This is a genomic window from Enterococcus sp. AZ128, assembly GCF_051714485.1.
GTDB lineage: Bacteria > Bacillota > Bacilli > Lactobacillales > Enterococcaceae > Enterococcus_A.
Window position 1 is genome coordinate 54,536 of the sequence record NZ_JBIORZ010000002.1, and the last position, 230,686, is coordinate 285,221.

228 protein-coding genes and 4 pseudogenes (2 of these 232 cut by a window edge) are annotated in these 230,686 nt (G+C 39.5%); 42 read left to right on the forward strand and 190 right to left on the reverse strand.

The window, feature by feature from the left end; translation table 11 throughout:
* The 13 genes and pseudogenes from IGI38_RS12080 to IGI38_RS12140 all read right to left on the reverse strand — a co-directional run.
* Window positions 1-2,433: the 5' portion of a DUF4118 domain-containing protein gene (locus IGI38_RS12080; RefSeq protein ID WP_438730610.1), read on the reverse strand. 138 nt of this gene lie to the left of the window's left edge; only the first 2,433 of its 2,571 coding nucleotides appear in the window; its start codon is at window positions 2,431-2,433; the stop codon falls past the left edge of the window.
* Window positions 2,434-2,501: 68 nt separating this feature from the next.
* Window positions 2,502-3,032: a potassium-transporting ATPase subunit C gene (locus IGI38_RS12085; protein ID WP_438730613.1), complete on the reverse strand. Its 531-nt coding sequence runs from the start codon at window positions 3,030-3,032 to the stop codon at window positions 2,502-2,504.
* Window positions 3,033-3,045: 13 nt separating this feature from the next.
* Window positions 3,046-5,076, reverse strand: a complete 2,031-nt coding sequence (gene kdpB, locus IGI38_RS12090) for a potassium-transporting ATPase subunit KdpB (protein WP_438730616.1) — start codon at window positions 5,074-5,076, stop codon at window positions 3,046-3,048.
* Window positions 5,077-5,092: 16 nt separating this feature from the next.
* Entirely contained in the window at window positions 5,093-6,769 is a 1,677-nt protein-coding gene (gene kdpA, locus IGI38_RS12095) for a potassium-transporting ATPase subunit KdpA (protein WP_438730619.1), read from the reverse strand.
* 213 nt (window positions 6,770-6,982) lie between these two features.
* Entirely contained in the window at window positions 6,983-7,387 is a 405-nt protein-coding gene (locus tag IGI38_RS12100) for a pyridoxamine 5'-phosphate oxidase family protein (protein ID WP_438730622.1), read from the reverse strand.
* A 426-nt stretch (window positions 7,388-7,813) separates the two neighbouring features.
* A complete protein-coding gene (locus IGI38_RS12105; protein ID WP_438730624.1) occupies window positions 7,814-9,061 on the reverse strand; it encodes an MFS transporter in 1,248 nt (415 codons plus the stop codon).
* A 103-nt stretch (window positions 9,062-9,164) separates the two neighbouring features.
* Complete coding sequence (locus IGI38_RS12110; protein WP_438730627.1) at window positions 9,165-9,935, reverse strand: HAD family hydrolase; 771 nt, start codon at window positions 9,933-9,935, stop codon at window positions 9,165-9,167.
* Window positions 9,936-10,192: 257 nt separating this feature from the next.
* Entirely contained in the window at window positions 10,193-10,963 is a 771-nt protein-coding gene (locus tag IGI38_RS12115) for a Cof-type HAD-IIB family hydrolase (protein ID WP_438730630.1), read from the reverse strand.
* A 114-nt stretch (window positions 10,964-11,077) separates the two neighbouring features.
* Complete coding sequence (locus tag IGI38_RS12120) at window positions 11,078-17,245, reverse strand: SpaA isopeptide-forming pilin-related protein (protein WP_438730632.1); 6,168 nt, start codon at window positions 17,243-17,245, stop codon at window positions 11,078-11,080.
* Window positions 17,246-17,359: 114 nt separating this feature from the next.
* Entirely contained in the window at window positions 17,360-18,835 is a 1,476-nt protein-coding gene (locus IGI38_RS12125) for a helix-turn-helix domain-containing protein (protein WP_438730635.1), read from the reverse strand.
* A gap of 355 nt (window positions 18,836-19,190) precedes the next feature.
* Window positions 19,191-19,592, reverse strand: coding sequence for a VOC family protein (locus IGI38_RS12130; protein WP_438730638.1), 402 nt, complete (start codon window positions 19,590-19,592; stop codon window positions 19,191-19,193).
* Between the two features lie 162 nt (window positions 19,593-19,754).
* Window positions 19,755-21,833, reverse strand: coding sequence for a BglG family transcription antiterminator (locus IGI38_RS12135; protein WP_438730641.1), 2,079 nt, complete (start codon window positions 21,831-21,833; stop codon window positions 19,755-19,757).
* 22 nt (window positions 21,834-21,855) lie between these two features.
* Window positions 21,856-22,344, reverse strand: a pseudogene (locus tag IGI38_RS12140) (ketohydroxyglutarate aldolase); the annotation flags it as partial.
* A 91-nt stretch (window positions 22,345-22,435) separates the two neighbouring features.
* Here IGI38_RS12140 and IGI38_RS12145 point away from each other — a divergent pair.
* Window positions 22,436-23,383 (forward strand): IS30 family transposase, encoded by a 948-nt coding sequence (locus tag IGI38_RS12145; protein ID WP_438725454.1) that lies wholly within the window; start codon window positions 22,436-22,438, stop codon window positions 23,381-23,383.
* Here the strand turns inward: IGI38_RS12145 and IGI38_RS12150 are convergent.
* From IGI38_RS12150 to IGI38_RS12180, 7 genes are all read right to left on the reverse strand, one after another.
* A complete protein-coding gene (locus IGI38_RS12150) occupies window positions 23,375-23,536 on the reverse strand; it encodes a hypothetical protein (RefSeq protein WP_438730644.1) in 162 nt (53 codons plus the stop codon). The genes IGI38_RS12145 and IGI38_RS12150 overlap by 9 nt on opposite strands.
* Complete coding sequence (dapA, locus tag IGI38_RS12155) at window positions 23,524-24,429, reverse strand: 4-hydroxy-tetrahydrodipicolinate synthase (RefSeq protein WP_438730647.1); 906 nt, start codon at window positions 24,427-24,429, stop codon at window positions 23,524-23,526. The genes IGI38_RS12150 and dapA overlap by 13 nt, the downstream gene beginning before the upstream one ends.
* Window positions 24,429-25,049: an SIS domain-containing protein gene (locus tag IGI38_RS12160; protein WP_438730650.1), complete on the reverse strand. Its 621-nt coding sequence runs from the start codon at window positions 25,047-25,049 to the stop codon at window positions 24,429-24,431. The genes dapA and IGI38_RS12160 overlap by 1 nt, the downstream gene beginning before the upstream one ends.
* Before the next feature lie 59 nt (window positions 25,050-25,108).
* On the reverse strand, window positions 25,109-26,371 hold the full coding sequence (locus IGI38_RS12165; protein ID WP_438730653.1) for a PTS ascorbate transporter subunit IIC: 1,263 nt from the start codon (window positions 26,369-26,371) through the stop codon (window positions 25,109-25,111).
* A gap of 26 nt (window positions 26,372-26,397) precedes the next feature.
* A complete protein-coding gene (locus IGI38_RS12170) occupies window positions 26,398-26,682 on the reverse strand; it encodes a PTS sugar transporter subunit IIB (RefSeq protein WP_438730656.1) in 285 nt (94 codons plus the stop codon).
* A 15-nt stretch (window positions 26,683-26,697) separates the two neighbouring features.
* On the reverse strand, window positions 26,698-27,141 hold the full coding sequence (locus IGI38_RS12175) for a PTS sugar transporter subunit IIA (RefSeq protein ID WP_438730659.1): 444 nt from the start codon (window positions 27,139-27,141) through the stop codon (window positions 26,698-26,700).
* A gap of 426 nt (window positions 27,142-27,567) precedes the next feature.
* Window positions 27,568-28,551 carry a helix-turn-helix domain-containing protein gene (locus IGI38_RS12180; protein WP_438733368.1) on the reverse strand — a complete coding sequence of 328 codons (984 nt, stop codon included), beginning with the start codon at window positions 28,549-28,551 and terminating at the stop codon, window positions 27,568-27,570.
* Between the two features lie 104 nt (window positions 28,552-28,655).
* Between IGI38_RS12180 and IGI38_RS12185 the strand changes: the two genes are divergently transcribed.
* On the forward strand, window positions 28,656-29,270 hold the full coding sequence (locus IGI38_RS12185; RefSeq protein WP_438730661.1) for a GNAT family N-acetyltransferase: 615 nt from the start codon (window positions 28,656-28,658) through the stop codon (window positions 29,268-29,270).
* 59 nt (window positions 29,271-29,329) lie between these two features.
* On the opposite strand, the gene IGI38_RS12190 is transcribed toward IGI38_RS12185, so the two are convergent.
* A complete protein-coding gene (locus IGI38_RS12190) occupies window positions 29,330-30,304 on the reverse strand; it encodes a helix-turn-helix domain-containing protein (protein WP_438730664.1) in 975 nt (324 codons plus the stop codon).
* A 242-nt stretch (window positions 30,305-30,546) separates the two neighbouring features.
* Between IGI38_RS12190 and IGI38_RS12195 the strand changes: the two genes are divergently transcribed.
* Entirely contained in the window at window positions 30,547-32,583 is a 2,037-nt protein-coding gene (locus IGI38_RS12195; RefSeq protein ID WP_438730667.1) for an FAD-dependent oxidoreductase, read from the forward strand.
* Window positions 32,584-32,677: 94 nt separating this feature from the next.
* Here the strand turns inward: IGI38_RS12195 and IGI38_RS12200 are convergent, their stop codons facing one another.
* The 4 genes from IGI38_RS12200 to IGI38_RS12215 form a co-directional block, all read right to left on the reverse strand.
* Window positions 32,678-34,102: a glycoside hydrolase family 1 protein gene (locus tag IGI38_RS12200; RefSeq protein ID WP_438730670.1), complete on the reverse strand. Its 1,425-nt coding sequence runs from the start codon at window positions 34,100-34,102 to the stop codon at window positions 32,678-32,680.
* Window positions 34,103-34,292: 190 nt separating this feature from the next.
* A complete protein-coding gene (locus IGI38_RS12205; protein WP_438730673.1) occupies window positions 34,293-35,045 on the reverse strand; it encodes a MerR family transcriptional regulator in 753 nt (250 codons plus the stop codon).
* Between the two features lie 15 nt (window positions 35,046-35,060).
* A complete protein-coding gene (locus IGI38_RS12210) occupies window positions 35,061-37,031 on the reverse strand; it encodes a HelD family protein (RefSeq protein ID WP_438730676.1) in 1,971 nt (656 codons plus the stop codon).
* A 190-nt stretch (window positions 37,032-37,221) separates the two neighbouring features.
* Window positions 37,222-37,791 carry a DUF2922 family protein gene (locus IGI38_RS12215; RefSeq protein WP_438730679.1) on the reverse strand — a complete coding sequence of 190 codons (570 nt, stop codon included), beginning with the start codon at window positions 37,789-37,791 and terminating at the stop codon, window positions 37,222-37,224.
* A 618-nt stretch (window positions 37,792-38,409) separates the two neighbouring features.
* Here IGI38_RS12215 and IGI38_RS12220 point away from each other — a divergent pair.
* Window positions 38,410-39,003, forward strand: coding sequence for a histidine phosphatase family protein (locus IGI38_RS12220; RefSeq protein ID WP_438730682.1), 594 nt, complete (start codon window positions 38,410-38,412; stop codon window positions 39,001-39,003).
* Window positions 39,004-39,060: 57 nt separating this feature from the next.
* On the opposite strand, the gene IGI38_RS12225 is transcribed toward IGI38_RS12220, so the two are convergent.
* A complete protein-coding gene (locus tag IGI38_RS12225; protein WP_438730684.1) occupies window positions 39,061-39,261 on the reverse strand; it encodes a hypothetical protein in 201 nt (66 codons plus the stop codon).
* Window positions 39,262-39,710: 449 nt separating this feature from the next.
* Here IGI38_RS12225 and IGI38_RS12230 point away from each other — a divergent pair, with 449 nt between their 5' ends.
* Window positions 39,711-40,328: a hydrolase gene (locus IGI38_RS12230; protein WP_438730686.1), complete on the forward strand. Its 618-nt coding sequence runs from the start codon at window positions 39,711-39,713 to the stop codon at window positions 40,326-40,328.
* A 133-nt stretch (window positions 40,329-40,461) separates the two neighbouring features.
* On the opposite strand, the gene IGI38_RS12235 is transcribed toward IGI38_RS12230, so the two are convergent.
* The 4 genes from IGI38_RS12235 to IGI38_RS12250 are packed head-to-tail and all read right to left on the reverse strand — an operon-like array spanning window position 40,462 to window position 45,400.
* A complete protein-coding gene (locus tag IGI38_RS12235) occupies window positions 40,462-41,241 on the reverse strand; it encodes a histidine phosphatase family protein (protein WP_438730689.1) in 780 nt (259 codons plus the stop codon).
* A gap of 2 nt (window positions 41,242-41,243) precedes the next feature.
* On the reverse strand, window positions 41,244-42,677 hold the full coding sequence (locus IGI38_RS12240) for a family 1 glycosylhydrolase (protein WP_438730692.1): 1,434 nt from the start codon (window positions 42,675-42,677) through the stop codon (window positions 41,244-41,246).
* A gap of 16 nt (window positions 42,678-42,693) precedes the next feature.
* Complete coding sequence (locus IGI38_RS12245; protein ID WP_438730695.1) at window positions 42,694-44,538, reverse strand: beta-glucoside-specific PTS transporter subunit IIABC; 1,845 nt, start codon at window positions 44,536-44,538, stop codon at window positions 42,694-42,696.
* Window position 44,539: 1 nt separating this feature from the next.
* Entirely contained in the window at window positions 44,540-45,400 is an 861-nt protein-coding gene (locus IGI38_RS12250) for a PRD domain-containing protein (protein ID WP_438730697.1), read from the reverse strand.
* Between the two features lie 360 nt (window positions 45,401-45,760).
* Between IGI38_RS12250 and IGI38_RS12255 the strand changes: the two genes are divergently transcribed.
* On the forward strand, window positions 45,761-46,210 hold the full coding sequence (locus IGI38_RS12255; RefSeq protein WP_438730700.1) for a hypothetical protein: 450 nt from the start codon (window positions 45,761-45,763) through the stop codon (window positions 46,208-46,210).
* A 6-nt stretch (window positions 46,211-46,216) separates the two neighbouring features.
* Here the strand turns inward: IGI38_RS12255 and IGI38_RS12260 are convergent, their stop codons facing one another.
* The 10 genes and pseudogenes from IGI38_RS12260 to IGI38_RS12305 form a co-directional block, all read right to left on the reverse strand.
* On the reverse strand, window positions 46,217-46,588 hold the full coding sequence (locus IGI38_RS12260) for a hypothetical protein (RefSeq protein ID WP_438730703.1): 372 nt from the start codon (window positions 46,586-46,588) through the stop codon (window positions 46,217-46,219).
* Window positions 46,589-46,760: 172 nt separating this feature from the next.
* A complete protein-coding gene (locus IGI38_RS12265) occupies window positions 46,761-48,185 on the reverse strand; it encodes a PASTA domain-containing protein (RefSeq protein WP_438730705.1) in 1,425 nt (474 codons plus the stop codon).
* Complete coding sequence (locus IGI38_RS12270) at window positions 48,178-48,852, reverse strand: ABC transporter ATP-binding protein (protein WP_438730708.1); 675 nt, start codon at window positions 48,850-48,852, stop codon at window positions 48,178-48,180. Before IGI38_RS12270 ends, IGI38_RS12265 begins: the two co-directional genes overlap by 8 nt.
* A 109-nt stretch (window positions 48,853-48,961) precedes the next feature.
* On the reverse strand, window positions 48,962-50,431 hold the full coding sequence (locus tag IGI38_RS12275; RefSeq protein WP_438730711.1) for an ABC transporter permease: 1,470 nt from the start codon (window positions 50,429-50,431) through the stop codon (window positions 48,962-48,964).
* Between the two features lie 51 nt (window positions 50,432-50,482).
* A complete protein-coding gene (locus IGI38_RS12280) occupies window positions 50,483-51,154 on the reverse strand; it encodes an ATP-binding cassette domain-containing protein (RefSeq protein ID WP_438730715.1) in 672 nt (223 codons plus the stop codon).
* Entirely contained in the window at window positions 51,151-52,404 is a 1,254-nt protein-coding gene (locus IGI38_RS12285; protein WP_438730718.1) for an FtsX-like permease family protein, read from the reverse strand. The genes IGI38_RS12280 and IGI38_RS12285 overlap by 4 nt, the downstream gene beginning before the upstream one ends.
* Before the next feature lie 54 nt (window positions 52,405-52,458).
* Window positions 52,459-53,553: a sensor histidine kinase gene (locus IGI38_RS12290; protein WP_438730721.1), complete on the reverse strand. Its 1,095-nt coding sequence runs from the start codon at window positions 53,551-53,553 to the stop codon at window positions 52,459-52,461.
* A pseudogene (locus IGI38_RS12295) lies at window positions 53,544-53,762 on the reverse strand (winged helix-turn-helix domain-containing protein); the annotation flags it as partial. The gene IGI38_RS12290 and the pseudogene IGI38_RS12295, both read right to left, overlap by 10 nt.
* 8 nt (window positions 53,763-53,770) lie before the next feature.
* Window positions 53,771-54,718 carry an IS30 family transposase gene (locus tag IGI38_RS12300; RefSeq protein ID WP_438725454.1) on the reverse strand — a complete coding sequence of 316 codons (948 nt, stop codon included), beginning with the start codon at window positions 54,716-54,718 and terminating at the stop codon, window positions 53,771-53,773.
* A gap of 41 nt (window positions 54,719-54,759) precedes the next feature.
* Window positions 54,760-55,263 (reverse strand): response regulator, encoded by a 504-nt coding sequence (locus IGI38_RS12305; RefSeq protein ID WP_438730724.1) that lies wholly within the window; start codon window positions 55,261-55,263, stop codon window positions 54,760-54,762.
* A 343-nt stretch (window positions 55,264-55,606) separates the two neighbouring features.
* Between IGI38_RS12305 and IGI38_RS12310 the strand changes: the two genes are divergently transcribed.
* Window positions 55,607-56,140: a hypothetical protein gene (locus IGI38_RS12310; RefSeq protein WP_438730727.1), complete on the forward strand. Its 534-nt coding sequence runs from the start codon at window positions 55,607-55,609 to the stop codon at window positions 56,138-56,140.
* A 122-nt stretch (window positions 56,141-56,262) separates the two neighbouring features.
* Here IGI38_RS12310 and IGI38_RS12315 read toward each other — a convergent pair whose 3' ends face one another.
* The 6 genes from IGI38_RS12315 to IGI38_RS12340 form a co-directional block, all read right to left on the reverse strand.
* A complete protein-coding gene (locus tag IGI38_RS12315) occupies window positions 56,263-56,979 on the reverse strand; it encodes an NmrA family NAD(P)-binding protein (protein ID WP_438730730.1) in 717 nt (238 codons plus the stop codon).
* A gap of 241 nt (window positions 56,980-57,220) precedes the next feature.
* Complete coding sequence (gene lacD / locus IGI38_RS12320; protein WP_438730733.1) at window positions 57,221-58,207, reverse strand: tagatose-bisphosphate aldolase; 987 nt, start codon at window positions 58,205-58,207, stop codon at window positions 57,221-57,223.
* A 15-nt stretch (window positions 58,208-58,222) separates the two neighbouring features.
* A complete protein-coding gene (gene lacC, locus IGI38_RS12325; protein ID WP_438730736.1) occupies window positions 58,223-59,149 on the reverse strand; it encodes a tagatose-6-phosphate kinase in 927 nt (308 codons plus the stop codon).
* 12 nt (window positions 59,150-59,161) lie between these two features.
* The gene (gene lacB, locus IGI38_RS12330) at window positions 59,162-59,677 is read right to left on the reverse strand and encodes a galactose-6-phosphate isomerase subunit LacB (protein WP_438733369.1); all 516 of its coding nucleotides are present in this window, start codon (window positions 59,675-59,677) and stop codon (window positions 59,162-59,164) included.
* Window positions 59,678-59,701: 24 nt separating this feature from the next.
* Window positions 59,702-60,130, reverse strand: coding sequence for a galactose-6-phosphate isomerase subunit LacA (gene lacA, locus IGI38_RS12335; protein WP_438730739.1), 429 nt, complete (start codon window positions 60,128-60,130; stop codon window positions 59,702-59,704).
* A 27-nt stretch (window positions 60,131-60,157) separates the two neighbouring features.
* Complete coding sequence (locus tag IGI38_RS12340) at window positions 60,158-60,931, reverse strand: DeoR/GlpR family DNA-binding transcription regulator (RefSeq protein ID WP_438730742.1); 774 nt, start codon at window positions 60,929-60,931, stop codon at window positions 60,158-60,160.
* 155 nt (window positions 60,932-61,086) lie between these two features.
* On the opposite strand from IGI38_RS12340, the gene IGI38_RS12345 reads away from it, so the two are divergent.
* The 3 genes from IGI38_RS12345 to IGI38_RS12355 are packed head-to-tail and all read left to right on the forward strand — an operon-like array spanning window position 61,087 to window position 63,406.
* Entirely contained in the window at window positions 61,087-61,578 is a 492-nt protein-coding gene (locus tag IGI38_RS12345) for a PTS sugar transporter subunit IIA (RefSeq protein ID WP_438730745.1), read from the forward strand.
* Between the two features lie 43 nt (window positions 61,579-61,621).
* Complete coding sequence (locus tag IGI38_RS12350) at window positions 61,622-61,924, forward strand: PTS sugar transporter subunit IIB (RefSeq protein ID WP_010743375.1); 303 nt, start codon at window positions 61,622-61,624, stop codon at window positions 61,922-61,924.
* A gap of 21 nt (window positions 61,925-61,945) precedes the next feature.
* On the forward strand, window positions 61,946-63,406 hold the full coding sequence (locus IGI38_RS12355; protein WP_438730748.1) for a PTS galactitol transporter subunit IIC: 1,461 nt from the start codon (window positions 61,946-61,948) through the stop codon (window positions 63,404-63,406).
* A gap of 172 nt (window positions 63,407-63,578) precedes the next feature.
* Here the strand turns inward: IGI38_RS12355 and IGI38_RS12360 are convergent, their stop codons facing one another.
* The 9 genes from IGI38_RS12360 to IGI38_RS12400 form a co-directional block, all read right to left on the reverse strand.
* Window positions 63,579-64,673: a glycosyltransferase family 1 protein gene (locus IGI38_RS12360; RefSeq protein WP_438730751.1), complete on the reverse strand. Its 1,095-nt coding sequence runs from the start codon at window positions 64,671-64,673 to the stop codon at window positions 63,579-63,581.
* Between the two features lie 217 nt (window positions 64,674-64,890).
* On the reverse strand, window positions 64,891-65,643 hold the full coding sequence (locus IGI38_RS12365) for a DeoR/GlpR family DNA-binding transcription regulator (protein WP_438730753.1): 753 nt from the start codon (window positions 65,641-65,643) through the stop codon (window positions 64,891-64,893).
* Between the two features lie 114 nt (window positions 65,644-65,757).
* A complete protein-coding gene (locus tag IGI38_RS12370; protein ID WP_438730756.1) occupies window positions 65,758-66,837 on the reverse strand; it encodes an alpha/beta hydrolase in 1,080 nt (359 codons plus the stop codon).
* Window positions 66,834-67,379 carry a PadR family transcriptional regulator gene (locus IGI38_RS12375; RefSeq protein ID WP_438730759.1) on the reverse strand — a complete coding sequence of 182 codons (546 nt, stop codon included), beginning with the start codon at window positions 67,377-67,379 and terminating at the stop codon, window positions 66,834-66,836. The genes IGI38_RS12370 and IGI38_RS12375 overlap by 4 nt, the downstream gene beginning before the upstream one ends.
* Window positions 67,380-67,564: 185 nt before the next feature.
* Window positions 67,565-68,317 carry a class II aldolase/adducin family protein gene (locus IGI38_RS12380; protein WP_438730762.1) on the reverse strand — a complete coding sequence of 251 codons (753 nt, stop codon included), beginning with the start codon at window positions 68,315-68,317 and terminating at the stop codon, window positions 67,565-67,567.
* Between the two features lie 17 nt (window positions 68,318-68,334).
* Window positions 68,335-68,601 carry a hypothetical protein gene (locus tag IGI38_RS12385; protein WP_438730765.1) on the reverse strand — a complete coding sequence of 89 codons (267 nt, stop codon included), beginning with the start codon at window positions 68,599-68,601 and terminating at the stop codon, window positions 68,335-68,337.
* 23 nt (window positions 68,602-68,624) lie between these two features.
* Entirely contained in the window at window positions 68,625-70,016 is a 1,392-nt protein-coding gene (locus IGI38_RS12390) for a PTS galactitol transporter subunit IIC (RefSeq protein WP_438730767.1), read from the reverse strand.
* A gap of 31 nt (window positions 70,017-70,047) precedes the next feature.
* Window positions 70,048-70,347, reverse strand: a complete 300-nt coding sequence (locus IGI38_RS12395; RefSeq protein WP_438730769.1) for a PTS sugar transporter subunit IIB — start codon at window positions 70,345-70,347, stop codon at window positions 70,048-70,050.
* A gap of 46 nt (window positions 70,348-70,393) precedes the next feature.
* Entirely contained in the window at window positions 70,394-70,852 is a 459-nt protein-coding gene (locus IGI38_RS12400) for a PTS sugar transporter subunit IIA (protein WP_438730772.1), read from the reverse strand.
* A gap of 292 nt (window positions 70,853-71,144) precedes the next feature.
* On the opposite strand from IGI38_RS12400, the gene IGI38_RS12405 reads away from it, so the two are divergent.
* The 3 genes from IGI38_RS12405 (at window position 71,145) to IGI38_RS12415 (ending at window position 73,897) form a co-directional block, all read left to right on the forward strand.
* The gene (locus IGI38_RS12405) at window positions 71,145-71,906 is read left to right on the forward strand and encodes a DeoR/GlpR family DNA-binding transcription regulator (RefSeq protein WP_438730775.1); all 762 of its coding nucleotides are present in this window, start codon (window positions 71,145-71,147) and stop codon (window positions 71,904-71,906) included.
* On the forward strand, window positions 71,903-72,874 hold the full coding sequence (locus IGI38_RS12410) for a 1-phosphofructokinase family hexose kinase (RefSeq protein WP_438730777.1): 972 nt from the start codon (window positions 71,903-71,905) through the stop codon (window positions 72,872-72,874). Before IGI38_RS12405 ends, IGI38_RS12410 begins: the two co-directional genes overlap by 4 nt.
* A 159-nt stretch (window positions 72,875-73,033) precedes the next feature.
* Window positions 73,034-73,897: a hypothetical protein gene (locus IGI38_RS12415; RefSeq protein WP_438730780.1), complete on the forward strand. Its 864-nt coding sequence runs from the start codon at window positions 73,034-73,036 to the stop codon at window positions 73,895-73,897.
* 36 nt (window positions 73,898-73,933) lie between these two features.
* Here IGI38_RS12415 and IGI38_RS12420 read toward each other — a convergent pair whose 3' ends face one another.
* From IGI38_RS12420 to IGI38_RS12435, 4 genes are all read right to left on the reverse strand, one after another.
* Entirely contained in the window at window positions 73,934-76,363 is a 2,430-nt protein-coding gene (locus tag IGI38_RS12420; RefSeq protein ID WP_438730783.1) for a glycyl radical protein, read from the reverse strand.
* A 144-nt stretch (window positions 76,364-76,507) separates the two neighbouring features.
* Window positions 76,508-76,981, reverse strand: coding sequence for a VOC family protein (locus tag IGI38_RS12425; RefSeq protein WP_438730785.1), 474 nt, complete (start codon window positions 76,979-76,981; stop codon window positions 76,508-76,510).
* A gap of 11 nt (window positions 76,982-76,992) precedes the next feature.
* The gene (locus IGI38_RS12430; protein ID WP_438733370.1) at window positions 76,993-77,409 is read right to left on the reverse strand and encodes a GNAT family N-acetyltransferase; all 417 of its coding nucleotides are present in this window, start codon (window positions 77,407-77,409) and stop codon (window positions 76,993-76,995) included.
* 87 nt (window positions 77,410-77,496) lie between these two features.
* Entirely contained in the window at window positions 77,497-78,240 is a 744-nt protein-coding gene (locus tag IGI38_RS12435; RefSeq protein WP_438730788.1) for a DeoR/GlpR family DNA-binding transcription regulator, read from the reverse strand.
* A gap of 158 nt (window positions 78,241-78,398) precedes the next feature.
* On the opposite strand from IGI38_RS12435, the gene IGI38_RS12440 reads away from it, so the two are divergent.
* The 6 genes from IGI38_RS12440 to tnpA all read left to right on the forward strand — a co-directional run bounded on the left by IGI38_RS12440 (window position 78,399) and on the right by tnpA (window position 82,208).
* Window positions 78,399-79,175 carry a glycyl-radical enzyme activating protein gene (locus IGI38_RS12440; protein ID WP_438730791.1) on the forward strand — a complete coding sequence of 259 codons (777 nt, stop codon included), beginning with the start codon at window positions 78,399-78,401 and terminating at the stop codon, window positions 79,173-79,175.
* A gap of 564 nt (window positions 79,176-79,739) precedes the next feature.
* Window positions 79,740-79,895, forward strand: coding sequence for a hypothetical protein (locus tag IGI38_RS12445; RefSeq protein WP_438730794.1), 156 nt, complete (start codon window positions 79,740-79,742; stop codon window positions 79,893-79,895).
* 32 nt (window positions 79,896-79,927) lie between these two features.
* A complete protein-coding gene (locus IGI38_RS12450; protein WP_438730796.1) occupies window positions 79,928-80,158 on the forward strand; it encodes a hypothetical protein in 231 nt (76 codons plus the stop codon).
* A 274-nt stretch (window positions 80,159-80,432) separates the two neighbouring features.
* Window positions 80,433-81,098 (forward strand): hypothetical protein, encoded by a 666-nt coding sequence (locus tag IGI38_RS12455; RefSeq protein WP_438730799.1) that lies wholly within the window; start codon window positions 80,433-80,435, stop codon window positions 81,096-81,098.
* Window positions 81,099-81,137: 39 nt separating this feature from the next.
* Window positions 81,138-81,518 carry a MerR family transcriptional regulator gene (locus IGI38_RS12460; protein WP_438730802.1) on the forward strand — a complete coding sequence of 127 codons (381 nt, stop codon included), beginning with the start codon at window positions 81,138-81,140 and terminating at the stop codon, window positions 81,516-81,518.
* Window positions 81,519-81,737: 219 nt separating this feature from the next.
* Complete coding sequence (gene tnpA / locus IGI38_RS12465) at window positions 81,738-82,208, forward strand: IS200/IS605 family transposase (RefSeq protein ID WP_102872250.1); 471 nt, start codon at window positions 81,738-81,740, stop codon at window positions 82,206-82,208.
* Window positions 82,209-82,327: 119 nt separating this feature from the next.
* Here the strand turns inward: tnpA and IGI38_RS12470 are convergent, their stop codons facing one another.
* The 10 genes from IGI38_RS12470 to IGI38_RS12515 form a co-directional block, all read right to left on the reverse strand.
* Complete coding sequence (locus tag IGI38_RS12470; protein WP_438730805.1) at window positions 82,328-83,788, reverse strand: sucrose-6-phosphate hydrolase; 1,461 nt, start codon at window positions 83,786-83,788, stop codon at window positions 82,328-82,330.
* A gap of 9 nt (window positions 83,789-83,797) precedes the next feature.
* Window positions 83,798-85,666 (reverse strand): glucose PTS transporter subunit IIA, encoded by a 1,869-nt coding sequence (locus IGI38_RS12475; RefSeq protein ID WP_438730808.1) that lies wholly within the window; start codon window positions 85,664-85,666, stop codon window positions 83,798-83,800.
* The gene (locus IGI38_RS12480) at window positions 85,659-87,374 is read right to left on the reverse strand and encodes an alpha-glucosidase (protein ID WP_438730811.1); all 1,716 of its coding nucleotides are present in this window, start codon (window positions 87,372-87,374) and stop codon (window positions 85,659-85,661) included. Before IGI38_RS12480 ends, IGI38_RS12475 begins: the two co-directional genes overlap by 8 nt.
* A 55-nt stretch (window positions 87,375-87,429) precedes the next feature.
* The gene (locus IGI38_RS12485; protein WP_438733371.1) at window positions 87,430-88,428 is read right to left on the reverse strand and encodes a LacI family DNA-binding transcriptional regulator; all 999 of its coding nucleotides are present in this window, start codon (window positions 88,426-88,428) and stop codon (window positions 87,430-87,432) included.
* A gap of 176 nt (window positions 88,429-88,604) precedes the next feature.
* The gene (locus IGI38_RS12490) at window positions 88,605-89,222 is read right to left on the reverse strand and encodes an AAA family ATPase (RefSeq protein ID WP_438730814.1); all 618 of its coding nucleotides are present in this window, start codon (window positions 89,220-89,222) and stop codon (window positions 88,605-88,607) included.
* 1 nt (window position 89,223) lies between these two features.
* Entirely contained in the window at window positions 89,224-90,090 is an 867-nt protein-coding gene (locus IGI38_RS12495; protein ID WP_438730817.1) for a class II fructose-bisphosphate aldolase, read from the reverse strand.
* Window positions 90,091-90,120: 30 nt separating this feature from the next.
* The gene (locus IGI38_RS12500) at window positions 90,121-90,528 is read right to left on the reverse strand and encodes a tetratricopeptide repeat protein (RefSeq protein ID WP_438730819.1); all 408 of its coding nucleotides are present in this window, start codon (window positions 90,526-90,528) and stop codon (window positions 90,121-90,123) included.
* Between the two features lie 15 nt (window positions 90,529-90,543).
* Window positions 90,544-91,827 carry a PTS sugar transporter subunit IIC gene (locus IGI38_RS12505; RefSeq protein WP_438730821.1) on the reverse strand — a complete coding sequence of 428 codons (1,284 nt, stop codon included), beginning with the start codon at window positions 91,825-91,827 and terminating at the stop codon, window positions 90,544-90,546.
* Between the two features lie 41 nt (window positions 91,828-91,868).
* Window positions 91,869-92,177, reverse strand: a complete 309-nt coding sequence (locus IGI38_RS12510) for a PTS sugar transporter subunit IIB (RefSeq protein ID WP_438730824.1) — start codon at window positions 92,175-92,177, stop codon at window positions 91,869-91,871.
* Window positions 92,178-92,224: 47 nt separating this feature from the next.
* The gene (locus IGI38_RS12515; protein ID WP_438730827.1) at window positions 92,225-94,294 is read right to left on the reverse strand and encodes a BglG family transcription antiterminator; all 2,070 of its coding nucleotides are present in this window, start codon (window positions 94,292-94,294) and stop codon (window positions 92,225-92,227) included.
* Between the two features lie 517 nt (window positions 94,295-94,811).
* Between IGI38_RS12515 and IGI38_RS12520 the strand changes: the two genes are divergently transcribed.
* Window positions 94,812-94,964, forward strand: a complete 153-nt coding sequence (locus IGI38_RS12520) for a hypothetical protein (RefSeq protein WP_438730829.1) — start codon at window positions 94,812-94,814, stop codon at window positions 94,962-94,964.
* A gap of 78 nt (window positions 94,965-95,042) precedes the next feature.
* Window positions 95,043-95,216 (forward strand): hypothetical protein, encoded by a 174-nt coding sequence (locus IGI38_RS12525; RefSeq protein WP_438730832.1) that lies wholly within the window; start codon window positions 95,043-95,045, stop codon window positions 95,214-95,216.
* Between the two features lie 194 nt (window positions 95,217-95,410).
* Here IGI38_RS12525 and IGI38_RS12530 read toward each other — a convergent pair whose 3' ends face one another.
* The 16 genes and pseudogenes from IGI38_RS12530 to IGI38_RS12605 form a co-directional block, all read right to left on the reverse strand.
* Window positions 95,411-96,145: an SDR family oxidoreductase gene (locus IGI38_RS12530; RefSeq protein ID WP_438730834.1), complete on the reverse strand. Its 735-nt coding sequence runs from the start codon at window positions 96,143-96,145 to the stop codon at window positions 95,411-95,413.
* Between the two features lie 15 nt (window positions 96,146-96,160).
* Window positions 96,161-96,472, reverse strand: a complete 312-nt coding sequence (locus tag IGI38_RS12535; protein WP_438730837.1) for a carboxymuconolactone decarboxylase family protein — start codon at window positions 96,470-96,472, stop codon at window positions 96,161-96,163.
* Between the two features lie 14 nt (window positions 96,473-96,486).
* Window positions 96,487-96,900: a cupin domain-containing protein gene (locus IGI38_RS12540; protein WP_438730839.1), complete on the reverse strand. Its 414-nt coding sequence runs from the start codon at window positions 96,898-96,900 to the stop codon at window positions 96,487-96,489.
* Window positions 96,901-96,919: 19 nt separating this feature from the next.
* Window positions 96,920-97,438: a flavodoxin gene (locus tag IGI38_RS12545; protein ID WP_438730841.1), complete on the reverse strand. Its 519-nt coding sequence runs from the start codon at window positions 97,436-97,438 to the stop codon at window positions 96,920-96,922.
* Window positions 97,439-97,560: 122 nt separating this feature from the next.
* Entirely contained in the window at window positions 97,561-98,442 is an 882-nt protein-coding gene (locus IGI38_RS12550; RefSeq protein ID WP_438730844.1) for a LysR family transcriptional regulator, read from the reverse strand.
* A gap of 342 nt (window positions 98,443-98,784) precedes the next feature.
* Complete coding sequence (locus IGI38_RS12555) at window positions 98,785-99,630, reverse strand: Cof-type HAD-IIB family hydrolase (RefSeq protein WP_438730846.1); 846 nt, start codon at window positions 99,628-99,630, stop codon at window positions 98,785-98,787.
* A 238-nt stretch (window positions 99,631-99,868) separates the two neighbouring features.
* On the reverse strand, window positions 99,869-100,849 hold the full coding sequence (locus tag IGI38_RS12560; RefSeq protein WP_438730849.1) for an aldo/keto reductase: 981 nt from the start codon (window positions 100,847-100,849) through the stop codon (window positions 99,869-99,871).
* An 89-nt stretch (window positions 100,850-100,938) separates the two neighbouring features.
* On the reverse strand, window positions 100,939-101,712 hold the full coding sequence (locus IGI38_RS12565) for a Cof-type HAD-IIB family hydrolase (protein ID WP_438730852.1): 774 nt from the start codon (window positions 101,710-101,712) through the stop codon (window positions 100,939-100,941).
* 16 nt (window positions 101,713-101,728) lie between these two features.
* Entirely contained in the window at window positions 101,729-101,971 is a 243-nt protein-coding gene (locus IGI38_RS12570; RefSeq protein WP_438730855.1) for a SemiSWEET transporter, read from the reverse strand.
* 89 nt (window positions 101,972-102,060) lie between these two features.
* The gene (locus tag IGI38_RS12575; RefSeq protein ID WP_438730857.1) at window positions 102,061-102,402 is read right to left on the reverse strand and encodes a PTS lactose/cellobiose transporter subunit IIA; all 342 of its coding nucleotides are present in this window, start codon (window positions 102,400-102,402) and stop codon (window positions 102,061-102,063) included.
* Window positions 102,403-102,412: 10 nt separating this feature from the next.
* Window positions 102,413-102,730: pseudogene (locus IGI38_RS12580) on the reverse strand (PTS sugar transporter subunit IIB).
* A gap of 2 nt (window positions 102,731-102,732) precedes the next feature.
* A complete protein-coding gene (locus tag IGI38_RS12585) occupies window positions 102,733-104,169 on the reverse strand; it encodes a 6-phospho-beta-glucosidase (RefSeq protein WP_438730859.1) in 1,437 nt (478 codons plus the stop codon).
* Window positions 104,170-104,208: 39 nt separating this feature from the next.
* The gene (locus IGI38_RS12590) at window positions 104,209-105,186 is read right to left on the reverse strand and encodes a Gfo/Idh/MocA family protein (RefSeq protein ID WP_438730862.1); all 978 of its coding nucleotides are present in this window, start codon (window positions 105,184-105,186) and stop codon (window positions 104,209-104,211) included.
* Window positions 105,183-105,671, reverse strand: a complete 489-nt coding sequence (locus IGI38_RS12595) for a heme-binding protein (protein WP_438730865.1) — start codon at window positions 105,669-105,671, stop codon at window positions 105,183-105,185. The genes IGI38_RS12590 and IGI38_RS12595 overlap by 4 nt, the downstream gene beginning before the upstream one ends.
* Before the next feature lie 2 nt (window positions 105,672-105,673).
* Window positions 105,674-107,011 carry a PTS sugar transporter subunit IIC gene (locus tag IGI38_RS12600; protein WP_438730868.1) on the reverse strand — a complete coding sequence of 446 codons (1,338 nt, stop codon included), beginning with the start codon at window positions 107,009-107,011 and terminating at the stop codon, window positions 105,674-105,676.
* Window positions 107,012-107,028: 17 nt separating this feature from the next.
* A complete protein-coding gene (locus IGI38_RS12605) occupies window positions 107,029-108,060 on the reverse strand; it encodes a Gfo/Idh/MocA family oxidoreductase (RefSeq protein ID WP_438730870.1) in 1,032 nt (343 codons plus the stop codon).
* 208 nt (window positions 108,061-108,268) lie between these two features.
* On the opposite strand from IGI38_RS12605, the gene IGI38_RS12610 reads away from it, so the two are divergent.
* A complete protein-coding gene (locus IGI38_RS12610; RefSeq protein WP_438730872.1) occupies window positions 108,269-109,144 on the forward strand; it encodes a MurR/RpiR family transcriptional regulator in 876 nt (291 codons plus the stop codon).
* Between the two features lie 28 nt (window positions 109,145-109,172).
* Window positions 109,173-110,126 carry a Gfo/Idh/MocA family protein gene (locus IGI38_RS12615; RefSeq protein WP_438730875.1) on the forward strand — a complete coding sequence of 318 codons (954 nt, stop codon included), beginning with the start codon at window positions 109,173-109,175 and terminating at the stop codon, window positions 110,124-110,126.
* A gap of 158 nt (window positions 110,127-110,284) precedes the next feature.
* Here IGI38_RS12615 and IGI38_RS12620 read toward each other — a convergent pair whose 3' ends face one another.
* The 9 genes from IGI38_RS12620 to IGI38_RS12660 form a co-directional block, all read right to left on the reverse strand.
* Complete coding sequence (locus tag IGI38_RS12620; protein WP_438730877.1) at window positions 110,285-111,583, reverse strand: MFS transporter; 1,299 nt, start codon at window positions 111,581-111,583, stop codon at window positions 110,285-110,287.
* A gap of 170 nt (window positions 111,584-111,753) precedes the next feature.
* Complete coding sequence (locus IGI38_RS12625) at window positions 111,754-112,371, reverse strand: NAD(P)H-binding protein (RefSeq protein WP_438730879.1); 618 nt, start codon at window positions 112,369-112,371, stop codon at window positions 111,754-111,756.
* Window positions 112,372-112,393: 22 nt separating this feature from the next.
* Entirely contained in the window at window positions 112,394-113,260 is an 867-nt protein-coding gene (locus tag IGI38_RS12630; RefSeq protein WP_438730881.1) for an aldo/keto reductase, read from the reverse strand.
* A 76-nt stretch (window positions 113,261-113,336) separates the two neighbouring features.
* Entirely contained in the window at window positions 113,337-113,756 is a 420-nt protein-coding gene (locus IGI38_RS12635; RefSeq protein ID WP_438730884.1) for a MerR family transcriptional regulator, read from the reverse strand.
* 350 nt (window positions 113,757-114,106) lie between these two features.
* Complete coding sequence (locus IGI38_RS12640) at window positions 114,107-114,505, reverse strand: MerR family transcriptional regulator (RefSeq protein ID WP_438730886.1); 399 nt, start codon at window positions 114,503-114,505, stop codon at window positions 114,107-114,109.
* Between the two features lie 197 nt (window positions 114,506-114,702).
* A complete protein-coding gene (locus tag IGI38_RS12645) occupies window positions 114,703-115,323 on the reverse strand; it encodes a flavodoxin (RefSeq protein WP_438730888.1) in 621 nt (206 codons plus the stop codon).
* Window positions 115,324-115,441: 118 nt separating this feature from the next.
* A complete protein-coding gene (locus IGI38_RS12650; RefSeq protein WP_438730891.1) occupies window positions 115,442-116,422 on the reverse strand; it encodes an aldo/keto reductase in 981 nt (326 codons plus the stop codon).
* A 147-nt stretch (window positions 116,423-116,569) separates the two neighbouring features.
* The gene (locus IGI38_RS12655; RefSeq protein ID WP_438730893.1) at window positions 116,570-117,547 is read right to left on the reverse strand and encodes a Gfo/Idh/MocA family protein; all 978 of its coding nucleotides are present in this window, start codon (window positions 117,545-117,547) and stop codon (window positions 116,570-116,572) included.
* 20 nt (window positions 117,548-117,567) lie between these two features.
* The gene (locus IGI38_RS12660) at window positions 117,568-118,587 is read right to left on the reverse strand and encodes a Gfo/Idh/MocA family oxidoreductase (protein WP_438730895.1); all 1,020 of its coding nucleotides are present in this window, start codon (window positions 118,585-118,587) and stop codon (window positions 117,568-117,570) included.
* Window positions 118,588-118,822: 235 nt separating this feature from the next.
* On the opposite strand from IGI38_RS12660, the gene IGI38_RS12665 reads away from it, so the two are divergent.
* Window positions 118,823-119,686, forward strand: coding sequence for a MurR/RpiR family transcriptional regulator (locus IGI38_RS12665; protein ID WP_438730898.1), 864 nt, complete (start codon window positions 118,823-118,825; stop codon window positions 119,684-119,686).
* Between the two features lie 58 nt (window positions 119,687-119,744).
* Here the strand turns inward: IGI38_RS12665 and IGI38_RS12670 are convergent, their stop codons facing one another.
* The 4 genes from IGI38_RS12670 to IGI38_RS12685 all read right to left on the reverse strand — a co-directional run bounded on the left by IGI38_RS12670 (window position 119,745) and on the right by IGI38_RS12685 (window position 122,259).
* Window positions 119,745-120,323, reverse strand: coding sequence for a histidine phosphatase family protein (locus tag IGI38_RS12670; protein ID WP_438730900.1), 579 nt, complete (start codon window positions 120,321-120,323; stop codon window positions 119,745-119,747).
* A gap of 68 nt (window positions 120,324-120,391) precedes the next feature.
* Window positions 120,392-121,081, reverse strand: a complete 690-nt coding sequence (locus IGI38_RS12675) for a flavodoxin (RefSeq protein WP_438730903.1) — start codon at window positions 121,079-121,081, stop codon at window positions 120,392-120,394.
* Between the two features lie 43 nt (window positions 121,082-121,124).
* Window positions 121,125-121,526, reverse strand: a complete 402-nt coding sequence (locus tag IGI38_RS12680; RefSeq protein WP_438730906.1) for a MerR family transcriptional regulator — start codon at window positions 121,524-121,526, stop codon at window positions 121,125-121,127.
* Window positions 121,527-121,686: 160 nt separating this feature from the next.
* Window positions 121,687-122,259: a hypothetical protein gene (locus IGI38_RS12685; protein WP_438730909.1), complete on the reverse strand. Its 573-nt coding sequence runs from the start codon at window positions 122,257-122,259 to the stop codon at window positions 121,687-121,689.
* A gap of 286 nt (window positions 122,260-122,545) precedes the next feature.
* Here IGI38_RS12685 and IGI38_RS12690 point away from each other — a divergent pair, with 286 nt between their 5' ends.
* Window positions 122,546-123,079 carry a helix-turn-helix domain-containing protein gene (locus tag IGI38_RS12690; RefSeq protein ID WP_438730911.1) on the forward strand — a complete coding sequence of 178 codons (534 nt, stop codon included), beginning with the start codon at window positions 122,546-122,548 and terminating at the stop codon, window positions 123,077-123,079.
* Window positions 123,080-123,236: 157 nt separating this feature from the next.
* On the opposite strand, the gene IGI38_RS12695 is transcribed toward IGI38_RS12690, so the two are convergent.
* From IGI38_RS12695 to IGI38_RS12720, 6 genes are all read right to left on the reverse strand, one after another.
* Window positions 123,237-123,482: a GlsB/YeaQ/YmgE family stress response membrane protein gene (locus tag IGI38_RS12695; RefSeq protein ID WP_010744311.1), complete on the reverse strand. Its 246-nt coding sequence runs from the start codon at window positions 123,480-123,482 to the stop codon at window positions 123,237-123,239.
* A 26-nt stretch (window positions 123,483-123,508) separates the two neighbouring features.
* Window positions 123,509-124,105 (reverse strand): Asp23/Gls24 family envelope stress response protein, encoded by a 597-nt coding sequence (locus tag IGI38_RS12700; protein ID WP_438730914.1) that lies wholly within the window; start codon window positions 124,103-124,105, stop codon window positions 123,509-123,511.
* A gap of 410 nt (window positions 124,106-124,515) precedes the next feature.
* Complete coding sequence (locus tag IGI38_RS12705; RefSeq protein ID WP_438730917.1) at window positions 124,516-125,946, reverse strand: family 1 glycosylhydrolase; 1,431 nt, start codon at window positions 125,944-125,946, stop codon at window positions 124,516-124,518.
* A gap of 13 nt (window positions 125,947-125,959) precedes the next feature.
* Window positions 125,960-127,825: a PTS beta-glucoside transporter subunit IIBCA gene (locus IGI38_RS12710; RefSeq protein WP_438730920.1), complete on the reverse strand. Its 1,866-nt coding sequence runs from the start codon at window positions 127,823-127,825 to the stop codon at window positions 125,960-125,962.
* Window positions 127,822-128,667 carry a PRD domain-containing protein gene (locus IGI38_RS12715; RefSeq protein ID WP_438730922.1) on the reverse strand — a complete coding sequence of 282 codons (846 nt, stop codon included), beginning with the start codon at window positions 128,665-128,667 and terminating at the stop codon, window positions 127,822-127,824. The genes IGI38_RS12710 and IGI38_RS12715 overlap by 4 nt, the downstream gene beginning before the upstream one ends.
* 263 nt (window positions 128,668-128,930) lie before the next feature.
* Window positions 128,931-129,581, reverse strand: coding sequence for a YczE/YyaS/YitT family protein (locus IGI38_RS12720; protein ID WP_438730924.1), 651 nt, complete (start codon window positions 129,579-129,581; stop codon window positions 128,931-128,933).
* Between the two features lie 180 nt (window positions 129,582-129,761).
* Here IGI38_RS12720 and IGI38_RS12725 point away from each other — a divergent pair, with 180 nt between their 5' ends.
* Window positions 129,762-130,709: an IS30 family transposase gene (locus tag IGI38_RS12725; protein ID WP_438725454.1), complete on the forward strand. Its 948-nt coding sequence runs from the start codon at window positions 129,762-129,764 to the stop codon at window positions 130,707-130,709.
* A 242-nt stretch (window positions 130,710-130,951) separates the two neighbouring features.
* Here the strand turns inward: IGI38_RS12725 and IGI38_RS12730 are convergent, their stop codons facing one another.
* The 3 genes from IGI38_RS12730 to IGI38_RS12740 all read right to left on the reverse strand — a co-directional run bounded on the left by IGI38_RS12730 (window position 130,952) and on the right by IGI38_RS12740 (window position 133,563).
* Complete coding sequence (locus tag IGI38_RS12730; RefSeq protein ID WP_438730927.1) at window positions 130,952-132,301, reverse strand: glycosyltransferase family 2 protein; 1,350 nt, start codon at window positions 132,299-132,301, stop codon at window positions 130,952-130,954.
* Window positions 132,298-132,807, reverse strand: a complete 510-nt coding sequence (locus tag IGI38_RS12735; RefSeq protein ID WP_438730930.1) for a cell division protein — start codon at window positions 132,805-132,807, stop codon at window positions 132,298-132,300. Before IGI38_RS12735 ends, IGI38_RS12730 begins: the two co-directional genes overlap by 4 nt.
* A 195-nt stretch (window positions 132,808-133,002) precedes the next feature.
* On the reverse strand, window positions 133,003-133,563 hold the full coding sequence (locus IGI38_RS12740; protein WP_438730932.1) for a sugar O-acetyltransferase: 561 nt from the start codon (window positions 133,561-133,563) through the stop codon (window positions 133,003-133,005).
* Window positions 133,564-133,752: 189 nt separating this feature from the next.
* On the opposite strand from IGI38_RS12740, the gene IGI38_RS12745 reads away from it, so the two are divergent.
* Window positions 133,753-134,640 carry a MurR/RpiR family transcriptional regulator gene (locus tag IGI38_RS12745; protein WP_438730934.1) on the forward strand — a complete coding sequence of 296 codons (888 nt, stop codon included), beginning with the start codon at window positions 133,753-133,755 and terminating at the stop codon, window positions 134,638-134,640.
* A 221-nt stretch (window positions 134,641-134,861) separates the two neighbouring features.
* On the opposite strand, the gene IGI38_RS12750 is transcribed toward IGI38_RS12745, so the two are convergent.
* The 9 genes from IGI38_RS12750 to IGI38_RS12790 form a co-directional block, all read right to left on the reverse strand.
* On the reverse strand, window positions 134,862-135,071 hold the full coding sequence (locus IGI38_RS12750; RefSeq protein ID WP_438730936.1) for a hypothetical protein: 210 nt from the start codon (window positions 135,069-135,071) through the stop codon (window positions 134,862-134,864).
* 40 nt (window positions 135,072-135,111) lie between these two features.
* A complete protein-coding gene (locus IGI38_RS12755; RefSeq protein ID WP_438730939.1) occupies window positions 135,112-136,059 on the reverse strand; it encodes a sugar-binding transcriptional regulator in 948 nt (315 codons plus the stop codon).
* A gap of 55 nt (window positions 136,060-136,114) precedes the next feature.
* Complete coding sequence (locus tag IGI38_RS12760; protein WP_438730942.1) at window positions 136,115-137,068, reverse strand: sugar-binding transcriptional regulator; 954 nt, start codon at window positions 137,066-137,068, stop codon at window positions 136,115-136,117.
* 55 nt (window positions 137,069-137,123) lie between these two features.
* Complete coding sequence (locus IGI38_RS12765; RefSeq protein WP_438730945.1) at window positions 137,124-137,477, reverse strand: PTS glucitol/sorbitol transporter subunit IIA; 354 nt, start codon at window positions 137,475-137,477, stop codon at window positions 137,124-137,126.
* Window positions 137,478-137,507: 30 nt separating this feature from the next.
* On the reverse strand, window positions 137,508-138,515 hold the full coding sequence (gene srlE, locus IGI38_RS12770; protein ID WP_438730948.1) for a PTS glucitol/sorbitol transporter subunit IIB: 1,008 nt from the start codon (window positions 138,513-138,515) through the stop codon (window positions 137,508-137,510).
* A gap of 42 nt (window positions 138,516-138,557) precedes the next feature.
* Window positions 138,558-139,091, reverse strand: coding sequence for a PTS glucitol/sorbitol transporter subunit IIC (gene srlA / locus IGI38_RS12775; protein ID WP_438730951.1), 534 nt, complete (start codon window positions 139,089-139,091; stop codon window positions 138,558-138,560).
* Between the two features lie 15 nt (window positions 139,092-139,106).
* Complete coding sequence (locus IGI38_RS12780) at window positions 139,107-139,496, reverse strand: transcriptional regulator GutM (RefSeq protein ID WP_438730954.1); 390 nt, start codon at window positions 139,494-139,496, stop codon at window positions 139,107-139,109.
* Window positions 139,497-139,569: 73 nt separating this feature from the next.
* A complete protein-coding gene (locus IGI38_RS12785) occupies window positions 139,570-140,814 on the reverse strand; it encodes an NAD(P)H-dependent oxidoreductase (protein ID WP_438730957.1) in 1,245 nt (414 codons plus the stop codon).
* Window positions 140,815-141,141: 327 nt separating this feature from the next.
* Window positions 141,142-141,801 carry a hypothetical protein gene (locus IGI38_RS12790; protein ID WP_438730960.1) on the reverse strand — a complete coding sequence of 220 codons (660 nt, stop codon included), beginning with the start codon at window positions 141,799-141,801 and terminating at the stop codon, window positions 141,142-141,144.
* A gap of 543 nt (window positions 141,802-142,344) precedes the next feature.
* Here IGI38_RS12790 and ndk point away from each other — a divergent pair.
* Window positions 142,345-142,743, forward strand: coding sequence for a nucleoside-diphosphate kinase (ndk, locus tag IGI38_RS12795; protein WP_438733372.1), 399 nt, complete (start codon window positions 142,345-142,347; stop codon window positions 142,741-142,743).
* A gap of 95 nt (window positions 142,744-142,838) precedes the next feature.
* Here ndk and IGI38_RS12800 read toward each other — a convergent pair whose 3' ends face one another.
* The 3 genes from IGI38_RS12800 to IGI38_RS12810 are packed head-to-tail and all read right to left on the reverse strand — an operon-like array spanning window position 142,839 to window position 144,909.
* A complete protein-coding gene (locus IGI38_RS12800; RefSeq protein WP_438730963.1) occupies window positions 142,839-143,357 on the reverse strand; it encodes a YjbQ family protein in 519 nt (172 codons plus the stop codon).
* Window position 143,358: 1 nt separating this feature from the next.
* Window positions 143,359-144,057, reverse strand: coding sequence for a triose-phosphate isomerase (locus IGI38_RS12805; protein WP_438730966.1), 699 nt, complete (start codon window positions 144,055-144,057; stop codon window positions 143,359-143,361).
* A gap of 15 nt (window positions 144,058-144,072) precedes the next feature.
* The gene (locus IGI38_RS12810) at window positions 144,073-144,909 is read right to left on the reverse strand and encodes a class II fructose-bisphosphate aldolase (RefSeq protein ID WP_438730969.1); all 837 of its coding nucleotides are present in this window, start codon (window positions 144,907-144,909) and stop codon (window positions 144,073-144,075) included.
* Between the two features lie 157 nt (window positions 144,910-145,066).
* On the opposite strand from IGI38_RS12810, the gene IGI38_RS12815 reads away from it, so the two are divergent.
* On the forward strand, window positions 145,067-145,987 hold the full coding sequence (locus tag IGI38_RS12815) for a sugar-binding transcriptional regulator (RefSeq protein WP_438730972.1): 921 nt from the start codon (window positions 145,067-145,069) through the stop codon (window positions 145,985-145,987).
* A 21-nt stretch (window positions 145,988-146,008) separates the two neighbouring features.
* Here IGI38_RS12815 and IGI38_RS12820 read toward each other — a convergent pair whose 3' ends face one another.
* The gene (locus IGI38_RS12820; RefSeq protein WP_438730974.1) at window positions 146,009-146,494 is read right to left on the reverse strand and encodes a hypothetical protein; all 486 of its coding nucleotides are present in this window, start codon (window positions 146,492-146,494) and stop codon (window positions 146,009-146,011) included.
* Between the two features lie 199 nt (window positions 146,495-146,693).
* Between IGI38_RS12820 and IGI38_RS12825 the strand changes: the two genes are divergently transcribed.
* On the forward strand, window positions 146,694-146,909 hold the full coding sequence (locus tag IGI38_RS12825) for a DUF3955 domain-containing protein (protein ID WP_438730977.1): 216 nt from the start codon (window positions 146,694-146,696) through the stop codon (window positions 146,907-146,909).
* Between the two features lie 34 nt (window positions 146,910-146,943).
* Here the strand turns inward: IGI38_RS12825 and IGI38_RS12830 are convergent, their stop codons facing one another.
* The 15 genes from IGI38_RS12830 to IGI38_RS12900 form a co-directional block, all read right to left on the reverse strand.
* Complete coding sequence (locus tag IGI38_RS12830) at window positions 146,944-147,693, reverse strand: YdcF family protein (protein ID WP_438730980.1); 750 nt, start codon at window positions 147,691-147,693, stop codon at window positions 146,944-146,946.
* A gap of 85 nt (window positions 147,694-147,778) precedes the next feature.
* Window positions 147,779-148,516 carry a deoxyribose-phosphate aldolase gene (gene deoC / locus IGI38_RS12835; protein WP_438730983.1) on the reverse strand — a complete coding sequence of 246 codons (738 nt, stop codon included), beginning with the start codon at window positions 148,514-148,516 and terminating at the stop codon, window positions 147,779-147,781.
* Between the two features lie 15 nt (window positions 148,517-148,531).
* On the reverse strand, window positions 148,532-150,526 hold the full coding sequence (gene tkt / locus IGI38_RS12840; protein WP_438730986.1) for a transketolase: 1,995 nt from the start codon (window positions 150,524-150,526) through the stop codon (window positions 148,532-148,534).
* A 111-nt stretch (window positions 150,527-150,637) separates the two neighbouring features.
* The gene (locus IGI38_RS12845; protein WP_438730989.1) at window positions 150,638-151,429 is read right to left on the reverse strand and encodes a triose-phosphate isomerase family protein; all 792 of its coding nucleotides are present in this window, start codon (window positions 151,427-151,429) and stop codon (window positions 150,638-150,640) included.
* Between the two features lie 32 nt (window positions 151,430-151,461).
* Complete coding sequence (fsa, locus tag IGI38_RS12850; RefSeq protein ID WP_438730992.1) at window positions 151,462-152,109, reverse strand: fructose-6-phosphate aldolase; 648 nt, start codon at window positions 152,107-152,109, stop codon at window positions 151,462-151,464.
* Window positions 152,110-152,228: 119 nt separating this feature from the next.
* Window positions 152,229-152,966, reverse strand: a complete 738-nt coding sequence (gene deoC / locus IGI38_RS12855; RefSeq protein ID WP_438730995.1) for a deoxyribose-phosphate aldolase — start codon at window positions 152,964-152,966, stop codon at window positions 152,229-152,231.
* A gap of 102 nt (window positions 152,967-153,068) precedes the next feature.
* Window positions 153,069-153,560 (reverse strand): hypothetical protein, encoded by a 492-nt coding sequence (locus IGI38_RS12860; protein ID WP_438730998.1) that lies wholly within the window; start codon window positions 153,558-153,560, stop codon window positions 153,069-153,071.
* Window positions 153,561-153,613: 53 nt separating this feature from the next.
* Entirely contained in the window at window positions 153,614-154,495 is an 882-nt protein-coding gene (locus tag IGI38_RS12865; RefSeq protein ID WP_438731001.1) for a PTS system mannose/fructose/sorbose family transporter subunit IID, read from the reverse strand.
* Window position 154,496: 1 nt separating this feature from the next.
* Window positions 154,497-155,339 carry a PTS mannose/fructose/sorbose/N-acetylgalactosamine transporter subunit IIC gene (locus IGI38_RS12870; RefSeq protein ID WP_438731004.1) on the reverse strand — a complete coding sequence of 281 codons (843 nt, stop codon included), beginning with the start codon at window positions 155,337-155,339 and terminating at the stop codon, window positions 154,497-154,499.
* Between the two features lie 102 nt (window positions 155,340-155,441).
* Window positions 155,442-155,936 carry a PTS system mannose/fructose/N-acetylgalactosamine-transporter subunit IIB gene (locus tag IGI38_RS12875; RefSeq protein WP_438731007.1) on the reverse strand — a complete coding sequence of 165 codons (495 nt, stop codon included), beginning with the start codon at window positions 155,934-155,936 and terminating at the stop codon, window positions 155,442-155,444.
* Window positions 155,937-155,976: 40 nt separating this feature from the next.
* A complete protein-coding gene (locus IGI38_RS12880) occupies window positions 155,977-156,411 on the reverse strand; it encodes a PTS sugar transporter subunit IIA (protein ID WP_438731010.1) in 435 nt (144 codons plus the stop codon).
* 220 nt (window positions 156,412-156,631) lie between these two features.
* Window positions 156,632-157,339, reverse strand: a complete 708-nt coding sequence (locus IGI38_RS12885; protein ID WP_438731013.1) for an HAD family hydrolase — start codon at window positions 157,337-157,339, stop codon at window positions 156,632-156,634.
* A gap of 123 nt (window positions 157,340-157,462) precedes the next feature.
* Window positions 157,463-158,191, reverse strand: a complete 729-nt coding sequence (locus IGI38_RS12890) for a DeoR/GlpR family DNA-binding transcription regulator (RefSeq protein WP_438731017.1) — start codon at window positions 158,189-158,191, stop codon at window positions 157,463-157,465.
* Between the two features lie 11 nt (window positions 158,192-158,202).
* On the reverse strand, window positions 158,203-159,111 hold the full coding sequence (locus tag IGI38_RS12895; protein WP_438731019.1) for a glycyl-radical enzyme activating protein: 909 nt from the start codon (window positions 159,109-159,111) through the stop codon (window positions 158,203-158,205).
* A gap of 6 nt (window positions 159,112-159,117) precedes the next feature.
* The gene (locus IGI38_RS12900) at window positions 159,118-161,538 is read right to left on the reverse strand and encodes a glycyl radical protein (protein ID WP_438731022.1); all 2,421 of its coding nucleotides are present in this window, start codon (window positions 161,536-161,538) and stop codon (window positions 159,118-159,120) included.
* A 227-nt stretch (window positions 161,539-161,765) separates the two neighbouring features.
* On the opposite strand from IGI38_RS12900, the gene IGI38_RS12905 reads away from it, so the two are divergent.
* Complete coding sequence (locus tag IGI38_RS12905; RefSeq protein WP_438731024.1) at window positions 161,766-162,638, forward strand: MurR/RpiR family transcriptional regulator; 873 nt, start codon at window positions 161,766-161,768, stop codon at window positions 162,636-162,638.
* Between the two features lie 79 nt (window positions 162,639-162,717).
* Here IGI38_RS12905 and IGI38_RS12910 read toward each other — a convergent pair whose 3' ends face one another.
* A complete protein-coding gene (locus IGI38_RS12910) occupies window positions 162,718-163,062 on the reverse strand; it encodes a winged helix-turn-helix transcriptional regulator (protein ID WP_438731027.1) in 345 nt (114 codons plus the stop codon).
* 99 nt (window positions 163,063-163,161) lie between these two features.
* On the opposite strand from IGI38_RS12910, the gene IGI38_RS12915 reads away from it, so the two are divergent.
* Window positions 163,162-163,896 carry a nitroreductase family protein gene (locus tag IGI38_RS12915; protein WP_438731029.1) on the forward strand — a complete coding sequence of 245 codons (735 nt, stop codon included), beginning with the start codon at window positions 163,162-163,164 and terminating at the stop codon, window positions 163,894-163,896.
* Between the two features lie 141 nt (window positions 163,897-164,037).
* On the opposite strand, the gene IGI38_RS12920 is transcribed toward IGI38_RS12915, so the two are convergent.
* The 3 genes from IGI38_RS12920 to IGI38_RS12930 all read right to left on the reverse strand — a co-directional run bounded on the left by IGI38_RS12920 (window position 164,038) and on the right by IGI38_RS12930 (window position 166,094).
* Window positions 164,038-164,739: a DUF2922 family protein gene (locus IGI38_RS12920; protein WP_438731032.1), complete on the reverse strand. Its 702-nt coding sequence runs from the start codon at window positions 164,737-164,739 to the stop codon at window positions 164,038-164,040.
* 51 nt (window positions 164,740-164,790) lie between these two features.
* Window positions 164,791-165,174, reverse strand: coding sequence for a hypothetical protein (locus IGI38_RS12925; RefSeq protein WP_438731035.1), 384 nt, complete (start codon window positions 165,172-165,174; stop codon window positions 164,791-164,793).
* Window positions 165,175-165,437: 263 nt separating this feature from the next.
* Window positions 165,438-166,094 (reverse strand): SDR family NAD(P)-dependent oxidoreductase, encoded by a 657-nt coding sequence (locus IGI38_RS12930; protein WP_438731038.1) that lies wholly within the window; start codon window positions 166,092-166,094, stop codon window positions 165,438-165,440.
* 127 nt (window positions 166,095-166,221) lie between these two features.
* Between IGI38_RS12930 and IGI38_RS12935 the strand changes: the two genes are divergently transcribed.
* Window positions 166,222-166,773, forward strand: coding sequence for a TetR/AcrR family transcriptional regulator (locus IGI38_RS12935; RefSeq protein WP_438731040.1), 552 nt, complete (start codon window positions 166,222-166,224; stop codon window positions 166,771-166,773).
* 88 nt (window positions 166,774-166,861) lie between these two features.
* On the opposite strand, the gene IGI38_RS12940 is transcribed toward IGI38_RS12935, so the two are convergent.
* From IGI38_RS12940 to IGI38_RS12965, 6 genes are all read right to left on the reverse strand, one after another.
* Window positions 166,862-167,074, reverse strand: a complete 213-nt coding sequence (locus IGI38_RS12940) for a hypothetical protein (protein WP_438731043.1) — start codon at window positions 167,072-167,074, stop codon at window positions 166,862-166,864.
* Window positions 167,067-167,456 carry a DUF2187 family protein gene (locus IGI38_RS12945; RefSeq protein ID WP_438731046.1) on the reverse strand — a complete coding sequence of 130 codons (390 nt, stop codon included), beginning with the start codon at window positions 167,454-167,456 and terminating at the stop codon, window positions 167,067-167,069. Before IGI38_RS12945 ends, IGI38_RS12940 begins: the two co-directional genes overlap by 8 nt.
* A 378-nt stretch (window positions 167,457-167,834) precedes the next feature.
* The gene (locus IGI38_RS12950) at window positions 167,835-168,296 is read right to left on the reverse strand and encodes a hypothetical protein (protein WP_438731049.1); all 462 of its coding nucleotides are present in this window, start codon (window positions 168,294-168,296) and stop codon (window positions 167,835-167,837) included.
* A 339-nt stretch (window positions 168,297-168,635) separates the two neighbouring features.
* Window positions 168,636-169,823, reverse strand: a complete 1,188-nt coding sequence (locus IGI38_RS12955; RefSeq protein ID WP_438731052.1) for an NADH-dependent flavin oxidoreductase — start codon at window positions 169,821-169,823, stop codon at window positions 168,636-168,638.
* Window positions 169,824-169,986: 163 nt separating this feature from the next.
* The gene (locus IGI38_RS12960; RefSeq protein ID WP_438731055.1) at window positions 169,987-170,289 is read right to left on the reverse strand and encodes an ArsR/SmtB family transcription factor; all 303 of its coding nucleotides are present in this window, start codon (window positions 170,287-170,289) and stop codon (window positions 169,987-169,989) included.
* A gap of 275 nt (window positions 170,290-170,564) precedes the next feature.
* Entirely contained in the window at window positions 170,565-171,467 is a 903-nt protein-coding gene (locus tag IGI38_RS12965; protein ID WP_438731058.1) for a helix-turn-helix transcriptional regulator, read from the reverse strand.
* A 95-nt stretch (window positions 171,468-171,562) separates the two neighbouring features.
* On the opposite strand from IGI38_RS12965, the gene IGI38_RS12970 reads away from it, so the two are divergent.
* The gene (locus IGI38_RS12970; protein WP_438731061.1) at window positions 171,563-171,964 is read left to right on the forward strand and encodes a transcriptional regulator; all 402 of its coding nucleotides are present in this window, start codon (window positions 171,563-171,565) and stop codon (window positions 171,962-171,964) included.
* 259 nt (window positions 171,965-172,223) lie between these two features.
* Here IGI38_RS12970 and IGI38_RS12975 read toward each other — a convergent pair whose 3' ends face one another.
* The 12 genes from IGI38_RS12975 to srlA (IGI38_RS13030) form a co-directional block, all read right to left on the reverse strand.
* Window positions 172,224-172,820, reverse strand: coding sequence for a DUF805 domain-containing protein (locus IGI38_RS12975; protein ID WP_438731064.1), 597 nt, complete (start codon window positions 172,818-172,820; stop codon window positions 172,224-172,226).
* 113 nt (window positions 172,821-172,933) lie between these two features.
* Window positions 172,934-173,803, reverse strand: a complete 870-nt coding sequence (locus IGI38_RS12980) for a hypothetical protein (protein WP_438731067.1) — start codon at window positions 173,801-173,803, stop codon at window positions 172,934-172,936.
* Between the two features lie 138 nt (window positions 173,804-173,941).
* A complete protein-coding gene (locus IGI38_RS12985) occupies window positions 173,942-174,553 on the reverse strand; it encodes a DUF6287 domain-containing protein (RefSeq protein WP_438731070.1) in 612 nt (203 codons plus the stop codon).
* Window positions 174,554-174,638: 85 nt separating this feature from the next.
* Complete coding sequence (locus IGI38_RS12990; protein ID WP_438731073.1) at window positions 174,639-175,010, reverse strand: hypothetical protein; 372 nt, start codon at window positions 175,008-175,010, stop codon at window positions 174,639-174,641.
* A 245-nt stretch (window positions 175,011-175,255) separates the two neighbouring features.
* Window positions 175,256-176,206 carry a sugar-binding transcriptional regulator gene (locus tag IGI38_RS12995; protein WP_438731076.1) on the reverse strand — a complete coding sequence of 317 codons (951 nt, stop codon included), beginning with the start codon at window positions 176,204-176,206 and terminating at the stop codon, window positions 175,256-175,258.
* 41 nt (window positions 176,207-176,247) lie between these two features.
* Window positions 176,248-176,604, reverse strand: coding sequence for a PTS glucitol/sorbitol transporter subunit IIA (locus IGI38_RS13000; protein WP_438731079.1), 357 nt, complete (start codon window positions 176,602-176,604; stop codon window positions 176,248-176,250).
* A gap of 32 nt (window positions 176,605-176,636) precedes the next feature.
* A complete protein-coding gene (locus IGI38_RS13005; protein WP_438731082.1) occupies window positions 176,637-177,884 on the reverse strand; it encodes an NAD(P)H-dependent oxidoreductase in 1,248 nt (415 codons plus the stop codon).
* The gene (locus IGI38_RS13010) at window positions 177,881-178,279 is read right to left on the reverse strand and encodes a transcriptional regulator GutM (protein WP_438731085.1); all 399 of its coding nucleotides are present in this window, start codon (window positions 178,277-178,279) and stop codon (window positions 177,881-177,883) included. The genes IGI38_RS13005 and IGI38_RS13010 overlap by 4 nt, the downstream gene beginning before the upstream one ends.
* Before the next feature lie 17 nt (window positions 178,280-178,296).
* A complete protein-coding gene (locus IGI38_RS13015) occupies window positions 178,297-179,292 on the reverse strand; it encodes a 2-hydroxyacid dehydrogenase (RefSeq protein ID WP_438731088.1) in 996 nt (331 codons plus the stop codon).
* Between the two features lie 18 nt (window positions 179,293-179,310).
* A complete protein-coding gene (locus tag IGI38_RS13020; protein ID WP_438733373.1) occupies window positions 179,311-180,366 on the reverse strand; it encodes a zinc-dependent alcohol dehydrogenase in 1,056 nt (351 codons plus the stop codon).
* A 21-nt stretch (window positions 180,367-180,387) separates the two neighbouring features.
* Window positions 180,388-181,404 (reverse strand): PTS glucitol/sorbitol transporter subunit IIB, encoded by a 1,017-nt coding sequence (gene srlE / locus IGI38_RS13025; protein WP_438731090.1) that lies wholly within the window; start codon window positions 181,402-181,404, stop codon window positions 180,388-180,390.
* Window positions 181,405-181,425: 21 nt separating this feature from the next.
* Entirely contained in the window at window positions 181,426-181,959 is a 534-nt protein-coding gene (gene srlA / locus IGI38_RS13030; protein WP_438731093.1) for a PTS glucitol/sorbitol transporter subunit IIC, read from the reverse strand.
* Window positions 181,960-182,161: 202 nt separating this feature from the next.
* Between srlA (IGI38_RS13030) and IGI38_RS13035 the strand changes: the two genes are divergently transcribed.
* Window positions 182,162-183,109 carry a sugar-binding transcriptional regulator gene (locus tag IGI38_RS13035; protein ID WP_438731096.1) on the forward strand — a complete coding sequence of 316 codons (948 nt, stop codon included), beginning with the start codon at window positions 182,162-182,164 and terminating at the stop codon, window positions 183,107-183,109.
* Between the two features lie 138 nt (window positions 183,110-183,247).
* Here IGI38_RS13035 and IGI38_RS13040 read toward each other — a convergent pair whose 3' ends face one another.
* The 8 genes from IGI38_RS13040 to IGI38_RS13075 form a co-directional block, all read right to left on the reverse strand.
* Window positions 183,248-184,750 (reverse strand): helix-turn-helix domain-containing protein, encoded by a 1,503-nt coding sequence (locus tag IGI38_RS13040; RefSeq protein WP_438731099.1) that lies wholly within the window; start codon window positions 184,748-184,750, stop codon window positions 183,248-183,250.
* Window positions 184,751-185,002: 252 nt separating this feature from the next.
* Window positions 185,003-185,704: a helix-turn-helix domain-containing protein gene (locus tag IGI38_RS13045; protein WP_438731102.1), complete on the reverse strand. Its 702-nt coding sequence runs from the start codon at window positions 185,702-185,704 to the stop codon at window positions 185,003-185,005.
* A 96-nt stretch (window positions 185,705-185,800) separates the two neighbouring features.
* On the reverse strand, window positions 185,801-190,990 hold the full coding sequence (locus IGI38_RS13050) for a Spy0128 family protein (protein WP_438731105.1): 5,190 nt from the start codon (window positions 190,988-190,990) through the stop codon (window positions 185,801-185,803).
* Window positions 190,991-191,951: 961 nt separating this feature from the next.
* Window positions 191,952-192,746 (reverse strand): SDR family NAD(P)-dependent oxidoreductase, encoded by a 795-nt coding sequence (locus IGI38_RS13055; protein ID WP_438731108.1) that lies wholly within the window; start codon window positions 192,744-192,746, stop codon window positions 191,952-191,954.
* Between the two features lie 293 nt (window positions 192,747-193,039).
* A complete protein-coding gene (locus IGI38_RS13060; RefSeq protein WP_438731111.1) occupies window positions 193,040-193,873 on the reverse strand; it encodes an AraC family transcriptional regulator in 834 nt (277 codons plus the stop codon).
* A gap of 26 nt (window positions 193,874-193,899) precedes the next feature.
* Window positions 193,900-195,246, reverse strand: a complete 1,347-nt coding sequence (locus tag IGI38_RS13065) for an MFS transporter (protein ID WP_438731114.1) — start codon at window positions 195,244-195,246, stop codon at window positions 193,900-193,902.
* 31 nt (window positions 195,247-195,277) lie between these two features.
* Window positions 195,278-197,275 (reverse strand): alpha-L-rhamnosidase-related protein, encoded by a 1,998-nt coding sequence (locus tag IGI38_RS13070; RefSeq protein ID WP_438731117.1) that lies wholly within the window; start codon window positions 197,273-197,275, stop codon window positions 195,278-195,280.
* Between the two features lie 8 nt (window positions 197,276-197,283).
* A complete protein-coding gene (locus tag IGI38_RS13075; protein WP_438731119.1) occupies window positions 197,284-198,606 on the reverse strand; it encodes an MFS transporter in 1,323 nt (440 codons plus the stop codon).
* A 167-nt stretch (window positions 198,607-198,773) separates the two neighbouring features.
* Between IGI38_RS13075 and IGI38_RS13080 the strand changes: the two genes are divergently transcribed.
* Entirely contained in the window at window positions 198,774-199,742 is a 969-nt protein-coding gene (locus IGI38_RS13080) for an AraC family transcriptional regulator (protein WP_438731122.1), read from the forward strand.
* Window positions 199,743-199,786: 44 nt separating this feature from the next.
* On the opposite strand, the gene IGI38_RS13085 is transcribed toward IGI38_RS13080, so the two are convergent.
* Together IGI38_RS13085 and IGI38_RS13090 are read right to left on the reverse strand one after the other, a co-directional pair.
* A complete protein-coding gene (locus tag IGI38_RS13085) occupies window positions 199,787-200,725 on the reverse strand; it encodes an NADH:flavin oxidoreductase (RefSeq protein WP_438731124.1) in 939 nt (312 codons plus the stop codon).
* A gap of 110 nt (window positions 200,726-200,835) precedes the next feature.
* Window positions 200,836-201,240 carry an Lrp/AsnC family transcriptional regulator gene (locus IGI38_RS13090; protein WP_438731127.1) on the reverse strand — a complete coding sequence of 135 codons (405 nt, stop codon included), beginning with the start codon at window positions 201,238-201,240 and terminating at the stop codon, window positions 200,836-200,838.
* 122 nt (window positions 201,241-201,362) lie between these two features.
* Between IGI38_RS13090 and IGI38_RS13095 the strand changes: the two genes are divergently transcribed.
* The gene (locus tag IGI38_RS13095; protein ID WP_438731130.1) at window positions 201,363-201,905 is read left to right on the forward strand and encodes a cysteine hydrolase family protein; all 543 of its coding nucleotides are present in this window, start codon (window positions 201,363-201,365) and stop codon (window positions 201,903-201,905) included.
* Window positions 201,906-202,117: 212 nt separating this feature from the next.
* Here IGI38_RS13095 and IGI38_RS13100 read toward each other — a convergent pair whose 3' ends face one another.
* The 3 genes from IGI38_RS13100 to IGI38_RS13110 form a co-directional block, all read right to left on the reverse strand.
* Window positions 202,118-202,612: a GNAT family N-acetyltransferase gene (locus IGI38_RS13100; RefSeq protein WP_438731132.1), complete on the reverse strand. Its 495-nt coding sequence runs from the start codon at window positions 202,610-202,612 to the stop codon at window positions 202,118-202,120.
* A gap of 32 nt (window positions 202,613-202,644) precedes the next feature.
* Entirely contained in the window at window positions 202,645-203,016 is a 372-nt protein-coding gene (locus IGI38_RS13105; protein WP_438731134.1) for a MarR family winged helix-turn-helix transcriptional regulator, read from the reverse strand.
* 187 nt (window positions 203,017-203,203) lie between these two features.
* Entirely contained in the window at window positions 203,204-204,088 is an 885-nt protein-coding gene (locus IGI38_RS13110) for a LysR family transcriptional regulator (RefSeq protein WP_438731137.1), read from the reverse strand.
* Window positions 204,089-204,227: 139 nt separating this feature from the next.
* On the opposite strand from IGI38_RS13110, the gene IGI38_RS13115 reads away from it, so the two are divergent.
* Window positions 204,228-204,869 carry an HD domain-containing protein gene (locus IGI38_RS13115; RefSeq protein WP_438731140.1) on the forward strand — a complete coding sequence of 214 codons (642 nt, stop codon included), beginning with the start codon at window positions 204,228-204,230 and terminating at the stop codon, window positions 204,867-204,869.
* Between the two features lie 327 nt (window positions 204,870-205,196).
* On the opposite strand, the gene IGI38_RS13120 is transcribed toward IGI38_RS13115, so the two are convergent.
* Window positions 205,197-205,874 (reverse strand): HXXEE domain-containing protein, encoded by a 678-nt coding sequence (locus tag IGI38_RS13120; protein ID WP_438731143.1) that lies wholly within the window; start codon window positions 205,872-205,874, stop codon window positions 205,197-205,199.
* Window positions 205,875-205,993: 119 nt separating this feature from the next.
* Here IGI38_RS13120 and IGI38_RS13125 point away from each other — a divergent pair, with 119 nt between their 5' ends.
* Window positions 205,994-206,560, forward strand: coding sequence for a TetR/AcrR family transcriptional regulator (locus IGI38_RS13125; protein WP_438731146.1), 567 nt, complete (start codon window positions 205,994-205,996; stop codon window positions 206,558-206,560).
* Window positions 206,561-206,606: 46 nt separating this feature from the next.
* On the forward strand, window positions 206,607-207,254 hold the full coding sequence (locus IGI38_RS13130) for a FusB/FusC family EF-G-binding protein (RefSeq protein ID WP_438731149.1): 648 nt from the start codon (window positions 206,607-206,609) through the stop codon (window positions 207,252-207,254).
* Window positions 207,255-207,368: 114 nt separating this feature from the next.
* On the opposite strand, the gene IGI38_RS13135 is transcribed toward IGI38_RS13130, so the two are convergent.
* The 18 genes from IGI38_RS13135 to IGI38_RS13220 form a co-directional block, all read right to left on the reverse strand.
* A complete protein-coding gene (locus tag IGI38_RS13135; protein WP_438731152.1) occupies window positions 207,369-208,304 on the reverse strand; it encodes an ROK family protein in 936 nt (311 codons plus the stop codon).
* Between the two features lie 24 nt (window positions 208,305-208,328).
* Complete coding sequence (locus IGI38_RS13140) at window positions 208,329-209,240, reverse strand: sugar phosphate isomerase/epimerase family protein (protein WP_438731155.1); 912 nt, start codon at window positions 209,238-209,240, stop codon at window positions 208,329-208,331.
* A gap of 15 nt (window positions 209,241-209,255) precedes the next feature.
* Window positions 209,256-210,311: a Gfo/Idh/MocA family protein gene (locus IGI38_RS13145; protein WP_438731158.1), complete on the reverse strand. Its 1,056-nt coding sequence runs from the start codon at window positions 210,309-210,311 to the stop codon at window positions 209,256-209,258.
* A 54-nt stretch (window positions 210,312-210,365) separates the two neighbouring features.
* Window positions 210,366-210,755 carry a C-glycoside deglycosidase beta subunit domain-containing protein gene (locus IGI38_RS13150; RefSeq protein WP_438731160.1) on the reverse strand — a complete coding sequence of 130 codons (390 nt, stop codon included), beginning with the start codon at window positions 210,753-210,755 and terminating at the stop codon, window positions 210,366-210,368.
* A gap of 13 nt (window positions 210,756-210,768) precedes the next feature.
* Complete coding sequence (locus IGI38_RS13155) at window positions 210,769-211,779, reverse strand: sugar phosphate isomerase/epimerase family protein (RefSeq protein ID WP_438731162.1); 1,011 nt, start codon at window positions 211,777-211,779, stop codon at window positions 210,769-210,771.
* A 74-nt stretch (window positions 211,780-211,853) separates the two neighbouring features.
* The gene (locus IGI38_RS13160) at window positions 211,854-212,948 is read right to left on the reverse strand and encodes a Gfo/Idh/MocA family protein (RefSeq protein ID WP_438731165.1); all 1,095 of its coding nucleotides are present in this window, start codon (window positions 212,946-212,948) and stop codon (window positions 211,854-211,856) included.
* A gap of 191 nt (window positions 212,949-213,139) precedes the next feature.
* A complete protein-coding gene (locus IGI38_RS13165; RefSeq protein WP_438731168.1) occupies window positions 213,140-214,534 on the reverse strand; it encodes an MFS transporter in 1,395 nt (464 codons plus the stop codon).
* A 160-nt stretch (window positions 214,535-214,694) separates the two neighbouring features.
* Window positions 214,695-217,124: a GH39 family glycosyl hydrolase gene (locus IGI38_RS13170; protein ID WP_438731171.1), complete on the reverse strand. Its 2,430-nt coding sequence runs from the start codon at window positions 217,122-217,124 to the stop codon at window positions 214,695-214,697.
* Window positions 217,125-217,332: 208 nt separating this feature from the next.
* Window positions 217,333-218,730, reverse strand: coding sequence for a DUF2142 domain-containing protein (locus IGI38_RS13175; RefSeq protein WP_438731174.1), 1,398 nt, complete (start codon window positions 218,728-218,730; stop codon window positions 217,333-217,335).
* Between the two features lie 166 nt (window positions 218,731-218,896).
* Window positions 218,897-219,541 (reverse strand): pyroglutamyl-peptidase I, encoded by a 645-nt coding sequence (gene pcp / locus IGI38_RS13180; protein WP_438731177.1) that lies wholly within the window; start codon window positions 219,539-219,541, stop codon window positions 218,897-218,899.
* Window positions 219,542-219,579: 38 nt separating this feature from the next.
* Window positions 219,580-220,524, reverse strand: a complete 945-nt coding sequence (locus tag IGI38_RS13185) for a DUF979 domain-containing protein (RefSeq protein WP_438731180.1) — start codon at window positions 220,522-220,524, stop codon at window positions 219,580-219,582.
* A gap of 12 nt (window positions 220,525-220,536) precedes the next feature.
* Window positions 220,537-221,217: a 5-oxoproline transporter, DUF969 family subunit gene (locus tag IGI38_RS13190; RefSeq protein WP_438731183.1), complete on the reverse strand. Its 681-nt coding sequence runs from the start codon at window positions 221,215-221,217 to the stop codon at window positions 220,537-220,539.
* 100 nt (window positions 221,218-221,317) lie between these two features.
* Window positions 221,318-224,554, reverse strand: coding sequence for a M14 family metallopeptidase (locus IGI38_RS13195; protein WP_438731186.1), 3,237 nt, complete (start codon window positions 224,552-224,554; stop codon window positions 221,318-221,320).
* Between the two features lie 24 nt (window positions 224,555-224,578).
* A complete protein-coding gene (gene proB / locus IGI38_RS13200) occupies window positions 224,579-225,355 on the reverse strand; it encodes a glutamate 5-kinase (RefSeq protein WP_438731189.1) in 777 nt (258 codons plus the stop codon).
* Window positions 225,356-225,778: 423 nt separating this feature from the next.
* On the reverse strand, window positions 225,779-226,141 hold the full coding sequence (locus IGI38_RS13205) for a MoaF-related domain-containing protein (protein ID WP_438731192.1): 363 nt from the start codon (window positions 226,139-226,141) through the stop codon (window positions 225,779-225,781).
* Between the two features lie 153 nt (window positions 226,142-226,294).
* On the reverse strand, window positions 226,295-227,518 hold the full coding sequence (locus IGI38_RS13210) for an MFS transporter (RefSeq protein WP_438731195.1): 1,224 nt from the start codon (window positions 227,516-227,518) through the stop codon (window positions 226,295-226,297).
* A 137-nt stretch (window positions 227,519-227,655) separates the two neighbouring features.
* Window positions 227,656-228,585, reverse strand: a complete 930-nt coding sequence (gene cysK / locus IGI38_RS13215) for a cysteine synthase A (RefSeq protein WP_438731198.1) — start codon at window positions 228,583-228,585, stop codon at window positions 227,656-227,658.
* 312 nt (window positions 228,586-228,897) lie between these two features.
* Window positions 228,898-229,260: a hypothetical protein gene (locus IGI38_RS13220; protein WP_438731201.1), complete on the reverse strand. Its 363-nt coding sequence runs from the start codon at window positions 229,258-229,260 to the stop codon at window positions 228,898-228,900.
* On the opposite strand from IGI38_RS13220, the pseudogene IGI38_RS13225 reads away from it, so the two are divergent.
* Together IGI38_RS13225 and IGI38_RS13230 are read left to right on the forward strand one after the other, a co-directional pair.
* Window positions 229,216-229,341, forward strand: a pseudogene (locus IGI38_RS13225) (hypothetical protein); the annotation flags it as partial. The gene IGI38_RS13220 and the pseudogene IGI38_RS13225 sit on opposite strands and share 45 nt — an antisense overlap.
* Window positions 229,342-229,350: 9 nt before the next feature.
* Window positions 229,351-230,073 carry a hypothetical protein gene (locus IGI38_RS13230; protein WP_438731204.1) on the forward strand — a complete coding sequence of 241 codons (723 nt, stop codon included), beginning with the start codon at window positions 229,351-229,353 and terminating at the stop codon, window positions 230,071-230,073.
* A gap of 59 nt (window positions 230,074-230,132) precedes the next feature.
* On the opposite strand, the gene IGI38_RS13235 is transcribed toward IGI38_RS13230, so the two are convergent.
* Window positions 230,133-230,686 carry the final stretch of a Spy0128 family protein gene (locus IGI38_RS13235; RefSeq protein WP_438731207.1) on the reverse strand. Its footprint extends 4,123 nt past the window's final position, so only the last 554 of its 4,677 coding nucleotides appear in the window; its start codon lies beyond the right edge, outside the window; it ends in the stop codon at window positions 230,133-230,135.

Genomic DNA, 230,686 nt, shown 5'->3' on the forward strand with positions numbered 1-230,686 from the left:
CGTGCTGGACAAATTTGATTGGATCTTTTGAAATTGTTTTAATGGAATTTCGCCGTGATTTTCAATTTCAAAAACTGTTTGTTCTTTTTCCTGATAGACGTTTAGTTTGACTGGTAGATCATTTTCTCCATGACGAAACGCATTTTCTATCAGATTGAACAACGCTTGTTCAATCAAAATGGGGTCCGCTTGAATAAAGATGACCTCTTCTGGTAGGTGAACATCCACTTGGCCGTCTGGATAGACTTTCCTCAAATGCTTATAAACAGCCTCGATGATCTCTTCTACTGGTTCAGCAGTTTTATTAACCTTCATAGTATCCATGTTGATTCGCGTGATGGATAAAAGATTTTCAACCATCCGAATCAGCCATTGTGACTCTTCTTGAATATCCTTTAATAATTTTCTCTGTGTCTCTTCTTTTAAATCATTTCCAATGCCTAATGTTTCAGCAATCCCTGAGATAACAGTTAATGGTGTTCTCAGATCATGAGATACGGCTCGTAATAAATTGCTGCGGACTTTTTCCCGTTCATTTTCTAACTCAACTTGCTCTTTCTCATCTTTCAATTCTGTTTGTTCCAAGATGACTGCAATTTGCGTCAGAACCAATTTTAAGTAATTGAGCTGATCATTTTCCAAATCAAGATCTGCATTTCGTTCAATGCCCAATACCGCCAACGTCTTCCTGCCTGCAACAATCGGTAAATAGAATCCTTTAGCACCAATTAGTGTGTCTGTACCATTCCCAGCTTCTTTTTGGTTCTTTGCTGCCCAAAAGGCTACAGCAGCTTCGTCTTTATTATTTAATATTGATTTTTTTCCGTCGATACAATAAACACTCTCTGTCTTCGCTTGACGATCAAAAATAATCACTTCTCGTTCCAATAACCTTGATAAATAAGTAGCAGAAATATCAAGAATTTGTTTTCGACTTTCCGCTAACACATATTGTTTGTTCAACTCGTATAAGATTTCCATTTGGTGCTCTTTTTCCATCGAAGTATCGGCTTGTTTCTTTAATCGGATCATTAAATTACTGCTCATCAAAGCAACAACTAACATGATCAATAAAGTAAAAGGATAGCCCTGCTTATACACTGTCAGAGAATATAATGGTTCGACAAAAAACCAATTAAAAGACAAAACACTTAAAATGGAGGACAATGCGCTCCAAAAATAACCGGATGTCGTTCGAGCGACTAATAATACGAATGAAATATAAATAAGCATCAGATTTTGATCACCAACGTGGATATATTGCATCAATTCCGTCACAACCGTCGCTAGAAAAACACCACCAATTGCAATCGCTAAATCTTTTCCGCCGCCCTCAATGACTTTACGAGTCTTAAAAAATAAAGACCGCTTTTCTTCATTGAAAGGAATTAAATGAAGTTCTGTATCTTTCAATCGTTTTAACAAGCGATCATCAAACGCTTCAATAAAGATTTTTTCATACCATGGCTGTCGTAGATTTTTCCCCATAATAATATCGGTAACGCCCGTCATTTTTGCGAACTCGACAATCGTCTCAAAACTATCATCCTCTTCAATACTAATGACCTCCGCACCTAATTTATCGGCTAAAGGAATGTTCGTTGGTGTATTTTCTTGCGTGCGAACTTGAATCACTGTCCAATCGGCAGCTAGACCTTGAGCCAAACGCGCTGTCCAGCGAATACATTTTTCGGTCATTTTTGGAAAGGCATCGTTCACTACTGTCAATAATTTACTTTGTATCCCAATTGTCTTTCCGCTAATTCGATTAATATGATCCGATGCTCGCTGAATTGCTAATCCACGTAATTGGTCCAATTTTTGCGGAATAAAAAAATTTTTCAAGGCACGTTTCGCGTTTTCATTCGCATATATTTTTCCTTGTTCAAGTCGTTCGATCAGCTCATCTGGCTCCACATCAATCACTCTTATTGTCGCTTGCTGTAGAAAAGTGTCCGGCACCGTTTCCTTGACCTCGATTCCGGTAACTTCTTCAACGATATCATTCAAACTTTCGATATGTTGAACATTGACCGTAGTAAAAACATCGATTCCGGCATTCAACAGTTCATCAATATCCTGGTATCGTTTACGATTTCGAGAACCTTCCGCATTGGAATGAGCCAGCTCGTCAATCAACACGATCTCGGGTTTCTGTTGAATGATTTGATCAATATCCGGCTCTGTTAAAACCATTTGTTTGTAAAAAATCTTCTTAGGAGGAATTTGCGGTAATCCTTCTAATAATCGATTGGTATCTGGACGATCATGAGGTTCGATATAACCGACAACAACATGTTTTCCCATCATCAATAATTCATGAGCCTCTGCCAACATACCGTAGGTTTTCCCAACACCAGCCGCAAAGCCAAAAAATATCCGCAATCGACCTCGGCGTCCATCGCCAGATTGCATTTCTTCTGTTGTCTGCATCAGCAGTCCTCCTCTCTTTGGATGCACAACAATTCCCTAACCATTTTTGGTTAGAGAATTGTTCTTTATTATATTCCTAGTTTATCTAATGCTAGGTTTAACTGCAAAACATTGACATAAAATCGGTCTGAAAACCAATCTTTTTGGCTATGTTTATCGATGAGTTTACGAATTGATTGTTGAGACAAGCCACGTTCTTTAGAAATTCGGGCAACTTGAAAATGAGCCGCTGCCAAACTAATATCCGGATCCACACCACTGGCAGATGCTGTCACGAGATCATTCGGAACTTTTTTCTCTGTTGGATTTTTTTCCAATTCTGCAACGGTACGCTTCTCAACTAATTGCTTTTGCTCCGCCGAAACAGGTGATAGCTGACTAACCTCCTCACTACGTCCTGAAAAATATTTTGACTGTTCAAAAGTTTGTCCAATCAACTTTGAACCAACAACTTGATTATTCACTGAAACCTGACTGCCGTTAGCCTGATCTGAAAAGAACAATTGACCAATGCCGGTAACTGCAACGGTATATAGCCCGCCAAAAACGATCAGGCTCAAAATCAAAAAACGCAAACTGCCTAGAATACTTTTTTTCATAGTTGCTCCTCCTTTATAAAATGATCAGTGAGAGAATCAGATCTATGATCTTGATAAAAATAAATGGTGCAATAATTCCCCCAAGTCCATAAATCAGCAGATTGTGACGCAAAATTTGACTAGCCGGTTTCTCTTGATACTTCACACCTTTTAATGCTAGTGGAATCAAGGCCACGATAACGACTGCATTATAGATGACAGCGGACAGGATCGCAGTCAGTGGACTGCCTAATCCCATAATATTCAATCGATCCAGTTGCGGATAAATACTGTAAAACAGTACTGGAATCACCGCAAAATATTTAGCGATATCATTTGCGATACTAAAGGTAGTTAACGCACCTCGAGTCATCAACAATTGTTTCCCAATCTGTACGACTTGCAGCAATTTTGTTGGACTGGAATCCAAATCAATCATGTTCCCCGCTTCCTTCGCGGCTTGTGTTCCTGTATTCATCGCCATCGCAACGTCGGCTTGCGCTAATGCTGGTGCATCGTTTGTCCCATCACCAGTCATTGCGACCAAGTGCCCCTTTTCTTGATACTCGCGAATCAGATTCATTTTATTTTCTGGGGTAGCTTCTGCCAAGAAATCATCTACTCCCGCTTCCGCTGCGATCGCTGCCGCCGTTAAGGGGTTATCACCAGTGATCATGATGGTCTTGATACCCATCTTACGCATATCAGCAAATTTTTCCTTTACACCATTCTTAACGATGTCTTTCAAATAGACGACACCCATCACACGATTATTTTTTACAACTACTAGAGGTGTTCCACCTGCTCGAGCGATTTTATCAACAATCTTGTCACACTCAGATGGATAGTCCTCTCCTTTAGATTGTACATATTTTTTCATGGTGTCTGCGGCACCTTTGCGAATCTCGTCACCGCGATAATCAATTCCGCTCATGCGTGTTTTTGCACTGAAATCGATAAATTTAACCTCTGATTGCTGGAATTCTCTTTCCCGCAAGTTGAAACGTTCTTTTGCTAAAATCACGATACTGCGACCTTCTGCTGTCTCGTCAGCCAAAGAAGATAATTGCGCCGCATCCGCTAACTGTTCTTCACTGACACCATGGACTGGCAAAAATTCGCTTGCTCGGCGATTTCCCAATGTTATGGTTCCTGTTTTGTCGAGTAAAAGAACATCCACGTCACCTGCTGCTTCGATCGCACGACCACTCATAGCAATGACGTTTTCCTTCGTCAAGCGGCTCATGCCTGCGATCCCGATCGAAGAGATTAAGGCCCCGATCGTCGTTGGCGCCAGACAGATTAGTAAAGCAATCACAATAATCAGTGATAAAGCTTCCCCTTTACCAGATAACTGACTGCTGAAATCGGTAAATGGGACTAAAGTAATCGATACAGTTAAGAAAATAATCGTCAAAGTAATCAAGAAAATCTGCAAACCAATCTCATTCGGCGTCTTTTTTCGTTGAGTTCCCTCTACCATGGCGATCATTTTATCTAAGAAGGATTGACCGTTTTCCGAGGTGACACGAATCACTAAATAATCAGAAACGACGGTTGTTCCGCCAGTAACCGCACTGCGATCCCCACCAGATTCACGAATTACTGGCGCTGATTCGCCAGTAATGGCACTTTCATCTACTGATGCAGCCCCCTCGATTACATCACCATCAGCTGGGATTTGCTCTCCTGCACGTACATAGACCAAATCGCCTCGCTTTAAATCAGAAGACTGTAATTCAATGAAATTCTCTTCTTTGACATCTTCTAAACTGTTGATTTTATAAGTCATGACTTCCTTTTTTGCTTGTTTCAAACTATCAGCCTGTGCTTTTCCTCGTCCTTCTGCAACAGCTTCAGCAAAATTCGCAAAAAGCAAAGTCAACCAAAGAAAAATGGTTATTGAAATGTTAAACCATAACGGTACACCCATTGGGTAGAAACATAATATTGTAGTGATGAGCGCACCTAAATAGACGACAAACATCACGGGATTTTTAACTTGTTGGCGTGGATCCAATTTTTTAAAGGATTGTCCCACTGCCCATTGATAGATTTTTTTCATTTTTTACTCACTCCATCTATTTCATCGTAAAGAATTCCGCAATCGGACCTAGTGCCAATGATGGCAAGAAACTTAAAGCTCCAATTACCAAAATAACAATAATCAACATAGAAACAAATGTTGGACTAACCGTGGATAACGTGCCTGAACTTAACGCCGCTTTCTTTTTACTGCCCATATTTTCCGCTAAAAGCAAGATAGCGATGATCGGCAAGTATCTTGAAATAGCCATCATTAAACTGCCTAAAAGATTTAAGAATGTCGTATTCGCTAACAACCCACCGAAAGCACTTCCGTTGTTGTTGGCCAGTGAAGTTGCCCCATAAAGCAATTCAGTGAAAGCATGGGAACCATGGTTCGTTAACCAAGACATTACCTCTGGATGCAGAACTAGAGCCATTGCCCCGAAAAGCGTCAACATCAACGGTGTCAAGATAACTAGACTAGCCATTTTGATATCAAAAGCTTCGATTTTTTTACCTAAATATTCAGGTGTCCGCCCAACTAAAAGACCTGCTATAAAAACTGCCAGCAATAGAAATGCCAACATTCCATACAGTCCGCTCCCAACACCACCAAAAATGATCTCGCCAAGCTGCATTAAGAACATTGGAATGGCGCCGCCAAGCGGTGTAAAACTATCCAACATCGCGTTCACCGAACCATTCGAAGCGGCGGTCGTACCGACGGACCATAAGCTAGACCAGCCAATGCCGAAGCGAATTTCTTTTCCTTCCAGATTGGTCGATCCAAGAACACGCGTAAATTCAGGCCCGTAATACTCGCTGAAAGCAACGCCGACGAAAGCTAATAGTAAGAAAAATAAGGATACTACCATGATCGTTCGTCCTTGTTTCCAATCCTTGACCCAAAAGCCAAAAGCAAAAATCAATGCCGCTGGGATCAACAGAATCGCAATATTCTCTAAAAAGTTTGAGAATAGTGTTGGGTTTTCAAATGGGTAGGCTGAGTTAGCACCAAAGAAACCACCACCATTTGTACCAAGTTGTTTGATTGCCACCTGACTAGCTACCGGACCTAAATACAACCAAAGATTTTTCCCTTCCACACCTTGATAAGCGACTCCGGATTGGAAAGACTGAACGGTCCCTTGTGAAATTAATAAAACAGCAAAAATGATTGATAGCGGCAACAGAATGTAAACTAAACCGCGGGTTAAATCTTGCCAAAAATTTCCTAATGCTTTCTTTTTGACTTGTGAAAGTCCCCGAAGCAATGCTACCAGAACAGAAAGTCCCACACCTGCTGAAACAAAATTTTGAACTGTCAAACCAAACATTTGCGATGCATTTGATAAAGTCGTTTCACCTGCATATGCTTGCCAGTTGGTATTCGTCACAAAACTGACGGCCGTATTTATCGCTAACGGCAGCGTTAGATTTTTTACTGAGGAACCTCCCGGTAAAAAGTGCTGTGTCATCAAAATAGCAATCAAAAGTACGATCGAGAAGAAACTTAACAGCAGCACATTCAGTGCATAGCGTTTCGCTGACATTTCTTTTTTGCTGATAGGTCCAATCGCTTTATAAAATAAACGTTCTACTGGCTGTAAGAAGCGTACTCCTTTAGGGATTTCCCCCTGCATGATTTCTTTAATGTACCAGCCTAACGGCACTGCCAATAACAATAATATGAATAGGAAAAATAATCCTTGATAAATCACGCTGCTCATAACTCTTCCCCCTTAAATAAAAACCAGAAAAGATAGATCATTAATAAGAGTCCAATAATTCCTAAAATAATCGTCATTTCACTTCACTCCTTTTCAAAACAACCAGTTAAATAAACTAACTGATTTTCTTTACTCTTTAAGCATAAAAAAAAAGACCTAAAGATAGTGTGAAACTTGCGTTCATTTCTTTACACTATCTTTATATCGTCTTTTTTAAAAAGCTGTTACAGTGAAATTCTGATAAAACTCTCCATGAGCGGATGTAAATTTTAGTACTGTAAAATCAGACAACCCGCCGCCTTTTTCATAATAAATCAAATAGTCATCCTGCCAAAAATCGGTTTTTTCCTGCTCCAGTGAAAGTACCTGCATTTCTCCGATCAATGTAATGCCCGTAAAGATTGCAGCATCATAAAAATACAAACAGGCCTTTGGATTACTCAAAAACTGTTTGACTTTCTTCGAGGAGGTATTGGTATGAAGATACAAACAATTCTCTTCGACTTTTATCGGCCTCAACATCGCACGTATCATTGGATATCCCTCTTCCGTCACAGAACCCAAAAAACAAAGGTTTTGTTCCTCAACCAATCTCAATAATTCTTTTTCAAACTTCATAACCTGCTCCCTTCTTAAAAGAATAATTCTTTTGACCTTAGAAATCATAAGTAAAAACGCTATTTACTTTTCATTTAACAACTATTTTCCATTTTAACTTTCTTTTTGTAAAGTCAAAAAGAAAAATGAATACTAACAGTAGGACCCATCCATAGAGATTGTTATAGTTAAGAAGTTCGCCATTCAATTGGACAGCCTCTACCCTCCAAGAATTAACACGCCAATTACAATAATAGCTGCATGATTGTTAATATGAACAGTCGTATCAGTCAGTTCTTCTTCCCGCAGATAATTGCCAAACACTGCTGATTACCGTTGCAATAGTAAAAATAAGACAAAATACTGCCTATAGATAACTATAGGCAGCACATTTTTATAAGGCTATCGATTCTGCGGGCTAAGAATGGCTAATATAGAACAGTCGCTTTAGTTATCCTTTACAGTATAAATGTCACTCTCTTTGGTTTCTCTGAACATCATGAAGCATGCACCAGATATCAAAAGAACTAGTCCACTGATGAGAAGTAATGGAACGAAAACACTGACTGTCGTATTTCTAAAAATCAGTCCCATCAATAATTGGCCTAAAGGAACAGCACATTGCGCAACAGCAATGATCGTAGCCATGACTTTTCCAAGATTCTCTTTGGGTGTAATTCGTTGAACCAAGGTAATCAAGTAAATCGAAATAGCACTTAACATCATACCAATGATGATTTCCATTACGACTACCACTATGAATCCTACTCCAACATTAGTCATACTCAATAAAATATTCATGATTAGTAATAAAATCCCTGAATAAGTGAACACTCGGTAAAAATTATTGAACTTGATATTTTTCGTTAATGGTCCGGCAAAAATCGCTCCGATAATACTGGCTAAGCTAAAAACACCCATTCCAATTCCATACATTGTATCATTGACCTGTAAAGTCATTCGTAAAATAATTGGAAGTCCTACGATAAAGAATGACGTCAATACAAAATTGATTGCTGCTGCGATAACGATGGATTTGAAAATAACTTGATTATTCTTTACTTCTTTAAATCCATCTTTCAAATCAGCGGTTAAAATTTGTGCAATGGTACCAGGCGATTTGTCTCGCTTTTCAAAAGGAATTTTCAAGAAGCTTTCGATAATTGCCGCAATAACGAAAAAGACAATACTGCTGGCTATCAACATTTTTGCTCCAATTAATCCATAAAAAACACCGCCAATGATCGGCGCAACAACGTTTGATAATTGTAATATCCCATTAGACAAGCCGTTGATTTTTTCTAGTTCTTCTTCCTCTACCAATAAAGGAATACTAGCTCCCACAACAGGGGTATCAAAACTGCCCACAATTGCTAAAATGAAGATCAACACTCCGATTCCTAAAACAGATTCTGAACTTCCTACTACTAAAAACAACAATCCTGCAATAATTGCATTAGCTATATCCATCAAAACCATTAAAATTTTGCGATCAAAACGATCCGCGATTGCTCCGCCGATTGGCGCAAATAATACTGGAATACTGGAAATTGCTAAAACCGTCGCAAAAATATCCGCTCTTCCAGTAACATCCAAAACAAATAGTGATAATGCAAATCGTAAAATAGCTCCGCCAAATACGGAAATAAATTGCCCCAACATCAAATAGATAATATTTTTTTTATTCCCTTTCACACTCTTTCCTACTCTCTTTAGTTGATAAGCTCATCTTAACGAATTCTTAATCTTAGAGCATCAGCCTAAAGTCTCATTATTTTCTCACACTTTTGATACTTTTTTAAGAAATTAACCCATAATACGTTAAGCCTTCCAACACACCGTTTTTTGTATTGGCTACGTATGAAGCTTGTTCTTTTAATTGCTTGGTCCCATGCTGCATCGCGACTCCATAGTCGACTAACTGAAACATACTTACGTCATTATTTTGATCACCAAAAGCATAGGTTTCTATTTGTGTACCAGCCATGGATTGCAAAAGCTTCTGAATCGCTGTTCCTTTTGAAATGTTTTTTGGAAGCACATCAATAGCAAGAGGAGCAAAACGAACCGTATCTGCCACAATCGCTATTTCTTTATTTAATCTTTCTTCCAACTCCGCATTTAAGTAAAGGTTCATAAAATTGACTGGTTCTTTTTGATAAAAATGAGCGGATACTGGAACTTTCTTGATACCCATATAGGCTACGTGTTCCTTAACAACTGATGATAAGTTCGTCACCGCAAACCCCCGCTGATTAAAAAAGCCGGCTGCTAGGAGATTATCTTCTGCAATCCTTAAAATTTTCTCAACTTCGAAATGAGAAAACTGCGCATCTTGAATCGTTTTTCCATTAAAACGAACATAGCAGCCGTTTGATAAAATAAAATGCTCTACCTGCAGTACCCGCAACAATTTTTCTACCTCATAATAACTGCGTCCAGTCGCAACAATCGGTAAAACATCGTTTTCTCTCAGCTTATCAAAAGCTTCAATTATCTCCTGTTCCACCACCAAACTTCCTCCTGAACACAAGGTCCCATCTAAATCAAAAAAAGCTACTTTCTTCACACAGATCCATCCTTCCAAAAATATTATTTAAAGGATGCAATGACGTTTCTCTGAATACACAAAAAAGAAGAAAAGTCAGTGCATCACAAATACACTGAACCTTTCCCCTCGGATTTTTTATATCAATAGGTGCCTTTTACATACGGTAAAAGATGAAGCCCTCGGTCGCAAGTCCTCGTTTGAGCGGAACCCTAGCTCCAGTTTTCCAGTTCAAAAAGAATCATACCATGTCCCTTAAGCTAGAAGCAACTACCTTTCTAAGATATCAGTCCATAATGCACTAATCCTTCCAACACGCCATTTTCCGTTTGCGACACATAAGCTGCATGATCCTTCAACTGTTCCGTTGCCTCAGCCATTGCTACACCATGATCGACTAGCTGAAACATCGTCAAATCATTGTTGTTATCACCAAAAGCATACGTCTCTATTTCGGAGTCGCCAAGCTGAGCCAATACTTTTTTAATCGCTGAGCCTTTGGAGACATTTTTAGGGAGTAAGCTAACCGCTAATGGTGCAACCCGTTGACGATCTACCATGGCCGAAAGCCGCTCATTTAATTGCGTTTCCTTTTTGACATCCATGTATAGATTCATGAAATTGACTGAGTTCGTCTGGTAAAAAGTCGGTGAGACCGGCACCTCTTCAACCCCCATATACGCAACATGTTCTTGCACAATTTTTGAATAATCTGTCACCGCATAACCTTGCTGATTAAAATAGCCGGCGGACAATTCATGTTCCTCTGCAATCATTAATATTGATTCAATTTCCGGCTTAGAAAATTTTTCGTTCAAAACAGTCACTCCATCAAAGTATGCGTAACAACCGTCAGACAGTATAAAATTTTCGACTTTCAATTTATGTATCAGATCCTTCACTTCATAAAAACTCCGGCCCGTTGCGATCACTGGCTGTACCTCATTTTCTCGCAGTTGATCAAAAGCCTCCATGAGTCCATCACCTAATGCCAAACTATACCCATGACACAATGTACCATCCAAATCAAAAAATGCCATCTTTCTCATCTACTCATCCTTTCACCCTGGTGTCAATGTCCATGCTGACCAAAGCATACCTGGCTTTTCCCTAAGAAGCAATCACAAAAGAGGCTGAACAACGAATTGTCCAGCCTCACTTAATTATTCTTTTTTTCTTCTATAAATGACGCCGGCAATGACGATAACTACTATACCAGCAATCCACAACCATGGATTCTTCGTATCATTCGTTTGCGGGTAACTTCCTGTTTGTGTTCCCGAATTATGATTTGACCCGTTTGTTTTATTTGACGGTTTTGAAGAATCTGGCGTCTTTGGAATTTTTTTATTCACAAATTTTCCTAGGTCAATGGTTTTAGGTTTGTTTGTACTCGTCGAAGTAATCTTGAACTTGCGTTTTTCTTTACTAATTGCATAACCAGTTGGTGCTTTCGTTTCAGTAAAGTAATAGTCACCAGGCTCCAAATTACCAGCAGCTACTAATCCTGCTTCGTTCGCAGTATATTTTCCAATCGACTGATCTTCTTTATACAATTCGAAAACAGCTCCGGCTAGATTCTTTCCATCCTCTGTAACCTTCTTCATTTTCACAGAACCTTGATAGTTGATAAAGTCGGCCAAACTAATTGTCTCTGGTTTCCCATCAGATTCAGCAGAAACTTTAAAGGAGGTAACAGCGGTATTCAGTAAATAACCTGACGGCGCTTTGGTTTCGATTAAGCGATATTTGTTGGGAGCTAAGCCAGTAGCATAAATCTTCCCATTCTTATCCGAAACAAGGGTCTTGGTTTCTTTTCCATCTGAATCTAGGACATTTTGGACGTTTCCATCTTCATCCTGAATTTCAAACTCGGCGCCCTTAAGTTCTTTACCCGCTTCATTTTTCTTAGTTATGGCGATGGAGCCTTTATAGTTTACAAAGTCGCCCAAATTAACCTTGGTTGGTTTACCCAGTTGTCCTGTAATATCGAATGGATGAGGTTTTGTATCTTGAATGTAACCATCAGGAGCTTTGGTTTCAACAATGACATAGTGTCCTTGTTCTAGACCTTGGAAATAAATTTCTCCTTTTTTATCTGTAGTAATTGTACTGTCATCATAATACTTATTGCTTCGATCTTTTACAGGAAGTGGGTTACCTTTCGGCTGATTCTTATCATCCGCTTTATAGACTTGATATTCGGCCCCTTTTAAGGCTTCCTTTTGTTCATTTACTTTTCGACCAACAACTCCTGATTCATAATTTTTGAAATCAAGGTTGTCAATATTAGTGTCTTGGTCAGCATTTTCCTTAACAACAAAATAAATTAGTTGCTTATTAAGGATGTAACCTGGAGCAGCTTGAACTTCTTTCAACACATAGTAGCCAGCCCCTAAGCCCGAAATATCTAAAATACCATTTTCAGGTGCTACTGCAGTTCTGACATATTTTTGATCGCCATTTTCAATACGATACAATTCAAATTCGGCTCCAGCGATCGACCCACCTTCTCCGACTTTCGTAATCTGCGCTTTTCCTCGGAAGTTCTGAAAATCACCTACTTCTTGAATTTCTGGCTTTCCATATGCATTATCATCAACTTCAACTTCGATTAATGCTGGATTGATAACATAATCACTGCCTTCTGTGACCTTTGGCGCTTTCGTTTCTTGATAATAATAGATTCCTGGTGCTAAATCTTCAAATAAGATTTTCCCATCTTTGTCACTGGTGGCCTTTTTCACTATGCTAGTCTTATCTTCCTTAAACAGCGTGAACTCGGCTCCAGCTAAGCCTTCACCATCTGTATTTCGTTTTGTTAGTTCAAAAGAGCCTTGGTAGTTAATGAAATCAGGTACCTCTACTACCGGCACTTCTCCAATATTCGATGCTTTGATTGTAAATGGAATCTTCTTTTTATTTAACATGTATCCTTCTGGTGCTTTCGTTTCCACAAAGGTGTAATCCCCTGGTGCTAAGTTATCGATCCGAACTTTGCCTTTATCATCAGAGACTAAGGGGTGTTCGTTGACTTTCTTTCCTTGAGCATCGAATACATCGAATTCAGCATCTTCTAAGATCTTACCTGATTTGTCCTTCTTAATAAACTCGGCCGATCCTTGATAATTTATCAATTCGATTGGCGAACCATCGGACTGTGTCGTAACCGTCGCTGGTTTTCCTTTGCCTTTATCCGCGATAGTAAAAGGAATTTCCTTTGTATTTAGGACATAACCACTCGGTGCCTTCGTTTCAACAAATTTGTAATTTCCTGGTGCTAAGCCTTCGATAGTCACTTTCCCATCATCTTGAGAAACTAAGGGGGTTTGATTGATCTTCTTACCTTGGCTGTCGATCACATCAAAGGTTGCTCCAGATAAAGGATTTCCAGCATTATCATGCTTAATAAGCTCAGCACTGCCTTGATAGTTCTTACGGCTGACGTTCACTGTCGGCAATTGGTAATTACTGTTACGATACACCGTGAAGTAAATCGGTTGAGAATCCAAAATATACCCTGTCGGTGCTTCTAACTCCGTTAAGCGATAGAATCCTAATGGCAAACTATCGATTTGAAGAATTCCTTCACTATTCGTCGTATCTGGATTTAGCGGAACTTCTGACCACAAGCTCGGCGCAAGAGATAAGACACTAAGTTTTTCTAGTTTAAAGCGTGCACCTTTGGCAACACCATTCCCTAATTTAATTGGATCGCCATTCTCATCGAGCTTTTGGAAAATCACTTTATTTCGCTCATTTGGAATAGTTAACGGTGCTGCGCCATTCGCTGAGGTGTTCTCATCGATGGTGATCCGACGACCTACAACTAAATCATTCGATATAGTGAAGCCGTCTGGCGCTTTGGTTTCAAAGAGCAGATATTCGCCATATGGCAGACTACCAAAAGTAATTTGCCCATTGGCATCCAGATCGCCTTCACGAAGTAATTGTGTTTTCGTTGTATTCCATAGTTGGAAATGCGCTCCGGTTAACTTCGTCTTGCCATCAGCCTCCGTTTTTTGGATCGTCAATTTACCTTTTTTACCAGTCGCCGATCCACCACTGTGATTTATCTCAACAATTACGTCTTGACCATCACCACCAGAAACAGTTTGCTGATTGTCTCCAGTAACTGTGATTTTATTGGAAACAGTGTCTTTGTTTCCTGCTGCCGAAGACGTGATGTAACTTCGATATTCTAGTTGATAAGCTTTATCGATCTCATGCAGCATTTTGATGGTTAATTCTTGTTTTCCAGTGACGTTATCCGTCGTCACTTCTACTGTGTAATCTTTGTTCACCGTTAATGGTTTGTCATAATTCGGAGTAACGGTGCCATCTGTTGTTACTGTCGTTTCGTACAATTTGATAGAATCTTGGTCAATGACTTGATTTTCTGTTGGATCATCCTTGATAACGACATTATCTAAAGTCGACTGAGAAGGATTGATTACCGCATGCCAATTTACATAGTCAGGGTTTTGACTATCTTGTTCACCTGCTTTTTGAACATATTTTCCGCCATTCTTGACACTAACTTCCCCAATCACATTGCGGTCATCTCCGGAATTTACATATTGTGCTAGGTTTTCATACTGATTGGAACCGGAAATAATTTTTCCATCAACAGAGGTCTCAAATTCAATCAAATAGGTCGTCGTCACTTGGTTAGGAAAATCGATCAAGAGGGTTTGACCATTACTATCGGATGGTTCTTCATAATTTCTCATCTGGTCATTTACTACCGTCTCTGGCTCTTTCTTGACTACCGTACCATCTTTTTGAACTTCCGCTTCATAGATTTTTAACGAGCCAGCTACGTAATCTTGATTATCCTTGATTGCATCTTTCAACTGGGCATTCGATAAAATATTCCCACTTAAATTGACCGCGATCGTCCACGTGATGTGTTTAGTTTGTGCGTTATACTGACCACTTTTTTGAGCGTTTAACTGATACGGATCATTTGGTTTGAAGTCCTGTTCATCATCAGAATGATGTTTTCCACCGTTTTGATCGCTCCAATCAGCAGACATATTATTTTTATAGTGATCCATCTCCGGATTATCTGGATCCAGCAAGGTAACATCAAAGTTGGTTAGATAAGTCAATTTGAACTCATCGTGAGTTGTTTGGTAGTCGCCTTTGAAAACAACTTTGAAGCCAGTTTCATTGCCATTTAGATCTTTCACAAGTTCTAAGTCATAATCCGTTCCAGGAGTTAGAACTTTATTCGTTGTGACATCAAGAATTTCAAAATCCGGTGTCAAGTCTGGTTTAATCGCCATTGATAAACCCGGAACTGGCGAGTAAGTATCGTTTAAGATCAGATCCTCCATGTAATAGTGGTTCTTATTAATGTTGATCGTCCATTCTGCCTTGTGAGTCGAATAATCGACGTTCGTTAAATTTTTAATGACATTTTGTTGTTGGGCAGTTCCCTTATCACCATCAGTTTGACCTGTACCAGTCGTCACACTATTATTAACCTGTGTCGGATCTGTGACGATTCCATCAACTTTAGTCTTATATTCAACTTTCACAGCTTGATCCAGGTCATTTAAAAATTTAACAACAAAGCCTTTTCCATCCGGATTAGGTGCTAAGATATAATCCGTTCCTTCTTCCAAGGCAGCTCCCTTAACTTCATTTCCCTGGTCGTCAAAAGTGATGGGATAGAGCTTGATCGAGCCATCGACTAGATCCATATTGTCGCTGATGGTATCGGAAATCGTTGCTTGATCCTTAGGAATATTTTTTTCATTATAGTTGTATTTGATTTCCCAATTGAACTGTTGATTATTGGGATCATAACCGGTCATATTTTTCTCGATCGGTTTCCCATAATTATTCGTTACCGTGGCCTTCGCATCAAACCCGTCAGGATCGTTTTTATCCGTTAGAATAGCTGTATTAGTAAAGCTGACTTTGCCGCCATCTTCCGGCTTGGTTGATTCATCGATATCTGTCTGATAAACGAGACGATAGGCTTTATTTGTATCCCCTAGAATCGTGACATTTCCATTCGCATCCACGGTATATTCGTCAGGGTTCAATTTCCGTCCGGTTTCCTTAACAGTTCCATCTAAGTTCATAACCAATTCCATGACCTCGACCGATTTATAATTGATACCATCGGGCCATTTTTCAGTGATTGTTGCATCTGATAAATGCTTCATGCTTTGGTTCATATCCACGGTCCACTCAACGCTTGAAGGATTGGGTGTACGGTCGAAATGACCGGTTTTGTCGATAGACTTTTCTGTGTCAGGATGAATTTCAACATCTACAGGAGGCAGATCATCTTCTACAGGATAATGAATCGTAATGTCCCCTGGTCCATCAATATGTTCTTTATTAAAGATCGTGTCAAAGAAAAAACGTCCGTTAATCTCACTCTGATTTTGTACCTCATCCGTAAAGGTAAACCGAATCTTTCCATCTTTATCGACAGTATAAGTAGCATAAACTTCGCCTTCATCATTTTTTAAATCTCCACTGACTGGATTTTTCGGGATTAATTCCGGCGGCAATTCAAAATCAAAATAGTCTCCCGGATTAATCTGTGATCGAACATCCTCTGGAATGCTCCAAGTATAATAGATACGAACATTTGTATTTGGACCAACTGGCGGGTCAATCACATTTCCTTCGTCATCAATAAAAATCATACTAGATCCAGTTAAGATAGTCCCCTCACCACCAGGAAAATATGTCCGAATATCAGTGGGATCGTCTGCTCGAGCAGCTTTATTTTCTGCCTTCGATGACTCTTTGGATTCAGAAGTTTCCGTACTTTGTTTTGCAGTTTCAGATGTTTCAGTTGTATTTATACCGCTTGATTCTTCATCGCTGCTTTGTGTGGCGTCTATTGTAGATGATGTAGATGATTCTGCGGAAGAACTTTCTGGAGCTGCTGGAAATTGATAGGTAAGATTTTGATCTTGATAGTTCAGATCAAATTGTTGAAGATCTTTTAAAGCTTCCTGCTTCAAGGTCAAGTGAATAACGCCATCACTATAACCGGTCGGTACTTCGATAACTTGATTATTTTCAATCTGCAAATCAGTCGATTGACCGTTCTCTTCCAATTTCGCTTGCTCAATGATTGCTTGAGAAGCATTAATTTTTACCGTTTGCTTGTCAGTCGTCGCAGAAAGTTTCACATCTAATTGATTGTCTGCTTGGCCTTTTGCTATGCTTTCTAATTTTAGTGCAGGTGTTTCCACCGCCTCAGCCAATGTGGTCAAGGGTGTCAACGAATTCAGTAAAATCAGAAAAGTCATAAAACCATAGATAAGTCTATCTATCATCTTTTTATTCGACATTTTCCTTAACTCCTTTTTTTTAATTAATAGCGCCCTTGACTGTTATAACAAATAATTACTTCTGTTATTTTCAAAAAACGCGTTATTCCAGATTCATTTTTGAAAGACTGATTATTACTTATCCGCAGAAATCGTTTTCTTAGCAGAAACTTCCTCTAGAGCCTGATTGATTCTCGACATATCAACGATTGATAATGTTTTGCTGACAACTACAATCTCCGCGTTTGGATATATCTGGCACAACCCTTCCAAATTACTGGTGGTCAGTAGAATATCAACATCGCCATTCTCACTATCAAAAACATCACAGATCGACAAATTATAAAGATAACCGAAGTAGCCGTTGATTTGTCGAATGAATTTCTGCGTCAACAACCTTGGCATGACACTTTCAACCAACATCGTGATCTTCACTTCGTAATTACAGGGCTCCTCTAAAAAGAAAATATTTCTCAAATAGACGATCAATAAATAATCGTTCTCCAGAAAAATCGAGCAGTTGGATTCTTGATATAAATCTTCGATAAATCGCTTCGTCTTTTTAATCAAATTGGGATATCGTTCTAGAAAAATATTTTGATACGTATATCCGGTCAAATCGGTATTAAAATCTTTATAATAGAAAGTAAAAAAATGACCGCTGAAAAGGTAGGCTTGAAACCGCCAAAGATCCTCTTCTTTAATAGGAAAATACTCCTCTTGAAAACGAGTGACCATGAACTCTGTTGCTAGATAGACTGGTAATTGGCCATCAACTTGCTGCTTCAATAAATTCTTGACAATCGATTCTTTGAGCGTATCCATTGTTTTTGACATCGAGAGCCAAACTGAAAAGAAGAAAGGAATCTCCGATTGTTTGCTATTGATCTCTCCCTGCAGTTCTAATAATCTGCCCTCAAACTCAGAGTACAAATAATTCGTTTTGATTTGTCCTTCCATTTCAGAGGACATTTGAACGATATTCCCTTTGCGAGTCCGGATAATCGATTCTGCAAACAAAAAAGCCAGCTGCTTTTTATACTCATAGGGAATTTTGGGATATACAGTAAACTCATTGTTTAAAAGATTATCGACAAACGTTTCAATCAGTTGTTCATCAACATACTTAAAGGGCCAGATACTCCCACGATAAACACTCCAGAAAAAAATCGTCATAAACATGCGAATCTGATGTTCTTCCCCAATCAATTTTGCGGATTCTCGGCCAATCTCAATTTGATAACGTAGCAATAATTCATTGACTTTATTCAAATCTCGGCGAACCGTTGATTCGCTGATAAAGTTTCGCACCGCATAATTCTTCACACTATCGAATTCTTCAGTAAGCAGCGCCTCAAGCATCTTGACTGTTGAGCATTTACCCACTATAAATGTGACTAATTCATAAATATCGGCGTCATTCTTAACGTCAAGAAAGACACCTCGACTTTTCGATAGTTGAAATGAATATTTTTCTGGTTGAAATTGATTGATTTGGTCAGAAAGATCATTGATCGTACTCAAAGTCATCCGCTTGCTCAACTCCAGCTTTTCTCCCAGCCATTGGCTTGAGACCCAACGTCTGTTGGCAGCGTTTAATAGCAAAATCATGCGTCGTTGATTCAAAGTTTTCCGATCAAACAGGCTTTCAAAAAAATCGTTTCGTATCATTGTTACGTATCATCCCTCTTGATTAAAAAATTAATCGTTCATTAATTATTTCGTTGTCATTATGATAAGTAATAAATAAAAAAAGGGGAATTTATACGCTCAGGTTTTTGTCATTTACTCATTTTCATTAAAAAAAGACCTTTAATCTAACGAATCAATTTTGAATTTACTTGGGCCGGGAACTGCTTTTTCTAGAAAACCAATTAATAATCTTGTTTAAAATAGCCAAATTTATAGATTGATTAAAAAACTTTTGAAGATAAAAAAATCACGGATCGCTCCGTGATTCTTCTTGTTACGGCATCTTCATCCAAACGGGTTCAAATTGATTGCCATCAGGGTCCAATACCTCCAAGCTAAACATTTGATCCTCAGGCATCCCTGAATCTACAACAAAGTAGTCCCCGCCATTTGCTTTTGCCGCTTCGGCAATTTTTCTCACCACCGCAGGACTCTCAACAGAAAAGGCCGTTAACGTACCACTTAAAGCCCGTGTATCCGCAATTTTTTTATCCTTAAGGAATTGACTGTAAAATTCGTGATTCAACAACATAATCCAAAAATTATCATCCCACACCATCGAACTGGCTTGCTCATTGGAGAAATCCTCATTTTTCTTAAATCCAAGTTTTTCATAAAATTCTGTCGAAGCCTTCACATCTCGCACTGGATAATTTGTAAACACCATCGTTGCCATTTCATTCACTCCAATCAAATTTTCTTATATTATGCAAGATTCGCTTAGGCAAAACAAAGAAAACGCTTGTATAAAACTTAACGAACAGTCTGCTTTTTCAGTCACAAAAAAAGTCGTACCCAATTAATGGAACACGACTTTTCTCTTATTTATTTTATTCTTTTAAAGGAAATCCATGATTCTTTGATAAGCCTCTTCAGGAGTAGAGGCTGAATCCAACATTTTAAAAAAATCCGGCTGATCAATTAATGCGACTAACTCAGCCAAAGCGGACAGGTGTTTCTTATTGTCTACTGCGGCCAATGTAAAAATGTATTTCACCGGCGTTTTACCTAATATCGTTATTGATTCTTTAAGTACAGTGATTCCCAAACCAACTTTTCTGACACCATCTTCAGGTCGAGCATGCGGCAACGCGACCTGATCAGAAATCACCATATAGGGACCTTCCTCATAAGTTGTTTGAATAATTTTATCTATATAGCTGCGACTGACGATCTCTGATTCGATCAACGGTGTCGCCGCGACATAAAATGCTTCTTCCCAGCTATTTGTTGACAGTCTTAGTTGGATAAAGGCCGGTTTAAGAATATCCATTAAACTTAAATCATCGTTTTCTTCTTTTTTAAAGGTGAGAACTTCCTGACTATGCGCCTTTGGTTGATGAATATGTCGCAATAACTCTTTTCTCAACCCAAGTTCATCGTTTATTTCCCCATACTTAGTGATGATTGAAATCAGTTCTTCAAATTGATAATCGTTTGAATAATTCCTACCGCTATTTTGAATTTCTTGAACGAGATTATATTTTTCATCAATCGACATGATCGGGTTAACCGTATACACGGGCTTTTTCAACGAATAGAGTCGCATATTCGGAACCGTTGTAAAGATCATATCGTATTCCTGTTTTTTCTGATAGATCTCATTTGTTTCAATAGGGCCAATAAAAATCATATCGGGAAAAAGATTTTTTAATTCATTATAAATAATTGCAGAGCTGCCTATTCCATTGGGACAAACAATGATCCCAACTTTACGTTTCACCTGATACTCATCATTATCATTTATCAATGACGCGAAATGAATCGTTAAAAATGAAATCTCCTCATCAGGAATCATCGTTCCAAATAATATTTCAATAGGCTTCATTGTTTCCTTGACGATTTGGAATAGATCCGGATATTCCTGAATGATTTTTTTATTCAGAGGATTGATGATTGGCAAATGAAAGAACAGGCGGTAATATGCGGGTCTAAAATGACTGTATAATTGTTTTTTCACAGCATGCTTATCTTTGAAACGAATACCGGATAATTGTTCAAAACGATCAAAAATTCGTTCTACCAATTCGTGAATAATCGAAGAATCTGGCGTTTTTTCATCCGCATTTCCAATCGCCATCCCAAGCATCCAGCCACAAATATACAAAATTGCACCATTATTTTCAACAGAAAGTTTTGCTAGTAGACTCTTGGAAAACATGTATTCTTTCATTTGATAAAACGTTTGAAAGCTGTATCTATCATAAAAACCGGACCACTCTCGTTGCAATCGCGGCAGCAGAAAGATCAGCATATAACTAAACTCAAGCAGACGATTCTCTACCAACGTAATCGAATAGTCCGCTAACTCATTGGCAATTTGCTGGAACATAGCCGGCTTTTCGATCAAACTTTCATTAAATAAAAAATAGTCCCAAAGAAAACGGCCATTGTCTGAACGAAAATCTTCCAAGATCAGCTTCATTAGGTGGTAACGTAAGACGGCCTCGTCGCCAGCCAGATAATACCCGTTTTTTCGATCGTAGTTTATTTGAATACCGACAGACTCCAGTTCCTTCTCGACCTTTTTTAGATCATTGATAAAGGTCGTTTTCCCAACCTCCAAAACTGCTAGAAAATGATTCACTGACAAATAGTCTTCGCAATGATAAAACAGCATCAAATAAATGTATTTCTTTCGCTCTTCCATATCCATTTCATAATAACGATAAACCGTGTCGTTAGAGAAAAAATCAACGAGAAATAGCCGGCTTGAATCTGAAAGATGGAAATAATTCCCATCAAACCAAACAGGAGGAAGGGCCTCATCAGAGAGTAATTCATTGACCTTTGTGATCACATAATCAATTTGTACCTTTGATAACTGTAACTGATTGGTTAAACTATTTTGAGAAATGACAGGCTTCTCAATCAGCTTTACTAATACTTGACGTGTCCTCTGATCAATTTTCTGCATAGCCTTTCCCTCCTGTCTATTTTTATTTCTGCAGTGTTGAAACTTTTTGGCGTAAACTTTGCGCATTTATAGCGATTTCTGCTTTTGTTCCTTTGGATAATAGGGTGCCGATACCCATGCAGTCTACGCCAGCTTCGATCCAATCTGTAATATTCTCTACCGTAACACCGCCTGAAGAAAGAACCGGTACTTGAGGCATCGGGGTCTTAATCGTAGAAACTACTTTAGGTCCAATGAAGGAAGAAGTAGGAAAGGCCTTGATCATATCCGCACCAGCCTCCAGCGCTTCAACGACCTCTGTCATCGACGTACATCCTGGCATGTAAGGAATCTGGTAACGATTACAGAGCTTCGCCACCTCTAAATTGAAATTTGGAGCGATAATGAACTCTGCTCCCTTTAATAGTGCGTGACGAGCGGTCTCACTGTCAAGCACTGTTCCAGCTCCGACGATAATTTTATCTTGATAGATTTCTTTCAATTGTTCAATAATATCGCCGGCATTTTTATTTGCTGAATTGTAATATTAATCGCAACAAAGAACCCATCAAAAATTTCTAGTAAAATGAGTTTAGGATAACAAACTACTAGGAGTGATTTTGATGGGTTCACACAAAAAGCTTACACGAGATAATCGAAAATGTATAGAGACGATGATTTATGATGCCAAGAGTATTCAAGAAATAGCGGACAGAATTGGTGTTAGCCGAACAACGATTGATCGTGAGTTGAAACGAGTACCCGAAGATTTGATCTATAATGCCGACAATGCGCAATTAGATGCGGAAATGAAGCGCAGTGCCTGTGGTGCGAAGTCCAAATGGACTTCTGAATTCGCTTATCAGATTGAATGTGATCTTGAAGACAGCTGGTCCCCTGAACAAATTGCGAATGATCGTCAAATAGTTTCATTCAAAACCATTTACAATTGGCTCTATGCCGGTATTCTTAATGTGTCTAAACAGTGTCTGAGACATAAAGGCAGAAGACAAGAAAAACAAGAAGAGGCACGAGGCAAAATGACTGTAGGGCATACCATTGATGAACGCCCAGCTTCTGTGTCAACTCGAGAAGAATTTGGACATTGGGAGTTGGACACAGTTGTTTCTAGCAGAGGGGAAAGCAAAGCCTGCGAAGCAACGTTTATTGAACGGAAAACACGCTTTTATTGGGCGATCTCAATGAGGGATCGTACCGCGAAGTCAATGGCACAAGCGATTAAAGCTTTTGTGCAAGACCTAGGGAGTCACAAGGCATTTTTAAGCTTTACGGTCGACCGTGGGAAAGAGTTTTCTTGCTGGAAAGAAATTGAGAAAGATTTAGACGTACCTATGTATTTTTGTGATCCATACTCCCCATGGCAACGCGGATCTAACGAAAATGGGAATGGTTTATTTAGAGAATTCTTCCCTAAGGGAACTGATTTTTCAAAGGTACCCCCTACGGAGAAACAGGAAGCATTACGCAAGATAAATATGCGTCCTAAAAAAACATTGAACTGGAAAAATTGTTGGGAAGTCTTTCAAGAAGAAATGTTGCAATTAATTTGACAATTCAGCATTTGTATAACTAATTTCTAAACAAGAGATCTCTCCTTCGAGACAGCCATCCACGATTTCTTGAGCACGTTCGATTGTTTCTACTCGAATAATCGCCATTAATTTTTCTTGATAGATTCGAGACAGAGTTGTTACTTTTTGCATGATATTTCCATCCCTTCTATTTCCCTATATTGGTTCAATGTGCGGCAAATTTCAACGTCCAACTCCGAAGAAACAGGGCAAACTGGACTTTTAGGCGCTCCGACAGGAATCCCTGTCAATGCTAAACTATATTTCAACACGCTCGGAACGGTCGCCAGCTTCAAGATACGGCGAAATTCATTGATACTCTCTTGAAGAACTTGAGCCTCTTCGCTTCTATTTTCCAAAAAGGCTTGATAAATACCCAGATCAGTTTTTGTTAAAACATTCGAAGTCGCTGCAACCGCGCCGTCTGCACCTCTTTGCAAAGCCGGTAAAATCAAAGAATCCGAGCCGACTAAAACAGAGAAATCCTCCCGATCATTTAAGTTCAAATACATTTGGAAATTTTCCAAATCTCCGCCGCTGTCCTTGATTCCAACGATTTGTTTCACCTTTATTAATTCCTTGAACACCTTCTCACTGATCGAAATTTTGGTATTTGCTGGAATGTTGTATAGAATAATTGGTACGTTTGTCTTTGCCGCGATGCGTTGATAATGCTGGATCAATTCATCATCGCTGACTTTGATTAAATAGGGAGTAATGATAGAAACCGCATCTACTCCTAATTTTTCAAATTTATTTGTCAGATCAATAACAGCTTCTGTTGAAATTCCGCCAGACCCGGCAAAAACGGGGACTCGTCCCGCGACCTCATCGACGACGATTTTTACTAGTGTTAATTTTTCTGTTTCGCTGAGCGCGTAAAATTCACCGTTTGTTCCCAAGATGAATAATCCGTGGACGCCGTCATCTATCAATTTATTAACCAGCTTGCGAGTCGCTGCTTCATTGATTCCATCATTTGATAACGGTGTCACCATTGCCGTAATAATTCCTTTTATCTTCATTACAGGTCACATTCCTTTAAATTTTTGATTGATTCGCCTAATGCACCACCGGGATGCCATTGATAATACTTGTCCAAATCTAGTTGTTCTTCTTGCTGCAACAAAATCGAAAGACACTGCAATACAATAATTTCAGCAATAATAGAGATTCTTGGCGGCTTATTCAAATCATCGCCTTCTTGGTTAACACCTGCCAAAAGAAAAACGGTCGAATGATCCTTCAGCCATGAATTTTCTCCGCCGCTGACACCAATGATTTTTGCGTCTAATCGTTTCAAAGATTCCACTGTTCGCTTTAGTTCCTCTGTTTGTCCGCTGTTTGAGATAGCAATGACGACATCCCCGGGAAGTACTTGTCCAGCCGAACCATGAATTGCTTCTGTCGTATCTAAATAATACGTCGGTGTTCCCACTGAAGAATTCAGTGCGGCAATATATTCCGCCACATGGCTTGGTTTTCCAACCCCGGTAATATGGACACGCCCATGATTTCTCTTCGATTCGGAAATAACCTCGCATGCCTCGACGACTTTTTCTTTATCCAACTGGCTGATATACTGATTGATTTCTGGTTGAAGAACTTCGATATAAGCATCCAGCTTGTTTGTTGCGATCTCCATTTGTTGACCTCTCCTTTTTTGAAAACAGACTTAGCAGATTTCTACTAAGTCTGTTGGTTTTATCTGCCAAATAATGACAAGATTTTATCTAATAGAATTCCCATCACGTTATAGTCGATGTTCGGGAAGGTTGATCCTTCAATTCCCAATGTTCCATACAGTGGGTAAAGAACAGTTGGCAGAAAGGCTAGCAATAGGCCGATCACAAATGATCCCACAACTGCGCCACGCCAACCACCAGTTGAATTTCCGAAGACGCCCGCTGTTCCTCCTGAGAAGAAACAAATGTGCGCGGCTGGAATAATCACTACTGGAAATTTAAGGGCTACCATGATGAACACGCCAAGCAGACCGGCCGCATAAGAAGACAAGAAGCCGACGATTACTGCTGTTGGTGCAAACGGAAATACCGTTGGTACGTCCAATGCTGGACGTGAATTCGGGATGAATTTCTCAGAAATCGAAACAAAGGCTGCTGTGATCTCGCCTAAGAACATCCGTACACCTGTCATTAAGATCGACATACCGGCTGTAAAAGTAAATGCCTGAACAAATGGGAAAACTAACCAATGCTGCGTTCCTGCAAGTTCTTCTACAGCAGGGCGTCCCGCTTTTAGTGCAGAAACATAGAACAACATCAGCATAACCACTGAGACACCCATCAGGAAATCACGGAAAAATGATAGCCATTTTGGAAAATTAATATGCTCAGTTGTTTTGTCTTTGTGTTTGCTGAACAACATTCCGATATATCCAGATAACGCATACCCGATCATATTGAAGTGACCGATCGCTGTCGAATCACTATCTGTAATTCGGCGCATAAACGGTTGACACAATTCCGGTAATGCCGCAGAGAAAAATCCTAATAATAAACCACCAATAACAATTGCAGGAATATCTGCCACATGATGCGCTTTCAGAATCAATGAAAGAACACAAGCGAAGAATAAACTATGTCCAGTTGTAAAGAAAATATTTTTAAACGGAGTGATACGAGCAATCACTAAGTTCATGATGAAGCCGACAATTAGTGTACAGCTTGTAACAAATGCAAACTCTGTTTGAGCCAATGCTGTAGCCGCTTCCGGCGAAGCAACGACTCCTTGGATATGAAACCCTGTTTGGAACAATTGGTTGAAGTTTTGCAGCGCGCCGGTCATGATCGAACCGCCAGCGCTGAAAACTAGAAAACCAATAATTGTTTTAAAGGTATCAGTTAATACCTCTGTTCCGCTTTTCCTTTGAGCGACTAAACCAATCAGCGCAACTAGCCCTAGCAGAACCGCTGGTGTGCTTAAAAAACTGATTAAAAAATCCATTTTCTATTTCCCTCCCATAACCTTCTTTACCCTAATTCAGCTAATGCCGCTTCAAGTTTTGTTTTAATTTCATTTTTATCAACGATGTTGCCGATCCCGATTAATTTGTAGGGTAGATTTTTTTGCGCTAATTCTTCTGCGACATCCGGTAGAGTAATGATCATCTCACCGTTAAAACCAGACAAACCATCAAGTGAAGAATGTTCGACCTCGATTGGAAAATCGTTAGCTTTGACCACTTCATTTACTTTGATTTTTAACATCAAACTTGATCCGACTCCTGCTCGACACGCTACTAATGCTTTATACATAATTTTTTCGCTCCCTTATTGGTTTTTAAAATAATCAATGAAATCTTCTTTTGACGAAACTGTTCCTAAAAACGCAATGAATTCCTCTTGGCTCAATAAATCAGCTAACTTCGACAACAGTTCAATATGCTCTTCACTCGCTTTTGCACTAAGAGGAAAAAGATATTTAACGGGATCATTGGTTCCGTGGCCGGATACGACAGGAACCTTTAGTCGAACAAAGCCTAAAGCCAGTTTGTTTGCGCCATCCTCCACTGGAGCATGTGGCAATGCGATATTTTTTGTGATCACGATATACGGCCCCGTTTCGTGATAGATTCGAATGATCGAATCCACATAACCTGGAGTCACCGCCTCATTTTCAACTAACGGATCAAACGATTTTTTGATCGCCGTTTCAAAATCCTCTGCCTCTATATCAAGTTGAACGTAGGCTTCCTCGATACTTTCTTGTAACAATTTTTTCACCTCTTTATGATGGATTTCCTTTACATCCTCACTATATTTGACAACGCATACATCCGCAATACTAAGTCGGTTCGCTTTGTTTTTGAAAGAAATTAAGAACTGAACCGTTACAAATCAATTTTCGAAATAAAATGATAAAAATCTGCTTTTCCTGTGATTAAGGCTACCCGTTTGTTTATCGGCAGTTCACTTTTTTCTTAAGGATTAAGAAAGAGTGATCCAACTTTTATAAAAAAGAGATCACACTTCTAAAAAAGCGACACAAGTCTTTTCAAAAAATACTTAAGAAAAGAAAAGCCAAATGATGATAAACTTTAAAAATGTAAAGTTTATCATCATTCGACCTTAAATAATTCATGAACTCAAATTCGTTCATGACTCTATTCTTATCCGATTTTGGATGTTCATTCCGTCTTATTACGAAAAAATGATGCATTCGTTGATATTCTCACGATTGGTTAATATAGCTTGAAATAGCGTCTCATACATTTTCTGCCAGGTTGGTTGTTTCAAAATACGAAAAATTGAAATCGCCTGTTCGCAGTTCTGCCGACCAGCATCGATTGAATCTGCGATGATTTTTAGCCACCCTTGGTAGAACAGCAATTTAGTACTATTTAGTAAGTCGCCTTGATCTAAAAGTAATTTCTCGGTTTCCTGTAAAACTTCTCTTGCCCAACCTAGTTTACGAAAATTGATGAAGGTCGTACATGTGCCAAATAATAATTCGAACTTCATCAACTGCATTAACTGAACGCCAGCCTCTTTCTCAGTCCGGGAAACGGCTGTTCGTAAAAGTTGATGAACAGTCTCCACAGGAAAGCTGAATTGAAAAAAACGAAAGAGCAGCACTTCATAAACACCCCAATTTTCTACATTATATAAATGCTTTACGACCGGTTGAGATAGTTGTTGAAGCTCCGCAAAAAATTCGCCAATATTTACTTCTCCGCCTTGATCGCGTTCATGATTGAGTTGGTAGTTCAAACACAATAAGCGGCATAGCAGTTTTAGAAATTCTTCACTTTGTGTTCCTGTTTTGATCTCCTTCTGTAATTTGGTCATCTGCGGAATCGCTGCAGAAAAATTACGAGAGTGGTTCGTTTCATCGTTGCATTTAAAAATTTGATTCAAATAGAAAGTAAACTTGTCAGACACGAAAAATGCTCGTTCTGACAGATAGTGATAGGTCGTGTAGTCCGCTTCTCTAGCTCGTAAATAAAGAAATTCTTCTATTGAAATATTTAGCCTTTCCAGCAGATGCTCCAAACGATGAAAACTAATATTCGACTCTCCTTTTTCAAACTTGCTGATAAAAGATAAACTATTCTGTTCATCTGCAACATCCTGCATACTTAATCCACGTTCTTTACGTAGCTGTCGAAAGATTTTCCCCTCGATTGCTGCTCACTCCCTCATAATTCCACTATAGTAGAATTTATAGTTTTCTTTAGTTTAATTTATCTATACTAAATGAACAAGCGGTATTTTAGGAGGCGGTTATTATGAGGCGAGCAACAACCAATGACTTACCAAAAATCGTGGATTTCATTTATGAACGATTTTCAAATCTTGAACATTTCAATTTTTTAACTGAAAATATCGACACTTCTGAGGATCTTTTAAAGAAATTCATTCAAGCGGAGATCGCGCTATTTTTAAAGTATGGAGAGGTGCAGATATACGGCAATCCTATTACAGGGGTAATCAGCAGTATCCCTTCAAAGGAATTTACATTGCTGCGTCAGTTTATTGCTTCATTAAGTACTAGAAAAATTCTAAAGGAAATTCCGAAGGCTGATCAAAAACAACTATTGAAGCAGAATAAACGAATCGCAGAAATTCATTATGCAAAACCATGGCACAAAAAATATTCTAAAAACAGTTATTATGTCGCTCAAATTGCTGTTTCCAAAGAAGCGAAAGGTACTGGCATCATGCGGAAAATGCTGACACCCATTATGGAGGACTGTCAAAAGAAGGGGATAGATATTGTACTGGAAACAATGACAGAAGCAAATATACCGATTTATGAACATTTCGGTTTTGAATTGGCCGAACTACATCATAGTCCAAATGTTCCTTATGACGAATATTGTTTCATTAAAAGAGCTAGATAAGATAAAAGGAATATCAAAGTCATGATCTGCATGATTGATACTCCTTTTTATATACATATTTATAGAAAGAATTTTTCAAACAACGGGCACTTTCTTTCCGCTGCTTCGTCTATCTTCGCCATTTCCTGGACTTTCTTACGATATCGGATCGGTGACAGATGATATTTCTCCTTGAATCGTTTGCTAAAATAAGCGGAATTATTGTAGCCGCACTGAAAAGCGATAGTCGTAATCGGATGATTCGTTTGGTATAAGCGAATGGCTGAGGCAGTTAAGCGTAAGTCATTCAAGTAGTGACTAAAAGACAGCTCCGCAACTTGAAAAACTTTTTGTAACGTACGGATAGATGTCCGGCAGTAAGCCGCGGTTTCTTCAATTGTCAGATCAGGATTCTGCAAATTTATCCGCATAAAGTCCGTCGCTGCGACCAGAAGCCCATTATAATTTTCGCTAGCTAAAAAAGGTTCGGGTTCTGATTGCCAATCACAAAAAAGCTGAATAAAGTGTTTCAACAAATTATGATTTTCCTCTTCTGAACAAGAAGAAAATTGTTCGGCAATCTGAAAAATCATCTCCAATAAAATCCGCCCCGTCCCCTTTTCAGCAGCGATGATTCGGCTGGTCTTTGAATCGTCCAAAAGCTTAGACGTTTGACAATCCTGTTGGATGAATAAATTGATCCCTTCTGTCCTCTGTTCTCTTTGATACCTGCTGGTCGCTCGCAGATCAAAAATCCCTATAGTGTAATCCTTTAAAATACTGGTTTTTTCACCATCTGAGTGCCGTTCAAAACCATTTTTGATAAAGCGAAAGGCCAAGTAGTTTTTTTCATCATTGGAGCAGCGAGTAAAAATACCCTGCGAACGATCGACAATACTGTGAGTCAATACAAGGCGATCCAATTGATAAATTCTAGAGACGGCCAAGGTTTCCTTTGAACTATTGATCGTGTATTGATAGTTCAGCTGTGACAAACCATTTGAATAATCCTGCGACTTAGAAAACTGAGAACAATGAACCTTTCTTTCTGTCATCAACTTTTCCGCTCCCCTCGCGCAATAGTTATACTCCTCGGGCGCCAAAATCATAGCCTGCTTGATCAAATATCTTATACTTAAAGTATACTATTTGAACATTTTTTCACAAGTCTATTTTAAAGGATACTAGTCCTCTTTGCGCTTCAGCGCACTAGTGGAATGGTATACGGCTTGAAAAGCAGTCTTATTTTTCTGTATGAAAAATAAATACATTAGTTTGAAAAAGGAGGAATTGTCGTATGTCATCGAATTTTAAACATTTGTTTTCGCCTTTACAGATTGGTCCTGTTGAAATTCCCAATCGCATTGCCATGATGCCAATGGGGGTCTTCTCTCCCCGTTTGCTGAGTACCGAGACTGTCGCTTATACCAAAGAGGGTGCCGATTATTATATTGAAAGAGCAAAAGGTGGCACTGGCTTGATCATCACGGGATTAATGCCAGTTGTATCGAATATGGGCTTTTGTATTTTAAGTAATCCAGAAGGCTATGTTAGAGATATGAAGTATTTGATGGATGGTGTTCATGAAGCTGGCGGAAAAGTATTTGTGCAATTGACAGCTTTAACTGGCCGCGCAAATCACGGTCTAGTTGGTATCTGCCCCGCCCCTGCCCCTATCCAAAATGTCTGGGACCCGACGAAAACTGACCGCGGGATGTCCAAAGAAGAAATCAAAGAATATATCGAAAACTTCGCTAAGGGTGCCAAACTCGTTCAAGACGCCGGTGGGGACGGTGTTGAAATTCATGCGGTTCATGAAGGGTACTTGTTAGACCAGTTCGCCATCTCCTTCTTTAATCGACGCACTGACGAATACGGTGGTTCACTAGAAAATCGCCTTCGGATCATTAAAGAAATCGTTGAAGCGATCAAGAACGCCTGCGGACAGGACTTCCCTGTTTCTATGCGCTACAGTGTTAAAAGTTATGTAAAAGACTTCAACCGCGGTGCAATTCCTGGTGAGGAATTTGAAGAAAAAGGCCGTGATTTTGAAGAATCATTTATCGTTGCCAAGAAGTTAGAAGAATTTGGTTATGATATGTTAAACTGCGACAACGGCAGCTACGACTCTTGGTTTTGGGCACATCCGCCTATGTACATGCCGAAAGCTTGCAATTTGGAAGATGTAATGAAAGTCAAAGAACTTGTCTCGATTCCAGTCGCCTGCGCCGGCAGATTTGACGATCCGGCTTTAGCTGATGAAGTGATTGGTGAAGGAAAATTAGATGTCATGGGAATGGGACGCCCGTTGCTGGCGGATCCCTATGCCCCAGAGAAATTTGCCCAAGGCCGGTTGGATGACGTTCGGCCGTGCATTTACTGTCATCAAGGCTGTTTAGGTCGAATCTTCCAATTCAAAGATATTTCTTGTGCGGTCAATCCAGCCTGCGGACGTGAAAAAAGCTATGCGCTGACTCCTGCTGAAACGAAGAAAAAAGTTTTAGTAGTTGGTGGCGGAATTGGAGGAATGGAAGCGGCTCGCGTGGCTGCGATTCGCGGACACAGCGTTGACTTACATGAAAAGACAGATCAGTTGGGCGGTGTCTTTGTTGCAGCGGCGACACCTGATTTTAAAGAAGACGATCGACAATTGCTAGCTTGGTATAAGAAACAAATGAAGGATTTGCAGGTGACTATCCATCTGAATAGCGAAATCACAGAAGCTCAAACAAAAGGCTATGATGAAATCTTCGTTGCCACTGGTGCAAATGAACGCCGTTTAAGTACCCCAGGCTTTGACAGTGAACATGTGACTTATGCGATTGAGGCTTTACGTTATAAAGAAGCCGCAGGAGAAAATATTGTGGTCGTCGGAGGCGGTCTGACCGGTTGTGAAATCGCCTATGATCTCGCCAAAAAGGGTAAAAAAGTCACCATTATCGAAGCTAGCGAAACGATTTTGAATGCTTTTGGTTTATCAGCGGCCAATTACAATATGATGATGGAGCTTTTGGATTATTATCAGGTCACCGTGCTTAAAAATTCGGTCGTCGATAAATTTGTAGATGGTACGGCCTATGTTACAGAAACGGTTAAAAACTATCCGAACGTCGCAAACCGTGCTCAGCATATGTTCGCTTTAGGCGTGCAAGGTATGCCAAAAGCCCATGAGATTCCAGCTGACGACATCATTGTTTCTGTTGGCTACACACCTGACGATGCTTTATATCAAACAATTCAAGCGGAGAATGTCCACTTGATCGGTGATGCTAAGAAGCCGACGAATGTTATGGACGCTATCTGGGCAGCTTATGAAGCAGCGATGCTTGTTTAAAAGATAAAGTATTTTTGAAAAATACTTTATAAAAGTAAAGTAAATACGCCTATTACTTTCGAAATGTATAGTAATAGGCGTATTTGACTTTCTTTTATTCCGTTGCTAAATCTTCTCCATTGCTGGCGATCACTTTTTTATACCAATGGAAACTATCTTTACGGCTACGATCAAACGTACCGTTTCCTTCATCGTCCTTGTCGACATAAATAAAGCCATAGCGTTTCGACATTTCCCCGGTTCCGCCAGAAACTAAATCAATACATCCCCAAGAGGTGTAGCCAATCAAATCAACGCCATCTTGGATGGCGTTGTCCATCTCAATCACATGTTTTCTCAAATAATCAATTCGATAATCATCATGGATCGATCCGTCTGACTCAACTTTATCAACCGCGCCCAGACCATTTTCAACTACCATCAATGGAATTTCATAGCGGTCATACAGCTCATTCAACGAGAACCGCAGCCCAACAGGATCGACCTGCCAGCCCCATTCACTCGTTTCTAAATAGTCATTCTTTACTCCGCCAAATAAATTGCCGCCTACCCGATCACCGTTTTCATCAATATTCGCAGTCGCACAACTCGTCATGTAATAAGAGAACGTATAATAATCAACCGTTCCCTCCTTTAGAATCTCCTCATCGCCAGCTTCAAAAGTAATCTGGATACCATGCTTCGCAAAATAATTTTTCATATAATAAGGATATTTCCCTTTAACTTGAACATCTCCACAGAACCAATTTAATTTTTTGACTAATTCTTGATTTGCCAAAACATCTTCCGGCTTGCAGGTCAGCGGATACATCGTCATATACGCCAGCATACAACCGATTTGAAAATCCGGATTGATCTGATGACCAATTTTCACCGCTTTGGCACTGGCAACGAACATATGATGCAAGGCCTGAAAACGGCGTGCCTCATCATCTTCCTCATCTAAAATCCCCAGTAAATTACGTCCGCCCAGCGGCAATGTGCCAAAATTGATCTCATTGAAGGTCAGCCAATATTTGACCTTGTCCTTATATCGTTCAAATAGTGTTGTTGCATATTTTACAAAGAAATCGATCGTTTTCCGATTTGAGAAACCGTCGTAATTCTCTGCCAAAGCGTACGGCAATTCAAAATGACTGATCGTTACCAGCGGTTCAATGTCATACTTCTTGCATTCATCAAAAACCTTATCGTAAAAAGCCAGCCCTTCTTCATTCGGCTCTGCCTCATCACCCTTCGGAAAAATCCGAGACCACGCAATACTTAAACGAAAAACTTTGAAACCCATCTCCGCAAACAAAGCGATGTCCTCTTTGTAGCGACGATAAAAATCAATACCGTCATGACTCGGGTAGTAGCTGTCTTCCTCAATCGTTGATGTCATTACTCGAAATTGTTTCCTGCCGCCGGAACGCATATGATCTTGGATGCTTTCACCTTTTCCGTCAACATCCCAAGCACCCTCACATTGATTAGCAGCTGTTGCACCGCCCCATAAAAAATCTTTTGGAAAAGTCATTTATTGTTCCTCATTTCGTTTAAATTTGGGGTGATTGCCTTCTAAAAACGTCAAAAACCCGCCAACAAATAAGCGTTATTCACGCGACATTTGTTAACAGGTTTAGCTTGCTCGAAGCAATCACTATCCATTTGTTATTCATTTCTAGTTGAATTATAGCATTACGCTTCAAAAAAATGCAAACGCTTTTTTAGTGTTTTTTATAGAAGAAGCGTTCTTGCATTTCCGCCACTTGGCTTTTCAACTCTAAAGCATTCCTTTTCGCTTTTTCCAAAGAATCAATCAGATTATCACAGGCGGTAATGATGCTGTCATCTAGAGTAGTCGGATTTAACAGCACTTTGATGTCCTGTTTTTCTTGATCGACCGCATTCAGCATCCGCAAAATTGCCGCTAAAGAATACTTAGCTGATCTTAATGTCCGAATGATTTTCAAGCGCTTGATATCTTCACCATCGTACGTGCGATAATTATTTTTGCTTCTTTTAATTGTGAGCAACCCGTTTCGCTCCCAATTTCTTAACGCATCGGAAGTTACGCCAAGATGTTCAGCTGCCTCACTTCTTGTAAAACAACTATTTGTTTCATCCGTTTTTCCGGAGAAAAGATTTTCGACTACCTTAATCACTTCATTCGCGTTGGAAATTTCTATCTCCACTAAACTAAGATAATTATCAAGGAGCAACTGCGCTTGCTCAAAATCATATTTAGCTATCGCTTTGACCATGTCTACCATAGTAATTCTCAATCCCGATTGTAGGACTTCAATTTGAAAAGCGACCTGAGCAATTTTGATCGTCTCAATGTGATAATCCGTGAAAACACGGTAGCCATTATCCGCTCTGGGAGGAATGGGAATCAATTCCCACTCCTCATAGCGTCGAATTGTATTTGGATGCAGCCCTACAATAGCTGCAACTTCAGATGTGCTGTATGTTTTCATCGCAGCTCCCTTCAATCACTCGTGTATTAGAAGTGTCAATTCATGTAAAGCTCTAGAACAGCTAATGTAAAGCAATGTACTTTTTTCTTCAAGCTGATGGGAACAAATATCGGGTAAAATCACTTGATCAAACTCCAACCCTTTAGCAAATTGCGTCGTTGTCAAAATAATTCCTTCCGTAATCTTCTTCGTGTCTTTCTCAAAACGGACAATGTCTTCATTAGGAAAAGCAGCTTCGATTTTCTCCGCCTCCTGCCAATTCTGACAAATTATACCACATGTTTTGTAGTCACTTTTCTTAAATTCGTTGATCTTTTTTGTTAAAGCCGTGTTTTCGTGTTTTAAAACTTCGACCTCCTTTCCATGCCGCTGAATCGGTTGGATATCTTCTCCATCAATAAAACGCTTCGCAAAATCCATGATTTCAAAACTTGAGCGGTAACTTGTATAAAACTTTAACAACCGGACTTTGGATAATAAAATCTGGATTTCCGTTAAAAAAGCTGGGTCTGGAACGATCAGTGTTTGATGAATATCACCGCAAATCGTTTTTTGACATGGAAACAACTGATCAATCACCGAAAGCTGCAGCAAAGAGTAGTCTTGCATCTCATCGATCACTAAATGCTGGACCTGCTTATTAGGTTTGATGCCTTCGATCATTAATTTGAACAATAAATATGGGAAGAGATCAGAATACCAAATAACATTTCGTTCCGAAGAATGCGCAAAGTTGTTTACGGATAAAAATTTATAATAGTCCGTTAAACTCCCAGTGACGTTGACTATTTTCTTAAAATGCTGCGTCAGCTGTTTTGAAAATTTTTCTCGACTTAGCTCTGATACTCGCTTACTGAGAAGTCCCGTTATCTCTTGAATCAGCTCAAATAGATTTTTCATTGGCTGCTGATCTATGAAACGTTTGATTTCTTCCGGTAAAATCTCTTGACCTGCAATAGTAATTTCCGTTGAATATAAACGCGCCTTCAGCATTTCAAAATGCTTATTCAGCTTATTCAAAAAAGGTTTTGATTGTTTATACCTGTAGTTTTCTGCTTGAACCGAATTTGGATTTTCCAATGCCTCGTTCAACTCATCCTGCCGATCGGCCACACGGTATTTTTTTTCCAAAAACATGGTCCCAAGACTAACAATATCGACTTGCGGCAGTTCATCTTCTCCCAACTCTGGTAATACCGTCGAAATATAATCCGCAAATACTTGATTAGGGGAAACGATCAAAATATCTGATGCAGATAGTTCCGCTTTTTTCTGGTAAAGCAGATAGGCCATGCGATGCAGTGCAATCGAAGTTTTGCCTGAACCAGCCACACCTTGAATGATCAGATTTTTCGTTTCTGTGTCTCTAATCGCCGCGTTTTGTTCCTTTTGAATCGTATGGATGATGGTTTTCATTTCGTTGGAGGTCTTATTACTCAACTCTCGCATGAGTAGTTCATCATTCACAGCATCATTGGTATCAATCACAAAATCGATCGTGCCCTGCTTAATTTCAAACTGTCTTTTCAAGTGCAGCTTTCCATAAAACTTCCGATTGTGAGACTCATAATAGGCATTCCCAAGAGAAAAATCATAATACAACGAAGATATGGGGGCCCGCCAATCATAAATCAATTGTTCGCCAAAACGATCCGCAAACCCATAGCGACCGATATAAAAATCTTCCGTTTCATCCTCTTCCGCGAATTGGAATGCAATCTTACTAAAATAAGGCGTATCTTTTTGATAATTCAACTTTTTCAATACATTCGCTTCTAGTACGCTGCGACTGTCAAGAAATTTTAAACTTTGATGGTGATTGTATACTTCATATTTGTCTAGTTCATTTTTATAATCAATCGTGTAGTGTTTCAAATCTTTATAATTCGTTTCATTGGTGTCCAAGGTCTCCTCGACTTCGATGATTTTTCTTTTCAACTTACCTGTGACATCGGCTAAGTAACGATCTTCTGTCATTGAAATCATACAATCCTCCCCTTTCATCAGTCCTCATCTTAGCAGATAGGCATAGGGTTGGTGTTATAGTGGAGGGTTTGGAAATGAAAAACATTATAAATAAACGAGCTGCTTCTGAGGCAGCTCGTTAACTTACTATTTCAATACGTATCTTCATTTTTCCTAGCTTGAAAACCAACGTTTGATCTTGACCGGTTTATTATGTTTTATACTTTTTGAAGCGATCCAAGAGCAGTTGGTTTACCCTCTTTGGTTTCTTAGTGTTGTTCGTACTATTTTTGATCTTTTGCGTTTTTATCTCTGCATTTTTAAGTACTTCATTTTTGGAAACCTTCTCTGCCCTTTGATAGCAGAGACTCCCTAGAATGGTATCGTTTAAAAGGTTTTCGTTAAACATAGCCGCTAATTCATCCTCAGATACCATCGTAATGTCTCGTCCGTCTGGCAAAGTCAGGTCTATTTGCTGGATGCCATCTTCCATCTCATCAACAAGTTGAATAGCAAAACCGTTGGGATCCTGAACAGTCTCCTTCATTGCAGCTGCTTCATCATTTTCAGCAAAAATCGGGATTTCGATTATTTCAATAAATTTTGCGTTAACGACTTCTTGGAATAACTTTGTATGATTTTTTTCAAATAAATTCATTGCCGTAAATTTTTCTAAAGCAGCTCTGATCTCTTTTGGTGATTTTTTAGAAACTGGTTCTTTCATACTCCAACGATGACTTTTTCCTGCACTATTTTTAAATGTCGCAACTAATCTCCGCATTATTTTCCTCCTTATTACTAGCGATCATCACTCCCGCTCTTTTGATTCAAAATGCTTTATACTAATGGTCCAAGGCCAATCTAATTTTTTTAACCATAAATTTTGGATGTACACTTATGTGAAAAAATGGCACCTTCAGCAGGTTTATCGAGAACTTTCAAACACCATCATTTGATAGCTTTACTGAACATTGAATAATTGGTTAGTCAATCACGTAGGACCCTTTCATCATTTTTCGTTGTTAACTACTAAACTTTAATCTGGATTCACAAGTGTTGTCAACTTGATAATTTTTTTATGTCGACTAAAAACAGCAATTCACAAATGAACAAGCTGAGTGCAGCAATGTTTCCCACGATAAGACGAAAAAAAATATTTATTTTGCGCACTAAAATGAAAAAAATAAATAAATCCAGCCTTTGGGCAAAGCGTATTTAAACTAGAAACTGATTTCATTTTCTAACCGACAAGCTGATGCTCTATTTATGAATTCGTAAGTATGAGTTTGATTCTTCCACGAAACTGGTCTGACTGAAATTTCTGCCTGGTTTAGATAAAAGGATGCGTTTCCAACTTTTGTTTGATAGTATTAAATTAACGAATGAACTGGAGGAAAAAATGAAAAAAAAGCTATTTTTGATGCGTCATGGAGAAACACTTTTTAATCAACTGAAAAAAATACAAGGAGCTTGCGACTCTCCATTAACTGAAAAAGGTATCCAGCAAGCTAAAAACACGCGTGACTATTTTCAAGAAAGAATGATTCAATTTGATCACCTCTACTCCTCTACGCAAGAGCGGGCAAGCGACACCTTGGAGATCGTAACTGAAAGTAAAAATTATCAGCGTTTAAAAGCGTTGAAAGAAATGGGTTTTGGCTCTTTTGAAGGCGAGCAGCAGTTTTTACAGCCGCAAAATCCAGAATACTTTGAGGACTTCTACCTGCAATTCGGCGGAGAATCAATGTCTTCGGTTCAAACACGAGTGACTGCGGCATTGCATCATATCATGGCACAGGATGATCATCAAAACGTGTTGGCTGTGTCTCACAATGGTGCTTGCATCAGTTTTCTTCAAACAATCTGGCAAGGGGATAAAAATGAACTAGTACGTGCATTTCCCAACTGTGGCATTTTCATTCTAAATTATGAAGATCGAAAATTTCAATTAGAGGATATCATTGATCCTGCAACGCAAACCAGCATTTTATAAACGTCATCTTTTTGCTAGAAAAACGCCTGTCTCAACTGTTGAGACAGGCGTTTTGTTCTATCCTAATACTTTTCGAAAAACTGGCCTATCATTACTCTTGCCATAATCAAAATCACTCGTTACGGATTTTAACTTATTCATATCTTCCTCTGAAATTTGAAAATCACTTGCGGCATTGTTCTTCATATGTTCTTGATTCTCTGTCTTTGGTAATGGCAAAAGATTAAGCTGTAAACAGTCGATTCCTTCAAATGACATTTCACCTATGTGTGCAAGAACCTGATTGACCATTGGTTTAATGGTAGAATTTTCTAAGAAGTTTTTCAAATCAACGGTTTCATGAAATCATTAATGCCAAAGAAAACAGCTTAGTCTTTATTCCATTAAAACCAGCACTCACTTCAAGAATCAATATTATTTGGAAAAAGAAACAGATTTTTTCTAATCCTGGTGCTCTCTTTTTAGAAAAGCTAACACAATCGTTATAAAACGAAATCTTCGTGCTTTTAGCCATTCCGCGTTACAATGACACTACTAATCAGGACGTCAGTTCTGCCTATGGCATTTTTTACGATGGTACTACTAGTCTTATTTTAGCGATTGCATCGTACGGGCTGTTTAGCAGACTGATATTCGTGATGAACATCAGTCTTACATTTTTCTGCAAGAAAAATTAAGTACAATAATTGGAATTAGGAGTGGTTAGAATGACTAGTTTTGCTAAAAGAACCGAAGATGAATTACTTTCGCCAGATAACACTGTATTGACTGTGATCGATTATCAACCGACTCAAATCAATTCGATCAATTCCATGAATCGCTCAGAATTGATTCGCAATACGGAGATCGTCATCGAGCTGGCGAAACTTTACAATATCCCAATCGTCCTTTCTACTGTAAATGTTGAAAAGGGCTGGAATACTGACACTATCCCTGTCTTGAAGAAAGCTGTCGGTGAAGATGCCCCATCGTATGACCGCAGTTCGATCAATGCTTGGGAAGATAACGAATACAACGAAGCAATCAAAGCGACTGGCCGGAAAAAAATCTTGATTCTTGCTTTGTGGACCGAAGCTTGTTTGACCTTCCCTACGCTGGATGCGTTAAAGGAAGGCTACGAGGTGTATCCAATTGTTGATGCTGTCGGCGGAACGTCAACCATTGCTCATGAAACAGCGTTGCGTCGTGTTGAACAAGCAGGCGCGCACTTAACTTCTATCGCACAACTCGCTTGCGAATTACAAAGAGATTGGAACCGTGAAGAGACTGTTCCCGGATTTGATGAATTGATGACTAAATTCGGTGCTTTCTCTAATTTACGCTAGTGGTGCTTTCTTAACGAACAATGCTTCGAAAAAAAGGGCGAACACTCGTAAACTTTCGAAATTGAAAGTAATAGGAGTGTTCGCTTTCTTTTTATTAAGTATTTTTCAAAAAAACTTTTGAATTATAAACTTTTTATTGAAAATACTGTGTATCGCCAATTTTATCCAACGTATAGTTTCCGTCTTTATACTTAAGGGTGGTCACACTGCAATTATCCAGCATTTCGCCATTGTATTCATCAGGAACTAGCATTTCCAGTAAAGTAGGGATCATACCGCCTGATGAAACGACCATCACATTTTTAGCATTGGACTTTTTAGCATCCTTGATGACTTTTGCCATCGCAGCTTTTCCACGGGTAGTGATCTCATCATAATTTTCGGCTGCTCCTAATGAGTCATTTTCTGCGATTGCGTTGGCAATTCCATCGTCACCGATCTTCTCAACTAATTTTTCGTAGTCAGACCATTCATCATCTAACTTAAAGCCGTTCGCTTCAAAAATCGGAGTCCACATTTCTTTATCGGTTTTTCCTTCATAACCGCCATAGTTCCATTCCTTAAAGCCATCATGCTCAAGTAACTTAGGCTTTTTATTGTCATTCTTAGAAAGAATCAGTTTTGCTGTGTTCCGTTGGCGTCCTAAATCACTAGAATAAGCCAAATCAAACGTGATTTCTTTCAACCCTGTACCAAGTTTTTTTGCCTGACTGATTCCTTTATCTGTCAACGGTGAATTCGAAAACCCTTGGACCTGCCCAGTCGTATTAAAAAAAGTTTTACCGTGCCGAATCAAATAGATCGTAACTTCAGCATTTTTCTTTGCGGCTTCTGCTTCTGTACATTTGAGCGCTCCGGCAATCAACGTCAACCCAAGCAAACCTGTCAGCATCATCCCGAATACTTTTTTCATGATTATAATTCCCCTCCATTGGTTTCGATTAGATGTTTGTACCAATAAAATGAATCTTTTGGACTTCTGGAAAGATCGCCGCTGCCGTCATCATGCTTATTGACATAAATGAAACCGTAACGTTTTTTCATTTCGCCAGTTGTCGCGCTAACTAGATCGATCGGACCCCACATCAAATAGCCAAAACAATCCACTTTATCCTCTACGACTGCTTTTTTCAGCTCGCTAAGATGTTTTTGTAAAAAATCGACTCGATAATCGTCATGAACGATTCCATCAGTTCCTACCTCATCAACGGCTCCCAGACCATTTTCACAGATAATAATCGGTAAGCCATATCTCCGATAAGTATAATTCAATAGATATCTCAGTCCGATCGGATCAATTCCCCAACCCCATTTGCTCTTCTCCAAGAAAGGATTTTGTACTCCGCCAAATAATGACTCTTCTTCATCACCACCACCTTCGTAGTGAGCAACGTCAGTCATATAGTAATTCATACCGATAAAATCAAGCTTACCTTCCGCAAAGGCTTGATTATCTTCCTCCCTCATTCCAATATCAATACCCATATCCGCATATTCTCTTAACTTGTACTCGGGGAATTTGCCATTGCACATCGCATCGATTTGGTAAAAATCACGATCCATTTCTTTAAACGCATTCAGCACATTAACGGGATCACAATTTACTGGATACGTTGGAGTAATTCCAAATACACAACCGACCTCGCTTTTTGAGTCTAGTTGATGGATCAAACTTGTCGCTTTGACACCAGCTAAAGTCATGTTGTAGCCGACGACTGCTAACGTCTCCTTTTTATTGCCATCGAGTTCGCTATATTTTAACCCGGCTAAAATATAGGTGAACATATCTGAAGCCTCGGTTTGCGGATCAATATGATTCATCTCGTTAAATGTTACCCAGTATTTGACCTTCCCTTTTAAAGCGTTAACCATTGTTTCAACAAAGTTTAAATAGAAATCAATGACCTCGCGGTTTTTCCATGAACCATATTTTTTTACCAAATTCATCGGCAGCTCAAAATGATACAAGGTAATAATCGGTTCGATATTGTATTTCAATAGCTCGTCGACAACACTCTGATAAAACGCGATCCCCGCTTGATTCGGTTTTGCATCGTCACCATTCGGATAAATTCGCGACCAATCGATGGAAATGCGCAAACTTTTAAAGCCCATTTCACCAAATAACTTGATATCTTCTTTGTAGCGATGATAGAAATCGATCCCTTCATGAGACGGATAATGTCTGCCTGCTTCGATCGTTTTGGTATATTCTCGCGGTATCGTCGCCGCTCCCGAAGTCGCAAAATCCATGATTGCGGGTCCTTTGCCTCCTTCTTGCCAAGCCCCCTCTAATTGATGGGCCGCAATACTGCCGCCCCATAAAAAATCTTTCGATAATTTTGACATTCCATCTACCTCCGTTTTATACAACAACTGTCAGACAATTTTCTTTGCTATCCAGACTTAGATCACTGGTCGGTAAAACGTCCAAATAATCTGACGTATTCGTGATGACTGTAATAACTACTGGATCATATCCTTCACGACGAATCCCTGCCATATCTGCTTTCAAAATCGCATCACCTGCAGTAACTTGATCGCCTTGTTTCACAAAGGACTCAAAATATTTTCCATCCAATTCGACTGTGTTGATACCAATATGGATTAAAATCTCCACACCGTATTCGGTTTTGATCCCAATTGCGTGATTGGTTGGAAACAAGCTGACTACTTCACCATTGACCGGTGCATGAATCGTATCTTCCTCTGGTTCTATCCCTAGTCCTTTTCCTAAAGCGGAAGAAGAAAACGCTTTGTCATTTACATTACTCAACGCCATGTTCTTTCCTTTAACCGGTGCTTTGATCAATAATTTTGTGACCGCTTCCGCATCTGTTTCAACAGATGCCGTTTGCTTTTCAGCTGCTTTGTCGTCATCCGGAATTCCTAATATAAACGCAGCGATGGCTGCACCTACGAACCCAATGATCACTGCAATCAGCATCATGTAGAAGTTTCTGTAATTGTCTTTTCCAATAAATGAAGCAATTCCAAATAATCCTACTGGCGCATAACCAACGACTTTCATCAAACCAGCGAATAAACCACCTAGTCCACCGCCGATCATTACAGCTATATACGGGCGTCGATATTTAACAAATACGCCATATACCGCCGGTTCTGTAACACCCATAAATGCGCTAAAAGCTGTCGTACCGAATAATTGTTTTTGCTTTTTGTCTTTTGACCGGAAGAAATAACCCATTATAGCACCACATACAGCTATATCAGAAATGATCCAAGCTGCGGTAAATACCGGATCATAACCTAGTGTCGCATAGGAATTCATGAAGATTGGGATAATGAAATTCCCTGCTCCAATCGTAATCAAGAACGGTTGCAGCGCTGCATACAGCATGACAACACTCCAGCTGCCAAAAGTATTTCCGATGAAATCAAAAACAAAGTTCAAGCCGTTGCCAATATAATTTCCTAGAGGTCCAAAAAGGATCAAAGTAATTGGCAAAGTAATAATTAATATCAAAACTGGATTGAAAAAATATTGCAGGGCTTTTGGCATGATCTTTTCAAGGGCATCACCCAAAAATTTCATGAAAATTATACTTAAAATAATTGGGAAAAATGAGTTAGAATACGTTGTTTCAGGCAAATTCAAGCCGAGAAAATCCAGACCTTTCGCGCCATTGATCGTATCTGACATCAAGGTTAATGCGACTGTAACAGCTAGATATTCATTCACATCGAGCTGTCGAGCAAAAGAGATCGCAATCAAAACCGGCAGAAAGAAGAAAACCGATTGACGAATCGCATCTAAGATTAAATAGGTCGAGCTTTCAGCAGAGACCAGCCCCGTCAAAGAGATCAGGGATAAAATCCCAGCTAGCAACCCGGCCGACATAATCGGAACCAAAATTGGACCCATCGCCTCTGATAAAATCCGTAAGGCCATCGTGATAAACTTCTCTTTTTCTCCGGTTCCAGATTTTTTATCTTCACCTTTTAAGCCTAAAATCTGGTTCATCTCAGGGCGAATATCTTGTACCTGTGTTCCGATAATAACTTGATAAGCCACATCATTAGAAACAACATCAATCACATCTGGTAATTCTTTGATTTCTTCTGTTCTGGCCAAGCTTCGATCATTCAATTTGAAGCGCAAACGTGTCATACAGTTGGTGACACTTTGAATATTATTTTTACCGCCGACCAACTCGATCAGCTGATTGCAAAATTCTTGATATTTCATATTAGTTTCCCTCTTCTCGTTTTGTGACTCGTCGAATGTGGAGCATTAAATAAGCTTCCTCATCATCCGATAATTCCTTTTCAAACGTGTCTCTGACATAGATGCGTATTTTATTAACACAGCGATATGCATCCGGATAAAGTTTACGAATTTGTCGATTGAGCTCAGTCTCATTTGATGTAAATGCCTCATTCTTAAACATCCGAACGATGAAATATTGCAGGTGAGTGACAAGGCGAATATAGTTGATACTTTCCTCTTCAAAATCCAATTTGAAGTGATACTTGATGATAGATAAAATATCCCGTACAGCTTCCATCATTCGCATCATATTATCGTCTTCACTGCTTTTGGCCTGTAAATTGATGAAATGCAAAGCGATGGAGACCGCTTCCTCATTTGGGCAGGATAGTCCCGTCGCTTCCTCAATCAATCCTACAGCGTAAAGTCCAATCTTATAGTGATCCGGATAAAATTTTCGGACCTCCCAGTCCAATGGACTTTTTACGATTTGTTCTTTATTCAAACGTTTAATAGCAAAATCGATATGGTCTAACAAAGCTAAATAAAGATAATCGGACACATCCTTCTGAATGATTTCTTCCCCATATTCAATCGTCTTGGTCACGATCTGAAGGTAGTCATCTTTTGTGTTAGAAAGCAAATAGCTGAAATGTTCCAATTTATCATGTGAATCTAGTACGTACTTTTTTTGGATATCTTTTTCTCCGATGTTGTCGCCGACCTTATGCTTAAATGCGACACCCTTTGAATATACAATGATTTCGTTTCCGCGCGTTTGATTATTACTCCCTTTTTTTACAATGGCTACATTATTGTTCAAAATTTGACTGATGATCATATTTTCCCTCCTTCCAAACAAAAAAACCCAAATTACCTGAGGATAGCGTATTTATCCCAAGGTAATTTGAGTTCTGCCTGCATGATCAGTAACATACTCAAAGCAGCAACTACCACCGTTGCTTTGATTTAAGTTTTCTCACTATTATTGTAAAGGAGGAAAATTCCAATATCAACGCTTTCTTTATTTTTGATTTACTTAGAAATCAACTCCATTGTTTAATTCCTCTACTTAAAGAATTGGTGCTATCTAACACTATTCTTTTTCTGTTCCTTAACAAATTCAGAATTTTTCGTCTTGCATTAAGCCTTTTTTGGAAGCTTCTCAAAGGCGTTATCTCCCTCCATTCGATTGGGATATATGATTCTACCACCACAATTACTCCAACGTTATCTTAAATCATTTGAACTATACAATAGCAATGTCCCGCTGCTTAATCAATATGTGATTGGCCGATTAATTGAAACAGGTCATTACGAACGGCAGATCCGCCGGCTAAATTACACTTTTCGTAAACGAATCAAAAGTTTTTCTAGGGAATTGGTGGATATACAGGATAAAATCAAGCTTTCAAGTAATGACAGCGGACAATATTTTTTACTGACCTTCACTCAACCAGTCGAACAAAGCCGGTTGATTGCGTGCGCGTTAAATCATGAGGTCAAGGTTTACTCCACCATGAAATTTTGTCAGGAAAAAGCAAATTGTCCACCAAGCACGTTATTTCTTGGTTTCAGCAAAATTGATTTAGCCGATATTCCGGATTGTGTGTCGCGGCTAAAAAAGCTTGGGCTGAATGACTTTAAGTAAATCCATTTATTCCTTCATAATCGGAATAGTTTCAATTCGATCACTCAATTTGAAAATCCTAAAGGAAGTATTCATTGGCGTTGTCTGCTTTACGCGATTCGTATTCAATGCTTTGCTCTGGCTGAGAGGATCAGGTGTTAATTCTTTTGCAGCTGGTTCACTTTTTTTGTTGCTTTGAGCGTTCTCCACTTTTTGAGAGCTTTTTCCGGCAGGCTTAGTATTTGGCAGAACTTTCTTACTGACAAAAGTTACATGCAGTTCCGGTTGATAAAAATGCTGGTAAACAAAATAGCATCCTAAACTGCTAAATAGCAGCAGGATTGAGATGAACAATGTCCCTCGCCGAATCCTATTTTGTTCTTTTGTTGTTCCATCCATAAGTAGAACCTCCCATTCTCAAAAAGTGAACAAATGATATTATTAATCCGTTTTACGTTATTATAAATGCCATTATAACACAAAAAGTCACGATATAACGAACAAAAATAAACTCATTCGATGATTTACCGAATGAGTTTATAAAGTTTATTCTTTTTCATAAATCATAATGTTATTCGCTAGGAGTTTCCTGATCTCCCCCGCTATCTCCACTGCCTTCGTTGCTGTTATTGTTGGGAAAACTGGTTGGCGCTGTGCCCAAATTACCTAAACTTATTTCAATCGATACTGTTAGATTCAACGGCACATAGTCACTAAAATGGCTCATGCCGACAACGGTCCCCTTTGGTTGATCAGAGTCCACGTGGCGAATGACATAATTGATGTTGGCGCCTTTAGATTGGAATTCGTCGTGGAAGTATTTTTGCAGTCCGCCTTCCACCATCGTTCCCCGCAGATCCTTCATGTAGGGGCGACCTAAGGAATAAAGGACTTTGACCGATAAGTTATCCTTTGTACTTAAGACTTTTCCTGCTTCCTCGCTCTGAGAAACCAATTGTCCATAAGGCAGGTTATCTGTATAAATTCCTTTAGCCTGCACCTGAACCCCTTCCATAGCCGTACTGGCATCTTCCAAGTTATAATCTGCGAAATTTGGAACTACATAGCCTTTCCCTAACGACACCGTGATAGTCATCTTATCTTTTTTTGCAATTTTTTCATCTTTTGCGACACTTTGTTCCATGATAGTATCTGCTGAAATTTCATTTGAAGTCTTCTCTTCAAAAGTCACGTCAATTTCATTATTTTTTGCCCATGATTCCACCTCACTACGAGGTTTTCGTTGGAAATCTGGAACCTTGATATCTTTTTGATAGGTTTGTTTCCCCTTCGAATAATAAACCTTTGCGGCATCTTTTCGTTTATAATTTTCCGATGTCACCTCGGCATTCGCAATTTCAAGCCGAAGCGGCTGTCCCTTTTCGACTGTATCACTGTATTCCTCGATCAAGGAAAGATTGTCTGCCTTTTTCTCCTTGATCCATCTTTCCGCCTGTTGCTTACTCATCGTCATAAAATCCGGCAACGGAATTTTTTCTTCAGGGTCTGCACCCAAACTATTGGTCACATTCAGTACGCCGCCTTTTTTAACTCGAGAGCCGGCTTTTTGTTCTTGTGATAAGATCGTATTGGCCTCTTTGGTCAGATCATAAGTCTGTTTGATCTTTGGTTTCAACTTATTCTCCGTTGCCCATACCTGGACGTCTGTCAGATTCTTCCCGATAAAATATGGGACTTTGACGTGCGTTTGCTGATAATAAAAGATACCTAATACCAAACAGGTTGAGACAATTCCCAAGCTGATCAAACGACGTTTCCATTTTTTTTGCTTATTGTATGATGGATCAACCGCTGCATCTTTTGACACATTATTTCTGCGTTTTACTGGTGATTCAGCTACTTCTTTCTGTTCTCCAGCGGAACCTTCTTTTTTTACTTCCAGTCTTTTTTCCTTGCGAGGCTCTTTTCGAGGATCTTTCTCTTGCTTATGGCGATCATAATTATCCCCATTGAAATTTGATAAGAAATCACTCATACGGCAACAGCTCACCCTGATTTAAATAGAAGGTCTGATCCGACTGCTCCGCAATTTCTCTCGAATGAGTCACTACGATCACGCATTTGTTATGAATCGTAGCCAACTCTTTGAAAATTGTTACGATCTCTTCTTCCATCCCCGCATCCAGATTTCCCGTCGGCTCATCAGCCAGAATGATATCAACATTGGTCGCCAAAGCCCGTGAAATCGCGATTCGCTGCTGTTCCCCACCAGACAGCTGATTGACTAATCGATCAGCCTTTACCTTATTAATCCCAATATAATCCAGGAGATTATAGGCGATTTCAGTTGTATCTTTCGGCATCTCATTATCAGTAATCGACATCTCGACTAAAACATTTTCCAAGCCTGTCAAATAAGGAACTAGATTGTAATTTTGAAAGATGATGCTGACATCGTCTCGTCGAAAACGCTCATACCCGATTTGTTTGATGTCTTCTCCGTTATATAGAACCTGTCCTGAACTAGGTGCATCTAAAGCGCTGATCAACGATAAAAAAGTCGTTTTTCCAGAACCAGATTCTCCTAAGATCGTATAAAATTGCCCTTTTTCAAAGGTCACTGAAGTGTCCTGTAGAATCATACGCTGCCTTCCGCCATCTTGATAGAAATAGCTCAGCTCTTTTGCCTCTAATATTGTCATTGTTTTCTCCTCCTAATTCGGAAGATCCTTTCGTTGAAACTAAAAGGATCTGTATAGTCTGCCGTCTTGCATTTATTCCAGCCCATTAGACTAAAAATGAAACCAAGATTTACATCATGATTTTCTTAGGATTTAACCGCATCACATAAGTCAGCGGTAAAACGGCAGCTAAAAGAATTGTTCCAATGCCCGCAATAAGATACGTCGCGATATACGTCGCAGAAAAGCGAACTTCATAATTATTCAGCACATCTTCATTCGAGAGAGAAGAACCTAAAACAGAACTGCCTCCCATCGAAACAATCTGATTCCCTACATTTTGCGCCGCTTGATCCATCGTATCTCCGGCGATCAGGGATTCAGAGACCATTTTTCCTAAAATATTTCCTGACACTAACGAGATCAACAATGCTGCGAGACTGATCACCAATAATTCAGCAATGACTTGTTTCATGACATTTTTCCGATGTTCGCCTAGAGATAAATAGATGCCCCATTCATGTCGACGATCCTTCATAAAGAGCACAACAACGAGAGAAATAATCAATAATGAAGCAAGTACGGCTAGCAAGACAACATAGCCGGAAATTTTTGATAAACGCTTCACGCTTGCTCCCACTTTGTCAAACTCGTCCGTTGATGCCACTGCCTTATAACCTTCCGGAAGCAATGGCTTGATCTCTGCTTTAAAAGCTGCGACGTCATCCGGTGATTTCAGTGTGAAGCTGGGAGAAACCTCTTCGGCAAGGTCTTCTCTTGATTCCTCTGGTATGTTGTCCGCTTCAATCTTATTGATTTCACGCGCCAAACCATTCGAAACAAACGCCGTATTGTACTGATCCATTTCGGTGATTTGCTGATTCAATGATTCTTGGCCGCTTTGACCATCGCTTTTCTTTTTCTCCAGTTTGATCGGTTCAAAAAGACCAACGATCTTAACTGCATGTTCTGTCGATTCTTGAGAATCTAATGAGCCATCTTCTTTTGGCAGTAAAGTGACCGTATCTAAAACCATTTGATCCCCCACAGATAAACCATTTTCATCCGCGGCCTTCTTGGAGATCAAGGCAACTGGTGTTTTTCCCGCAAGCTCTTCTTTTGTCAACATGCGGCCATCAACTAATTTGACTTTTTTATTCTTGAAATCCAGCGGCTCAGTGCTGTTGCTGCCTTTTAAGGTCATTGTTTTATACGGCGTTGAGACATCGACATTTCCTTGCTGTTTCATTTCATATACTTTGAATTTTTTAACGTTCAAGTAAGCTAAATAGCTATAGTCATAGTCCTTCACATAAGGTGAGGCACCCATTTTTTTGATGGTTGCTTCTTTCAAGCCTTCCAGCTTCATCGATTGGCCTTCTCCGCTTTCATTTTGCTCCAATAATTTATTTAAATCAGGTTCAGCGGAGACCGTTGCACCTAATTGCTGTTTCATTTTTTTCTCAACATTCGTTGTTGACTGCTGAATTGCTATTGCTCCGGCGATCACATTTCCTAAAACGAAAATAACCGCAAATAGGATCAATGATTTTCCTTTGGTTCTAAAAATGCTACTTTTCGCTCGTTTCCAATAATTCATCGTGACATCCTTTCGATTAAAGAACTTGGATGGTTGGAAAGCGCAATCTAGTTAGAGACTCTGTTCCTTGATAAAGAGAAGTTTCCCTCCGTTAAGTCCCCATAATTCATCCGCAAATTTTACCGATTGGGTGGTTTGAGTCGTAAAAATCAGACATTTATTATGTTGTAGACAGTGTTTTCTAAGCTTCTCCATCGCCAAAGAAACCCCACATTCTTTAAAGGCGCTCTCTGGTTCATCAACTAAAATAAGCCCGGCACTTTGTTTTGCCAACAGTTTTGCTAAAGCGACAAGTTGACGCTCCTTTTCCGTTAATTTATTTAGCGGAATGGTCAATTGTCTTTCTGCTAAGCCAACTGACAAAAGTACCTTTTTTAGTTTGTCTAGCTTGATTTTCTCACCAGACAATAAGATCTCCATCTCTAGATTAGCTATTGGCGAGTCTTTTAATAAACGGCTTTCTTGAAATAGACAAGCGATCTCATGTCCGCGATAACTATTCCGGTCGATCGAAGTCAAATCCTGTCCTGCGAAAGTCAGAGAACCGTTAGAACAAGTAATTAATCCAGCGAATAATGCTAAAAGTGTTGTTTTCCCGCTATCTGGAGCACCATAAATCTGATAGCTTTTTCCAGTTTGAAAACTTCCCTGGATCGCGTCCAATGTCTTTATCTCCGATAGCTTGTAATGATAATCGACCTGTGTCAATACCCATTCAGTCATCGCTTTGACACCTCCTGCAATGGATCGTGAACGATTCGTGCTATTCTAAGATTGACCAGCAGCAGTAAGATAGTCAGACAAATGCCAACAAGCAATAAAGCAGTAGCGCGTGACTCAACCTGTTCAACATGGGGCAGAAGCCAATCTACGAAAGGCTCTTGCTCCATTAAATTCTTTTGAAATTTGATCAACCATTCGCCAGTGATCCACTTGCTTAACTGTGTTGAAATGAGAATTCCACTGAAACCGACGCCTAAAATAAGGAGCAAGCTCTCCAGTGAACTGCTAAGCGCTAACGTTTTCCGATCCATTCCCATCAAATGCAGCGTATAAAAATCTTGCCGCTGTTTGAGGCTATGCTGATACACAATCGCGATCAAAACGATACCTAGAATCAATGCGGCGACTAGGCCATTAAGCAATAGATCCAGCGTGTCTTGACTAGACTGAAACAATCCCTGTGACCAGTTTTGACTTATTAACGAGTACTCTTTAAAAGAGTCCATTTTTTTAAAGTCTTTTACAAATTTTTTTATTTCCTTTTTACTGGTCAATTGGAACATCACATTCAAAAAAGGTTGCATGATGTTTCGTTGTAAAACTGTTTCGGTATCCCAGTTGATCAAAATCGTGTTCGGAGAGGATAGCCATTCGACCGTTGAAAATTCAGCGATACCAGCAATTTCAACTGCTTGCTCTTGTCCTTTTGCACCTAATAAAATAGTCTCGTTCACCTTTAAGTTGTTGGCTTCAGCCAATCCTCTACTGATGACACAAGTATTCTTTTTTAACGGTAATTTTCCCTGTAGTTTTTCTTTTTTCGCGGTTAAAAGTGTTTTTAAAGAATCATTATCCAGCATCGTTAGCGACAAATAGTTTTCTTTCAATTGCTCCGTTGAAAGACTCGAATACGCTGTTACGCTACTTTTTCCTTCTTTCGGCTGAACTAAAGTTGATGAAATAATGCCCTGTCCGGTTAATTGACTACGTTTTACATAAGATAAATTTTTTAGTTTTTCATAATCGGTTTGTTGCAATTTGGCTGCTTGTCCTGTTTGATTTAAATCTTGCACACCTTTGACTACAGTTGCCGCTTGTTCGCGATAATCTAAAAAATAGGCATTCGCGATTCGATAAACCTGCAGCATTGAAAAAATCACTAGTAGAATCAATAGAACGAAACCGCCGATCTTCAAATGACTGTAACGATTGCGTTTAAGATTTAGCCAAGCATGTCGGATGATGATCATCGCTTTTCTCTCCTCCTATGAGCGTATCGTAGCAAATGCACTGTTAACTGAATGTTAACCTACACTAGGAAAACTCAAATAAAATGCTGAACCGCGTTTTTCTTCACTTTCTAAATACACAAACCCGCGACATAAATCACAGACATGTGATACTACTGATAGTCCGATCCCATATCCATCTTGCTTAAGTCCGTGCACACGATAGCGATGAGAAAAAATCGCCGGCTGTTTTTCTTTAGGAATTCCAATCCCGTGGTCCTTCACTTGAATGATCACGCTACCTTTTTTATTTGAAATGGTTACCGTTACTAATTTTCCATTCCCATATTTAATCGCGTTATCGACTAAGTTGGAAACAGCACGATAAATCCAGCGGTCACGTCCTTTAATCATGGTCGTTTCTTCATCATTGAAGTCAAAACGTAGGTCAGGGTAATTCTTTTTATAGGCATCGCAAACTTCGGCACAGACTAAAGAAACATCCACAACTTCATCTCCCAGATCGTCCATGTTATTGGACAACGTCAGGATGTCATCGATACTGTCCGTCAAGCGATCTAAAAGAGCTAGGTTTCCTTGATTAGCCTGCTGTCTTTCAATTTCAAGATTTGTTCGTAAAATAGCGATCGCGTTTTTTTGCTCATGGGTCAGGTAGCTATTTAATCTGCGATAATCCTCCAAATGCCCCTCAAATTTGTCCTTTAATTTATTAAAGGCCTCACTAAGCACTTCATCTTTCACGGTGTTTTTCGGCAGCTGGTCGATAAAATTCAGATCATGAGTAATCGCCACTATTTGATTGCTGTATATTTTTCGTAAGACTAGCCAAAGTAAAAAAGTCAGCAACAAAACTGCCGAACAAATCACGAGTACCATCGTCGGCAGATACTTGAACAATTCGTCTTGATAAGCCTTATCCACCATCGAGACATTAAACACTTGGTTATCGCCAACATTCGAAACATCCGTCTGAGTTTCCGTTTTAATCTGGGTATTTGCTTCCATAAAATAGACATCTTCGCCTAATGATGACGCAATACTGACCCCTTCAACATTGCTCCTCAGGAAGAAAAAACTGACCAAGATGACACCCGTTACCAGTAATGAAAACGTCAACATCGTTACTGTCATTTTAAAATTTAGTCGCATAATTGATACCCCTTTGCTCGAATCGTTTTCAAGACTTCTTTCTCCGCGGATTCAGCTAATTTCTTTTTTAACCGTGCTAGATGTACCCGCAGGACCGATGAGAATGGATCAAAATCCTCGTCATAAACATGTTCGGCTATTTCTTCCGAAGAAACGACTGCCGGATGCCGCTGGGCGATACACAGCAATATATCAAACTCTTTAGGTTGCTGAATTGTCAAATTAATTGCAACATTTCTTCTTGAAAGACTTCCCAACAATTTTTCCAGTTCAATGTTTTTTTAGGACGCATATTTATCTTGCGTAATGCTTCCTGTTTCTCCGTAGGGGGTACCTTTGAAAAATCAGTTCCCTTAGGGAAGAATTCTCTAAATAAACCATTCCCATTTTCGTTAGATCCGCGTTGCCATGGGGAGTATGGATCACAAAAATACATAGGTACGTCTAAATCTTTCTCAATTTCTTTCCAGCAAGAAAACTCTTTCCCACGGTCGACCGTAAAGCTTAAAAATGCCTTGTGACTCCCTAGGTCTTGCACAAAAGCTTTAATCGCTTGTGCCATTGACTTCGCGGTACGATCCCTCATTGAGATCGCCCAATAAAAGCGTGTTTTCCGTTCAATAAACGTTGCTTCGCAGGCTTTGCTTTCCCCTCTGCTAGAAACAACTGTGTCCAACTCCCAATGTCCAAATTCTTCTCGAGTTGACACAGAAGCTGGGCGTTCATCAATGGTATGCCCTACAGTCATTTTGCCTCGTGCCTCTTCTTGTTTTTCTTGTCTTCTGCCTTTATGTCTCAGACACTGTTTAGACACATTAAGAATACCGGCATAGAGCCAATTGTAAATGGTTTTGAATGAAACTATTTGACGATCATTCGCAATTTGTTCAGGGGACCAGCTGTCTTCAAGATCACATTCAATCTGATAAGCGAATTCAGAAGTCCATTTGGACTTCGCACCACAGGCACTGCGCTTCATTTCCGCATCTAATTGCGCATTGTCGGCATTATAGATCAAATCTTCGGGTACTCGTTTCAACTCACGATCAATCGTTGTTCGGCTAACACCAATTCTGTCCGCTATTTCTTGAATACTCTTGGCATCATAAATCATCGTCTCTATACATTTTCGATTATCTCGTGTAAGCTTTTTGTGTGAACCCATCAAAATCACTCCTAGTAGTTTGTTATCCTAAACTCATTTTACTAGAAATTTTTGATGGGTTCTTTGTTGCGATTAATATTACAATTCAGCGGTTTTAGAAAAACTTCTTTTTTCTGATAACTGGCCTTACGACAAACAGGATCAACAGTCAAACCACCGATCGAAATCTGCGGCAGCGCACGGCCATGATAACGTCTGATAACAGCGCGTAGCCGAGCTTTCAATTCCAATAGCTCAAAGGGTTTTACCAGATAATCATCTGCACCGAAATCTAATCCCTTGGCCCGTTCTTCGATCTCATCACGTGCGGTAATAATTATGACTGAACTTTCCACGCCTGAATCTCTTAAACTCTGCAAAACATCTAAGCCATCTTTTTTCGGCAGATTCAAATCCAGTAAAATCCCATCATAAGAATTGACAAAAGCCTTCTCTTCTCCAAGCTCGCCGTCGTAAGCCAGATCCACCGAAATATTCTCTTGCTCCAGTCCTTTTTTTACCGATAAGGCCAATTCACGATTGTCCTCGACCACCAATACACGCATCTATTCTCACTCCTAAATTGGATAAAATAATCTTTCTTGTTCTTTTTAGGATAGTACAGGCTATTCATCAAAGTCCATTCCCTTTTTGTGAAGATTTTAAGATTTTTGCCAAAAATATTGAAATTTGAGGCTGTTCATCGTTTTTAAACGATGAACAACAAGGCACATTATTTACTGCTTTGACAAAATAAACATTTTTCATAACAATAAAGAAATAGATAAATGTATTATGATATAATTAATTAAAATAAATAGATTAATCGCGGACACTAATTGATCAAATCCGTTTAGTTAGTATTTTTTTAATTGTCGTTTACTCACAGATACATTGGAGGGATTAAGAATGAAGAAAAAGCATCTATCGCTTGCCATGTTGGTTATGCTGGTTGGACTTTGTTTACTTGGTACTATTGGTTTTAATTCAAAAGCATCGGCGGCTGAATCACCAAGAATCGCAATCAATCGACTCTATAATCCAAACTCAGGTGAACATTTATTTACACCTAGTAATTATGAACGTGATCTTCTTGTCAAATATGGCTGGAAAAGTGAAGGTATTGGCTATTATGGACCGGGATATACAACTGAAAACAAACCGTATCTATATAGAGTCTATAATCCGAATGCAGGAGATCATCACTACACAACCAATTTTGACGAACTACAAAATCTGATCAAGGTCGGCTGGCATGATGATAACATTGGATTCTATGTTGCTGGTACCGAAGGCGAACCTGTTTACCGTTTATATAATCCGAATGCTGTTGGAGCTGGAGCTCACCACTTCACCATGCTAAAAAGCGAACGCGACCATTTGATTAAAGTGGGCTGGAAAGATGAAGGTATCGGATTTAACGCCTATGCTAAATTGCAATAAGTAGCTCCCTATTTGAAACAACGATATTACTACTTCCGACTAAAAAAGCTGAGACAAAATTGTCTCAGCTTTTTTCGAATAAACGGCGCTCCAGAAGCAGCTTCTGTCACAACCTTTTTTTATCATCCCTCTAATTTTGCTATCACATACTCTCCAAAACTTATCGGTTCACGATCAAGTAGCCAAGCCAGCACATTGGTATTGCCATCTAATCCCCAAGTCGTGTAAGAATGCGCCAAATGCTTGAAGCCTTCTCTAAAGAAAAGATCATTCGCGTTGATTTGGTCTAAAAATTCTTCTACATCAATATAAGCGGAGCGTGCATTTCTCCCTGTGATCTGATTGAACATTTTAATTAAATCATTCGGTGAGTAAGCTTCTGTACCCACTAATTCATAGGTGGCTTTATTATGTTTCGTAGGATCATTCAATACCTTGACTACGACTTCACCGACATCTTCGGTCGCAACATAACCGACTTTACTGTCAACATCATAGAAAATTTTATACTCGCCCGTTTCAGCTACCGTCTGCGGATTGAAGTTGTGCATATAATGCATCGGCTGCAAAATCGTATAAGAGCACTGCGTCTCCATGCCTTTATAAATCAAGTATTCCTCCACATCCCGTTTAGCCGTATGCTGCAACAAACTAGTCAAAATTGGATGCATTACTGAGATAAACACAAAATGCTGAATTTTATATTCGATCGCTTTATCCACCATTCGTTGACCGATTAACGCTTCTTGGGCTGAAAATAATGGTGGAATATATACGACGATTGATGCCTCTTTCATTACTGTCTCAATAAAAGATAAATCGGTCAGATCACCGATCATCGCCTTTTTAATTCCAGGCAGATCCTTTACTTTTGGATTGATATCGGTCGCTAAAACATCAAATCCTGCCTCTACCCATGATCCGACCAGTGTTCCCCGCCGCTGATGTTACTAAAATCATTTTCTTCAACTCACTTTCCAAATATTTTGTATCCCCTTACATATCAGTTTATCATTATCTGCTTCATCCTGTAAAAAAAGACCATAAACATTTCTGTTTACAGTCTTTGTAGGTCTACTTTTATGATAATGAAGCTGCAAGAATATCTACGGGTGTAGCCGTCTCTTTCAACACCGCATTGAGCTCATCGATATTTTTTCTTCCTTGCGTATTCATCCACTCGATCGCTGCTTCTTTACCATCCACGATATAACTTTCTACACCGTTCGCCCATGTGGCACGACCGCAAAGTACACCGTTAAAGGTTGACCCTGCATTTTTGGCAAACCGCAACGTTTCTTGGAACAATTCCGCTTTTACTCCGGCGCTCAAAAAGATGAATGGCAAGTCGGTCGCTTCTGACTGTTCTTTGAAGAAACTTGCAGCTTCTGCCTTGCTATGAACAACTTCTCTGGCCGCATAATCTTCCACATAATTCATATTTACTGGGACTTCAACCTTTAAGACATCGACTCCGTAACGCGAATCAGAAAATTCTTTCATCATTTCAATCACTTTGTGGGGTTTTCTACGCGCGTATTCTTTTGAACTTGCATCAGAAATAGTTGCATCATAAGAAACCAATTCTAGGAAAAATGGGAGGTTTTCTGCTTGGCATTCTGAACCAATTCGCTCGATAAAGGCATGCTTCTGATTATTGATTTCTTCTGACTCATCCACATCATAATAAAGCAGGAACTTACAGGCATCTGCTCCCGCCTCTTTTAGACGTTTGACTGACCAGATAGATAATAGATCAGGTAAACGACCAGGAGTAGAGGCGTCATAACCGGTTTTTTCATAAGCTAATAATAATCCGGCGTTTTCAGCTCTGACATCCGCAGCAGGCAATCCATATTCCGGATCTAATAAAATCGATGAAGCATATTTGGTTAATTGAGATGATACAATTTTCTTGAACTCAATGATTTCAGCCTCTTCCGCATTAGTTTCTTTGAACTTCGTAATCATCTTCTTTAACGCCCCGCGTTGATCGATGGCTAACGCTCCGATTACCCCATCTTCATTACACAATCGTTTGATAAATTGAAGCTTTTCTTCATTCATTTTCATATCCTCCTACTAGACTTCCTCGACTTGAACTTGATTAAATAATGTTTGATAGTTGGCCAATTCAACATAGCCTGTTGTTGCCTCTTGTGCGTTTAACATTCCTAAAACATTGCCTTGCTTTAAAACATCCTCATCTGATAAGTTTTTTTCGATAGCGGCAGTTAAACCAGCTACTGTTGCATCACCGGAACCAACAGGATTTACGACCTCGATTTTCGGAATCGTCACACGATAAAATTTGTCATGATGCTTCGCAAAAGCACCATCGCCGCCCATTGAGACAACGACCCATTCGATCTCTGCAAACAGCGGATCAGATAGGGCAACCCTTAATTCTTCTGTATCCGTTGTGACCCTTCGGCCTAATAATCCAGCTAATTCTTCCGTATTCGGTTTGATCAAGTGCGGCTTTACATCCCCTTTAAGTACTTCTTTCAAAGCGTTGCCGGAGCAATCCAAAACGACTGGTTTTTCCTGACACACCTGCAGCATTAGGCTGTAAAAAGTTACTGGTACCCCTTCTGGCAAGCTGCCTGAAAACGAGATAATATCCGCCTTTATCGCTAATTGTTCGAAATGCTTCAGAAAAGACGCCGCTTCTGCTTCAGAAATAACTGGTCCGCTTTCCAGAATTTCGGTTTGCTGTCCCTCGTGCAGCACAGCAATACAGTTCCTCGTTTCACCGCCGATTGGCAGAAAATCATGGAGAATCTTATTCTGGTCCAAATCTTTTTTAATTTCTTCTCCTAAAAACCCACCAATCAAACCGCTAGCGGTCACCTCTGCATTAAATTGCTTTAAAATACGAGTAACGTTTAATCCCTTGCCGCCAGCTGTTTTTTTGACATTTCTCACTCGATTGACGGTGTCCAGTTTAAATTCTTCTAATGGATAAGAGATGTCGATTGAAGGATTCATCGTAATTGTTAGGATCATTGAATCGCCCTCTTAATCGTGGTATTCGCCGCGGTCCCATTTTTCGATAAACTCATCGAAAAAATGCGGATCGGACTGATCAGCGCTGGCTTTTTCAACATGATCAATCTTAGCGATCAATTTTTTATTTTCTTCCGTTTCCTGATACTCCGCTTGGATAAAAGCATCAAGGATATCACAGATCAAGAATTCTCCTGTAATTCGTGCCCCAAACCCGATTACATTGGCGTTTAACTGCTCCTTCGCGTAAATCGCGGTCGTCATATCACGTACCAATGCACTGCGAATACCGGGAACTTTGTTGACTGCATTATTGATCCCAACGCCGGTACCACATAAACAAACACCTAAATCTGCTTCACCATTTGTAACGGCTTCGCCAACTTTTTTTCCATAAATTGGATAATGAGTCCGGGTAAAATCGTAAGTCCCCATGTCTAACACTTCATGTCCTTTTGATTTTAAGAAATCTGATACAGCCATTTTTGTATCTGTGACAATATGGTCACAGCCGATTGCGATTTTCATTTTATTCATCCCTTCTCGTTTTTTCTACGCCATTTTATTTAACATATCGACCCGAACCTGATGACGGCCGCCGTCATAGTTCGCTTGCAAAAACTCTCTAACGATATTCAATGCTAGTTCGTCACCGACGATTTCTGATCCTAAGGTGATCATACGAGAGTTGTTATGCTCTCTTGTCATATAGGCACTACGTTCATCAGAAACTTCCGCCGCCACCATGCCTTTCACTTTCACCGCTGTAATAAAACTGCCGGCACCGTAACCATCGATCGCCACTCCTAAGCTGCCTTCGTTTTCATTTAAATCATTTGCAATCGCCAACGTTGATTCAACAAAATCCTCCGAAGCCGTTTCACTTTTGTCTATTACAGTAAATCCTCTATCAATCAAGTCTTCCTTGATTACTTCCTTTAGCCTCATGCCATCACTGTCTGAACCAATTACTACACGCATTGCTATTTCCTCCTTTTAATCCTGTGTCTATTGAATGATCTTAGTATATTGCTGATAATAACTCTTCAGTTCGACTGAAAGAGTAGAATCCGTAAATAGTACATCAACCTTGCGTAGATCGTAGAAATTGTAGAAATCACTATGATCGAATTTATTGGCATCGGAAACCAAACATTTCTCCGCCGCATTGTCCAACACGATTTTCTGAAGTGTTCCTTCTTCAATGCTGAAGTTAGAAACTTCCGCCCCCTTTAAACCATTGACCCCGATAAAAGCCTTTTTGATCCCAATTTTCTGGACAGCCTCATTAGCGATCGAACCAACAAAAGCCCCCGTTTTATCGCGATAAAGCCCGCCGATCAAGTAAAGTTCAAATCTCTTTGTTTCACTTAATAGATTGAAAACGGGCAAACTATTAGTCACGATCCGCAGTGAGGAAGACTTGATATACCGCGTCATCAATTCGATCGTCGTTCCTGATCCAAGAAAGATCGTGTCATCTTCGTTCGTAATATGGGCAGCCGCATTTTTTGCGATATATTCTTTCTCTTTGGTGTGCAGCTTTTTCTTTTCTTTATGGGAAAGTTCGTTTGCTTCTATAAAGGCAGCTGTTTCTTCACTGTTCATTTTCTGTGCACCACCATGGACTCGTAAAAGTTTCTTGTTCTGAGCAAGCTCCTCCAAATCACGTCGGATGGTCATATCAGAAACATCTAGAACCTCTTGAATAAATTTTACGGTGATCGTCCCATAGCGATCACACATGGCTAAAATTGACTGTTGACGCTCTGTTTTCAGCATATGTTGTCCCTCCACACACATATAATAAAACATTATCAAACATTTATCAACAGCATATGTTTATTTAATTTTGTTTTGTGTTGACAAAAGAAATGTAAGCGATTATACTCAACTTGCAAACAAACACAAACGAACTTAGAAAGGAGCTGTTCTGTTTGAAAAAGCTTTTTTTCAAGGAGACAACCTATGTTTCTAGCAAGGAAACCCAAGAAGAAGTTTTTGAGGAAGTTTATTTAGATCTATTAAACAAACAGTTAGTTACTGAAGATTTTTTGGAGAGTCTTTTAGAGCGTGAGCGAAATTACCCAACTGGCCTGGATCTTTCCCCCGTTTCTGAACTATTACCGGACATCGCAATTCCACATACGGAGAGTGACTTTGTACGGACGACTCGGATCGTTCCAATAAAATTGAACAATGCGATTACGTTCCATAATATGATCTCCCCCAGTGATTCTATTTCTATCCGCTTTTTATTTATGATTTTAAACGAAAACGGCGAAGCACAAGCAGGTATGTTGGCGGATATTATGGATTTCATTAATTCGGTCGATAAACAAGAGTTATGCTCTTTTTTCAAACTAGACGATACTGAAGCCATCTATCAGTTTTTAGAGGAACACTTTACTATGGGAGTCTCTGCATAATCTGCAGATCAAAATAATGAACCAATTAAAGGAGAGAACAATCATGATCAAAATTTTAGCAGCATGTGGCGCTGGAGTTAATTCAAGCCATCAAATCAAAAGTGCCTTAGAAACAGAATTGAACAATCGTGGGTATCAAGTAACCTGCGATGCCGTAATGATCAAAGATATTAATGAAGAAATGCTATCTCACTACGACATTTTCGCTCAAATCGCAAATACAGACTTAGGATTTAATGTGAATATCCCTGTTGTTGATGCGGGTGCAATCCTTTATCGTATTCCCGCGATGGCAGAGCCTGTTTACCAAAGTATGGAAAGCGCTATCCAATCATTAAATAAATAGTCACCAAGAAAGGACAAGCTAATGAGTACATTTATTGATATCGCCAATCAAATTTTTACTCCCCTAATTAATTTAGGGGCGGCACCATTAATGACCATCGTACTAACTGTTATTGCCTTATTTTTTAGAGTGAAACCGACACGCGCCTTAGAAGGCGGAATAAAACTTGGGATCGCCTTAACTGGTATCGGAGCTATTATTGGCATTTTAACCACTGCATTCTCAGACGCTATGACCGCTTTTGTTGAACGTACCGGAATTTCTTTGAACATCACAGATGTAGGCTGGGCTCCTTTAGCGACTATCACTTGGGGCTCTCCATACACACTTTATTTCTTATTGGTAATGGTTATCGTCAATATTATTATGTTAGCCATGAAAAAAACAAACACCCTAGATGTTGATATTTTTGATATTTGGCATTTAGCAATCGTTGGATTATTCGCAATATTCTCTGGAGCGAACTTGTTAATCGCAACAGCGTTGGTTATTTTTATCGGTGTACTTAAAATTTGGAACTCCGATTTGATGAAACCTACATTCAATGACTTATTGAATGCACCTGACAGCAACCCGATGACAACAACGCATATGAACTATATGATGAATCCAATCATCATGGTTTTTGATAAAATATTTGATAAAATCTTCCCTTGGTTGGATAAATACGACTTCGATGCCGCCAAACTAAACAGTAAAATCGGCTTTTGGGGCTCAAAATTTGCAATTGGAATTTATTTGGGGATTTTTGTTGGGTTATTAGCTGGTCAAACACCAACACAAATCTTTTCATTAGCCTTTACTGCGGCCGTCTGTTTGGAATTGTTCTCTTTGATTGGGGCATGGTTTATCGCAGCTGTGGAGCCTTTATCACAAGGAATCACTGACTTTGCTAACAAACGTTTAAAAGGTCGTACCATCAATATTGGTTTAGACTGGCCTTTCTTAGCCGGTCGCGCTGAAATTTGGGCTGCCGCGAATGTTTTAGCACCCATCATGTTATTAGAGGCAATCATTTTACCTGGAAATAAGTTATTGCCATTAGGTGGGATTATCGCCATGGGAGTGACGCCTGCATTGCTTGTCGTTACTCGCGGAAAATTGATCCGCATGATCGTTATCGGAGCCATTGAGCTGCCACTATTCTTGTGGTCAGGTACTTTGATCGCACCATTCGTTACACAAACGGCCAAAGCTGTTGGTGCTTTCCCTTCAGGATTAAGTGAATCTGCACTAATCTCTCATACAACAATGGAAGGTCCGATCGAAAAATTCCTAGGTTATTTAGTTGGTAATGCCTCACAGGGTCAAATCGAATTCGTAATCTACGCCGCTCTGGCTCTGGCAGCTTACCTACTAATCTTCATCTGGTATGCACGTCAAATGAAGAAACGCAACGCTACTTACGCAGTTGAAAAAGAGAAAAAAACTGCGACTTCAACCACCAAAGGCAATGTTGCCTACGCGGCTGAAGTAAAATAGCCTAGTTCAGCCAAACAAAATAAGCCGTCCAATTCTTGTAAAAGATTTGGACGGTTTATTTTTATACAAATGTCTTCTATCGTCTATAAATCGGCTTTTCCCCACAACAAATAGCCCTTCATACTTAGGAAATTCTTTTACAAAATGACGCCCTCAGGTCCGCGTAAATAGCCTATTTCCGTTTGTTTTTTCGCTTATTCTTTTCATTCTTTTTTCTGGATGCTCTCTTCCCTTCGGGTATCTGCCTCAACAATCCTTCTCGGCGCTCCCGCTCCAGTTGCCCCGCGCTTTTTGGCTTTTTATATTCTTTAAAACTGGGATTTCCGGTTGTGGAAAGAGCCATTGGTCTTGGTTCAGAGGCCTTTTTAGTTGGTGCTTTTGGTGCTTCTTTTATTGCAGAAACAGTGCCTTCGCTGACTGGTTCCGCTGCTTGTGGTGTTACGACGGAACTTTCAGTACACTCCTTTTCCTTTGGAGCTTCAGATTTAAACGCATTCATTCGTGTATCGGTCAGAGCCATCCCTTCTGGTAATAACAATTTCACTAATTTCAGTTTTTCATCTTCCGTCATCGTACCGAAGTCAACGCTGGATACCACGTCGGTTCTTGGTTGAACTGGTTTGCGTGGTTCGGTCTCCTCCACGATCTCGCCTTTTTTGACTTTGGGATGGCGGGTGCAGTTTTGGATATCAGAGTTTTCTAGTTTAACAAAGCGGCGAATGCCGTCCTTCTCGAAGATCGTTAAGGAACTCATCAGCTCTAAAACCGCGTCGATTTTCATTCCTGACGAATGAAGATCCGCATCCCGCAAGCTCCAGGTGTGAATTTTCCCTACCGCATCCTCAAAGGTTGACAATAGCTTATATTGCTGGCCGTCGGTTTCTTCTACTGGCGTTGTTTCGGTGAATAAATACTTCTTGCAATCACTCAAACGATTATTGAAGCGGTGGTATTCGTTTTTATTCTTATATAAACGACGAAAAACCTGTTCCCATTCTTTTCCACTTGGGAAAGAATCACGGAACAAGGGACAAAGTTTGCGCAGCACATCTGACGGCTCCGCAAAAAGGAAAATTTCTCGCACTAATTCATTGCAAAAATCAGAGAAATCACTGATGCATAACGAGTGCCGGATCAGCACTGCCACAATATATTGGATAACAGAATCCGCATCTGGCGAATCTGCGTATACCTTTGAAATTCGACGTTCTAGATTTTCTTTTCCCATAGTAAATAGAGTGATTTGTGACACTGGTTTTGTTGGCATAAGTGTTCTCTCCTTTTAATTTATGAATTCTTATCTTCCTTCGATTATTATCTTCGCTTCTTTATTATATAACAATGACAGCGTTTCGAATTGGTCAAGCTTTTTAATTTTTTTAAAGGATTTGAATTCTTTTTATAGGCTTCTATCAATAATAATGTACGCAAAAAAAGTCTCTTAGATCTCAACAAAGAGTTCTAAGAGACTTTTCATATCATTTTTAAACAATATACTTTTCTTCTTTCTCAATCTTTTCGTAATGTTTCTGTTCATCCTTATCTGTAATCACAGCAGTAATATCCTGCAAATTGTAATAGACAGAAAAATCTTTTTTTCCAATCTTTGAATGATCAATTAATAAGAAACGCTCAACAGAATTATTTAAAGCAATTTGCTGGGTTTGACCTTCTTCAAAAGTCGAAGTCATGATTTTTTGTTCATTAAGCGCATTACAACTGAAAAATGCCTTATGAAAATTCATATCATTCAATGATTTATTAGTGATCTCACCAACAAAACATTGCGTAGTTTCCCGCATTTCCCCACCTAATAAATAAATTTTCCGATTTCCTCTATGTTTATTCAATTCCTCAAAGACTGGTAAACAATTCGTCACGATTCGTAGCGACTCCACTCTAATAATTTTTGAGAGTAATTCGATCGTTGTCCCAGGTCCTAGAAAAATCGTATCTCCTTCGTTGATCAATTCATTGGCCTTTTCTACGATTCGTTGTTTTTCATCTTGAAGCATGATCTGCTTTTCCGTATGTGAAAGCTCAACATGACGATAAAAATCCTTTAATTTCGCACCGCCGTGTACCCGCTCTAATAGGCCTTGCTTTTCTAACTCATCCAAATCACGCCGTACTGTCATATCAGAAACCGATAATTTGTCCATAATATCACTGACTCGCACCGTTCCGTTAACCTCTAGCAACGACATGATCGCTTGAAATCGATCTGTTTTCAACATTTCAACGCCTCTTTTCTTTTCTAGACTATCAAATTCTTAAGGAAAGCGCTAGAGTCAGTTCGCTTGTATAAAGCTATAGAATCATTTTTCCATAAAAAAATGAATTTGCTAGTCTTATTTTTCTACAGTATCCAATACCTCTAACAGCTCTTTTGAAAATATAGCTGGCTTATCCATAAATGGACTATGTCCTGCTTTTTCAATCGAAATAAACTTTTTTTGCGGTGCAGAGATATCATTAAAATAATCCAAAGCCATACTGAATGGGGTTATCCAATCACAATCACCAGCAACTATGAACGTAGGAATCTCATAGTCCATACTAAAATCGTACATTGATAAATTCTTTTCTGACAAGAGTTCCTTATACAATTCAGTATTAGATTCAATCAATTGCTTAAAATTGAACAGCCACTTTAAATCATTAGATGTCATATATGGCGATGAAAAAATATTCCACATCGTATGCCTCATAGACAACTCCTCTCCATTCGGAAGATACTTCCCTTTAAGTTGTCGAAATTTCAAAAAGTCTGCCGCACATTTTCTATCGATTCTCCGATAAGATAATATTCCTTCAAGTTGTTCTTCTATCTTTGCTGCATCTTTGTTTCTGCTAATTTGTTTAGCGAAACGAATAGCCTCTTCCGCTGACACTTTTTCAGATTGCTTAAAATCCAGCATTTGGCTTACTCCGACATAAGCGGATACTTTTTCAGGATGTTTTCCTGCATAAATCCCTCCAAGAAATGTTCCCCAAGAGTGCCCTAGAATAATAATCTTCTCTTTATTATAGGTTAAACGAAGATGATCCACCAATTCGTCTACATCTGATAACAATACATCGACTGTTGGCTTAGCCCCTTCCCTATTACAATAAAACGTATTCCCGCAACCTCGTTGATCCCAATGAACGATCGTATAGTCTTGCTCAAAAGCACTCTGCCAATCATAAGAATAATACGACATATTACTGCCCGGACCACCATGGAGTACCAAAACAATCGGATTAGCTGCGTCTTCCCCACGAATTTGAATATATTGCTTTATCCCGCCTAAAGTAACGTATTCTGTTTTTTGAACACCTGTTTTCGTGTAAATTTTGTACTTCTTGGCATTGATTGATCTTCCGATAACTATTATTAATGTAAGAAGTAGGATCAATCCCAAAACCATTGTCAAAATAATCTTCATTTGTTGTCCTCATTTTTCTGTTTGTCTAACGCCTCTAATATTTCGTCAACGAACCGCTGCTGCTGTTGAATAATGGTGAACATATTAGCGATCGTGATTCTTGATATAACGGAAATATCTTGGTCCTTATTGCCTTTGTCCCCTTGCTCAAGCGATTGATATTCCTGATCAAGTAATTCCTTTTGTTTTTTTAAGGCTTGCCGTGCTTCTTCAGGCGAAATTTTATCAAGAAGAGATAGCCCACTATACAAAGTTGTAGGATAAATGATCGATGATTTGCTTAACGCTTCAACAACAAGCAACTGCAAGTATTCCTTCCCATAATCAGTAATTCTATAGACTGACTTTTGACGATGCCCAGTCTTTTCAACACTAGCTAATTCAATATATTTTTCCTGTTCCAACTTTTTTAAGGCATGATAGATCGAACCTACCAGAACGCCGCCCCATCGTTCAGCATCTGCATGACTTATTTTTTGTTGAATGTCATACCCAGACAGCTCTCTTTCATCCAGCAAACCTAGTACAAGTAATTTTATCATTTCAGATCCTCTCTTCCCATTATACTCAACGTTGAGTATACAGTGGAAAACACCTTAAATCAACCTTCTAAATATAGCTATGTAAATAATTCATAGTACAGATATAGTTTCAATTCTATAGAGAGCAAATTCAAAAAAAGCCTGGACAAGAAAACATATCTGTCTTCTCATCCAAGCAAATATTTCTAATCACCACCTGCGAATATCTCTTCGCGACTATATATCGGACTGTGCTCTTTCAAATCTTCAATCGTTCCAACTTGTTTACCTTTGGAATAATACCCATCCAAAAGTCCTAACGATTGGAAGATCGTTTGTTTATAAGCAATCTCTGCATTCCATTCTGTTGTATCTAGAATCTGCAATGCTTTATGGATTGCTTCGATCCCTGTTTCACCTGGTGCACTGATCAATACACCGTGACTATTCAACAACAGCATATTAGGTAGCTTCAACTTTTCTTTTACCATATAATCTGAAACTAACTCTGCTAACTCTGGAGAGCAATTCGGTTCAAAATCAAGTACCGGAACATAACCAATTTTTTGTGTAGCTTCCGTTAAGTTAGGCATGTCTAGACCGGCAGTTGCCCAGAACATTGAATTAGGTGCATGTGCGTGTAATACTGCTTTTATTTCTGGATTTGTATCATAAACTGCCTCATGCAAATTGATTTCTCGTGTCAATTTGCCCACCCCATCAATCACTTCTCGTGTATGAGGTTCAACAACTAAAATTTGGGCTGGTGATACTTCTCCTAAATAAGCTTCCGACATCATTGTTGGTGTCATAATAATATATTCTTTGCCGTTTTTATCGGTCGTTTTAAACGAAAAGTTGCCTCCTGCGACATTTGTATTCTTTCTTGCAAAAATCAATTTTACGATCCGTGCTAGATCTTCTCTTTCTCTTTCAAAAATCATCCGTCCGTCTGACATAGTCGAGACCACCTTTTCTATTTTTTGAATATTTTTTTACTTGTAATAGCTGTTTGTGCCGCATTCCTCACTTGCATCGCTTCTTCATATTTCTTCTTTCTGCGATCGTCGTATTCCTTGAAAAGTACTGGATTACCATATTTATATACGCAGACTGCTAAACCAATAGCAGCAAAATTGAAAATTAGTTGCTGTGTTATGAAGGCTAGAATAAAGCTGACGATTGCAAGAAACAAAACAACTAACCATTTGGTTTTTTCTCTATTTTCTTTTTTGTTTTCCATTTACTTTACCTGCCTTCAGTCCATTATCCAGCGACTTTTACATTACTCACTTTTTTATCTGCTAATTCCTCATATCTTTGACTTGGAACCTTTGCTTTGTTCATATATTTATACAACCAAACGAACATCGCGATAAAGACAACCGAACCGACTATTCCCAGAATATTGCCTTTAAAGGCTTCAGCAAATAGAATTCTAAATTCTGGACCTTCAATTGATGACCAAGTGATTTGCTGCCCTTTTTTGATCCCTTCAACTGCCCCTGTTTTATCAGCTAACCCCGTTAGGATCGGTGTTAGATATGTTGCAGCATAAAGATAGATCGGCATAGAAATGACACCCATAATCAACATTCTGACAAGGTTTCCGCCAGTTAGCAACAACCCGCCAACAGCGATCGAATAGTTAATGATCCCAGCTAAAGGCAATACTTGATTTCCTGGTAAAATAATCGCATAACCAATAAACACTGGAACTAAAAGAATAGCGGTTACCCAAATCTCAGATCGGCCTGCTAGAACCGGCCAATCTAAACCAATGTATACTTCACGATCTTTGAATCGTTTTTTCATCATTTCAGACATTGCATCCGCTAAAGGAGAAAGTGACTGCATGAACATTTTTGAAATCATTGGGAACAAAGCCATCGCAGTTGCAATTTGAATCGCTAAGTTCAACGAACCTGATACTCCATAAGCCGCCGCTAATCCCAGACCCAACCCAATTAGAAATCCCATTACAGAATTCTCAGAGAAAACACCGATTTTTTTCTTCAATGCTTTCGTATCCGCACGTCTGTTAAAGAATGGAATTTTATCCATGATCACATTGATTGGTAATAACAGAACAGCAGAGATATTCATTAAATGCGTAACTGTTACCAAAGGAATACCTGTCAAATCTTCAATATGTCGTTGAAACATATCCCCCATTTTCAATTCCAAAATAACTTGAGCGATTGCTGTGACAAAGCCAGCTAACAGACTGCCACTGATAAAGTAAACCAAATACGCAGTTAGAGCTTTACCCCAGACGTTCCACATATCAACATTCAGCGTTTTTGTCCAATTTAGAATCAACATAATGAAGTTAACTCCTAGTACCACTGCGAAAAAAACGAAGGCGTAAGACCATGACCACGTAATGCTTGCCGCACCGGTCCAACCTAAATCTAAAGCAGGCAAATTAAGGCCAGTATTTTTGGCTAATGCTTCTGATGCCGGACTTACAGCATTCGACATAAAACCGATCACCATTGACATCCCGGTAAAGGCAATCCCTAACGTAATCGCTGACATAAATGCTTTCTTGAACTTCATTCCGGCAACCAATCCTAAAATCAAAATAATCAATGGAACAAAAATTGCTGAGCCCAACCCTAAGATATAATTAATAATGTCTTGAAATATTTGCACCTTTTCCACTTCTTTCTTTAGTAAGTTTTTTTTAGTCGACTAAAGCTTTGATATCCTCATAAATTTGATCAGAGCCCATTCCAGTCAAAAATGGAATCCCCGGAAATACCTTTACACCAAGTTCTTCTGCTTTTTCCAAAACCTCATCATCTGGTTGCGCAACATAAACATAAATTCCTGTAGATGGCAATTCATTTTGAATTGATTTATAGTCTACTGCTTCAACTGGAAAATCAATCCCATCATCTTCCAATAATCCGGCAATCTTGCTGGCAATTGTTTGACTCGTAGCAACTCCACTTCCACATGCAACAATCAATCTTCTTTTCATTCTAATTTCCTCCAATTTTTATGATTTAAATCATTAAAACTTCTACCTAAATATTTTGAGTAAATAATTGATAGATTTTCTTTTTGTCTTGTTCCTGCCTAAACGCTGTAACAAACTCTTCTTTCATAAATAATTCCATAAAAGCTTGAAGCAATCCGACCTGTCCTTTAGGATCCTTAATACCTAGGAAGAACAAATTTTTCACACCCATTTCTTGACTATCTCCCATTTGCTTGACTGTTACCTCATCCTTCAATCTTGCAATATAGACAAAGGGTTTCTCAATATACTCCGGATCAGAATGTGGCAGGGCAATATTCAGATGCTGAGTAATCAGTCCTGTAGGAAATTGTTTTTCTCGTGCAGTGATTCCTCTCAAATACCCTTCATTGACAAAACCTAATTTTTTCAAATGAGCAGCGACACTTTCGAACACCTTTTCCTCGCTGTCGCCTTCTACTTCAAGACTAATCAGTTGTTTGTCAAACATTTCTTTATAATCCACTAATGCTTCACTCCTTTCCAACACAAGTTGAAATATTTTGTTAATCTTTGTTAAGATATGTTTTACAATGTAAATATACAACGCTTAAATTTGTTTGTCAACGCTTACTTACCATTTTATTTCACTCGACAACATGATATAACTTAAACGCTCTTGATTATTTAACAAACTTTAACACATCAGAACATTTAATCCTTGCTTTTTCTTTCTTTAAATGCTATTAATTAATGTATAGACATAGCTGAGTATCCTACGACCCATTGTAAGAGCTTACTTAATTAGAGGTGATTCCATGTTAAAAAAAGAGCGACAAGAAAAAATTTTGGATTTGTTACATGAAAATGACTACTTATCCATTCCAGAAATATCTTCACATTTAGGCGTCTCCGACATGACGATTCGAAGAGACATCAATGAACTTGCTGAAAAATCTTTACTAGTAAAAATTTACGGCGGCGCACAAAAACTGGAAAAAATTGATCAAGAGTTGTCAACTCAAGAAAAAATCGATACTAATGTTCCTGAAAAGAAATTTATCGGGAAAGTGATGGATAGCATCATTTCGGATAATGATACGATCTATATTGGTGCTGGAACGACAATGCTCCATGCTCTGCCAGAAATAAAAAAAGCAAACTTGTTTGTGATCACAAACAGCTTGCTTGCTTTTAATTATCTGATTTATAACACGGATTATCGTGTGTTATTAACAGGTGGCGAATTTTCTCGTACGACTGAAGAGTTCTATGGAGAAATTGCCGAAAAGAGTTTTGACAACTTGAATATTGACATTGCTTTTGCAGCAACGAATGGCGTTTTTGACAACAATGTGACTACTGCAAACTCAATCGAAGGATCTATCCAACGAGTTGCATTTAAACATTCCCGGAAAAAATGCGTCGTTGCTGACAGCTCAAAATTCAACCGATCAGATGTCTATACTTTCTATTCCTTATCAGATGTGGATTACTTAGTGACTGATGACAAGCTGTCTGATACGACATTTGACTACTATAGTTCATTTACGAAAATCATTAAGGAGGAACAAGAATGATCCTGACGATTACACTAAATCCTTCAATGGATTACAATTACTTGGTTTCCTCACTGAATTTGGACCACGTAAATCGTGTAGAGAATCCTCATACCTCGATCGGCGGAAAAGGTATCAACGCTGGCAGAGTCATTGCGCAATCTGGTGAAGGAGTAATTTTGACAGGCATTTTGGGTGGCCCTGTCGGAAAAATGATTTTAGATACCCTGATTGCTGAGGATCGCTATCAGCTTGAGTTTTTACCAGTGGAAGGCAATTCGCGAAACGCGATTACCATCATGCACGATGGCAATACTCATACTGAACTAGTGGAAAAAGGCCTTTATCTTTCGAAAGAAAATGAGCAGCTTTTCTTTCAACATATCGCTAACCTTTTAAAAAAATACGCAATTGATGCGATATGTATTTCTGGTTCAGTAAATTCAGATGATTCGAACTTTCACCTCCACCTACTACGTTTTATTCGATCAATTGTAGGTGAACAATTTCCGATTTTAATGGATATTTCAGGTGAACAATTGGAAAATGTTTTAAAGCAGCAATCAATTAGACCCAGCTTTATTAAACCTAATACCTATGAACTAGAAGAACTGGTTGGAAAAGTAATAGAAACCAATGAAGAACTGGTCACTATTTTGCACGAACCTATTTTTGACAATATTGAAACGATCATGATCTCTCAAGGCGGCGATGGCGCGATCGTTAAACACAAGTCGACAGTTTATGATGTACGAATTCCTAAAGTTGAGATCGTCAATACCACCGGATGTGGCGATTCTACAGTCGGCGGGATGGCTTTTGCGATCAGTAAGGGCTACACAATTGAAGATGCCATCAAATATGCTATGGCCTGCGGGATATCCAACTCTTTATTTGAGACAAACGGCACGATTGACAAAGAACAAGTAAGCAAATTTATTAAAGATATTGAACTAACGGAAATTAAAGAACTAAGTATAAATAGTTAACAATCTTTACGTGAAAACACCGATCTTAAACACAAAGATCGGTGCTTTTTCATGTTAAGCTACTTCCTCATCATCACTCTTTCCAAAGGTTATTCAAAACCAGATTACATTCTCCAAAAAATCTGGCATAATAAACGAAACGAACAAGGAGGCGGAAAGATGGATAGCGCATTGGTGTTGCGAATGAAAGTAGATCACGGAGACTCAATTAAGGACCCGTTAGATTACCTTAATCAATCAGAAATTGTTCAAAAATATAGTGAGCTAACCAACTTAAAACCATTAGGTAAAATATTTGCTCTGATCGGTTTGTCTGAAATTCCCTTTGCCGAGAAATTATCGATCACCCAAGAGCTGATTCGTTTTGTAAATAGGAATTTAGCAACACCGGAGGGATTTGCTTTTACTGGAAAATTAGAAGAGATCGTTCCTTGCTACAACGCCCTGCTGTTTGAAGCCTATTGCCGCTTTGGATTAGGAAAATCGGAGGAAGCTCAAAATGCCCTTAATTGGATCAAAGGTTATCAAGTGTTTGATCGAGAACAAAAAACGACTTGGCCTCATAAAGGAATCTGTAAATTTGGCGGCTGTATGAAGAGCGTCCCTTGTTTTATCGGTATTGGAAAGAGCGTACGGGCATTATTGACTTATCAAGAAGTCGTTGACGCTAATGATACTTCAGTAAATGAAATGATTAATTCGGGTGTTGACTATATGCTTCAGCACAAGATGTTTCGTCGTCTATCGAATGAGCAGCCGATCAGCCCTCATATTACTGAGAGCATGTTTCCACAAAGCTATCATCTTTCCCTAACTGATTTAATTTATATCCTCCAGAAAAGTCAGATAGCCAATGAGCCGCAAGCTGAGGATTTAATTCGGTTGATCCAAGAAAAAAGGACCAACAAGGCTGGCTGGAAAATCGATTATATTTATAAATACAATGGCTACATCCCTTTTGACAATCGCCGAAAAAACTCTGAATGGCTGAATTATTTATATCAGAAAAGCGAAAAGACTTGATGAACATAGCCGTTCACCAAGTCTTTTTCTATTCTATTAAATTACATGCTCTGTCCGTTCAATGATATCATCCTGTGTTGCTTTCGATAAAACATTGAAAAAGGCAGAATAGCCGGCAACTCGGACAATCAGATCACGATGCTTTTCCGGATGTTTTTGTGCGTCAATCAAGGTTTCTCTTGAGACCACATTGTATTGAATGTGGTAGCCGTGCAATTTATTGAAGAACGCCCGCAGCAGCATAATTAATTTTTGTTTGTCTTCCTCTTTGGCTAGGGTTTGCGGATTAACTTTTTGATTCAGCAATACGCCGCCGAGAATGTCTTCGGTACTTAATTTGGACACAGATTTCAATACAGCAGTTGGGCCGTTTTTATCCATATTATGAGAAGGCGAACATCCTTCTGCTAATGGTACCCAAGCATTTCGTCCATCTGGAGTTGCCATCGTTGCCCGACCTTGTCCCACATTAGCTGAAATCGAAGAAGTCCCTGAATAGCGAATCCCACCGATCGGTCCACGACCATACCGAGTATTCGGATACTTCGCGATTTCATCAATATAGCTATCGTAAGCTTCAGTAATCAACCGATCAACAGAGTCATCATCATTTCCATATTTGGGTACGTCGTTTAAAATCATTTGCTGAATTTCTTGACTGCGTTCACTTCCGTAATCCGTCATCAAGGCTTCCCACAGCTCATCTGGTGTTACTTTTTCTTCATCAAAAACTAGCTGCTTGATTGCCGCCAATGAATCTGCCATATTAGCGATTCCAACTTGCAGACCAGAAATGAAATCGTAAACAGCTCCGCCCTCTTTCAAGGTTTTTCCGCGCCCAATGCAATCTTCAGTCAAAGCTGAACATAAAATATCTGGCACATCACGTTCCAAACCTAGATCGATAGCATTTTCTACGATCACACTCATCCGCGTCAATTCCCGCACCGTTTTATCCCATGCTTGCTGCAGCTCTACATAGGATTTCATCTCTTTGAAATGGCCATAACCTTTGACAAAGCGTTTGCCAGACACCGGATCGATTCCGTCGTTCATCGCGATCATCAAAATTTTCGGAAAGTTCATGTAGCTCATGCCAGTACAACGATAGCCCCATTTACCAGGCACTGCTGTTTCCACACACCCAATCGCGCTGTAATCATAGGCATCCTCTTCGGTTACACCCACTTTCATGAAGGATGGAATAATGATTTCATCATTGTTAAAAGCCGGCATGCCAAAGCCAAGCTTCATCACTTCGATACACTCATTCATGAAACGATTATCTAAACTAGCATGATAACGAACCGTCAGATTCGGCTGTGGCAATTTGGTTTGAGCAACGCTACGTAAAACTAAATAAGATAGTTCATTGACCGCATCTTTTTTATCTCTAGTTTGACCGCCGATCGTGACATTTTGATAAAGCGGGCTGCCTGCACTGCTGAAAGTATGCGCTTGGCTGCGGACTTTATTAACAGTCAACGTTTTGATCCAAAGATTGGTCAGCAACTCCACCGCTTGTTCTTCAGTGATCGTACCTTTAGCTAAATCCGCTTTCAAATAAGGATACATATATTGATCGAAGCGTCCATAAGATAATGAATGTCCATTCGATTCAATTTGCAATAATAATTGAATAAACCATGTTGCTTGAATGGCTTCTTGAAAGGTTTCCGCCGGTTCATAAGGAACCTTTCCGCAAATCCTACTGATCTCTAATAACTCTGCGCATCGTTGCGGGTTAGCGGTCTCTGCTTTTTCTTTAGCCAATGCTGAGAAACGCTCCGCGAATGTTTTTACTGCATCGATCATGATCAACACCGCTTTATAAAATTGATATTTATCTAAACTTTCCGGAATCGTCAAATCCAGTGCAGCTTTTTCCTTCAATGTCCGTTCCTGATACCCCTTTAATCCAACCCGCAGCATTTGTCCATAATCTACCGCTAAGTGAGCGTCGCCTGAGTTCAACTTACCTTCCATTCCGAAGAAACCTGTTTCCATGAAAACACTGACTTCATCCGGCAGCAATGCCCAGCCCTTCGCACGCAAGTTATTATTCTCCCAGAAAGGTGCGATTGAGCGCAGATCCTCTTTCGTTTTTTCCGTAATATAGAAAACATCCCCGTCACGTTTTTCAAACAAATCCAACTCATTCAAAACAAATTCCATTGTATATTCTGGAAAAATAGGTGCATCGCGATTGGAAGAGGCTTGATTTCCAACAATCAGCGTATCTTCCTCAATATAAATCGACATTTTCTCCAAGATATTTTGCAGCATCAATGCACGTTTGACTGTACTCGGCTGATTTTGATGATTTTTGTATGCTTCTGTCGCTAGTAATGCTCGTTCTGCATCGATATACGGTTTCTTCGTTAATACTGATTCGCGAAAATGATTCATTCGATTGGTTAATTTTCCAAAATACGGCGCGTTTTGTTCTTTCAATTGAATACTCATGGTTACACCCTCCGTTTTTCATTCGAAACTAATTATATCTTCTTACGTAAATATAATAGCATGTGAATAGAAACACAGTCAATAGAACTTGAATCGATTTCAAACAAAAAAAGATACTGCACGAATGTGCAATATCTTGAGTTCCTATAGCTTAGCCAAAATGGCTTCAATGTATTGAGCATCCACTTCTGTTCGCTGCGCTGTTTCCTCAAGCGTCAACCCAGAATCAATAAAGCGTTTGACCACCATCGTGATACTTTCGGCCACCTCAATAATATGCTTATCTAAATCATAAAAACGCACTGCTCGCTGGCCCCAGCTGTGCTCCAATAACGGATGCAGGTAAACAATATCCTTTCGCTTCTCCAAAAGGTTAATGAAGTCATCCATATCATCGGATTCAAAATACAATTCGATGGCATTGTTCTCAAGTACGACCTCCGATTCCTTCTTATATATGAATTTCGCCCAGCTATCCACCGTCTGTAAGAATAATCCTCCTGTCATTTGAACATGTACTCCGGCATCCGCCATCACTTCTAAACCAAAAACGGAATGATAAAACTCTTTTGCCTCTTCAATGTTCTTCACTGCAATCAACGTTCCTTGATAGTTCATTTTTTCCCTCCTTAAATTCCTTTGATAAAAAACATTTCCATCGGTTGTTGATACTCAGGAACTGTCATCAATAAACCTCCGGCATCTTGATACCCTAGCTTGCGATAAAAATGTTGCGCTGATTCATCGACTTGAGTCGAGGTCATCAGCATTTTATACCCTAACTGCTGCATTTCTTTTTCCCAGAATGCCATCATCTTTTTCCCGTAGCCTTTGCCTTGATAATCCTCGGCTACATAAAGCATTGTACAAAACGGATGCTCGTCCCAAAAAAGATTGTATCTCAACAGTCCGGCAGCTACCCCATTCACCAATAGAACGTATCCCATTCTATCCCGAACCTTCCGCTGGAATTGATTTTCCGGCAAATAGTGATCCAGTGTGAACCAAAATTTTCGATCTGATTCTTGCACATGGCGAATCTCCATTATTATCTGACCCTTCATCGTTTCTTCCAGTATAGCATTCTTGTTAGTAAAAAAATCAGCCAGATCTTTCTGGCTGATTTGTTCTGTTTATACAGTAACTATCTCAATTTTCTCTTTTTCTAAAAATGCCAACGTCTCCGCAGCGATCATACTATCTGTAAACACCTTACTAATCTCACTAAAGGCAAACTCTGAGACAACGCCATTTTGTGAAAACTTGCTGGAATCGGTCAACACGATCGTTTGATTTGCTGATGTTGCCAGCATTCGTGTTGTATCGCAGCGCGTGATATCACTTCCGGTGAACCCTCTGCGCTGATCAAAACCATCGATCCCAACAAATAATTTATCGACATAAAACTCACTGATCACTTGTTTGACTAACGGCCCTACATTGACCTGTGATTCTTTTTGATATTCGCCCCCGATCAGGATAACTTTCACTGACTCGGCTTTGCGAACATATGAAGCGATGAAACATGAATTAGTGATAATCGTAATATCGTTTCTATTAAAGGCCAACTCTTCCGCAAGCAAGGCACAAGTAGATCCTGACTCGATCATAATTACTTCGCCATCGTTAACGATTTTACTTGCTTCTAAGGAAATTTTACGTTTCAAATCATAGTTTTGTGCTAGGCGATAATTAATATCATCCATATTATTAAGCAGTGCATAACCGTGTTGGCGATGTAATAATCCGCGGGCTTCTAATTTATCCAAATCTTTCCGAATGGTTACTTTCGAAACATTCAGCAATGCTGAAAGTTCGTTGACTTCGATTTTCTTCTTCTTACTGACAATCGCAAGAATCTCTTCTTCTCTAGACATAAGTTCTTCTCCATCTATATTCTGTCATTTGTATCAGCCTATCATATTTTTCAATTTCGAACAACTTTTCCAGTAATTTTAGTTACGTACGTAATAATTATTATTTACGTTAATAACCAATTGTGCTAAACTCAAAGTGACATGGAGGAGGTTTTCCAATGAATGACAAAACATGTATTTTCAATATCCAAAAATTCAGTATCCACGATGGCCCTGGTATCCGTACAGTCGTTTTCTTCAAGGGATGTCCCTTGCGTTGTTATTGGTGTTCCAATCCAGAATCTCAAAACGGCAAACCGGAGCAAATGTGGGATACGCAAAAAAATGAACACACGACTGTCGGCGAATACAAATCAATGGATGAAATTATCACGGAGGTTATGAAGGATGAAGTCTTCTATGAAGAATCCGATGGCGGTGTCACGTTGTCGGGCGGAGAAGTTCTGTTCCAAGCAGAATTCGCGACTGAGTTATTACGACAGTTGAAAGAAAAAAATATCCATACAGCGAGTGAAACTACCGGTTATGCCAAACCAGAAGCGTTTAATAAGTTTATCGCACAAGTGGATCTGCTCTATTTTGATGTCAAACATCATGATGAGGTGCAGCATAAAGCTGGTACTGGCGTTTCCTTAAAACCAATCCTGCAAAATCTTTCGCTTGCATTAAAGCAGCAGCAAAATCTTGTGGTTCGCATTCCGGTAATTCCAAGTTATAACGATGGTCCAGAAAACGCAGCAGCTTTCGCAAAACTATTCAACCAAATGAAGATCACAGAGGTAGAACTTCTGCCCTTCCATCAATTCGGTGAAAAAAAATATGCCTCACTCGATCGTACGTATCAAATGCATGATATTCCACAATTGCATACAGAGGACTTAGATTATTTCAAAGCGATTTTGGAAGCTCACGAAATTGATTGTAAAGTTCAATAAAGAGGTTGTTACAGAAGTGGTCAGCTTCAAGAAATAGGAAGGAATTTCCAAAAATTGCCAAGAAACATAGTGACGTAGGAACTGAGGTTGAATGGTACCTACTTGGTGCTTTTCAAATTTTTTTGAAATTTCGGCTTTTGTTTGGTGAAACTTAGCAGCAACTGTATGCTTAACTTGCGAAGAAAAAGCTGCTTCTGGAGCACCGTTTGTTAGGAAATAGGAGCTATGACAAGAGTCTTGTCATAGCTCCTTTATTCGTAAGTACCTTTTTAAACGTCTCTATCCATTCTCCTTTGAAACAGCATTTCAAAAAAGTTGTGTTTTCTTCAATAATAATAGGAACGTTGTTTTAGGTTCTCTTAAAAGTATGTGAAATCTTTGGATCAGTTGCTATGATGAGGGCAACAAACAATTGAGCTTCTCAGAAAAATAGAAAAAATTTTTTCGCTTTTATTGACTTAGAGTGTGCTCGAGGTATTATGGTAATTTTGTGCTGAAATGCTTAGTAATTGTAAAACCAACTGACCGCCATTTTGATTACATACATCAGAAAGGATGAGAAAAATGACGAACTTAAAAAAACTGACCATCATTAAAGAAAACAGCAGCCACACGATCACTGACATGTTGATTGCTCGTTTCGAAGAATTGATAGAAAAAAAAAAATCGCTATCCAGGTGGAAGTCGTTAGGTTTGGTGATAACGATATCCAAAATTTAACTGGTGATATTCTGCTGCTGAGCCTTCCTCTTATGAATGAGCTGCGCTACTTGAATCGCTTAACATCCAGATTCTATTTTGTTTCATTTATTGATCCATATGCCTATGCTCAAATAGATGAACGAAGATTATTAAAACAGCTTCAAATGATCGAACAGCTTGAAACTGAAAAAATCAGTAAATTTCATCCTAGAAACGGCTGGACTTATGCTGACTATTTCCTAGCAACCCTTCAGATGAAAAAAGAACAAACCGCTTGCTAATTGCTATAGAAAAAACTCCTTTTGATCACTTACTTAACAGTGATCAAAAGGAGTTTTTTTAATGATACTTCTTCAATTGGTAAGGTCATAGGCCTCAAAACCATCGGATAACAGCAACAATACTACGGTTTTACTCAATGTCGTCCCACCTGTTCAATCGTAAACGGGATACTTTTCCCTTATTCAACTCTCTATTTTTCTTTTCATTTTAGCTTGACTTAGAGTGTACTCGAAGGAATAGGCTTGTTATATACAAAAAAGAGGAGTGTTTCTTATGTGGCAAACTGTCTATTCCCCACCGTTAGTTCATCATATTCCAGAAAGAAATTTGATTGATTATCCAATCGTGTCACTAGTTAATAAAAGTGTTCAATTCATTATGCCGCTTACTGCATTATACCTGGATAATGCTGAACATCTGATAATTATCGATAAGCTCTATGAATCATTGTTAAGAGGCGTTATCGATACAACATTGAGATCCATGTCCTCACCGATGAGAGCCGAACAAAACGCTCGAATTTCCCGGCTGGACTATCCACCGAAAATTCTGGATTCAAGTAAAAATATATCCATTCTTAAAATTGCGCATGAATTCAGCATTTTTTTCGATCTTTCAATCGCAGCTGCCTTTAGTATTCTTTGGCCAAATTGGGCTCGAGCTGTTTACCGAGAACAATTGGAACGCTTCGTATCCTTTGCCGTAACTATCATGGGTGTTGCCCCATGTGACAGTAAAACGGAGACTGCCCTCAAAGGGATTCATGCGATGGAGGCTTTCTTTCACTGTCTTCAATTACCCACGACGCTTGAAGAACTAGGTATATTTCCTACGAACGCTGAAGTAAACGAGTTGTTGAAAAAATATTTACCGCAAGAAGAAATGGCGGCTGAAAAAAAACAAACGGCTATCCGCCTGATCCTCATCTGTTCACAATAATTTGGTAAAATAAAAGAAAAGACTCAATAGGAGAAAAAAATGGGCTATAAAATCAGTGAGACATCTAAGAAAACAGGACTCAGTGCCTATACCTTAAGGTTTTACGATCAAAAAGGATTGCTTCCCTTCGTTGCTCGCGATGAAAATGGGCGACGTCACTTCAAGGATGAAGATTTGGCGTTCCTATCTATCATCACCTGTTTAAAAAATACTGGAATGCAGTTAAACGACATTAAGAAATTTATCGAATGGTCGATGGCTGGCGATCCAACCTATGAAAAACGACTGGATTTTTTTACAGAGCATAAAAAAGAGGTCGAAAAACAATTGGCTCAGACACAGACATATCTTAATAAGATCGACCGAAAAATCGATAAATACAATAGCAAGCACAAAGAAGCCGTCGAAAAACAAGCATAGAGATGTTTATTTCTTTCAAAGCAAGACAACCCGCAAAGAAATTTTGCGGGTTGTCTTGCTTTTTATTAACGACTTCAGTCAGTTTCGCTCGCGGTAGCGAGTGAAACAAAAAAACCGCGCGTTTCTACGCGTGGACGAAAAAGCTTTAGCGTTAAAAACTCCTTTCGATATACTAATAAGTGGCTACCAACCGCTCATTTTATCGAAAGGAGTTTTTTCATGTCATCAAATGACGACAAAAGTTTATCACATACAAGATGGAATTGTAAGTACCACATCGTGTTCACTCCAAAATATAGAAGGAAAGTAATCTATGGAGAATTGAGAAAGGATATCGGAAGGATTTTGCGCAAGCTCTGTGAAATGAAAGAAGTAGAAATCATCGAAGCTCATGCAATGCCAGATCATATTCATATGTTAGTAAGAATTCCACCCAAAATAAGCATTTCCTACTTCATGGGATTTTTAAAAGGGAGAAGCGCGACACTGATCCATGAACAGCATGGAAACTTAGTCTATAAATATGGGAATAAAAGTTTCTGGTCAAAAGGGTATTACGTAAGTACAGTGGGTTTGAATCAGAAAACAATCGCAAAATATATACGAGAACAGGAATCAGATGATCGTATTCGAGATAGTATAAGTAAACGAGAATACGTTGATCCGTTCAAGAGTAAGAAAAAGAAATAAAGTAGCGAGCGACGAGCGGTTGGCGATCTTTTAGAAAGCTCCATTTATGGAGTGTGTGAGCGGGGACCTCTTCTAGAGGTGTTAAAAAGCCACCCGTTTTCACGGGTGGATGGGTTACTTTATTTCTCCAACATATAGTAGATTGCTTGTGTTTTTTCAGTATTTTCTATTGCTAAATTCACTTGATTTTCTGCTGGATAGTAATTTGTAGTCAACGTTTTTTCTCCACCATTTATGAAAATCTCACAGGTTGAATGGTCTATAAAAATCGTGATCCTCAGGGAGCTTCCTTGTTCGACGGTCGTCTCTCGGACATCGCCATATACTAAATTTAGCGGATGGATCGTTTTGCTACGATCCAACTTAACTTTACCTTGATACGTATCATAACTTAGGGCGAGTGATTTTTCTTTCGTTGAATCAGAGAAAAGATGGACGATCCCCTGACTATTTTTGGGAATTTCCATTCGCAGCTCATAACTATTAGTCGTTTTCTTTATTACTTGTTCTGATGGTTCCACTGTAAAACGCTCTTCAGAAATTCGTAATTGTTTTGTCTCAACTACCGGATATTGATAAAGTTTGCCATTTTTGACCGTTAACTCTTTGACTAAACTTAGACTATGACTCCATCCTGCATCAAATGTTGGATAAGTCATTTCAGGCAAACCAATCCAGCCGATACTTAGGCAACGTCCGTCTGGTGCCATGAATGCTTGCGTAGCATAAAGATCGAATCCTTCATCTAATAATTGTTGTTTCTCTTGTTCTTTTAATCGGTTTTCTTCTATTAAGTAGTCTTCGGCTAAAACGTAGGTATTAGGATAAATGTTTTGATACGCCAACTCCTCTTTATTTAACCCCTGAGGGCAAAATAGCATGAGGACTCGATCATCAAGAAACAACAAATTCGGACATTCCACCATAAAGCCTAAGCTGCCATCGAACTTCATTGGACCTCGATACTGCCAATCAGTTAAGTCAGAACTAGAAAAAATTAAGACCTCACCTTGCTTATTCACTGTTTGACCGCCTATCACCATCAAATATTCATTCTTATAACGAATGATCTGCGGATCGCGAAAATGAGTGGTGATTCCTGTTGGCGGCTGGTTGATTAGCGGCTTACTGATCTTCTCGATAGCACCCTTATCATCCATCCAGGCACCTAACTGATAGCTGCGGCGCTTCCATGCCTTATCTCTGACATTACCTGTATAAGCCAAAAATAATTTCTCTCCCACTGGAACGGCGCTTCCCGAGTATACGCCATGTGAATCAAAAGCAGTGTCTGGTTTTAAAGCCAACCCATCTGATTTCCAATGAATCAAATCACTTGAACTAACATGAAACCAAGATTTTAAACCATGGACCGCACCAAAAGGAAAATGCTGGTAGAATAAATGCCAGCGTCCATTAAAAAAGCTGAATCCGTTTGGGTCATTTAATAAACCAGTTGCTGGTTGGATATGGTAATTCAAGCGCCAGTTTGACGCTTCAACTTCCTTTTCTAATTTTTTTACATACTCTTCCGGCCATTGATTATACGGACGATAACGAGTATTTTGTGTCCATTCCATTTTATTCACCTAAGAACCCAAGATTGGCGACACATAATCTTGATTGTATTCCAACCCCGAGATCGTTTCTTTAGAGTTCGTAATGATCACCATCACAGTGGTATCCTTTCCTTTGCTCTCAATCATCTTCAAATTGATTGAACCAATAACTTGTCCTTGCTGGATTCTTTCGCCTTCCTTGATCGATAAGCTAAACGGCTCCCCATTTAACTCAACCGTATCAATTCCTAAATGGAGCAGTAACTCCAAACCGTCATCAGTAACGATCCCAATCGCGTGTTTCGTTGGCGCAATCATCTTTATCACACCGGAAATAGGGGCTTTGACTGTTTCATTACTAGGCAATACCGCAAATCCTTCCCCCATCATTTTGCTGGCAAATACTTGATCATTCACTTCAGTAATCGGGATGATCTCTCCTTCAATCGGTGAATAGACCTTTACATTTTGGCTGATTTCTTGTGTTTTCGCTGCTTTTTCGAACGTTTCACTACTTTTCTTGATAACAAATAGATTGGTTAAAATGAATGCTAGAACAAAGGTTGCAATTCCCACCAACACATAAGTGATCACTTGATAAGGCTCGTAAATGTACATTAATGGTGATAGTAAAACAGCCAAACCGTAGCTATTTGCCTGAATACCTAATAAGGAAAGAACCATACCGCCAACCGCAGAACTTCCTAACATGACTAAGATTGCTTTCATACCCGTTCGCATAACCACACCGAATAGAGCAGGTTCACTGACGCCTAACATTTGAGTAATAGTCGCTGAAATTCCAGCCGTTTTGACTGACGTATTTTTTGTACGTAAAGCAATTGCCAAACAAACTGCCGCATTGGCAAACCCATACATCGCGCAAACTGTAATTAATGGATTAAATCCAGTCGATGCGATCAAAGACGTCTCGATCATGATGAACATATGATGCATCCCAGTCATTACTGCGATCGGATATAAGAATCCGATAATCAACCCGCCAATTCCTAATGGCAAATGCAAGAACATTTCGATGACTTTTACTGCTTGCCCTTCAAACGCATGGACGATGGGTCCTAAAACGAACAAAGCGACAAAGACAGAAACGAGGATCACAACGAATGGTGTGAAAATCAAATCCATCGCATTGGGCATAATTTTACGTAGTTTCTTCTCTAGAGTAGCACCGACCATTCCCGTGATTAACGCCGTCAAAATCGATCCTTGATACCCAACTAATGGAATCACTCCAAAAGCCATAATCGGTTCTGCCGTTCCGCCAGCGACTGCATAAGCATTTGGCAACGCAGGAGATACGAGCATTAGACCAATCAAGAAACCAATAATCGGCAAGCCGCCCATTTTCTTGAATGCGGACCAGCAGATAAATGCTGTCAGAAACCCAAATGCGGTATCAGTCAAAACAGTGACTGAAGCGCTCAACCATTCTGGAATACTATTTGGCGTTAAACCCATCGCATTTAGAACGGTTTCATTAAATAGCACACCCTTCAGTCCAAGAAATAATCCTGTTGCACCAAGAATCGGGATGATGGGAACAAAAATATCCGCGATGTTTCTAACCGCACGTTGTAACGGAGAGGAATCGTCTTTTGCCATTTGATCCTTTGATACTTCGTTGAATGAATATAGCGATTGCAATGCATCATAGACTTTATTAACGATACCTGTTCCCAGAATAATTTGATATTGTCCAGCATTATAAAAGACACCTTTAACTTCAGCGACCTGTTCTACCTGGCTGTCATCAATGGCTTTTCTGTCTTTTACTTGTAAACGTAAACGTGTCGCACAGTGCGTAGCAGAGACGATATTGTCCTCTCCTACGACTGCGACTAGTTTTTTAGCGATCTCTTGATAGTTTGTTTTAGTCATGATTCTCATCCTTTCTGATGACAACAGCTTGATAAGGTTCTAGTACTGAGAGCTTGTTTTGTCCCTTCAACTCATGATAATTATCTAACAATACTTCTCCAAATGCTTTGATTTTCTGCTTTTGATTACTTAAATTGACAAAAAACTGAAGCGTTTCTTTTCCTGAACGTTCATAAGCGATTACCGCATCTGTTGTGTTCAACGGAGAGTATTCGCCATAAATCAACGTTTCACGATATACCGACCGATTTCGCAATTGGATCATTTGCTTATAATAAGAAAAAACTGAATCCCAACGATCGATCTGATCGGCAGCATTTACTTCTGCTTGATCTCCCGTCAATTTTAGCCATGACTTGCTTGATTGACTAAACCCGGCATTATCAGAAGCATCCCATTGAAACGGCGTCCGATTGTTGTCTCTTGAACGTTGATTAACAAATGTCAGCGCCTCATCTTCAGAAAAACCCTCTAGCAATGAACGATGATAATTATCGATACTAGATACATCGTTGAAATCATCGATTGTAGTTCGCTGAAAATTCTTCATGCCGATTTCTTGCCCCTGATAGATAAACGGTGTCCCCCGCAGGAAAAAGAATAACGTTGCCAACGCCTTTGCGCCAATCTCGTTTTGATAACGCGTATCTGTAATGTATTTTGACAACGAACGAGGCTGATCATGATTTTCTAAAAAATTGGCTCCCCAACCACTATTTTGAATCGCTATCTGACTTTTAACTAGTTGTTCCTTCAAATCCTGCGGCTGCCAATTCGTACGGCGGAACCATTCACTGCCATTCTCCACATCAATATCTGCATAATGAAAATCAAAAATCATATTGAAGTAGCCGTCTTTGCCAATGTACTGATCGTATTGATCATAAGGCACACCTGGAGCTTCACCGACACTCACACACTCATAATTTTGGAAGGTCTCGCGATTTAATTCCGCCAAGAATTTCTCAATCCCTGGACGATTTCTGGTTTTATGCTTCACACTGCCTAATCCATCGCTGCCATCAACAGGAGCGTCGCCATAATCTTGATCTTTTTTAATAAAGGTAATAGAATCGATGCGGAATCCAGCAATTCCCTTGGACAGCCACCAATTGATCATTTCATAGATTTCTTTTCTTAGCATCGGATTCTCCCAATTCAAATCCGGCTGCTTTTTGTCAAAGGTATGAAAATAATACATATTGGTTTCATTGGGTACGGGTTCCCAAACACTGCCACCAAAAATTGAACGCCAATTATTTGGTGGATTGCCCGCTTCACCAGATTTGAAAATATAGTAATCACGATAAGGACTTTCTGAATCAGCTAATGCTGCTTGGAACCATGCATGCTCATCTGAGGAATGATTGACGACCAAATCAAGAATCAATTTGATTCCTTTGGCTTTTGCAGATTCAATTAATTCATTCAAGTCTTCCATCGTGCCAAATTCTGCTTGTATACCTTTATAATCGGCTATATCGTAGCCGTTATCAACCATTGGCGAAGTAAAAATCGGACAGATCCACAGCATCGTCACTCCGAGTTCCTCTAAATAGTCCAACTTTTGAGTGATGCCTTTGATATCTCCTATCCCATCACCATTGCTGTCATGGAAACTCTTGGGATAGATTTGATACACAACTTCTTCTTTCCAAAATTGGTGCTCCTCATTCAACAGCTGTTTTTCTTGTAAAATCATTTCCATTTGGTTTCTCTCCTTTTGTGGTATCGATACCACATTTAGTTTCAAAAAAATCTGCTTATGCAGATTTTCGTATAATCAAGTCTAATACTAGTTCAGACTCATCTAATTGATAGTCCTTTTCTTCCATATTCGCAATCAGCCAATTGGTGGACTCGCGCCCTAATGCCGCCACTGGCTGTCCGATCGTGGTCAAAGGTACAGCCAGTATTCCAGTGAAGGGCTGATTATCAAATCCCATAATCGCCAAATCCTCTGGTACCCGCTTGCCCTTTTCTAAATATCTTTCCAAAATTCCACTGGCTACTTCATCACTGCTAGTAAATACTGCATCGGGACGATTTTCTTCTGGCAGTGATAACAGTTTATCTGCTACCTGCTTGCCATCTTCAATCGTATGCATTTGCTTAAAAATCCAGTCGATTTTCATCGGTAGCTTGTGTTCATTCAACGCCCGTTCAAATCCTTCAGTACGAGAATTTCCATGTCCGCCTCGAGTCAGTGTACCACCGGTGCAATAAGCAATTTTCTTATGGCCTTTGTCAATCAAATATTTCGTTGCCTCAAAACTAGCAGACTCTTGATTCGTATAAACCTGTGGCAAATCAGTACCAGGTATTTGCTCGTTGCAGAGAACAATCGGACCATATTCTTGATACGCTTCGACGATCTTAGGATCTCCTTCGATCGAACAAATGATCAAACCAGCAATCACCTGCTGCTTCAACATCTCAAGCATATTGGTTTCAGCCTTTTTATCGTCATATGTCTGCATCACCAAAACATTATAGCCATGGGACCGAGCATTTTTTTCGATAGAATCCACTAAGTGAGAAAAGAATGGATTGGCAATCCGGGAAACTAAGATGCCGATCATTGTTCCTTTTTTTGAACGAAGCTGTGTCGCTACTGAGCTAGGTGTGTAGTCCAATTCCGCCATCGCTGCTTGAATTCGTTTCCGCTTATCTTCAGAGATATACGGATGATTGTTTAAGTATCGAGAAACAGTTGAAACAGATAATCCTGCTTTTTTTGCTACATCCTTTATCGTTGCCAATATTTCACCGCCTTGTGGTATCGATTTCATAAATATCATACGATGTCCCGCCATGTTTGTCAACACGAATTATTAAAAAAACGTTTGAATGATTCATTAATTGTTCTAAATTATTTCTCCTTCTATATTATCATCAACACAATGGTTTCATAAAAAAGAACCGTTGATTTAAATAATCAACGGTTCTCTGCAATTCGTTCAGCTAGTTCTTCTAGAAAAGGCACATAGTCAACGTTTGAAAAATCAGAAACATCAAATTCAGTCAGGCTCCCTAATTGAAAATGGTCATACCCACGCGTCTCAATAATCTCTTGAAAGGCTTCTTCCGTAATCAAAGCATCTGCCTCTCTTCGATTAAGCAGTTCATCACCAAAATGATAATGACTCATAATATGACTCAAATGCCGATCTGGTTCAATATCACGGACTTTTCTACGAGCCCAAAGGACATCGAAGTCTGCAACTAAACGAATGGTAATTGGTTCGTAGTCATATTTTTCAACTAAAGCATTCAGCTTATCTTTCTGCTTCTCACTAAAAGGATATTCGGAGACCACGATGCGCTTGCCAGCTTCCATGTACAGTGCCAATGCGCTGTAATAGAATCTCCAGACCTTTTTTTCCAGCTCTTTCTTCTCAGCTGGAGTATCAAAGCCGATCTGATCTGCCAAAATTTCTTTTCCTTCATCTGGCGTAATCAGGAAAAAATCTCCTAGAACACGCCGCATTTCATTGATTAAATAGGTTTTCCCAGTTGCTGGACTGCCGGCAATCAAAATCAAATACTTCTTCATTTTATTTTTGCATTGCCAGTGGGCTGTCCACATTCATAAACAAACCGATTTTGTGTTTGACGATTGCTTTGACCGCCTGGTTAGCTGGAATGACGTTATGACGAAGAGATTTATTTATTTCGGTTTCGCCAAAGGATTCCTTCGCTACCTTGGTCCAGTTGACTAATAGTTCCGTCCCAACGTTGAATTTACGAATCCCATTATTGATCAGCTCTGGATAATCCTCTTCTTTGACGCCTGTACCGCCATGGATTACTAACGGCACATCAACAACTGCATGAATCTCTTTCAACAGAGGAATGTTTACTTCTGTTTTTGATTTGAATTGTCCATGATTGGTTCCTATTGCGATAGCAAGAGCATCAATATCCGTTTGTTTAACAAATGCTACCGCATCCGCTGGTTTAGTATAAACTTTATCGTCCTCTGCTACAGAGATGCCTTCTTCAGTTCCGCCAATCGTACCTAATTCACCTTCGACGGAAACACCGTTGGCATGAGCGTATTCGACAACTGCTTTAGTTTTGGCAATATTTTCTTTGAAAGGTAGATGTGAGCCATCATACATAACACTGGAATACCCTGCATCGATTGCTGCTTTGATCTCATTGAAATCTCTAGCGTGATCTAAATGTAACGCAACATCTACCATTTCGCTGTTAGCAATCTCTTTGACCACTGCTACCATCACATCGTAGCCGATATATTTTGCTGTATCGATGCTAGTTTGAATAATGATCGGTGAACCCATTTCTTTGGCGGCCCGAATCATTTCCGGCAGCATTTCCAAATTATGCGTGTTAAATGCTCCAATCGTCATATTCAACTCTTCTGCTATTTGCGTTACTTCTTTTAATGTTTTGTACATTTATCCAATACCTTCTTTTCTTTTGTTTAGTTACCTGCTGATGGTCACTTTTTTAGCGATTTGACGCATTTCATCCATTTTTCCCATGTACTTCTCAATGCCCTCGTCATCGGCATTTCGAGCAGCTTCAGCTCGTTTTCCATTGTAAAGGCTCATTAATTTTTTATAGCCGTCGCCAATTGTCAGTTTATGCTCTAAACTTTTTTCTAAACTTTCGATTGCCGAATCAACCTGTTCCAACTTGGCATAGTTCAATCCCAAATTTTCGTATAAACTGGCTAATTCACTTGCTTCAGCCGAATCTGTTTGTTCTGCTTCTGCGATTTTTACAATTGTTTGCTGGTTTTCTTTGGTTAAGCTCTCCTTTTCTTTCATGGAAAGTTCAACCTTTTCTTCCGTTTTTTCTGGTTTATTCTTTTTCTTAAAGAAACCAAACATCATGAAACCTCCTAATTAAAACATTTTCAAGATCGGGCTAAGAATCCATGCATACAATAATGCTGCAGCAACGGTATCGACATCCGTCGCAGTTGCGTTCACAAAGCCCATTTGATTGAAGATCGTTACTAAAAGAGCTGGCAGTAAGGTGATGAAGAACCCGTGAGCGATACCACCAATGATCGCTCCTCGACGACCACCAACCGCATTACCGAAAATACCAGCAGTCCCTCCTGCAAAGAAGTTAGTCAGCATTCCTGGTAGAATCATGGCTAAACCAAAGGTCGGCAGTAAAAACATAGCGATGATCGAACCGATGGTTGTTGTAATAAAACCAAGAATTACGGCATTCGGTGAGTAAGGGAAAAATACCGGACAATCCAATGCAGGAATTGCATTGGGTACAAGTTTCATTGCAATTCCGCGGAAAGCTGGTACGATTTCACCTAACAATAGACGAACGCCTGATAGCAACACGTAAACTCCGACGACAAACTGAATGGCTTGCAGGAAAGCGAACATCAGATAATGCTGAGCCCCATGATCGCCGACTCCCGATCCAGCAAACGCAGCAGTAATGATATAAAGCGGCACCATCACCACCATTACAGATAAATACGTATCTTGTAAGAACTCAAAGGATTTTGGCAAGTTGATATCTTCAATCGACTTTTTATTTTCGCCACGCTCACCAAAGACATACGCAACCCCAGCCTCAAACATATATCCGATAGTACAAAAATGACCCAAAGCAATATCATTTGATCCCGTAATTTTACGGATGATCGGCTGTGCAATCGCTGGCATCGCTACGGCAAAGATCGCTCCAACAATACTTCCAACGATGATCAACATGAACCCTCTTAATCCCGCAAAATAACCAAAAACGGTTGTCATCGTTGCCATCCAAAGAATCGCTTGACCTGTTAAGAAAATATATTTCCATTTCGTAAAACGAGCGATTAGAATATTAACAATAAAAATACCTAGAAACGTCAGTGCAATATCCCGTCCCAAACCTAACTCATTCATCGCTTGTCCGTTAATCGCTTCGATCGATGGAATGATACCCTGCATATTGAATCCAGCGGTAAAAATTTCTCCAAAATAAGTCAAACTGCCAACAATAATACTAGAACCAGCACTCAATACTTGGAAGCCAAGCAACGTTTTTAAGGTTCCTGAAACGACTTGACCCGCTGATTTTTTCTGCAGACACAAACCCAGCATAGCGATCAACGCAATTGTGATCGAGGCCTGCGTCAAGATATTCTCGATAATAAAATTAACTACTCCCATTTGTTTCGCTCCTTATTCATATTTGTGGATTCATTTGATTTTTATAGTGCGCCTTTTGTTTCTAAGATCGGCAAAAGCTTTTCTTCGATTTCTGGTTTTGAGACGATATTTTTTAGATAAACGATGGCGGTTTTCTCTTCATCAATTGAGAATTTTTCAAACTGCGACTTGAAATTTTGTGCTGTAATAATTATGTCGGATTGTGATGATGCCGCTGTTGAAATATCTACGTGATCCAATTTCGCGTCCACACCATGCGCATTCAACACGTCTTCAGCTGCCATTTGAGCAGCAAAACTGCTGCCTAATCCTGCTCCGCATACGAATAAAATTGATACTTGTTTTCCCATCTTTCTTTCTCTCCATTCTGTTTTATATATTGAAAAATCATAATTCCCTAACTATATAAAATTTCCTTGAACCGTTCGATATCCGTCTCGCGACTTAAGCGATCAACCTTTTCCTCATCGTTAATCAGTGCGATCAAGCTCTTCATAATATTTAAGTGAGAGTAGGAATCGATCGCAGCTAAGCAAAAAATTATTTTTACCGGATCGTTCTCCTCGTTTCCAAATTCAATTGGTGAATTAATTGTTGCGACACTAATTCCTAACTGATTGACCCCATCCTCTGGGCGGGCATGAGCCAATGCGATGTGTTTTCCGATCACGATATAAGGACCATATTCTTTTACGGAGTCGATCATCGCTGTAACATAGCTCGGTTCGATCACTTCCTCGGCTACCAAAGGTTCGGAGACCCTGCGGATCGACTCCTCCCAAGTAGCTACCTTTTCATTCAATAAAATATTGCTGTCCTTCAAAACATCTTCTAACATCGGCTGAATCTCCTTCTTGTTTATCGTTAAATGATTTTGATCGAAAAGTGTTTCTAGTTCCTTGTAAATACTTCCCGACACTTCTCCGCCGCTTTTCCCAATCGTATCGATCAGTGCGTAAAATAATTGTGTCGAATCCTGGTTATTGACTAACCGCTTGAGCTTTTGATTCTCACTCAAAAAACGGGTAATTCTCTTTTTACTCTCTTCTTTGATAATCGGTTCTAATTCCAATACAGGCTTTTGCGAATACCGGATCGCTACCGTACTGAAAATTAAATCAACATCTAGTTTCTCAATCAGATCTAATTCTCGCGAGCTCAGTACTGCCAACACTTCAATATTAAAAAGTTCCTTCAAATTTTCCGATAGCAGCTTCCCCGTGGCGACCCCATGATTGCAAATAACCACTGCTTTATAGATATAATGCAGGTCCTGATTGATTGCACTTACTGAAGTTGAAAAATGGATTGTGAGAAAAGCGACCTCGTCTTCCGTTATCTGCTTCCCCGTTACTTGTTCGATCGAGGGAGTAAACTGATGAATGGCAGAATAAATATTGCCGTAATTATTTTTAATATTTTCCTTCAAGGGATTAACGATCTGGATATCGCTTTTCACTCGGTTGATCAACCCAACTAAATGCTTGTACAGTCCTTCCTGCAGCATCTCCTCTTTTCTAGAAAAGGGAATTTTTGTCTTTGCTTCGACAAATTGCATCAGTTGAATCGAAAGCAGCTGGGCTTGGACCCATTCGATAGAGTTGTTCATATCCCTTGAATTAAAGGTATTCAACATAAATACGATATATTTGATCTCAACTTCAGGCGGTGAAATCTGAAAGGCTCCGCAGATCGCCGTAACAAAATCACGAATGTCGCTTTGCGGTGTATCCGCCGCCTCCCAAACGGAGCTGGCAATCAGATCCTCTCGTAAGTAGCGACTCAGCCACACTGCCGTGAATACCAACAATTGATTTCGATAGATTGCATCTTCCATTGAAGCTAAGGATTTGACGTATAACTGATCAAGCTTTTTTAGTAGCTGCGGTGATATATAGTGATTCAGAATCGTTCGATTAAGCGACACTTCCTGCTCACCTTGGGATGAAATCACACCTACTGAATTATTGATGATGTCATAAATCATCGTTCGAATCGATCGCTCAGCACCTTGCAGCACGATTCCCTGCTTTGGCACACTTAAAACCTCGATCCCATAATCCGTTAAAATATTCCTAACTCGACGCATGTCTTCGTCTAATGAACTTTTCGAAATCTGATATTCCTCTTCCTTTTGATAGAGGAACGTAGCTTTCTTTCCTAATGAAAAAGAAAGAATCAAATCAAAAATTCGGCTCTCACGATCCAAATAGTGTTCATCATTCACTAAATCAAGCTGCTCCAGCAATGCTGTTTTTTCACTAGGTGCCAAAACCAATTGATAACCCATCTTTCTAAGATTTTTGATTTCTGGAAGTTTCTTCTCACTTAAAAACTGATTGATTTCTCGTAATTCATTTCGAATCGTGCGAGCACTGGTGTGAAATTCTTCCTCTAGTTTTGATAGTGATACTGGATAATCAGAAGTTATAAAAATCCGCAATATTTTTACTGTTCGATCTTTCATCTATATCTTCCTCTCGTCTAAGGTGAGTATATAACCCTTTATTTTTCTTGATAAGTAGAGATTCTTGCAATCTTTTTTGGCAAAAATGTAAGCGCAATCTAAAATGAATTGAGACTCATCCCGTTGAACACGACTTTATACACGTTATTTTATTCGGTTTTAAAAACACTTTTCCGTGACAAATAAATGCTTGTATCTTTGAAAGAATCGCATCAAAATAAGATAGAGAGACTCTTTCCCTGCCATTATTTAACATCCAAAAAGGATTAATTAAATCTAACTGGAATTAAACAAAAAACTTCCACAAAAGTGGAAGTTTTTTGTTTAATTTACTTGCTCAGTTTCATCTATTATAGCCTAATGTAGGTAACTAAATTAGCTTGAAAAACATTGGAACATATTTTATCCCTTAGTTTGTGTAGGCTGATATCACTTTAAATCAGCTATTATTTCTTATCATTTTCCTTTACAATAAAACTATAGAACAACTAAATCAATTGAAAATGGAGAGATTAACATGAAGAAGGATGATGGAGGATCGTTGGGTGTAGGAATCGCAATGGGGTTGATCTTTGGCATGCTATTCGATAATTTGGCCATTGGACTGGCTATCGGTATAGCTTTGGGGGCTTCTGGTACCTTCGCTATTAAGAAGAAGAAACAAAAATAATTTTTAGATTCCTAGTCATTATTGGACGCAATCGACATCCTCCTTTATACTTTTAATTATGAATGGAGGGTGCTTTTTATGACGCGTAGAATTTTAAACTCTTTTTTAGTTACAATAGTCTATTTAGCCATTTCCAATATTGGCAATCTATTTTTTGGCATCAGTCCGCGTTACAGTTGGACGACAACACTATGGGAAGCACTATTTTTCTTTATTTTTGTTTTCCTGATTCAACAATTCCGCAAAAAATGACAGTTCATCAGAATTTGAGCGTAGTCAATCATCCTATTTGCTGAGCCTATACTAGTCTTTTGAAATTTCTTAACAGTATACAAACAGATTTTTTATTCTGACTCATTTGGACAACCTTGTTCAAATGAGTTTTTTTATTGGGAACTGCAGCCAGCAAAAAAACTGCCCATACCTCTATGAGCAGCTTTATTTTGCTAAGCTTGCGCGCTAGGTAAGATCGTCATTTCAGTGATCCCAACCTCAGCAGGTTGTTCAATGACGAATAGTACAGTCTTGGCTACATCTTCTGGTGAAATAGCGATTTGGTAAAAATCTTCCATCCCTTGTTTCACTTCAGGTGTCGAGATCGTATCCAACAGCTCCGTAGCGATCGCCCCTGGATATAAAGTTGTGGTACGAATATTGGTTTTCTCCATCGCTGATTCCATTCGAAAGCCGTCCATGATTGCTCTGACCGCAAATTTCGTTCCTGTATAAACACTATTTCCAGGAAATACTTTTAGGCCAGCAATCGAACTTGTCGCGATAACATGTCCAGATTTCTGTTTTGTGAAATGGGGGAGCACCGCGGCCAAACTATTCAATACCCCTTTGATATTGATATCCACCATGTCATTCCATTCCTTTGTTTTAAGCTCACTCATGTTGGACGCCGGCATAATTCCAGCGTTGGCGAACAGTACATCGACCTTGCCAAATTTTTCAACGGCCAAGTCAACCAACGCTTCTACATCATCCGGGTTACGAACATCTGTCACTGCATAAGCGCTGTTTTCTCCATACTCAGCGACTAACTGTTTTAATTTTTCCTCTCGGCGAGCGCCTAAAACAACCTTGGCACCATTTTCAATCAATAATTTTGCTGTCGCTTCACCAATTCCTGATGATGCTCCAGTGATTACGACAACTTTTTCTTTACTAGTATTCATTCTTTTCCTCGATTCTCAGTCAAAAATTTCTTTTGCCATTGCAAAAGCACTCCATGCTTTAGGCCACCCTGCATAAAATGCCAAATGGGTGATCAATGCACTGATTTCTTCTTTTGTTATGCCATTTTCTTTGGCGATTTTCAAATGAGCTTCAAGTTGCGGAGCTCCCATCGCTAATAATGCGGAACAAGTAATCATGCTGCGGTCATGCGCAGAAAGCTCCTCCTCTTTAGCCCATACTTCGCCAAATAGTACATCATCATTTAAAGCCGCAAATTGGGGAGCGAATTCTCCTAATTGCTCTCTTCCAGCTGTTTGTTTTTTCATACTAACATCTCTCCTTACTCTCCTAATTTTTCATACCATTCATCATTCACAGGTTCCAACCATTCAGGGGTACCCGCAGTGACAGCAATATGCTCAAACCAGCTATCCTTTGTGGCACCATGCCAATGCTTCACACCATCATGAGTTACGATCACATCTCCGGCTTTCAAAAGTCGTGCAGCCTTTCCCTCTTCCTGATACCAGCCTTCTCCTCCCGTCACCAATAATAATTGATAGCCATCATGGTGGATGTGCCAATTATTACGACAACCTGGTTCGAAAGTGACATTGCCTACGCCCACGTTAATCGCTGGATCGGCGACCAACGATTGCAAGTAGCTTTGACCAATAAAATATTGTGCATAGGCATCATTTTTTTCTCCAATCGGAAAGATCACACCATTTTTTACTTCTTCATATTTTGACATTATACATTCCTCCAAATCATTATTGTTTTGAATAGGCCAGCAGCCAGTTTTTTACTGCAGTATCTGCGCGATCCGCTTTTGATCCGCGAACGGCTAAACCAGTTTTGATCTCAGCTTCTGTACAAGCCCTTTGCAAATCTTGGATACTCGATCCAAAAGCGCTGCCTTCATGAGTGCAGAAAGGATAGATCACTTTATTTTTCCAATCGTGGTTCGCGAGAAAAGTCGCCACAACCTGGGGATACGTTCCCCACCAATTCGGATATCCAAGAAAAACCGTATCTACTTGTTCGAAGTCAATCGATAACTCTTCGTACGCCACTTGTGTTGAATCCTGCTTTTCCTTCTCCGCCTTTTGCACTGCCTCATCATAATTCTCGGAATAAGGAATCATTGGTGATAATCGATAGGTCTCAACACCTAACTCATTACTGATTTTTTCAGCTAAAATCTCCGTGTTTCCAACTGAGATTGACTGCTTTCTTCCGTTAATATAGTTCTCTCCTGCTCTTGAGAAAAAAATAACCGCCGTTGTCATAGTATCCCTCCTGTTCTCTCGCTACTTTAAGACTCTATTCATCATAGAAAAGAGCCCTATCCTGAACAACTTCAGAATACGACTCTTTGTCTTCTATGTCTAATGCCTATATAGTCATAGTGCTATAGCTTAAAGGCATGCTTAAAGCGATTAATCAATTCTTGAACAGCAGAGGTTTGAACTCTTTTTTTCCAAACTAAAACGCAATGTGTTTTAACAGGTGGCTGCAATGGAATAAATACCGACTCCTCCAACTTGCGATCAGAAATTGCTCCCTCGATCGTTAAAGCCGCCCCAACTTTATGCTCAACTAGCGGCAACACATTGAAAATAAGATTAAAGTTTCCCACAATGTTCAATTGGTCTAATGGTTCTCCCGACCATTCAGCCAATAACCTCTGTACCTCAGAGCGTCCTGAACAAAGAATCGGCAATCCCTTGATATCTTCTGGACGTATAGCTTCTTTGTCAGCAATGAATAACTCCTTAGAAACTAAAAATCCCCATTTTTCTTCTCTTGGCAAAACGAGGGTCTCTACTTCATTCAAAATCACCGGCTCCAACAATATCGCAAGATCCAATATTCCCTTTTCAAGTCGATCCGCAATGTCATCACTGGTTCCGGTTACTAAATTGAACTTGATCTGCGGATAATCACTGATTAATTCCTCCAGCAGCATCGCGACTGTATCCGAATTATCCGCCTCAACACAGCCAATCGCAATTGTCCCACTCAATTGTTTGTTCTTCTGAACTGAAAAAGCCTGCTCTAGTTTTTCATCTAATGCTAAAATCTCTTCAGCCCGCTCTTTCAAGAAATAGCCTTCCTTCGTCAAGCTCAATCGATTCTTTTCACGATGAAAAAGCGACGTTCCGATACTTTCCTCAAGTTCCTTGATTTGCCTGCTCAATGTCGGTTGCGTAATATTTAGCGTTCTTGCTGCCCGTGAGATATTTCCTTCTTGCGCGACCGCCCAGAAATAACGTAAAAGTCTGATCTCCATAATATGCCTCTTTGCTTTTTCTTTTATTCTAGCAGATATTGTTTCTACAAGGATAAAAAAACTTTCCCAAATGCTCCTCGTCCATGGCTGGCTCAAAATAATTGAAAAATCCTTTTACGAAATAAGAAAGTCAAACCTGTTTAAACCTTAAAAATTAAAAAGAAATTACTCCTTTACTTTCATTTTGTTAAGTATTTTCCAGAAAAACTTTAAATTCATAGCCCATCGTCTCACTTGAAATAAGCACCTTTGCTCAATGAACCTTAAAGAGACAGAATTCAAGAAATTAAAAAAGCCTGCAGTTAATAATCTGCAAGCTTCCCCAGTTTCCTATTTGTCTCGTTATAAATTTACAAGATTTAGTTTTGCTAAAGTATGAGCGATACCGCCTTCATCATGCGTCAAGGTAATCTCATCAGCGATCGCTTTCAACTCCTCTTTGGCATTCCCCATCGCGACCCCTGTTCCTACCGCCTCGAACATCGCAATATCATTATTTCCATCGCCAAAAGCCAAACAATCTTCCTTATCTCGTTGTAAATGGTGTAACAACGTTTCAATGGCCGTTCTTTTATTAATATTTCTCAATCCAATTTCTCCGCTGTCTGGCCCAAATGCTGAGACAGTACTTCTCAACATATGAAAATCACCATCATAACGTGCATGGATCGTTTCGTATGGAATCGAGTGATTCACAAAAGAAAGTTTATTCACATCTTCATAATCAATCAAAGAAGGATCTTCAATCAACAAATCTAAAAACCATTTGATTGAAGCGACTTTCTCTTGGCCTTCTGCAGACTCTTCAGCAAGATTACCTAGCGTAAGCTGGATAAGAAGGTTTCTTAGATTCGCACTTGCAAATAATCCTTGATTCGACTCAAGATAATACTCGACACGGTTCTCTTCTAAAAAGCCGATCAATTTTTTTAATTCTTTCGAGTCAAAAACCTGATGAAGGATTACTTCTCCATCTACTTCACAATATCCGCCTCCCGCGCCAACGATTCCGCTGATCGGCAAAGCAAGAACATCTTCCGTAATCTCCGCTTTTGAACGCCCCGTGCATAAATAGAAGCGATGTCCATTTTCGTACGCTTGAATAATCGCCTGCTTAGCACTAATCGGAACAACCCCAAGGTCATTACACAAAGTCCCATCGATATCTAAAAATATTAACTTACCCATCATTTCCCTCACATTCTAAAAAGTTAAAAAACATGTATTTCTATTTAGGTTACTATTCTTGAGGGTGCTTTTCAATCTACTTTTAACTATCAGGAAAATTTAGCAGCCAAACAAAAACAATTAGAGTAAGAATAGTAGGTGTTCTCTTCTTAAGCAATGATTCAAAGAAACTGAACTATCTGGCGACAAAAAAATTCAGATCCTTTTTTTTGAATGATCTGAATTTTCTAATTTACGCTTAAATCGCGCCTACAACTTGATGAGGTAAATATGCCTCTTCCAAATAAGTAATATCTTCTTGAGATAATTTTAATTCAAGTGCCGGCAATGCATCTGTCAAATGACTTTCTTTGGTCGCTCCAATGATCGGTGCCACAACCTGTTCCTTTTGCAATAACCAGGCTAAGGCTACTTGGGCTCGCTTAACTTGATGCTTTTTAGCAATTTCCGCAACACGTTCCACAATGATCCGATCTTTATTTTCAGTCGTATCATATTTGGATTGCGCTGTTTTGTCAGTCATGAAGCGTTTTGTTGTTGCCTCCCAATCACGAGTCAAACGTCCCGCCGCTAAAGGACTGTAGGGTGTCACCGCGATTTTTTGATCCTTACAGAGCGGCAGCATTTCTCGTTCTTCTTCACGATAAAGTAAATTCAAGTGATTTTGCATTGAAACAAATTTGGTCCAGCCGTGTTTTTCGGCGACGGCCTGTGCTTTAGCGAATTGCCACGCATACATTGCAGAGGCACCGATATAACGAACCTTTCCTGATTTCACGATGTCATGAAGTGCCTCCATCGTTTCTTCAATCGGTGTATGATAATCCCAGCGATGAATGATATAGAGATCAACATAATCCATCTGCAATCTTTCTAAACTTTGGTCAATCTGGTAGAAAAGCGTTTTCCGTGATAAGCCTCTGCTATTTGGCGCCTGCTTCATCTGTGTATAAGCTTTAGTCGCTACTACGATCTCATCACGATTTGCAAAATCATTTAAGGCTTTTCCAAGAATCTTTTCACTTGCACCATAAGAATAAATATTGGCGGTATCAAAAAAATTGATTCCGAGATCCAGCGCCTTCTTAATCACTGGCCGACTCTCAGCTTCTTCTAATACCCATTCATGAAACCCGCTATTCGGATCACCAAAGCCCATCGTTCCTAAACATAACTGTGAGACATCCAATCCAGTATTACCGAATTTTACATAGTCCATATTAATCCCTCCAATTTAAAATATGCTATTAGTACCAACTTCTCTCATAACATACACTATGAAGTTCACTTCAAGGCAAGATTTTTTTGCTAGAAAAGTCGTAATTTTTCACAGGCGTAATAAATACCATCATTCCAAACTTCTTTTGTGACTTGATCCGCTCGTTCTTTTAGTACCTTTGTTGCATTTCCCATTGCCACAGCAGTCCCAACATAGGAGAACATCTCTAGATCGTTTTCTTCATCACCAAAAGCAATGGTCTGTTCCACTGGTGTATTCGTTGTCTTTAGAAAATGAGCAATTCCCGAAGCTTTAGATACTTCCTTTGGCAAAAGATCATAAAAACGGTCGCCAGACTTTACGATTTTCACTTTACGAAACGCGTCATCCGCTGGAAATAGCTGTTGGATGGGTCTCCCGGTATTAATGAGTACCTGCAAAACCTTTTGCGGAATCTCGTTTTTTGCTAAAACAGATACCCCCTCTTCTGTCTCCGACGTCGAAACAAGCCCGCTGCTTGTATCATATAAAACTTGCGCGTCCTGCTGGACAGAATAACCATGAATCAAATCAATCAGTTCCTGATGGATATAATTCCGAAAAACGCTTTTATTTCCCATAACAACTTCCTGACCATTTGAAGTGATCAAATCGGTGATTCCTAATGATTCAGCCAATGGCAGAATGACTTTCTTCGGCCGACCCGTAGCGATCACTGGAATAATCCGGTTGTTCTTTAATTTTCTGATCGCGATCCTAGTAGATTCAGGGATACTTTCTAGAATATTCCGATTCTTCTCCCACATCTTAGGGTCAACTAATGTTCCATCGATATCAAAGAAAACAATTTTGTGCTTTGGCATGTCCTTCCTCCTAAAACTATTCTGTTGACCGAAGTTTATGAAACAAAATAATCACAACTAAGATAAAGCTGATGCTGTTTGCAGAAAGCAAAGCGAGATCATTTCGTAAAAAGCCGTGGATTGTCCATAAACCAATTCCTGCTGTCTGCATCGAACACATCAAGGTGGATAACCCCTTCGTTTCTTTGGTCTGCATGACCTTGATGACCTGTGGTAAAAATGCCAGAGTAGTCAGGCAGGCTGCTACAATTCCGATCAAATATATTCCTCCTTTTATACTATCCTATCTCACTTACTTTTGTAAAAGCCAAAAGAAGAAGACAAGGATCTTCTTCTTCGGACGATTTCTTATTTTGATGTTACTTCTTGTACTTTGTTTCCATCATTTATCTGGTACAGATCGATGATTTCTTTTGCCAGATCAGTAAAGGCAATCGATGTCATCAAGTGGTCCTGACTGTGAACCGCCAACAAAGTAACTTCAATATGGTTACCTCTTGATTCTTCAGTCAGTAACCCCGTTTGAGAATGATGGGCTTCAACCAATGATTTTTGTGCTGCTTCAATTTTTTCACGCGCTTGTTCAAAATCAGCTGTTTTCGCTGCTTGGATGGCTTCCATCGCATCACTTTTGGCGTTTCCGCTATGGACGATCAAGTTCATGATCGTCGTTAAATTTTGCTCATTCATTGACTGCCTCCTACCCTATTAATTTTTCTGCTTGTGCCAAGACTTTTACGCCATTCATCATGCCGTAATCCGTCATATTGATCACTTCGCAAGGCACATTTTTATCACTTAGTTTCTGCTTCATTTGCTTTTCCATAAATCGTACTTGTGGCCCTAATAATAAAACGTGAATCTCTTCTCCGGCCAAAACACCGTCAATTTCTGAAGCAGAGATTGCGAAAATCTTGCGTTCTAAGCCTTAATCCACTGCTGCTTTTTCCATTTTAGTGACTAGCAAACTCGTACTCATACCTGCTGAGCAAACCAACAAAATTGTTTTCTGACTCATTTCTATCCCTCCAAATTTGTTCCGTTTGATTGAATGACCTTTTTATACCATTCAAAAGAGTCCTTCTTATAACGTTTCATTGTTCCATTTCCTACATTGTCGCGATCGACATAAACCATGCCGTAACGTTTCTTCATTTCTCCCGTTGTAAAGGACACTAGATCGATAATCCCCCATGGTGTGTAACCCAATAATTCGACACCGTCATAGTCAACGGCCTTTTCCAATGCTTCGATATGCGCTTTCAAATACGCAATCCGTGCATCGTCATGAACTGCCTCATTTTCCTCTAAAACATCAATCGCCCCAAACCCATTCTCAACGATAAATAGTGGCAATTGATAGCGATCATAGAGTCGATTCAATGAGTATCTCAATCCCTCTGGATCGATCGCCCAATCCCAATCGCTGACTTCTAGATATGGATTTTTTACAGAATTGGCTAAAGCACCATTCACTGAATCCGTTGTTCTGTTTTCAACTCCTGCTTGAACGACCGTTGACATATAATAACTGAAACCGACATAATCAACCGTACCTTTCTGTAAAATCGCCTGATCTTCTGGTGATATATCTAAGGTAAAGCCATTCCTTTCTAATTCCTTCAACGCATAGCGGGGATATTTTCCACGAACATGGACATCTGCAAAGAAAAATCGTTCATGCATTGCTTCTTCCGCCGCCATGATATCCTCTGGTTTACATGAATACGGATAGATTGGTACATGAGAAATCATACAACCGATCTCAAATTCTGGGTTGATCTCCTTACCTGCGATTACTGCTTTTGCGCTGGCAACCAATTCATGATGAGCAACTTGATACATAACTTCGCGGGGATTCTCATCTTCCGCGACTGTTACACCAGAGTTAGTCCATAAAAATAACGGATTATTGGTATCCATTTGATTATTAATCTCGTTAAAGGTCATCCAGTATTTCACTTTGTCGCTGTAGCGTTCAAAAACTGTTTTTGCGAATTTATCGAAGAAATCAATCACTTTTCGATTTCTAAACCCGCCGTACTCCTTGGCAAGATGCAAAGGCATTTCAAAATGGGATAACGTGATAACCGGTTCAATACCGTTTTTGATCAGTTCGTCAAAGACTTGATCATAAAATGCTAGTCCTGCTTCATTTGGCTGCTCTTCATCACCCTTTGGAAAAATTCTTGTCCAAGCAATGGATGTCCGGAGACACTTTAAGCCCATCTCCGCAAACAAGCCAATGTCTTCTTTGTAGTGATGATAAAAATCAATTGCTTCATGATTCGGATAAAAAACATCGTCTTTGATTTCATCCATGATCACTCTTGGTTTTCCATGCGCGCCTGCGGTCATCACATCGATTACGCTTGGACCTTTACCGTCACTGTCCCAACCGCCTTCGAATTGGTGAGCGGCTAAAGCGCCGCCCCATAAAAAGTCTTTTTGAACCATTTATATTCTCCTTTACACTTCTTAGTGTCGTTTAGTTTGCTATCCTAATATGATATTCGCATCAGCTAATGCCGTCTCAACAATCTCCATCACCGTTTTACTATGATCTAATTGTTTTTTGACAAAATTCATTTCTTTATCCGCAATGACTTGATTAAAAAGCTTGAACTCTTCATACATCCGATGTTGGTGGAGCTTCTGATCAACGAAGTGATTTTCTTCGCCTCTTTTTTCGGAAGTAAAACTGTCCAATACATTGGTCGGTCCGTTTACGATGATCGATCCATCCGTCCCTTGAATCGTGGAACGAATAGTTGCTGTAGAATCTTTTGCCCCAATGCACACTGCCTGAACACCTCCATAATCCAGTAACAGCATTCCCGATGTATCGATTCCCCGCTCAACATTCGCAGAGTAATGTACGGTTTGCGGCTTACCTAGCAGTCCAACAATGAAGTGGATATTATAAATGTTGATATCCATCAAGGCCCCACCGCCCATTTTCGGGTTGAAAGCCGGCAAAATCGTCCCTTCTTTAAAAGCATCATAACGGGATGAATACTGCGAATAATTACATTCTACAATCTTCAGTTTACCGATTTGTTTAATTTCTTCTTTAATTGCTTGATAATTTGTTAAATATTGATTCGTGATTGCTTCGATTAACACTAGGTTATTAGCTAATGCAAGCTCCTCTAAATCCAATAATTCACTTTTTTTCAATGTGAAAGGTTTTTCACAAATTACATGTTTCCCATAATCTAGGGATTTTTTTGCAAACTCATAATGTAGAAAGTTTGGTAATGCCACATAGACCGTGTCAAAGGTGTCACTTTGCAGGCATTCTTCGACATCTGTATAGATCATCTCGATCCCATAATCACTCTTCATTTGTTTCATCGCTGACAGATCCGTTTCAGTTCCTAAGATCGCCTTTAATTCAATCTCTGGCAGATCTTTAGTAATCGTTAAAAAGTCGCGGACGATCATCCCAGCACCAAAAATGGCTAATTTCATTTAACTTCCTCTTTTCCTTTATTTCTATTACTGTGCACTATTTGTTGATTCCTTAATACTCGCTCAAGTACAGTGGTGATGACCAGATGGTCCGTTAAGTGATCTAAACCCGAAACACAAATGGCACCTTTCAAAACACCTTGTTCAATAATCGGAAAGCCGCCGCCGCAAATGGCATGACTTGGATCATCCAGCCACTTTGCAAACTCTTCATGTGAGTCACTTAACAAGTAGGGGTATAGTGAACTGTGCCCACTTTCTAAAACGGTCTTCACCTTCCGATCCAGCCATGGACTGATCTTCCGTCCATTCATTAAATAATGAACGACCGTCGTTCCGTTATAATGAATCCGGATACCAACTGGTTTATCAAAATGTTCTTTTACCTCTTGTGCAAGTTCAAGTGTGATTTCCATTCCTAATTCATGATCAAATCTTTCAAATTGTAAGCGTTGTTCTTGTTCAAGTAATTCATCAATTGTCATACTTAGGCGTTTTCAGCGATTTCATCAATGGTTACGCTGCTTTCTTTTTCCAATGCTTCATTTTGTTGCTCTGTATCATATGCCATCTTATCCGCTGTCTTAAAGAATGGGAAATAAATAGCTGCTGAGACACAAATCTGGATGATATTTAAGACCGCACCCTTCCAGCCGCAAACCAAAAATCCTGCAATCACTGGTGGTGTTGTCCAAGGAATATTGACCCCATTCGTTAATGGAACAAGTCCTGTACTCATAGAAAAATAGGTCATTAGAGTCATAACGATCGGTGTAACAATAAACGGAATGATCATGATCGGATTCAGTACGATTGGCAACCCAAACGTGATCGTTTCATTGATGGTGAAGATTTCTGGAATAATTGAAAGCTTACCAATCGCTTTAAATTGTTTTGACTTCGACAAGAATAGCAATAATAAACATAGTCCGAATGTCGCTCCAGAGCCGCCGATCTTGATAAAGTTTTGATAAAATTGATAATTGACGATATTCGGAATGGCACTCCCACTTGCGACAGCCGCCGCATTTTCCGCCGTCAATGACAACCAGATTGGTGTCATTACACTACCAACAATATTCGCGCCATGAATCCCAAATGACCATAGCAAACCTTCGATCAGCATAATCAAAATCGTCGCCGGCAATGAGCTTCCTAGTAAGGTTAGTGGTGTTTGCAGATTTGTAAAAATGAAATCCTGTACGCTGCCAAAATCCGTTAACGCAAACCCGATCCGCACAAAGTTAAAGACGACGATAACTAACAAGATTGGAATCAAAGTAGAAAACGATTTTGACACGTTCGTTGGAACGGACTCAGGCATTTTAATCTTCCAGCCTTTGCGATCAGCCAGGCGTAAAATTTCCACCGCTAAAATACTGATGATCATTCCGACAAATAAACCAGCTGCGCCTAAATTATTCAATGGGATACCGACGCCTAGGTCAGCATTACCAAACTCATGCAACGGGGTCACAACCAAAAATCCAGCCAATGCCGCAAAAATCGCGCCGATTCGATCCAGCTTATAGATACCAGCTAGCTCGTTCGCAATTCCTACTACTACATAGAGCGTCATCATACTCATGGAGATATCATTCGGTACTGTGAAGTATTGCTGCCAGTTCTCACCTAACGTATTTTGCATAAAATCGGTATACGCCGGAATCGGCATATTCGCAAATAGAACAAAGAACGAGCCAATAATCAATAAGGGCATAGCTGCCATGAAGCTATTCTTCACGGCAGTTAAGTAACGGTTGTTGTCTAGTTTGATTGCGATCGGTGCCATCTTGCTTTCAAATACTTCCATCATACGATTCATTTTTTTCTCCTCCTAATTTAACTGAGTACCTTACCTTCAATTTGTTTGATCCCTGTCTCCAGCATTTCGATCTGCAATAATGTTTCTTCATCTTTAACGATCTTTTCCTTGCCGTTGATGATCGATTCATACACACCTTCGTATACCCGGCTGTAGTCTCCGATCTCCGACACGACCTTTTCCTCATGATAAACGCCTTCATCATCCATATACGTCAAAGTGCCGTAATGCTCAGGCAAATCAATCCCGAAATCCTGATTTTTCGGCATGTGGAAGATCTTCAAGTGTTCCTCCTGACGGTCTTTCGTTTCTTTTACAAAAACACCCTTTTTCCCATAAACGATGAAGCTTGGCCGTTCCTTTAATCGGAAGTAGCTTGATTTCACGGAGACCTTGATGCGTCCATAGAACAGATCCAGATCAAAGTAATCATTCATTCGTCCTTCACCTAAAATCTGGCGAACTTCATAATGAATATCGTCCGGTTCACCAAAGTAAGAAATGACTTGATCTAGTGTGTGACACGCGTGACCGTAAAGATAACTCGTATTCAATGAAAATTCCTTCACGCTTTCTGGAATTTCTGGGCGAAAATAATCGTAATGCATTTCTACTTCGATCAAATCTCCTAGTATGCCACTTTCAATGACTTTTTGAACTGTTAAAAAGTCGGAATCAAAACGACGATTTTGATAGCATTGAACCAGTAGTCCCTTTTCTTTTGCTAGGTCGAACAATTCCTTCGCTTCCGCTGATGTTTCAGCAAATGGTTTTTCGATCAATGCATTTTTCCCATGTTCTAATACTTCCTTACCCAACTTGTAGTGCAGACTGCTTGGTGTCGATACCACGACTAGTTGAATCTCTGGATCATCATAGATCTCATTGATATCCGTCGTGTAATGCACCCCTTCGATTTTTTCCCACGTATTTTCCTCGACAGGTGAATAGATCGTTTTGACCTTGATCTTATCCGCTAGCTTGGTAGAAAATGGTAAATGATAGCGATTGGCACTTTTGCCGTTTCCAATGTATGCAATTGTTAGCATGAATAAATTCCTCCAAATCTCTTTGATACGCCCAATTATAGAGAGCTAATCTAAATTGGAAAGGTTTCCAATCGAAACAGGTACTTTTTTTCACTCATTCACCTTTTCACAAACGAATCTTGAAAATTTTTACCAGAATTCTGTCTAAGTCTGAGTTTTTCTTCTGCTCTTATGATAAGTAAGTTATGATGAGTGTGAGGTGATTTAAATGCTTTTAATTGATAAATTGCGATTACAAGAAGGATTGACCGACACTGAAAAACGGATCGCAGACTACCTATTGGACAATCTGACTACCGCCCCGTCACTAAATGTTGATGATTTAGCGAAAAATACCTATACTTCACATTCATCGGTTAGCCGTCTGGCTAGAAAAATGGGCTATGATGGGTTTCGGGATTTCAGGATCGCCCTCTCTGAGATCGCCCATAGCGAGCTTTATCGGTTGAATGAAGTTGATGCCAACTTTCCTTTTCATCCAAATGATTCTGCTACAGAGATCGCAAAAAAAATCTCTGATTTGACGATTGATACAGTGAAACGGACCTATGCTCAATTAGAAGATGAGGCTTTGGAAGAAGCGGCCCGAATGCTGACAAAAGCTGAACGAATCTTTTTATTTGCGACAGGCGACTCCCAAATTCGAGCGCGAAGCTTCCAAAATAAGCTGGTAAAGATCAATAAATTTTTGATTATTGGTGATGAATATGGAGATGAAGCTTGGAATGCCGCCAACTTAACAAATAAGGATTGTGCGATATTTATTACTTACCGTGGGCGCGACCCTCAGTATGAACGGATGCTAAAACATTTTATAAACGAAAATGTCCCATCGATCTTGTTGACTGGAAATGGACGTTCAAATCTGACAGCCTTAGCTACTCGATCGATCGTATTCAATCATGATGAGTTGGACTTTTTAAAAGTCAGTACCTTTTCTTCGCAAGTAGCGTTTGAATATATTCTAAATACCTTGTTTTCGATTCTCTATGCCAAAGAATACCAAAAGAACTTGGTCAACTTGAAAAAGAAACACGATATACTGGAAACCGGCATATTATCAGACAATCTAGAGCTTAATTAGAAAATCAATTGAAAAAGGAGTCGAATTTATGATCAATTGGGGAATTATTGGCGCAGGAAATATTGCCGCTCGCTTTGCACAAAGTTTGAATCACTTTGCTGAGGCTCAGTTATATGGGGTTGCTTGCCGGACACTGGATAAAGCGACCGCCTTTCAAAGTCAATATCCTTGTGAGGAGGTGTTTGACGATTATCAACAACTGTTGAACGAGCCTGAAATAGATTTAGTTTATATTGCTTTACCGCACCTTTATCATCATGAATGGATTCTCAAGGCGTTAAAAGCTGGTAAAGGTGTTTTATGTGAGAAGCCAGCCACCATGAACGCTGAACAAATGAACGAGGTTGCGAAAATTGCAAGAAAGCAGAATGTTTTCTTTATGGAAGCAATGAAGAGTCGCTTTGTACCTGCTTATCGAGCAGTTCGAGAAGTGGTTGCTGCTGGAAAAATTGGCCAAATCATTAGTCTTTCCACTTCACTCTGTCGAGAAATGCCGGAAACTCAAACAAGCTACCACTATTTACCCGTACAAGGCGGCGCTTTACTTGATATGGGAATTTACAATCTTTCTTTGATCGAAGATTTTAGTCCAGCTGATTTGACTGTCGGGAAGCTTGACTATAGGCTGCACAAAAATCAAATCGATGTGTATCTCAAAGCAACGCTCGTTCAAGAGAATTTCGAAGCAATTATTGAGACTGGTTTTGATCGAAACACGGATACTGTCGCAGTCATCACCGGAACAAAGGGAGTCATCACGATACCAGATTTTCATCGAACGACTTGTTTTACCCTGACTGTAGAAAATGAAACGAAGAATTTTGACGTTCCATACGATCGTGACGACTTCTATTCAGAAATTGAAGCGGTCCATTCTTCTTTCAACAAAAATGAAATTGAAAATCCGATTATGACATTAGAGAACAGCATGCGCTGTCTTAGTCTATTAGATTTGATTAAGGATGAAATTTCTTCACGCTAAGTTGGACTGACTAAATTAGTTATTGAAATCCTCCACACCACTATAATCATCGTTCAAAAAAATAGTGTGCCTTCAATAAGCAAATACCCTAAAAAGATCGTCTTTTCGAGATATTTCAACGAAGGTACACTATTTTCTATTATTCAAACCCTCAGAACTTATTCTTTTGAATGAAGGAATACAGCTACTACAACGATTGAGGCAAGCGTAAACAATGCCATCAGCCAAATTTCAGTTTGAAAATTATTTGTAATTGAAACAATTAATGAAAGTCCGATTGGACCGCCGATTTGATGCATCGTATTGGTAACACCGCTGGCCACACCCGCCAATTCGTTTGGGGCATCATGAACACCTGCTGATGTTACAGGCGCTAAAATCAATCCTTGGCCTAAGCCAAGGATCAGCATCGGGATAAATACTGCGCTCCAATAGTCATTATTTGTATTGGAAATTGCTAGCAGAATCAAGCCTGCTCCCAAGATTATTTCTCCCACAAGTAAAATTTTATTATTTCCGAATCTAGCCGTTAAACGTGGCAGCTGCATGGCTACAATAAAATTGACGATCGTCAATGGTAGGAATGCCATCCCTGATTGCAGAGCCGAAAATCCATAGTGCGTCTGCATCATTTGCGGCAAGAAAAACCAAAATGGCAGCATAGCCATCATAAATAGGAGTCGAGCTACATAAGCGCCTGAACGGATTCGATTATTGAACAGCGATAATGGCAAGATAGGGAAAGAAATATGCTTTTCTCGCAGAATAAATCCACCCAGAATGATGAGCCCTGCAATGACGAACAGACCTTTGCCTTCAGTAAATCCATAGATAATTCCGATCAAGCCTAGGATTGATAATAGGCTGCCTAAATAATCGATTTTTTCATTTTTCCTCTCAGAGTTCTCAACGAATCGTAAGGTTAGGAAAAATAGAATTAATGTAAAGGGAACATTTATCAAAAAACCTGCTCGCCAAGAAATAAGGCTCGTCAGTCCGCCGCCCACCAATAAGCCTACACTCGAGCCAATCCCTGCTGTTGCACCGTAATAGGAAATGGCCCGCTGGCGCATGTTGTTTTTATAGGCATCCATAATTAACGCAAGTGTAGTAGGTGCGATGATCGAACTTCCGATTCCTTGAACAGCCCGCATCGCAATAACCATCTCCGGTGTTTTTGACAATCCAATAACCAAAGAACTGATCCCAAAGATCAACAGCCCCAACAGAAAGATTCGTTTTCTCCCTAATAGATCCGACAGGCGCCCACTTAATAGCAGAAAACCTCCGAATGTCAGAGTATAAGCACTTGACACCCAAGACAACGCCGCAGCAGAAAGCCCAAGACTTTGTCCTATCTGAACGGAACTTGTAAATATGATCGAGTTATCCATTAATATTAAAAAATACGATAGCAATGTGATTGGTAATATGATTCCAAATTTTTGTTTATCCAAATTTCTAGCTTCTTTCTATTTCTTCAGTTGGTCAATTTTTTTCAAAAACTACAAAATTATTTCCTATTGAACATCTGCTTCTATCTATTAGTGATATGGTCAAAAAAGTAGGCTGCAATATAGCTTGATACGGCCATATTGCAGCCCCGATTTATCCTGTTGAAATGGTGTTAATAGAAATCAGGTTTTGCTTTATTTTCCGAACCTGGTTCCCACAAGCCAATACTAGCCCGCACGTCACTCCGTTTGCCGGTGATATTATCCAAGACAAATTGAGCAATCGCTCGTCTAGTAATCTGAGCTCCTAAAAATGATTCGCCTTTAAGACTAGCAACATAATCGCTACGATCACCATTATACAACCAAGTCATTCGCATATACGTGTAATCAAGATCGCTAGCTTCCAATGCTTCAACACCTCGGTTGTGAGCGATACTCCCTCCCATCATGCGGCTATTCCACGTCGCAAAAGGCTCAGCGACTTCACCATAAACACTTAATACACCAGCTTGGATAATACGTTTCACTCCTGCTTGATGCATAGCTCTGATCACGTGCTCTGTGACATTCTTATTGTCAAAGTTCATATAGATAATATCTTGATTTTGCATCGCGCTAACCAAGTCAGACTCATTGGCAGCATCACCGCTGATTTTCGTTACATTCTTGTATGGTAAATCAGCCGCACTTCGTCCAAACAATGTCAGCTTTAGCTTTTTCTGCTCTTGTAAAAGCGGGATCAACACTTCAGGTATCTGTCCGCCTACACCAATAATAAGTACATTCATTTGATTTTTGACCTCCTGTGAATTATTCCTCTGTATCCAACATCCGATTCATAAACCACTCTACTTGTTGCGGAGCGTCATGATCAAAGAATGCGGATTCCTTCATATCTAATGCGGAGATTTTTTCGGTATCTGCTTTCGATAATTCAAAATCAAAGATATCAATATTTTCCGCCATACGCTCTGGTCGAACGGACTTTGCCAATGCGACAATTCCGCGCTGCATCAACCAACGGAGAACAACTTGTCCAACGGATTTGCCATATTGCTTACCGATTTCGGCTAAAACCGGATTGGTAAACAACTCGTGGTGTCCTTCCGCAAAAGGTGCCCAAGCCTCTATTTGTACCCCATATTTTTCATGCCATTCTTGGTCTTCCACACGTTGATTCCATGGATTTACTTCAATTTGATTGATTTGCGGTTTCACTTCATTCAACCCTACAAACTCGATCATTTTAGCAGATTTGAAGTTTGAGATACCAATTGCTCGTAATTTCCCCGCTTTTTGTGCTGCAACCAATGCTCGCCATGCACCATAAACATCGCCATAAGGTTGATGAATCAAATAGAGATCTAAATAATCTAGCCCCATTACATTAAGTGATTGCTCGATCGTTTCAACTGCTTTTTCTTCCGGCGCTTGTAAGATAAACAGTTTAGACGTAACAAAGAGTTCCTCGCGACTAACAAGACCTTCATCGATCGCCCGTTTAATCCCTTCACCGGTTTCCTTCTCGTTTCCATAAATAGCTGCTGTGTCGATCAAACGATAGCCTGCCTTGATAGCTTCATATACTGCTTCAGCTGTTTCAGCTAAAGGAATTTGATACACCCCAAATCCTAGTTGCGGCATTTCTACCCCATTGTTCAATTTGATTGTTTGCATGTATGTTTCCTCCTCTAATTTTGATTACATGACCTATCCTAAACCTTGAAGTGGACTCCATAGCAAGAAAAAAGAATTATTTTTTTCTTTCCCACAGTTTTTCAACCTTATCTGGAGTCATTTCGCCTGCTTTGAATTTCGCGATATGTTCATCATAGGTTTCAATTTTATACGCTAGTAGTTCTCTGACATCTTGGATCTCAGCCATCTTTTGATCCAGTTCTGCCAATTGATCAGCTAAAATTTGCTTCTGGGCCGCCTCAACATTTTGCGTCTCCCGTAGTTGAGCAAGCTGTGCAAACTCAATCAAGGATTCAACAGATAATCCAGCGTTTCGCAAATTTTTCGCTAAGTAGACCCAATTTAAATCATTTGTCGTATACTCTCGATAGCCGCTCTCGTTGCGATGAACGGGAGGAATAACACCGACGCGTTCATAATAGCGCAGCGTATCTGTCGTCAAATCAAACATTTCAGCTGCTTTTTTGATATTCATTACCTTCACCCTCCTCATCTATTTATTTATCATAAACTATGGAGTTCACTCCAAGGCAAGAATAAAGACCTTTAATTGTTAGATTTTGATATGTATATAGAAAAAAGTTCAATCATCAAAATTGACGATTGAACTTTTTAGGAAATATTTGAATCAAATCAGATTCTTCGAAAATTTGAATGAAGACTTTACTTAATAATTCTTAACCTTAATAGTAGAAGAACTTTCAATTTTTAAAGTAAAAAGAAGGTTTGACCTTAAAATTTAAACTATTGCTGATAATTTTTAATAAAACTAGTCAGTGTTTTATCTTCATATACTCGCTAATATAAATTAGTCCAGCTAGGGGGTTAAAAAATTACTTCCTCCATGTTCGAAACTAGTTTACTCTCGCATTCATGGATCATCAGGTCGTAATTTTCAAGTTTCTTTTCTAATCGTTCGACTGTCTCATTGATCATCTGCTGCTTCTTCAATAATTTTTGGTATTCATCGATTAAAATCTGTTTGCGTGCAACTAAAGTAGCGTCTCCTTGTTGATACAGCTCGGAGTATTTTGCCAGTGAATCAATGGAAAGTCCTGAATCACGCATCCGTTTAATAAACTCGACCCAATTCAGGTCTTCTTCTTGAAACTCTCTTACGCCAGAAGCATTTCGAGTGATCGGCGGGATCAGCCCTTGTTTTTCATAATAGCGGATGGTTGCTGGTGTCATTTCAAATTGCAGCGCAACTTCTGAGATGTTCATGAACCCCACTCCCTTTTCTATCTGTTCCTTTTAATTCTATCAGGCTTTTCAATTGAGTGAAAGACAACATTAAGTGAAAACTGTTTACTAACGTAGTTTTGAATAATACTTTACAAATGCAAAGTCAAACAGCCGAATCCCTTCATTATTTAAAGGATTTTAGTCGTTTGACTTTTGATTATACTGATTCACTATTTTTATTTAGTGTCTAACCATTCTTCGACTAGCTTAGAGGTTTTATTCTTATTTGAAGAAGTGATCCCTAAGCCTTCCTTTATCGTTGAGTGTGTCAGTAGACTTCTGTACCAAGCCATTGATTCGTTGATAGAACTGCTGCCGCTGGTAAAGAAAGGATAAACGTTCTTATTCGTTAAATCATTTTCATCCAGCCACTTTTTCACTGGTAATGCGGGTTCACCAAACCAGATCGGTGTTCCAAGAAAAATCGTATCGTAGTTGGAAAAATCAACAGCCTGCTTACTAATCTCAGGTAATTCATCTGCATCTCTTTGTGCCTGTACGCGATCTAAGACATCCTCATAAACTGTTGGATACGGGTCTAACGTTTCAATTCTTAACATTTCTCCCGCCACTTGCTCTTGAATTTCCTCCGCAACGGCTTTTGTGTTTTCCGTTAAGGAATAATAAACGATGATCGTTTTTTTCATGTCTCCATCTCCCCTCGACTTTTTCGTTTCAGAGGCCTTACTCGCTTGACTGTCTGAGCTGATGTCATTACTTTCATCAGGATTAGAATTACTCGTTCCACACGCACCTAAAAATAGCAGGATAGAGAATAACCAAATCATTTTTTTCATACGTCCAACCTCCCCTACTTCTCTCTAGCATACGGGTTGAAGTTCACTTTAGGTCAAGCGGATTTATTAAAAAACTGCGCCAGTTAGATTGGCACAGCCTTTACGTACTTGATTTCTCTTAGTTGTGCCCAATTACTTTATGAGGAATATAAGGTTCTTCCAAATAAAAAACGTCTTCTACTGTCAATTTGAAATCAACCGCTCCTACTGCTGTTTCGATGTGACTTATTTTTGTCGCACCAACGACTGGCGCAACCACTGGGTCCTTTTGTAATAGCCAACCTAATGCGATATTCACTCGATTGGTTTCGTATTTATCTGCTAATTCAGCTACGCGATCAATGATCAGCTGGTCCTTCTCAGCCGTCTCATCATATTTCGCTTTTTGCGCCACATCTGTTGTGCTTCGTTTGGTTGCCTCTGAGCGGTCGCGAATCAATCTGCCTGATGCCATTGGACTATAGGGAGTCAAGGCGATATTTTCTGAACGGCAATAAGGAATCATTTCACGTTCTTCCTCACGATAAATCAGATTCAAATGATTCTGCATGGAGACAAATTTGGTCCAGCCATTTTTTTCAGCGATATTGTTTGCTTGTTGAAATTGATAGGCGTACATAGCAGAAGCACCGATATATCGAGCTTTTCCAGATTTTACGACATCATGCAGCGCCTCCATCGTTTCTTCGATCGGCGTATCATAATCCCAGCGATGGATAACATACAAATCTACATAATCCGTCTGCAAGCGTTCCAAACTTTGATCGATTTGCGATAGAATCGCTTTTCTCGACAGACCTTGACCATTCGGACCATCAAACATTTTCTGATGAACTTTCGTTGCCAGAACAATCTCATCTCTATTCGCGTAATCCTTCAAGGCTCTTCCTAAAATCTCTTCACTGCGCCCTAATGAATAGACATTAGCTGTATCAAAGAAATTAATCCCAAGCTCCAGCGCTTTCTTGATCAAGGGCCTGCTGTCAGCTTCCTCCAGAACCCATTTATGTATCCAATTTTTAGGATCACCAAAGCTCATAGAGCCTAAACAAATTCTTGAGACATCTAATCCCGTGTTTCCTAGTTTTGCATATTCCATTCCCTTCACACCTTTCTCGAACTAGTACTACCATACAACTTAAAGTCCACTTTAAGGCAAGCCCTTTTTCAAAAAAATCTTTATCGTAAAGAAAAACGGCACAAACCTTATAATCGTAAAGTTTATACCGTTTATTCTTTAAATTATTTATCCCAAAACAATCCCAGCATCCAAAATCGCTGCTTCGACGATTTCCATCACAATCTTACTATGCTCAAGCTGTTTCTTGACGAAGTCCATGTCCTTCGTATCGATTACTTGATTGAATAGCTTGAACTCATCATACATCCGGTGGGGGTGATCCTTATGGTCAAAGGTTTCTTTCTCCCCGGAAAGTGATTCAATGGTGTAGCTGTCTAAGGTGTTCGTCGGTCCATTGACAACGACAGAGCCCTCCGTTCCTTGAATCGTTGAGCGGATCGTCGCTTCAGAATCCTTCGCGCCGATACAAACCACTTTTACATCGCCATAATCCAATATCAGCATGCCGGATGTATCGATATCACGCTCGATATTCGCATAATACTGAACACGTTCGGGCTTACCTAGTAAACCGACTACTAAATGAATATTGTAAATATTGATGTCCATCAAGGCACCGCCGCCCATTTTTGGATTGAAGGCAGGTAGAATTGTTCCTTCTTTAAACGCATCGTAGCGAGAAGAATACTGCGAGTAATTGCATTCAATGATTTTTAATGTGCCAATTTTTTGGCTAGCCTCTTTGATCCCTTGATAGTTCGCCAAGTATTGATTCGTGATGGCTTCTACCAGTACCAGATTTTTTTCTAAGGCGATTTGCTCCAAATCCAGTAATTCGGCTTGCTTTAACGTGAAGGGCTTCTCGCAGATTACATGCTTGCCCGCTTCCAGTGCTTTTTTCGCAAAACTGTAATGCAGATGATTTGGTACCGCCACATAGACCGTATCGAAGGCAGCGCTTTGCAGGCACTCATCGATTTCGGTATAAGCGGCTTCAATCCCATATTCCGCTTGAATTTTTTCTGTTTTTTCCTGACTTCTCTTCGTTCCCAAAATGGCCTTTACTTCAATTTCGGGCAAATCCTTCGTGATTGGCAGAAATTCTTGTACGATTTTGCCAGAACCAAAAACGGCTAATTTCATTGATACGCCTTCTTTCTAAGCTATTTTGTCACTTGCTGAATACCTTTTTCCAGCATCTCGATTTGCAGCAGTGTTTCTTCATCCTTCACAGCTTTTGGTTTGCCGTTGATCAGTGTTTCGTAGATATCTTCATATACACGACTATAGTCGCCAATCTCCGAAACAACTTTTTCTTCATGAAACATGCCTTCATCGTCCATATAAGTCAGCGTACCATAATGCTCAGGCAAATCAATCCCGAAATCTTTGTTTTCCGGCATATAAAACATTTTTAAGTGTTCTTCTTGGCGGTCTTTGGTTTCTTTTACAAAAACGCCCTTTTTACCATAGACTACAAAACTTGGCCGCTCCTTCAAACGGAAATAACTGGACTTCACTGATACCTTCATCCGGCCATAGAATAGATCCAGATCAAAATAATCGTTCATTCGATCATCGCCTAAAAGCTGACGCACTTCATAATGAACATCATCTGGTTGACCAAAATAAGAAATCACCTGGTCTAATGTGTGGCACGCATGCCCGTATAAATAACTCGTACCGATCGAAAATTTCTCGACATTTTCAGGTACTTCTGGTCGGAAATAATCATAATGCATCTCTACCTCCAACAAATCACCCAGCACGCCGCTTTCGATCACTTTTTGTACCGTTAAAAAGTCGGAGTCGTAACGGCGATTTTGGTAACATTGAATGAATAAACCTTTTTCATCCGCCAAACGATACAGCTCTTTCGCTTCTTCAGAAGTTTCAGTAAATGGTTTTTCGATCAAAATATTTTTCCCATGCTCTAATGCTTCTTTCCCTAATTGGAAATGCAGTGGACTGGGTGTCGTCACGACGACTAATTGAATTTCCGGATCATTGTAAATATCGTTGATGTCCGAAGTGTACGTCGTCCCTGAATTTTTCTCCCACGTGATTCGTCCGCTTGGAGAATAGATCGTTTTGACCTTGATTTTATCCGTTAGCTTTGTTGAAAAGGGTAAGTGATAGCGATTGGTACTTTTTCCGTTGCCGATGTATGCGATGTTTAACATGTATGAATCCCTCCAGATTTCTTTGATAACTTTATTATAGAAGAACACTTTTGATTGAAAAGCTTTTCCAGCAAAACAGGTTGTTTTATCCAATCATTCGGAAGCCAGCCTTCAAATCCTGAACATTTATACCAGAAGTTGGTTCAAAAGGCAGACATTTCTTCTGAAATCAGCGAAATTAAGTTATGATAGGTGTGACAAGGATCGATTTTATAACTAACAAGAAGGTGAAAACATGCTTTTAATTGATAAACTGCGGTTGCAGAAGGATTTGACCAATACGGAAAAACGGATCGCGGACTATATTTTACAGAATTTGACGACAATTCCAGCAATCAATGTGGCAGATCTAGCGAAGGATACCTACACTTCCCATTCTTCAGTAATCCGTTTAGCACAAAAAATGGGTTACGACGGCTTTCGCGATTTCCGCGTGGCGGTTTCAGAGATCGCCCACAGCGAGCTTTATCGTTCGGACCCGGTCGATGCTAATTTCCCTTTTTTACCACAAGACTCAACCAAAGAAATCGCAAAAAAAATTGCCGATTTGACCATCAATACGATCCAACGAACCTACGCTCAATTAGAAGATCAAGTCCTTGATAACGCAACTGATCTATTGGCTAAAGCCGAACGGATCTTTCTATTTGCCCAAGGAGATTCTCAGATTCGAGCCCGCAGCTTCCAAAATAAACTAGTGAAGATCAATAAATTTTTGATCATCGCGGACGAATATGCCGATGAAGATTGGAACGCCGCCAGTCTGACAAGCAAGGACTGCGCCATCTTCATTACCTACCGTGCCCGCGTCCCGCAATATGAACGAATGATGAAGCACTTTTTAAACGAAAATATTCCTGCAATCCTACTGACAGGCAATAGTCAATCGAACCTGATTTCCCTCGCTTCTCAATCCATCGTATTCAGCCAAGAAGAAATGGACGATATAAAAGTCAGTACCTTCTCTTCTCAAGTAGCTTTTGAATATATTTTGGACACCCTTTTTTCACTATTATATGCAAAAGAATTTCAGCACAACCTCGCTGATTTTAAGAAAAAAAACGAATGGATCAAGAACGGGTTTTTATCAGATGCTTAAAGATCAAAAGAAAAAAGCGATTCTACTTAACAAATCTAAAGTAGAATCGCTTTTCACTTTATAAAACAGAGGTGAAATCATGATTGACGACTTCTAGTAATTCAAATTGATCCTGCTCAAAGGCGAACTTCAAAATGCAGCAGTTTGCGATTCGTCCTGGCAGATCGATCTGAGACACATGATCCCATGTTCGCATGAACTGTCTGCAGGATGCACCGTGAGAAACCATCAAAATAGTTTCAGCTGCATCGGCTTGGACTAAATCAAAAATTGTTTGGGACACTCTTGCTCGAAACTCAAGCTCGCCTTCCCCACCGAAGTCTACGAAAAAATCCCCATAGGGCAGCGGCGGATTCAGATATTCATGTTCTGCTTCTAAATCACCGAAATTCCATTCCTTGAGTCCTTTGACTCTCGAATAAGCCAGGTCGGTCACCAACTCCAATGTATCACACGCTCTTTCTGAAGTAGAGGCATACGCACTGTCCAGTTCGATCCTGTTTTCCAAAAAATAATTATGAGCAATCTCTGCCTGCTTTTTCCCCAGTTCTGTGAGCGGTGAATCACACCAGCCCTGGATCTTCTTCTGCTGATTAAACAACGTTTCACCATGACGCATCAAATACAATGTTTTCATTATATCGCTCCTTTTCCTCTATTCATAAAAGCGGCCGTCACAAAATAACTCGCAACGACCAAGGTTCTCTAAATTTTCAGATCATTCAGCCATTCGATGATCGCTTCTTTACTCTCCGCCGCCTCGTCACGGCTGACCGAGTACCCTTCTTCAATCACAGTCGCCTCAGGTTCTTCCTCCATGATTGACTGGATCGTGTCGGAAAAACCACTGCCGCCATGAGTGTTGAAAGGTACAATCGTTTTTCCTGCTAAATTTGTATTTTCTAAAAAACTATAGAGGATCATCGGCATGTCCCCCCACCCATTCGGATAACCAAGAAAGATCGTATCATATTCATCAAGTGCTGCGACTGCTTCTTTTAAAGCGGGTCGCGTCTTTTCCTCTTGCTCCTTACTAGCTAAATCTACCAATTCTTCATGATCCGTTGGATAGGGTGTTTCCGGTTCAATTCGAAAAACATCTGCATTCACTTGTTCCTGAATCGTTTCCGCAAGATACTGAGTGTTCCCCAACACCTTGCCGTTAATTACGACCGTGCTGTTTTCTACTTCTTCGGTCATATTCTCCGCCTTTATTGTTTCCGGCATCGAGAAATAAACAACCAATGTTTTACCGAATTTATCTGTCTTTTGAACAGCTCCCGTTGATTTGTTTTCTTTTACGCTCGAGTCTTGTATCTGATTCTCCCCATTACCGCAAGCGGATAATACTGAGCCCACAAAAATGACTGATAGTATTCCGAATAGTTTTTTCATTTATTTTCCACCTTTCCAGGTAGGCCTTTACTGACGAACGACATCACTCTTCTTTCGAATCATTGTTGATCTGCAACTTTTCTTTTTCGTAATTAACCATATGGGTATCAAAATGATCCAATTTATACTTCAAATAATCTCTGGCCTCTTCCAATGCATTAATTTTCTGATTAGCATCATCCAAATGCTCCTGCAGAATGGCTTTTCTAGCACCTAGAGTCTCCCCGCCTTCTCGTGAAAGACTGGCGTAGTCAATCAAGCCTTCAATCGAAACGCCTGCATTTCTCAAAACTTTCGCAAAATAAACCCAATTCAAATCCGTTTCAGAGAAATCCCGATAACCATTTTTATCACGAGTGATCGGCGGGATTACGCCAATGCGTTCATAATAGCGTAAGGTATCCGCTGAAAGATCATATTTTTCACTAACTTCTTTGATATTCATCTACTCACCCTTTCTTTCATGATAAATCCCTCCTGATAAAAATAGCATACACCTTAGAGTTCACTTCAAGGCAAGAGAGAAATGTTCATTTTTTCTGAAATATTTATCGCAAACAAAAAAAGACAGCTGCAACTTAATGCCTCTGCCTCAAATATGAAAATTATTCATCTGCTTGAATCGTCACTAGATAGCTGTTTACTACACCTGCTTCCGCAATATTAACGAAGACTCGGTTCATCTCTTCGCGTTCAATCAATCTAGGAAGTAAAAACTGCTCAATGACCTCGTCTTCAGTAGTACCCGTTTCAACATATTCAGTTTGAGAAATTTCATCCTTTATCGCTTTTTCAGTCGAATCGAATATAAAGTCAACGATAATATCATTGTCTTTCTTACTTTCTCTGCCCAACCACTGCATTCTTGCCAGACACTCGCCAAAATAGCCCAACATAAGAGCCAACTCTTCCTCATCCGTGGTATCCCATTCTATGTCAGGAATATTTTCCTGTAAAAGTCCCGCTATTTCCTGTAATTGCTCCACCGATAACGTATTCTCGTACAACTCATAAGTGTCGCTTTCTGGCTGTTCACTTATTTGATACATCAGATTGCCAGCTTTATCTAAAATATTGAACTTGATTAATAATTCTTCTTTCAATGTAGTGATCCAGATGACCCGACTGGCCTGATAATCACCAAATTCCTGCCGCTTTTTCAAATATTTTATCTTCACCCGTTTTTCTCCCTGATCCTTTTATTTTAACTAGGTTGCACCTCAAAAAAACAACTGACAAGTATGATCTATTTTCAACCTCAGTATAAAGTAATATACGCTTTCCGACTAGGTATCTCTTCAAAGTAAAAAATAATTATTTAAAGATAATCTAAAGCGTTTGAGTTCCAAATACGATTTCCGTTTTTTTACGAACAAACACAACGCGCTATAGACAAATACTTAAACTAATACTAAACTGTAGTTGAGTAACCGCTGTCAACACAATAAGCAAGGAGGAAGCAAAATGAAGAATGTCTTAGATATTTTTTTGCAGAAAAAGGGCCTAACGAGATATGATCTCTCGAAATCCGTTGGTATTTCAGAACAAACACTCTCTAAAGCTAGTAAACGCGACCCGGAAACGTACACCTCAAAAACGATTATCGCAATCGCCAACGGTACCAGTAACACGCCTGGAGAAGTTTTAGATGCGCTGCTGCAAATTCGTGATAGCGAAGAGCTTTATCACGTAGCTACGCTGAATGAGCTGCGACAAAAAGTCAAAGAACAAGAAGACCAGTTCATCGTGACCGGTGATTTTCACGAACTGCTGAAGGAAATTGACAGAAGTAGAATTTCCGAAACCGCGGAATTGGGCTTCCAATATGGCAGCGGCGGATTGGGAACCATTGCTGTACACAAAATTTTGCGAATCATGAATGCCTTCGGAGATGACACAAAGCTGGAAAATATCAAGCAGGATATTGCTGCATTGTATTCAATTGAATTTATCGATAAAAACAACGTGAAGCTCAGATTGAAGCAGTTAGATTATTAGACAAAAAAAATAGCTTAAGCGCCTTATGTAGTGCCCCCAAAAAGTCTAACTTTTTGGGGGCATTACAAAAAGTAAAGCTTGATTGACTATTTTATTTCGATAATATAAAAGGGTTACCTGCGACCAGTTCTGTTCTCACTGGCCTCCCTGATCTCTATTACTTCGATCTACCTAAGAAAAATGAAACGATTAGAACTAGAATGATCGCACCGATGATCGATGGTACTAACGCCATTCCTGCTAGCGACGGTCCCCAAGAACCTAATAATGCTTGTCCTAATGCAGAACCGACTAAACCAGCGACGATATTAGCGATCCAGCCCATGCTGTTTCCTTTACCTGTAATAGCTCCGGCGATCGCGCCGATGACTGCTCCAATAATTAATGACCATAATAAACCCATGATAATTTCCTCCTATGATTGTGTCCTTATTTTACTCGCGGCTCTTGATTCTCTTCGATTTTTTCTTGTGCTTTATCTGCACTGCGGTTTACAGCGTCCTTCGCTTTATCCGTTTGCTTCGAGGCAAACTCCCCAGTTGTTTTAGCCGCACTTGTGACTTTATCTTGAACAGTTTCACTGTCTTCTTCAAATTCTGCCTTTGTTTTGATATCGACTACGTGGATGTTGACTTCGATAACATCTAAATGAGTCATCTTCGCAACTTCATCACGAACCACACGTCTGATTTTATCAGCGATTTCTGTAATGTCTCGACCATATTCGATCACGACATCCATATCCACCGCCACTTGCTGCTTGCCAACTTCTGTTTCAATTCCTGCGGTAACGTTATCGGTATTGACTAATTTTTCCGCAGCATTTGAAAAGAAGCCGCCATCGACCGTCAGCAAGCCGTCGATTTGTTCGATTGTGACACCAATAATTTTTTGGATCACCTTGTCGTCATAAACCAGCTCACCTTTAACATCCGGATCATTCTGTGTGTTGGCTTGGCTGGTATGGGATACTCCAGCAGCTGCCGCCTGCGGATTCAAATGGTTCTTTTCATAATTGTCTGCCATAATAAATTCCTCCAATTTGTTTGATGTTTTTCTTAAAGCTAATCGATTCTCTCAATCGATCAGCTTCGGATATTCAACTAGAAACAGCTATTCATTTTTTTGATTGTTCCGTTCAAACTGATATTAAAATAACTATTAGTAACTAATTGGAAAAATGGCGCGCCCATTTCTCTTTCCTTACTTTCACTTATTAGCTTAACGCAAATTATTTTGATTGAACAATAATCTGCTTCTATCAGCATCATCCATAGAAAAACAACGCAGAAAATTGACGAAAAAAGCAGATTTGCAAGTATTCTTCAAATTGCATCGAAAAAAGTAATTTACTTCCTTCTGCATTTTTTTAATTACACGGATTAAAATAACAAAAAAAAGCAGAATCATCTTTTCTGATGATTCTGCCTTACTCTCTATACTTCTTCTAGATTTTCGCCATTCTCTTCGATCGTTTGTTTATACCAATCAAAAGAATCCTTTCGTGCGCGCTGTAATGACCCGTTTCCTTCATCGTCAAGATCCACATGAATGAAGCCGTAGCGCTTACTCATTTGGCCTGTCGTTGCACTGACCAGGTCAATCGGACCCCAGGTTAGATAACCGATGCAATCAACTTTATCTAACTCAATCGCTTTTTTGACTTCTAAAATGTGCTTCTTAAGATAGTCGATACGGTAATCATCATGGATTTGACCATCCGGTGCGATCTCATCTACCGCACCTAAGCCGTTCTCCGTGATCATAATCGGCAGACCATACCTCCGATACGTATAATTCAATAAATAGCGAATCCCTATCTCATCAATGGCCCATCCCCACTTGCTCATTTTCAGAAAAGGATTTTGCAGGCCGCCAAATAATGCGCTGGCGTCAGCATCCGCTCCTTCGTATTCCGCTACCGAAGAGGCATAATAGTTCATCCCAATAAAATCCAGCGTCCCTTTTTTAAAGGCTGCTTGATCGGTTTCATTGATCTCAAGTTCAATACCTAGATCTTCGTATTCCTTTAATTTGTATTTAGGAAATACACCATTGCACATCGCATCGATTTGATAAAAGTCGCGGTCCATCTGCTTAAAGGCATTCAGGACATTTTCAGGATTGCAATCAACAGGATAGACCGGTTCGATACCAAACACACAGCCAATTTGATTTTCTGGGTTTATTTCTCGCGCCAGATTCACTGCCATACAGCTGGCGACAGTCATATTATAGCCAATCAGCGCCAAGGTTCTTTTCTTATCCTCAATCTCTGAAAATTTTAGACCAGCAATGATATAGGTGAAAATATCACTGGCTTCTGTTTGCGGGTCAATATGATTCATCTCGTTGAAGGTTACCCAGTATTTGACTTTATGGTTCAAGCTGTGGAACATCGTCTCGCAAAACTTCAGGTAAAAATCAATCACCTGACGATTTTTCCAAGAACCGTATTCAGTCACTAAATGGATCGGCATCTCAAAATGATACAGCGTCACAATCGGCTCTATCCCATGCTTCAGCAATTCATCAACGACATTATGATAAAAATCCAACCCTGCTTGATTCGGCTTTTCTTCATCGCCTTTAGGAAAAATTCGCGACCAGTCAATCGAGATTCGCAAAGCTTTAAAACCCATTTCAGCAAATAAAGCGATATCTTCCTTATAGCGATGATAAAAATCAATGCCTTGATGCGAAGGGTAACGATGAGCTGTTTCAACCTTCGTGTGGATTTCTCGCGGCTGACCATACGCTCCAACTGTCACCAAATCCATTAGACCAACGCCTTTATTCCCTTCAGTTACCGCACCCTCACACTGATGAGCGGCAATACTGCCGCCCCATAAAAAGTTCTTATCCATCTTTGTTTTTCCTCTATTCAAAAATAATATTCATTGATAAATCACTATCACAGACGGATTTATTCGTTTCTGGAATCACGTCAAGATAGTCATTGGTATTCGTCACTACAACTAAAGTGGTCGGATCATAGCCCGCCTGCTTGATCTGTTCAAAGTCAACGGTTCCTAATAATTGCCCCGCCGTCACTTTGTCACCGGCTGCCACCTGGATATCAAAGCCCTCGCCATTTAACTCGACCGTATCGATCCCAATGTGAATCAATACTTCTTCGTTTTTCTCACCCTTGATGCCGATTGCGTGCTTAGTTGGGAAAACAACTGTCACCTCGCCATCAATCGGAGAGTATATTTCGTTTGCTTCTGGAATGATTCCGACACCTTTTCCTAAAGCCCCTGTTGAGAACGCTTGATCATCAATCTCTGATAGTTGAACCAAATTACCTTTTACAACGCTTTTTAGTGGGATAGATCTTAAACCAACTTTTTGCTTTTCAACCAATGTTTCTTGTGTCTTAGCCGCTGCTACTTCATCTGTTTCATCCGCAGGAATCCCAAGCATGTACGCTGCTACAGCTGCGCCAAGGAAACTGATGACTACCGCCGCAACCATGAACCATAGATTTGCAAAATCCCCATCATTTCCGATATACGAAGGTAACCCGAACAATCCCCAAGCTACTGAATAAGCTTTTACACCCGTAATCCCAGCAAATAGCCCGCCGAGTCCGCCGCCGATCATTACCGCTACGAACGGCCGACGATATTTCACAAATACCCCATAGATCGCAGGCTCTGTAATACCTAAAATAGCAGAAAGTGTCACTGTCCCGAAAAGCTGTCTTTGCTGATTGTTTCTCGTCCGCAAGAAGTAGCCTAGCATCGCACCGCCAACAGCGATATCAGAAATCGTACAAGAAGTGATAAACGCCGGATCAAAGCCATTTGACGCGATCAACGACGCAACGACTGGCATAATAAAGTTTCCAGCACCTAACATGATCAAGAACGGCTGCAATGCAGAGTACAGCATCATGACGAACCAAGCGCCGACGGTATTCAGCAGCCAATTAAAGACGCCGATAATCCCTTCACCTAAGTAAAAACCGATTGGGCCAAAAACAAGCAATGTCGCCGGCAGCATAATAACCATTACTAATAAGGGTGTCAAAAATAGCTGCAACGAATTTGGAACGATTTTTTTCACATATTTAGTGACGTAGCCCATCACCCAAACTGCGATCAAAATCGGAACAAAGCTGTTAGAGTACGTAATTTCCGGCAACGAAAGACCAAACATCGTCAGTCCTGACTGCCCATTGATCGAATCTGATAAGATCGTTACTGCCAGAGCAACTGCCAAATAAGGATTCGCGCCTAAACGCTTCGCACAGCTCATTGCCATGAAAATAGGCAAGAAGTAGAAAACCGCACTTCTTAAGGTATCAAAAATGATATAAGTCGAGCTTTCTGGTGAAATGATCCCAGTCAACGATACGATCGAAAGCACCGCCGCTAATAAACCGGCACAGATAATCGGCTCCAAGATCGGTGTCATCGATTCTGAAACGACATCTAACGCTGCTTTTACAAAATTTTTCTTTTCCTTTGGTCCTGATTCTTGTGCCGCAGGATCTAAACCGATCATGCTGACCAGTTCTTTATACACATCACTTACATGTGTTCCGACGATGACTTGATAGGCCACTTGATTACTGACCACATCGATGACACCATCCATTTCCTTTAATGCGTCAGTTTTTGCTTTGGAACGATCTTTTAGGGTGAAGCGCAAGCGGGTCATACAATGGACAACGGCTTGGATATTTTCTTTTCCACCAACTAAATCAATGATTTTTTGATTGAATTCTTGGTATTTCATTTCTGTTCGTCCTTTCTTTCTGTCACACGATTAATATGAATCATCAAATAGGTATATTCATCTTTAGTCAAATATTGATTGAATCTACCTTTCACGTAAATATCGATTTTCTCAGTTGCCTTGAAGGCTTCAGGATAAAGCAGCGTCACTTGGTCATACAGCCCGGCACTGTCTTGACTATAAACTTCCTGCTTTCTCAGCCGCTCGATAAAATACTGCAAATGCGTCACTAAACGCATGTAGTTCATAGACGTTTCATCTAACGAGATGTTGAAGTGATACTTGATAATATTTAGAATATCTCGCAGAATTTCCATGCTCTCCAGCGTCTCATCAAGCAATGACTGACTTTCCTGTATATTGACAAAATGTAAGGCGATCGATACGGCTTCTTCATCGGGAAATTCAATATCGAAGGTCTTGCGCATCAATTTCACCGCATACATACCAATATCGTAGAACTTAGGATAAAATTTCTGAACTTCCCATGTCAATGGACTACGGATAAATTGATCCTTTTCTCCCCGTCTGATCGCAAAAGTAAGATGATCAAGCAGCGCCAAATACAAATAATCATTCGCTTCCTGCTTTGTCACGAATTCTCCATAAGCGACGATATCATTCAGCAAGTGAATCATTTTTTCATCCGAATTCGTCAGCAGATAACTAAAATGCTCTAGGCGGTCCTTCGAATCAAGAACATAGGTTTTTTCAATCTCAGAATCACTAATCCGTTGGCCAACGCTTTTCTTAAATGAGATTCCTGGTGAATAAACGATTGATTCATGGCCACCCTTATCAATTATTGCAATATTGTTATTCAAAATTTTTACTACTTTCATCATTTACTCCTTTCCAGAAAAAAAACTCAGATTACAGACTAAACAAACCGAAACTTTCGGTACGTTTAGTGCATAATCTGAGTTCTGCCTGCCTAACCAGTCACATAACTCTAAGAATAACTACGTTGTTATCCTCAAGTCTTTTTTCTTTCTTACATGATTATAGTAGCAGGTGAAATTACTGGTGTCAACGCTTACTTTTATTTCACAGTTATTTTAACGACCTGCAGCCTTCTAGACAATCCAGAAAGCCGCGTTGAAACTCAACGCGGCATCCCCAATGTCTTTACCGTATCCACGACACTTTCGTGTTCCACATTGGTCACATCAAAATGCAGCAGTTTGAAGGTCGTCTCTAAAATAAAGCTGATCCCAAAGACCGAAATAACCGTTCCGATCCCGACTTTCGCACCTAACAGCCAACCGATCAGTAAAACAGTTCCCTCGATCAAGCCCCGCGTGATCCCGATCGGTACATTCGGCATCCGTTTTCCAAGAGCCACCATCAACGCATCCCGCGGACCGCAGCCCATTGATGCGCCTATATAAAAATAGCTGCCAATACAGATAGACACCTGTCCCAACAACAACATGACAACACCGGAGACAAAACTATGCATCTGAGGAATGATTTCAAAAGCTTGGATCATATCAACAAAGACCCCAATCAAAATCGTATTCAGGATCGTTCCAAAACCAACTTTTTCCTTCAACAGCACATCCACACCTAAGATCACGATGCCGCTAATGATTAAGATATTCCCATACGTTTGATCGGTTAGGTTCGCGATTCCCATACTGAAGGCTTCCCATGACGCCAACCCGATATTCGCCTGGATCGTCAAAAAAGACCCTAACGCAAATAGAAACAAGCCAAAAATCAACCGAACCAGCCGTACACAATAACGTTTCATTTGAATCCTTCTTTCTACCCTATTCCTCAGATCCTCAGTTAAACTACTGATTAAGCCCGCTTGACTAACCAAATAACGTCTTTTTCTTCTGCTGAATTGTAATATTAATCGCAACAAAGAACCCATCAAAAATTTCTAGTAAAATGAGTTTAGGATAACAAACTACTAGGAGTGATTTTGATGGGTTCACACAAAAAGCTTACACGAGATAATCGAAAATGTATAGAGACGATGATTTATGATGCCAAGAGTATTCAAGAAATAGCGGACAGAATTGGTGTTAGCCGAACAACGATTGATCGTGAGTTGAAACGAGTACCCGAAGATTTGATCTATAATGCCGACAATGCGCAATTAGATGCGGAAATGAAGCGCAGTGCCTGTGGTGCGAAGTCCAAATGGACTTCTGAATTCGCTTATCAGATTGAATGTGATCTTGAAGACAGCTGGTCCCCTGAACAAATTGCGAATGATCGTCAAATAGTTTCATTCAAAACCATTTACAATTGGCTCTATGCCGGTATTCTTAATGTGTCTAAACAGTGTCTGAGACATAAAGGCAGAAGACAAGAAAAACAAGAAGAGGCACGAGGCAAAATGACTGTAGGGCATACCATTGATGAACGCCCAGCTTCTGTGTCAACTCGAGAAGAATTTGGACATTGGGAGTTGGACACAGTTGTTTCTAGCAGAGGGGAAAGTAAAGCCTGCGAAGCAACGTTTATTGAACGGAAAACACGCTTTTATTGGGCGATCTCAATGAGGGATCGTACCGCGAAGTCAATGGCACAAGCGATTAAAGCTTTTGTGCAAGACCTAGGGAGTCACAAGGCATTTTTAAGCTTTACGGTCGACCGTGGGAAAGAGTTTTCTTGCTGGAAAGAAATTGAGAAAGATTTAGACGTACCTATGTATTTTTGTGATCCATACTCCCCATGGCAACGCGGATCTAACGAAAATGGGAATGGTTTATTTAGAGAATTCTTCCCTAAGGGAACTGATTTTTCAAAGGTACCCCCTACGGAGAAACAGGAAGCATTACGCAAGATAAATATGCGTCCTAAAAAAACATTGAACTGGAAAAATTGTTGGGAAGTCTTTCAAGAAGAAATGTTGCAATTAATTTGACAATTCAGCTTCTAAAAAAATACTGCGATCTCAGGATTTTAAAATTTTGCATTCATAGTGCAACGCTACTTGTCTTTCACCTATTTGTCAATGAAATTTGAATTATTAGCTCGCTTTTACTGGTTTAATCACAAGAAAGGCTTCGTGAACTCGCGAAACCAGACATGGATATCTCTACTGTTAACAAAAACAGGTTTACCACCATGCCTATCTGCACAGTCATAAACCTGTTTATCAGCTTTTTAATCTGTCCTGTCTTGCCCTTTCTGCGAATCTTCTTTTGAAGGCGGAGCCCCTTTCCTTTCCGGACTTTTCCATGTACCAGAGCCTAAGCCCATAATCGTTTTTATCGCTGGGATAAAGGTCGTCACGATCGTTAACGCATTCATCATCCAATAAAAAAGCATATATAGCGGTGCAAACAATAAGTATTTGATCTTTCTGCCGCGATCATCCACGATCAAAGAGGCAATTAATTGGAAGGTGCCTGAAATCATTTCAAACACAACAAAGAGAAAAGCCATCGTGATCATATGATATATCCGTTCCGTGTTTCCAACTAGCGCAAACTGCAGCAGACTCCAGAGGAAAATAAATGATGAGAACCAAAAGAAGAAGGACCAAACGATACTGAAGGTTTGATCAATAAACATCACAGTACGGCCCACATTTTTAAAGGGATGCAGGAAAACCTTTTTGAAATTTGTCAGCCAAACCTCTGTTCCGCCTTTCGCCCAGCGTTTTCTTTGGCGATAAAGCATTTTTAACGACTCTGGAACTTCCATAAAAAACATGATTTGCGGAGCAAATAATGAAAGCCAGCCATCCATTTGGTGATCCCAAGCGATACTGATGTCCTCTGTGGCACGATCCTGTCGGAACAATCCAACATCGATCAAGGCATCTTTTCTATACATCGTATTCGCTCCACTGTAAGCATAAATACTGCCTAAAACACCGATTTGTGTCCGTTTGATGATTCCTACAATACTGGAAAATTCCACAGTCTGTGATTTTGCGATCAGCTTATTCCTATTTTGTACATCCATATTGGCGGTAATCGCCGATATATTGGTGGAATCCGACCGAAGAAAATAGTTTACATACATATTCAATGAATCGGGCTCTGGAACAGTATCCGCATCGTTGCTCAAGATCAATTCTCCTCTAGCAAATCCTAAGCCAATATTGAAAGCATGGGCTTTCCCCTTGTTTTTTTCAATCCGAAGCACTCGCAATTTCGGGTATTTTTTTTGTAACTCGGAAAGAATCTCCGGCGTGCTGTCCGTAGAACCGTCATCCGTTACCAGCACCTCGTAGTGATCATAATTTATTTTTGTCATCAAGTATTCAATCGTATTTTCAATAACGATTTCTTCATTATGAGCAGGCACCATGATCGTAATGAACGGTTCAATCTCCGAAGGAATATCATCCCACTCTTTCTGGCGGTATTTAAAGAGAAGTGAGTAGCACAACACACCGATGAACCAAGAAAATCCACCAATAATCGGGTAGGTGATCAGCACTAGAAACATCAGAGTAAAAATGATGTCCAGCACATTATTGCCTGTCTGGAAAAAGGTAATCATAGTTTTGCGCCACCCTTCTTATAGAGTTCTCGCACAAAGTCCGTCTCTAGATTCTGTTCTTCCTTCACCGAATAGTAGCAAACTTCCTTGCGAAACTCTTCAGGGCCGAAACGAACCTCGTACTCATCCTTCAATAACTGACGCCGAGCATTCAAACGATCTTCATCATACTGGATATTTTTTTGTAAAAGATTCTTGAAGCGATAGTTATTCCAGAGGGTCAGAATAACGAAAATGATCACGATCGCAACGAAAACGAGAATTAAGAAAATAATTAGAAATTTTAACGTCTGTATTTCTTCTTTGTAAACTAAGAAATGATCTCTACGCGCCGTTTCAGGCGAGATAAATGGCAGTAAAATCCAGATAAACGGTGCCACCACACAAAACCAGCCAAAAATAGCTGCTGCTGTTTGCAGGATCTTCAAGGGATAATGCCCCTTTTCAAAATAGGCATCCGAGACAAGCATTTTCTTTACTTCCTCTCGACTAATTGTTGGTTTCATGGTGGTGCCCTCCTTTATTCTCTAATTATTCTACTTGTCTTTAGTGTGCCGTTTTCATTAGTATTTTACAAATAATTGAACTTTTCTGAGAAAAATTCTTTGTCACTTTTTTACTGGTAAGCATTGCCGTAGCCCAAAAATACCTGTGACTATCTTAGCCGCAGGTATTCCCTTCTAGTTCGATTTTAAAAATAATTATTCGGCTTCCAACTTTTTGATCGTTTTTGCTGGAACACCGCCAACCAGCGTATTGCTTTCAATAGCTTTGGTAACTACTGCTCCAGCTGCGATGATTACATTATCGCCGATCGTTACACCCGGAAGAATCGTACAATTCCCGCCGATCCAGACATCATTGCCGATCTTGATTGGTTTTGATTCAGCCATTTTTTCTCTGCGGCCTTTTGGCGTCAATGGATGTCCTACTGTTGTTAGCAAGGTATTCGGCCCGATCATACAGTAATCCCCGATCGTTACTTGTGAGATATCAAGGATCGTTACATTGTAATTTGTCAGAAAATCTTCACCGACATGGATATTCCAGCCAATATCGCAATTAAAATTGGGCTGGACAGACACTTGTTTCCCGGTAGAACCAAATAATTCTTTGATTAAGGCTTGCTGCTGTTCTCTTGCTTTTGGGTCCAGCCGATTGAATTCTCTACATTTTTTCACAGCGTTCTCTTTAAGCTTGACCACCTCTTCATCTAAAAAACAATACGGCAGACCAGCTTTCAATTTTTCGATTTCACTCACTATTCTCAACTCATTTCTCTATTTTTCTCTTTTTCCTTTACGAAAAACAGGTTTCCATTCGCGACTATCCTATCAAATGGTAGAATGACACTATATAGCTGAGAAATAAGTTCGAACAAGGTTGCCAAAAATCTTTCTTTTCCATACATTTTTTTGGAACCCTGTTTCTGATCCTTAAGGAGGAAGCACATGTTGCTACAAGAAAAACTGGAGTCGTACCCTTTCTCACCAAGTGAACGACAGGTCGTCGATTATTTACTGAAGCAAGCTTACGATATTCAAGAGAAAACCACTGCTGAAATCGCCAAAGCAACCTTCTCTTCAAAATCTACCTTGACTAGAATCGCCAAGAAATTAAACTATAGCGGCTGGAACGCATTGAAGAAGGATTACTTAAATGAACTAGCCTACTTAGAACGGACTCATTCGACTATTGACGCCAATTACCCATTCGATAACCGTGATTCCTATGTTTCAGTAGCAAATCGGATCGCGCAGCTCCAAACAGAATCCATCGAAGATACCCGTTCGCTTCTCACTCACGATGAACTGAGAGCAGTGACGAACCTCATTCGTAACGCAAAAACAGTTCACGTTTTCGCCGTCAGCAATAACCTGCTGCTGGCACAAGAATTCGCGCATCAAATGAAGCGGATCAAGAAAAACGTTCAGATCCATGCCCTTCAGAGTGAGATTCTGTTCGATGCTGCATTGGCGGAGCCCGACTCCTGTGCCATCATTATCAGTTATTCTGGTGAAACAACGATCCTCGATCAAGTCGCGAACCTACTAAAAGAAAACCAAATTCCCATTATTGCCATCACGAGTATCGGCGAGAACTCAACCGCCAGAAAAGCTGAAATCACCTTGAGAACCGCGACGCGAGAAAAACTTTATTCAAAAATTTCTACCTTTTCAACAGATGCTTCGATAAGCTATCTGCTAAATGTTCTCTACGCCTGCACCTTTAATGAGGACTACGGCTATAACCTGAAACAAAAAATCACCGCATCACAAAGAATCGAAAAAGACCGTTCATCAGATTCGTCAATCTTGAAGGAACCCCCAGCTTTCTAATATCTTGTACAAAATTATGAGTGACAAATAAAAGGCCGAAGGAGCATATCACTATCGATTTCGATAGTTTATGCCCCCTCGACTTTCGTTTTGTTAGTTTTTTCGCGGGAAAACTTTATTTTATTCAAGTGCTGTCTTATTCTAGACTCGCTTTAATAGCATAGAAACAATCCCAACTTCCATCATTTGAAAACTTAGCATTTTGTACAAGTGAAAAAAATTTATTTAGTTATTCCTACCATTTCCGTGTTTCCTGTTTTTAAATCGACTTTAAATCTTCTTCCTAAAAAATCTGATACATATAAATGACCGTGCTGATCAACATATATAAGAACAATTGGTGAGCATATAAAATCAGGTTTATCTTTAGGAGCAAACAAAAAAAAGCCATGAATTAAACTAATAATCCATGACCTCTTCTCATTTATCATCCTCATTAATCCTGCTTGATTCTTCAGCTAGTCCTCAGTCTCAGTCATTAATTAATTGTCTCGCCGTTTTTTCATCCGTGACAAGAATATTCACAAGATCCCCTTTCAAAGCCGCTTTGATCCCCTCGATTTTCTCTTTTCCGCCAGAAATTCCGATACGCTTAGGAATGTTCTTCAACCGATCCAAGTCAATAGCCAATACTCGTTCATTCCAATTGCATTTTGCCAGCTTACCTGTGTGGTCGATAAAGTTGTAGCAAATGTCCCCTGCAATTTTTTCTTGTGAATACTCTGAATTTTCATTGATTTGATCTGACAAATAAGCGTCTGTAAGGGTTGAATAAATAGGCGTTCCACCTATTCCAACAACAGCTATGTCGGCGGAATCGCTCTTTTCAAATACTTGTTTGATAAATGACTGTCGCATCAAGACTTCTTTCGATGGAGCATCGTCAACAGTTATTGGTGCATGAAGCTCTACTGCTTGTCCACCGGTTCGTGCAGCAAACAGCTCACAAACTTTGTTCGATTGAATCGTGATGTGTTCCATGCCCATCCCGCCAACTAATGGAATAAATTTTACATTGGTCATATGACTTTGTTTAGGGAAATTCGCCGCTGCTTCATGAACAGTCGTTCCAGCAGAAACACTTATTGTATCCCATGGTTTGATTATCCTAGCCAGATATTTTGCGGCTGCGATTCCTAAAAGTCTTCCTTGAAGCCCTCTGTCAGAAGACTCGATGCAAATAGCATCTGCTAAGCCGTATTTTCTTTGGAGCTTCTCTTCGATCCCGCGAAACGGACCAGCGAATTCATCATGGATGGTAATCTCCACGATGCCTTCTTGACGCGCCTTATCTAAAAACTTCGAAACTAAGGATCTGCTGATATTGACCCTTTTGGCAATTTCTTCCTGTTTCAGCCCTTGTTCATAATACAATGAGGCTATTTCGACTAGTATTCTTTTGTCATCAGACAAACTCATAAGCTACCCCCAATAAAAATTTTAAATCGTTTCCTTAACGATCTCTAAAAAAACTCTATACAGATTTTTTTGACAGCAAATATTCTGCCAAAGAATCAGTGAGTGCGATACAGTTAATGATTTTCGATTCGATCGCGGTATAGAGCACGTCCTTTTTCTCTTCCTCGAAACAAATCGCACAGACGCGTTCAATTTTTCTTATATCTGTTAAATTGATTCCAATAACATTCTCGTTTATTCTGCAGGGTGTTTCATTGCCGTCTTCATCAAAGAAGCGAGAATTAACATCTCCGATAACTTTGGCTTTTTCCAAATCCGCTATATCGTTTTCATCAATGTAGCCGATCTCAGTCATGGTATTACTTTTGGAAAAAGGCGTCGCAATCCCGACAAAAGCAAAGTCGACAGCCTTGCCATCCTCCAAAACATCCTTAACCGTTACGTTTTCAACCAGATTTTTCTTTGTCTGCTTGCTGTCAACAAGCGCTGGTACATAGAGATATTTACACTTTGCCCGCATTTTCCTCGATAAATCATGGGCAATTTGATTGGAATGGACCTCAACTTGATCGGAGCCCATCCCGCCGATTAGCGGAATGATTGTTGAATCAGGCTGATTAACATAAGGATACTCATCTGCCAATTGGCGAAGAACTTTTCCCCAAGAAACACCGATTTTTTTCGCTTTTGCGACATCTTTTCTAAATGCTGAAATCGCTGTTTGAATGATCAATTTTTCTACCTCTTGATCTTTCAAATAGCTGGTATCTAATACGGCCGCACGCTTCAATCCAAAAGCCTTCTGCAGCTTTATTTCCAGCTGAACAGAATAGGCGCTCGAACTATTGATATTAATATCAACGATCCCGCTATTTCGCGCATCGATTAAATACTTCGAAACCAGTTGTCTAGAAAAGCCTAATTGTTTCGCAATATCAGATTGCTTCATATCCTCCTTGTAATACATCGTCGCCACCCTTACTAGGTCACGATCATCTTGATTAACCATCCTTTTTCCTCCTAATCAAAAAAGCCCTCCCTTGTACTAAAGGGAGGGTTTTGGACTAAACAAATTCTATTTCATCCCCAACCTCAAAAGCTGGAAACTCTCCCGGACTTACAATGATTGCTCCAGGTAAAATTTCGCCTATTTCGTTGCGGAAATAAATCGAAACATGTCCCAACTCGTCAAAATTTGGATTTGCCTGAGAGCCAACTTCTTCTATAGTATACACTTTATTTCCGACTTTTAGTTTTCCGCCGACTAAAATTGATTGGTTTGGCTGCTCTTGTACTTCATGAATTACGGAAATATCGCGTAATTCAGGTGTTGCCTTTGGCCCAAAAAGAATCATTAATCGTTCTTCTTCAAATGCTGGAACCATTGAACCGATCTCTGTAATTTTCGTTTTTACCATTTCGTTTATCTCCATTCCATTTTAAACTTTTTAGTACATCCCAAAACTTGCAAAATAGGCTAAAATTACCGCAGTAAATCCGGTCAATACACGACTATAAAGAATTGCAGGTACGCCGACTTGAACCGTTTCCGGACTAGCTTCACCAAGCGAAAGTCCCACAGGAATAAAGTCACAGCCCACATGTGCATTGATCGCAAATAATGCCGGCAATGCATATTGTACAGGAATCGAACCATTAGCAATCTGGGTACCGATCAAGACACCGATTACTTGGGAAATAACTGCGCCCGGACCTAAGATTGGTGATAAAATCGGAATACTGCAGATTAACGCCAACACGATCATCCCTGGTAACGAACCAGCCAATGGTGATAAAACTTTGGCGATTAAATCCCCGATACCCGTATAATTAATGATCCCGATCATCATACTGATAAAGGCCATAAAAGGAATAATATTCTTCAACAACATATCTACTGCATCACGGCCTGATTGGTAGAAAACGCCCATTACGCCGCCGATACCTCGCGAAAATTTCACTAAGAAGCTGTCTTTTTTAGCATTTTCTTGCGCATGCGCTTCTTTAGCCTTCGCATATTTTTCTTCAAACTTTTCTTCAGGCTCTTCAGCTGCCGCCGCAGTTGGTTGCGGCTCAGTTGCTGGAGCCGCATCGCTAAGTTTAATGTTTGCTGGTTTGACACCTGATACAAAAATATCTTCGGTAATATGTTTTGCTAAAGGTCCTGATGGTGATGACGGCAAAATATCTACCGTTGGAATACGCTTCATTGGATACACTCCGATTCGAGCCGTTCCGCCGCAGTCGATTACCGCACAAAGCATTTCATCTTCTGGAACTTGATTTTTAAAGCCATCCCAGGCTTCCGCTCCCGTCAAGTCTGCTATTTGCTGGGCAACAGGATGGATTCCTCCGCCTGTCACCGATACTACCTTATTGCGTTTTTCTGTCGGTGTTAGTGTTAAGCCGACTCCCCAGCCGCCATTTCCAGGTTCTACAAAAACTGATTTATACATTTATTTGCCTCCTATGTTTAGAACTATTCTTTTCCTCTTGATTTACGCTTTGGCCCCTTTGGCTTCCTTAGCGATCAAGAATTTCGTCAGTTTTTCTGTTACGATCCCACGCATCAAGATAACCACCACACCTACTAAGAAATAGCGGACAGCTAAACTAGATTGACTGTAGCCGGCCTTCATAACACCGTTTGCGATACCTAAATAGACGAATAATTCACCTGCATTTGCGTAAGGAAATAATCCAGTAACCGGGTGTAAGAATGACACGACTGAATCATAAAAAGCTGGTTTTTCTTCTTCCTTAACGAATTTCCCAAAGGTGTAGGCCATTGGATTCGTCAGCATCATCACTGATAAGATTGGCATTACTGAATAACGTAAAATCATATATTTCGAACAATAGCGGATCGCTTTATCAACACGTTCTTCCCCGATAAATGCAATAACAGAATACGTAAAAGTCAGCAGAACAATCAACAGCGGAACAATCCCTGTCATAAAGCTGGTAAACTGCTCCCCGCCGGCTTCAAATAATCCAATAAAGTTTTTACCAAACCATTCGATATACTTCATAATTAATAACTCCTCCTAAATAGTAGTAATCGCTTCCAATTTCCTTAAATAGACCTTGCTTAATACACTCTCTATCTGGTTGGTACGATTCTTCGTTAATTTCTTTTGATGAATCTCCGTTAACGTTGATCCGTGATAGACTTCTTCTTTTTTGAAACGAGCAAAGATTGTCAGTCCTTTGCAGGCATAACAGTGAATGATTCTTCCTTCGGTATCGATCACGACAGCAACAATCGTCTTAAACAATGATCCTTTTGACACGTCGGTATATAACTCATAATTCGACGACTGATCAAACTCTTCCGTAATTTTTCGGATAAATTTCTGATAATACTTCACCTGCATAATACTTGTGACACTTTGAGTCACCATCAAGATACAAAGAACAATCAGTAGAAGCTGCATACAGTGTCCTCTTTTCTAGATCAGCCGCAGATAGAGTGTTCACTCTATCTGCAACCTTTTCTCTACTAGTTTTTTAAGCAAATGTTTCGTCTTGCAATTTACGTAATTTGTATACTGTGGTCGATTCATCCAATTCAACGTCATCCATTGTTAAAAATGCGCCATCCATGATGTCCTTTTTAGCAACTGCGCCGGCAATCAATCCAATTGGAATATTGGCATTACTCTTCATATCTTCATGGGTTTCTAGGACACCACGGACACAGAAACCGCCGATACCATCGATTTTCTCGCCTGCTTTGATATCTTTTTTAGCGACACAGACTGTTTCTGACACCGGGGCACCCATCGGAACGATCGCTGTATCTTGTTCTAAGACTGCACGTGCAATCGTGATTGGTGTTTCTAATGAACATAAGTGGAAAGGACGATATAAGATATGATGATCGCGGTCACCTTTCTTCATCAAATAGTTCATTTCATGGGCAACACCTTCGTTTTGTCCTTTAACGATACAGAAGATTCCTGGCGCGATACCATCCACATATTCAACGACACCAAACTTGCTTAAAATTCCGCCATTTTCTTTTAAGTCCAATTTTTCAACCGTGCCATCTAAATCAGCTGATATCCCATGCATTCCGACTACATCAGGAACAAAACCCATCGCATTCGACAGCAAGTTCATTTCACCCATTGTTTTCGTTCCATCTTGGAATGAAGCCAAAATTTTCGGACTCATGACTTGTGCTTTCGCTTTTTCAGCGGCAGTATCTGGATTAGCATGCACCATCAATTTGTTGTTCTTGCCTTTACCAGCAACCAGTACTTCCATTCCCATGCTTTTAGCAAATTCATACATTTGCATCGTAGCAGCAGGTTCGTCACCATCTGAACCCGTGTAGATCAAATCCGTTGCATCATACATTTTTTTCATTAGAGGGCCAATGGTAATATCAATTTCAACGTTTAATAGAACTAAGTGTTTTTTAGCCATTAAAGACTCTAATGAAATTTGCGCGCCCGCTTCAGGAACACCTGTCGCATCTACAATGATTTCTACTTTGTCAGAATGAATAATATCTTTAAAATTTTGACTGATCAGAATATCGACCTTTTTGTCTGCGCTTGCATTGTAGGCATCCGCAGCACGATTCGCAGCATCTAAATTAATATCGCTGATTCCAGCTACGATCATCCCCGGAATTGTAGAGATCTGAGAGATCATTCCAAATCCCATTTGACCTGCACCAATTACCCCAACCTTAATTGGAGCACCATTTTTTTCTCTGTCCAACAGCTTACTAAATAACGTCATGTGAAACCCTCCAAGTTTTATTGTCATATGCCAATGCTGTTGGCATATGTAATACACCGTTAGTATATCACCGCGAACTCTTTTGTCAACGCTTTCCTCAAACTTTTTTTATTTTGGAAATTATGATATTTTTTAAATCCCAGTCGTGGCATACGCTTTCTTTCCATTTTCACGAATTAAAATAACGTTTGATAATTCGTGTGGAAAATGTGATAACCTTTTTTACGCAAAAAAATCTATAGGCGCTCCTAATGAGACTTGCCTATAGATTCCTATTTTTATATTCCCTTTTAATTCGAAAAAAGAAAAATGCTATGCGTTAGATTTTTAAGAGTTTAGAAAGACCTGAACATTCTTATAATCATTCACCACCTGCAGCATTTCTTTCCTTTTTTCATACGTATTTCGTCCGCAGTCTTCCTCTCCTACACCGTCCACACCCATGATGAGACTATTTAAGACAATATTAGAAGAAATCGTATTCGCACCGTAAATAATAGCAATATCTTGATTTTTAGCCTTGAACTGTTCAAGCTGCTTCTTTTCATCCTCATGATTGTCAAACGGTATCTCTTCCAAAAATGTCCACTTGATAATATCTACCATTTCTAAGACACTTTTCGGAATATCAAGCGGATTTCGTGTCCTTACTAATATCAAGAAACCGAGTTCTTTAATCCGCTGCAAAATGGTATCACTATTATCACATGCTTCGATCTCATCAAAAATGAGAACCTCTGCACCTTCCCTCCTAATCATTTCCAACTTCTCTAGAAAAACAGGGTCATACACAATGCCTATTCGTATTTTGCTGGTAACTTTTTTGACAGATACCACGTCTTCTGCACTTGATGTGAATATCGCATCTAAGCCTAGTTCAGCAATCTTCTTATCCACTAACAACGCATTCTTGATCGCTTCCTCGTCCTTCCAAAGAACCTTTGTATTCACGCAATAAAATGGTATCTGCAAACTCCTTTTTTCCATATTTCTCCACTCACCTTCAATTTTATTTTTAGTGAAAAAAATCACAAATAACCTTAAAAAAATAGACTGCTACAGAACTATTTTTGATTTCCCGTATGATTTAATTCAGTATTATTCCATAGAAAAAAAGATGCGTCAAGTTAAATTGTGATTTTTTGAACAAGTCTACTTTCTAAATTCTTATACCTTCATACTCTAAATACTAAATAAAAAAGATTTTATTCCCTAGGTTTTTTATTTCCCTAATTTTGTAAGCAGCACAAAATAAACGCTTTAAATTCAGTGAAATTCCAGATAAACGACTCTTAACCCCTATTGATAATCCAGAGTTTCATAGCCTTTTTGACCTCTCTTTTTTTATATCCAGCAAAACCCATTGCTCTTCACTAGTAAAAAATGATTTTATTTTTCCAGAATATAGTTTACAACTTCACAAGTTTTAGGTATATTATACTTGAATTAATAAATAGTCACTACTAGCTAAAATTCAAATGATTGTGTCTAAAGCTTTTTTCGAATAATCTATTTATGAGGTGAATAATGATGGAGCAAACATTAGTGATTATCAAACCAGATGCTGTAAAAAGAAAACTAGTCGGACGAATCATCCAGCGTTTTGAAGACCGCGGTCTAAAAATCAAAAAATTGTATCAAACGACGCTAAATGAAAACGTGGTGAAGGCGCATTACGAGCACTTAAAGGAAAAGGATTTTTTCCAGGATATCATCGATTACATGACTTCTGGGCCAGTCGTGATCCTTATGTTGGAAAGTAAGCAAGTGGTTCAAATCACTCGAAAAATGATCGGTGAAACCAACGCCGCAACCGCGGCTCCAGGAACGATTCGGGGAGATTTTGCGGTAAGTATGACTGAAAATGTGATTCATGCTTCTGATTCTGTTAACTCTGCTCGTATAGAGATCAAACGTTTTTTTGATTGACTGAAGTGATCAGCTTCAAGAGATACTAAGAAGCTGTTTCTATCCCAAAAAAAGAGGTATGACAAGATTTTTGTCACACCTCCACTACTTATCGATTATTGTCCCATAATCATCAGATTGCAGGTCCGAGTACGCTCGCGATTTTGATCCCAATCGATGAAATACAGATAACCGACTGATCCGATCAATGGTTCGCCGTCTTTAATGATTACCGTTTCACTGGCACCAAACAACGACCCTTTGATGTGAGCATCTGCATTCAGAATCGACACTGGATCGGGTAAATAGTTCGGATCTTTCGCAGCTAGATCCTTCAAGAATTCGACATGCGCGGGTCCAGGATACAAATAATCTGATTCGGTATACTGTCTAGGCACTAATTTATCCAATATACGGTTTTGATCAACCTGTAAAAACTCATCACCCTTCCAATCCTTATCATGGACATATTCTTCAAAAATAATCGAGCATGTCGTATGAGGCGTCGTAATCGCGCATACCCCATCTTGAACACCGGAGTTTTTGATGGCTTTTCTTAATTGAAGCGTAATATCTAAATAGGTCACTTTCCCTGCTTGGGTATCTAGGGACAGCTGCTCATGTTTTACATTCATGCTATTCCCCTCTTTCCTTATATGCTTTGACTAATGCTTCGATCATATCCGTTAACATGTCGGCCGGCGAATCAGCATTCGTGATGCCGCTCGTACAGCCTGTACCGTCCGCCCCTAATTCAATCGTCCGATAAACATCCGCCGCTGAACTGATTCCTGCCGCCTGCATGACCAAAATCCCTTCATCAACTTCCTTGATTGCTTGATTCGTTTGTTGGATATAACTGGCATCGCTGGTTTGTCCTGTGCCAATCAATTCTGTCGGCTCACATAAAATAGCATCGGCCCCCATGACCGCTACTGCTTTTGCTTCGGTGATTGAATCCGCGCACACAATTGTTTGTATGCCTAATTCTTTGGCGCGTTTGATCGATTGAGCCAAAGCAGAAACAGTTAATGGCCGCTCTGCATGATTTAAAAAGACTGCGCGAGCTCCTGCGTGATAGATCGATTCAGGCAAAACATGCCCGATCCCGCGACCGGGTTTGATGCCGTCCATATGTTGAGCGGTTACAATAATATTTTTTGTCGCATTCTTGACTGCGGCGATATCCGCGTAAGGAACTGTTACCAATACAGAACACTCTGGGTACTTTATCGCCATTTCATCTGCCCGCTTTGCAAGTGTCACAAGTTCTTCACCATATAAATAAGATTTGGGATTAAAGACGAAAAACGGTGTTTTGATTTTTTCAGACATGGTCTCTCTCCTTTTCTATCTTACACTTTCTGTAGCAAAAATCTTATAGCAGCTTTCCAATGTTTCCGCCATCGCTTCGTTAGACAAACGCTTCATTTCTAAGTAGTCCTTTGGCTGTCCATCCAGATTATTTTTGTAAGCAGCATTTAAAAAATCGGTAAAAATATTAATCTTTGCAATCCCGCTAGTCGCACAACGATTCAGATTCGCATTTCCCGATGATGAGCCTCCGTGCAATACTAGCGGCACTTCCGTCATCTCACGAATCTCCGCCAAACGGTCAAAATTCAATACCGGCGTTCCCTTGTATGCTCCGTGAGCGGTTCCAATCGAAATTGCGAGAGAATCGACGCTCGTATGATCGATGAAGGTTTCTACATCTTGTACCTCTGTGTAGATCGAATCGGTGGTTTCATGATTTTCATAATTCGTCCCCGCACCGACATGTCCTAATTCCGCCTCTACCGTAACGTCCTTTTGATGGGCATATTGAACGACTTCCTTCGTCAGTTTGATATTATTCTCCAAACTTTCCTTAGACGCATCGATCATTACCGAAGTAAAGCCTAGATCGATCGCTCGTTTAATGAAAGCAAAGTCTTCTCCATGGTCTAAATGCAGCACCACTGGAACCGACACTTTTTCGGCCAAGTATTTCCCGATTAATGCCGCTTCCTCTAGAGAAATCAAGTCCTTATGCGCTTGGGCAAATGGTAGCATCAATGGCTTATTCAGCTTCTCTGCCACAGTGACGAATGTCCGAGCAGAATCTAGATCAATAAAGTTTGTTGCAGGTACCGCATAGTTTTCTTTTCTCGCTTTTAACAGCATTTCTTTCGAATTAACTAACAAAAGAATCCTCTTCCTTTACATTTGTAAATAAGCGTTTACTTTTGTAAAAATTGTAGTATGATTAAATTGAAAAGTCAACGGAATCAAGACATATCATTTGGTATAAAAAAATTTGACTCGGAACATATGACACGATCATTCTAAGGAGGACTGAAAAATGCTGGATAGAGAGGATTTAATGCTGAAGACAGCACTGCTGTACTATGAGGAGGAAGCCACTCAAAGCGAGATCGCAAAAAAACTGAATATCTCTCGACCAACCGTAGCTTCTCTGCTGCATGAGGCCAAAGAAAAAGGGATAGTCAAGATCACTATTCAACACAATCAATTGCGCTTATTGAAACTTCAAGAAAACCTAATAGAAAAATATGGGTTAGAGAACGTCAAAATCGCCGCAAAAACACAAAAAAATATGAAAGCTGCCGCAGGAGATCTATGCGCAGAACTGATCGAACCACTACTCAAAGATATCAAACACTTGGGGATAGGCTGGGGATCAACACTTTTTGAATACGTCGAGCATGCAAAACTTTTAAACTTAAAGCATTTGAAGATCACACCATTGATCGGCGGGATCGGCCTTTCTGAAGTCCGTTTCCATTCCAACCATTTGGCCTTTGTCTTGTCCGAGAAATATCAGTGTGATGTCTCCTACTTTTACGCACCAGCTATCGCAGATACGTTGGCGGTAAAAGAAACCCTGCTCCAAACAGAATTAATTAAGGAAATTATCGATGAGGGAAAAAAAGTTGATTTCGCGTTGTTGGGCGTGAGTGACCCGATACGTTCTTCCACCTACAAGAAACTAAAATATATCACGAATGAAGAAGCCGAATTACTCACGAAAGAAAAAGCTATCGGCGATATTGGCAGCACCATCTTCACCGCAGACGGCACTCCATTAAAAAAAGGATTCTCTCAACGTCTTCTAGGAATCGAACTAAAAGACATCAAGAAAATCCCTCGCGTCGCCATCGCCGCAACCGGAAAAGAAAAGGCAGAGAGTGTTCAAACCCTGTTGAAGATGAACTTTATCACTGATTTAATCATTGACGAAGAAATCGCTGAACTGCTTTAGTTCAGCGATTTCTTTGGTTTATTATTTTTCCCTGAGATTACCAACATACAGTCCATCAACACAACTGCCGACATGCCGGTAACCTAGCTCTTCATAATACGTGTTAAGAACGGCATTGTTTTTGGCACAATCTAGGCGTACCTTCAGCCCCTCCTGTCGCGCCTTATTTTCAATACAGCTCAGCATTATTTTCCCAGCACCGCCCGTACTTAATGACGTCGTAAGATGGTGGACATAATAAGCCGGTTCGTCAGAAAACTTTTCCCAGCGCTCATCCTCTGTCAGTAAAGCGGCGATCGCTAACAATCTGCTCTCCGAGGATTTCAATGAATAGAATTTACCCGCCCGAATAAGATCTTCAAAATAAACACGGGGATATACTTCTAGATAATTTGTTGTATTCCATTGCTCCAAGCCAACCTCATCCATCCAGTTGATTCTGTCCTTGATGAGCTGAAGGCAATCATCCAGTTCACTCAATTGAAGTTGTCTAAATGTATCCGTCATGTACTGTATCCTCTATTCCACAAATTTCAGATTATTATATCATCTGCCGGCTTAATCGGCACATCAATTTTTTCTAGTTCAACAGTTATTTCTGAAGACTAATCTGTTTAATTTCGTAGACATCTTACATCTTTGTCACACTTACCTTTTCTTAAATTCTTTTCTATATACTATGAAAAAAAGTTAAGGAGTAACTGTCATGAAAAAATATGGGATTCCTATTCTCTTTCTGGCTTTAAGTATTCTTTTATTTTCGATCTCAGCGCTGGTTGGGTCGTACATTGATGCGAATGGTATGCTGATTGAACCAGCGTTTTTTTGTATACCATTAGGATACATCGCTCTAGCTATCGCTTTTCTAACTGCCGTGTATAGTTTTGTTAAGCGGAGAATTCTGAAGAAATATTCTGTTTAAGCAGCCGCATGGTTGCTTTTTTTAGTTCGAATTTTTACCGAAAACTCCTCAAACATCTCGTCAAATGATGGTAATCCGCTAAAATTTTCTCTGGCAGATCTACATGCGGAAGAAATCCCAACCCGTTTGGTCCATACCCGTCCGCAGTATTGTGAAGTCGTCTTATTTCTCCTAAAACTAACGAAACAAAATAGTCCCTTTCCCAAAAACCATTGAAATTACTGTCTTCGAACCTAACTGGATCGTTCAGCTCAGCTAAACGTGGTATAAATGGCGAAAAGGAATAGAGTTCATGATCGTCTTTAGTGAACCACTGCTGGAATGTTAATTTCGTTCTCTTCAATAAGATAGGGTCTTGCAGAAGCAGAATTTTACTGGCTTTCACTTTGGATTCAGTCACTTTTTTAAATGAGAATTCTGCGTTTTCGCCAGTATTCCTTGATTTTTCTTCGAGCACTATTTCCCCTAGTTTAGACTGACGGTGTTTATCTACTAATCGTTTTAGCAGTTTTGCTTCACTTTCTGAATCTTGATACTCCTCTATTTCAAGAATGGATGCTTGTTTGATATTCTCTATCAACCGTTTGGTTCCATGACCGTACCCGCCAGAAATCAATAGTTTTGACGAAACCTGTTGATCCATTAATTGTGAACAGTAGTGCGCTAAAATTGGCAGACTGTTGCCAGCAAGAATAATCAAATCAAAACGATCCTTTAAAAGCGCCTGTTCAGTTATATCTGATTCTGCCAAATAGCGAATCAACCGATTGAGCTGTTCTATCATTTTTACTCCTCCATTTTGAAAAAAAGGAACGACAGCAATCACTCATCGCTTCGTTCCTCACTACACTTATTTTAATGTATTCAAATTAATACAGTTCTTTCGAATTTTTATCTGCTTCGTTTAAACCTAAAACTACAGGCGTTGATTTGTAGCCTACACCCATCCGATCAATCCCCATATCAATCAATTGGAAGAAATGTTCTTGCGTACGGATCGCTCCGCTTCCTTTAACTTTTGCTCTGCCATCGGCTACATCCATCATCACTTGGATGATTTCAGGGGTTGCACCGTTTCCTTCGAAACCTGTTAAGAAACCTGTGCTGGTTTTCAAGAAGTCCGCTCCCGCTTGGATCGCACATTCGCTGGCTTTTTTAACTTCATCTACTGTTAATGCGTCCGTTTCAAAAATCACCTTAACTGCTGTTCCATAAGTATGGCAAATATCAACAACCGCTTTAATATCTGCTGTTACATCATCCCATTTACCACTGCGGATCCAGCCATAATTTGCTACGATATCTAACTCAGCGACATCTCCGCATTTGCAATATAATTCAGCTTGGGCAACTTTAGATTCTGTCGTACTTGTTCCAAACGGGAAGTCGCAGACAACACAAATCTCTGTTTTCGTTCCCTTTACTAGCTCAGCCGCGATATCCAATGAAGATGGGTTAATACAAACCGTTTTACAATGATAGTCGATCCCTTCTTGGATATATTGACGAATCTCTGCTTCTGTAAACTCTGGTTTTAAAACAGATTGATCGATATAGCTTCCTAATTCTTCGACAGTCATTTCACTTGCTTTTTTTGTTGGTTTCATTTAAAAACGCTCCTTTTATAATTGATTAAATATATTTACTACGTTGTCAACGGTGTAGCCAAATTCTTTCATTAACGTATCTCCCGGTGCTGAAGCGCCAAACGTATCAATCGTTAATATCGTTCCCTTATCGCCGATATATTTCGCCCAGCCAAATGAAGACGCCGCTTCGATCGCCAAACGTTTCGTTAACGCTTTTGGTAAAACAGATTCTTTGTATAGTTCATCTTGCGCGTCAAACAAGTCGAAACTTGGCAGTGAGACGACCGTTACTTCTTTGCCCCGTTCTTTTAGCGTTTTCTGAGCCTCGATCGCCAGATTCACTTCTGATCCTGTGGCGATTAATATGCCATCAGGTTGGTCCGTTTCTGCCTTGGAAAGAACATAGCCTCCACGAGCAACGCCCGTTTCAGCAAGTTTTTTACTATTTGGCAGAACCGGCAAGTTTTGCCGACTTAATACTAGAATGGTTGGCTTGTTCGCCGTTTCTAAAGCGAGTTTCCAAGCGGCAGAAGTTTCGTTGCCATCTGCTGGTCGAATCACTTGTACGTTCGGCATACAACGGACACTAGCTAACTGTTCGATTGGTTCATGAGTCGGTCCATCCTCCCCAACCGCAATCGAATCATGGGTCAACACATAGATTACTGGCAAGTTTTGCAACGCCGCCATCCGAATCGCTGGTCGCAGATAATCCGTGAATACGAAGAAGGTTCCTCCGTAAACGCGTGTGCCGCCATGTAAATGAATCCCGTTCATCGCCGCTGCCATCGCAAACTCTCTTACACCAAACCAGATATTACGGCCCTGATAGTAACCTGGTTGAAACTCTGACTCTTCAATAATCGTCGTATTATTTGAGCCTGATAAGTCAGCGGAGCCGCCCCATAAAGTTGGAACCGCCTTTGCGATTGCTTGAATCGCTTCTTTACTGGATACACGACTGGCTTGACTTGTTCCTTCTTCATAAACTGGCAATACGTCAGACCAATTTTTTGGTAGATTGCCAGCAAATGCCTCTTTGAATCGGGACGCCAACTCAGGATATTCCGCTTGATAGCTTTCAAACAGTCGATTCCATTCAGCTTCTTGCTGTTCACCTTTATCTTGGATCGTTTCCTCGAAGCGTTTAGCAACTTCTTCAGGAACGGTAAACGCTGGATAATCCCAGCCGTACGCTTGTTTCGCTGTAGCGATTCCTTCAGCTCCGATCGGGGCCCCATGAACAGCGGACGTTCCTTCTTTGGGAGCCCCATACCCAATGATCGTTTTGACTTCGATCAATGTGGGCTTTTCAGCTTCTTTCTTTGCTTCAGCAATGGCGTTATTGATCGCTTCCAGATCATTTCCATCTTCGACTAAAAGATGCTGCCAGCCATAAGCTTCATAGCGTGCTCCAACATTTTCAGTAAATGCTTTGGCTGTCGGACCATCCAACGAGATATCGTTCGAATCATATAAAACGATCAGCTTGCCAAGTTTTAAGTGACCAGCCATGGAGCTGGCTTCTTGAGAAACCCCCTCCATAAAATCACCATCCCCGCATAAGGCATAGGTATAATGATCCATGATCTTGAATCCGTCACGGTTATAGGTTGCTGCTAGATGAGCCTCGGCCATCGCCATGCCAACCGCCATAGAAATTCCTTGTCCGAGAGGACCAGAAGTAGCTTCTACACCATCCGTATCATTGACTTCTGGATGTCCCGGTGTGTTGCTTTTCCATTGACGAAAATTTTTAAGGTCATCGATCGAAACTTGATAGCCCGATAAATGCAATAAGCTATACAACATTGTTGACCCATGGCCAGCAGATAGAACAAAACGATCTCTGTCTACCCAATTCTTCGCAGTTTTTGGATTGACTTTCAAATGTTTCGTCCAAAGTGCATAAGCCATCGGTGCCGCACCCATTGGTAAGCCCGGATGCCCTGAATTGGCTTTTTGGATTGCGTCAATACTTAATGTCCGGATCGTATTTACGCCTAATTGATCAGTATTATCGAACATGTCTTCTCTCCTTGTTTATATAATGAATGAATTTTTCCTTCAGAAAAATTACTATGCTTTTTATTTATTCAGCTACAAGATTGCGAAAAGAGGAACTGAAATCCCTAGTAATCAAAAGCTGCTTTCCTTATCACTATTTTTCTGTACTTCCTTCACGACTTCCGCATACCTGACTGGATTACTGCCAAAGCGTCCGACAAACACACCGTCAACATCTTTGTTGCGCACGATCAATGTGGCATTTTCTGGACTAACAGCCCCACCATAAATGATTCGAATCTTTTCAGCAACGGACACATCGAAAAGTTTTGCCAAGACCTTGCGAATGATGCCGCAGACTTGATGAATATGCGGAGCACTAGCAGCTTTACTTTTATTCACTGCCCAAATGGGTGTATACGCGATCACTAATTGTTCCACATCTTCTTTTTTTACTTCATAAAGATCATTGAATAATTGTAAATATAAGAAAGATTCGACTTCAGCAAAATCATCTGTGTGATTGATTTCTCCTATACACAGGATAGGCTTCAACCCTTTTTCAAAGGTCAAACGTAGCTTTTGATTAATCACTGCATCTGTTTCATTAAAATATTGTCTTCTTTCCCAATGTCCCAGCTCAACATAATCACCTTTCACATCAATTAACGATTCAATTGAATACTCTCCAGTTTGTGCGCCATTCGCATAAGCGCTGATGTTTTGAGCACCTAAGTGAATGTCTGCATCCTGCAAAACTTTGGATACTGGATAGATCATTCCCATCGAAGGCAGTAGAATTTTTTCGATGCTGTTTTCATTTCCTAAAAGTTCGACTAGTTGTTTTGCAAAATCAACTGCTTCGACTTCGCGATTTCGTCTCATTGCCCAACTCATTACAACGACTGGTTTACGTTTACTCATTTTTCGCACCTCCAGTTAATAGTGTTCCCTTTTTATGCTTTTTTAAATGCTTCCCAATCCTTCATAAAGGCTGCGATTCCCGCATCTGTTAATGGATGACTCCACAATTTAGGGAATAATGTTCCAGGAATAGTCGCGATATCTGATCCTGCGACCGCCACTTTTTCCACGTGTTCCAAGCCTCGGACGCTAGCTGAAATAATTTCAGATTTTAACCCATACGTATCAAGGATCGTCCGTAATTTTTTAATCAAGGCCAAGCTGTCGGTTCCAATATCATCCAATCTTCCTAAGAATGGACTGATGTAGGTCGCTCCAGCTTTTGCCGCCATCAACCCTTGAGCCGCTGTAAAAATCAATGTGACATTGGTTTTGATGCCTAATTTTGACAACGCGTAAACAGCTTCCAAACCTGCTTCAGTCATTGGTATTTTTACTACAATATTGTCCGCCCATTGTGCGATATCCTTCGCCTCGTTGATCATGCCCTCAGCGTCCAAACTAATTACTTCGGCACTGACTGGTCCATCAACCGTGGCACAAATTTCTTTGATGACCTCTTCAAAATCTCTGCCTTCACGAGCGATGATTGTAGGATTCGTGGTTACTCCATCCACTAAACCCAACTTGTTGATTCGTTTGATTTCTTCCACATTTGCGGTATCTAAGAAAAATTTCATTTTTTTACTTTCCTCCTATTTCGTTTTAAGGTATTTTTTTCAAATAAAAATAGGTTTGATTCTCATCCGTATATCAATCCACTAGCACATTTTAAATACGAAGAAGAACTGTCATCCTATTAATAAATTTCTTTCGAATTTTTATCAGCTTTATCTAGCCCCAAAACAACTGGTGTCGATTTGTAGCCAACGCCCATCCGATCGATCCCCATGTCGACCAATTGGAAGAAATGCTTTTGATCACGAATACATCCGCTGCCTTTTACCTTTGCTCTGCCATTTGCCACATCCATCATAACTTGAATGATTTCTGGCGTTGCTCCGTGAGCCTCAAAACCTGTTAAGAAACCTGTACTGGTCTTTAAGAAATCTGCTCCTGCTAAAATGGCACATTCACTTGCTTTCTTGACTTCATCCACACTCAAAGCGTCTGTTTCGAAGATAACTTTTACGATCGTCCCATATTTATGACACGCCTCTACAACTGCCTTAAGATCTGCCGTTACCGCTTCCCATTTGCCGCTGCGAATCCAGCCATAATTTGCTACGATATCTAATTCCGCCACGTCTCCGCGTTTGCAATACAACTCAGCTTGCGCAACTTTTGATTCAGTCGTACTAGTCCCAAAAGGAAAATCACAAACCACGCAAATCTCTGTTTTCGTTCCCTTCACTAATTCTGCCGCGATATCCAATGAAGAAGGATTGATACAAACCGTCTTGCAATGATAATCGATTCCCTCTTGAATATATTGACGAATTTCCGTTTCCGTGAATTCTGGTTTCAATACAGATTGATCGATATAGCTGCCTAACTCTTCTACTGTCATTTCGCTTGCCTTTTTATTTGGTTTCATCTACTTTACTTCCCTTCTCTATTTCTTGATTTCATTATATAGTAGCCTAACTACTTTTTCAATACATTTATGTATATTTACTACATTTCGATTTAAAGCGTACTACACGATCTTTTTTAAAAGTACTTCTGATAGCGGAGAAAGACTGCAGGTACAGCAATAAGAAGAATTCAAATAGAAGCTTTTTGGCAATGTCGCTATTCTTCTTGGACGTTTAGAAAAAGACCTAAGACCAATCACATCGAAGAACAGCGCGGCTTCAAGCAGTAGATGGATGTTTGCGCCATCACGATAATTGATTTCATTCTCAATAAATCGCAATAAACGATTCCCTGCTTTCTCCACCGCACAGAGATTCGTGGAGATGAATAATGGTGAAACAAGCCAATCTGCTTGATTGATCTTTTTCCCAAAGACCACTCCTAGCATTCTTCCACGATCAAAAATACCGACTGTCAATTGACACTCATCCAAAGCTTTTTCAAGAAGACCGCAGGCCCCCATCAGACTAATTCCATACAAATGCATCATCAGCTCTGCTAATTGATCCAGACTCTGATCGTCATGTTCTTTTTTTATTTCCGTGATAATCAATTGAATCCCTCTCCTTCAAAATAGCAAAGCTGACTATTCATTCGTTACCTTTTTTAATACTTCAATCCTGGATCAAAGACGCCCAATAATACACCAATGAAAGAAACAACGACTAAAAGCAACATCACCTTTGTTGGTCCCATTTTTTTCTTAGACATCAACCACCAGCAAATAATCACTACTGCGGCCGTTAGCATTTTAGGAAAAATACCATCTAATGTTTCTTGCAAGTTGATGATCTCTTCCCCTTTACTGTTGCTCATTGACAATGCAGTCGTGATATTGATCCACGATGCTGCTACAGCGCCAATAACAATCGTACCAACCAGCAAAATCGATTCCTTGATTGCCGCTGCACGTTCTCCGACGATAAATTCAACTGCTTTTGTTCCTAGTTCATAGCCTTTAAAATAGATAAACCGTTGACCTAAGATAGCAATCAATAACCAAGATACGATATAGAAGATCGGACCGAGAGCTGAACCGCCTGTCGACAGTCCTAAACCGATACCTAATAAAATCGGAATCAATGTTCCTACTACTAGTGAATCGCCGATACCAGCAATCGGTCCCATTAAACCAGCCTTCATTCCGGCGATCATTTCATCGTCGATATTCTCATCACCATTTGCTCGAGCCTCTTCTAAACCTGCTGTGACACCGACGATCACTGTTCCTAGTTGGGGTTCTGTATTGAAGAACGTGGAGTATGTCTTCAAAGCATCTCTTTTTTCTTCTGGTGTCGAATAAAGTTCATCAATTAAAGGATACATTGACAGCGTATAGCCTAACGTTTGCATCAATTCTAAAGAAAAACACACCTGATGCCCATAAAACCAAAGCCAGAACGATTTATTCAATGCCTTCTTAGAAAGCTTTTTTTCTTTGACTTCTTCAGCTGGCACTAAATCTTTTTCCATTTCAACTGCTTCCATATTAAATGTCCTCCTCATCGTCAAAATCAACATTATTTGCTGCGACAGGTTTTTGAATTGCTACCATTTTGATTCGGTAATTGATAATTGCGAAAAATCCGCCAATGATCGTCGCCCCCACAAGATTGACTCCCATCACAGCCGCCAAGGTAAAGCCGAAGAAGAACGTCAATAGATCTGTCGTTCTTTCAACGACTTGTTTCAACAGCAATGCTACCCCTACTGCCGGCAGCATACTTCCGACAGTGAACAGTGTTTTCATCGCAAGACCATCCATCGGCAAATACGTAATGATCGTATCAACCATTGTTTTTCCCATTAACGTCATCAAGAAACAAGGGATAAAACTAGTCACGGCATGAGATAACCAAGGCAATCCCATGTCGATCATGTACAGCTTGTTAAATTTCATCTCATCGATCGCTTTTAGACCCATATGCTGCCAAACTAAATTAATCGTACATGTTCCGTAATAAAGTACAGTTCCCAAAGTTCCTACTGCAGCTCCTAAAGCCGTTGCCATTTGTGTTGCTTGCGCTGATTGTGGATCAACTCCAGCCGAGTGAATAGCCACCATTGCTAATGGAATTCCAATATAACTGATCGCTCGTGTATCTGCCGCTACGGCTCCACCCGGTGTGATCAACGCGATATAAACAACTTGTATCGCTGCCCCAACCGTTACCCCTAATGTCAAATCTCCTAAAATCAAACCACATAATAATCCGCCAACTAACGGACGACCTAAAGTATAATTTCCAATAGTCGTACCGCCCATCCCTGGCATACTTGACAAACACGCGCAGATCCCTAACAGCGCCGCCTGAATAATTGATATTTGCATATGAATCCTCCTAAATAGACTTCTCCCAAACTACTTGAACGATTGATAAATGTAACAAAACTACAAAGAAGTGCAAAAAAATTGCTCTTTCACAATTGGTCCTTAATAACCAAATTTCCCGCGATATTTTTCCCAAGTCCCTACAGATTCCTCTTTAATCAACGCGAACTCCACAGTATATCCTTTTTTACTTAGCTCTTCGATCGCCGCGGCTTCTTCCTTCAAAATACATTGATTTGGTCCAATATTGGTGGAAGCTGGCCGCTCGTTGCAAGGACCGATAACGATGTCTCTCAGACCATCAGGATCAAAGCCGTCATCTACTAAAATATTCTTCATCGTAATAGGATCTTTGGTGATCAAAAAGTATTTCGTTTTACTATCAACAACCTTCCCACATTTAGCTTTCCACTCTTCATAAGTCCATACAAATGTTTTCTTTCCGCTCGCATTCATCAAAGCTTTCTTCAATATCGGTGTTTTAGCTGCATGATCATTTACTAACACGATTCCTTCACAAGGATAATGCTTCGACCAGCCGATACAAGTCTGTCCGTGAATCATACGATCATCAATTCTAATAAATGAAATTGCCATTTTTTCTCCTCCTAATAGCTGTTTTTTGTGTTAAGTTTTTTTAGATTGCTTCTTCTGCCTCTTCCTCGCAAATTGGATCTAGATAATTAATTAAATCCTTTGAATCAGTGATTAATGTGTCAACCAATGTTTGTCGATCAACTATCATATCCTTTTGTAAGACAGCGTTCATAGCGAAGGGAACATTCACTCCTGAAAAGATGATCGTTCTCTCAAGCAATCCTTTGTTACAGATACTATTCATTGCATTAGTCAATGGTGATCCGCCTTGGATGTCGCCTAATAAAATGACCTCATCCTCTTCCTTGATTCCTTCGATCGTCTTTTCAAATGCTTCAGTGAACGTAGCAGCACACATCTCACTTGTCATACTGACACTCAAAATATCTCCTCGATCACCACCAACCATCATGTCTAGCACACTGTGAACCCCCTGTGCGAATTGTCCATGACTTACAATTACTACATACTTCATACTCGACTATACCTCCTTGTTTTTTTAATGTGAAATATTTTTGTGAAGCGTTTTCACTATTGTATAGTATTACAAATACATTGTAAATATATTTTTGTAGTTATACTATATATTCATTTTTAAAAAAACAGCGAATAGTTTAAAAACTAACGCCATTCCAAGAACTAATACTTATTTATACCTTCCATAAAAGCAAAATCAGAGGTTTTCAAATCTGACCTTATTGGATCGCTACTCTCTTTATTTGAGCTGCCGCCTCTTCCGCCGTCTTTACTTCCAAAATCCCTTCTACAGTGGAACGCTCGTTAAAACGATTCAGCCAGATTGGTGTCCAACCCGCACTTCGAGATCCTAAAACATCATTAACATAACTATCACCTAGATAGAAAATCCGTTCGATAGGTTTAGGAAGCAATTGTTTCACCTTATTATAGCAGCTAAGATTGGGTTTTGACTCACCTAAAACCTCAGAAACAAATAGATGATTCTTATCGATATACTTAGGAAGGTCAAGCTGGGCAATCTTTTTTCCCTGCTTTTTTTGCAGGCCATTAGACAAAACAGCCAGATGGATCTGATTTTTCTTCAGCTCAGCAAAGAGCTCAATAAACGTATCAGATAAACGTAATTTTGATTGATATTCATGATAAAGAGCATCTAACATATGAAGCTGTCCCCGTTCGTTTTCTATCCCTAGTTGTTGCGGAACGATCTGCCACCGCTCGAACTTTTTCGCAGGGTCCTTCATCACATCTGCATGAAACTGCTGATAGACTTTCTCACTATTTTGGCGGAAGCAAGTATACAGATGACTTAACGTTTCTGCTGACAATGTTCGTTCATGATAAACATCTTCTACCGCTTCAACGAATGCAGAATAGTTATCTAAAAGCGTATCATCAATATCAAAAATAACAGACATAATCATAAAAACCAACTCCTTATCATTATTTTCACGCACCACAAAAAAACATAAAACGATCCTAATTTATTTTCCATGCCAACTACAATAGAAACTATACCAATTTTAAAATCATTGTCATTCAACCAATCAGTTGAAGCCCTTCACATGAGGATGCAATTCCTTCATTGTCCTATCATCATCCACAAAAACGTGGGAAAACTCCCGCAATGCCGCAAAACGATAAAATCCTCGAATTTTCGTCTTTTTATCCGTCATGATCAAATAGTTTTTAGTAGAACGAGCCATCGCTTTTTGTTTAGGTGCAGCAATGTTTACATCCGCAGCGAAAAGACTATCTTCTTCAGGTGAATACCCCTCGCAGCCAATCAGTGAGACATCAAAATTAAACTGATCTAGCGTATTTAAGGTAATTAGACCCGTTGTAACATAAAACCGATCATCATAATTTCCACCAAGCAAAATAATCTCCGCGAGGCCATTCTTTTCAGTCCCAGCAATCAATTCATTATTAGTTACTATCCGGATATGCTTATCATTTAAAAACGGCAGTAGATAACGAAAGGTTGTTCCACCATCGACAAAAATACAGCTATTGTCCGGGATTTCTTTCGCTACAAGTTCACAAAGCTTCCGTTTTATCAGTTCTCCCTCCGGTAAATCAATTTGCAAATCATCACTTAAAGCAGAAATTCCACCATGTACGCGTTCGACTTTCCCCATTTCATATAGATTGTCGAAATCTCTTCTGATCGTCGACGGCGAGGTAGCCAGTTCTCGGGCTATCTCATTTATTTTTAAGACCGATTTTTCTTTTAAAGACTCTAAAATATACGCTTCTCTTTCTACTTTAAGCATGTTTCTCTCTCCTACTCGATGGTTGCATTTATTCCTTTTTCAAGGGCATAGTTGTAGATTGTCCGAATCGCTGTTTCATCGCATTTCATTGAGGGATTTAATGGATAAACCATTCCCAAGCGTTGATATTTCCCTACACCCAACTCATGGTAGCGTAAAATATCTAGCCGCGTTACCTTTGGCCCTAGACTGGCGATAAAATCGATTCGCGCGATCATGTCTTCCAACTGATCGTTTTGACCTGGAACGATCACCATTCGTACAATCAATTCTTTCCCCAATTCTACCAATGTTTTCGCGTTATTCAAAATCAATTTATTCTCTACCCCGGTACACTCACGATGGATAGTCTCATCGAAAGCTTTGATATCATAAAGAAAGATATCCGCATACTCCACTACCTCTTTCAATCGATTTGGCATATAATTCCCAGCCGTATCTATCGCAACTTGAACATTTTCAGCTTTTAATTTAGCCGCTAATTCTTTCAAAAAACCGCCGAAAAGCATCGGATCTCCGCCAGAAAAAGTCACACCACCGCCAGAAGTATCATAAAAAACTTTATCTCTCATCAATTCTGCAAACAGATCATCAACTGTTACTTTTCTTCCGACTAACTCAAAAACATTGGCTGGACAAAGCGCTGAAATTTCACTGATATTATTTAATTTTTCCCGATCAATCCTTATCCTTTCGCCAGAAAAATCAACCGCACCAGCCGGAGCTTTTGTCTCACAGAGTCCACACTTTGTACAACGTTCTTCAAAAATCATGTACTTATAGCCAAACTTGATCAACTCAGGATTCGAGCACCACTTACACCGTAAATTGCAACCAACAAAGAAAACTGTGGAGCGAATTCCCGGTCCATCTTTTGTTGAATATTTTTGAATGGTTGAGATCATCGCTTCTTTTACCATTATTTTTTACCAAGAGTTTTCTGTTCGTGCGATGATCGCCTCTTGCGCTTCTGGCATCAGTGAAACGAACTGCGCACAATAACCGGCAACACGAACGATCAAATCGGAATAATTCTCAGGATGTTTTATTGCATCTCTCAAGGTGTCCACATCAATAATATTAAATTGATTGTGGTAGATCCCTTTGATTTGGCTGGCTTGTAGGAAGCTCATAAATTTCATTAGGTTCTCATCACCAGCTAATGCGCCAGGAGAAAAACGCATATTCAATAACTGTCCAGCCGCAACCTTATCATTTGGCAGCTTTGCAACAGAATTTATTACTGCTGTCGGTCCTTGTTTATCAGTTCCTTGTGTCGGTGAACACCCTTCATTCAACGGACTTCTAGCTTCTCGCCCATCCGGGGTCGCCCCAACATCCAATCCATTCGGAACATACGATGTAATATTGCTAGTGGACATCGTATAACAGCTGACTTCAGGTCCTTTTCCTGTACGTTCGGTTTTGTAAGACGACAGCAATTCTAAATAGGAATCAAAAACATCTTTTACAATATAATCAACATAGTCATCATCATTGCCAAATTTTGGCTGATCGAGAACTAATCTTCGAATCTGCTGTCCTTTTGCCCCTTGCCAATTATTCGCTACAGCTTCCATCAGTTCATCAAAAGTCAGAATTTGTTCATCAAAGACTAGTTTTTTGATGACGGCAAAAGAATTCCCAACAACGCTAGGACCAATATTGGATTGCGAAATGACATCATATTTACATCCGCCATTTTTCAGTGTTTTTCCTACTGTCATACAGTTATCGATAAAGGCACTCGCAAACGGTGAAGCGTCATACTTTTCCAATGAGCGATCACAGATAGCATCGCACTCAACCGCTAGATCCGAGTAATACTTCAAGACCTTCTCCCAAGCCGCCCACATTTCATTATAGTCGGCATACTCGATTTTTGGCTCTTTCGTGCCATTGATCGATAATAATTGGATACCAGAATCCGGATCAAAACCGTTATTCAGAACCAGCTCTAATAATTTCCCCCAATTGACATAGGTCATTCCTGTCGCGCGATGCCCATATTTACCCGGCACCCCCGTCTCTACACAACCAATCGCACAATAATCCAACGCGTCGTATTCTGGAATACCCAGATCAACCAGACCTTTTACCGCCACATCATCATTAAACATAGAAGGCATTCCACAGCCTGTCCGAATCAACTTGCTGGCTAATCGCAGCAGATCGTCAGGCGTATCCTCGTTATAGCGCATTGAAAAATTCGGCTCCGCCATCGATGTCAGATTCATCGCCTCAATACAAAGATAAGATAGCTCGTTGCTGCCGTCTTTTCCTTCAGGTGTTCTTCCTCCGATCATCAAATTCGAATACAAAGGATAGCCTTGGGAAAATTTTGTATGTCCATATGGTCGAATCTTGTTATTGCTGCTGTTCATTAAAAACATATGGGTAATCATCTCTAATGCCTGTTCTTTTGTCATTACACCAGCTTCAATATCCTCTTTATAAAGCAGATACATATATTGATCAAAGCGTCCATAGCAGAAAGAATGTCCATTACTTTCGATCATTTGTAAAATATGAACAAGATAGGTTGCCTCAACAGCTTCATAGAAATGTTCAACCGGTCCTTCTAATAAAGTTGCCGCCATTTCACCCATCCGACGTAGTTCTTGCCTTCTTTTTGCATTGGATTCTTTATCAGCCATTTCATAAGCCAATTTACTATAGCGTTTGATAAAAGTCAGTGCTCCTTCTAAGGAAACAATAACTGCTTGGTAGAAAACTTTTGCTTCCTCGTCCAGCTCACCTTGCAATTGCTCTTCGGCCTCATTAATCAATCCTCTGAATCCTTTTTTCAAGATCACTTCATGATCGGGAACGATATGACCATCGCCAGACATTGAAATACCGCCGCGGTGAAGCGCGCCTTGTTTTTCGGACAATACGATTTCTTTTGGTGTATTGCGTTGATCCTCATCCTGATGCGTATTCCCAAGCAACCAATAGTCTTGAATGCTTCGTAAATCATCTTTTATTTCTTCAGTAATATAGAAGATATCGCCTGTACGTTGATCGAATTCATCCAGTTCATCAATCACCCATTTGTAAGAATACTCCGGAAAAATCGGGGCCGCAAAATTTCGACTGGCTTGATTCCCGAAAATCAAACTATCCTCTTCAATGTAAATAGACATATGCTCTAATACGTGGGCAAACGCTTTAGCTTTTCTCAAAACAAAATCTTCATCTTCAGTCTCTTTAAATGACTCTGTAAAGAGCACGGCACGCTCGCTGCAAATATTCGCCTTACGTGTCTTCATTTTTTCATAGAGCCGATCGATTCGTGCTAAATTCACTTGCCCATCCGTTTCAACAAATTCCAAATAAGTTTTCATAAGATACCACTCCTAACGATCCCGATCTCTTATTCACCTTTATAGTACTATGTTTTTCAAAACATTTCAACTCTTTTCCGATATAATTCCAAATAAATCTATTTCAATATAAAAATATTCCAAAACATTCCAAATGGCTGATTTAGAGATTTCTTTCTGATTTATTGGCAATGTAGTAAAAAAATGTTATCGTAGTATTACTACAAACGATTAAAGGAGCCTTGTTCATGAACGAAGATATTTCATGCATAGAATTAATCAAACGCCAATATTCTAAGCTTAGCAAATCTGAAAAACTTGTTGCTGACTATGTATTAAGAATGGGACACGACATCACCAGTCTTTCATTAGCAGAAACCGCTAAAAATGCCCAGGTCAGCGACCCTACCGTTGTCCGTTTTACCAAAGCGATCGGACTATCTGGATATAGTGAATTAAAGATGTTGATTATGAAGGACTGGGGGAAAGAAACAGTCGTCGAGCCGGATCAATCTGTTTTACTTGATCTGCACATTTCTCCGGAAGACACGATTGAAGATTTGCCTGAAAAAATTACTAATATCACCATCAAAGGACTACAGGACAGCTTAAAAATCTTTGATGGCGAAGCCTTTAAAAAAGCAGTTGATTTATTGTTGAACGCCAATCGGATCGATGTTTTTGGTGTGGGAACTTCAAGCAGTATTGCTTTGGACTTTGTCAGCAAGCTGATTCGAATCGGCTTGGATGCCCGCTATTTCGCTGATAATCATTTGGAACAACTAAGCTGCTTATCCTTAGACGAAAACGACGTGGCTGTTGCTATCTCTCATTCAGGTAGCACGATTGATGCGGTGGATTCGCTTAAATTAGCAAAAGAAAGCGGCGCTTCTACGATTGCTTTGACCAACTATAAGGCCTCAGCGATCTCAGAATTTTCTGATGTCGAACTGCTGACAGGTGATTTCGAAACCACCTTCTATTCTGAAACGATGGTTTCTAGAACCAGTCTATTGGCCTTTGTCGATATGCTGTACATGGGCTTACTGCTAAGCAACTACGAGGAATTCACCTCTCGTTTGGAGAAAGTTAACGAGCTGGTAAAAGGAAAGAATTATTAAAAACAGGCCTGAGAGTTCTCGAGAACCCTCAGGCCTGTTTCTCTTTACTATAGAGACATTTACACGTCAATAACTCCCCCTAATCAGCAATCTCCTGTTTAATTGGATATTTTTGTCCAAATTTTTTAATTTCTAATAAAATGATTTCTAATTCTCTTCCTTTATCCGTTAAACAGTATTCTGTTTTGGGAGGAATTTGATCATAAACTTTCTTTTCAACCAGTCCATCTTCGATTAGTTCTTTTAAATCTTTGCTGAGCGTGTGTGGTGTTACAGGAGTCAATAAACGACTCAGCTCATTGAATCTTTTGGTCCCCTTCAGCAAATGATGCAGGATCAGCAGTTTCCATTTTCCGCCAATCACGGCCAAGGTATTGGATGAGTCGCAGTTACAAGCAATCATTTGTTCATAGGTTTTTCTCATAAAATGATCTCCTTGATTAGTAGTATCTTATTTAACAGTATTGAATTTATTATATCATTCTAATAAACTAGAGACAAATAGAGAAAGAGGGTATGGAGAATGAATGAGGCATTGACAGTATTGAAACAACACGGAACAATCAGGGATTTCGAGTCAGACTATAAAGTGACTGATGAGCAATTGAATGAGATCATTCGCGCGGCTAAACAGGCCCCTTCTTGGATGAATGGTCAGGCATATAGTATCGTCGTTTTCGAAGATCAGGAAAAGGAAAAATTCGCGAAGCTGCTTCTAAACGAGACCATCAATACGAAAAATTCTGAGACAATCACTCATTCAAATCTGCTGCTCTTGTTCAATATTGATCTGTCTTTATATGGACTTTCTGCGGAGCTTGAGGATGAGATCGAACCGCTTTTAATTGGTTCAGTTGATGCTGCGTTAGCGATGGAGAATGCCTTGATTGCAGCTGAAAGCTTAGGCTTTGGGACCTGTGTGATCGGCAACCTGCGGGCAAGTGCAAATGATATTTGCCAAACATATGACTATCCGGATTATGTATTTCCATTACTTGGTTTAGTCATTGGAAAACCAAACAAAAAAAGCAGCGTCAAACCTCGAGTTTCCAATAGCGCAAATGTCTTTCGACCAGAAGATTTGCCTAGCAAGTCCAAACAGCAGGCCGTTGATGCGTATAATAGCGAACTAAGTGCTTACGCGGCAAAATCCGGCTATAAAACTTCTGATTGGCAACAACGATTCCAGGATTATTATCAAGATAAGCAATTCCTACACACGACGAAAGAGCAGCTAAAAAAGCAGAAATTGATTTGATCATTGGCATGTTACAAAGAAATGGTACTCATGCCAAATAACCCGCCGATTCAGCGGGTTAAAATTTTGTTTTAGAATGTCATCGAACAGACACGTTCACCCCATACCAACGTTGGATTTTTGATGAGGAACGTTCGTCAGTTATTCCCGCTTGCGGATTCGGTCGAGTAACCGCTTACGCTTTTTCTTTGGCTGTACTGGCGGCAACTTACTTGCTTCTGGAGCTGACTCTTGGACTGAAGCAGGGGCCGCCCGCTCCTTTACCTCTATCATCGCCGTGACGAGCAGCTTCGCCGGTACGGATTGATCATCGACATCCAGATTGATCGGTGTCGCATGCTCAGGCAGACAGGCCGATATCACGGCGATCGCCTGTTCTTCATTCAATGACCACGGATCTATCCCTCTCGGCAGTTCAATCGTTTGAATCAACCGATCCGGTGCTGGCCGTTCTTCAGTAATCCGCAAATCCTCCGGAATGCGGACATGTTCTAAGGTCTCCTCCGTTTTTATTGGTGTTGACTCTGTTGCTAGTTCAACTGGTGCAGCCGCAACACTATTCATCAGTGTGCTCAACGGATCCTTCGGCGTTTTCAGTTGGCTTTCAAATTTCGCGGACTCATCAAATACTTCCGTTTCTCTTTCTTCGATAATAGTCGCGTGCTTCACCTTTTTGAATAATTGCACGCCGTCCTTTTCAAACAGACTCAATTTAGTTAGTTTTTCTAATGCCGAGCGGATTTGTTCCCCCGTTTTCGTTGCATCAAAGTTCTTGAAGTAAAAATGATGGGATTTGCCATTGCTGTTTTCAAATTCCGCATCTAATGTAAATGTACTTATCATGGTTTTATCCTTTCTTTTTCGTATTTTTTTGCCTCCTTCCTTCATTCATCGTCATGATTCTGCTAATCCTTCTAATGATGGATTGATGACTTGGCTATAGAGGTGTTCCAACTTTTCTGCGATAAAAGTTTGTGCTGGAAAGAGCTTGACTGACAATAATCGCCACTCTTTCTTTCCAAAATAATCAATAAAATAGAGATAATAGCGTCGCATAGCTTTCGTTGATCTTGTTTGTAAAAAGATCCGCTGCACTAAGCTTCGTAAAATATATGAGAAATCCGCTTTACACAATTCTTCACGAACCTGCAGCGTAATCAACATTTCGAGGGTGGCCGTTCCATCGTTTGTTTCATGATAAAAGCTGTTGATTCGTCGTTCTAACGTTTTTCGTGTAAGCGAAAACAATTTTTTCTTGTTTAAACCGTAGTCTTCCAAACCTTTTTCTCCTTTCCAATTTTTTTCGTTTGAGATATCTTCACAATCAAAATACGCCTTTTTTTAAACAAATTACACACCAAAAAATTTATAAAAAATAAACCATAATGATTCTCAGAAGCGAATCGTTACCGCCTCAAGGGTTTCCGCTCCAATAAATAATGAAATCCTTTTCAAAAAAATCACTTTTTGCATGGTTTTGACAACTAAAAAAAGCATGGCTAAGAAAACCATGCTCTCACTAAATAATTGAAATGACTCGTTTATAAGTTGGGATAAACCGTCTCAAATTGTTCTTGTTTACTGTACAGGTCATACCATTGGTTCGCAATCAAGTCTGGATCTCCGGCCGTACCCTTTTCTATTTGTGCCGAAACCGCTAGAAAACCGACGTAGATTCCTTGATCCTTTAGAATATTGTGCAAGTTATAGACATAGTTTCTCAAGCCCGATGCAGCGATTCCTGTGTTTCCTAATTGCGGGATCGGATAAAGCGCGGAGATTCCTGAATTAAAGAGAAATGCCCCTTCCTGACGCTTTTTCATTCCTGGCAGTAAAGCCTGAACAACCTCGATGGCAGGATAAAGAATGGTTTTCAACTGCTGCTCAACATCCCCAAGTTCCATCGTTTCTGCATTTCTGAACTCTTGCGGTCCGGCATATGGACTAAATTCAACGACATCGATTTGACCGAAGTCCTCTTCTACTTGTCCTAATTTTGCCTTTAATTCTTCTAACGCGCTGATATCAGTTTGGTAGTACTTATTCTTGATTCCTAAAGCGTTCAATTCTTCATGCACGGCCTGCAATTTTTCCATATTGCGCGCGATTAACGCGACCTGAAAGTCGTTCTCTCCAAATTTTTTCGCTAAAGATAAGCCCAAATTGGGACCCGCTCCAATAATTACAATCGTCTTCATAGTCTAAACTCTCCTTTATTTTTATCGCAACATGTGTTGCTATAGTGTGATTGTATGGTAGACTAAAGCCAATAACAACCAACAATACTTCTAAAGTGTTGTGATAAGCATTCATTGGAGTGATTTTTTGAAAGTACAAAACATTCGGCAAACAGATACCAAAAAAATGATCGAACAATCCTTGGTCGATTTACTTAAAAAAGCGTCCCTTGATCAGATAACTATTAAGGATATTACCCTAGCGGCAAACGTCAACCGCGCGACCTTTTATGCACACTATGATGATAAATATCAGCTATTCAATCGTATGATGGAGCAATCCATTGAAAAAACGTTTTGCACTGGCCCGCTAATTCATTTTGGTCCAGAAACAGATTTAATCGAGACGCTGCTGCACTCTGTTGAATCCTACCTTCAAGAAATAAAGGCTCACTGCCCTTATAGCTATACCGAGCTTTTCCCAAAAATCAGGAACATCATGGTAGCTAAAATCACTGAGATTCTGAAAAAATATGTCCCAGAGCAAGAAAATGAATCCCATTTTACCTTCTGGAGTGACATGACGGCTAGGATGGTTTATGATGCAGCAGAACTCTTTGTTCTTGGTCAGACAACACTGAAGCTAAGGGAAATCTCACGACAAATCAACAAAATGACTGATCCAGAAAAACCTGCTTGATCAACGAATAATAGGAGCATTTGATGAAAATGAATCCATCAAACGCTCCTATTTATTAAGGCACATTTTCATATAAAATAAATCCATTTTACCAATCGCCAAAGGTCTCCTCCTTGGCAACCGTTTTTTCCATCTTTTTAACTATCCGATCGTATTGCTTTTTGTAATGCTGATAGTCTTCTTCGATCATTTTCAACGAGGCCTTTTGTTCATTATTCAAGCTGTTTTTCCTCAAACCATCGATCTGAAAGGCCAAAGTAAGTACATGAAGTTCTAAATCTTCAAATTTTGCTTCATCCACAATGAACCACTCCTTTGATTTTTTTGTAATTTACCACTACTTTTCGATTGTATAGGTCGATTTCATCCCGCGTCAGCTTTGAGTCTAGACTAATATCCACTAAACAGCTGTTGGTGTATTTTTTAATTACCGTGCCTGATAGCTCCATAGCGCCCTCATTAAACGGAAAATCAATAGTATCTCCAACTAAATACTGTAAATTATAAATGTTTTCCCGAATATCCATGATAGAGCTTGGAACCGCCCGACTGCCATTATTTAAAATAACTTTCTCCTCCTTAATCTCTCTAAAATATGCGTAAAACGAACGGTTTCTCTTGATCGAATTAGAAAAAAACGATTTAAAAAATAGGAGAATCATTGCGAAATCGATCGTTTTCATCCTTCTCAAATGTCCGTCTACTTTCTATTCTAACTGACTATAGCCTATGTAACCGGGAATTCTTAATGGAAATTTAAGAATTCGAATTGGCAGAATTTCTTGGAAAACGGTCTGGTGCAACCTTTAATGGAGGCTGAATAGAGATTGAAAAATAAAAAAGCGAATAGCCAATAAACTTTCGAAATCGATCGTTTATTGGCCGTTCACTTTCAGTTCTTAAAGTATTTCTCGAAAAAACTTTAAATATCTAAACTTAAGGGGATTAAAAAAAAACTTGTCTTTCATTGTAAAGGGGGAACGAATTAAGAATTAGCTTATAATTTTCATTTTTGTGCCAGTAACACAATTGCTTCGTGTTCCACCTCCAAAAAGGCATATTTACAATTTAATATCATCGATAGTATCAGTAATAATCCAATCGTCCATATTCTTTTCTCGATTGTACTTAAAAGATTCAATCGCTTCTAAATGCGCGATTTCATAGATGCCGATACACTTTTTTCCATACCATCGAGCTTTTTGTTTTTCAGATAAATTTAGTTCCTGTCCAAAGCCTTCGATAAATTCAGTCGATTCTTCTGGAGACATCTTGTATTTCTCTATCACCTTCGTTAAAACACCGCGATGAGTGACTTCCATTTTCCCACCTTTTTCAACAAAGTACAGAATATCGTTCTCTTTTGCACGCCCGCCAAGTGGACTCTTCTTGCCGGCCGCGCCGCGAATAATCATTGATTTTTCACCGTTAATCAGTTTTTCTAATTCTTTTCCTTCGTTGTCCAAATAGACTAGGTGTTCCGCTTGTCCATCTCTTTTTTGGTACCAATCTGTATTCGCCATTTCTTCAGCCTCCATCATCTATAAAATCTTACTACTAATTACTTTATAGTAGTACTGAATAAATTTCTACCCAATTTCTGGGTCAAAATTGGTAAGGAGTGTATGCTTCAACTGTTAGATAGAAATTTGGCTCGGAGGAAACTCATTGGCAGATTAGCTCTACTCAATAAAAAAGCGAACACGCCATAAACGTTCGAAATCGATCGTTTATGGGGTCGTTCGCCTTTATTTTCTAAAGTATTTCTCCAAAAAACTTTAAATAGTTAACTTCTCAAGAAACTATCCTAGTTAAGGACTACAACACAATCTCTTTACCTCACCATTCTTGAAAAATAATTCTTATTTTCTATAAAACATATCGAATCTGCCGGTATGCAAAGAGCGAATGCTTTCTCCTCCAGGCAATAGCGGTAAGCCTACTGAATCTTTACGACTGAGCGCCTCTTTTAAGCCTGCGGTCCAATTTACATACTCCATGTTTTCAGGCGTAATTTCATGAAAAATAGTATTTCCTTGATCCTCGATTACTTTTTTAGCAAATTGCGGCTCAATTAATGTCCCTCTCGCTACGGCAATTAAATCCGTATACTCTTCTACCGCATTACGGGCACTTTCTTCACTAAAGACACCCCCCACAACCACTAATTTAGTTTGATCATCTAGAACTTCTTTAAACAAGTCCGCGTAAGACCGGTCACTGTTTACTGGTCCAGAACTATAGCCGCCCCAAAGTGAGAGATGAATATAATCCAGTTCATACTTAACAATCTCAGATATTAATTGCATTGACTCTTCATAATCGTATCCAATGTCGGAATCATGGATTTCTTCCGGGCTAATGCGATAACCAATAATAAAGCTTTCTGGAGCCTCTTGGGTAGCCACACGTGTAACTTCTTCAACAACAGCTAATGGGAAGGCCATTCTTTTTTCTAAGTTCCCTCCCCATTGATCTGTACGATGATTGGAGGTTTTCGAAAAGAATTGCTGCAGCAAATAATGATTCGCTCCATGAATCTCAACCCCATCAAATCCGGCGGCGATCGCACGTTTTGTCGCACGACCAAAATCAGCAATAATTTCTAAAATTTCCTGATGACTTAATTCCTTCACAGGATATTTTAGGAATGGAAAATCAATCGCACTTGGTGCCAGAACATCTTCACCACTGACAGCTTGTCCAATTGCTTCACGCCCCCCATGATGAATTTGCAGAATCGCTTTATTCCCGTCTTTTTTTAGTTCATGGGCAATTTTAGTCAACCCTTCAATATGTCTATCCGAATAGGCACCTAATTGTTCTGGATAGCCTGGCGGAGAAGCTGGTCCGCCCTTTTCACTTACATAATGAAACTCAGTAATCAGCATAGCGGCCGCTTGTGAACGCGCTGAATAATAAGAAATTGTATCTTCAGAAGCGAAGCCACCACGTTTTCCTGAATACGTAAGCATTGGCGACATCACAATTCTATTTGATAGTGTTGCGCCATGACGTAATGTTATTGTGTCTTTTAGTTTATTTACCATTGTTCTATCAAAACCCCTTCTAGTTCCTTTACCTCTGTTTCTAAATATAGAATGTAAATACATCATTAAAACGAGATATCTAATTTTATCGATATGATGCTGCAAATTTTTTTGATTTCTCCTTTCTTAAGTGGAAATTTGCGCATAAATCTCCACTTCTCTCTTATAATTCTTTGTTTACAAAGGTACCTAACGCAGCAATCGTACGTTCATTCCGTCGATAATATGTCCATTTACCAATTCTTTCTGAGAGTAATAAATTGGCCTTTTCCAACATAGAAAGATAGTGCGAGGTTGTTGATTGTGTTAGGCCAAGTTTCCTTTGAATCTCCCCCACACACACCCCTTTCTCTTCCATATCAACATAGGACTCACAGGTAAAATGAGCTTTTGGATCTTTTAAGTAGTATAGTATTTGCAGCCGATGTTCATTCGCTAATGCTTTGAATAATTCTATATTTTCCATACCTTCATTATATCTATTTTTCTCGATATGTAAATATATTTGTTGAAATAGCTTAACTCATCCACAAAATTGAGACTCGCATCATTTTGCCGGAATGATGTGAACTGTACAAAAAATTAGAAACTAAAAAAGCCAAACACCCATAAACCTTCGAATTCGATCGTTTATAGGGTGTTTGACTTTCATTTTATAAAGTATTTCTCGGAAAAACTTTATAATCGTAATTTTCCTTAGAAACTTCCCTCACCTCATGAACAGTTGCACGATTCTTTCCGCTAATCACAGAAAGAATGATTTGAACGTATTTCTTCTATTTCACGCTTCATTCGTTCTTTCATATTATCGGGGCTCAAAATTTTCACATGTTTGCCAAAGGACAATAAATATCTAATCAGCCAGTCTTGATCAGGTAACTGAGTGGAGACTATCGCAGTCCCATCTTTTTGAATCACGATCTCGTTATGATTAAATTCATCAAACACTCGATATAAAATTTCTTTAGAAAAAGCGAGTGTTAGCGAGCGCATCTCTCCCTTCATTTCGGGAATCGCTAGTTCAGGAGCTGCGATTGGCGTAAATGTCTCAGCCATTATTTTGAGATCCTGCATGCGGCTGATTTTGAATACTCTAAAATCGTTTCTGTCTAAACAAAATGCCTGTAGGTACCAGGTTTGTGATTTGAAAACCAACTTCAAGGGACTACAAATTCTTTTCTCTTGTTGATTTGATTGACTTGTATAATTAAATTCAACGTTCTTCTTATTTAAAATTCCCGACTTGAGCAAGTCGAATTGAGAACCGTTGATTTCTTGGTACCAAGGAGAGAAATCGACCTCTAACCAATCATCATTCGAAAGATTGAACAACGATTGCAATTTTGAATACGACTGTTCGCTTCTTTCTGGATCAATACTTTTGATCCCTTTAAGGGCCAACAACAAATTTTCCTGCTCCTCTTTTGAAAATAAAACTTTATCTAATACAAAATGATCCAACAAGTAAATGCCACCATTTCTACCGGTATCCGCACAAATGGGTATTCCTAGAGAACTAAGTGTATTTATATCTCTAAATATAGTTCGCTCAGACACTTCAAATGTAGCGGCTAATTCTCTGGAAGTCGTCCGTTTCATGTTTAGAAGATGATAAATAATTCCAAATAGCCGACCATTATTCATTAAATTCTCTCCTTAAAAACTTTTTTATAAACTATGACAATTGATGTCATAGTTTCCATAGTACTATTAAAGCATATTAACGAGGAGGTTTTTAGATGAAATTTTCAATTTCGAATTCAGTGAGAACAAATAATTTTACAGATAGCGATATTCAGAAAAAAATAATGGGGCTATGGCAGCAAAATGGGGCCTTTGTCACTCAAGCAAAAGAGGAAGGAAAAAGTATAGCAGCTGTCTATCATGACTACGAAAATAATTATAAAGGCGATTATTCCCTTTCCATCTGCAAAGAAACAGAAACTGATGCGGATTTTGATACGTCCAAGTATCGTTGGAAAGAATACGAAGTGGATACTGCTGACGAAATGGGTGTCTTAAATGCCTGGAAGAACGTTTGGTCCGATGAGGAAGCACAAGCAATCCATCGCGTGTATGATTTTGATTTTGAAAAGTATACGCCTGCTGGAGAAGTTGCTATCTTTATAGCTATTCAGTAATAAACCAAAGGACAGCGAATCCGTCTAATTTCAGATTCGTTGTTCTTTTTTACTTGAAGATCAACTCCCTCGTAAACTTTAGAAATCGATTGTCTAAAAGGTGTTTGCCTTTATTTTATTAGGTAATTCTCGAAAAAACTTTCCATTCATAAACTCCCTGACACAAATAAAACAGGCATCCACCTCAAAATTTGAGATGAATACCTGTTTTGTCTGCCTTTTGGATCTGAGCTATCAAAGGATAGTCAGCCTTTTCATCTCACGATTCCGAGATGAAAATTGAAGCAAGAAATGGATTCTTGCTTTTCGTTGCCAACATATTAGTTGGTAAAAAGGCACTTATCGTAAGCATTCCAGACAATAACATAAAAATGAAAATAATCATTGGTGAATCTATTGCTGAGATGCCTGTCATAGGCATCGTATAATCGGATGAATAACCGCCATACATTGATGCCATTGTGTACATTGAATTTACTGCAGAAGAATAAAATCCCATGGCCCATGTTCCATATGCCGCGTAATAAAGCACATACATTGCTAAAATGGCTTTACTCTTCAAGCCAACGTCTCTTAAACGACGAACTTGCAAGGCCAGCGCCGGAACAAGCAAAGCCAACGAAAATAGAATGATGACAACTAACATGAATGAGTTGATTGGCGACTCATAGTATTCTCTATTCTGAGAAGAAATAATTGTGATAATTGCAAGAACGATATAAGCAAGAACAATTCCTAATGTTGCCCACCAATAACCTGCACGCGTTGATCTGCCTCTGAAATCAAAGTATCCTTTAAAGAAATCTTTTACTGCTTGAGAAAAAGAAACCTTTCCTTGTTCTGATATTTTTTTCATAGTACTCCTCCTTTCCAAGTAATCATTCTAACATAAAAATAACTCAAAAAAAGATTTTATTCCAAAAGAAATGACAAATTATTCCGATAGCCATCCCTATCAAATACCTCAAATTAGTATGTAACCGGGTATTCATAACGACTATTTACTAATTCATTCTTCTCATCCGATTCATAAAGTGTTCGTGATTGCTGATTTTCCATCCTCAGTTCGAAAATACTGCCCACTGGAAAATTCTGGATAACTTCTTTTGTAAAGGTTTGGTTTACCAATGATTGACTCACGTCTTCCTCCTCTCCTTGTATTATTTTGTGCAGCATTCCCGCAGACATGTCTTCTAAGGAAACCTCTTTTTTTATATAGAAGTATGTTTTTTGGTCTGTCTGACTACTCAGCCATGCCATTCGTTCCTTAAACGATTTCGCTTTTAACTGCTGATCGTTTGCTAAAAGACGTTTCCAGAAATTTAGATCTGTTGAATATACAGAAAAGGAGCCGCCATTTGTTAACGAGGCCTTTTCAGAACCTTGACTATCATCCTCTAGTAAGTCATCTAGCAGTTCAGCAACGGGGCGATTAAATTCAAAGTACTCATTTGATCTTTCCAATAAATTCGTTTCTTTTTCTGACAAGCCTACAATATTCGATTCCGTAGAAGAACCTCTAAACGAATACTCCCTCTTTTCATCCATCTTCTTCATATATAGCTTGGTTAAGGGGCCTTCACTTTGCGATTTCGTGAAAGAAACACGTACAGCAAAACCGCCACCCTCATCCGCATACATCAAATCGTGGGATACCTTCGGGGTTATTCCCAGGACTGTTCGGTAGTACGTTTCTCCACTAGAAATATAGGGCTCATATTTCGCTTTAGGCACATGACACATCGTAAAAATAAACAAACAAAACAGCAGCAGCATTGTTAAGCAGCCGATCGAACAGCCTTTTGCCCAGCTCGCCGATTTCTTTTTTCTCTTTTCCATGGTAAGACTGTAACTCCTTTAGTTTATTGCGAAAAAATCTGTAGTAAAAACAAATCTACTGAAGACATAAAAAAGCTGCGCTCTGACCACGCAGCTTGCTTAGAGACATTGGGGATATGGATTTGTGAAGTTAGGCCATTATTTCTCTCGATAATATGCGGTATCAGGAATACCGCCAGCTTCTTTAGGAGCAAACAACGTGGTTCCACCATTGTTTCCCATAATCATACGATCGTAATTTGAGTCCGTTCCATCTGTATCTAAACCATCTGAGGGACTCGTTCCTTTCAAAGCAATCATTATATTCATTCCATTTGGTGCTGGAGCAGGATCAAATGACAGAAAAATGACATTGCTTTGCTTTTGAGGACTGCTCAATGAAAATTCAGTTGCCCCACCAATTCCCTCACCTGACAAAGTAACTGTACCATTATTGAATGTTAGCTGGTAGCCATTTGAATTCTTCCAAGTGCCATTCAATGAAGCATAATCATTATTCAAGATAGCGTCCTCTATTACTCCTGTCACAGCAGTTTGTTTTTCTGAACTATTGGTAGTAGCCGCAGGTATTTCCGCTGGCGTTGAACTGGCTTCCTCACTGCTGCTTGTGCTCGTTTCTGAAATTGAACTGGCGCTTACCTTACTAATCGCCTCATCGGAAGAGTTCGTCGATTCAGTTGGTTTATTGCCACAGCCAGCTAAAGCCGTGCTCATCAGGGCGATCATTAAAAGAAATTTTAGATACTTCATGTCTTCCCTCCTAATGGTTATTCACTCCTTTTATTATATCATAGTGCTTCTAAACCGTTCCTTCTATTAAAATATTCAAGTTGCCTTACTGTTCAATTGATTGATAATAAAAGATCGAAGTCACACTATGAATCGCAATGCTTAACGTTAACATTCCTAGTGTCCATGGGAATATCATAGTAAACATTGCCGGGAGCAATAAACGAATAACGGCTAACCCCGCAGTAATATTAAGAATAGCCGATAGCGTGATTTTCCCAACCCGATTTATCTTCAAATCGTTCCAAACTAACGGATAACCAATAGTAAAAACGCCCCCGATAATTACTGCACTAGCAAAAGCAGTAAGAACATTTGTCATTCCGCTCTCTGTCCCCTTTAGTAAAAATAGTATTCCGGTTAACCAACCAAAACTTCCCATAACTGCTTTTCCAAATGCTGCTTGATATTTTTTCATTGCTGATTCCTCCAAATTTTTTTCTATGTTTCTTACAAGATTAGAATAGCAAGTATCGGCAAGTCAGAATACTTCTTTTCGCTTTGTTGCAAGATTTGTTTCTTTTGTTGCAACTCTCCCCCTCATCACTCGTGTAGCACACCAAAAAAGCAAATCCCCCGCAAACTTTCGAAATCGATCGTCTACAGGGTATTTGCCTTTATTTTCTAAAGTATTTCTCGAAAAAACTTTGTATTCATTAACTTTTATTCTGCCGCAGCATCCAACAAAGCTTGAGCGATTTTATCCGTCGTCACGAGGATATTGATCAGATTGGTTTCAATCGCGATTTTTGCGATACGCATTCTTCTGAGGTCATCCACGATCGTCATCACTTGGGGAATCTTTCGAATATCTTCTAAAGTGATCCCCACGATACTTTTATTGATCTCATTGTCCACTTTTTCTCCTCTAGCGTCAAAAAAGTTGGAATTGATATCCCCAAGCACATGATCGTTTTCTAACTGCTGGATATTCTTTTCGCCTAGATAGCCGATTTCCTCCATCGTACTTCCTTCGTAAGGATTTCCCAAGCCCACGATCGCAAAATCAACACTGGAGCCATCGTCCAATACGGATTTGATCGTTCGATTGTTTCTCAAAGCGATCGCCAGCTGTTCGTCTGACAGCATCGCAGGGGCATACAGATATTTTGATTGCCCACGAATTTTTCGAGCGAGATCATAGCACAGCTGATTGGAATGAATATTGACATGCGAGTCGCCCATTCCGCCGATCAAGGGAACCACCGATATCTCTGTGTTGGAGCTGTGAATAGTGGCATCCACGACACGTCGAATCCCTTTTCCCCACGAGATCCCGATATTATTGATCGACTTCAAACGGCCATTCAAATAATGAGCGCCGTAATTGGCGGCGACTTTTTCGATCTCCTCATTCGTTAGATCCTTAGAATCAATGACCATCGCGGTTTTTAATCCGTAGACAGCTTCTAAAGAACGCTCCAGCTTGGAGGTATATTCATTTTTGCTGTTGATCGTGATTTCCACGATGCCCTGTTCCCTCGCATCCAGCAGCAGCTTAGAAACAAGGGAACGGGAGACACCGATTATCTTAGCGATTTGAGCTTGTGTTAGTCCGTCCTCGTAGTATAAGCAAGCAATTTTTATAATATTTTTTTCTTCAAAAGTATTCATAATTCCCTTCCTTTACTATGGAGTAACTGACCTTTTTTGTGCTACTCGAATGTGATCTCGTCACCGACAGCCAATGTTGGAAACACCTTCGGCTCAACGAGAATCGCTCCTGGCAAAATTTCATTGTTTTCGCCATCTCTAAAATAGATAGAAATATGCCCCAGTGATTCAAAGTTTGGATTGGCCTCATCACCCACGTCTAAAATATGATATTCTTGGCTTCCAATGGTCAAGCGGCCATTCTTTTGGATCACGTTTTTCGGCTCATCCGAGCTTTCATGAATAACACAAATATCTCTTAATTCCGCCATTGCTTGAGGGCCGAATAAAACCAATAGGAATTCTTCCGCGAAGTCCTCAACAATCGGACCGATTTCTACGATTTTTGTTTTGTACATCATCTGGCTCCTAACTCGTTTTAAATAGATTTTTATGCAAAGGTCTCATCTTGTAATTTTCGTAATTTGTAAACGGTCGTTGATTCGTCTAGTTCAATATCATCGATTGTCAAGAAAGCACCGTCTTTGATGTCGCGTTTCGCTACTGAAGAGCCGCCGACTAGCCCAATTGGCACATTGCCGTTTTTCTTCATTTCAGCATGTGTTTCTAAAACGCCGCGGACACAGTAGCCGCCGATACCGTCGATCTTTTCACCCGCTTTAATATCACGTTTCGCTACTGCAACTGTTTCTGAAATTGGCGCGCCTAAAGGAACGATCGCTGTATCGTGCTCTAAGACCGCACGCGCGATGGTTAATGGCGTTTCCAAGCTGCATAAGTGATAAGGACGGAATAAGATATGGTGATCTCGATCGCCTTTTTTCAATAAGTAGTTCAACTCATGCTGAACCCCTTCGTTTTGCCCCTTCACGATACAGAAGATCCCCGGAGCAATTCCATCAACATATTCAACAACGCCAAAGTTATTTAAAACGCCGCCGTTTTCTTTCAAGTTTAATTTTTCGACTGTTCCGTCTAAATCGGCTGAGATCCCATGCATACCGACAACGTCTGGTACATAACCGATCGCATTAGATAGAAGATTCATTTCAGCCATTGTTTTGGTTCCATCTTGGAAAGCTGCCAGCATATGGCTGTTCATCCCTTTGGAATCCGCTTCTGCCTGGGCAGTATCTGGATTTGCACTTACTTTTAAGGCATTATTTTTCCCTTTGCCGGCTACAAGGACTTCCATCCCCATACTTTTAGCAAATTCATACATTTGAACCGTCGCAGCAGGCTCGTCACCATCTGATCCAGTGTAAACAAGGTCGGCTGCATCATAAAGTTTCTTCATTAAAGGTCCAACAGTGATATCGATCTCTACATTTAAGAGTACTAAATGTTTCTTCGCAATCAGCGTTTCCATTGAAATTTTCGCTCCCGCTTCAGGAACACCTGTCGCATCGACGATTACTTCAACGTTTGGTGAGTGGACGATTTCTTTAAAGTCCGTACTTGTCAAAATATTTACTTTTTCAGCAGCGCTGGCATTGTATGCCTCTGCCGCTCTTTTCGCTGCATCTAGATTGATGTCGCTGATCCCAGCAACGATCATCCCTGGAATCGTTGAAATTTGTGAAACCATACCGTAACCCATTTGTCCTGCACCAATTACCCCAACCTTGATTGGCGCGCCGTTTTGTTCTCTCTCTAACAATTTCCCATATAATGTCATGTTCTTTCCTCCGATGTTTTCTTCATTTTTATTTCATTTTTAATGAAATCGATTGATTGTTTTAACGCCTCTCCGTGTTTCACCGCTAACAAATTTTCTGGAATCGTATCAATGCGATGATCCTCAATAGCCGAATAGCGCTTGAACTTCGCAAAGATTGTTAAACCGGTCATTACTTGGCATTCTTCAATGATCCCGTTTGGATTGGCAACCATCAGGACGATGCTTCTTGCTTTAAATCTGCTTTGAGACATACCGATGCCTAAAAAACCTTCATTATTCTCTTTTACGATACTGTTAACTGTTTTCTTATAGTAGTTCGAATGTCTCAGTGATGTGAATACATTGAGGACTAGTAACAGGACCACCAGCAATGCTAAGCGAAGTTCAGCCATACGTATTCTCCTATCTTTTATAGATATTCATTCAGGATGCGGTTCGCCAAGATTTTTGGTGAATTCGCAAAGTTTCCAATTGTTGAACCCGCGATATGAGGCGTGATCGTTACGTTTTCTAATGCCAAATATGGATGATCCGCTGGTAACGGCTCCTGTTCGAAAACATCGACTGCCGCTCCAGTGATTTCTTTTGTCTGCAATGCTTCAATCAGATCGCCCTCATTGATCAGTCCTGAACGAGCACTGTTGATTACAACAGCAGACGGCTTCATTTTTTTGAAATGCTCTTTATTCAGCATATTTTTAGTCTCAGGAGTTAAACGATAATGCATCGAAATAATATCTGCTTGCGCAACCAGCTCATCCAAGGAAACTTGAGTATCTTCTGTTTTTCCAGTGAAGTAATCATCAAAGAAAATGATCTTGCCGCCAAATGGTCGTACCAAGCTCGCAACCTTTTGTCCGATCGCGCCGTAACCAACCAATCCAACAACGGATTCCTTCAATTCAGGTGTTAATACACCATTGGGATAATGCTTTTCCCACTCGCCGTTGCGTAATTTCCGATCGGCGCGAGCGATGTTGCGAATTTCAGAAAGCATCAAACCTACCGCATATTCGGAAACGCTTGTTTCGCTCCGTCCAGGTGTATTAAAAACAGTGATCCCTTTTTCTTCCGCGTACTGGCGATTGACGTTCTCAATTCCGGCCCGCAGCACACCGACAAATTTCAGCTTAGTCGCTTTATCGATCACTTTTTTACCAATCGGTGCGAACTGAGTAATAATGTACTCGTACTCTTCGATTCCTTCCATTAAATAATCCGGTAAATCAACTGCTTCGCTGCCTTGTTTTTCCAGTGTGATATTGTCCTTTTGAAGTGCTTCCAGATCCGCGTGCTGCCATTCCTTCACTTCAACTTCGATGCCTTTTTCCTTCAATGAAACTAACCCATCATCCATCATTTTCTTATCAATGAATAAATCTGCAATTGCCAAACATTTAGCCATCTATTTTTCTCCTATTCCTTAATCTAAAATTACTGAAACTCGATAGTTTCCTGGTGTGCTCGCTGTTTCAAATGCCTTTTGGATCTCGTCTAACGGAATTTGTGTTTCTACCAGTTTCGAAACATCCACTCTGCCGGTATTCAACATCTCAGCGGCATCCGAGAAATCCTCTAACGTAGAACCGTAAGTTCCGATCAGCTCCAAGCGCATGTAGTGAACCTTATTCGGGTCAACATCCATTTCAGGTGCAGGATAGCCCGCAGCATACATCGATATTTTTCCGTCCTTCGGTTTTACCATCTGCAAGGCTTGATTGTTCGCTGGAGTAGCTCCTACTGCAACGATCACAATGTCGGCCCCTTTGCCGTTCGTCAATTCTTTTACTTTTTGAACTGGATCGACTTCTTTCGGATTGATTACTTCAAAGCCCATGGATTTTGCGACTTCGACCTTTTTCTCCATCAATTCAGAAACGATTACCTTCGCGCCAAACGCTCGTGCTGTTTCGGCATTCAGTAGTCCCATCGTGCCTCCGCCAATCACAACGACTGTATCCGTTCCAGCCTTCACACGCAGTTTTTTCATATTTTGAATCACAGAAGATAGTGGTTCGACAAAAGCTGCTTCAGACGGCGACAAATCTGGATTCATCTTCACGAAGCTTTTCGCTTTCCTGACGAAATAATTGGCAAAACCAAAAATTCCATAGTACTCATCTGAGTAGTTATGACCGAATTGTTTGATATTCTCACATCCGGTAACTTCTCCATGCTTGCACTCATCACAATACCCGCAATAATCGTAAACAACACTCACACGATCACCGACATCATAGGTATCGCCCACCTCAGAGCCTTTAGCCACGATCGTTCCCGAACATTCATGACCGCCTGCCATTGGATAACCTTGGTGCTCCCGCAACCCTAACCATTGTTGATAGTCCGTCGTACAGATATTGCACGCATCCTGCTTCACTAAGATTTCATCTGCCAAAAGTTCTGGCATCGGCATTTCTTTTACTTCTGCAACGCCTTTTTCTACTAAACATCCAAATTTGATTTTGTCTGGAATCAATTTACTCACCTCTAATTTTTTTTAAAGCCCAAATGACATGAAGTAGGCCACTACGACCGCCAAAGGACCTGTAATCACACGTGAAAATAGAATCGCTGGTACTCCTGTGGAAATCGTCTCAGGATCAGCTTCTCCTAAGGTCATCCCAACAGGTGCGAAATCACAACCAACTTGCGAATTAATCGCGAATAACGCTGGTAACGCATAGTGGGGCGGAATGGTTCCGTTTGCAATTTCAGTTCCGATCAAAAGTCCGATAACCGATGCAATAACAGCCCCCGGTGCCAACAATGGCGATAGAAACGGCAAACTGGTGATCAACCCCAGAACAACTAAGCCGATCAAGCTTCCGGCTAACGGAGATAAGACCTTCGCGATCAAATCACCGATGCCGGTATAATTAATGATTCCTATTAAAGTAGCGACAAATGCCATAAACGGCAAAATATTTGTCATTACCGTGTCGATTGTTTCGCGTCCTGCTTGGTACATAATATTAATGAAATTGCCGGCTGCTCGACCGATTTTGTCGATCAAACCAATAAAGCCCTTCTTCTCATTGCCATTGCCGTTTGATTCCGCTTTTACCTGTTCTTTCGGCATTTCTTCTACTGTTGAAGCCATCGGCTCCGCTTTTATCTCTTCTACAACAGTCTCTTGGGTCCCATCGTCATTGACTAGCTCAAGATCATTGATGGTCGTCCCTGAAACAAAAATATCTTCTGTCATAAATTTAGCTAGCGGACCAGAAGGCGCTTGCAGTTTGACGTTGACTGTTGGAATTCTCATACGCGGATAGGTTCCGCAGCGAGCTGTTCCACCGCAATCGATGACTGCCGCAAGTGTTTCTTCTTTTTCCACTGGATTTTTAAAGGCATCAACGGCCGTTGTTCCCGTTAATTCAGCGATCTTCTCAGCCACCGGATGAATTCCGCCACCGGTAACGCTGATCACATATTGTTTCTTATGGTCAGGCGTAAGAGTTAGCGGGCCGCCCCAGCCACCCTTTCCTTTATGAACAATCACTTTTTTACTCATTTTTTTCCCTCCGCGTTCCGTCTAAGCATTCACTGCTTTTTTCTTGTCTCGACTCGATAAAATAGCTACGATTCGCTCGGTGATCACACCGCGAATAAGAATGACCACAAAGCCGGTCAATAGATATCTCAGCCCTAATTCGCTTTGGCTGCCGACTTTCGCAAAACCTTGAGCAACACCTAGATAGACAAAAAGTTCTGCCGCATTCGCATGAGGGAATAGTCCAACAATCGGGTGAACCATGGATACAGTTGAATCATAATACGCAGCTTTATGCTCCTCCTTCAAAAAACGGCCGAACGTGTAACACATTGGGTTTGTAAGGAAGAAACAAGCTAAAAATGGAATCAATGTATATCTTAGAACAAAAAACTTCGTGCACATCTGCATAAATCCGAAAACTCTTTCCTCACCGATGATCTTGATCAAAGCGTTTACAAAAAGAATCAACGTGATCAGCAGCGGAATGATTCCTGTCAGAAAACCAACAAACGTTTCTGCACCTGCTTGAAACATCCCAATAAAACCGTCCGATAACTTAACTAAAAAATCCATAACCTTCCTCCTGTTGTAGAATTTGATACGCGCGCGCGATTCCGTATCATTTGCCACGTTTCGTGTCATACGATACGTTCGAGTTCATAATAGCAGGTGACACAAAAGATGTCAATTGGGATTTTTATCTTTTTTTTTTACCAATTTTGGTATAAAATCAATATGAGGCTTAAACAGTGTTATTGAAAAAGGAGTTTTTATAATGAATCAATCTGAAGAAAGAAATCTGATCAAGGTTGCTACCCTCTATTACAAAGAAGGTTTGACACAAGTACAAATATCAAAAAAATTAGGGGTCTCTCGATCTTTGATTTCCAAATGGCTGGTCGCCGCAAGAAACAAAGGCTTCATCGAATTTTTCTTTAATAGTGAAGAAGTTTATTCGGTCGAATTAGAAAATAAACTAGAAGAAAAATTCGACCTCAAATCAGCAACCGTTATTGATACTAATAACCTATCCTCATCTGAGGTAGAAAAAGTATTAGGCCAAACGGCTGCACTGGCAATTAAAGGAAAGATCGAGAACGTCCAGTCAATCGGACTATCCTGGGGAAAATCCATCAAATCATTGGTTACTCAGTTTCCTTTTGAATCCTATTCGGATAAGGTATTCATTCCTCTTATTGGTGGAATGGGGATAAACAATTTTGATATTCATTCGAATCAGCTGTGCTATGAGTTTGCCCGAAAGACGAGAAGTTCATCAAAATATTTGTATACCCCTGCGCTGGTGAGCAATCCCACTATCCGTTCTGAATTTGAAAACAATGAATACATCCGCGAAATTTTGGATGAAGCTAAACAGGTTGATTTGGCAATCGTCAGTATTTCCTCGCCTTATCACATCAATACCATGGAAGAAATCGGCTATATTTCTGAAACGGATAAAAAAGAGCTGCAGGAGCTGAATGTTGTCGGCGATATGAATTCCCGCTTTTTCGATAAGGATGGCGTGGAAGTTGATCATGTGACAAATACCAATGTCATTGGGATCAGCATTGAAGATCTCAAGAAAATCCCGCAGGTCGTCGCTTTGGCTTATCATGAAGATAAGTGGTCAGGTGTTTATTACTCTTGCACCAACCATTTGATTACTGATTTGATCACCACCGACGTCATCGCCAAACAGATTCTAAAAGCGGAATTATAAATAGAAAGACTAGTTCGTGAAGCCGGACATGGGTATCACTGTTGTTAAATAATTTATTTATACTTCCCTAATGGTCAAAAAAAGGACCGGCCACTAAAAAAGTGATCGGTCTTTTTTTTATTTGCTCTTATTTAAGTTTTATGACAGCAACACATTATATTTTTGGTCACGCACCTTATTGATGAAACTCACTACACGAATCCAATCGGAGAGATACTGCTTTTCCCCCCATTGAAAAAGATGAGGCAGTTCCCGTGGAAAATACTTGGTCAAATCAATTGCGTAATCTGAAATGACGACATCTGGATTTTCACGTATGCCGACGATAATAATCGGACGCGGACTGATACGAACGAGCTTTTGCTTCTGCAGCTGTTCTTCCAGACCTCTTCCCTTCGATTCAATCGCGACACGAATCGGCAAATCACGATCCATTAAAATATGATACAGCAACTGCGACACATAGTACTTAAATGAATTCGAATCGAGCGTTTTTATCCATTCCTCATTTAGCGCCTCTACATTATAGGCAATATTTCCCAGCAGATCGAAGATATAAAAATATTGCTCCTCTATATCAGCAGTGGTCATATAATCCCCAAACGAATCAATCTGCTTTCCCAACCCGAAGGTAAGCAGAAAGGAGAAAATATAAGTAGAATTAATAAACAAAAAGCGTCTTTCATCTTGGCCAAAACGATACTGCAGGTGTGTTTCGACTTGATCGATCCAATCATCAATAAATCGGCGATAGTCACTCAAAAAGGACGGCGACTGTAATTGAATCTGCTGGACGGTTTCTTGAGAATAGCTTTGTCCAACAGTAAACATATAGTAGATATACAAGAATTCATCGCTGGATAAATCTTTTTCGAAAAGCAGATTGGCTTCTAGAAAAGGAATCAGGATCTCCTTTTCAAAAAGCGCTCTAGACATGAACGGATTAAAAAACTTCCGTACAGATTCTGGAATTGTTTGGATCACATGCCCCTGCTTGATACGAGTCACTGAAACGGCTAAGAAATTGATAAACCGCTCTTTGTCCGCATGCCTGAGAGATGGAAAATATTCAGACAGTTTCTGATAGACTCTCGTGGCACTTTTTTGAACAATTGGAGGCCGATTGCTATCGATCTCGTCATAGATATGCCAATAAAAACTATGAAAGAAAAAACGAATCCGATATTCATCGCCGACTAAATAACCGTTCTTTTTTAAATTCAAACCAATTTGATATTGGGCTAAAATCGAATCAAATTCTCCAATCTGACGCTGAACCGTTCGACGGCTAAGATACTGACTTTGACTAAACGCTTCAAGCGATTTAAATTTTTGGTGAAAAATCGCATCCCAAATAATATAGGGCAGCGTAGCTTTTGTTAGGTTGACTCGGATTTTATTTAGTAAGAATCTTTCCGAAAACTTAATAGTTACTTCTTTAGTTCCTCGTTCAATAGAGAATTCGGGATAGCCCTTTTGAACCGTTTCTATCTGATCCAATACCTGTTTCAACATGGCATAAGAAATGCCCATTTCATCCGTTAATTCCTTATGGCTGAATACACTTTGGTACGAGCGGTAGCAGTATGTAAAAAACTTTTGTACTAGTTGGTCCTGTCCTTTTATAAAAGAATCTAGCACGCGAAAGCCTCCTCTGTTCTTGATAAGCTTAAGAATATAGCATCTTTTATTATCCAGTTCAACTTATTTGTCTGGAAGTTCACAGTAAAAAAGCAGTAAAATTTTTCGAAGGACAAAATCCGAAGTCATTTTACTGCTTTCATTCAAGCATGTATATTTTTCAGCGATTTTTTCTTGTTCTCTTGATGATTTCATATTTTACGATTTACAAAGCAGTCTGCTTTGCTCATTTTTACCCCGTTGCCCTTGGAACTACCCTAGATTCTCTTCCCCAGACAATCCCTTTTTTGAATTGATGCTTTTCAGACAATACCCGTTGCCCCATGACGTTTTTAACTGTGTCTCATCTAAATCATACTCGGCCATTTTTTTCTTGAGCGACTTGATGATTCCTGATAAACGGCTTTCTTTAGACTTTGAAGGTGCCGCATTCCAGAGAGCATAACACATGTCCTCTCGCGTAATATATTTCCCTTTTGATTGTTCCAACAATCGAAAAGCCTTATATTCCTGTTTCGTCAAACTATAATCAAAATTTTCTAGCGCAATATCCTTTTCTTTTGCCAACACAGGCTCGACTTTAGGTTTCTTTTGATCTTTGTTTGATAGTTTTTCCCGCAGCTCTTCAAAATCCGTTTCCTGCGAAATGAAAGCAGAAACTCCACGTTGCTTCCACTTCGCTAACATATCGTCATCTAGATCCGCTAACGTTTTTCGAACAACACTGCACCGAAATTTTTCCAATAATGATAGGCAGGTAATGGCCTCTTCATCCGAAATCGTTTCACTTACAATCACTGTGTCAAAATAATCAAGATCTTTCGTGAATTCCTCTTGGTTATAAATATCTAAAAATACTTGCCGACTACACAGAACCTCGTGTCCTAAAAAATTCAACATTTTCACAAATTCCTGTTCATACGAAAAGCTTTTTGTTAAAAGTAGTACTGTCATAATATCCTCCCAATGCACTCTTACTCCCTTGTGTCCTCAACAAAAACCTAAATGAACTTGGCCCTTTTTTCGACCTGCTGCTGACTATCAAAAGTACTAGTACTTTTTCCTCATTCGTAATACTGCTGTACCTAAGACCGTTAAAATAAGCAAGCCTAAAATGATTAGTACATTATTTCTCACACTTCCAGTTGCCGGAAATTGCTTTGAAGTCGTCGAACTGCTTCCTGTTGTTTTTTGGCGATTTCCGTTTTTCTTTGCGGTATTAGTGCTTGTTTCTTTATCAGTCTTCGGTACTTTGGTTTCTTCAATACGAGTATTTTCCTTAGTAACCACTTTCTCATTAGGTTGATTGTTTTTCACTGAAAATTCTATCGGTGCTGCATCTAATTGATAGCCTTCTGGCGCTTTTGTTTCGATTAGCTTGTAATCGCCGTCAGTCAATCCTTTGATTAAAATCATGCCATCTTTCCCTGTAACAATTTTTTCATGTCCGGCTACTGATTTGTCTTCACTATCAACCAATTTGAACTCTGCATCTGCCAACATTTCTCCAGTTTTGCTATCTGTTTTTTTCAATAAAAGTTCCCCTGTAGGAATCTCCTCGTTTGGTGTAAAGCGATTCTTGAAGACTGGTACTTCCCCGTTTCCTATCCCTTCATACTTTGCGGTCGCTTCCAACTTGCCGGCTGATTCCTCAACAGTGACGATCACTTTGTACGTTGTTTCATCATACGTAATACCAGTCTCTTTATCCGCTGGTATTACTTCCGAAATCGTATACTCGTAGGTTCCTGTTTTTCCATACTTAATCGTTTCGAAAGTGATCGTTCCATCCTGCTCATTCTTTCTCGTTTCATCGACTCCTTCACCCTTCAAATTAAAGCTGAATTCATCAGCTTTTAGTGTCCGACCACTTAGTTCTTTCTTCGCCTTCAATTGAACATTTGCTGGTAATATTTCATACGTATTCTTAAAGACCGGTACTTCATCTTCCGCTACATCTTCATATTTGACAGTGGCTTCCAATTGTCTCTCTTTTTCTACGACTGTCACAATTGCTTTATATTCCTTAGCGTCATATGTCATTCCTGTTTCTTTTTCTGACGGAATTTTTTCGGAGATCGTGTATTCATATGTTCCGGCTTTTGTGTATTCAATACCATCGAAAGTGACATTGCCGTCGGCATCATTGGTTTGCGTTTGATCGACTTTTTCACCCTTTAAGTTGAAGCTGAATTCACCAGCTTTTAGTGTCCGACCAGATAATTCTTTCTTCGCTTTCAATTGAACATTTGCTGGTAATATTTCATACGTATTCTTAAAGACCGGTACTTCATCTTCCGCTACATCTTCATATTTGACAGTGGCTTCCAATTGTCCCTCTTTTTCTACGACTGTCACAATTGCTTTATATTCCTTAGCGTCATATGTCATTCCTGTTTCTTTTTCTGACGGAATTTTTTCGGAAATCGTGTATTCATATGTCCCGGCTTTTGTGTATTCAATACCATCGAAAGTGACATTGCCGTCGGCATCATTGGTTTGCGTTTGATCGACTTTTTCACCCTTTAAGTTGAAGCTGAATTCACCAACTTTTAGTGTCCGACCAGATAATTCTTTCTTCGCTGCTAATTCAATCTTCGTTCTGGATTTCTGATTTTCTAATGAGAAGGTCTGTTTGACCTGTTCCTTTGAAATAATAAACTCGTACTCTTTTCCGTCCTTCACGTATCCTTCTGGAGCTCTGCTTTCAACTACAACATAGGTTCCGTAACGCAAGTTTGAAAGCTGTTCCACTTCTGCTCCATTTTCAATAATTTTGTCTCCTTTTACTTCAATATCAGAAAATATCAGCGCAAGGTTGCCATCATTGTCTTTACGATAAAGGTCAAAGAAAGCTGAATCTGTGGTAATCAATTTTTGATTTTCATCTAATTTTTCAAATTTTATCGAACCATTTTTCCCGCTTGAAGTTCCCTCGCCGTCAGTCGATTTGACTGTTACAGTAGTAGTTGTTTCATGATATTTGATATCTTTTCCATACAATGATGCACCGTTACGAATCACTTCATTATTTTCAATCCCTGGATCAAGTAACGTCTGATATTCAATGATGTACGGTGAATCAATCGTGTCTCCCAGATTGATCGTTAAAGTTTGAGTACCTGCCGCAGAATCCGAAGTAACCACTGGTTTATTGTCTTCTGTAAATGTAATGGCTTCTCCGTCTTTAATGTATGTTCCTGAACCATTATTTTTGGCTGTATAAACTTTCACAACTACGTTCTTATCAGCATCATAGATAAAAGTTTGTTCGTTGATACTCACCGTATCAGTAACAATTGGATCATGAATTTTATGCCCGTCTTTATTCAATACAACGGACCAATTAATCGAGCGGTAATCCTCTCCAGTTCCTTGCTTGCCTTTTTTATCAATCCAAGCGTCTTTAGCACTTTTTTCTACCAAACCTTCAACCTTTAATGGTTCACCACCCTTTTCTGTCATCGTCGCGACATTCTTATAGTTGGGAACCTCATCTGAAGCTTCCGCAGAAACAAATACCGCAAACGTATTCTTTTTATCTTTCAACAATGTAATGGTTGAAACGCCGTCACCATCGACCTCATATTTATAATCCACATTTTCTACCCATTTATCACCTAAACCGGCTGCTTCAACTTTGCTAGCAGCAACATCCACATCATAAATGACAAGCTCTTTAAGTTTCTGACCTTCACCCAATGCTTCCTTGATCGTTGTTTCTTTCGGAATCGTTGTTTTCCAAGTGTTAAACAAGGCCGTCCAATAAACGCTATTTTCAGAAGACGTCGTTTCTTTAAATGGATTCCCAAAAGAAAATGCTGAAGCAACCTCTGCTCCTTGAGCAAGATATTTGCCATATTTCACACCATCAAAAGCGTATTTGGAATCGACCCATGTTGATGTCTCAGCGCCATCCAAATGATTTTTTCCATCTTCACCTGTATATGTAACAATTGCACTATTAGCAAACTGTTGCAAACTTCCTGTAGAATAGTGCGGTTGCTCCTCCATGAAAAAGTGGGTCGAATAGCTTATCGAGATTTGATCACTTGTTTTCGCATAATCGCCAATTAACCTAATCCTGAATCCCACAGAATAATCAGAATCACCATCGATTCTCTCCAACACATAATCGGTGCCCTTAGTCAACGTCTTATCCGTTTTGCCGTCATTGCCTTTGACCACAAGTGAAGATTCAATCAGTTGAAGTGCACTTTTAGTTCCTCCTGAAAGCAACGCGAACGTATCTGTAATGATAGCGTCCTTCATGGATAGCCGGTTCTTATTAAGTGTGACTTGCCAATTAATTGTATTGTTTGAATAATCCTTGCTCAGCGCTGCTTTCGTTATTCCGATAGTCCCTTCTACATCGGGCTTTTCTCCAGCAACAATCTGTTCACTTTCTGATCCATCAATAATCAAGGCTGTATTTAAAAGATCTATCCTTAATGGCGTCGGTACATCAAAGCTTTGTGTTGAATAGGTAACCTTGTACACGCCTTTATCTGCAAAATTTAGTGTGAAGTGAACATATTCCCCGTTCTTTTGTTTAAAATCTGCCGATTCTTCTGAAAATGTCCATTTATCAGACGGAACTTCATTTCCATCTTCGTCAAACACTTTGAGACTGTCCTTTAACAGATAATGCTTCGCCGTATTTGGATCACCATATCTTGAGTACATCCAGTCCTTAAGAATGCCGTCATCATTAGTATACGTAGCCTTGATCTCCCAGTTGAATACGCCAGTGTTTAAATCATAATCTGTACAATACTTATAATTATCCTTGTCATTAAAAGAAACGCTAGCTTCAGAAGAATTTGATATGAAATTATCTCCACCAAGGGTCGCTTTATTCACAAAGCTTTTCTTTTCTATATCAGTTACTTTCATCTTAAGAACGATTTTCACTGGAAGATTCATAACACCAGAAGAAAATTTATAAACATAATCTGAACCATCTCTCCAGGCGTTAATCATTCCTGCCGGAGGGGCTACCCATTCTCCCGCTTCATTCATGACATAATATTGGTTGTACCAAACGGATAGTCCTTCAGGCAGCGTGTCTCTTATAACCGCGTTTCTTAGATCGTGCCTTTCTTCATTTACAGTAATGGTCCATGTAACAGAATTATCTGCTTCAATAATTCCTTTTTTATTGATATCAGCTTTTGCGACAGGAATAACGATTTTTATCTCTAGTCCATCTTCATCTGTAATATTTGTCGGGATCTCAACTAATTCACTTTCAGTAGTAATCTTCAACTCCGTTTTCAAATCGATCGTACCTTGACGTTCACTTAAGTCTCCTGCTTTTTCATTGAACGTAACTGTTAAAAGGCCATTTTGATCTAACGTAAATGCTCCTAAGACATCCCCTTCCTCATTTTTTAGCACATCCGTTACCGTGTTATGTACAGAAAAATAGTTAGGTAGTTGGTATGTATAATAATCTCCGTTCTGAATAATCGTCTCATCGCTCAAAACCCAATCGAAATGAATTCGAATGTTCGCATCTTTTTCTGCTGGATTTTCTGCAGAAAACTCGTTGCCATTATGATCAGTAATTTTGACATTCGTAAACAAATTGACACCGCGTGTATTCAGATTAGGTTCCAATGCTCTTGCTTGGATTTCACGTGCCGCCCTTTCAGGTTCAGTTTTATCGATCACTGATTTTTCCGACTCTGACGTATTCAATGGATCAGCCGCTGGATCAACTTTTTTTTCGTAATACAAGGTACGAATAGCATTATTTCCAAAATCAACAGTCTCTGTCTCTAAATCCTTTGAGGTTGTTTGTGCGCTGAGCTCAACTAGGCCCTCATAGAATTTTGCATTGGCAAAATCTGGTGCCAGTCCATCCTCTGTTTCTTGATAATTTTTCTTAAAATGAAAAATTAGTTGCTGATTGCTTACTTGATAGTCTCCCATCTCACCTAGACTGCCAGTCTGATCCGAGAAGTTTAGGTTCGCTGGCAAATCAAGTGACACCGCAGTCCCTTCTTCCAGTATAGCTGCCTTAGCTAATGACCAGTTCAATTTGACATTTACTTGATCCTGCTCTTTTAAACGATTTACTTCAGTAACCTCCTGATCATTCACACTAGTAATTATTGCCTGATTGATCGTCACACTGGCTTCTTCGTTGGTCTCTGCGACTATCGACATTGGAAAAATCCCAATCACCATTCCAAACATCGCAATCAGTGACCATAATCTATTTAAACGTTTCATTATTATCCTTCCTTTCTAAAATACAGTTGATTCGTATTCATTCTTTTGATTCTTCTCATCCAGCTTTTTCGTTTGATTTGTTTTAACGACGGCCAGTCTATTTACTTTTTTCTTTCACTGAGAATCTCTGAAAAAAGGATTTTCACTTAGTGAATGAATCAACTCTTTCTACTACGCTATTATTAAACATTTCTGGGCTCTGAAAATGACAAAAACAATAAAATAAACCAATATTTTCGTCCTATTTCAAGTACAAACCACAAAAAAATAAGGAACCATTATCCTTAATAGTCCCTCATGCAGGATTATGTTCTCTTCATATACAAAAAAAAGCTACTTCTTGTTTTCTGCTAAAATTATTTGATATTCCCTAGCTAAAATTATTATTTCATTACCTATCCCTTATATTCACCTTATAAACAAAGCCCTTTTGATAGTTCAAGAGAATCGTTGCTAGGTCAACGTTTTTAACAAAAGAGACATTTTATAGTATTCTCCTACATTTTTTGTCACATTAAGGGTCTAAGCTAATCTCGAGAGAAAAAAAGCCCGTTTAACAAAGATTTTGAAATATATTAGGAATTAGGTTTCTTCATTTTTATGAAGGAAAACTAGAATTGTATACCTCGGAAATAAAAAAGAACCTTTCGCTACTGCCAGACGAAAGGCTCCTGTTCTCAAATAAAAATAAAAAGCTATATGCGGTGTATTCAATAATTAATACTTCACTTTTTTTAAAATGGCGAATAGTTTTTTTCTTATTTTTTAAGCAATCATATTTTCTATGAATGATTTCACCCTTTTGACAAGATACATACCGAAAAATATGCCGCCTTCTGTTGAAAAATAAGAGAAGGGATTTACTCAGACTTTTGAAAAGTACGAGTAAATCCCTTTATCGGTGTTTATCAAAGATAGACGTATTTTTAATTTTCTATATTCGAACGAGTTGAAAATCTAACTAAAAAATAGTTGGTACTAACCCGCCATCTAAACGCAACGCCGCGCCAGAAAAAGATTTCGCGTAAGGACTTGAAACAAAGGCAGCAAAGCGACCAATTTCTTCAGGCCGAATCAATCGTTGAATTTGAGACAAAGGGCGATGATTTTTCATGAAGTCACTTTCCCATTCGCTTTCCGGGATATCCGTATTGCTGTACATTTCTACGAGCATTTGCTGAACCCCTTCTGTTAATGTTGAACCCGGCATGATTGTATTGACGGTTACATTCGTTCCCTTGGTTAATTTAGATAAGCTCTTAGCTAATGAAAGGTTCATTGTTTTTGTCATACTATACTGCGGCATTTCACCTGAAGGCATAATCGCTTCTTCACTAGCGATAAATAAGATCCGACCAAAATCTGTTTCAAGCATATTAGGGAGATAAAACTTCGCTAATGCATTCCCAGAATAGAAATTCACATCAATGAAGTGCTGCCAAATCTCATCCGTCAGATCAAAATAATCTGTTGGTTGAAAAATCCCCATATTATTGATCAAAATATCAACAGCGGGATAAGCATCAAAAAGTTTTTGCCGTTCGTCTGCATTCGCCAAATCAAATGCCGCTGCCTGTGGTGTTGTTTGAGGAAATAGTGTTTTTATTTCATCTATGACCTCTCCAACTACCTGACTATTGCGACCATTAATGATGACATTTGCACCTTCTTTTGCCAGTTCCTGTGCGATGGCTTTCCCGATTCCTTTCGTTGAGCCAGTGACCAACGCTGTTTTTCCTACTAAACCTAATTCCATTTCTATTCCCTCCGCTTTTCTAATTCTATACAATACTCGAATTCTAAGCGTAGGAAGACAGAACTGTCAATTAGTTGAGCTTAATCGTACAAAAGCATAGGTTCGGAGGCTTCCAAATTTTTTACAGATAGTATATTTTCGCCAGCATCACAATTAAATAGAAAATAAAACACTCCCTATGCCCTTTTTCAAGCAACTACCTTCTGTCTAAATGAGGAGGGCGTATTTCCATAATAGTCTTCAAACTTCATATAGAAATAACTTCTATTGGAGTATCCTACACTTTTGGCGATTTAATTTATCGGCAGATCGGTTTTGATAATTAACTCATAGGCTTTTTTGACCCGTATTTCTGAAATCAGGGTTTTAAAGGTTTTTCCTGTTTTTTCTTTAATCAAATTTGATAGATAATTCTTATTGTAGCCCATTTCCTCAGATAAGCATGCTAAAGACAACGATGCATAGTCATTCTCAATTTTTTTCAAGACAGTAACGATTGTCCAATTTATCTCTTTTCCCAGATAAATTTTTGTTAATTTCAAGTAATAGATACGCGCAAGCCTGTGAAATAAAACCTCCACTAAGGAATTGATTAACTCGGAGTTCCTGTTCATTGCCGAAAGCTCATCAATCAGACTTCTCATCCCCTCTTTGAGTTCGATGTTTTTAGTTGAATCAATCACTAAATAGGCGGATTTTGAACCGGCATGAAGGAAATTGTCATTCAGATACTCGTAAGTCAGACTGTTTTCTTCCCGTCCCAAAATGCTTAACTGATGAATTGACGTATCATTTTTTTGAAATAAGAAACCTATTAATATAGTAGACACATTGATTTTATCAATCTCTTGTCCACATTTTTTATCAATTAAGATCATTTGTCCTTCTTTTAAACGTACTTCTTTATTATTGACTACAAGGTTGACTTCACCAGACAATACATATTTAATCTCGAAATAATCGTAAAAGTGGCGGACTCCATTAAATGAAGAATCATATTTTTTTACACCAATGGCACAATCCTTTGGATGATGATTAGCCAAATAAGATGTTCCCTTTATGCCGTTCATCTTTTCATATTTATTAAATGCTTCAACAAGCGAGGCCATTTCATTTGCTTCATACATAGATCTCGTCCCTTCAACAGTTCTTTTTAAATTGAAGTATTTCCATTTCCCTTTGAAAAGGATTTATTAGGACTAAAGCCATAGCCGTAATTAAAAATCATCATTGTCAAAATATACAAGACAACTGGAATTACGAAGGTTGTAACGATGATCCCCGTAGAAGCGCTGTTCACTTGCTCCTTGTTAGCCACATAGCCGCTGTAAGATAAGATAAATCCCGGAATCGCTCCACCCACTGCCATTGCAAATTTCATAATCAGCGAATTAAGTGATGCAATTAACGCTGCTGGCTCAAATCCTAGCTTCTTTCGAATAATATCGACGTTATCTGCAGAGATGCTGTATTGTAAGGTATTAGTAAACCCTAAACCAAATTGTACCAACACATATCCCACCAAAAAAATCAGTTTAGAATTTTTAAATCCGATCAAAATCAGCATTGCTCCGCTGATTAGTATTAATGCGGCCGTATACAATTTTACCTTTCCAAACTTCCTTGAGATATGCGGAACAATCACGCCAGCACCTAATGCACTGAAAAGACCTAAAAAGCTGGCCAGGCTTAGTAAGCGCGTATCTTTGATAATGTAATTCAAGTAAAAGAGGAGCGAGCCATTAAAAATATTCGTAGCTGCTGTAATAAAAAGCATGCTGATAAAGAGTGTCGCCACCTCTCTTACTTTCAAAATTTTCATGGCGTCTTTGATAGAGTAGTTCTTCTTATTTTCTTTTGAATGATCGATTTGCTCAATCATTCGTTCTTTGAGTGTCAGCGTTCCAACAATCGTAAAAAATACAACAACGATAACCGTTCCAATAATTAAAAGCAAATATCCAGAAACTTGACTGTTGTGGTTTGCCAAAATTAATGGCGCCACTATATTTAATAGAGTTGGTCCTACAGTGTAGGAGATCCCTTTGATGGATGAAAGAACATTTCGTTCAGATTCTCTTCCAGTTAATACAGGAATCAAACTATTCAATGGAATATCCATCAGGTCGAAGGTTATTCCCAATAAAATGTAAGAAATACTTATCGCAAGGATCTTTTGACTTGTAAAAAGCAACGGAGAAAACCATACTAATAAATAATTGATGCAGCAAACAATTGAGCCTAAAACTAAAATCGGTTTATACTTTCCAAACCTTGTGTTAGGAAATCGGTCGATCAAGAAACCTAGTAACGGATCACTAAAACCATCTAGCAGTCTTGAAATCAGAAATAACGTTCCAACCACCGCTGGATTTATCCCTACAACGTCCGTATAAAATATCAAAAGATAGGTATTCAATAAGGTCATTATTGGGATATTTCCTAGGTTAGTCAGCGCAAAGCCCATTTTTTCAATGATTCCGATTTTTGTGGCTTGCATTTCCCCACCCTCCTTCTGCAACTTTTTTAGATTACATTATGGTTCCAATTAGCTCTCTATTTTGATTCACTCTATATTCCTTATTTGCTACTAGAGCAAATTGTTTGTCGTAAAGTTTCAGTGTTCCTCCAGCTTTCGTTGAAGTAATAATCAATGTGTCCTCTTCTTTTTTGATTGTTACTGATCCATCCTTGACAGGAAATGTGCATTCGATCGTAGAAAAACAGTCAAGCTGCGGTTCAATTGAAAATGTCTGATAACCGGGAGAAGTTGGATTAATCCCTGCAAAATATCGTCCTAGTAAATAGATTGGACTGGCTCCCCATGCATGACACAAACTTTTTCCAAAAGGATCGCCATACATTTCGTAAACATCGTTGCCTTTTTCTGCTGGAATATACTCTTCCCAAAAAGTAATGGCATCTTGCTCAACCATTCCTCCCCAATAATCACAAATAATTTTATGAACACTTTCAATTTGCCCCATTTTACATAATGCGTCTTGTTCAAAAAATTTGAAATAAGGCGTGGTGATTTGTGTGATTTCATCATTTAGCAGTACGTTGTTTAAAATTTTTTCTGCTTTTTCTGCGTCAACAAAGTCATACAAAATTGCAAAAATATTAGCATGTCTTGTTACATGTCGTTTTCCTGATTGATACGAATCAACAAAAGCCCCCAACTCCTCATCCCAGAAATATTTCATCAGATTTTTTTCTAAGGTGTGATACTTTCGTTTGTACTCCTCAGTATTCTCGCCTGCAATCGATCCACACACGATCATCGCGTTATAGGCTTTCAGTAATAAAACTTGCTCTGCCGCTAACGTCCCCTCTTTATCCATTTCAGACCAATCTATAAAAATCCAATCTTTTTCTCGTCCGTAGATAAAGCCCAATTCATTTGTTTGAGCGACTAAGTAATCCATCATCGATTTCATTTTTGGATAGATCTGCTTCAAAAATTCAGCGTTTCCGGTCATCATATAATGATTTTCTACTGCTATGATCCATAATATGGAATAGTCAACGATCGTATTCATATGCTGTTTGATTTCGTTTTGCCCTCTAAGTGCAAGCATCGTTCTGGTGTTAATATCTTCATCAAAGAATAAATATTGATTGATGAAGTAGCTTTGATAAGCATCCCCTGACCAGATCCAACGATCTCGTTTGATTCCATCAAGGAAAAATAAACTACTGCATAAGGTAAATGTTTCCACCGAGATATCCCAAATTTTATTCATTAATTCATCATCCGAATGGAACGATGCCTTATTCTCTAATGGAAGAAATTCATGAACCGCCTCGATTTCAATTTGTTCTGGAGCGACCTCTGGAACAAACAAATAACGAAAAGCACGTTTTCTTGGAATTGTATTGACATCGACGTTCTCTTCTTTGTAGTAACACATAGCGATGTCTAATGCTTCCGCATCCGATTCACCATAACAAATTGTTACTGGTTTAACTGTATCCAGTTTTTTGATAGCGATCGTTCCAAAAATCGCTCGCTCATAATCAATTAACGTCCCGCCATTCTGGTAATTGATTGAAGCAGCTTGGACGTTCTCTGTGTTGAAATAAACTTTATTGGGGTCCTTTGCTTTTTCTACATACAAGGCACTCCAGCCAGCTGACATTTCCTCTACAAAATTACTCGCTAACCAGCCAATATCGCTTTTAACGACCTCACCTTCGATATACATTGCAGGTAAACCATCTGTATTCCCAACAAATACACGAATTTTATTTATCCCTGGCGCACAGATAACCTTATTTCCAAAAGGATACTTGGTCCCATTTACTTCAACATATCCAATTCCAACAGCATAAACAACAAAACTGGTTTCTGCTTCAAGATCGTAATAGCGCTTAAATTTGACATTTTTATGACAGTCATCCATGTTCCAATAAGCTGGCCAATCATAGCTGCGTTCTTCCCGTGCGAAATTTTGTAACAAGCCTTGTCTTATCTCAAAATCACCTGAATACCAAAGCCATCTTGCTTTATTACCTTTTATCATCATTTTCCCACCTAAACATTATCCGCATGGAGCTCTGTATCATCAATCGTCTCATGCTGGATAGTTTTATTTTTCTTTTGAAGTCGCATCATAATGATTCCGGCTACTGTTGCACATAAAACAATTCCGGCAAAACCATACATAGATGTTTGGATCTTTCCTGGAGCAACTAAAAATGGTGTTACAAAAGCGAACAAGCCGCAGCACACTCGTGAAAAGCCATTGATAAATCCTTGGATAGATGCTCGAACCTCTGTTGGAAATGATTCCTGTGTCCACACCTTATAGATTGCTTCCCCCGCCATTGGGTTACCAAAATTGTAAAATCCGATCGTAATCGCCAGCATAATAAATCCCGTTCCTCCTCCAACGATCGCCATTCCCAGCATTGCCATAAACTGGACAAAAGCACCAACAAAGAAGGCTTTGTTTCGATATTTACTACCTGATACTGAAGCAAATAAAATGGTCGTTACTAAAGAGATGATATTTAAAACAATTCCTAGTCCGGTTGCTTGAGATTGTGAGGCCCCAGCATTGGTCAATGCATATGTTTGGAACTGTCCCCAAGTGTTTGCTAATAAATTCCAACAAACGTAAAAGACTAAAATCGCCAGGAAGTACCCTAAGAATTTATTTTTATTTTCTCCAAATAGTACCGACTTGATAGAGACCTCTTGTTTTCCAGCGGTTTCTGTTTTGATCAACTGCTGACGTTTAATACCATCTTCATGGAACTTTTTAAATTTTTTCGACAGCGTGCGCCAGATCCATGTAAATAAAGAAAAAGCCAGTAAAATAGCAAATACGATTCGAGCACCTAAGACACCACTGATTCCTGATAATAGAAACGAACAAATATAAGAAATGAAAATCCCTACCTGCCAAAAAATTTGGGTCGACGAGACTAATTCCGCTGATGTCTTTTCATCAGGCGCATCGTGTGAAACGACCGTTAAGCTAATTGGCAAATCCGCTCCTGAGGCAACGCCCATCACCAGAACTCCAGCTAACAACATCGCAAAGTTTCCAGAAAAGACACAGATCGCCGAACCGATAGCATAAAATAAATTAATCCAGTTAAATGACTTAAACAATCCAAACATACTGGTAATCTTTCCGGCAAACAACGAACCGAAAGCAATAGCGAATGTTAAGCCTCCAGAAATGAATCCAACTTGTGCCGTAGTTAATTCTAACCCCTTTTGCCAAACTGGGATTGTTGCTGAAAGTCCGACAATACATCCTGATCCCAACATAGAACCAATCCCTGCAGCCGTTGCTAATGGGCTGTATTCCTTAACTAAAGACTTACTCTGAGTATTACTAACCATTGTGATAAATTCTCCTTTCTTTTTACATCCATATATTAACCGCTTTCATGGCTTCCCTTCAATTTCCAAAAAATAGAAGGTTTATAGCCAAAATACAGGTGATATGCTATTTTAGTAATGAAAAGAAGATTAGGATCATACCTGCTCAAAAAGGAGAGAGGAAGAAAATGGAGAATTTGATACAACAGCTTTACGCAAAAACAGCTCTAGAAGATTTACAAAAGAAGACGGGTAAAAATATCAATACCATGAATCTAAATTACAACCGTTCAATCGTTCCTGAAATTCCTCAGGTGGATTTTTTTAAATACGGAAATATCGCTATCAATAAGCATTCAAGATTCTCCTATACCCCAGCCCACACTCACAGCTTTATCGAGATAAACTATGTGTTGAATGGCAAGTGTACGCAACGGTTAAACGGAGAAAAGTTTCAGTTGGAAACTGGTCATTTGGTTATTTTAGATCGAAAGGTTATTCAACAAATTGATTATGTCGACTCCGAGGATATCATCATTAACATGCTGTTAGAAGACGAATCTATTCAGAATGAGGTATTACCGAACCTGTCTCCTTCAAGTAATCTAGTCACCGATTTTTTCTTACACGCTGCCAACACCCAAAAAGATCACAGTAGCTATATCATCTTTGATACAACCAAAAACGAATCCTTAAAAAAAATCATAGATTCGTTGTTATTGTCTGCCTTTGAAAAAGATAATTCCGAACAAAGATTGCTTATCAATTTGTTGTATTGTGCCTTAATGGTGAACCTTTCGACTGCACCAGTCATTAGTACAAATAAAAAAATAACTTCGAATGATCCACTGATTAAAATATTAAAATATATAAATGACAACTACACTGAGGTCACTTTAAACTCGCTGGGACAAACTTTTGGATACAATAAGAACTACCTGAGTAATCTTTTAAAAGATAAAACAGGCAGCAGTTTTCAAGAACTAATTGATCAAAAACGTTTATCAGAAGCCAAAAGACTCATGAGTGAGACCGATGATAGTTTAAGTTCTATCGCCATGAAAATCGGCTATAAAAGCGTTCCCTCGATTTTCAAACTATTTCAAAAAGAAACAGGTCAAACACCAAATTTTTTTAGAAATAAAAAAACAGACTAGTCATCTTAAATAATGACTAGTCTGTTTGCTTATAGAATCGCTTCTTACTTTTCCAACCTCAAAATCGCTTGTCTCGCCCAATCAGAGTCCTTCAGTATCCTGCGACCGACACCGATCATATCCGCTTTCTCTTCACGTAATAATTTTTCAGCCGTAATTCCGTCAACGATTCCGCCGGTCAGTAAAACCGGAATAGTAACTTGTTGTTTGATTGCTTCAGTTAAATCGCTGAAATAGCCTTGTTCTTTATTCGTAGGATGTGTGTAAAAGCTGAAGCCGCCTGAAATATCCAGCAGACAAATACCTGCCTTTTCAAATTCTTTTGCAGCGATCATGCTATCTTCGATCGTTGTTCCGCCATCTTGATAATCACTTGCTCCTAATCGAAGCGCAAGCGGATAATCCTCTCCGACAGCGACGCGAATGGCTTGAATAATTTCCAAATGCAGCCGGATTCTGCCTTCAATTGAGTGCCCGTTGTATCTATCTTGTCGTTTATTTGTTAAGGGTGAATAGAACTGGGTCAATAAGTACCCATGCGCAGCATGAAGCTCAACCCCATCAAATCCTGCTTTTTTGGCTCTTAATGCAGCCGCGGCGAAATCAGCGATAACTTTACCGATATCTGCTTGCGTCATTTCATTCGGTACAATTTTATTTCTAGCACTTTTAGGCAGCACAACTGAGCTTGCGCTCAGTGAATCATAGCCAGTAATTTCTTTTTTAGCCAAAGCACCTGCATGGTTGATTTGCGCAAATACTTTTGTTTGATTTTGCTGGATCGTTGCTGCTAACTTCCTCAGCCCAGCGATATCCTCATCCTTTGCAATCGATAATTGCCCTTTGCTGGCCTTCCCTTCTGGACGAATAAAGCTGTGTTCCGTGATGATCAACCCAATATGGCCACCAGCAGATTTTTCCGAATAGTAATCGCAAAGCGCCTCTGTTACCTCACCGGTTTCTTTGGACTTTGCTGTTGCCATCGGGGGGCATTACTAACCGATTGGCAAGCTCCACACCGCCAACTTTGATCGGCATAGTTAACAAACTCATAACCAATCCTCCTTTAATCGATTTCAATTATCTTGATCTTTTATTTAAGTTTATCCGTTTTATCGGCAATGACTACCTCCACACTGTAACGTGCCCATTTGGAAAGCGCCTCTATAAAATCTTTTAAAGGTTTTTCTGCGAAGTGAGCAACTAGCATATAACAAGCCTGACCAGAAACCTTATATATAGATGAGACTTCCTTAAACGAATTTGCAAATTGTTCAAAGGGTTGAAAATTATTCGTGTTCATAAATACGCGAATAAATTGAGTATGTTCGTAGGTCACTTCAATCGTATATCTGCGGATAGCACCGCTCTCCTGCAGCTTCGAAATCCTATTTCCCACAGCTTGACCAGTCAGATGAATTTTTTCACCAATCTCCTTGTTGGTCAAACTGCTGTCTTGCCTTAACTCTTCAAGGATCTTTTGATCAATCTCATCCATTTACCATTCCTCTTTTCACTATGAAAGTCTCTACGTTAAAAGTGTTTCATCAAGTCATTTAATAAAAAACTACTGAACTCTATACTTAAAGTATAACAAATTGAAAGCGAGCTGATCAGCCGATGAAACAAGGTCTATTAATTATCGATGTACAAAATGATTATTTTGAACAAGGAAAAATGCCACTAAACCATCCGAATCAAGCACTAAAACAAATAAAACGTTTAGAAAATTATTTTGAAGCAAATAGGCTGCCGATCCTTTATATTCAGCATATAAAGGAAGCTGCCGACGCGGGCTTCTTTAAGCGGGGAACAGTCGGTGCTCGCTTACATCCAGACTTAAACGTAAACGAAGACTCACTTATCATTGAAAAACATTTTCCAAATTCGTTCGATAAAACCGACTTAGAAAAAGCATTAAAAACAATGGCCGTTGAGCAGTTAGTCATCATCGGCATGATGACTCATATGTGTGTCGACTCTACCACTCGCGCCAGCAAAGAACTAGGCTATGAACCTATTGTCATAGCAGATGCCACTGCAACGAAATCACTAGCTTTCAATGGTAGGGAGATCTCCGCTATTGACGTACAAGGTGCTTTTTTATCTGCGTTAAAAAACTTTGCTCAAGTGATTACTGCAGCAGAATTTTTAAGTCGTTAGTCTAGACCTTCATAACGTCTTTTTCAGAAAAACTTTACAAAATGAAAGCCGATGAGGAAAAAACTTTCGATTTCTTAATGGAAGCTATCTTTTTGCTTATTGCTGAAGTTCTTAATAGAGGGTTGTCCATTTATTTCTTTTGCGATATTTTTATCACTAAAAAACGATCACTTCATTGCATCAATAAAGGTGCAAATCAAGTGATCGTTTGGTTATTCTTTGGTCAAATCCCTCATAAAAAAGACCGTATCGACGTCCATTAAATGATAATCTTTGGGCATCTCTGTTTTATCAATCAGTTCAAAATCATTTTTCTTATAGAACTTTTGCGCTGCCTTCAATACGTCGACCGTTCCTAAATATAGGCGTTCATAGCCTTGGGCTTTACAATAAGAAACCAATGTATCCAGCAATTTCTTGCCGACTCGTTTTTCCCCACGAAAGGCTTTTGCCGCAAACATTTTTTTGATCGCGCCGCAATGATTTTCCAGCTTAACTAAAGCGATCGTTCCGACTACTTTATTATCCGCAAGAGCAACCCAAAAATTTCCGCCTGTATCAATATATTCTTTCTTAATGATCAACAGATCCGGCTGATCCTCGATACTGATATCGATATTGAATTCTTCTCTTTGAATCGGCAAGATCAAATCAACAACTTCTTGTGTATACTTCTCCTCAAATGGAACAATTGTTACTTCTGACAATGAAACCAGCTCCTTAAAAAAATTTTATTTCGCTATTCCTCCAGCTCATTTGGAACGACTTTGTATAATATTTCCTCAATCGTTCGCATAGCCGCGACCAATTCCTGATAATCGTCATTTTCCAAAGGCTCTAATAACTCTAAGACCTTTTGATCCGACTGCTCTTCCACGTATTTGTTCAATTCTAAGCCCTTTTCGGTTAGATAAAGCTGTAAACTTCTGCTATCTTCGGGGTCTTTTTTCTTAAAAATATAGTCCGCACGTTCTAATTTACTTAATTTTCGGCTTAAATAGCTCTTTTTGATATTCAAACATTTGGTCAATGCATTCGCCGTAATCGCCGGATGACGGCCAATCTCACCTAAAATTCTCGTCTCAAGCATCGAATAGTCCAAATCAAACACTTTTTGATCGAAAACCCCTAGAATTCTCGTGTAATATCGATTGAATCGTCTAACATCACGAGTCTCCACTCAGTATCACGACCTTTCCATTAAATAGTTTACTATGTCAACTAAACTGAGTATAAAACAATTAGTTTACTTTGGCAACTATATAGCGTTATGTCTTATTGAAATTGATGATCTTGCTTTAATGAATCAACCCTAATTTCTTCAAATCATTTATTACAAGTTTTTGAAAATTATTTATGCTGTCATGTTCAGGAGAATCTTTCAAATAAGAAAAATAAACAGTTCTCGATAAATTGATGTCCGCAATATCCGTCAACACATACTCTTCCTCAGACAATAAATTCAAGAATGTGCTGGAAACAATAGAGACCCCTAACCCATTGGAAACCATTTTATCTACTATATAAATGCTTGATACCTCAATTTCGGGGATAAATAAGAGGTTCCTTTTTATTAATTCTGTATTGATCATTCTTCGACTGGAAAACTCCTCAGTCAAAAGCACCATTGGCAACTTTTTCAACTCGGTTATCGTCATTTTCGGGGCTAATTCAAAATCAGCGGTACTTATAACGAAAAAGTCATCCTTGTAGAGCGGATGTGCCTCGATCGTTCCCTCTAATCTCACATCATCATAAGAAATGCCTACATCAATTTGTTTGTTTTTTAGCGCTCCCTCAATATCATCCGTACTAATTAAACGGATCTTAATTTCAGGATAGTCTTTATGGAATTTAATACAGATATCAGAGATCACATCAGATAGTTCTCCTGGCAATGTGCCGATCGTCAATTTTACCGATTTATCTATTTTTTGCATATCGCAGGCAATGGTTTCAATCAAATGATCTAATTCAATGAGGTGTTTGGTTAGCTCTTCTCCTGCTTGTGTCAACTCGACTTTTCGTGTTGAACGATAGAACAACGTTGTCCCTAGTTGATTTTCCAATACTTTTATTTGCTGACTCAATGTGGGCTGTTTGATCCCCAATTCTTTTGCGGCCTCACTAAAATTCAAATGGTTGGCGACTGATTTAAAATAAAGTAATAAACGTAAATCCAATGGTTCTTCCTCCTTAATGATCCTTCCAACAGTATATCTCATCATTAATAGTCAAAAACTATATACTCATAGTTTTACTCAAAATATTTTCTCAAGTAATATACAACTCATCAAAGGCAACAAGAAAAGGAGTCGCATTATGCTAATAAAAAATACGAATAAAATAATTGTGCCAGATTCAAAGTTGATCCAAGAAGCCCAAGAAATCGTGCATGAGTTTGGAAATGAATTGATTTGGAATCACTCAAATCGAGTTTTTCTTTTTGGTTCAGCAAAAGGACTTCAAGACCAACTAGACTTTGAGCCAGAACTGCTATACATCAGTGCATTGTTCCATGACTTAGGGTTGACTAAGAAATTCAGCAGTCCTGACAAACGTTTCGAAGTAGATGGAGCCAATGCGGCTCGTCAATTTCTAAATGCACATAATTTGGATAATCAAACCGTACAGCTTGTTTGGGGTTCGATTGCATTGCACACAACAATTGGAGTAGCAGAATACAAAGAAAACAACGTTGCACTGCTTTATCATGGTGTTGGCATGGATGTCATGGGCGATAATTTTTCAGAATTCTCAGAAGAAATTAGAAATGAAATCACCACAAAATTCCCTCGCGGTAATTTCAAGCACGATATTCTAGAAGCATTTTATAGCGGTTTTAAAGACAAACCAGAAACAACGTTTGGCAATATCAAGGCAGATGTTGTTTCACACTTCGATCCGCAGTATGAGCATAAAAATTTCTGTACGTGCATTTTGCATTCGCAATGGCAAAGTTAATTTTAGTTACAGTGAGACTTAGAGTAAAGCAAGATGTTTTAAATACTAAATAAAATCGAAGGAACATAAACTATCAGAATCGATAGTACTATGCTCCTTCGACTTTCGTTTTGTAAAGTATTTTACGTAAAAACTTTAGAATCATTGTTTTTTTAGGTAATTTGCTTATGAAATTAATCGTTTCTTTTAATTATGAATCCCACACATTTAGCCTACCATTCACAACGGCACTTCTCACTATAATTGGATACAATGAGTTTCATTTTAGAAGCTAAGAAAAGTTTTTTCGTATGCGTTTTTTGGGAAATGTTTCATATGAGTCCTTTTTTATTTCAAAAACTGATCATAATACCCATTGGAAGCGAAATAGTATGGGCTATCTTTCTTCTTAAAAATGATTTCTGGTAGTAAACAGAAACAGGCAATGAGCCCCAAAACTGCTGCACATCCCAACCAGTCAGAGGTTCCAATTGTTTTCCCCTGTAAATTGTACATCATAATGGTTCCCAATGACCCAAAACCAAGATACGCCGTGATGGAACCAGGACCATAGATTGTCGTTTTCCCCTTCTTTTTGTATTTGAAATAGGCTCTTATCCCGCAGTACGTATGAAAGCCAACCTCCAGTAAACAAAAAGCTACCGATCCAATGAGAGCTCCTATATAGACTTTTCCATTATTGCTTACAGACATTGCGGTTATAGTCATGTACATAAAGGTTGTGCTTAACACTGTGATCATATCTGAAGCACGACACATCGGGTACCTGTCTGGTTGATCAGATTTATACAAAAAAGTGTTATATTGGAAGTGAAATCCTCCAGGAAATACCCATTCTTCAACAACATGAATTGGAATAAGCGCGCTCATTCCAGCCATTGCTTTAACTTCCGACGGCCAAGTATTCCAATTTATCAAAATCATGAGAGTCATAAATGCTGTGATACAACAACCAAACAATATCCAAGCACGATTAGACCACCAATCTAGACCTGTTTTCTTCATAGATAAACATCTCCTATCTTTTGAGACAATTGTATCAGAACCTCTTTTATGATACAATTGTCTCAAAAGAAGTTGTACGAAAAACACGAAAATGTCTCAGAAAATCTGGAGGGTTAGCTATGTACCATGTTTCAAAGGACAAACGGGCCCAAAAATCGGCCGAATTAATATGGATAGGACTGGAGACTTGTTTGCTTGAAAAAGAACTAAAAACAATTAGTATCACTGATATCCATGAAAAATCTTTTGTGAGCAGAGCAACCTTTTATCGATTATTTGATTCGGTCGAAGATGTTCTCATATATCGCTGTGATCAGATCTACCAAGTCGTTGCTGAAGAGCTGTCACAGAAACACATGCTTGCAAAAAACGAAGTGTTTCTTTTCCTTATCGATAAATGGTTGGATCAAAAGACGTTACTTAAGACGTTGACGGAAAACAACCTGATAAATATCATCTATGATACTCACATGAAAAATAGCAATTTAGTGAAACAATTATTTATACAGGAATCAGAAATGACCAACAACGAATCCGATTACCTAGTCTCAATTCTAACAAGTATTTTACCAGCCGTAATAAATATATGGTATATGCATGGCCAAACTGAAAAAAAAGAGGAATTATATACTATTGTTTGGAAAAGCCTCTCCACCATTACTGATGTCTTATCGGTTAAATCATAATGAACCATTCATTTCACATCGTATGCTAAAAGAAACGAGGAAACTCATGAATACAGAAAAATTAATTATAAAGCCCTATGAATATTGGTATTGCAAGCAACAAGTCAGTGAGCTAATCAGCGCCTATCATTCAGTGAATGATAAGCAGACGATTTTGACTCTGCAAACTTTGATCAAAGGAAAAACAGAAGATGTCTTCAGCCGCGATTCGCAGCTGGAAGTTTATTGGGAGAAATTTCTTGATCTTGAACTTACCAGGGAGCGATTCGAGAAGCTTTTTGCAGAAATGAAAGTATTCGTCATTCCAATGGACGCACCTTCCACCAAGCAGATCGAAAAGAGCTTTCGCAAGGTCAAAAAGATGCAATACCCTGAACTCCCTGTCTTAGACTTTCGTGAATTGAGTTATCTAGGCTGGAATGACAGCGGAACGAACCGCAAATACTTGGTACGAAAAATTGACAGCCGCTTCACTGGTGTCTATGGCAGCTTTAGCACGGATGTCCAAAAAGGTCATTGTGCTATCTGTAATCAAATCAGTACTGTTGCTTTTTTCTTGGCAACAACCAAATCATCTGGAGATGGCACCTATACAAAAAAAGGAAATTACATTTGCACCAACAGCGATCAATGCAATCGTCAGCTGACACAGCTGGATACCTTAGAACGTTTTTGGGAAACTGTAACAAAATAATAAGCACAAAAACGCTCTAGCCTTATTTTTTAAAGTCTAGAGCGTTTTTACTTTCTATTTCAAAGGTTTTAACGGAATTCACTTGCTTAATCTTAAGAATCTAACAACTAAACATTAGTTGAGCTGCTTCATCGATAAATAGGCGTAAGCTGCTCCGTAGATTCCCGCTTCATTCCCTAATAAGGCTTTTTTCACTGAAAATTGGTGTTTGATTTGAGGAAACACATAGCAATCGATTTTTTCTGTTAAAGGAGCTAACAAATCGGACCCTGCTTCAGACAATCCTCCGCCTACAATGATTTCCTCTACATCAATCGTGTTCATGATGCCCGCTAAAGCTTGCCCCAATAGCTCAGTAAAATCGTCCAATACTTGCAGCGCAAGCCCATCCTTTTTCGCGGCCTGTTCAAAAATGATCGGCGGCGTGATTTCTGACCACATCTCATTGACTTCCTCCAACTTCTTTCTCATGCTCAAAGATAGACCGTTTGCGGACGCGAACGTTTCTAAGCAATTTCGTCCTCCGCAGCCACACAGCCTATTTTCATCAGAACGAACAGGAATATGCCCAATCTCACCGCCAGCGGAATGACAACCATTTAAGACTTCGCCATTTAGAACAATTCCTCCGCCAACACCCGTTCCCAAAGTAACAAACAACAAATTTCTTTTTCCTTGGGCCGCACCTTTCCACATTTCACCTAAAGCCGCCGCGTTGGCATCATTTAATAAACAAACGTCAATCCCCAACTTATTCTCGATGATGTTTTTTAATGGCACTTCTTTCCAATCCAAGTTAACCGCACGAACAACTGTTTTTCCATCAGAAGAAATCGAGCCTGGAACTCCGATTCCGATACCTGCAACTTTGGTTAGTCCTTTTTCCCCAAGTGTCTCACAGATCGAAGAACAGATTTCGTCAGAGATATAGATGCCCTTTTCTGAAATATTCGTCGGGATCAACCATTTCCTTTCAATCCCTCTCGAGGTATCTATCAATGCAAATTTTATGGAGGTGCCGCCAATATCTACCCCGATTATTTTAGTCATTTGATTATTCACTGTCATCACCTGTTAAACAAAGTTCCGCAAATAATGCGTGCTTTGCTTGATCGAACGCTTAACGTCTTCATAATCAGATTCATACGCGCGATCTTCAACTTCGATACAGGTGTAGCCATTATAGCCAATATCCGTTAAAGCAGAAACATATTTTCCCCAATCGACATCACCTAATCCTGGTAATTTGGGAGACATATATTCAAGTGGTGTCGCCATGACGCCGACATCCTGCAGCTTATTCCAGTAAAGCTTGATATCTTTATAATGGATGTGGAATAGTTTGTCTCTAAACTCATAGAGCGGTGCTAGATAATCCATCTGCTGCCAAACAAAATGAGAAGGATCGAAATTCAGCCCGATGTAGTCACTAGACAATCGATCAAAAATTGCTCGAAACAACGTCGGCGTAGTCATTAAGTTTTGCCCGCCAGGCCATTCATCTTCCGTGAAGAGCATTGGACAATTTTCAATCGCGATCTTTACTTGCTGCTTTTCAGCATATGCGACAATTGGTTTCCAAACCTTTTCTACTTCATTTAAGTTTTCGGAAATGCTTTTGGTCGGCATCCGGCCAATAAAGGTCGTCACCAAGTTAATCTCCATTAACTTTGCCGCATCAATTACCGAAAACAAATGCTCGATCACTTGCTTGCGCTTGTTCAGGTCCTCATCTAATGGATTCGGATAATAGGCCAAGGCTGAGATGGCCACCTTTTTCCCGGCAGCATAGGTCTTGTATTTTTCAGCCTGATCTTTAGTTAAATTTTCTGTATCAATGTGTGCAACTCCCGCATAACGACGCTCCGCTTTTCCTGCCGGCCAGCAAGCAACCTCCACACATTCCAAGCCATTTTCAGCGACAATATCAATCATTTCATAAAAATCACTTTGATCTAAAATTGCTGAAACTAGTCCTAATTGCATCTTTTTCCCTTCTTTCTATTCAAAATCAACTGAGCGATGTTCTTTGGCAGACACTCTGATCGCATCCACCAGCTTCATTAAGCGCAGAATTTCTGTTGGTTTGACAACTAACTCTTCCTCTCCTTCGACACATTTATGATAGTGATCAAAGAACATTTGATGATTTACAGACACTTCAGGCAATTCTTCTGTCACTAAACGTCCTTCAGGTGGCGGACCAAAGGAACGCGTCGGACCTGCTGCGGTCATAGTGATTTTCCCCGGAACATTGGTCAATAATTCACTGGTGCGAGCGATTTCCCCTTGCGGATTGAAGCCATCAACATACGCACTGCCTTTATTTCCGCCAACAAACCAATGACGCTCAAACCAAGACGCTTCATCTTTTAAGAAATACGTCCCTAATTCTACCTGTCCTGTAATTCCACTATCAAAATATAGTTGAATATTGAAGTAATCATCAACGTTTTGATTGATTACATTTCGGACATCCGCATAAACCGTTTTTAGTTTACCTGGAATCATCCAAAGCATTTGATCTAACAAATGAACGCCCCAATCATAAAGCATCCCGCCGCCAAATTCAGGATAGACATGCCAATCGTGCATGTTTCCATTAAAGCCGTATAGACAATTTTTGATGGTATAAATATCGCCTAATGTCTGACTATCCACGACTTCCTTAATCAAACGATAATCCTTATCCCAACGACGTTGATGGTGAATGGTAAATCGTACACCCGCATCCTTTGTCAAATTCATCATTTCTTGAAACTCTTCCGCATTCATCGCGGCTGGTTTTTCCAAGATAATATCTTTTTTAGCAGCGACTGCTTTTTTCACCATTTCCAGATGCAAGTGGTTCGGTACAGCAATAATCACCGTATCAATATCCGGCTCAGCTAATAACTGATCTGCTTTCAGAAAACTTTTTACAGCATTACTTACCTCTTTTAGTTGCTCTATATTGATGTCGCATACCGCTATTAGCTCCGCGTAATCTAATTTTTTTATCGTTTCTGCATGGGTCTGCCCCATAAAGCCGTAGCCGATAATTCCAAAATTTATCATGGTTATTTCTCCTTTACATATTCTGTCAAAAAGAAGAAGAGTTATTTCTCTCCCTTAAATCACTACCGCTCGTTCTTTAACTCCTACTAATGGCACCGGGATATAGGCAGTTCTTGTGGCTACTGTTAATTGCACTCGATGCTCTCCTTTAAGCAGTCCATCTTTTTTCATTACACGAATATATAATGGCTCACCGTATTCCCATTTGTAGGTAGTTACGGTCGCCGCTTCTGCTAAAGTGAACCAGTCCTCTTGATCAATCGAAAGCTGAATCGTATCGGTCGGTTCTTCGCTGCCATCCACCGCCACTTTGATAAATTCCACCATCGAAAGCGGCACACCCCGGTAATAAGTAATTAAGGTTTGTAATTCGTAGCCAACTACTTTGCCATTTTCTTCAATATTTTTACAGCTGTCCTTTTTGAATACATTATTATCAAACATTCGTTTCTTCCCCCTATCCCTGAATCTCTTTTAAACAAGTCTGCAGATATTTTTGGTTAGCCGCCACTTGTTTTTTTTCCTGCATTGGTTTACCTGGAAGAGTGAAGCGATTACCCTCGTATTCTGTCGCTACATACCCGTCGTAGCCCTTCTCATGCAAGTAGTCCAAGAGTCCTTTGTAATCCATTGAATATTCTGGTCCTTCAGGCGTCATTTCAAACATTTTAATGTGGAAATGCTTGATATAAGGCATATAGTCATCCATTACTGTGAAGGGATAATTCTCATAGCCGTCACAAAGTGGTGCAAACATTTGGTCTTCTTTGGTTTTAATAACTTTTTTGAAGTCTTCCGGATATTCACCATTATTTTCTTGAACAGTCCGATGAAGATCCGTTCCTTTGGCAAACAAGCCATCCAAATAGGCAAACATTTCTGGACTTGCACCATTATTGACTTCATAGTTCATTACTACGCGTGGGAATTTTTGGCAGAAAATTCCTGTATCGATCACTAAACCAACATATGGAGAATCCAAACGTTTCATTTCTTCAATAAAATGAAGGGTCTCCGGTTCATCAAAAGCCATCCCCGCATGAATTTCCAACGCGATCGTCACATCATACTTCTCACAATAAGGCAATAATGGTTCGCAAACCCAATAAGGAACCATGGATACCAAACGAATCAGCTTGATTCCCAAGCGATTCGCTTGCTTGATTTCCTCAATCAATAGATCAATACATTCACGTTTTGTCAAACTGCGGTTTTTGTATAGATTTGTATTTAGAAACACATCAGCAATCACCGGCTTAATTCCTGTTTCTGATAAAAGTTCGTGCCAATGAGCAATGTCTTTTTCTGAAGGATACGGAGCATTCTTGATCATTTGATCCGGTAAAATCTCTACGCCCTCTACCTCGTGTTCTTTCAAAAAGTGCATTAAATCAGTCAAATCCATGCGATGATTTAAGTATTCATCCTGTAAACTATATAAACTTACCGCTGTTTTGATTCTAGACATTTGTTTTCCTCCTAGATTTCTACTTGTGCGCTGGACAAGTACCCCCGTTTGCCGGGCTCGTCCTTCGCCTGAGCTTACAGCTCGACAACTTTTCCTGTTTCAGCAGATTTGTAAATGGCTTCTAAAATTTGTGTCACTACGATTGCCTGTTCAGGTTTTACCAAAGGTTCTGTATCATTTAAGATCGCTTCGACCCATTGCTTTGCTTCGGCATCTTTTTGTTCTAAACTAGCCCCTTCGAAGCCAAAGACACCGCCAGCATCAGATGGTTCTGTTTGCTCTAATTGATTATGGGCTGCCTGATTGAAAACAACATAGCCTTGATCTAAAAAGGCTTTACCGAACATTTCTGCACCGCCTTCTGTTCCGCACAAGGTCACTTGGGCTTCTTTCGGATTGATCATATTTAATGCCCAAGCAGCTTCCAAAAAGATCGTCGCACCATTTTCCATTTTGATTAATCCAAAAGCTGAATCCTCCGTTTCAAAAGAATCTGGCTCCCACGGACCAAACATGTTGGCCATTGGATTATCTTTCAATTTTTGATAAGTCGATCCTAAGACCATTTTCGGTTTGTAATTATCCATATACCAAAGTGTCAGGTCCAACGCATGAGTCCCAATATCGATCAAAGGACCGCCGCCTTGTTTTTCTTTATCTGGGAAAACACCCCATGTTGGTACACCTTTTCTGCGAACCGCGTGGGCTTTGGCAAAGTAAATATCACCAAGCTCACCATTGTTGCAGGCATCATAAGTTGCCAATGAATCCGCCCGAAAGCGATTTTGATAGCCAATCGTCAATTTTTTTCCTGTACGTTTTGCGGCATCCAACATTTTTTTCGCTTCTTCATAATTAATCGCCATCGGTTTTTCGCACATAACATGTTTCCCGCTTTCTAATGCGTCGACCGTAATAAATGAATGTGAGATATTTGGTGTCAGCACATGAATCACATCGATGTCGCTCTTCATCACCACTTCTTTATAATCGTCAGTCACTAGAGCATCAGAAGCGCCAAATTCTGTTGCTGCTGCTTCTGCTCGTTCAATGATCGTGTCACAAAAAGCGACTATTTCTACTTGTTCAGCCAATTTTGCCAAAGCTGGCAAATGCTTTTGATTGGCGATCCCGCCACATCCAATAATTCCAAATCTTAATTTCTTCACTTTTCTTCCTCCTCATTTAGCTGCGTTGTTCTTTGCAGTATCAACCCAGCTAATTAGATATCGCTTATATTTATTAGTTTATGGTAGATCGTGAGGCTTTACTCTTTAAATCCTGCAATAAAAGATCAAACATTTTTGCGTGTTGTTATTAAAAATACTTTCACGCACAAATTTATATCACACAATTATGCTTACTCACTTGTCCGTTCTCGTTTTCGATCCAATTGTTCCCGAATATCATCTGTATCCTTATCACTTAGATTCCATAATAGACAAGCCGCTGCCGCTAAGAAAAACAAAATCGCAGGTAACAAATTCACTACCAGATTGATCCCGTTTTTTGTCGCCACCGTTTGCTCCATATTCGCTTGATAGCCAAAAGAATGAAGCAGCATAATTCCCACAGCCGCACCGAGCGCATTTCCGATTTTTGTCGCTAATCCATAAGTTGCATAAGCTGTTCCATCGGTTCGAACCCCAGATTTTAATTCTTGATAGTCCACTGAATCCGCAACTAATGAAAGAGAGATTGGGAAGCCCATATTAAAAAGCCCAAAGATTACGTGTCCCGCGATGATCATTGGCAAGTTATCAAAATCTGCAAAATAAACCACCAGCAACCCAATTCCTTGAAGTACGAGCGAGACCATCAAGACATTGCGTTTTCCAAATCGCTTAACCAAAGGGACAATTGCCAATGAACAGACCGCTCCACCAATTGATGGAATCGTCATTAATAAGGCAATCAACGTAAAAGCACCCAGACAATAAATGACATAGAACGTCGTTACAGCGATTCTTCCCATAAAAGCCGTCATCTGCAAAATCATGATCAGAAAGACGATCATCAAATATTTATTGCCAACAACATTTTTGATTGTCGTTCGAAATGGTATTTTCTTTTCATTCTTCATCGGCTGAACAACTTCTCTAGATGTCACAAACACCGCAAAGAATAAAGGAATCGAGATCACAGCATAGATCAACGCTGTCATAAAGTAGCCGCGTCCAGTCGCAATTTTTGATCCATCAGAAAATGCCAGCATAATAAATGAAGATAGCGAATTAACAATGATCATCCCAACATTCATACCCACAGAACGCCAAGCATTCAGCTGATTTCGCTCATTGGCATTCTCACTCATAACTGCCGCAAGCGCGCCATAAGGAATATTCACTAACGTATAAATCATCCCTGCGATGATATAAATGACTGCCGCCCAGATAATACCCGCTGTACCATTGCCGAATGGCCCGGTGAATGTCAAAACAGAGAACAGCGCTAGAAATGGAGAGCCGAATGCGATGTATGGACGAAAGCGTCCAAATTTACTTCTCGTACGTTCAGCGATCATCCCCATCATCGGATCATTGATCCCATCCCATAAGCGAGCAACCAGCATGATCATAGAAACCGCAACCGGTGCTAAACCCACAATATCCGTATAAAAAACCGTTAAATAAGTGCCGACAAATGTCCATACGAACTGACTAGCCAAGTCGCCTAAACCATACGCAATCATCGAAAATTTCGTTAATTTTTTCTTTTCAACCTTCATTTCATTATCAAAAACTTCTTTTTCCATGTGTACCTCCCAGAATAAGTCGATTTTGCAAACGTTTACAATACATATTGTAGCTTCTCGGCAAAAAGAATACTCTGCGTTTCTTATTCATTCGTTGATACTTTCATAGGATGATCAATTACCTCGACACAAAAAAACAAGATTGTATAACACAATCTTGTTAACGAGAGACTTTTTGAATGTCAATCAATTGAATGTCTTGCGGAAATAATGCTAGATCGATTATCAGCTGATGATTTCTCGAGTTTGCTTCCTTCACCTCAATTTGCGGTTGGCAACGATGTTTTAAGTAAGCAACCAGTTCATCATCTAACCGATCCAAACTGCTGAGGTGATTGAGCTCCTCTAAGATATTTCCTGCTTTTGAGCCAATCCGGTAATACTTTATTCGGTACAAGCTTTCATCTTCTTTCAGGTCCTTCAACAAAAGCTTTTTTTCTTGTACACTTGCCGAGGCAAACAGTGCCGCCGCATTTCTCCTAGTAAAAACACTGTTGAAGTCATAATAATAAGTTGAATTTAAATGACTGTATGAGAAGCACAGTACCTGGATGCGATTGGGATCATCCTTCGTAATCAATAAATCTTCAGACTGATAAACGACTTGATCACTCAGTTTATTTAAAAATTGATAGGCATAATAACCGATCTTAGGTATGCCGCTTTTTGAAATCAAACCCGAACCGCCGAAAATTTCTTTATTGGCTGTATCAAAAGTCGTCACGGATAAATCAGTGAACTGCCAATACCCGATTAGGTCGCAATAAGGCATCACGGCCAAGACATTTTTTAAAATGTAGCTTCCTTTAAAAGCCGTGTCATTAATAATATCCCTACTCAAGATCGATACATTAAATTCTGTGATATAGGTTTTTCCTTGATAATTGATCTCTTTCAATAAGTCCTTAAACTGCTTCATCCGATGCAGCATATAATTAGAATCCGGAGAAATAGGTTCATGATGATCTTTACTCTGATGGATCTGCTGCTTTACCGCATCCATCGGGTAAATCGATAAACTGAGAAAATCCGGTGCTCCTTTCCCCTTAATCCAGCGCGCTAAAAAGGAACTTAGATCACGCGTTTCTATGTCCAAACTCAAGCCGCATCCACCGATTTGAATTGTCGGAACGATCTGACGAACTGCTTCTTTGATCAAAGAAAAAACATAAATGTAGGTCTTCTCTTGCGCCAGATTTAACTGGAACCCTTCTTCATCGATTCGCGTCAGATCTTCACAGCCGATCGTTTTTAAAACTAAAGGATTCGGCTTCCATATCTCAATGATCCAGGTGGATACCTCCTCAATACCAAACTTATCCACACAATGATGAAAGAAAACTTGAAACCGCTGAATCAGATCCGACAGTTCGTAAGATTTCCGAGCATACAGCTGCCCTTTGATGATTCGAGTATGAGATTCATGGATCAGCTTTCCTTTGAACCCCAGCTCTAAAAAGGGCTTGATTCCTGATTTAATCATAATCTGCAGGATTTCATCCACCGTTGAAAAGTCATAGGTTTCACCAACCTGCTCCAAAATTTTCTCGCTTAACAACCCCCAAATCCGTCCATATACAAACGGATTATTTTGCTGCAAGTAATAAATCTGTTCCGCAAATGATGCATGAGTCAGATCCCCTGCATACCCTAAATTGATCATATTTTTCTGGAAATTTTGCGAAAAATTCTCCTGCATGGATACTTGAATCGTCTCATCATCGATCTTCGCGTCCTTTTCCTTGAAATACACTTCTAACTTTTGGATATCCTCTTCCGCTAAACTGTGCTGCTTCGGGGCAATCTTGACCTTGTGCTTTATCTCCTTACGAAAATCACTAGGAGTCACTCCCTGATATTTTTTGAATAGACGATTAAAAGAATTAATATTGGAGAAACCGGCTGAAAAAGCAATATTCGTGATTGACTTCTCTGTCTCTAATAAATCCTTTCGAACTTTTTCTAGTCGTTTGCGGATCAAATATTCATTCATCGGCATTCCAATTTCATTAGAGAAACTTCGCGACAAATATTGGTCAGAAACATAGAGCTTATTGGCGATATCAGTCAAGCGAATATCCTTGTCGAAATTATTATCAATAAAAAATTTCAGCTCGTAAACTTTTTGCTTCATATTTCGATCTTCATCTAAACTAGAAAGCTCTGAATAATCCTTTTCCAATAAATGAATTATACGGAAATACTCCTCAAAAATTTCGGAAACAGAATGTTTATCTTGCAAAATATATAATTTCAGCAGCTTTTCAATCGATTGAATGACTTGATGGTCTGAGCTTTTACCATCCGTTACAGAATTTCCTTCAAAAACTTGCCCTTCCTGATCCTCAAAATAGTAATTCAAAACGATTTCAAAGGTCCTCGCCTTTTCAGTATAGATCGTATGAACTAGTGATTTTGATAAAATGTAAAAATCATTTTTTTGCAAAGAAAGAACAGTCTCCTCTTTTTCGACCGTCACCTCCCCAGCCAATACATATATCAAATGGATATTTGTATCGAAATGCTGCATGACGCAATTCTCGGTTAACATGCGAATCTCAATATTTTCCCAGGGCTCAATCAAACGCATCGCCATTCGCCTCTTTTCTAACAGGAATTTGTATTTTTATTTTATGTAGCGTTTTCATTTTTGTGCCACTTAACTGCCTTCTCTTAATAATACATGAAATTGAAGAAGGAATTTTATTTTTTTGATTTTCCCAATATAAAAAGACACTTCTTCTAAAAGAAAGTGCCCTTAAAATACTGTCGCAAAAATAGCATCGACTATTCACTCATTAGCCCACTGGATACCTGTTTATCAACGTGACTATCGCTGCAATGAGAACCAGTACAAGACAAATTGAAGTGGCTATGTTCATCTTGTTGTTCTTAATATTGAGGATCTTTTCTCTACTAGAAAATAACGGTACAATCAACAGGCTAGCCGGGATAAAGTAACGCCCTTGCAGCCCTTCGATTGATGCAGTCCGTCCCACCTTATTCCAAATTTGATACAAGGCAAAGAACGTCAACACCGTGTAAAGGAACATCATTACTACCACAACTACTCGTTGATAGAAAATGAGCCCTTGATGATCCTTTTCTTGAACAAAACTAGCACCTACCAAAGTCATGAAATACAAAATGACCCAGTGAAAGCCCATCGGTGCATCCAATAACCCAAAGGTCCCAACAAAAGAATAAACAATATAGTCGCCCTTTGATCCAAATAAATAATTTTCTCGGAAATTATTGAAAAAGATCATTGGGTCTTTTAAAAACGTCGCCACTTGTTTGCTTGGATTGGCAAAATCACTGTAAAGCAGCTGCTGATCGACCATCAATTTATTCCACAGTACATAACATAGAATACAAGCCGCAAAAATACTGATCCCCCAAATAGCTTTTCGCTTGAGGCTGAGTGTTTTATTAGGAATCAAGAAAAACAGCATTCCTAACACGATCAAGGTGGGCTTTAACAACACTAAGATCACCATTAATAGTGCACTGATCGCCAATTTTAAATCAGTGATCGTCTCTTTACCAATCAACTCCGAAACCCACGAGATGAAAAAGAAGCTCAGCGCAATAATCATCGCATCGCCAGAAGTCGAGGATGCTAAAAAAAGTGCCATCGGGTTCAGTGCAAGAACCGTCGCGCCTAATTTCGAAAATGGAAATCGCTTAATCGCTGCAAATACGATCAAGATGTAAAAAATCAAATTTAAGTACCTTGCCGCATAATATTGCCAAATGATCGGTTTATTCAATATCTTTCCAACCTTGATACCAATAATTTGCGGAATATAATTCACGAAAAAGTAATTGGTGATTCCGCCAGTTCCTATAAAGGCTGTTTCACCATTCTTGATTTTCTTCTGATCGGCTTGATACTGATATGGATATTTCGCGTTTTTTCCGTTTTTATCTATCGCGTAGGAATTTATACTCTTTATTTCATAAGGAACGTCAAACCCAAAATTGCCCCAAGTGCTCTCTTTTTCTGTAAATTTTTTCTTATTGGCTTGAGGTTTGACCTTAAACTCAGAAAAAGAATATGCCTTGATAAAATGGCCGATTTCATCCGGTGCTTGGACTGGCGGGATAATATTGACCATCACAATTCCAAAAATTACTGCCAGCAGCAGAAAGAGTCGGTTTGGAAATGTAATTTTTTTTATTGAAGTTATCATACCCAATCCCCCATCCGTTAATTTAACGATAGTATCACTCCATTCAACATACCCTTCTAATTATACCTTTCAAGTAATCACAACAAAAGACTTAATTTTCTTTAGTATTCATCAAGGAAAAAAAGACCGAGCATCATTAACGATGTTCGATCTTTCTATTTTGAGATTACATGATTGTTCCCATTGCGACATTTTGATCTTCATCTGTAGTTACAGCCGCCGCTACTGCCGCTTCCAGACCTTTAGCGATCGTTTCAACAGGCAAACTTGGTGTGCCGACTGGCAGATCTACTACTTGTTCCGGTAAGTAAGGAACATGGATGAATCCGCCTTTGATGTTCTTGCCTTCTTTATCAGCTAAGTACAACAGGCGATACATAATATCATTGCAGACAAAGGTTCCAGCGGTGTAAGAAACACTTGATGGAATCCCTGCTTCTTTTACATTGCTGACCATTGCTTTGACTGGGATTGTTGCAAAATAGGCAGTTTCACCATCTTCATGAATTACTTGATTCAATGGTTGTTGTTCTTCGTTATCAGGAATACGAGCTTCCATCAGATTGATCGCTACTTTTTCAATCGAGATGTCTGAGCGTCCGCCTGCTTGTCCAACACAAATGACGATATCTGGATTTTGTTCATCAATTGCTTTTGCTAGAACTTCTCCGTCTTTTTTAAAAACAGTTGGAATTTCTAATTTATGAATTTCTGCCCCTTCGATCGTATCAGGCAATAATTTTACTGCTTCATAGGCAGGATTGATTGCAGCCCCGCCAAAGGGATCAAACCCGGTAATTAATACTTTCATAATCGTCACCATTCCTTTACTAGTTTCAGTGTACTCTTTTATTTAAATAAAATCATGTAACAGATTTGGAAAACTAAAAAGATGACAGCTAGTACCGCTTGATTTTTGATTACGCCGAAACGGTCCTTCATTTCTAACATGGCAACTGGTACAATGTTGAAATTCGCCGCCATTGGTGTACATAGTGTTCCGCAATATCCGCAAGTCAATGCGACCATCCCAATCAAAACAGGATCAGCACCATATGCTAATACAAACGGTGCGCCAATTCCGACAGTCATTACGGTAATCGCCGCAAAAGCATTCCCCATGATCATTGTGAACAGCATCATGCCGATCGCAAAAACAATAATCCCTAGGTTTACATTTCCTTTTGGAATCACCTTCGCCACAAGATCAGAGATGACTTCTCCAACACCAGCAGCTGTAAAGATCGCGCCCAAGCTAGCTAACAGCATTGGCAGCATACTTAATGGTCCAACTGTTGACAACATACGCTCAGCATCATCCAAGAACACTTTTGGTTTGTTTGAATGAGAGTATACCATCAATACAACAATGGCTACTAATACTCCGACACCTACACCAACCAAAGCGCCTAATTGAGTAAATACCGCAAAGATAATCGCGAAAATCCCCATTGATAACGCAGGAATAAAAATTTTCATACCGATTTTATCCGCCATTTTCTTCGTAACAGCTTCCGTCGGTGCACTTTCTTTCCCTTTGCTGACCTTTTTGAAGATCGGCGGCAATGTCATAATAATAACGATCACACCATTAGCCATTGGAGGAATCCAGCGGCCAAACATCATTACGACTCCTAATGCACACCAGAAGATCGCTGTTCCGATTGGTGTTGCGTTGTCTTTATCGCGAGCATTTTTGATCCCAGTATAGACAGCAACAGCACCCATAATAATATAAATAATTTCAAGTAGTTTTTCAGATAATAGTACATCTTGACTTAGAAAAAATGACATGTGCTTTCCTCCCTATTTATTATTTCCATAGTATTTTTTGTATAGTTTACGGTCTTTTAAGAAATAGTAAACGATCGCCACGATAACAGCGAATAACGCTACCGGAATCTCAACCTTCGCTAAATCAAGCAAACTTGTTTCATAGCCTAAATCTTTTAATGTTGCTTGAACTAATAACGCTCCGGGACCCCCAACAAATAATACTTGGAAGAAGAACCACGCAATGTTTTCCATACCTGAAGACATACCTTTTAACTCTTCAACATAATCTTCTTCTGGCTCCTTGCCTTTCGCTTCAATCGAACCAATCACCATTGGCATGATAATCGGGCGAACAAAACCTGCAACGCCTCCAAAACTAATATTGAACGCCGCAAAAATCGAACGCATCACTCCGTATGCCCCGATAACCGCACCAGCGGAAGCATTCTTTATTTTTCCAATTAATTTTGCCGCAGATTCCTTCAAACCATTTCGTTCCAAAGTACCCGTAACCAACATGATCAAAATGAAAATCGCCATCGAACGATTGGAAACAAAACTTGTTCCAAGAGTCGTTAACAACCCTTCGACGCCTAAACCACCTGTGATCGCTGTCACCACTGCTGCTACTAAAATGATTAGAATAGAATCCAATTTCAGTGCAAAACCAATAATAACAATCAAAATACCAATTAATTTAACTAGTTCCATAAACTATTATTCCTCCTTGTTCCTAATAAAGTGTTTATTTCTATCACGCCGTATACTATTCCACTGATAAAACAACTGTTTAAGTGAACTGGTATCCTTATCATGATGCAATAATCGGACGAATCCGAGTATAACCAATATTCATTTCCTCTGCCGTGCAAACAGCAGAAGTCTGGTAGAAAGCTGTCGCCTCTAACAGTAAATCAATCGTCGCCAAATCATGAACAACATGAGCCTGCGCACATAACGTTAAGTAAGCGCCCTGGGCCGTCTCATCGGCAACTTCACTCGTATAGGCTACTGAAGTCAACCATGGGAAGCGAATCGATGGATAGCGATGTTGCGGATCTGCCGCAAAACCGATCCAGTAATTGATCATTTCTTTATAATACTCCGCCGGAAACAGCTTTGGCATCCATTTATGAGCATAGGTCTCAAATTGCTCGGCCCACTCTTCATTCCAACGTTTCATTTCCGGAACAGACCCAATAGCATCCGCAATCGCGTCTTCAATTTTTTTGTTCAACACAATATTCGAACGGTATTCCTCATCGGTTGGTACCCAGAAATAACCATACAATAACGAACGCGGCAACCAGAATCCTTTGTAGGATGGTGACGTATAGCCGGAAAACGGCTGCTCCCACTCATGAGTCGGAACCCCGTGATTATCAATCATCACATCTGGAACAAACCGTTCATACAAACGAGTCATTCCTAGTGCCTCAGTATGCTGCGTCTCTAAATTGAAGTATTCATAGTAGAATTCTTTCCCGACACCGTTAAAACGAGCAACATGTAATTTCCACTCAGGTGTTTCCTTCTGCAGCTCATAATGGATCGCTGCTCCGTCAACATTTTCCAAAGGTACGATTACTAAATTTAATCGTTCAGCCACATCTTGATACTTCGGATCTGTCAAAAGTTCCTTCAGCAGCAGAAATGCACCGTTCGTTCCCGAAACTTCATTAGCATGATGACGTGCATTGACTATTTCTGATGGATAATTTGTTAAGCGCTTCGTTCTTGAAACATACCCTGTTTTAGCAACTTTCGGCAGTAACTCGATTGCATATATTTCTCGTCCCAAATAGGAAGTCGCAATCTTGTAAACCGCGAGTTGCGGTACTCGTTTTAACTGCTGAATAATTGTCAAATACTCTTCATACCCAATCACTTTATCTGGATACAAATTAATTTGCTCAATCGTCAGATCCTGCTCAACCTTAGCTGTCTCCGGAAGTTTCTCAACAACAAAATGTTGCTCATCAACTTGAAAAATTAATTGCTCGTATCTGTCAAAATCAAAATTCTGAGCGACCAAGCCTAACTCCAATAATCTGGTATAGGCTTCCACCACTTCTGCTGCCACACCAGTAATCTGAATCGTCGCAGTAAGTTTTTGATCGCTATAACTAATTGCTTGTAGCGTACAGCTTACTTCCTCACGAGCAATCGGATGAGACAGAGCTTGACCATCTACAATAATTTCTGCTTCTTTCTCAGCTTGCTCAAAAATAGTTGCAGTAAACCGAGGCTTGCCGATCTCCTTACGAATCTTAGGCAAAATCAGCCCTGGTTCCTCAAACATCTCGCCGCAAATCTCTAGTCCATAATTTTTAAAATAATCCGTTCCGGCAAAATAAAGGTCTTCATGCAACGCATCTAAGCTTGATAAAAGATCATTTCGACTTGCAAGACGCTCATCCGGCTCACTAGCAGCGATTTCTAATTGCAGCTGAGCGAAAAACGGCTGATCTGTTACAGATAATTGATTATTAGCCCGTTCCTCGATCCATGCGCGACATTCCGGCAACACGTTATCCTGATAAGCGGTCCAAATTTTTTCAACATCCGTAGCGAATTCTTCATCCAAATAGCTTTCTCCATTGATACTCACTTGAATTCTGCCTGTTGGTGGATGAACTTTTCCCATCCCCGGATATGCTGTAAGATACGGTCTTTCAGAATAGCTCGCTTGATATGTCCAGCATTCTTTTCCAGAATCAGTAGTCACTACGACCTCATAGGTCAACTCTTCCGAACCAGAATACTTCACAATTTCAACTTGATCCGCAGATAAGTTAAACTCCTTCATTAAATTATCTTGAATCGGATACAGCTCTTGCAAATAACGAATTGGCAGATCATTCCATTTTTCTGGATCACGTCCATCAACGTTATTGTAGCTTGGTGTAGCACCAGATTCTTCTGTCCATTCAGTTACTCCTTCAGGTAAAAAGGGGTTAAAAGCAATCGTAACATTTTCAATTTTCTGACTTTTTAGTTTAGGGATAATGATGTCATTGATCCATGAGTAGCCTTGCTTATGGGCACAAATCAATTCGACTGAGCCAGCTGCCTGACGAGCTGTCAATTCCGCTTGAATTTTCTGTTTCAGCTCGTCTCGTACTTGTCCGTCCTCACTCAGAACACCTTGAATTTCGACATGATCGCCTGCCTGGATTTTTGGATAGACGGAAGACAATAACGTCAGAATCTCGTCCACTTCCCAAGTAAGATCAAATGTTGTTTTTCGACTCTCAACCATCGAGCGATGATTGACAAAGGTTGCCATTGGAAAGGCCTTTTCAATTTCTTTTTGACGCTGCGTAATCTCGGGCGAGACATACGCCGTCACTTCTTCTGATGATTTACTCGCAACATAAGCTAATTGTCCATCTAAGTTCTTCATTAAGAAACTATCAATCAGTTTTTGCAGATAGCTGGTCCACGTTTCAAAATCAGAAAGTTTTGGAAATTGTTCACACAATAAAGATGAAAATTCCTCTAACTCTTTTCCAGTTCCTTCTATAATAACCTGTTTATCTTGCTGTAATATTTGACAGCTCGCTGCCTCTCGAAACAGAATCGCTGGTCCATCTTGGTATTCCTCAGCAAGCAGCCAATCAGTAACTGTGGTAGTCTCCATTCCTAATCGAAAAGCAAGATTACTGGCTGCAACCATTATTGAGCCGCTGCACTTTTCTGGAATGATCAATTGGACTGCTAACTTGTCAGGTAAGAAATCATGATCCTGATCTTGCAAAAAATGGCCGATAGAAAATAGTTTTTCCAAAGCCGTTTCCTTGCGCCACTCAAAGTCAAGCACCGCTTTAGAATAGTCACTCGCTGCTTGGTAATCCTCTGGCGGTGTCATACTGGAACACTCATTTATCAGCTTAGCTGATAATTCTTCCATCGATGGAATTGGCTTTCCCACTTCAGTACTGGCGATTGGAAATGTCGAGTGCTCACTCATAAAACCAGAAATCAATGCCGCTTGAATAACATCTCGTTGCTCAGCGTATGTTAATTGTTCACGAACTTTTAACATCCTATTCCCTCCTTTTATTGATGTTTATTTCTTAAACAAGGTTCCAACTTCACGACCTGCCAAAATATCAAATAATACATGGGGACTTTTTCCATTTGCTAAAACCATAGAAATATTCGCAGTCAAAGCTCCTGTCGCGGTTTTCAATTTACTCTTGATTCCCCCGCGGCTTAATTCTCCTAAATGAGGATCGGATTCCTCTAATAAACGCTGATCGATTTCACTTAAGTGTCGGATCATAGTCGCTTCCTCATTAACCAAAGGATTCTCTGAATACAAGCCATTTACATCCGTTAACATGACTAGTAAATCAGCCTGAACAACCTTCGCTACCATCAGAGATAACTCATCATTATCTTCAAACTTTCCTCGATGACATTCTTCATCAAGTGTCACAGCATCGTTTTCATTGATAATCGGCAAAATTTGATGCTCTAAAAGCTCATGGATCGTCTGGGCAAACACTTTTTGACTTTCAGGTTGTTCCAACACATCCCGACTCAATAAAAGCTGTCCAATTTTTTGGTCCTGCTCCTTAAAAGCAGTTTCATACAAACTGGTCAACAAGCCTTGACCAATAGCCGCTGCTGTGAATTTTGAAACATCGCCTAACTGAGTAATTCCCGCACCGACAGCTCCAGAAGAAACTAAAATGAGTTTCTTCCCATCCGAAATCAGTTGAGATAGCACGTTGGCTAATTTTGTGATGGCTGGTTCGATAACACCTGTTTCAGGTGACACTAGTAAACTTGTCCCAACTTTTATTACAATAATATCTGCCTTTTTTATTTCTTCTCTCATTCACTACACCTTAATTATAAAAAACAGGCAACACAACTTAATAAAACTATATTTGTCAATTGCACTTTTATTATTTTTGGTTAATGATATCATAAAATTCTAGGCATGGGAATATTTTATTTTTTTAATCAAAACCCTCTTTCTATCGGAAACGCTTTATGTTATTGATAAATTTGATTACTCAAAAAAAAGATAAATTGTTAAACTATTTGAATATCAGTTATTTCATTTAATTTATTTTTGGAACACTAGTTTGAAAACAAAAATTTTTATAACTGTTGTAATAAATATAAATAACTAGCACATAAAAATATCGAATACTATCAATCCAATTCCACACTCACTTTTGCAACCTAATTTAACTTTTGGTCCTTTACTGCAAAAAAGCAGCACATCCGCAATGTGCTGCTTTCGTCTTAGAAATTATAATGGTGTAGAATCTAATTCCCCATTTTCAAGAATAAAATGGAAGGGGCCTTCATGAGTGAATGGTCTTCTTCCGCCACGATACGCATTATCCGTAAAAGTCATGAAGCTCTTTACAAAATTTTGTCGCGTATCAATCGTGTAAGACACACAAAGACCGGATTCTTCAATCCAGTCAACAGAGAAAATTCCTCCTGGATACTCCTCGACATGGATTGTTTCAACATCTGTAGCCCCTGCATCTTCTTCCCGAATTGAGGTCCAACGCAATTGGTTGTCTTCCATAAAATCAATTCGAAATTGCAGCCCAGAGTCAAACGTGATTTTCGCTATTTTGCCTTCTAATGGATTACTCTTCATATATGCACCTGCTTTACCTTTTATTGTATAACACTCACTCAATACCTATCATACATTTTTTGAAGCGGTGTATCTATAAAATTTGAGCAGAAACGAGCATTTTGTATGCGCTTTATTTAAAAATATTTTTTAAACCTAAATTCAACGGTATTCTTAGTCTTTCTTCCCCACATTGAAAAAACTCAGAAATCCTAGACACAGGATAAACACTCCGCAAATGATTACCATCCATTGAATTTTTATAGCATCCGCTAGCGGACCGAAAACGGCTGTACCAAACGGCATAAATCCATTGTATATCACTCCTAGAAGACCAAAAATACGTCCTTGTTTCTCATCCGGCACCTGCTCTTGTAACATCGTTGTCGTTGATGATTGAACAATTGGAATGAAGAGGCACATCATGAACATCGAAACCGAGAATACCCAAAAGCTGGACGTAATCCCCAGCAACAAAGAAAGTATACCAAAACCAAACAGCCCAGAAATCAGTGTTTTAATTCTATTCTTAAATCCACCCCAAATCCCTAAGAGAATGCCGCCCAACACCATACCTGCAAACCCAGCCATCTCATTCACAGTTAGAAATAAATAGTTGTTGCCAAAGCTTCGCTCTATTAACAGTACGGTTAAAAAACTGGAAGGAACACTTAAAAAGATAAATGCACCGTACGTGAGTAACAACCATCTTATCTTTTTTTCTCCTACCGCATAGATAATCCCCGCCTTCATATTCGCAAAAAAGGTTTCTTCCGGGACCTCTTCCATAGCAGGCGGGTTTCCGATAGGTACTAAGCATAGAATGATGATTCCAATGATTGCCGTTACTACATCAATCAGTAGTATCCATTGAAAGCTTCCAACAGATAAAATCCCACCCGCCACTGCCGGAGAGGCAAATTGCACAATAGCCATCATACTGCCATTAATGCCGTTATAGCGAATCAACTGTTCTTCTGGAACGATCTGTGGGATTACTGCGCTAACCGCTGGTGTTTGGATTCCTGAACCTATCGATCGCAACGCCGATACCAAAACCAGCAGTGGAAGGATATCCGCTGTTTTCCCGAATAGAAACACCAACACTAAAAAGAAAGTTACGATAGCAATTCCCATGTCTGCAAATAAAATGAGCTTTTTTCTCGGATAGCGATCTGCTAACACCCCTCCAAAAATGGAAATGATCATTTGCGGAATTGTAGAACTCAACGTAAGGACAGTCATCCATAATCCAGATGAAGTCTCCAATGCCACTTGCCAGATGATCGCCATCTGAACAATAGACGAACCAAACAACGTGATTCCTTGACTAAAGATGAATAACACAGTGTTTCGTCGCCACATCTGCGAATAGCTTTGCATTTCTTTCATCACCATAATAGCCCTCACTTTCCTGTAACCACAAAAGCTTACTAGAAAAATACAGATCGGTGGCTTAGTGTAGGGTTTGTTTTTTTCTTCAAAAAAACAGGTATCATTTGAATTACGATACCTGTCAGTTATTGTATTGCTTCTTATTCTTCTATTTGATAAAGCGAAGTAGACAGATAACGTTCACCATTATCTGGAACGATCGCCAGAACTTTTTTATCTGGGCTTAATTCTTTTGCTACCTGAATAGCTGAATAGATTGCCGCCCCTGCAGAAATACCGACTAAAATTCCTTCTTTCGCCGCAACTTCTCTAGCCGTTTGCAATGCTACATCACTTGAAACAGATAGTACTTCATCATAAATTGCAGTGTCTAATACTTTTGGAACAAAACCAGCACCGATACCTTGAATTTTATGTGGAGAATGTGTTCCACCTTTTAAAACTGGCGACTCTTCTGGTTCTACCCCATAAATTTTCAAATCTGGATACACGCGTGTTAATTGTTGCCCTGCACCTGTGATCGTTCCGCCTGTACCGATCCCTGAAACAAATGCGGCTAACCCCTTTTCGCCAAAAACTTCTTGAATCTCTTTAGCAGTTGTCTCACGATGAGCTGCTGAGTTTGCCGGATTATCGAACTGCAGCGGCATAAAAAATCCAGCTTGTTCAGCTAGTTCGGCTGCTTTAGCGATGGCTCCTTTCATCCCTTCCGCTCCAGGAGTCAAAATCAATGTTGCTCCATATGCTTGAATCAGTTTCCTTCGTTCAATGCTCATCGTGTCCGGCATCACAATAATCACTGGATATCCTTTAGCCGCACCTACCATGGCCAAACCAACACCCGTATTGCCGCTAGTCGGTTCTACAATTGTATTTCCCGGTTTCAAATTGCCATCCTTTTCAGCGGCTTCAATCATTTTTAACGCAATCCGATCCTTGACACTACCACCAGGGTTAAAAAATTCCAGCTTTACATAGACTTCAGCACTTGCCTCAGGCACAAGTCTATTTAATTTAACTATTGGTGTTTCTCCAATTAACGATAAAATCGATGGATAACTTTTTCCCATATTTCTTCCTCCTATTAACTAATTTTTACATGACTGACTTCTACCGATAAAGATTTGTTATATACTTTGAAACCTGTTCATCTTCTGGTACATCAACTATACCTGTTGCTTGCCTGTTTGAGCTAATTGCGATTTTTTATGACTATCCATTAATTTTAGCTATGCCTCAAATTCTCCGTGATTTATCTTCAATACTTTACAAAATGAAAGTGAACGAGCATATTACCAGCGATTTCGATAGTTTATGCTCGTTCGGCTTTATAACTAATTTATCATTTCCAGCTTAACTCTTTATGCAAAGGTGTCGTTCCGTTACGCCTCCTGTGCTCCTTCACTTCGACTGATCGTTGCTTGATCAGACTTTTTTTCGACACGGTTTCCTAAGCGAGTGATCAATAATACTACAGCCATCAATCCGCTGATCACAATTCCTGCAAGGTAAGAGTTCGCTCCTACGGAAATTTTTGTTGCCGCAAGTAGAATCGGCGCTGCAAATCCAGCTAGTGACGAAATCAACGTGTTCATTGCGATTGCCACTGGAAATTGCTGATGGTTTGCCAAAATGGATAGTTCAAATGGAATAGCCTTTGGGGGCCCTTTGAAGATTCGAATACTATCAACCCTATTTTTATTAATCGCAACCGTGCCAGCGAACCTCTGCAAAATATCGGACATGCTGACTTGTTTCAAGATACTAAAGGAAACTGGTGGTTGACCTGCCTTGGGACCCGACCATCAACTATTGGTTTTAAGCAGATCACCAATATGGGGCGTGAAACTTTGCTTTATCCAGTAAATTGGGAAAATGAATGGCCTGAAATCAATCAGGGAATCCCAAGCGAAGTTGTAGATATGAAAAACTATCCTAAACATCAACACACGTTAATTAATAAACAAGAATTGACCGATTTTTATGATACATTTGATCAACCTATCTTAAATCCTGAATGGTTAAGTTTGCGAAATTCACTAGAAGAAAGTGTCCTATTGAAGAATTCAACCTTAACGTTAAATGGGCGAATAACAACGATTGAACAAGAAGGAACACCAGCATTTCTTAGAATTCGGCAAACAGAACAAGCTGAGTCGTTTACTGTAATTGTATCAGCTGATACTACCATCAATAACGGAAAAATCGGTATTCTCAGTCTAATTAACGATACACATTTCGCGACCATTTTGGTGATAGAGCAGAACAATGAATTTGTCGTATCACGCTATCAAAAAGTAGAGGAGCTAATCATAGAAGAAGATCTAGGCACGCTTGGATCAATTCCGATTCAGTTTGAACTGATCAATCAATCCGCAGTAAAAACCTTTACTGTAATCGATGGTAAAGAAACGCTAAGTTTTGGGACAAGCTCTCTGCATTTTTCTAACGAAGCAATCGCCGCCTTAAACACCGGAGATATTCAAGGTATTTATGTTTTAGATGATGCTGCGTTTGTTGTTGATAATGTACGGCGAAAGGCGAATTCTTTTGATTAACTAAGAAAAAATACAGCTACGAAAAAAATCGCAGCTGTATTTTTTAATTTTAATCATAATTATTTACTAAAGCCTTTTATTCCTTTTTTACGAGAAAAATAAATTTCTCCAGCAGATAGCAAACAAAGTATCCCTATCCAGATAAATGGATTTTGCTGTTCTCCAGTATTTGGCAACAACTTTTCTATTGCTGTTGTATGACTAGTAGAACCTGAGTTTCCACTAGTTTTGTTCGTATTTGGTAATTTGTCTTTTTCAATCGTGAGAAGTACATTCTCTTTGATTACATTAATTCGTCTAGCATTTTTTACAGAGATCTTCACTGGTTCAGAGTCAAGTTTGTACCCTTTTGGTGCTTTTTTCTCTACAAACTGATAATCTCCTTTAGGAAGATTATGCAAATAGATCAAACCGTTTTCATCCGTGACTAATTTCTCGTACCCTGATACTATTTTTCCTGCAGTATCTTGCAACTCAAATTCTGCACCTTTTAGTGTTTTTTTATGATCTTTGTTGTCTACCTTTTTAAGTACGACGCCATTCTTTTTCTGATGATTCTTAACTTCCTTCAGATTTTTTTCAAAATCAGAACTACTATCGCTCTTTATTTCAA

Coding starts and splice junctions, on each gene's coding strand:
- IGI38_RS12085 (WP_438730613.1), bottom strand. CDS start 3,032: ATGAAAAAAAGTATTCTAGGCAGTTTGCGTTTTTTGATTTTGAGCCTG.
- kdpB (WP_438730616.1), bottom strand. CDS start 5,076: ATGAAAAAAATCTATCAATGGGCAGTGGGACAATCCTTTAAAAAATTG.
- kdpA (WP_438730619.1), bottom strand. CDS start 6,769: ATGAGCAGCGTGATTTATCAAGGATTATTTTTCCTATTCATATTATTG.
- IGI38_RS12100 (WP_438730622.1), bottom strand. CDS start 7,387: ATGAAGTTTGAAAAAGAATTATTGAGATTGGTTGAGGAACAAAACCTT.
- IGI38_RS12115 (WP_438730630.1), bottom strand. CDS start 10,963: ATGAGAAAGATGGCATTTTTTGATTTGGATGGTACATTGTGTCATGGG.
- IGI38_RS12120 (WP_438730632.1), bottom strand. CDS start 17,245: ATGTCGAATAAAAAGATGATAGATAGACTTATCTATGGTTTTATGACT.
- IGI38_RS12125 (WP_438730635.1), bottom strand. CDS start 18,835: ATGATTTTGCTATTAAACGCTGCCAACAGACGTTGGGTCTCAAGCCAA.
- IGI38_RS12130 (WP_438730638.1), bottom strand. CDS start 19,592: ATGGCAACGATGGTGTTTACAAATTATCCAGTGCGAGATGTGAAGGCT.
- IGI38_RS12135 (WP_438730641.1), bottom strand. CDS start 21,833: ATGCAGAAAATTGATCAGAGGACACGTCAAGTATTAGTAAAGCTGATT.
- IGI38_RS12145 (WP_438725454.1), top strand. CDS start 22,436: ATGGGTTCACACAAAAAGCTTACACGAGATAATCGAAAATGTATAGAG.
- IGI38_RS12150 (WP_438730644.1), bottom strand. CDS start 23,536: ATGCAAAAAGTAACAACTCTGTCTCGAATCTATCAAGAAAAATTAATG.
- dapA (WP_438730647.1), bottom strand. CDS start 24,429: ATGAAGATAAAAGGAATTATTACGGCAATGGTGACACCGTTATCAAAT.
- IGI38_RS12160 (WP_438730650.1), bottom strand. CDS start 25,049: ATGGAGATCGCAACAAACAAGCTGGATGCTTATATCGAAGTTCTTCAA.
- IGI38_RS12165 (WP_438730653.1), bottom strand. CDS start 26,371: ATGGATTTTTTAATCAGTTTTTTAAGCACACCAGCGGTTCTGCTAGGG.
- IGI38_RS12170 (WP_438730656.1), bottom strand. CDS start 26,682: ATGTATAAAGCATTAGTAGCGTGTCGAGCAGGAGTCGGATCAAGTTTG.
- IGI38_RS12185 (WP_438730661.1), top strand. CDS start 28,656: ATGAGGCGAGCAACAACCAATGACTTACCAAAAATCGTGGATTTCATT.
- IGI38_RS12190 (WP_438730664.1), bottom strand. CDS start 30,304: ATGACAGAAAGAAAGGTTCATTGTTCTCAGTTTTCTAAGTCGCAGGAT.
- IGI38_RS12195 (WP_438730667.1), top strand. CDS start 30,547: ATGTCATCGAATTTTAAACATTTGTTTTCGCCTTTACAGATTGGTCCT.
- IGI38_RS12200 (WP_438730670.1), bottom strand. CDS start 34,102: ATGACTTTTCCAAAAGATTTTTTATGGGGCGGTGCAACAGCTGCTAAT.
- IGI38_RS12205 (WP_438730673.1), bottom strand. CDS start 35,045: ATGAAAACATACAGCACATCTGAAGTTGCAGCTATTGTAGGGCTGCAT.
- IGI38_RS12210 (WP_438730676.1), bottom strand. CDS start 37,031: ATGATTTCAATGACAGAAGATCGTTACTTAGCCGATGTCACAGGTAAG.
- IGI38_RS12215 (WP_438730679.1), bottom strand. CDS start 37,791: ATGCGGAGATTAGTTGCGACATTTAAAAATAGTGCAGGAAAAAGTCAT.
- IGI38_RS12220 (WP_438730682.1), top strand. CDS start 38,410: ATGAAAAAAAAGCTATTTTTGATGCGTCATGGAGAAACACTTTTTAAT.
- IGI38_RS12225 (WP_438730684.1), bottom strand. CDS start 39,261: ATGTCATTTGAAGGAATCGACTGTTTACAGCTTAATCTTTTGCCATTA.
- IGI38_RS12230 (WP_438730686.1), top strand. CDS start 39,711: ATGACTAGTTTTGCTAAAAGAACCGAAGATGAATTACTTTCGCCAGAT.
- IGI38_RS12235 (WP_438730689.1), bottom strand. CDS start 41,241: ATGAAAAAAGTATTCGGGATGATGCTGACAGGTTTGCTTGGGTTGACG.
- IGI38_RS12240 (WP_438730692.1), bottom strand. CDS start 42,677: ATGTCAAAATTATCGAAAGATTTTTTATGGGGCGGCAGTATTGCGGCC.
- IGI38_RS12245 (WP_438730695.1), bottom strand. CDS start 44,538: ATGAAATATCAAGAATTTTGCAATCAGCTGATCGAGTTGGTCGGCGGT.
- IGI38_RS12250 (WP_438730697.1), bottom strand. CDS start 45,400: ATGATCATCAGTCAAATTTTGAACAATAATGTAGCCATTGTAAAAAAA.
- IGI38_RS12255 (WP_438730700.1), top strand. CDS start 45,761: ATGATTCTACCACCACAATTACTCCAACGTTATCTTAAATCATTTGAA.
- IGI38_RS12260 (WP_438730703.1), bottom strand. CDS start 46,588: ATGGATGGAACAACAAAAGAACAAAATAGGATTCGGCGAGGGACATTG.
- IGI38_RS12265 (WP_438730705.1), bottom strand. CDS start 48,185: ATGAGTGATTTCTTATCAAATTTCAATGGGGATAATTATGATCGCCAT.
- IGI38_RS12270 (WP_438730708.1), bottom strand. CDS start 48,852: ATGACAATATTAGAGGCAAAAGAGCTGAGCTATTTCTATCAAGATGGC.
- IGI38_RS12275 (WP_438730711.1), bottom strand. CDS start 50,431: ATGAATTATTGGAAACGAGCGAAAAGTAGCATTTTTAGAACCAAAGGA.
- IGI38_RS12280 (WP_438730715.1), bottom strand. CDS start 51,154: ATGACTGAATGGGTATTGACACAGGTCGATTATCATTACAAGCTATCG.
- IGI38_RS12285 (WP_438730718.1), bottom strand. CDS start 52,404: ATGATCATCATCCGACATGCTTGGCTAAATCTTAAACGCAATCGTTAC.
- IGI38_RS12290 (WP_438730721.1), bottom strand. CDS start 53,553: ATGCGACTAAATTTTAAAATGACAGTAACGATGTTGACGTTTTCATTA.
- IGI38_RS12300 (WP_438725454.1), bottom strand. CDS start 54,718: ATGGGTTCACACAAAAAGCTTACACGAGATAATCGAAAATGTATAGAG.
- IGI38_RS12305 (WP_438730724.1), bottom strand. CDS start 55,263: ATGCGTGTATTGGTGGTCGAGGACAATCGTGAATTGGCCTTATCGGTA.
- IGI38_RS12310 (WP_438730727.1), top strand. CDS start 55,607: ATGAAGAAAAAGCATCTATCGCTTGCCATGTTGGTTATGCTGGTTGGA.
- IGI38_RS12315 (WP_438730730.1), bottom strand. CDS start 56,979: ATGATCGGTGATCTGACCGATTTATCTTTTATTGAGACAGTAATGAAA.
- lacD (WP_438730733.1), bottom strand. CDS start 58,207: ATGAATGAAGAAAAGCTTCAATTTATCAAACGATTGTGTAATGAAGAT.
- lacC (WP_438730736.1), bottom strand. CDS start 59,149: ATGATCCTAACAATTACGATGAATCCTTCAATCGACATCTCTTATCCA.
- lacB (WP_438733369.1), bottom strand. CDS start 59,677: ATGAAAATCGCAATCGGCTGTGACCATATTGTCACAGATACAAAAATG.
- lacA (WP_438730739.1), bottom strand. CDS start 60,130: ATGCGTGTAGTAATTGGTTCAGACAGTGATGGCATGAGGCTAAAGGAA.
- IGI38_RS12340 (WP_438730742.1), bottom strand. CDS start 60,931: ATGCTGAAAACAGAGCGTCAACAGTCAATTTTAGCCATGTGTGATCGC.
- IGI38_RS12350 (WP_010743375.1), top strand. CDS start 61,622: ATGATCAAAATTTTAGCAGCATGTGGCGCTGGAGTTAATTCAAGCCAT.
- IGI38_RS12355 (WP_438730748.1), top strand. CDS start 61,946: ATGAGTACATTTATTGATATCGCCAATCAAATTTTTACTCCCCTAATT.
- IGI38_RS12360 (WP_438730751.1), bottom strand. CDS start 64,673: ATGCCAACAAAACCAGTGTCACAAATCACTCTATTTACTATGGGAAAA.
- IGI38_RS12365 (WP_438730753.1), bottom strand. CDS start 65,643: ATGTTGAAAACAGATCGATTTCAAGCGATCATGTCGTTGCTAGAGGTT.
- IGI38_RS12370 (WP_438730756.1), bottom strand. CDS start 66,837: ATGAAGATTATTTTGACAATGGTTTTGGGATTGATCCTACTTCTTACA.
- IGI38_RS12375 (WP_438730759.1), bottom strand. CDS start 67,379: ATGATAAAATTACTTGTACTAGGTTTGCTGGATGAAAGAGAGCTGTCT.
- IGI38_RS12380 (WP_438730762.1), bottom strand. CDS start 68,317: ATGTCAGACGGACGGATGATTTTTGAAAGAGAAAGAGAAGATCTAGCA.
- IGI38_RS12385 (WP_438730765.1), bottom strand. CDS start 68,601: ATGGAAAACAAAAAAGAAAATAGAGAAAAAACCAAATGGTTAGTTGTT.
- IGI38_RS12395 (WP_438730769.1), bottom strand. CDS start 70,347: ATGAAAAGAAGATTGATTGTTGCATGTGGAAGTGGAGTTGCTACGAGT.
- IGI38_RS12405 (WP_438730775.1), top strand. CDS start 71,145: ATGTTAAAAAAAGAGCGACAAGAAAAAATTTTGGATTTGTTACATGAA.
- IGI38_RS12410 (WP_438730777.1), top strand. CDS start 71,903: ATGATCCTGACGATTACACTAAATCCTTCAATGGATTACAATTACTTG.
- IGI38_RS12415 (WP_438730780.1), top strand. CDS start 73,034: ATGGATAGCGCATTGGTGTTGCGAATGAAAGTAGATCACGGAGACTCA.
- IGI38_RS12420 (WP_438730783.1), bottom strand. CDS start 76,363: ATGAGTATTCAATTGAAAGAACAAAACGCGCCGTATTTTGGAAAATTA.
- IGI38_RS12425 (WP_438730785.1), bottom strand. CDS start 76,981: ATGAACTATCAAGGAACGTTGATTGCAGTGAAGAACATTGAAGAGGCA.
- IGI38_RS12430 (WP_438733370.1), bottom strand. CDS start 77,409: ATGGAGATTCGCCATGTGCAAGAATCAGATCGAAAATTTTGGTTCACA.
- IGI38_RS12435 (WP_438730788.1), bottom strand. CDS start 78,240: ATGTCTAGAGAAGAAGAGATTCTTGCGATTGTCAGTAAGAAGAAGAAA.
- IGI38_RS12440 (WP_438730791.1), top strand. CDS start 78,399: ATGAATGACAAAACATGTATTTTCAATATCCAAAAATTCAGTATCCAC.
- IGI38_RS12445 (WP_438730794.1), top strand. CDS start 79,740: ATGACGAACTTAAAAAAACTGACCATCATTAAAGAAAACAGCAGCCAC.
- IGI38_RS12450 (WP_438730796.1), top strand. CDS start 79,928: ATGAATGAGCTGCGCTACTTGAATCGCTTAACATCCAGATTCTATTTT.
- IGI38_RS12455 (WP_438730799.1), top strand. CDS start 80,433: ATGTGGCAAACTGTCTATTCCCCACCGTTAGTTCATCATATTCCAGAA.
- IGI38_RS12460 (WP_438730802.1), top strand. CDS start 81,138: ATGGGCTATAAAATCAGTGAGACATCTAAGAAAACAGGACTCAGTGCC.
- tnpA (WP_102872250.1), top strand. CDS start 81,738: ATGTCATCAAATGACGACAAAAGTTTATCACATACAAGATGGAATTGT.
- IGI38_RS12470 (WP_438730805.1), bottom strand. CDS start 83,788: ATGGAATGGACACAAAATACTCGTTATCGTCCGTATAATCAATGGCCG.
- IGI38_RS12475 (WP_438730808.1), bottom strand. CDS start 85,666: ATGACTAAAACAAACTATCAAGAGATCGCTAAAAAACTAGTCGCAGTC.
- IGI38_RS12480 (WP_438730811.1), bottom strand. CDS start 87,374: ATGGAAATGATTTTACAAGAAAAACAGCTGTTGAATGAGGAGCACCAA.
- IGI38_RS12490 (WP_438730814.1), bottom strand. CDS start 89,222: ATGAAGAAGTATTTGATTTTGATTGCCGGCAGTCCAGCAACTGGGAAA.
- IGI38_RS12495 (WP_438730817.1), bottom strand. CDS start 90,090: ATGTACAAAACATTAAAAGAAGTAACGCAAATAGCAGAAGAGTTGAAT.
- IGI38_RS12500 (WP_438730819.1), bottom strand. CDS start 90,528: ATGTTTGGTTTCTTTAAGAAAAAGAATAAACCAGAAAAAACGGAAGAA.
- IGI38_RS12505 (WP_438730821.1), bottom strand. CDS start 91,827: ATGGGAGTAGTTAATTTTATTATCGAGAATATCTTGACGCAGGCCTCG.
- IGI38_RS12510 (WP_438730824.1), bottom strand. CDS start 92,177: ATGGGAAAACAAGTATCAATTTTATTCGTATGCGGAGCAGGATTAGGC.
- IGI38_RS12515 (WP_438730827.1), bottom strand. CDS start 94,294: ATGAAAGATCGAACAGTAAAAATATTGCGGATTTTTATAACTTCTGAT.
- IGI38_RS12520 (WP_438730829.1), top strand. CDS start 94,812: ATGAAGAAGGATGATGGAGGATCGTTGGGTGTAGGAATCGCAATGGGG.
- IGI38_RS12525 (WP_438730832.1), top strand. CDS start 95,043: ATGACGCGTAGAATTTTAAACTCTTTTTTAGTTACAATAGTCTATTTA.
- IGI38_RS12530 (WP_438730834.1), bottom strand. CDS start 96,145: ATGAATACTAGTAAAGAAAAAGTTGTCGTAATCACTGGAGCATCATCA.
- IGI38_RS12535 (WP_438730837.1), bottom strand. CDS start 96,472: ATGAAAAAACAAACAGCTGGAAGAGAGCAATTAGGAGAATTCGCTCCC.
- IGI38_RS12540 (WP_438730839.1), bottom strand. CDS start 96,900: ATGTCAAAATATGAAGAAGTAAAAAATGGTGTGATCTTTCCGATTGGA.
- IGI38_RS12545 (WP_438730841.1), bottom strand. CDS start 97,438: ATGACAACGGCGGTTATTTTTTTCTCAAGAGCAGGAGAGAACTATATT.
- IGI38_RS12550 (WP_438730844.1), bottom strand. CDS start 98,442: ATGGAGATCAGACTTTTACGTTATTTCTGGGCGGTCGCGCAAGAAGGA.
- IGI38_RS12555 (WP_438730846.1), bottom strand. CDS start 99,630: ATGGGTAAGTTAATATTTTTAGATATCGATGGGACTTTGTGTAATGAC.
- IGI38_RS12560 (WP_438730849.1), bottom strand. CDS start 100,849: ATGGACTATGTAAAATTCGGTAATACTGGATTGGATGTCTCACAGTTA.
- IGI38_RS12565 (WP_438730852.1), bottom strand. CDS start 101,712: ATGCCAAAGCACAAAATTGTTTTCTTTGATATCGATGGAACATTAGTT.
- IGI38_RS12575 (WP_438730857.1), bottom strand. CDS start 102,402: ATGAATGAGCAAAATTTAACGACGATCATGAACTTGATCGTCCATAGC.
- IGI38_RS12585 (WP_438730859.1), bottom strand. CDS start 104,169: ATGGTTCAAAAAGACTTTTTATGGGGCGGCGCTTTAGCCGCTCACCAA.
- IGI38_RS12590 (WP_438730862.1), bottom strand. CDS start 105,186: ATGAAATTAGCCATTTTTGGTGCTGGGATGATCGTCCGCGACTTTTTA.
- IGI38_RS12595 (WP_438730865.1), bottom strand. CDS start 105,671: ATGACAATTGATGAATTACTTGAACAAGAACAACGCTTACAATTTGAA.
- IGI38_RS12600 (WP_438730868.1), bottom strand. CDS start 107,011: ATGAATCGTATGATGGAAGTATTTGAAAGCAAGATGGCACCGATCGCA.
- IGI38_RS12605 (WP_438730870.1), bottom strand. CDS start 108,060: ATGCTAACAATTGCATACATTGGAAACGGCAAAAGTGCCAATCGCTAT.
- IGI38_RS12610 (WP_438730872.1), top strand. CDS start 108,269: ATGCTTTTAATTGATAAATTGCGATTACAAGAAGGATTGACCGACACT.
- IGI38_RS12615 (WP_438730875.1), top strand. CDS start 109,173: ATGATCAATTGGGGAATTATTGGCGCAGGAAATATTGCCGCTCGCTTT.
- IGI38_RS12625 (WP_438730879.1), bottom strand. CDS start 112,371: ATGAATGTACTTATTATTGGTGTAGGCGGACAGATACCTGAAGTGTTG.
- IGI38_RS12630 (WP_438730881.1), bottom strand. CDS start 113,260: ATGCAAACAATCAAATTGAACAATGGGGTAGAAATGCCGCAACTAGGA.
- IGI38_RS12635 (WP_438730884.1), bottom strand. CDS start 113,756: ATGAATATCAAAAAAGCAGCTGAAATGTTTGATTTGACGACAGATACG.
- IGI38_RS12640 (WP_438730886.1), bottom strand. CDS start 114,505: ATGAACATCTCAGAAGTTGCGCTGCAATTTGAAATGACACCAGCAACC.
- IGI38_RS12645 (WP_438730888.1), bottom strand. CDS start 115,323: ATGAAAAAAATGATTTGGTTATTCTCTATCCTGCTATTTTTAGGTGCG.
- IGI38_RS12650 (WP_438730891.1), bottom strand. CDS start 116,422: ATGGAATATGCAAAACTAGGAAACACGGGATTAGATGTCTCAAGAATT.
- IGI38_RS12655 (WP_438730893.1), bottom strand. CDS start 117,547: ATGAAATTAGCCGTTTTTGGTTCTGGCAAAATCGTACAAGAATTTCTG.
- IGI38_RS12660 (WP_438730895.1), bottom strand. CDS start 118,587: ATGTTAAACATCGCATACATCGGCAACGGAAAAAGTACCAATCGCTAT.
- IGI38_RS12665 (WP_438730898.1), top strand. CDS start 118,823: ATGCTTTTAATTGATAAACTGCGGTTGCAGAAGGATTTGACCAATACG.
- IGI38_RS12670 (WP_438730900.1), bottom strand. CDS start 120,323: ATGAAAACATTGTATTTGATGCGTCATGGTGAAACGTTGTTTAATCAG.
- IGI38_RS12675 (WP_438730903.1), bottom strand. CDS start 121,081: ATGAAAAAACTATTCGGAATACTATCAGTCATTTTTGTGGGCTCAGTA.
- IGI38_RS12680 (WP_438730906.1), bottom strand. CDS start 121,526: ATGAATATCAAAGAAGTTAGTGAAAAATATGATCTTTCAGCGGATACC.
- IGI38_RS12690 (WP_438730911.1), top strand. CDS start 122,546: ATGAAGAATGTCTTAGATATTTTTTTGCAGAAAAAGGGCCTAACGAGA.
- IGI38_RS12695 (WP_010744311.1), bottom strand. CDS start 123,482: ATGGGTTTATTATGGTCATTAATTATTGGAGCAGTCATCGGCGCGATC.
- IGI38_RS12700 (WP_438730914.1), bottom strand. CDS start 124,105: ATGGCAGACAATTATGAAAAGAACCATTTGAATCCGCAGGCGGCAGCT.
- IGI38_RS12705 (WP_438730917.1), bottom strand. CDS start 125,946: ATGGATAAGAACTTTTTATGGGGCGGCAGTATTGCCGCTCATCAGTGT.
- IGI38_RS12710 (WP_438730920.1), bottom strand. CDS start 127,825: ATGAAATACCAAGAATTCAATCAAAAAATCATTGATTTAGTTGGTGGA.
- IGI38_RS12715 (WP_438730922.1), bottom strand. CDS start 128,667: ATGAAAGTAGTAAAAATTTTGAATAACAATATTGCAATAATTGATAAG.
- IGI38_RS12720 (WP_438730924.1), bottom strand. CDS start 129,581: ATGAAACGTTATTGTGTACGGCTGGTTCGGTTGATTTTTGGCTTGTTT.
- IGI38_RS12725 (WP_438725454.1), top strand. CDS start 129,762: ATGGGTTCACACAAAAAGCTTACACGAGATAATCGAAAATGTATAGAG.
- IGI38_RS12730 (WP_438730927.1), bottom strand. CDS start 132,301: ATGATTACCTTTTTCCAGACAGGCAATAATGTGCTGGACATCATTTTT.
- IGI38_RS12735 (WP_438730930.1), bottom strand. CDS start 132,807: ATGAAACCAACAATTAGTCGAGAGGAAGTAAAGAAAATGCTTGTCTCG.
- IGI38_RS12745 (WP_438730934.1), top strand. CDS start 133,753: ATGTTGCTACAAGAAAAACTGGAGTCGTACCCTTTCTCACCAAGTGAA.
- IGI38_RS12750 (WP_438730936.1), bottom strand. CDS start 135,071: ATGATAAATGAGAAGAGGTCATGGATTATTAGTTTAATTCATGGCTTT.
- IGI38_RS12755 (WP_438730939.1), bottom strand. CDS start 136,059: ATGAGTTTGTCTGATGACAAAAGAATACTAGTCGAAATAGCCTCATTG.
- IGI38_RS12760 (WP_438730942.1), bottom strand. CDS start 137,068: ATGGTTAATCAAGATGATCGTGACCTAGTAAGGGTGGCGACGATGTAT.
- IGI38_RS12765 (WP_438730945.1), bottom strand. CDS start 137,477: ATGGTAAAAACGAAAATTACAGAGATCGGTTCAATGGTTCCAGCATTT.
- srlE (WP_438730948.1), bottom strand. CDS start 138,515: ATGTATAAATCAGTTTTTGTAGAACCTGGAAATGGCGGCTGGGGAGTC.
- srlA (WP_438730951.1), bottom strand. CDS start 139,091: ATGAAGTATATCGAATGGTTTGGTAAAAACTTTATTGGATTATTTGAA.
- IGI38_RS12780 (WP_438730954.1), bottom strand. CDS start 139,496: ATGCAGCTTCTACTGATTGTTCTTTGTATCTTGATGGTGACTCAAAGT.
- IGI38_RS12785 (WP_438730957.1), bottom strand. CDS start 140,814: ATGACGTTATTTAGTAAGCTGTTGGACAGAGAAAAAAATGGTGCTCCA.
- IGI38_RS12790 (WP_438730960.1), bottom strand. CDS start 141,801: ATGGAAAAAAGGAGTTTGCAGATACCATTTTATTGCGTGAATACAAAG.
- ndk (WP_438733372.1), top strand. CDS start 142,345: ATGGAGCAAACATTAGTGATTATCAAACCAGATGCTGTAAAAAGAAAA.
- IGI38_RS12800 (WP_438730963.1), bottom strand. CDS start 143,357: ATGAATGTAAAACATGAGCAGCTGTCCCTAGATACCCAAGCAGGGAAA.
- IGI38_RS12805 (WP_438730966.1), bottom strand. CDS start 144,057: ATGTCTGAAAAAATCAAAACACCGTTTTTCGTCTTTAATCCCAAATCT.
- IGI38_RS12815 (WP_438730972.1), top strand. CDS start 145,067: ATGCTGGATAGAGAGGATTTAATGCTGAAGACAGCACTGCTGTACTAT.
- IGI38_RS12820 (WP_438730974.1), bottom strand. CDS start 146,494: ATGACGGATACATTTAGACAACTTCAATTGAGTGAACTGGATGATTGC.
- IGI38_RS12825 (WP_438730977.1), top strand. CDS start 146,694: ATGAAAAAATATGGGATTCCTATTCTCTTTCTGGCTTTAAGTATTCTT.
- IGI38_RS12830 (WP_438730980.1), bottom strand. CDS start 147,693: ATGATAGAACAGCTCAATCGGTTGATTCGCTATTTGGCAGAATCAGAT.
- deoC (WP_438730983.1), bottom strand. CDS start 148,516: ATGAAACCAACAAAAAAAGCAAGTGAAATGACTGTCGAAGAATTAGGA.
- tkt (WP_438730986.1), bottom strand. CDS start 150,526: ATGTTCGATAATACTGATCAATTAGGCGTAAATACGATCCGGACATTA.
- IGI38_RS12845 (WP_438730989.1), bottom strand. CDS start 151,429: ATGAGTAAACGTAAACCAGTCGTTGTAATGAGTTGGGCAATGAGACGA.
- fsa (WP_438730992.1), bottom strand. CDS start 152,109: ATGAAATTTTTCTTAGATACCGCAAATGTGGAAGAAATCAAACGAATC.
- deoC (WP_438730995.1), bottom strand. CDS start 152,966: ATGAAACCAAATAAAAAGGCAAGCGAAATGACAGTAGAAGAGTTAGGC.
- IGI38_RS12865 (WP_438731001.1), bottom strand. CDS start 154,495: ATGGAAGCAGTTGAAATGGAAAAAGATTTAGTGCCAGCTGAAGAAGTC.
- IGI38_RS12870 (WP_438731004.1), bottom strand. CDS start 155,339: ATGCAAATATCAATTATTCAGGCGGCGCTGTTAGGGATCTGCGCGTGT.
- IGI38_RS12875 (WP_438731007.1), bottom strand. CDS start 155,936: ATGGCAATTTCATTTATTAGAATTGATGATCGTATGATTCACGGACAG.
- IGI38_RS12880 (WP_438731010.1), bottom strand. CDS start 156,411: ATGAAGTATGTAGTAATTGTAAGTCATGGACAATTCGCACAGGGGGTT.
- IGI38_RS12885 (WP_438731013.1), bottom strand. CDS start 157,339: ATGATTATGTCTGTTATTTTTGATATTGATGATACGCTTTTAGATAAC.
- IGI38_RS12890 (WP_438731017.1), bottom strand. CDS start 158,191: ATGCTTAAAGTAGAAAGAGAAGCGTATATTTTAGAGTCTTTAAAAGAA.
- IGI38_RS12895 (WP_438731019.1), bottom strand. CDS start 159,111: ATGGTAAAAGAAGCGATGATCTCAACCATTCAAAAATATTCAACAAAA.
- IGI38_RS12900 (WP_438731022.1), bottom strand. CDS start 161,538: ATGAAAACTTATTTGGAATTTGTTGAAACGGATGGGCAAGTGAATTTA.
- IGI38_RS12905 (WP_438731024.1), top strand. CDS start 161,766: ATGAACGAAGATATTTCATGCATAGAATTAATCAAACGCCAATATTCT.
- IGI38_RS12910 (WP_438731027.1), bottom strand. CDS start 163,062: ATGAGAAAAACCTATGAACAAATGATTGCTTGTAACTGCGACTCATCC.
- IGI38_RS12915 (WP_438731029.1), top strand. CDS start 163,162: ATGAATGAGGCATTGACAGTATTGAAACAACACGGAACAATCAGGGAT.
- IGI38_RS12920 (WP_438731032.1), bottom strand. CDS start 164,739: ATGATAAGTACATTTACATTAGATGCGGAATTTGAAAACAGCAATGGC.
- IGI38_RS12930 (WP_438731038.1), bottom strand. CDS start 166,094: ATGAAGACGATTGTAATTATTGGAGCGGGTCCCAATTTGGGCTTATCT.
- IGI38_RS12945 (WP_438731046.1), bottom strand. CDS start 167,456: ATGAAAACGATCGATTTCGCAATGATTCTCCTATTTTTTAAATCGTTT.
- IGI38_RS12950 (WP_438731049.1), bottom strand. CDS start 168,296: ATGGCGAATACAGATTGGTACCAAAAAAGAGATGGACAAGCGGAACAC.
- IGI38_RS12955 (WP_438731052.1), bottom strand. CDS start 169,823: ATGGTAAATAAACTAAAAGACACAATAACATTACGTCATGGCGCAACA.
- IGI38_RS12960 (WP_438731055.1), bottom strand. CDS start 170,289: ATGGAAAATATAGAATTATTCAAAGCATTAGCGAATGAACATCGGCTG.
- IGI38_RS12965 (WP_438731058.1), bottom strand. CDS start 171,467: ATGAATAATGGTCGGCTATTTGGAATTATTTATCATCTTCTAAACATG.
- IGI38_RS12970 (WP_438731061.1), top strand. CDS start 171,563: ATGAAATTTTCAATTTCGAATTCAGTGAGAACAAATAATTTTACAGAT.
- IGI38_RS12975 (WP_438731064.1), bottom strand. CDS start 172,820: ATGAAAAAAATATCAGAACAAGGAAAGGTTTCTTTTTCTCAAGCAGTA.
- IGI38_RS12980 (WP_438731067.1), bottom strand. CDS start 173,803: ATGGAAAAGAGAAAAAAGAAATCGGCGAGCTGGGCAAAAGGCTGTTCG.
- IGI38_RS12985 (WP_438731070.1), bottom strand. CDS start 174,553: ATGAAGTATCTAAAATTTCTTTTAATGATCGCCCTGATGAGCACGGCT.
- IGI38_RS12990 (WP_438731073.1), bottom strand. CDS start 175,010: ATGAAAAAATATCAAGCAGCATTTGGAAAAGCAGTTATGGGAAGTTTT.
- IGI38_RS12995 (WP_438731076.1), bottom strand. CDS start 176,206: ATGAATACTTTTGAAGAAAAAAATATTATAAAAATTGCTTGCTTATAC.
- IGI38_RS13000 (WP_438731079.1), bottom strand. CDS start 176,604: ATGTACAAAACAAAAATCGTAGAAATCGGTCCGATTGTTGAGGACTTC.
- IGI38_RS13005 (WP_438731082.1), bottom strand. CDS start 177,884: ATGACATTATATGGGAAATTGTTAGAGAGAGAACAAAACGGCGCGCCA.
- IGI38_RS13010 (WP_438731085.1), bottom strand. CDS start 178,279: ATGGCTGAACTTCGCTTAGCATTGCTGGTGGTCCTGTTACTAGTCCTC.
- IGI38_RS13015 (WP_438731088.1), bottom strand. CDS start 179,292: ATGGCTAAATGTTTGGCAATTGCAGATTTATTCATTGATAAGAAAATG.
- srlE (WP_438731090.1), bottom strand. CDS start 181,404: ATGAGTAAAAAAGTGATTGTTCATAAAGGAAAGGGTGGCTGGGGCGGC.
- srlA (WP_438731093.1), bottom strand. CDS start 181,959: ATGGATTTTTTAGTTAAGTTATCGGACGGTTTTATTGGGATGTTTCAA.
- IGI38_RS13035 (WP_438731096.1), top strand. CDS start 182,162: ATGAATCAATCTGAAGAAAGAAATCTGATCAAGGTTGCTACCCTCTAT.
- IGI38_RS13045 (WP_438731102.1), bottom strand. CDS start 185,704: ATGACAGTACTACTTTTAACAAAAAGCTTTTCGTATGAACAGGAATTT.
- IGI38_RS13050 (WP_438731105.1), bottom strand. CDS start 190,990: ATGAAACGTTTAAATAGATTATGGTCACTGATTGCGATGTTTGGAATG.
- IGI38_RS13055 (WP_438731108.1), bottom strand. CDS start 192,746: ATGGAATTAGGTTTAGTAGGAAAAACAGCGTTGGTCACTGGCTCAACG.
- IGI38_RS13060 (WP_438731111.1), bottom strand. CDS start 193,873: ATGTATGAAGCAAATGAAATGGCCTCGCTTGTTGAAGCATTTAATAAA.
- IGI38_RS13065 (WP_438731114.1), bottom strand. CDS start 195,246: ATGCAAGCCACAAAAATCGGAATCATTGAAAAAATGGGCTTTGCGCTG.
- IGI38_RS13070 (WP_438731117.1), bottom strand. CDS start 197,275: ATGATGATAAAAGGTAATAAAGCAAGATGGCTTTGGTATTCAGGTGAT.
- IGI38_RS13075 (WP_438731119.1), bottom strand. CDS start 198,606: ATGGTTAGTAATACTCAGAGTAAGTCTTTAGTTAAGGAATACAGCCCA.
- IGI38_RS13080 (WP_438731122.1), top strand. CDS start 198,774: ATGGAGAATTTGATACAACAGCTTTACGCAAAAACAGCTCTAGAAGAT.
- IGI38_RS13085 (WP_438731124.1), bottom strand. CDS start 200,725: ATGGCAACAGCAAAGTCCAAAGAAACCGGTGAGGTAACAGAGGCGCTT.
- IGI38_RS13090 (WP_438731127.1), bottom strand. CDS start 201,240: ATGGATGAGATTGATCAAAAGATCCTTGAAGAGTTAAGGCAAGACAGC.
- IGI38_RS13095 (WP_438731130.1), top strand. CDS start 201,363: ATGAAACAAGGTCTATTAATTATCGATGTACAAAATGATTATTTTGAA.
- IGI38_RS13115 (WP_438731140.1), top strand. CDS start 204,228: ATGCTAATAAAAAATACGAATAAAATAATTGTGCCAGATTCAAAGTTG.
- IGI38_RS13120 (WP_438731143.1), bottom strand. CDS start 205,874: ATGAAGAAAACAGGTCTAGATTGGTGGTCTAATCGTGCTTGGATATTG.
- IGI38_RS13125 (WP_438731146.1), top strand. CDS start 205,994: ATGTACCATGTTTCAAAGGACAAACGGGCCCAAAAATCGGCCGAATTA.
- IGI38_RS13130 (WP_438731149.1), top strand. CDS start 206,607: ATGAATACAGAAAAATTAATTATAAAGCCCTATGAATATTGGTATTGC.
- IGI38_RS13135 (WP_438731152.1), bottom strand. CDS start 208,304: ATGACTAAAATAATCGGGGTAGATATTGGCGGCACCTCCATAAAATTT.
- IGI38_RS13140 (WP_438731155.1), bottom strand. CDS start 209,240: ATGCAATTAGGACTAGTTTCAGCAATTTTAGATCAAAGTGATTTTTAT.
- IGI38_RS13145 (WP_438731158.1), bottom strand. CDS start 210,311: ATGATAAATTTTGGAATTATCGGCTACGGCTTTATGGGGCAGACCCAT.
- IGI38_RS13150 (WP_438731160.1), bottom strand. CDS start 210,755: ATGTTTGATAATAATGTATTCAAAAAGGACAGCTGTAAAAATATTGAA.
- IGI38_RS13155 (WP_438731162.1), bottom strand. CDS start 211,779: ATGTCTAGAATCAAAACAGCGGTAAGTTTATATAGTTTACAGGATGAA.
- IGI38_RS13165 (WP_438731168.1), bottom strand. CDS start 214,534: ATGGAAAAAGAAGTTTTTGATAATGAAATGAAGGTTGAAAAGAAAAAA.
- IGI38_RS13170 (WP_438731171.1), bottom strand. CDS start 217,124: ATGCGTTTGATTGAGCCCTGGGAAAATATTGAGATTCGCATGTTAACC.
- IGI38_RS13175 (WP_438731174.1), bottom strand. CDS start 218,730: ATGATAACTTCAATAAAAAAAATTACATTTCCAAACCGACTCTTTCTG.
- pcp (WP_438731177.1), bottom strand. CDS start 219,541: ATGAAAGTATTAATTACCGGGTTTGATCCCTTTGGCGGGGCTGCAATC.
- IGI38_RS13185 (WP_438731180.1), bottom strand. CDS start 220,524: ATGTCATTTTTTCTAAGTCAAGATGTACTATTATCTGAAAAACTACTT.
- IGI38_RS13190 (WP_438731183.1), bottom strand. CDS start 221,217: ATGGAACTAGTTAAATTAATTGGTATTTTGATTGTTATTATTGGTTTT.
- IGI38_RS13195 (WP_438731186.1), bottom strand. CDS start 224,554: ATGTTAAAAGTTCGTGAACAATTAACATACGCTGAGCAACGAGATGTT.
- proB (WP_438731189.1), bottom strand. CDS start 225,355: ATGAGAGAAGAAATAAAAAAGGCAGATATTATTGTAATAAAAGTTGGG.
- IGI38_RS13205 (WP_438731192.1), bottom strand. CDS start 226,141: ATGAAGAGTAATCCATTAGAAGGCAAAATAGCGAAAATCACGTTTGAC.
- IGI38_RS13210 (WP_438731195.1), bottom strand. CDS start 227,518: ATGGTGATGAAAGAAATGCAAAGCTATTCGCAGATGTGGCGACGAAAC.
- cysK (WP_438731198.1), bottom strand. CDS start 228,585: ATGGGAAAAAGTTATCCATCGATTTTATCGTTAATTGGAGAAACACCA.
- IGI38_RS13220 (WP_438731201.1), bottom strand. CDS start 229,260: ATGTCCGATATTTTGCAGAGGTTCGCTGGCACGGTTGCGATTAATAAA.
- IGI38_RS13230 (WP_438731204.1), top strand. CDS start 229,351: ATGGGGCGTGAAACTTTGCTTTATCCAGTAAATTGGGAAAATGAATGG.